The organism is Mesorhizobium sp. P3_A10 (assembly GCF_056403175.1).
In genome coordinates, this window is the sequence record NZ_JBFUFZ010000004.1 from 273406 (window position 1) to 502496 (window position 229091).

The 229091-nt window shown below is 63.3% G+C and carries 204 protein-coding genes, 1 tRNA gene and 1 riboswitch (2 of these 206 only partly in view); of the genes, 96 read left to right on the forward strand and 109 right to left on the reverse strand.

Annotation, left to right across the window (positions count from 1 at the left end; all coding sequences use genetic code 11):
- On the forward strand, positions 1-411 hold the 3' portion of the coding sequence (gene ureG, locus AC1DXU_RS18160; protein ID WP_477310903.1) for an urease accessory protein UreG. The gene continues 222 nt to the left of window position 1, outside the view; 411 of the gene's 633 nt are visible here — the last part of the coding sequence; the start codon falls outside the window, past its left edge; its stop codon occupies positions 409-411.
- Between the two features lie 104 nt (positions 412-515).
- Complete coding sequence (locus tag AC1DXU_RS18165) at positions 516-1283, forward strand: class II aldolase and adducin N-terminal domain-containing protein (protein WP_477371023.1); 768 nt, start codon at positions 516-518, stop codon at positions 1281-1283.
- Between the two features lie 26 nt (positions 1284-1309).
- On the opposite strand, the gene AC1DXU_RS18170 is transcribed toward AC1DXU_RS18165, so the two are convergent.
- Together AC1DXU_RS18170 and AC1DXU_RS18175 are read right to left on the reverse strand one after the other, a co-directional pair.
- Positions 1310-1930, reverse strand: coding sequence for a GyrI-like domain-containing protein (locus AC1DXU_RS18170; protein WP_477371026.1), 621 nt, complete (start codon positions 1928-1930; stop codon positions 1310-1312).
- Positions 1931-1973: 43 nt separating this feature from the next.
- Positions 1974-2603 (reverse strand): HAD family hydrolase, encoded by a 630-nt coding sequence (locus tag AC1DXU_RS18175; RefSeq protein WP_477310909.1) that lies wholly within the window; start codon positions 2601-2603, stop codon positions 1974-1976.
- 213 nt (positions 2604-2816) lie between these two features.
- Here AC1DXU_RS18175 and AC1DXU_RS18180 point away from each other — a divergent pair, with 213 nt between their 5' ends.
- Positions 2817-3776: a sugar-binding transcriptional regulator gene (locus AC1DXU_RS18180; RefSeq protein WP_477371029.1), complete on the forward strand. Its 960-nt coding sequence runs from the start codon at positions 2817-2819 to the stop codon at positions 3774-3776.
- Positions 3777-3799: 23 nt separating this feature from the next.
- Here the strand turns inward: AC1DXU_RS18180 and AC1DXU_RS18185 are convergent, their stop codons facing one another.
- The gene (locus AC1DXU_RS18185; RefSeq protein WP_477310913.1) at positions 3800-3985 is read right to left on the reverse strand and encodes a hypothetical protein; all 186 of its coding nucleotides are present in this window, start codon (positions 3983-3985) and stop codon (positions 3800-3802) included.
- 110 nt (positions 3986-4095) lie between these two features.
- On the opposite strand from AC1DXU_RS18185, the gene gcvA (AC1DXU_RS18190) reads away from it, so the two are divergent.
- From gcvA (AC1DXU_RS18190) to AC1DXU_RS18235, 10 genes are all read left to right on the forward strand, one after another.
- The gene (gene gcvA, locus AC1DXU_RS18190; protein WP_477371032.1) at positions 4096-5004 is read left to right on the forward strand and encodes a transcriptional regulator GcvA; all 909 of its coding nucleotides are present in this window, start codon (positions 4096-4098) and stop codon (positions 5002-5004) included.
- Positions 5005-5259: 255 nt separating this feature from the next.
- The gene (locus AC1DXU_RS18195) at positions 5260-5490 is read left to right on the forward strand and encodes a hypothetical protein (protein ID WP_477371035.1); all 231 of its coding nucleotides are present in this window, start codon (positions 5260-5262) and stop codon (positions 5488-5490) included.
- A 274-nt stretch (positions 5491-5764) separates the two neighbouring features.
- Positions 5765-7075: an ABC transporter substrate-binding protein gene (locus AC1DXU_RS18200; protein ID WP_477371038.1), complete on the forward strand. Its 1311-nt coding sequence runs from the start codon at positions 5765-5767 to the stop codon at positions 7073-7075.
- Between the two features lie 140 nt (positions 7076-7215).
- Positions 7216-8088: a carbohydrate ABC transporter permease gene (locus AC1DXU_RS18205; RefSeq protein ID WP_477371041.1), complete on the forward strand. Its 873-nt coding sequence runs from the start codon at positions 7216-7218 to the stop codon at positions 8086-8088.
- Between the two features lie 11 nt (positions 8089-8099).
- Positions 8100-8924, forward strand: a complete 825-nt coding sequence (locus AC1DXU_RS18210) for a carbohydrate ABC transporter permease (protein WP_477310923.1) — start codon at positions 8100-8102, stop codon at positions 8922-8924.
- 52 nt (positions 8925-8976) lie between these two features.
- Positions 8977-9981 (forward strand): ABC transporter ATP-binding protein, encoded by a 1005-nt coding sequence (locus AC1DXU_RS18215; protein WP_477371044.1) that lies wholly within the window; start codon positions 8977-8979, stop codon positions 9979-9981.
- Positions 9978-10748, forward strand: a complete 771-nt coding sequence (locus tag AC1DXU_RS18220) for an L-iditol 2-dehydrogenase (RefSeq protein ID WP_477371047.1) — start codon at positions 9978-9980, stop codon at positions 10746-10748. Before AC1DXU_RS18215 ends, AC1DXU_RS18220 begins: the two co-directional genes overlap by 4 nt.
- Positions 10749-10836: 88 nt before the next feature.
- A complete protein-coding gene (locus tag AC1DXU_RS18225) occupies positions 10837-12315 on the forward strand; it encodes a mannitol dehydrogenase family protein (RefSeq protein WP_477371050.1) in 1479 nt (492 codons plus the stop codon).
- A 15-nt stretch (positions 12316-12330) separates the two neighbouring features.
- A complete protein-coding gene (locus AC1DXU_RS18230; RefSeq protein WP_477371053.1) occupies positions 12331-13014 on the forward strand; it encodes an HAD family hydrolase in 684 nt (227 codons plus the stop codon).
- Positions 13011-14597: an FGGY-family carbohydrate kinase gene (locus AC1DXU_RS18235; RefSeq protein ID WP_477371056.1), complete on the forward strand. Its 1587-nt coding sequence runs from the start codon at positions 13011-13013 to the stop codon at positions 14595-14597. The genes AC1DXU_RS18230 and AC1DXU_RS18235 overlap by 4 nt, the downstream gene beginning before the upstream one ends.
- Here AC1DXU_RS18235 and AC1DXU_RS18240 read toward each other — a convergent pair.
- From AC1DXU_RS18240 to AC1DXU_RS18265, 6 genes are all read right to left on the reverse strand, one after another.
- Positions 14590-15705 carry an ABC transporter ATP-binding protein gene (locus AC1DXU_RS18240; RefSeq protein WP_477371058.1) on the reverse strand — a complete coding sequence of 372 codons (1116 nt, stop codon included), beginning with the start codon at positions 15703-15705 and terminating at the stop codon, positions 14590-14592. The genes AC1DXU_RS18235 and AC1DXU_RS18240 overlap by 8 nt on opposite strands.
- A gap of 7 nt (positions 15706-15712) precedes the next feature.
- A complete protein-coding gene (locus AC1DXU_RS18245; protein WP_477371061.1) occupies positions 15713-16759 on the reverse strand; it encodes an NAD(P)-dependent alcohol dehydrogenase in 1047 nt (348 codons plus the stop codon).
- 15 nt (positions 16760-16774) lie between these two features.
- Positions 16775-17587: a carbohydrate ABC transporter permease gene (locus AC1DXU_RS18250; RefSeq protein WP_477371064.1), complete on the reverse strand. Its 813-nt coding sequence runs from the start codon at positions 17585-17587 to the stop codon at positions 16775-16777.
- An 11-nt stretch (positions 17588-17598) separates the two neighbouring features.
- A complete protein-coding gene (locus AC1DXU_RS18255) occupies positions 17599-18465 on the reverse strand; it encodes a carbohydrate ABC transporter permease (RefSeq protein ID WP_477371067.1) in 867 nt (288 codons plus the stop codon).
- A 116-nt stretch (positions 18466-18581) separates the two neighbouring features.
- Positions 18582-19853, reverse strand: a complete 1272-nt coding sequence (locus AC1DXU_RS18260; RefSeq protein ID WP_477371070.1) for an ABC transporter substrate-binding protein — start codon at positions 19851-19853, stop codon at positions 18582-18584.
- A 242-nt stretch (positions 19854-20095) separates the two neighbouring features.
- On the reverse strand, positions 20096-21013 hold the full coding sequence (locus AC1DXU_RS18265; RefSeq protein ID WP_477371073.1) for an AraC family transcriptional regulator: 918 nt from the start codon (positions 21011-21013) through the stop codon (positions 20096-20098).
- A 250-nt stretch (positions 21014-21263) separates the two neighbouring features.
- Here AC1DXU_RS18265 and AC1DXU_RS18270 point away from each other — a divergent pair, with 250 nt between their 5' ends.
- The 3 genes from AC1DXU_RS18270 to AC1DXU_RS18280 all read left to right on the forward strand — a co-directional run bounded on the left by AC1DXU_RS18270 (position 21264) and on the right by AC1DXU_RS18280 (position 25530).
- On the forward strand, positions 21264-22667 hold the full coding sequence (locus AC1DXU_RS18270; protein WP_477371076.1) for an MATE family efflux transporter: 1404 nt from the start codon (positions 21264-21266) through the stop codon (positions 22665-22667).
- Between the two features lie 201 nt (positions 22668-22868).
- Positions 22869-24251, forward strand: coding sequence for an adenylate/guanylate cyclase domain-containing protein (locus AC1DXU_RS18275; protein WP_477371079.1), 1383 nt, complete (start codon positions 22869-22871; stop codon positions 24249-24251).
- A gap of 211 nt (positions 24252-24462) precedes the next feature.
- Positions 24463-25530: a cyclic nucleotide-gated potassium channel gene (locus tag AC1DXU_RS18280; protein ID WP_477371082.1), complete on the forward strand. Its 1068-nt coding sequence runs from the start codon at positions 24463-24465 to the stop codon at positions 25528-25530.
- A 139-nt stretch (positions 25531-25669) separates the two neighbouring features.
- Here AC1DXU_RS18280 and AC1DXU_RS18285 read toward each other — a convergent pair whose 3' ends face one another.
- The 12 genes from AC1DXU_RS18285 to speB form a co-directional block, all read right to left on the reverse strand.
- A complete protein-coding gene (locus AC1DXU_RS18285; RefSeq protein WP_477371085.1) occupies positions 25670-26740 on the reverse strand; it encodes an adenylate/guanylate cyclase domain-containing protein in 1071 nt (356 codons plus the stop codon).
- A gap of 3 nt (positions 26741-26743) precedes the next feature.
- Entirely contained in the window at positions 26744-27238 is a 495-nt protein-coding gene (locus tag AC1DXU_RS18290; RefSeq protein ID WP_477371088.1) for a Rab family GTPase, read from the reverse strand.
- A 13-nt stretch (positions 27239-27251) separates the two neighbouring features.
- Positions 27252-30317 (reverse strand): OmpA family protein, encoded by a 3066-nt coding sequence (locus tag AC1DXU_RS18295; RefSeq protein WP_477371091.1) that lies wholly within the window; start codon positions 30315-30317, stop codon positions 27252-27254.
- A gap of 7 nt (positions 30318-30324) precedes the next feature.
- Positions 30325-30993, reverse strand: a complete 669-nt coding sequence (locus AC1DXU_RS18300) for a hypothetical protein (protein WP_477310956.1) — start codon at positions 30991-30993, stop codon at positions 30325-30327.
- A 568-nt stretch (positions 30994-31561) separates the two neighbouring features.
- Positions 31562-32365 (reverse strand): ABC transporter permease, encoded by an 804-nt coding sequence (locus AC1DXU_RS18305; RefSeq protein WP_477310958.1) that lies wholly within the window; start codon positions 32363-32365, stop codon positions 31562-31564.
- Positions 32362-33216, reverse strand: coding sequence for an ABC transporter permease (locus tag AC1DXU_RS18310; protein WP_477371094.1), 855 nt, complete (start codon positions 33214-33216; stop codon positions 32362-32364). Before AC1DXU_RS18310 ends, AC1DXU_RS18305 begins: the two co-directional genes overlap by 4 nt.
- A complete protein-coding gene (locus tag AC1DXU_RS18315) occupies positions 33213-34250 on the reverse strand; it encodes an ABC transporter ATP-binding protein (protein ID WP_477371096.1) in 1038 nt (345 codons plus the stop codon). The genes AC1DXU_RS18310 and AC1DXU_RS18315 overlap by 4 nt, the downstream gene beginning before the upstream one ends.
- Before the next feature lie 144 nt (positions 34251-34394).
- Positions 34395-35483, reverse strand: coding sequence for an ABC transporter substrate-binding protein (locus AC1DXU_RS18320; protein ID WP_477310964.1), 1089 nt, complete (start codon positions 35481-35483; stop codon positions 34395-34397).
- 67 nt (positions 35484-35550) lie between these two features.
- Positions 35551-36198, reverse strand: coding sequence for an amino acid ABC transporter permease (locus AC1DXU_RS18325; RefSeq protein WP_477371099.1), 648 nt, complete (start codon positions 36196-36198; stop codon positions 35551-35553).
- A complete protein-coding gene (locus AC1DXU_RS18330; protein ID WP_477371102.1) occupies positions 36195-36851 on the reverse strand; it encodes an amino acid ABC transporter permease in 657 nt (218 codons plus the stop codon). Before AC1DXU_RS18330 ends, AC1DXU_RS18325 begins: the two co-directional genes overlap by 4 nt.
- A 6-nt stretch (positions 36852-36857) precedes the next feature.
- A complete protein-coding gene (locus AC1DXU_RS18335; protein WP_477371105.1) occupies positions 36858-37664 on the reverse strand; it encodes a transporter substrate-binding domain-containing protein in 807 nt (268 codons plus the stop codon).
- Positions 37665-37741: 77 nt separating this feature from the next.
- Positions 37742-38803: an agmatinase gene (gene speB / locus AC1DXU_RS18340; protein WP_477371108.1), complete on the reverse strand. Its 1062-nt coding sequence runs from the start codon at positions 38801-38803 to the stop codon at positions 37742-37744.
- 213 nt (positions 38804-39016) lie between these two features.
- Between speB and gcvA (AC1DXU_RS18345) the strand changes: the two genes are divergently transcribed.
- The 8 genes from gcvA (AC1DXU_RS18345) to AC1DXU_RS18380 all read left to right on the forward strand — a co-directional run bounded on the left by gcvA (AC1DXU_RS18345) (position 39017) and on the right by AC1DXU_RS18380 (position 48220).
- Entirely contained in the window at positions 39017-39991 is a 975-nt protein-coding gene (gene gcvA, locus AC1DXU_RS18345; protein ID WP_477371111.1) for a transcriptional regulator GcvA, read from the forward strand.
- Between the two features lie 172 nt (positions 39992-40163).
- Positions 40164-41468 carry a nicotinate phosphoribosyltransferase gene (gene pncB, locus AC1DXU_RS18350; RefSeq protein WP_477371114.1) on the forward strand — a complete coding sequence of 435 codons (1305 nt, stop codon included), beginning with the start codon at positions 40164-40166 and terminating at the stop codon, positions 41466-41468.
- Positions 41469-41651: 183 nt separating this feature from the next.
- Positions 41652-43097 carry a hypothetical protein gene (locus AC1DXU_RS18355; protein WP_477371116.1) on the forward strand — a complete coding sequence of 482 codons (1446 nt, stop codon included), beginning with the start codon at positions 41652-41654 and terminating at the stop codon, positions 43095-43097.
- 151 nt (positions 43098-43248) lie between these two features.
- Entirely contained in the window at positions 43249-44553 is a 1305-nt protein-coding gene (locus AC1DXU_RS18360; RefSeq protein WP_477371119.1) for an ABC transporter substrate-binding protein, read from the forward strand.
- Between the two features lie 394 nt (positions 44554-44947).
- Positions 44948-45829 (forward strand): branched-chain amino acid ABC transporter permease, encoded by an 882-nt coding sequence (locus AC1DXU_RS18365; RefSeq protein WP_477371121.1) that lies wholly within the window; start codon positions 44948-44950, stop codon positions 45827-45829.
- A complete protein-coding gene (locus tag AC1DXU_RS18370) occupies positions 45826-46788 on the forward strand; it encodes a branched-chain amino acid ABC transporter permease (RefSeq protein WP_477371124.1) in 963 nt (320 codons plus the stop codon). Before AC1DXU_RS18365 ends, AC1DXU_RS18370 begins: the two co-directional genes overlap by 4 nt.
- Entirely contained in the window at positions 46785-47510 is a 726-nt protein-coding gene (locus AC1DXU_RS18375; RefSeq protein ID WP_477371126.1) for an ABC transporter ATP-binding protein, read from the forward strand. Before AC1DXU_RS18370 ends, AC1DXU_RS18375 begins: the two co-directional genes overlap by 4 nt.
- The gene (locus AC1DXU_RS18380; RefSeq protein WP_477371129.1) at positions 47507-48220 is read left to right on the forward strand and encodes an ABC transporter ATP-binding protein; all 714 of its coding nucleotides are present in this window, start codon (positions 47507-47509) and stop codon (positions 48218-48220) included. Before AC1DXU_RS18375 ends, AC1DXU_RS18380 begins: the two co-directional genes overlap by 4 nt.
- Here AC1DXU_RS18380 and AC1DXU_RS18385 read toward each other — a convergent pair whose 3' ends face one another.
- A complete protein-coding gene (locus tag AC1DXU_RS18385; protein WP_477371132.1) occupies positions 48221-49672 on the reverse strand; it encodes a sodium:proton antiporter in 1452 nt (483 codons plus the stop codon). It lies immediately after the preceding gene.
- Between the two features lie 7 nt (positions 49673-49679).
- The gene (gene pncA / locus AC1DXU_RS18390; RefSeq protein WP_477310994.1) at positions 49680-50294 is read right to left on the reverse strand and encodes a bifunctional nicotinamidase/pyrazinamidase; all 615 of its coding nucleotides are present in this window, start codon (positions 50292-50294) and stop codon (positions 49680-49682) included.
- 258 nt (positions 50295-50552) lie between these two features.
- Here pncA and AC1DXU_RS18395 point away from each other — a divergent pair, with 258 nt between their 5' ends.
- Genes AC1DXU_RS18395 through AC1DXU_RS18420 form a run of 6 tightly spaced genes read left to right on the forward strand, consistent with a single transcriptional unit; the run spans position 50553 to position 57617 of the window.
- Positions 50553-51413 carry an FAD binding domain-containing protein gene (locus AC1DXU_RS18395; protein WP_477371134.1) on the forward strand — a complete coding sequence of 287 codons (861 nt, stop codon included), beginning with the start codon at positions 50553-50555 and terminating at the stop codon, positions 51411-51413.
- Positions 51413-54160 (forward strand): molybdopterin-dependent oxidoreductase, encoded by a 2748-nt coding sequence (locus AC1DXU_RS18400; RefSeq protein WP_477371604.1) that lies wholly within the window; start codon positions 51413-51415, stop codon positions 54158-54160. The genes AC1DXU_RS18395 and AC1DXU_RS18400 overlap by 1 nt, the downstream gene beginning before the upstream one ends.
- The gene (locus AC1DXU_RS18405; protein ID WP_477371137.1) at positions 54157-55698 is read left to right on the forward strand and encodes a 6-hydroxynicotinate reductase; all 1542 of its coding nucleotides are present in this window, start codon (positions 54157-54159) and stop codon (positions 55696-55698) included. The genes AC1DXU_RS18400 and AC1DXU_RS18405 overlap by 4 nt, the downstream gene beginning before the upstream one ends.
- Positions 55698-56582: a UPF0280 family protein gene (locus AC1DXU_RS18410; RefSeq protein ID WP_477371140.1), complete on the forward strand. Its 885-nt coding sequence runs from the start codon at positions 55698-55700 to the stop codon at positions 56580-56582. The genes AC1DXU_RS18405 and AC1DXU_RS18410 overlap by 1 nt, the downstream gene beginning before the upstream one ends.
- Positions 56575-57159, forward strand: a complete 585-nt coding sequence (locus AC1DXU_RS18415; protein WP_477371143.1) for an amino acid synthesis family protein — start codon at positions 56575-56577, stop codon at positions 57157-57159. Before AC1DXU_RS18410 ends, AC1DXU_RS18415 begins: the two co-directional genes overlap by 8 nt.
- Complete coding sequence (locus AC1DXU_RS18420; protein WP_477371146.1) at positions 57156-57617, forward strand: MarR family winged helix-turn-helix transcriptional regulator; 462 nt, start codon at positions 57156-57158, stop codon at positions 57615-57617. The genes AC1DXU_RS18415 and AC1DXU_RS18420 overlap by 4 nt, the downstream gene beginning before the upstream one ends.
- A 159-nt stretch (positions 57618-57776) precedes the next feature.
- Here AC1DXU_RS18420 and AC1DXU_RS18425 read toward each other — a convergent pair whose 3' ends face one another.
- From AC1DXU_RS18425 to AC1DXU_RS18440, 4 genes are all read right to left on the reverse strand, one after another.
- Positions 57777-58892, reverse strand: coding sequence for an aminomethyl transferase family protein (locus tag AC1DXU_RS18425; RefSeq protein WP_477371149.1), 1116 nt, complete (start codon positions 58890-58892; stop codon positions 57777-57779).
- Positions 58893-58961: 69 nt separating this feature from the next.
- Positions 58962-59738: an ABC transporter substrate-binding protein gene (locus AC1DXU_RS18430; RefSeq protein ID WP_477371152.1), complete on the reverse strand. Its 777-nt coding sequence runs from the start codon at positions 59736-59738 to the stop codon at positions 58962-58964.
- Positions 59739-59866: 128 nt separating this feature from the next.
- Positions 59867-61609, reverse strand: coding sequence for a hydantoinase B/oxoprolinase family protein (locus tag AC1DXU_RS18435; protein ID WP_477371155.1), 1743 nt, complete (start codon positions 61607-61609; stop codon positions 59867-59869).
- Between the two features lies 1 nt (position 61610).
- Positions 61611-63695: a hydantoinase/oxoprolinase family protein gene (locus AC1DXU_RS18440; RefSeq protein WP_477371158.1), complete on the reverse strand. Its 2085-nt coding sequence runs from the start codon at positions 63693-63695 to the stop codon at positions 61611-61613.
- 220 nt (positions 63696-63915) lie between these two features.
- Here AC1DXU_RS18440 and AC1DXU_RS18445 point away from each other — a divergent pair, with 220 nt between their 5' ends.
- From AC1DXU_RS18445 to AC1DXU_RS18465, 5 genes are all read left to right on the forward strand, one after another.
- The gene (locus AC1DXU_RS18445) at positions 63916-64743 is read left to right on the forward strand and encodes a ferredoxin--NADP reductase (RefSeq protein WP_477371160.1); all 828 of its coding nucleotides are present in this window, start codon (positions 63916-63918) and stop codon (positions 64741-64743) included.
- Between the two features lie 154 nt (positions 64744-64897).
- A complete protein-coding gene (gene deoC / locus AC1DXU_RS18450; RefSeq protein WP_477371163.1) occupies positions 64898-65947 on the forward strand; it encodes a deoxyribose-phosphate aldolase in 1050 nt (349 codons plus the stop codon).
- Positions 65948-66112: 165 nt separating this feature from the next.
- Positions 66113-68485: an aldehyde dehydrogenase family protein gene (locus AC1DXU_RS18455; RefSeq protein WP_477371166.1), complete on the forward strand. Its 2373-nt coding sequence runs from the start codon at positions 66113-66115 to the stop codon at positions 68483-68485.
- Between the two features lie 177 nt (positions 68486-68662).
- A complete protein-coding gene (locus tag AC1DXU_RS18460; RefSeq protein ID WP_477371168.1) occupies positions 68663-69394 on the forward strand; it encodes an SDR family oxidoreductase in 732 nt (243 codons plus the stop codon).
- 212 nt (positions 69395-69606) lie between these two features.
- Complete coding sequence (locus tag AC1DXU_RS18465; RefSeq protein ID WP_477371171.1) at positions 69607-70452, forward strand: fumarylacetoacetate hydrolase family protein; 846 nt, start codon at positions 69607-69609, stop codon at positions 70450-70452.
- A 79-nt stretch (positions 70453-70531) separates the two neighbouring features.
- Here AC1DXU_RS18465 and AC1DXU_RS18470 read toward each other — a convergent pair whose 3' ends face one another.
- The 6 genes from AC1DXU_RS18470 to AC1DXU_RS18495 all read right to left on the reverse strand — a co-directional run bounded on the left by AC1DXU_RS18470 (position 70532) and on the right by AC1DXU_RS18495 (position 76829).
- Positions 70532-71530: an ABC transporter ATP-binding protein gene (locus AC1DXU_RS18470; protein WP_477371173.1), complete on the reverse strand. Its 999-nt coding sequence runs from the start codon at positions 71528-71530 to the stop codon at positions 70532-70534.
- Between the two features lie 15 nt (positions 71531-71545).
- Complete coding sequence (locus AC1DXU_RS18475) at positions 71546-72607, reverse strand: Gfo/Idh/MocA family protein (protein ID WP_477371176.1); 1062 nt, start codon at positions 72605-72607, stop codon at positions 71546-71548.
- Positions 72604-73443, reverse strand: a complete 840-nt coding sequence (locus AC1DXU_RS18480) for a carbohydrate ABC transporter permease (protein ID WP_477371179.1) — start codon at positions 73441-73443, stop codon at positions 72604-72606. The genes AC1DXU_RS18475 and AC1DXU_RS18480 overlap by 4 nt, the downstream gene beginning before the upstream one ends.
- Before the next feature lie 10 nt (positions 73444-73453).
- Positions 73454-74383, reverse strand: coding sequence for a carbohydrate ABC transporter permease (locus AC1DXU_RS18485; protein ID WP_477311029.1), 930 nt, complete (start codon positions 74381-74383; stop codon positions 73454-73456).
- A 227-nt stretch (positions 74384-74610) separates the two neighbouring features.
- Positions 74611-75870 (reverse strand): ABC transporter substrate-binding protein, encoded by a 1260-nt coding sequence (locus tag AC1DXU_RS18490; RefSeq protein WP_477371182.1) that lies wholly within the window; start codon positions 75868-75870, stop codon positions 74611-74613.
- A 2-nt stretch (positions 75871-75872) separates the two neighbouring features.
- Positions 75873-76829, reverse strand: a complete 957-nt coding sequence (locus AC1DXU_RS18495; protein ID WP_477371185.1) for an N-acetylmuramic acid 6-phosphate etherase — start codon at positions 76827-76829, stop codon at positions 75873-75875.
- A 198-nt stretch (positions 76830-77027) separates the two neighbouring features.
- On the opposite strand from AC1DXU_RS18495, the gene AC1DXU_RS18500 reads away from it, so the two are divergent.
- From AC1DXU_RS18500 to AC1DXU_RS18520, 5 genes are read left to right on the forward strand one after another with little or no spacing between them, the layout of a single operon-like run.
- Positions 77028-77909 (forward strand): glucosamine kinase nucleotide-binding domain-containing protein, encoded by an 882-nt coding sequence (locus tag AC1DXU_RS18500; protein WP_477371189.1) that lies wholly within the window; start codon positions 77028-77030, stop codon positions 77907-77909.
- Entirely contained in the window at positions 77906-78688 is a 783-nt protein-coding gene (locus tag AC1DXU_RS18505) for a GntR family transcriptional regulator (protein WP_477311035.1), read from the forward strand. The genes AC1DXU_RS18500 and AC1DXU_RS18505 overlap by 4 nt, the downstream gene beginning before the upstream one ends.
- Entirely contained in the window at positions 78685-79716 is a 1032-nt protein-coding gene (locus AC1DXU_RS18510) for an SIS domain-containing protein (RefSeq protein WP_477371192.1), read from the forward strand. The genes AC1DXU_RS18505 and AC1DXU_RS18510 overlap by 4 nt, the downstream gene beginning before the upstream one ends.
- Positions 79713-80891 carry an N-acetylglucosamine-6-phosphate deacetylase gene (nagA, locus tag AC1DXU_RS18515; RefSeq protein WP_477371195.1) on the forward strand — a complete coding sequence of 393 codons (1179 nt, stop codon included), beginning with the start codon at positions 79713-79715 and terminating at the stop codon, positions 80889-80891. Before AC1DXU_RS18510 ends, nagA begins: the two co-directional genes overlap by 4 nt.
- A gap of 10 nt (positions 80892-80901) precedes the next feature.
- Positions 80902-82014: an NAD(P)/FAD-dependent oxidoreductase gene (locus AC1DXU_RS18520; protein WP_477371198.1), complete on the forward strand. Its 1113-nt coding sequence runs from the start codon at positions 80902-80904 to the stop codon at positions 82012-82014.
- Positions 82015-82075: 61 nt separating this feature from the next.
- On the opposite strand, the gene AC1DXU_RS18525 is transcribed toward AC1DXU_RS18520, so the two are convergent.
- From AC1DXU_RS18525 to AC1DXU_RS18550, 6 genes are all read right to left on the reverse strand, one after another.
- Positions 82076-83602, reverse strand: coding sequence for a malonate--CoA ligase (locus AC1DXU_RS18525; protein ID WP_477371201.1), 1527 nt, complete (start codon positions 83600-83602; stop codon positions 82076-82078).
- 81 nt (positions 83603-83683) lie between these two features.
- On the reverse strand, positions 83684-84424 hold the full coding sequence (locus AC1DXU_RS18530; protein WP_477311045.1) for a GntR family transcriptional regulator: 741 nt from the start codon (positions 84422-84424) through the stop codon (positions 83684-83686).
- Positions 84425-84698: 274 nt separating this feature from the next.
- On the reverse strand, positions 84699-85376 hold the full coding sequence (gene rpe, locus AC1DXU_RS18535) for a ribulose-phosphate 3-epimerase (protein ID WP_477371204.1): 678 nt from the start codon (positions 85374-85376) through the stop codon (positions 84699-84701).
- Between the two features lie 140 nt (positions 85377-85516).
- Positions 85517-87475, reverse strand: a complete 1959-nt coding sequence (locus AC1DXU_RS18540; protein WP_477371207.1) for a hypothetical protein — start codon at positions 87473-87475, stop codon at positions 85517-85519.
- Positions 87476-87618: 143 nt separating this feature from the next.
- Entirely contained in the window at positions 87619-91356 is a 3738-nt protein-coding gene (locus AC1DXU_RS18545) for an EB domain-containing protein (protein ID WP_477371210.1), read from the reverse strand.
- 10 nt (positions 91357-91366) lie between these two features.
- On the reverse strand, positions 91367-93334 hold the full coding sequence (locus AC1DXU_RS18550; RefSeq protein ID WP_477371212.1) for a hypothetical protein: 1968 nt from the start codon (positions 93332-93334) through the stop codon (positions 91367-91369).
- A gap of 483 nt (positions 93335-93817) precedes the next feature.
- On the opposite strand from AC1DXU_RS18550, the gene AC1DXU_RS18555 reads away from it, so the two are divergent.
- Positions 93818-95410, forward strand: coding sequence for an ABC transporter substrate-binding protein (locus AC1DXU_RS18555; protein ID WP_477371215.1), 1593 nt, complete (start codon positions 93818-93820; stop codon positions 95408-95410).
- Positions 95411-95420: 10 nt separating this feature from the next.
- Complete coding sequence (locus AC1DXU_RS18560; RefSeq protein ID WP_477371218.1) at positions 95421-96281, forward strand: hypothetical protein; 861 nt, start codon at positions 95421-95423, stop codon at positions 96279-96281.
- Positions 96282-96293: 12 nt separating this feature from the next.
- On the opposite strand, the gene AC1DXU_RS18565 is transcribed toward AC1DXU_RS18560, so the two are convergent.
- The 7 genes from AC1DXU_RS18565 to bcoG all read right to left on the reverse strand — a co-directional run bounded on the left by AC1DXU_RS18565 (position 96294) and on the right by bcoG (position 104105).
- Positions 96294-97238, reverse strand: coding sequence for an alpha/beta hydrolase (locus tag AC1DXU_RS18565; RefSeq protein WP_477371221.1), 945 nt, complete (start codon positions 97236-97238; stop codon positions 96294-96296).
- Positions 97239-97361: 123 nt separating this feature from the next.
- On the reverse strand, positions 97362-98144 hold the full coding sequence (locus AC1DXU_RS18570) for a carnitinyl-CoA dehydratase (RefSeq protein ID WP_477371223.1): 783 nt from the start codon (positions 98142-98144) through the stop codon (positions 97362-97364).
- Complete coding sequence (locus AC1DXU_RS18575) at positions 98137-100215, reverse strand: acetate--CoA ligase family protein (RefSeq protein ID WP_477371226.1); 2079 nt, start codon at positions 100213-100215, stop codon at positions 98137-98139. The genes AC1DXU_RS18570 and AC1DXU_RS18575 overlap by 8 nt, the downstream gene beginning before the upstream one ends.
- Positions 100216-100282: 67 nt before the next feature.
- The gene (locus AC1DXU_RS18580) at positions 100283-101446 is read right to left on the reverse strand and encodes an acyl-CoA dehydrogenase family protein (protein WP_477371229.1); all 1164 of its coding nucleotides are present in this window, start codon (positions 101444-101446) and stop codon (positions 100283-100285) included.
- Positions 101447-101450: 4 nt separating this feature from the next.
- Positions 101451-102545 carry a carnitine 3-dehydrogenase gene (locus tag AC1DXU_RS18585; protein WP_477371232.1) on the reverse strand — a complete coding sequence of 365 codons (1095 nt, stop codon included), beginning with the start codon at positions 102543-102545 and terminating at the stop codon, positions 101451-101453.
- Positions 102542-103171, reverse strand: a complete 630-nt coding sequence (locus AC1DXU_RS18590) for an HD domain-containing protein (RefSeq protein WP_477371235.1) — start codon at positions 103169-103171, stop codon at positions 102542-102544. The genes AC1DXU_RS18585 and AC1DXU_RS18590 overlap by 4 nt, the downstream gene beginning before the upstream one ends.
- A gap of 16 nt (positions 103172-103187) precedes the next feature.
- Entirely contained in the window at positions 103188-104105 is a 918-nt protein-coding gene (gene bcoG / locus AC1DXU_RS18595) for a 3-dehydrocarnitine:acetyl-CoA trimethylamine transferase BcoG (protein WP_477371238.1), read from the reverse strand.
- Between the two features lie 78 nt (positions 104106-104183).
- On the opposite strand from bcoG, the gene AC1DXU_RS18600 reads away from it, so the two are divergent.
- Complete coding sequence (locus AC1DXU_RS18600; protein ID WP_477371241.1) at positions 104184-105164, forward strand: GlxA family transcriptional regulator; 981 nt, start codon at positions 104184-104186, stop codon at positions 105162-105164.
- A 10-nt stretch (positions 105165-105174) separates the two neighbouring features.
- Here AC1DXU_RS18600 and AC1DXU_RS18605 read toward each other — a convergent pair whose 3' ends face one another.
- The gene (locus tag AC1DXU_RS18605; protein WP_477371244.1) at positions 105175-105378 is read right to left on the reverse strand and encodes a hypothetical protein; all 204 of its coding nucleotides are present in this window, start codon (positions 105376-105378) and stop codon (positions 105175-105177) included.
- A 204-nt stretch (positions 105379-105582) separates the two neighbouring features.
- The gene (gene xylA / locus AC1DXU_RS18610) at positions 105583-106908 is read right to left on the reverse strand and encodes a xylose isomerase (RefSeq protein WP_477371247.1); all 1326 of its coding nucleotides are present in this window, start codon (positions 106906-106908) and stop codon (positions 105583-105585) included.
- A gap of 112 nt (positions 106909-107020) precedes the next feature.
- On the opposite strand from xylA, the gene AC1DXU_RS18615 reads away from it, so the two are divergent.
- On the forward strand, positions 107021-107383 hold the full coding sequence (locus tag AC1DXU_RS18615) for a nuclear transport factor 2 family protein (RefSeq protein WP_477371250.1): 363 nt from the start codon (positions 107021-107023) through the stop codon (positions 107381-107383).
- A 32-nt stretch (positions 107384-107415) separates the two neighbouring features.
- Here AC1DXU_RS18615 and xylB read toward each other — a convergent pair whose 3' ends face one another.
- Both xylB and AC1DXU_RS18625 read right to left on the reverse strand, forming a co-directional pair.
- Complete coding sequence (gene xylB, locus AC1DXU_RS18620) at positions 107416-108870, reverse strand: xylulokinase (protein ID WP_477371253.1); 1455 nt, start codon at positions 108868-108870, stop codon at positions 107416-107418.
- Between the two features lie 82 nt (positions 108871-108952).
- A complete protein-coding gene (locus AC1DXU_RS18625; protein WP_477371256.1) occupies positions 108953-110275 on the reverse strand; it encodes a tetratricopeptide repeat protein in 1323 nt (440 codons plus the stop codon).
- Positions 110276-110578: 303 nt separating this feature from the next.
- On the opposite strand from AC1DXU_RS18625, the gene AC1DXU_RS18630 reads away from it, so the two are divergent.
- Positions 110579-113338, forward strand: a complete 2760-nt coding sequence (locus AC1DXU_RS18630) for an autotransporter family protein (protein ID WP_477371259.1) — start codon at positions 110579-110581, stop codon at positions 113336-113338.
- Between the two features lie 27 nt (positions 113339-113365).
- Here the strand turns inward: AC1DXU_RS18630 and AC1DXU_RS18635 are convergent, their stop codons facing one another.
- A complete protein-coding gene (locus AC1DXU_RS18635) occupies positions 113366-113989 on the reverse strand; it encodes a LysE family translocator (RefSeq protein ID WP_477371261.1) in 624 nt (207 codons plus the stop codon).
- Positions 113990-114280: 291 nt separating this feature from the next.
- Here AC1DXU_RS18635 and AC1DXU_RS18640 point away from each other — a divergent pair, with 291 nt between their 5' ends.
- The 5 genes from AC1DXU_RS18640 (at position 114281) to AC1DXU_RS18660 (ending at position 118527) form a co-directional block, all read left to right on the forward strand.
- Positions 114281-114967, forward strand: coding sequence for a L,D-transpeptidase (locus AC1DXU_RS18640; protein ID WP_477371606.1), 687 nt, complete (start codon positions 114281-114283; stop codon positions 114965-114967).
- Positions 114968-115109: 142 nt separating this feature from the next.
- Complete coding sequence (locus AC1DXU_RS18645) at positions 115110-116276, forward strand: diphosphate--fructose-6-phosphate 1-phosphotransferase (protein WP_477371264.1); 1167 nt, start codon at positions 115110-115112, stop codon at positions 116274-116276.
- The gene (locus AC1DXU_RS18650) at positions 116276-117025 is read left to right on the forward strand and encodes an MBL fold metallo-hydrolase (RefSeq protein WP_477371267.1); all 750 of its coding nucleotides are present in this window, start codon (positions 116276-116278) and stop codon (positions 117023-117025) included. Before AC1DXU_RS18645 ends, AC1DXU_RS18650 begins: the two co-directional genes overlap by 1 nt.
- A 147-nt stretch (positions 117026-117172) precedes the next feature.
- Positions 117173-117784: a molybdopterin-dependent oxidoreductase gene (locus AC1DXU_RS18655; protein ID WP_477371270.1), complete on the forward strand. Its 612-nt coding sequence runs from the start codon at positions 117173-117175 to the stop codon at positions 117782-117784.
- Positions 117781-118527 (forward strand): ferredoxin reductase, encoded by a 747-nt coding sequence (locus AC1DXU_RS18660; protein WP_477371273.1) that lies wholly within the window; start codon positions 117781-117783, stop codon positions 118525-118527. Before AC1DXU_RS18655 ends, AC1DXU_RS18660 begins: the two co-directional genes overlap by 4 nt.
- A gap of 23 nt (positions 118528-118550) precedes the next feature.
- Here the strand turns inward: AC1DXU_RS18660 and AC1DXU_RS18665 are convergent, their stop codons facing one another.
- The 7 genes from AC1DXU_RS18665 to AC1DXU_RS18695 all read right to left on the reverse strand — a co-directional run bounded on the left by AC1DXU_RS18665 (position 118551) and on the right by AC1DXU_RS18695 (position 125556).
- Positions 118551-120023, reverse strand: coding sequence for a nucleotidyltransferase family protein (locus tag AC1DXU_RS18665; RefSeq protein ID WP_477371276.1), 1473 nt, complete (start codon positions 120021-120023; stop codon positions 118551-118553).
- Positions 120023-120700, reverse strand: coding sequence for a glycosyltransferase family 2 protein (locus tag AC1DXU_RS18670; RefSeq protein WP_477371279.1), 678 nt, complete (start codon positions 120698-120700; stop codon positions 120023-120025). Before AC1DXU_RS18670 ends, AC1DXU_RS18665 begins: the two co-directional genes overlap by 1 nt.
- Entirely contained in the window at positions 120700-121452 is a 753-nt protein-coding gene (locus AC1DXU_RS18675; RefSeq protein ID WP_477371281.1) for a glycosyltransferase family 2 protein, read from the reverse strand. Before AC1DXU_RS18675 ends, AC1DXU_RS18670 begins: the two co-directional genes overlap by 1 nt.
- Positions 121449-122498 (reverse strand): serine kinase, encoded by a 1050-nt coding sequence (locus tag AC1DXU_RS18680; protein WP_477371284.1) that lies wholly within the window; start codon positions 122496-122498, stop codon positions 121449-121451. Before AC1DXU_RS18680 ends, AC1DXU_RS18675 begins: the two co-directional genes overlap by 4 nt.
- Before the next feature lie 45 nt (positions 122499-122543).
- Entirely contained in the window at positions 122544-122972 is a 429-nt protein-coding gene (locus tag AC1DXU_RS18685) for a PqqD family protein (RefSeq protein ID WP_477371286.1), read from the reverse strand.
- A gap of 158 nt (positions 122973-123130) precedes the next feature.
- A complete protein-coding gene (locus AC1DXU_RS18690; RefSeq protein WP_477371288.1) occupies positions 123131-124231 on the reverse strand; it encodes an FAD-binding oxidoreductase in 1101 nt (366 codons plus the stop codon).
- 77 nt (positions 124232-124308) lie between these two features.
- Entirely contained in the window at positions 124309-125556 is a 1248-nt protein-coding gene (locus tag AC1DXU_RS18695) for an aromatic ring-hydroxylating oxygenase subunit alpha (RefSeq protein ID WP_477371291.1), read from the reverse strand.
- Positions 125557-125672: 116 nt separating this feature from the next.
- A riboswitch (cobalamin riboswitch) is annotated at positions 125673-125874 on the reverse strand.
- Between the two features lie 508 nt (positions 125875-126382).
- Between AC1DXU_RS18695 and AC1DXU_RS18700 the strand changes: the two genes are divergently transcribed.
- The 3 genes from AC1DXU_RS18700 to AC1DXU_RS18710 all read left to right on the forward strand — a co-directional run bounded on the left by AC1DXU_RS18700 (position 126383) and on the right by AC1DXU_RS18710 (position 127158).
- Positions 126383-126589 carry a DUF680 domain-containing protein gene (locus tag AC1DXU_RS18700; protein WP_477311116.1) on the forward strand — a complete coding sequence of 69 codons (207 nt, stop codon included), beginning with the start codon at positions 126383-126385 and terminating at the stop codon, positions 126587-126589.
- A gap of 72 nt (positions 126590-126661) precedes the next feature.
- Entirely contained in the window at positions 126662-126862 is a 201-nt protein-coding gene (locus AC1DXU_RS18705) for a DUF680 domain-containing protein (protein WP_477311118.1), read from the forward strand.
- A gap of 59 nt (positions 126863-126921) precedes the next feature.
- On the forward strand, positions 126922-127158 hold the full coding sequence (locus AC1DXU_RS18710) for a DUF680 domain-containing protein (protein WP_477371294.1): 237 nt from the start codon (positions 126922-126924) through the stop codon (positions 127156-127158).
- Between the two features lie 77 nt (positions 127159-127235).
- Here the strand turns inward: AC1DXU_RS18710 and AC1DXU_RS18715 are convergent, their stop codons facing one another.
- From AC1DXU_RS18715 to AC1DXU_RS18735, 5 genes are all read right to left on the reverse strand, one after another.
- Positions 127236-128348 (reverse strand): ABC transporter ATP-binding protein, encoded by a 1113-nt coding sequence (locus AC1DXU_RS18715; protein ID WP_477371297.1) that lies wholly within the window; start codon positions 128346-128348, stop codon positions 127236-127238.
- A 32-nt stretch (positions 128349-128380) separates the two neighbouring features.
- Positions 128381-130045 carry a beta-galactosidase BglA gene (gene bglA, locus AC1DXU_RS18720; RefSeq protein ID WP_477371300.1) on the reverse strand — a complete coding sequence of 555 codons (1665 nt, stop codon included), beginning with the start codon at positions 130043-130045 and terminating at the stop codon, positions 128381-128383.
- A gap of 4 nt (positions 130046-130049) precedes the next feature.
- A complete protein-coding gene (locus AC1DXU_RS18725) occupies positions 130050-131204 on the reverse strand; it encodes a carbohydrate ABC transporter permease (RefSeq protein ID WP_477371303.1) in 1155 nt (384 codons plus the stop codon).
- Position 131205: 1 nt separating this feature from the next.
- Positions 131206-132219, reverse strand: a complete 1014-nt coding sequence (locus tag AC1DXU_RS18730) for a carbohydrate ABC transporter permease (protein ID WP_477371306.1) — start codon at positions 132217-132219, stop codon at positions 131206-131208.
- A gap of 236 nt (positions 132220-132455) precedes the next feature.
- Positions 132456-133811 (reverse strand): ABC transporter substrate-binding protein, encoded by a 1356-nt coding sequence (locus tag AC1DXU_RS18735; protein ID WP_477311130.1) that lies wholly within the window; start codon positions 133809-133811, stop codon positions 132456-132458.
- 364 nt (positions 133812-134175) lie between these two features.
- On the opposite strand from AC1DXU_RS18735, the gene AC1DXU_RS18740 reads away from it, so the two are divergent.
- Both AC1DXU_RS18740 and AC1DXU_RS18745 read left to right on the forward strand, forming a co-directional pair.
- Complete coding sequence (locus AC1DXU_RS18740; RefSeq protein ID WP_477371309.1) at positions 134176-135198, forward strand: LacI family DNA-binding transcriptional regulator; 1023 nt, start codon at positions 134176-134178, stop codon at positions 135196-135198.
- Positions 135199-135287: 89 nt separating this feature from the next.
- Entirely contained in the window at positions 135288-136634 is a 1347-nt protein-coding gene (locus AC1DXU_RS18745; protein WP_477371312.1) for an NAD(P)/FAD-dependent oxidoreductase, read from the forward strand.
- Between the two features lie 43 nt (positions 136635-136677).
- On the opposite strand, the gene AC1DXU_RS18750 is transcribed toward AC1DXU_RS18745, so the two are convergent.
- The 13 genes from AC1DXU_RS18750 to puuE all read right to left on the reverse strand — a co-directional run bounded on the left by AC1DXU_RS18750 (position 136678) and on the right by puuE (position 151240).
- Positions 136678-138087: a S8 family serine peptidase gene (locus tag AC1DXU_RS18750; RefSeq protein ID WP_477371315.1), complete on the reverse strand. Its 1410-nt coding sequence runs from the start codon at positions 138085-138087 to the stop codon at positions 136678-136680.
- Complete coding sequence (locus AC1DXU_RS18755) at positions 138077-138745, reverse strand: anti-sigma factor (protein ID WP_477371318.1); 669 nt, start codon at positions 138743-138745, stop codon at positions 138077-138079. Before AC1DXU_RS18755 ends, AC1DXU_RS18750 begins: the two co-directional genes overlap by 11 nt.
- The gene (locus AC1DXU_RS18760) at positions 138742-139308 is read right to left on the reverse strand and encodes a sigma-70 family RNA polymerase sigma factor (protein WP_477371321.1); all 567 of its coding nucleotides are present in this window, start codon (positions 139306-139308) and stop codon (positions 138742-138744) included. The genes AC1DXU_RS18755 and AC1DXU_RS18760 overlap by 4 nt, the downstream gene beginning before the upstream one ends.
- A 327-nt stretch (positions 139309-139635) precedes the next feature.
- A complete protein-coding gene (locus AC1DXU_RS18765) occupies positions 139636-140475 on the reverse strand; it encodes an alkaline phosphatase family protein (RefSeq protein ID WP_477371324.1) in 840 nt (279 codons plus the stop codon).
- 60 nt (positions 140476-140535) lie between these two features.
- Entirely contained in the window at positions 140536-142188 is a 1653-nt protein-coding gene (locus AC1DXU_RS18770) for an ABC transporter ATP-binding protein (protein ID WP_477371327.1), read from the reverse strand.
- Positions 142188-143012: an ABC transporter permease gene (locus tag AC1DXU_RS18775; RefSeq protein ID WP_477311144.1), complete on the reverse strand. Its 825-nt coding sequence runs from the start codon at positions 143010-143012 to the stop codon at positions 142188-142190. Before AC1DXU_RS18775 ends, AC1DXU_RS18770 begins: the two co-directional genes overlap by 1 nt.
- Before the next feature lie 9 nt (positions 143013-143021).
- Positions 143022-143981 carry an ABC transporter permease gene (locus tag AC1DXU_RS18780; RefSeq protein ID WP_477311146.1) on the reverse strand — a complete coding sequence of 320 codons (960 nt, stop codon included), beginning with the start codon at positions 143979-143981 and terminating at the stop codon, positions 143022-143024.
- Positions 143982-143997: 16 nt separating this feature from the next.
- Positions 143998-145584 (reverse strand): ABC transporter substrate-binding protein, encoded by a 1587-nt coding sequence (locus AC1DXU_RS18785; protein WP_477371330.1) that lies wholly within the window; start codon positions 145582-145584, stop codon positions 143998-144000.
- Between the two features lie 165 nt (positions 145585-145749).
- Positions 145750-147735, reverse strand: a complete 1986-nt coding sequence (locus tag AC1DXU_RS18790) for a CocE/NonD family hydrolase (RefSeq protein WP_477371333.1) — start codon at positions 147733-147735, stop codon at positions 145750-145752.
- Between the two features lie 85 nt (positions 147736-147820).
- Positions 147821-148414, reverse strand: a complete 594-nt coding sequence (locus AC1DXU_RS18795) for a nucleoside deaminase (RefSeq protein WP_477371335.1) — start codon at positions 148412-148414, stop codon at positions 147821-147823.
- Between the two features lie 2 nt (positions 148415-148416).
- Positions 148417-148917, reverse strand: coding sequence for an ureidoglycolate lyase (locus tag AC1DXU_RS18800; protein WP_477371338.1), 501 nt, complete (start codon positions 148915-148917; stop codon positions 148417-148419).
- A complete protein-coding gene (locus tag AC1DXU_RS18805; protein WP_477371608.1) occupies positions 148914-149762 on the reverse strand; it encodes a bifunctional allantoicase/(S)-ureidoglycine aminohydrolase in 849 nt (282 codons plus the stop codon). The genes AC1DXU_RS18800 and AC1DXU_RS18805 overlap by 4 nt, the downstream gene beginning before the upstream one ends.
- A gap of 44 nt (positions 149763-149806) precedes the next feature.
- Positions 149807-151240 carry an allantoinase PuuE gene (gene puuE / locus AC1DXU_RS18810; protein ID WP_477371341.1) on the reverse strand — a complete coding sequence of 478 codons (1434 nt, stop codon included), beginning with the start codon at positions 151238-151240 and terminating at the stop codon, positions 149807-149809.
- A gap of 174 nt (positions 151241-151414) precedes the next feature.
- On the opposite strand from puuE, the gene uraH reads away from it, so the two are divergent.
- The 5 genes from uraH (at position 151415) to AC1DXU_RS18835 (ending at position 157510) form a co-directional block, all read left to right on the forward strand.
- Entirely contained in the window at positions 151415-151789 is a 375-nt protein-coding gene (gene uraH / locus AC1DXU_RS18815; RefSeq protein WP_477371344.1) for a hydroxyisourate hydrolase, read from the forward strand.
- A 3-nt stretch (positions 151790-151792) separates the two neighbouring features.
- The gene (xdhA, locus tag AC1DXU_RS18820) at positions 151793-153274 is read left to right on the forward strand and encodes a xanthine dehydrogenase small subunit (RefSeq protein ID WP_477371347.1); all 1482 of its coding nucleotides are present in this window, start codon (positions 151793-151795) and stop codon (positions 153272-153274) included.
- The gene (gene xdhB, locus AC1DXU_RS18825; protein ID WP_477371350.1) at positions 153274-155613 is read left to right on the forward strand and encodes a xanthine dehydrogenase molybdopterin binding subunit; all 2340 of its coding nucleotides are present in this window, start codon (positions 153274-153276) and stop codon (positions 155611-155613) included. The genes xdhA and xdhB overlap by 1 nt, the downstream gene beginning before the upstream one ends.
- Positions 155614-155687: 74 nt before the next feature.
- Positions 155688-156569 carry a xanthine dehydrogenase accessory protein XdhC gene (gene xdhC / locus AC1DXU_RS18830; RefSeq protein WP_477371353.1) on the forward strand — a complete coding sequence of 294 codons (882 nt, stop codon included), beginning with the start codon at positions 155688-155690 and terminating at the stop codon, positions 156567-156569.
- Between the two features lie 110 nt (positions 156570-156679).
- Positions 156680-157510 (forward strand): PhzF family phenazine biosynthesis protein, encoded by an 831-nt coding sequence (locus AC1DXU_RS18835; RefSeq protein ID WP_477371355.1) that lies wholly within the window; start codon positions 156680-156682, stop codon positions 157508-157510.
- A gap of 13 nt (positions 157511-157523) precedes the next feature.
- Here the strand turns inward: AC1DXU_RS18835 and AC1DXU_RS18840 are convergent, their stop codons facing one another.
- The 3 genes from AC1DXU_RS18840 to AC1DXU_RS18850 form a co-directional block, all read right to left on the reverse strand.
- Complete coding sequence (locus AC1DXU_RS18840) at positions 157524-158774, reverse strand: LLM class flavin-dependent oxidoreductase (RefSeq protein WP_477371358.1); 1251 nt, start codon at positions 158772-158774, stop codon at positions 157524-157526.
- Positions 158771-159748, reverse strand: coding sequence for an LLM class flavin-dependent oxidoreductase (locus AC1DXU_RS18845; RefSeq protein WP_477371361.1), 978 nt, complete (start codon positions 159746-159748; stop codon positions 158771-158773). The genes AC1DXU_RS18840 and AC1DXU_RS18845 overlap by 4 nt, the downstream gene beginning before the upstream one ends.
- 101 nt (positions 159749-159849) lie before the next feature.
- Entirely contained in the window at positions 159850-160770 is a 921-nt protein-coding gene (locus AC1DXU_RS18850) for a LysR family transcriptional regulator (RefSeq protein ID WP_477371364.1), read from the reverse strand.
- A gap of 138 nt (positions 160771-160908) precedes the next feature.
- Between AC1DXU_RS18850 and AC1DXU_RS18855 the strand changes: the two genes are divergently transcribed.
- The 4 genes from AC1DXU_RS18855 (at position 160909) to AC1DXU_RS18870 (ending at position 165552) form a co-directional block, all read left to right on the forward strand.
- A complete protein-coding gene (locus AC1DXU_RS18855) occupies positions 160909-162126 on the forward strand; it encodes a urate hydroxylase PuuD (protein WP_477311172.1) in 1218 nt (405 codons plus the stop codon).
- Between the two features lie 2 nt (positions 162127-162128).
- Complete coding sequence (gene guaD, locus AC1DXU_RS18860) at positions 162129-163445, forward strand: guanine deaminase (RefSeq protein ID WP_477371367.1); 1317 nt, start codon at positions 162129-162131, stop codon at positions 163443-163445.
- Between the two features lie 347 nt (positions 163446-163792).
- Positions 163793-164296, forward strand: coding sequence for a heme-degrading domain-containing protein (locus tag AC1DXU_RS18865; protein ID WP_477371369.1), 504 nt, complete (start codon positions 163793-163795; stop codon positions 164294-164296).
- Positions 164293-165552 carry a glycerate kinase type-2 family protein gene (locus AC1DXU_RS18870; protein ID WP_477371372.1) on the forward strand — a complete coding sequence of 420 codons (1260 nt, stop codon included), beginning with the start codon at positions 164293-164295 and terminating at the stop codon, positions 165550-165552. Before AC1DXU_RS18865 ends, AC1DXU_RS18870 begins: the two co-directional genes overlap by 4 nt.
- Before the next feature lie 19 nt (positions 165553-165571).
- Here AC1DXU_RS18870 and AC1DXU_RS18875 read toward each other — a convergent pair whose 3' ends face one another.
- On the reverse strand, positions 165572-166987 hold the full coding sequence (locus tag AC1DXU_RS18875; RefSeq protein ID WP_477371375.1) for a glutamine synthetase family protein: 1416 nt from the start codon (positions 166985-166987) through the stop codon (positions 165572-165574).
- Positions 166984-168366: an aspartate aminotransferase family protein gene (locus tag AC1DXU_RS18880; protein WP_477371379.1), complete on the reverse strand. Its 1383-nt coding sequence runs from the start codon at positions 168364-168366 to the stop codon at positions 166984-166986. Before AC1DXU_RS18880 ends, AC1DXU_RS18875 begins: the two co-directional genes overlap by 4 nt.
- Positions 168367-168533: 167 nt before the next feature.
- Between AC1DXU_RS18880 and AC1DXU_RS18885 the strand changes: the two genes are divergently transcribed.
- Complete coding sequence (locus AC1DXU_RS18885; protein WP_477371382.1) at positions 168534-168986, forward strand: hypothetical protein; 453 nt, start codon at positions 168534-168536, stop codon at positions 168984-168986.
- A 17-nt stretch (positions 168987-169003) separates the two neighbouring features.
- Here the strand turns inward: AC1DXU_RS18885 and AC1DXU_RS18890 are convergent, their stop codons facing one another.
- Positions 169004-169435, reverse strand: coding sequence for a MarR family winged helix-turn-helix transcriptional regulator (locus AC1DXU_RS18890; protein ID WP_477371385.1), 432 nt, complete (start codon positions 169433-169435; stop codon positions 169004-169006).
- Between the two features lie 76 nt (positions 169436-169511).
- Here AC1DXU_RS18890 and AC1DXU_RS18895 point away from each other — a divergent pair, with 76 nt between their 5' ends.
- A complete protein-coding gene (locus tag AC1DXU_RS18895; protein ID WP_477371388.1) occupies positions 169512-169967 on the forward strand; it encodes a hypothetical protein in 456 nt (151 codons plus the stop codon).
- 2 nt (positions 169968-169969) lie between these two features.
- On the opposite strand, the gene AC1DXU_RS18900 is transcribed toward AC1DXU_RS18895, so the two are convergent.
- The gene (locus AC1DXU_RS18900; protein WP_477371391.1) at positions 169970-170944 is read right to left on the reverse strand and encodes a WD40 repeat domain-containing protein; all 975 of its coding nucleotides are present in this window, start codon (positions 170942-170944) and stop codon (positions 169970-169972) included.
- A 367-nt stretch (positions 170945-171311) separates the two neighbouring features.
- Positions 171312-172385, reverse strand: a complete 1074-nt coding sequence (locus tag AC1DXU_RS18905; RefSeq protein ID WP_477371395.1) for a CobW family GTP-binding protein — start codon at positions 172383-172385, stop codon at positions 171312-171314.
- A 203-nt stretch (positions 172386-172588) separates the two neighbouring features.
- Between AC1DXU_RS18905 and AC1DXU_RS18910 the strand changes: the two genes are divergently transcribed.
- Both AC1DXU_RS18910 and AC1DXU_RS18915 read left to right on the forward strand, forming a co-directional pair.
- On the forward strand, positions 172589-173320 hold the full coding sequence (locus tag AC1DXU_RS18910) for an intradiol ring-cleavage dioxygenase (RefSeq protein WP_477371398.1): 732 nt from the start codon (positions 172589-172591) through the stop codon (positions 173318-173320).
- Positions 173321-173541: 221 nt separating this feature from the next.
- Entirely contained in the window at positions 173542-174012 is a 471-nt protein-coding gene (locus AC1DXU_RS18915) for a MarR family winged helix-turn-helix transcriptional regulator (RefSeq protein WP_477311196.1), read from the forward strand.
- A gap of 8 nt (positions 174013-174020) precedes the next feature.
- On the opposite strand, the gene AC1DXU_RS18920 is transcribed toward AC1DXU_RS18915, so the two are convergent.
- Positions 174021-174893, reverse strand: coding sequence for an AraC family transcriptional regulator (locus AC1DXU_RS18920; protein WP_477371400.1), 873 nt, complete (start codon positions 174891-174893; stop codon positions 174021-174023).
- Between the two features lie 36 nt (positions 174894-174929).
- Here AC1DXU_RS18920 and AC1DXU_RS18925 point away from each other — a divergent pair, with 36 nt between their 5' ends.
- From AC1DXU_RS18925 to AC1DXU_RS18945, 5 genes are all read left to right on the forward strand, one after another.
- Complete coding sequence (locus AC1DXU_RS18925) at positions 174930-175337, forward strand: DUF2000 family protein (protein ID WP_477371403.1); 408 nt, start codon at positions 174930-174932, stop codon at positions 175335-175337.
- A gap of 167 nt (positions 175338-175504) precedes the next feature.
- Entirely contained in the window at positions 175505-176389 is an 885-nt protein-coding gene (locus AC1DXU_RS18930) for a DMT family transporter (RefSeq protein WP_477371406.1), read from the forward strand.
- A gap of 66 nt (positions 176390-176455) precedes the next feature.
- The gene (locus tag AC1DXU_RS18935; protein ID WP_127259551.1) at positions 176456-177478 is read left to right on the forward strand and encodes a LacI family DNA-binding transcriptional regulator; all 1023 of its coding nucleotides are present in this window, start codon (positions 176456-176458) and stop codon (positions 177476-177478) included.
- Entirely contained in the window at positions 177475-178458 is a 984-nt protein-coding gene (locus AC1DXU_RS18940; RefSeq protein ID WP_477371409.1) for a 2-hydroxyacid dehydrogenase, read from the forward strand. Before AC1DXU_RS18935 ends, AC1DXU_RS18940 begins: the two co-directional genes overlap by 4 nt.
- Before the next feature lie 85 nt (positions 178459-178543).
- On the forward strand, positions 178544-178933 hold the full coding sequence (locus AC1DXU_RS18945) for a hypothetical protein (protein WP_477371412.1): 390 nt from the start codon (positions 178544-178546) through the stop codon (positions 178931-178933).
- Positions 178934-178948: 15 nt separating this feature from the next.
- Here the strand turns inward: AC1DXU_RS18945 and AC1DXU_RS18950 are convergent, their stop codons facing one another.
- Complete coding sequence (locus tag AC1DXU_RS18950; RefSeq protein ID WP_477371414.1) at positions 178949-179722, reverse strand: gamma-glutamyl-gamma-aminobutyrate hydrolase family protein; 774 nt, start codon at positions 179720-179722, stop codon at positions 178949-178951.
- Between the two features lie 288 nt (positions 179723-180010).
- Here AC1DXU_RS18950 and AC1DXU_RS18955 point away from each other — a divergent pair, with 288 nt between their 5' ends.
- Positions 180011-181120, forward strand: coding sequence for a TRAP transporter substrate-binding protein (locus tag AC1DXU_RS18955; RefSeq protein ID WP_477371417.1), 1110 nt, complete (start codon positions 180011-180013; stop codon positions 181118-181120).
- A gap of 50 nt (positions 181121-181170) precedes the next feature.
- Here the strand turns inward: AC1DXU_RS18955 and AC1DXU_RS18960 are convergent, their stop codons facing one another.
- The 5 genes from AC1DXU_RS18960 to AC1DXU_RS18980 all read right to left on the reverse strand — a co-directional run bounded on the left by AC1DXU_RS18960 (position 181171) and on the right by AC1DXU_RS18980 (position 186379).
- Positions 181171-181545: a VOC family protein gene (locus AC1DXU_RS18960; protein ID WP_477371421.1), complete on the reverse strand. Its 375-nt coding sequence runs from the start codon at positions 181543-181545 to the stop codon at positions 181171-181173.
- A gap of 310 nt (positions 181546-181855) precedes the next feature.
- On the reverse strand, positions 181856-182884 hold the full coding sequence (locus AC1DXU_RS18965; RefSeq protein ID WP_477371424.1) for a zinc-dependent alcohol dehydrogenase family protein: 1029 nt from the start codon (positions 182882-182884) through the stop codon (positions 181856-181858).
- Between the two features lie 19 nt (positions 182885-182903).
- The gene (locus tag AC1DXU_RS18970; protein ID WP_477371427.1) at positions 182904-184694 is read right to left on the reverse strand and encodes a TRAP transporter large permease; all 1791 of its coding nucleotides are present in this window, start codon (positions 184692-184694) and stop codon (positions 182904-182906) included.
- Complete coding sequence (locus AC1DXU_RS18975) at positions 184691-185296, reverse strand: TRAP transporter small permease subunit (RefSeq protein WP_477371430.1); 606 nt, start codon at positions 185294-185296, stop codon at positions 184691-184693. The genes AC1DXU_RS18970 and AC1DXU_RS18975 overlap by 4 nt, the downstream gene beginning before the upstream one ends.
- A gap of 177 nt (positions 185297-185473) precedes the next feature.
- The gene (locus AC1DXU_RS18980) at positions 185474-186379 is read right to left on the reverse strand and encodes a branched-chain amino acid ABC transporter permease (protein ID WP_477371433.1); all 906 of its coding nucleotides are present in this window, start codon (positions 186377-186379) and stop codon (positions 185474-185476) included.
- A 149-nt stretch (positions 186380-186528) separates the two neighbouring features.
- On the opposite strand from AC1DXU_RS18980, the gene AC1DXU_RS18985 reads away from it, so the two are divergent.
- The 10 genes from AC1DXU_RS18985 to AC1DXU_RS19030 all read left to right on the forward strand — a co-directional run bounded on the left by AC1DXU_RS18985 (position 186529) and on the right by AC1DXU_RS19030 (position 198595).
- A complete protein-coding gene (locus AC1DXU_RS18985; RefSeq protein ID WP_477311221.1) occupies positions 186529-187137 on the forward strand; it encodes a CGNR zinc finger domain-containing protein in 609 nt (202 codons plus the stop codon).
- The gene (locus AC1DXU_RS18990; protein WP_477371436.1) at positions 187130-187660 is read left to right on the forward strand and encodes a hypothetical protein; all 531 of its coding nucleotides are present in this window, start codon (positions 187130-187132) and stop codon (positions 187658-187660) included. Before AC1DXU_RS18985 ends, AC1DXU_RS18990 begins: the two co-directional genes overlap by 8 nt.
- A gap of 121 nt (positions 187661-187781) precedes the next feature.
- Entirely contained in the window at positions 187782-191261 is a 3480-nt protein-coding gene (locus AC1DXU_RS18995) for an indolepyruvate ferredoxin oxidoreductase family protein (RefSeq protein WP_477371439.1), read from the forward strand.
- Between the two features lie 139 nt (positions 191262-191400).
- Entirely contained in the window at positions 191401-193725 is a 2325-nt protein-coding gene (locus AC1DXU_RS19000; protein WP_477371442.1) for a putative bifunctional diguanylate cyclase/phosphodiesterase, read from the forward strand.
- A gap of 247 nt (positions 193726-193972) precedes the next feature.
- The gene (locus AC1DXU_RS19005) at positions 193973-194734 is read left to right on the forward strand and encodes an N-acyl amino acid synthase FeeM domain-containing protein (RefSeq protein ID WP_477311229.1); all 762 of its coding nucleotides are present in this window, start codon (positions 193973-193975) and stop codon (positions 194732-194734) included.
- A gap of 114 nt (positions 194735-194848) precedes the next feature.
- The gene (locus AC1DXU_RS19010; protein ID WP_080680904.1) at positions 194849-194998 is read left to right on the forward strand and encodes a DUF3096 domain-containing protein; all 150 of its coding nucleotides are present in this window, start codon (positions 194849-194851) and stop codon (positions 194996-194998) included.
- Positions 194999-195179: 181 nt separating this feature from the next.
- Complete coding sequence (locus AC1DXU_RS19015; protein ID WP_477371444.1) at positions 195180-195404, forward strand: aa3-type cytochrome c oxidase subunit IV; 225 nt, start codon at positions 195180-195182, stop codon at positions 195402-195404.
- Between the two features lie 84 nt (positions 195405-195488).
- A complete protein-coding gene (locus AC1DXU_RS19020; protein WP_477371446.1) occupies positions 195489-196757 on the forward strand; it encodes a Re/Si-specific NAD(P)(+) transhydrogenase subunit alpha in 1269 nt (422 codons plus the stop codon).
- Entirely contained in the window at positions 196757-197182 is a 426-nt protein-coding gene (locus tag AC1DXU_RS19025) for an NAD(P) transhydrogenase subunit alpha part 2 (RefSeq protein WP_477371448.1), read from the forward strand. The genes AC1DXU_RS19020 and AC1DXU_RS19025 overlap by 1 nt, the downstream gene beginning before the upstream one ends.
- 6 nt (positions 197183-197188) lie before the next feature.
- Positions 197189-198595 carry an NAD(P)(+) transhydrogenase (Re/Si-specific) subunit beta gene (locus tag AC1DXU_RS19030; protein ID WP_477371450.1) on the forward strand — a complete coding sequence of 469 codons (1407 nt, stop codon included), beginning with the start codon at positions 197189-197191 and terminating at the stop codon, positions 198593-198595.
- A gap of 80 nt (positions 198596-198675) precedes the next feature.
- Here AC1DXU_RS19030 and AC1DXU_RS19035 read toward each other — a convergent pair whose 3' ends face one another.
- The 4 genes from AC1DXU_RS19035 to AC1DXU_RS19050 form a co-directional block, all read right to left on the reverse strand.
- Positions 198676-199578: a hypothetical protein gene (locus AC1DXU_RS19035; protein ID WP_477371452.1), complete on the reverse strand. Its 903-nt coding sequence runs from the start codon at positions 199576-199578 to the stop codon at positions 198676-198678.
- A 220-nt stretch (positions 199579-199798) separates the two neighbouring features.
- On the reverse strand, positions 199799-202270 hold the full coding sequence (gyrB, locus tag AC1DXU_RS19040; RefSeq protein WP_477371454.1) for a DNA topoisomerase (ATP-hydrolyzing) subunit B: 2472 nt from the start codon (positions 202268-202270) through the stop codon (positions 199799-199801).
- Between the two features lie 145 nt (positions 202271-202415).
- The gene (locus tag AC1DXU_RS19045; protein ID WP_477371456.1) at positions 202416-205046 is read right to left on the reverse strand and encodes a caspase family protein; all 2631 of its coding nucleotides are present in this window, start codon (positions 205044-205046) and stop codon (positions 202416-202418) included.
- Positions 205047-205136: 90 nt separating this feature from the next.
- Positions 205137-205706: an NADPH-dependent FMN reductase gene (locus tag AC1DXU_RS19050; RefSeq protein ID WP_477371458.1), complete on the reverse strand. Its 570-nt coding sequence runs from the start codon at positions 205704-205706 to the stop codon at positions 205137-205139.
- Positions 205707-205885: 179 nt separating this feature from the next.
- On the opposite strand from AC1DXU_RS19050, the gene AC1DXU_RS19055 reads away from it, so the two are divergent.
- The gene (locus AC1DXU_RS19055; protein ID WP_477371460.1) at positions 205886-207259 is read left to right on the forward strand and encodes a cytochrome P450; all 1374 of its coding nucleotides are present in this window, start codon (positions 205886-205888) and stop codon (positions 207257-207259) included.
- 25 nt (positions 207260-207284) lie between these two features.
- Here AC1DXU_RS19055 and AC1DXU_RS19060 read toward each other — a convergent pair whose 3' ends face one another.
- Positions 207285-208259 carry a complex I NDUFA9 subunit family protein gene (locus AC1DXU_RS19060; protein WP_477371462.1) on the reverse strand — a complete coding sequence of 325 codons (975 nt, stop codon included), beginning with the start codon at positions 208257-208259 and terminating at the stop codon, positions 207285-207287.
- A 207-nt stretch (positions 208260-208466) separates the two neighbouring features.
- Positions 208467-208748, reverse strand: coding sequence for a hypothetical protein (locus AC1DXU_RS19065; protein WP_477371464.1), 282 nt, complete (start codon positions 208746-208748; stop codon positions 208467-208469).
- Between the two features lie 322 nt (positions 208749-209070).
- Here AC1DXU_RS19065 and AC1DXU_RS19070 point away from each other — a divergent pair, with 322 nt between their 5' ends.
- Positions 209071-209346, forward strand: coding sequence for a hypothetical protein (locus AC1DXU_RS19070; protein ID WP_477371465.1), 276 nt, complete (start codon positions 209071-209073; stop codon positions 209344-209346).
- A 50-nt stretch (positions 209347-209396) separates the two neighbouring features.
- Here the strand turns inward: AC1DXU_RS19070 and AC1DXU_RS19075 are convergent, their stop codons facing one another.
- The 5 genes from AC1DXU_RS19075 to AC1DXU_RS19095 all read right to left on the reverse strand — a co-directional run bounded on the left by AC1DXU_RS19075 (position 209397) and on the right by AC1DXU_RS19095 (position 213833).
- Entirely contained in the window at positions 209397-210398 is a 1002-nt protein-coding gene (locus AC1DXU_RS19075; protein ID WP_477371467.1) for an Ldh family oxidoreductase, read from the reverse strand.
- 108 nt (positions 210399-210506) lie between these two features.
- The gene (locus AC1DXU_RS19080) at positions 210507-211316 is read right to left on the reverse strand and encodes an ABC transporter permease (protein ID WP_477371469.1); all 810 of its coding nucleotides are present in this window, start codon (positions 211314-211316) and stop codon (positions 210507-210509) included.
- Positions 211316-211981, reverse strand: coding sequence for an ABC transporter permease (locus AC1DXU_RS19085; RefSeq protein WP_477371610.1), 666 nt, complete (start codon positions 211979-211981; stop codon positions 211316-211318). The genes AC1DXU_RS19080 and AC1DXU_RS19085 overlap by 1 nt, the downstream gene beginning before the upstream one ends.
- Before the next feature lie 192 nt (positions 211982-212173).
- Entirely contained in the window at positions 212174-212968 is a 795-nt protein-coding gene (locus AC1DXU_RS19090; RefSeq protein ID WP_477371471.1) for a transporter substrate-binding domain-containing protein, read from the reverse strand.
- Between the two features lie 52 nt (positions 212969-213020).
- Positions 213021-213833, reverse strand: a complete 813-nt coding sequence (locus AC1DXU_RS19095; protein ID WP_477371612.1) for an ABC transporter ATP-binding protein — start codon at positions 213831-213833, stop codon at positions 213021-213023.
- Positions 213834-214052: 219 nt separating this feature from the next.
- Here AC1DXU_RS19095 and AC1DXU_RS19100 point away from each other — a divergent pair, with 219 nt between their 5' ends.
- Both AC1DXU_RS19100 and AC1DXU_RS19105 read left to right on the forward strand, forming a co-directional pair.
- The gene (locus tag AC1DXU_RS19100) at positions 214053-214901 is read left to right on the forward strand and encodes a dimethylarginine dimethylaminohydrolase family protein (protein ID WP_477371614.1); all 849 of its coding nucleotides are present in this window, start codon (positions 214053-214055) and stop codon (positions 214899-214901) included.
- A complete protein-coding gene (locus tag AC1DXU_RS19105; protein ID WP_477371473.1) occupies positions 214898-216478 on the forward strand; it encodes a 5-guanidino-2-oxopentanoate decarboxylase in 1581 nt (526 codons plus the stop codon). Before AC1DXU_RS19100 ends, AC1DXU_RS19105 begins: the two co-directional genes overlap by 4 nt.
- On the opposite strand, the gene AC1DXU_RS19110 is transcribed toward AC1DXU_RS19105, so the two are convergent.
- Positions 216465-216644 carry a hypothetical protein gene (locus AC1DXU_RS19110; protein ID WP_477371474.1) on the reverse strand — a complete coding sequence of 60 codons (180 nt, stop codon included), beginning with the start codon at positions 216642-216644 and terminating at the stop codon, positions 216465-216467. The two genes, AC1DXU_RS19105 and AC1DXU_RS19110, sit on opposite strands and share 14 nt — an antisense overlap.
- Between AC1DXU_RS19110 and AC1DXU_RS19115 the strand changes: the two genes are divergently transcribed.
- Positions 216643-217440, forward strand: coding sequence for a capsular polysaccharide synthesis protein (locus tag AC1DXU_RS19115; RefSeq protein WP_477371476.1), 798 nt, complete (start codon positions 216643-216645; stop codon positions 217438-217440). The genes AC1DXU_RS19110 and AC1DXU_RS19115 overlap by 2 nt on opposite strands.
- A gap of 120 nt (positions 217441-217560) precedes the next feature.
- On the forward strand, positions 217561-218268 hold the full coding sequence (locus AC1DXU_RS19120; RefSeq protein WP_477311263.1) for an SDR family NAD(P)-dependent oxidoreductase: 708 nt from the start codon (positions 217561-217563) through the stop codon (positions 218266-218268).
- Between the two features lie 99 nt (positions 218269-218367).
- Here the strand turns inward: AC1DXU_RS19120 and rpsA are convergent, their stop codons facing one another.
- The 3 genes from rpsA to aroA all read right to left on the reverse strand — a co-directional run bounded on the left by rpsA (position 218368) and on the right by aroA (position 222525).
- On the reverse strand, positions 218368-220065 hold the full coding sequence (rpsA, locus tag AC1DXU_RS19125; RefSeq protein ID WP_127259581.1) for a 30S ribosomal protein S1: 1698 nt from the start codon (positions 220063-220065) through the stop codon (positions 218368-218370).
- Between the two features lie 205 nt (positions 220066-220270).
- Positions 220271-220921, reverse strand: coding sequence for a (d)CMP kinase (gene cmk, locus AC1DXU_RS19130; protein ID WP_477371478.1), 651 nt, complete (start codon positions 220919-220921; stop codon positions 220271-220273).
- A 245-nt stretch (positions 220922-221166) separates the two neighbouring features.
- On the reverse strand, positions 221167-222525 hold the full coding sequence (aroA, locus tag AC1DXU_RS19135) for a 3-phosphoshikimate 1-carboxyvinyltransferase (RefSeq protein WP_477371479.1): 1359 nt from the start codon (positions 222523-222525) through the stop codon (positions 221167-221169).
- 194 nt (positions 222526-222719) lie between these two features.
- Here aroA and AC1DXU_RS19140 point away from each other — a divergent pair, with 194 nt between their 5' ends.
- Together AC1DXU_RS19140 and AC1DXU_RS19145 are read left to right on the forward strand one after the other, a co-directional pair.
- Positions 222720-223109 carry a TIGR02300 family protein gene (locus AC1DXU_RS19140; RefSeq protein ID WP_477371481.1) on the forward strand — a complete coding sequence of 130 codons (390 nt, stop codon included), beginning with the start codon at positions 222720-222722 and terminating at the stop codon, positions 223107-223109.
- A 172-nt stretch (positions 223110-223281) separates the two neighbouring features.
- Positions 223282-223357, forward strand: a tRNA-Ala gene (locus AC1DXU_RS19145).
- 23 nt (positions 223358-223380) lie between these two features.
- Here AC1DXU_RS19145 and AC1DXU_RS19150 read toward each other — a convergent pair.
- Positions 223381-223701 (reverse strand): hypothetical protein, encoded by a 321-nt coding sequence (locus tag AC1DXU_RS19150; RefSeq protein WP_477371619.1) that lies wholly within the window; start codon positions 223699-223701, stop codon positions 223381-223383.
- On the opposite strand from AC1DXU_RS19150, the gene AC1DXU_RS19155 reads away from it, so the two are divergent.
- The 4 genes from AC1DXU_RS19155 (at position 223646) to AC1DXU_RS19170 (ending at position 227396) form a co-directional block, all read left to right on the forward strand.
- Complete coding sequence (locus AC1DXU_RS19155; RefSeq protein WP_477311270.1) at positions 223646-224131, forward strand: hypothetical protein; 486 nt, start codon at positions 223646-223648, stop codon at positions 224129-224131. The genes AC1DXU_RS19150 and AC1DXU_RS19155 overlap by 56 nt on opposite strands.
- A gap of 193 nt (positions 224132-224324) precedes the next feature.
- Entirely contained in the window at positions 224325-225764 is a 1440-nt protein-coding gene (locus AC1DXU_RS19160) for an aldehyde dehydrogenase family protein (RefSeq protein WP_477371483.1), read from the forward strand.
- A gap of 42 nt (positions 225765-225806) precedes the next feature.
- On the forward strand, positions 225807-226385 hold the full coding sequence (locus AC1DXU_RS19165; protein WP_477371485.1) for a DUF1349 domain-containing protein: 579 nt from the start codon (positions 225807-225809) through the stop codon (positions 226383-226385).
- Positions 226386-226403: 18 nt separating this feature from the next.
- Positions 226404-227396 carry a glycosyltransferase family 10 fucosyltransferase gene (locus tag AC1DXU_RS19170; protein ID WP_477371487.1) on the forward strand — a complete coding sequence of 331 codons (993 nt, stop codon included), beginning with the start codon at positions 226404-226406 and terminating at the stop codon, positions 227394-227396.
- A 56-nt stretch (positions 227397-227452) separates the two neighbouring features.
- On the opposite strand, the gene AC1DXU_RS19175 is transcribed toward AC1DXU_RS19170, so the two are convergent.
- Positions 227453-229018, reverse strand: coding sequence for a glycosyltransferase (locus AC1DXU_RS19175; protein WP_477371489.1), 1566 nt, complete (start codon positions 229016-229018; stop codon positions 227453-227455).
- A gap of 36 nt (positions 229019-229054) precedes the next feature.
- Positions 229055-229091, reverse strand: partial view of a glycosyltransferase gene (locus tag AC1DXU_RS19180; protein ID WP_477371490.1) — the final stretch only. The gene runs 2093 nt beyond the window's last position; the window shows 37 of its 2130 coding nt (coding positions 2094-2130); the start codon falls outside the window, past its right edge — the gene reads right to left on this strand; the stop codon is at positions 229055-229057.

Below are 229091 nucleotides of genomic sequence, written 5' to 3' on the forward strand. Positions count from 1 at the left end.
ACCGCCATCCGCGAGGACGCCTCGATCAACCTGCAGGCGATCGCCGAGATGAACCGGAAGTTTCCGGATCTCGACATCGTCTTCATCGAATCCGGCGGCGACAATCTTGCCGCCACTTTTTCTCCGGATCTCGCCGACCTGACGCTCTATGTCATCTCGGTATGCCAGGGCGAGGAAATCCCACGCAAGGGCGGGCCGGCCATCACCCGCTCCGACTTCCTGGTCATCAACAAGAGCGATCTGGCGCCCTATGTAAACGTCAATCTCGATGTCATGGAGAGCGACGCCACCCGCATGCGCGGCAAGCGGCCCTTCGGCTTCACCGACCTGTCGCGCGGCAAGGGGCTGCAAGAAGTGATCGACTTCATCGTCGAGCATGGCGGGCTCAGGGCCGCCCGGTCGGCCGCCTGACCCATCCTTGCGGCGCGGACGAAGTTGGTCGTCTGCACCAAACGAAACTGGTTGCGCGCCTGTCCGGCGCGCGGCATCCTTGTTTCTTTCACGGAGTTTTGTCGATGAGCATCGCCAGGCTGCAGAAGGAAATGCTGACCAACCTGCCCTTCTACGAGGAGCGCGTCGATCTCGCCGCCGCCTTTCGTTGGACGGCGCGGCTCAACATGCACGAGGCGGTGGCCAATCATTTCTCGCTGTCGGTCAACGAGGACGGCACGAAGTTCCTGATGAACCCCAACCAGGTGCATTTCTCGCGCATCAAGGCGAGCGACCTGCTGCTGATCGACGCCAATGATCCCGACACGCTGACCGGTCCCAATGCGCCCGACCCGACCGCATGGGGTCTGCACGGAGCCATTCATCGCAATGTGCCGCATGCGCGCTGCGCCATGCATGTGCATTCCATCCATGTCACCGTGCTGGCGTCTCTGGCCGACTCGACCCTGCCGCCGATCGACCAGAACTCGGCCATGTTCTTCAACCGCCACGTCGTCGACGCCCACTATGGCGGGCTGGCTTTCGAGGAGGAGGGCGAACGCTGCTCGCAGCTGCTCACCGATCCCAAAGTCAAGGTCATGGTTATGGGCAATCACGGTGTGATGGTTATCGGCGACAGCGTCGCCGACGCCTTCAATCGCATGTTCTATTTCGAGCGCGCCGCCGAGACCTACATCAAGGCGCTGTGGACCGGCCGGCCGTTGCGTACGCTCTCCGACACCATTGCCGAAAAGACCGCGAGCGAGATGGACGACTATCCCGGCCAGGCGGAGCGCCATCTCAGCGAGCTGAAGGCGATCCTCGACGAAGAGGAGCCGGTGTACCGGAGCTGATTGTTGGGAGATTTCGACCGGCTGCGTCAGGTGGCAGGTCGCACCGGCTGACGGAGCAGGGTCTTGAGCTTTTCGGCCGGTGTCTTGCGCGGGTCGCCGAGGTAGATCTCGTGGTGAAGCCCGGTTTCGACCAGGCCGTTCGCCGGGATGAATTCCTTGTGCAGCCTTTGAAGAACGGGGCCTTCCTCGGCATAGGAGCCGATGTGCAGGGTCTGGACGGCCCGTCCTTCCTCAAGCCGTGCGAAGCGCAGTTTCGACAATGCCGGCAGCCCCTTCTTTTCCCGAGCCTGGATGACCGCTTCCTCGGCCATCGTCTGTTCGATGAAATCCGGCACCATGATCATCATCGTCCATGACCACTGATCCTTCCGGCCAGACAGGAAGTGGTCGTAGTCTTCGGCCCACCACAATCCTTCCAAGGGCGGCACGACGTAATCCTTGGCCAGGGCATCCTTGCTCATGAACTTGAGTGTATAGGAGGCCACATAGAGCGCCTCGACGGCCGCCTTGTAGTCCGGCTCCACATTGGGATCGCCGAAGCCGTCGATCATGAAATAGTTGAGTGGCGGCACGTCGATGATGGCGAACTCCCCGACCGGGCCGCTGTAGAGTGCCTTGTACAATTTCTTGAGATCGATCTTTTCCATGGAGGGCTCGGACGGTGAGATCGAGGTGCCGCGCCAGGGCGAGCTAAAACAGCTCGGCCCGCAATTCTTCGGCGCTGTTGATGACGATAGCTCCAGGCGGCCCTTCCATCGGCGCTTCCGGCCAGAAGATCGTCCGCATCCCGGCCGCTAGCCCGGCCATGGCGCCGGTGCGGCTGTCATCGACCGCGACTGCATCGGCAGGATCGACGCCGGCCAGCCAGGCGGCGCGCAGGAAGGGCTCGGGATGCGGCTTGCCTTCATGCACGTCGTTGCGGCTGATAGTTTTCATGCCGGGATAGATGAGACCGACAGCGCGCAGATTGGCGTCGACGATCAGCCGGTCGGAATTCGACACCACCGCTTGCGCCACGCCAAGCGCCCGCAACTCGTTGAACACCTCGATCGCGCCGGGGCGCGGCTTCAGCGTTTCGGCCATCGGCAGGTAGTGATCGTATTTGCGCACGATCCAGTCGTCGAAAGGCAGGTCGAGGCCAAAGTCATCGCGCAGCATCTCATAGACCGGCCATGCGGCAACACCCAGCACCCGCTCATGCAGGTTGGCCGGTGGCGCGATGCCGACGCTGTGCAGCGCCGCCACCAGCGCCGCTTCGTGCAGCGGCTCGCTGTCGACCAGCGTCCCATCCATGTCCCAGAAAACCGCTTTCGGCGTCATGCAAGAATTCCTTTTTCGATCCCCTTAAAGCGTTTGTAGCAGGAGATAAACCTTTGAGCCTGTTATCCGCGATGCTGATTGGGCGGTTGTCGCATCACCGGCGTCCTAAGACCGCAAGCAATTGCCCTTGTGATAGACAATTGCGCGCGAGCGCATTCCCTGCAAGACTATAGCGTTCCGCCTCGAGGCTTGGCGGGCATGGGAGGCAGGACGGTGAATTCCCGGCAGGATGGCGGCAGCAACAGGCTGGACGACGCAGCGCGCGCCGGCTGGCTCTATTATGTTGCCGGCAACACGCAGGACCAGATCGCCGCCACGCTCGGCATTTCCAGGCAGACGGCGCAGCGGCTGGTGTCGCTGGCGGTGTCCGAAGGGCTGATCAAGGTGCGCGTCGATCACCCGATCGCCAATTGTCTCGACCTCGCGGCGCGGCTGAAATCGCGCTTCGCGCTGGATCTGGTCGAGGTGGTGCCGAGCGATCCAGCTTCATCCTCGACCATCATCGGCGTCGCCGAAGCGGCGGCTGCCGAGATCGAACGGCGGCTAAGGTCACCGACCCCGATCGTCATGGCCATCGGCACCGGCCGCACGCTGAAGGCGGCGATCGAGCAACTGCCGCCGATGGAGTGCCCGCAGCACAAGGTGGTGTCGCTGACCGGCAACATCTCGCCCGACGGTTCGGCCGCCTTCTACAACGTCATCTTCACCATGGCCGACAGGGTCAAGGCGCGCTCCTTCCCAATGCCGCTGCCGGTCATCGCCTCCTCGCCGGAAGAGCGCGAAATGCTGCTCAACCAGCCGATGATCCAGCCGACACTGGCGCTGGCCGCGGAGGCCGACGTCACCTTTGTCGGCATCGGCGATCTCGGCCCGAAGGCGCCGCTCTACGAGGACGGCTTTATTTCGGAAGCTGAATTGAAGGCGCTGCAAAAGGCAGGCGGCGTCGCCGAAATCGTCGGCTGGGTATTCGACCGCGACGGCCGCATGATCGACGGCATCACCAACGACCGTGTGTCCTCGGCGTCGCTGCCGTCGCGCGAAAAGTCGCTGGTCATCGCCTTGGCCATGGGCGAACGCAAGCTGCCGGGCATCCTTGCCGCCGTCAACCGGCGGCTCGTCAACGGCCTGATCACCGATGAGCGGACCGCTGCCGCCTTGCTCGCGGCCGGCTGACTTTTCGATAGATTGAACAAGGGTTATTGGCGCCGCCCGCAAGGATCGTTGCCGTCCAGGAAACCCATGTCGCGCTGCAGATGCGGCGGCAATTCCCGGATGTCGAGATAGGTCCGTCTGCGGCCTATTTTCCGCGCGAATCCAAGCGTCAGCCGCGAAAACCAGCTGTGGCCTGGAGTTAGGATCAGCTTTTCCTGTACCGTGGTCATGATCGTCAGCCTCCGCTATGTCTGGACGAGATTGATCGTCGACCCCAAATATCGGCAGGATAAGCCCTCGCTTCCAATCAAACGTCGATCACGGCCCATAAGGAGGGCTTATGCCGAATCTCGAGGCACGACAGGTTTCCCAGCTCCCGCCGCTGCAGGCGATCCGGGTGTTCGAGGCAGTGGCGCGGCATCTCTCCTTCACCAAGGCGGCAGATGAGCTCGGCATGACGCAGGCGGCGGCGAGCTATCAGATCAAGCTGCTGGAAGAGCGCGTCGGCGGGCCGCTGTTCCTGCGCCGTCCCAAGCAGATCGTGCTGACCGAGGCCGGGCAGCGCCTGGCGCCTGCGGTCAGCGAGGCGTTCGCGCTGCTGAGCGGAGCCTATTCCGCCGCGCGCACCGGCGCGGATGGGCTGCTCTGTGTCTCGACGCTGCTGACCTTTGCCTCCAACTGGCTGGCGCAGCATCTAGGCTCGTTCCAGCTCGCGCATCCGGCGCTGGCCGTGCGCCTCGACACGTCGAACCGCATCGTCGATTTCGCCCGCGAGGATATCGACATCGCCATCCGCTCGGGCGGCGGCAACTGGCCGGGCATGGAGGTGCACAAGCTTCTCGATGCCGACTTCACGCCGATGCTCAGTCCCAAGCTGGCTGCCAGCATTGGCGGCGTCAACGAGCCGGCCGATCTGTTGCGCCTGCCCATTCTCGATCCCGGCGATATCTGGTGGAGGGACTGGTTCGCGGCTGCCGGCGTGCAGTCTCACGATCTTGCCACGCGTCCCGGCTCGAGCATGGGTGCGCAAGCCTACGAGGCCAATGCCGCCATCGCCGGCCAGGGCGTGGCCATCCTGACCAGGGCGCTGTTCAAGACCGAACTTGCCGATGGCCGCCTCATCCAGCCCTTTGACCTCGTCGGCGACGACGGTCACGCCTACTGGCTGGTCTATCCCGAAGCGCGCCGCAACGTGCCGAAGATCCGCGCCTTTCGCGACTGGGTGCTGGCCGAGATCGCTTGCCCCTAGGCGAAGCCGAAGATGCCCGTCGCCCTAATACGGGGCCGTCCTCCGATGACCGTCTTTCGACCAAAGACAGCTCTCGCCTGAGGCGCCTGCAACCGCGCGCGCATGGTTAACCAATGGTAAGCACGGAGTTAACCATCACCCGGAAAAACACTGTCGACATCATCTGCTTGGCCGACACCGCACTTGTGGCGACTCAATCAAGTTGGATCAATCGGCGCAGTGAGATGCCGTCGATCAGTGAGATTGTCAGGGCCGATGAAAGCCTATCGCGTCGAAGAAATCGAAGACAATGCCGTGCGCGCGACACATATGATCGAAGCGTTTACGCCGTTTCAAGCTGCCGCGCTGGCAATCCAACGGGAAGTTACACTGCGAAAAGACGAATCCGACTGGGTCAGGGTGACGGAAATCTTGACCCGAGCCAGGCAAGACCGCGATGGCGACACTTTCGAGTATTGCGTCGGACGGTATCCGTCGCACGGATGAAAACCCTCGCCCGGACAAGCTGCTGCCCATAGGCCGCGATAGCCGGTCCGCATAGGCCCGCTATCCACCCGCCGGCCGAAACTCTGTCGTTTCGCTTCACGGCCAGCCGGTTTCGAACCGTTCTCAAAACACCGCAAGACGCCACGCGTCGGATGCCGCGCGACATCCCACGTGCTGCGCTGCAGCATCGAATCCGGCTTGACATAATTAATAGCAAGTGAGTAATTGCTCATCACCAAGGCAAATGCTCATCTTGGTTTATGGGAGGAATTTGATGAAACTTCGCACGCTCACACTGGGCTTGTTGTCGGCCAGCGCCCTTGCGTTCGCCGCGCATGCCGAATCCATCACCATCGCCACCGTCAACAACGGCGATATGGTCCGCATGCAGAAGCTGACGGACGACTTCACCAAGGCAAACCCCGACATCACCCTCAACTGGGTCACGCTCGAAGAGAACGTGCTGCGCGAGCGCGTCACCACCGACATCGCCACCAAGGGTGGCCAGTATGACGTGATGACCATCGGCACCTACGAGGTTCCGATCTGGGCCAAGCAGAGCTGGCTGCTGCCGCTCGACAAGCTCGGCGACGACTATGACGCCAAGGACATCATCCCGGCCATCGCCGGCGGCCTTTCGGTTGACGGCAAGCTTTATGCAGCACCGTTCTACGGCGAAAGCTCGTTCGTCATGTTCCGCAAGGACCTGATGGAGAAGGCAGGGCTGACCATGCCAGACGCGCCGACCTGGGACTTCATCAAGCAGGCCGCCGACAAGATGACCGACCGCGCCAATGGCGTGAACGGCGTCTGCTTGCGCGGCAAGGCCGGCTGGGGCGAGAACATGGCTTTCCTGACCGCCATGTCGAACTCCTTCGGCGCGCGCTGGTTCGATGAGAACTGGAAGCCGCAGTTCGATCAGCCAGAGTGGAAGAGCACGCTGCAGTTCTACGTCGACCTGATGAAGGCCGACGGCCCCGAGGGCGCTTCATCCAACGGCTTCAACGAAAACCTGGCGCTGTTCCAGCAGGGCAAGTGCGGCATGTGGATCGATGCCACCGTCGCTGCGTCCTTCGTCTCCGACCCGAAGAACTCCACCGTCGCCGACAAGGTCGGCTATGCGCTCGCTCCCGACAACGGTCTCGGCAAGCGCGGCAACTGGCTCTGGGCCTGGTCGCTGGCCATTCCCGCCGGCACGCAGAAGGCAGACGCGGCAGAGAAGTTCGTCTCCTGGGCAACCTCGAAGCACTATGCCGAACTCGTCGCGGCGAAGGAAGGCTGGGCGAACGTTCCTCCGGGCACACGCTCCTCGCTCTACGCCAATGCCGAGTACCAGAAGGCAGCGCCTTTCGCCAAGATGACGCTGGACTCGATCAACGCGGCCGATCCGACGCATCCGACCGTCAAGCCGGTGCCTTATGTCGGCGTCCAGTTCGTCGCCATCCCTGAGTTCCAGGGTCTCGGCACCACCGTCGGTCAGCTCTTCTCGGCGGCACTTGCCGGCCAGTCGAGCGTCGACGATGCCCTGAAGCAGGCCCAGGACGCTGCCACGGCGGCAATGACCGAGGGCGGCTATATCAAGTAGGCTCCTCCCGGTGCCGAATGCCGGCCGTCGATCATGACCGGCAACGGCCGCCCGAATCCCAGTTCGGGCGGCCGCCTTCACAATCCTAGGAATTGTGGCACAACTCTGAAAATCTGACTGACCTTTGGAGGGTGACCGTCATGGCTACTCAGCAGACCCGTTCGCTTGCCCGTTTCATGATGGCGCCATCCGTGGTGCTGCTGTTCGTCTGGATGATTGTGCCGCTGGTCATCACCCTGTGGTTCTCCTTCCAGCAGTACAATCCGCTCAACCCGATCCGCGATGGGTTCGTCGGCTTTTCCAACTACGCGCTGTTCTACTCCAACCCGGCTTTCCTGCAGTCGATCCTCAACACGCTTACCATCGTGGTCAGCGTGCTGCTGATCACGGTGATCGGCGGCATCCTGCTGGCGCTGCTGATCGATCAGCCGATGTGGGGACAGGGCATCGTGCGCATCCTCGTCATCTCGCCCTTCTTCGTCATGCCGCCGGTGGCGGCGCTGGTCTGGAAGAACATGATCATGCATCCGCAATACGGCGTCTTTGCCGACATTGCGCGCTTCTTTGGCGGCCAGCCGATCGACTGGTTCGGGCAGCATCCTCTCACGGCGGTCATCATCATCGTCGCCTGGCAGTGGCTGCCATTTGCGACGCTGATCCTGTTGACGGCCCTGCAGTCGCTTGACGGCGAGCAGAAGGAAGCCGCCGAAATGGATGGCGCCGGCTTCATCAGCCGCTTCATCTATTTGACGCTGCCGCACATGTCGCGCGCCATCACCGTCGTCATCCTGATCCAGACGATCTTCCTTTTGTCAGTCTATGCCGAGATCCTGGTCACCACCAATGGCGGCCCCGGCTACGCCTCCACCAACCTGCCCTTCCTCGTCTACCAGAAGGCGCTGCTGGAGTTCAAAATCGGCCAGGCATCCGCCGGCGGTGTCATCGCCGTCATTCTCGCCAACATCGTCGCCTTCTTCGCCATGCGCGCAGTCGGCAAGAACCTGGACAAGTAAGGGAGGATACGATGGCACGTGCAGTCACCACCCAACATAAGGTCATTGCGACCGCGGCCGCCTGGATCGTCGCGCTGCTGATCTTCTTCCCGATCCTTTATACGATCATCACCTCGTTCAAGTCGGAGCAGGAAGCCATCCAGGGTTTCGCCCTGATCCCGTCGGGGACCTTTGAGAGCTACTCCGAGGTCCAGGCGCAGAGCGGCTACTTCAAGTTCTTCCTCAACTCGGTGCTGCTGTCGGTCGGCTCGACCATTCTGGCGCTGATCGTTGCGGTTCCGGCGGCGTGGTCGATGGCCTTCTCGCCCGGCAAGTGGACCAAGGACATCCTGATGTGGATGCTCTCCACCAAGATGATGCCGGCAGTTGCCGTGCTGTTCCCGATCTACCTGATCTTCCGCGATACCGGACTGCTCGACAGCCGCATCGGCCTGATGGTCATGTTGATGCTGATCAACCTGCCGATCGTGGTCTGGATGCTCTACACCTACTTCCGTGAGATCCCGGGCGAGATCCTCGAAGCGGCGCGCATGGACGGCGCCACGCTGTGGGGTGAGATCGCCTATGTGCTGACCCCGATGGCGGTGCCGGGCATCGCTTCGACCATGCTTTTGAACATCATCCTGGCGTGGAACGAAGCGTTCTGGACCATCCGCCTGACCACCACCGAAGCAGCACCGCTGACGGCCTTCATCAGTTCGTTCTCGAGCCCGCAAGGCCTGTTCTGGGCCAAACTTTCGGCGGCCTCGACGCTGGCCATCGCGCCGATCCTGATCATGGGCTGGTTCAGCCAGAAGCAACTGGTGCGCGGCCTGACATTTGGTGCCGTGAAGTAGCGGACCTTGCCTGAAGCAATCCACCAGAAATAACCCTTCGGGGGAGGAAACCATGGGAAACATCACGCTCAAGAACGTCTCCAAGCACTTCGGATCGACGATCATCATTCCAGGCCTCGACCTGGTCATCGAGAACGGCGAATTCGTCGTCTTCGTCGGCCCGTCGGGCTGCGGCAAGTCCACGCTGCTGCGCCTCATCGCCGGCCTCGAGGATACCATCGGCGGCACCATCAACATCGATGGCCGCGACGTCACCGGCGAGGCGCCGGCCAAGCGCAAGCTGGCCATGGTGTTCCAGTCCTATGCGCTCTACCCGCATATGACGGTGGCCAAGAACATCGGCTTCCCCTTGAAGATGGCCGGCGAGGATGTGGCGACGATCGACAAGAAGGTGAAGGACGCCGCGCGCGTCTTGAACCTGACCAACTATCTCGAACGCCGCCCCGGCCAGCTCTCCGGCGGCCAGCGCCAACGCGTCGCCATCGGCCGGGCCATCGTGCGCCAGCCCTCGGCCTTCCTGTTCGACGAGCCGTTGTCCAACCTCGACGCAGCGCTTCGCGGCACCATGCGCCTGGAGATCAGCGAGCTGCACCATCAGCTCAAGACGACGATGATCTACGTCACCCACGACCAGATCGAGGCCATGACCATGGCCGACAAGATCGTCGTGCTCAACGCCGGCAACATCGAGCAGGTCGGCTCGCCGATGGAACTCTACAAGTCGCCGAAGAACCTGTTTGTCGCCGGCTTCATCGGCTCGCCGAAGATGAACCTGATCGAGGGCGCGCCGGCCGCCAAATACGGCGCCAAGACCATTGGCATCCGTCCCGAGCACATGAACATCTCAACGACGGCGGGCGAATGGAAAGCCGTTGTCGGCGTCGCCGAACATCTCGGCTCCGACACGTTCTTGCACGTCCAGGCCGACGGCGTCGGTCCGCTGACGGTGCGTGCCGACGGCGAAATGGCCGTCCGCCACGGCGACACCATCTATCTGTCGCCCGACAAGGTCCGGATGCATCGCTTCGGCGCCGACGGAAAGGCGATGGCGCAGTGAGGCTGAAAGGCAAATCGGCGCTGGTCACCGGATCGGCACGTGGCATCGGCAAAGCCTTCGCCGAAGCCTATGTGCGTGAGGGTGCGACCGTCGCCATTGCCGATATCAATCTGGAGGCTGCCGAAAAGACCGCCTCCGGGTTTGGCGCCAAGGCCTATGCGGTCAGGCTCGATGTCAGCGACCTCGCTTCGATCGATGCGGCGGTGAAGGCGGCGGAGACAAAAACCGGCGGCCTCGACATACTGGTCAACAACGCCGCGTTGTTCGATCTGGCGCCGATCGTCGAGATCACCAAAGCGAGCTACGACAAGCTGTTTTCGGTCAACGTCGCCGGCACGTTGTTCATGCTGCAGGCCGCGGCCCGTTCGATGATTGCCAGGGGCAAGGGCGGCAGGATCATCAACATCGCCAGCCAGGCCGGACGGCGCGGCGAGCCGCTGGTCGCGGTCTACTGCGCCACCAAGGCCGCCGTGATTTCGCTTACCCAATCGGCGGGGCTCGACCTGATCAAGCACCGCATCAACGTCAATGGCATCGCGCCGGGCGTCGTCGACAGCGATATGTGGGATGAGGTCGACGCGCTGTTCGCCAAATACGAGAACCGGCCGAAGGGCGAGAAGAAGCGATTGGTCGGCGAGGGCGTGCCTTACGGCCGCATGGGCAAGCCGGAAGACCTGACCGGCATGGCCGTGTTCCTGGCCAGCGAGGACGCCGAATACATCGTCGCCCAGACCTACAATGTCGATGGCGGCCAGTGGATGAGTTGAGGGGCGAAGGCACTCTTCTCCCCGTCCCTCCACGGGGAGAAGAGGCCCGGATTACGCAGGCCGCAGCCCGGCCAAAGGGTAAAAGCAGATGACCATGAAACTCTCGTCTTCCGTCCTCGCCAAGCTCCCTGCCAAGGTCGCCGGTCCGAAATACGATCGCTCGAAGCTCAAGGCCGGCATCGTGCATTTCGGCGTCGGCAATTTCCACCGCTCGCACCAGGCCGTCTATCTCGACGATCTTTTCAATTCCGGTGTCGGCCACGACTGGGCGCTGATCGGCGCCGGCGTCTTCGAGGGCGAGAAGATCGGTCGCGGCAAGCTGCAGGAACAGGACTGGCTGACCACGGTGGTCGAGCAGGACAGTGGCCATATGAGCGCCCGCGTCACCGGTGTCATGATCGACTTCCTGACGCCTGGCGATGCGGCGGCGATCATCGATCAGCTCGCCGATCCGGCGATCAGGATCGTTTCGCTGACCATCACCGAAGGCGGCTATTTCATCGACCCGGCGTCGGGGGTGTTCAACCCGACTCACCCCGACATCGTCGCCGATGCGCAACCCGGGGCGACACCGAAGACGGTCTTCGGCCTCATCCTTGCTGGGCTGATCCGCCGCCGCGACGACGGCATCGTGCCGTTCACCGTCATGTCCTGCGACAACATCCCCCATAACGGCCATGTCACCTCGGACGGGGTTATCGGCCTGGCGCGTCTGATCGATGAGGACCTGGCGAACTGGGTGAGCGCGAAGGTCGCCTTTCCCAATGGCATGGTCGACCGCATCACGCCGGCGACCAGCGACCGCGAGCGAACCATTCTGTCGAGCGAATTCGGCCTCGACGATAACTGGCCGGTGTTCTGCGAGCCGTTCAAGCAATGGGTGCTGGAGGATCGTTTCACCGACGGCCGGCCGCCGCTGGAAAAGGTCGGCGTGCAGTTCGTAAAAGATGTCGCGCCCTACGAGCTGATGAAGATCCGCATCCTCAATGGCGGCCACGCCACCATCGCCTATCCAGCCGGGCTAATGGACATCCATTTCGTCCATGAAGCGATGCAGGAACCGCTGGTCCGCGGCTTCCTCGCCAAGCTGGAGCGCGACGAGATCATTCCGACCGTGCCGCCGGTGCCGGATACCGTACTGGAAGAGTACTATCAGCTGATCGAGCGCCGCTTCTCCAATCCCAAGATCGGCGACACCATCCGCCGGCTTTGCCTCGACGGTTCCAACCGCCAGCCGAAATTCATCATCCCGACCATCGCAGACCGGCTGAAGGCGGGAAAAAGCGTCACGGGTCTGGCGCTGGAATCGGCGCTCTGGTGCCGCTACTGCTTCGGCACCACCGACAGCGGCGCCGTCATCGAAGCCAACGACCCGAATTGGGACCGGCTGCAGGCAACCGCCAGGGCGGCGAAGGATGTGCCCGGCGCCTGGCTTGCCATGGAAGACATCTATGGCGATGTCGGCCGCTCGGCAGCGTTCGCCGATGCCTTTGCCCATGCGCTCAACGTGCTGTGGGCGAACGGCGCCCGCGCGACGCTGACGCGCTATATCGCCGGCAAGCTCTGAAGTTCACGCGAAGCCATGGCGCCTGAGCTGGTCATTTTCGACTGTGACGGCGTGCTGGTCGACAGCGAGGCGCTGTCGGTCGAGGCATTGCTCGGCATGATCGCGGTCGCCGGCGGCACCGTCAGTGAGGACACCGCCTACGAGCATTTCCTCGGCAAAAGCATGAAAAGCGTCCGCGAAATCCTTGGCCGCGACTTCGGAGTTGAGATCACCGACCAGCATTTGACCGCGATGCGCGTCGAATTGATGCGTAGATTTCGCGAGGAGCTGAAACCGATGCCAGGCATTGCCCAGGTTTTGCCCAGGCTCGGCGTGCCGTTCTGCGTCGCCTCTTCCGGCACGCTCGACCGCATCCGCTATTCGCTCGACATCACCGGTTTGCTTGGGTTGCTGGAGCCGCATCTGTTCAGCGCTGCCATGGTGGCGAAAGGGAAACCGGCGCCGGACCTTTTTCTCCATGCGGCTGCCAGCATGCGAGCCCATCCACGCCAATGCGTCGTCGTCGAAGACAGCCCGGCCGGCATTGCTGCGGCGCGCGCGGCGGGCATGCGCGTGCTGGCCTTCACCGGCGGCACCCATGCCGGCAACCCGGCATTGAAAGCGCGGCTTGCGTCGAGTGAACCGGACTTTATATTCGCTGACATGCTGCAATTGCCCGATCTGATTGCAGGCCTGGGAGCGAGAGTAAAAGCATCTTGACGAAAAGTTTCGTTTGCGCGGTCGATGTCGGCACCGGGAGCGCCCGTGCGGGCATTCTCGACACCAAAGGCACCTTGCTTGGCCGCGCCGAGCACCCGATCGTCATGAACCAGCCGAAGGCCGATCACGCCGAGCACAATTCCGAGGATATCTGGTCGGCGGTCTGCATTGCAGTGCGTGCCGCCCGCGAAAAGGCGGGGGTAGCGGCCCAGGACATCGTCGGCATCTCCTTCGACGCCACCTGCTCGCTGGTGGTGCGCGGCCGCGATGGCGGCCAGCTCAGCGTATCGGTGTCAGGCGAAAAGCGCTGGGACACCATCGTCTGGCTCGACCACCGCGCCATTGCCGAGGCTGATGAATGCACCGAAAGCGGCCATGCCGTGCTCGACTATATCGGCGGCGTCATGTCGCCGGAGATGGTGACGCCGAAGCTGATGTGGCTGAAGCGGAAGCTGCCGGGAACATGGAATGAAGCCAGCTATCTATTCGACCTCACCGACTTCCTGACCTGGAAGGCGAGCGGCTCGCTGGCGCGCTCGCAATGCACGCTGACCGCCAAATGGACCTATCTGGCGCATGAGGAGACCGGCTGGCGGCGCGACTTTTTTGAAACCGTCGGCCTCGGCGATCTTTTCGAACATGGCAATCTGCCGGAGACGGCGAGCCCGGTCGGCGCTGATATCGGGGCGCTGAACGCGCAAGCCGCCACCCAGCTTGGTCTGACGGAACAATGCCGGGTCGGCGCCGGGGTCATCGATGCCTATGCAGGCGCACTCGGTGTGCTCGGCGGCTTTGCCGGCGACGAGAACAATATCGGCCGGCATCTGGCGCTGATCGCCGGTACGTCGAGCTGCGTCATGGCGATGTCGCCCGACCCGCAGCCCTTCGCCGGCGTCTGGGGGCCGTATTATGGCGCGGCGCTGCCGAAGCTTTGGCTGTCGGAAGGCGGCCAGTCGGCCACCGGCGCATTGCTCGACCACATCATCCGCTGGCACGGCGCCGGCGGCGAACCGGACGCGGCGATGCATGCCAGGATCGCGCGCCGTGTCGCCGAATTGCGCACCGCCGAGGGCGACAATCTCGCCGCAAGGCTGCATGTGCTGCCGGATTTCCACGGCAACCGTTCGCCGCTTGCCGACCCGCATGCCGTCGGCGTCGTCAGTGGGCTGACGCTGGATGCGTCCTTCGACAGCCTGTGCAAGCTCTATTGGCGCACCGCCGTCGGCATCGCCCTTGGTGTGCGGCATGTGCTGGAGGCGCTGAACGAGAACGGATATCTGATCGACACGCTGCATGTCACCGGCGGCCACACCAAGAACCCGCTGTTGATGGAGCTCTATGCCGACGCCACCGGCTGCACGGTCATCGAGCCGCTGGCCGACGAAGCGGTGCTGCTCGGCACTGGCATGGTCGCGGCCACCGCCGCCGGGCTGTTCCCGGATCTGAATGCCGCTTGCGTCGCCATGCAGCAGGGCGGCAAGAAGCGGCCGTCAAACCCGGCCTCAGCGGGGCGCTTCGACCGCGACTACAAGGTGTTCCTCGAGATGCACCGGCAGCGGCAGATGCTGGACGCGATCAGGTAGGCAGGCTGCTTTTGCCGTCCTGCCGTCTCAGCAGGGACACGCCCGATTTCGCATCGAACAGATGCAGGCTCTGTTCGTCGATCGTGTAGCGGACATCGCTGCGCAGGACCGGGCATTCGCGGGTCGACACCAGCGCGCTGATCTCCTTGCCGCCGAAACCGAAGATTACCAGCGCATCGTTGCCATGAAACTCGATTAGATCGGCCGTACCCTCCAGAAGATTTCCGGTTGCTTCAGGACCCGCGGTCTTCAAATCCGGCGGCCTGATCCCCAGCACGGCGCGGTCGACGCCTTGCAGATCGAAGCGCGAGCCGTCGATGGTAAATACGGTTTCCGCGCTGGTCAGCGTCCAGCCGTTCCCTTTCCGGCCAACCGCTACGTCGATGAAGTTCATGTTCGGTGTTCCGATGAACCCGGCCACGAACAGATTGCCGGGCCGCTCATAGATCTCCGCCGGCGAGCCGATCTGCTCGATCCTGCCGTCCCGCAACAACACGATGCGGTCGGCGAGCGTCATAGCCTCCAACTGGTCGTGGGTGACGTAGACGGTCGTCGTCTTCAATGACTGGTGCAGCCGGGCGATTTCGATGCGCATATGGTTGCGCAATTTGGCATCGAGATTGGACAGCGGCTCGTCGAACAAAAACACTTTTGGGGTCTTGATCATGGCGCGTGCAATGGCGACGCGCTGTTGCTGGCCGCCGGACAGTTCGGCCGGCTTTCGGCCGAGATAGGGCTCGAGGCCGAGCGTCTTCGAAACCGCCTCGACGCGCAGCTGGATCTCGGCCTTCGCCACCTTCTGCCGCTTCAGGCCGAAGGCGATGTTGTCGAAGATCGTCATATGCGGATAGAGCGCATAATTCTGGAACACCATGGCGATGCCGCGGTCGCCGGGGTCGAGATCGTTGACCACCTTGCCGCCGATCGAGACTTCGCCGCCGCTGATGTCCTCCAGCCCGGCCAGCATGCGCAGCAAGGTCGACTTGCCACAGCCGGAGGGGCCGAGGAACACCACGAATTCGTGGTCCTCGATGCTGAGGTTCAGATCACGGATGACGGTGGTGGCGCCATAGGATTTGTCGACATGCGAACAGACAATCGCGGACATGGTCGTCTCAGCCCTTCTCGCCGGAAAGCAGGATCTGCAGCTTGACGTCTTCCGGCCTGCCTGCAGCTGCCCGCTCGAACGCCTCGATACTGTCTGAGAAAGCATAGGTGCCGGTGATCAGGGGATTGAGATCGACTTTTCCGGAGGCGATGAGCTGCAGCGCGCGGTCGAAAATGTTGGCGTAGCGGAACACCGTCTCGATGCGCACTTCCTTCGAAATCGCCGCCGGAACGTTCAGGCTCACCGGCTCGACCGGCAGCCCGACGAGCACCACCGCGCCGCCGGGACGCACGATTTCGAACAGATTGGCGAACGCCTTCGGGTGGCCGCTGGCCTCGAACACGATGTCGGCGCCCCAATTGTCGGTCGCCTGGGCAACCGCATCGACCAGCGGCCGCTCGCCGATATTGACCGGGACGATGCCCAGATAGCGAGCTGCGATTTCGAGCTTAGGGGCGGAGAAATCGGAAATCAGCACTTTTGAGCAACCGCCGGCGAGCGCCGCCAGCGCGATCATGATGCCGATCGGGCCGCAACCGACGACGACTGCGACATCGCCCGGAACGATGCGGGCGCGGGCCGCCGCCTGCATGCCGATGGCAAAGGGTTCGACCATCGCGCCTTCGGCAAACGAGACATTGTCCGGCAGCCTGTATGTGAACGCGGCCGGGTGGACCGCATAAGGCGCCAGCACGCCATGCACCGGCGGCGTCGCCCAGAAGGAAACGTCCGGGTCGACATTGTAGATGCCGAGCTTGGTCGCCCGCGACGACATGTTCGGCACGCCCGGCTCCATGCAGACGCGGTCGCCGACCTTCAGCGTCCTGACATTGGCGCCGACCTCGACGATTATCCCCGAGGCTTCGTGGCCCAGCACCATCGGCGCGCGCACGACATAGCTGCCGATGGCGCCGTGGGTGTAATAGTGCACGTCGCTGCCGCAGACGCCGACCGTGTGGATGGCTATTTTGACATCGTCCGGCCCGACATCGAGCGGCAACGCAATCTCGCGCAGCGCCAGTTCGCCTTTTTTCTCAAGTACCAAAGCCCGCATCGGGTCGTCCTCACTTCAGGTCTTTTTTTGCCGGAAAACGGAATTCAGGAAGCCACTGAGCACACCGAGAAACAGCAGCGGCGGCAGTGACAAAAGCACGACCGAGGCGTTCAGGATGCCCCACGGCACGTTCATGCCTTGCTGCGACAGTTCCGAGGCGACGATCGGCAAGGTCTTGGCGTTGGAACTGGACAGCATCAGCGCGATCAGGAACTCGTTCCAGACCAGCACGAAGCTGAAGGCGACGGCCCCGATCAGCGAGCGCGCCGCCACCGGCAGCGCGATCTTCCAGAACACCGAATAGGCGCCATAGCCATCGACGAAGGCGGCTTCCTCGACCTCCTTCGGCACCGCGTGGAAGGCGGGAATGGCCAGCCACATGATCACCGAGATGGTGAGCAGCGAATAGGTGACGATCAGCGCCGCCAGCGTGTCGTAGAGCCCGATCTGCAGCCAGATGACCATCAGCGGGATGGCGACCGCCACCGGCGGCAGGAAGCGCAGCGACAGCACGAAGAACTGGATGTCGCCGGCCCAACGGTTGGGGTAGCGCGCCACCGCGTAAGCCGCCGGTAGGCCGAGCACCACGCCGATCAGAACGGCGACACCGCAGGCGATCACCGAATTGTGCAGCCCGGTCATGACGCTGTCGCGGCCGAGAATATAGCTGATGTTGGCCAGCGTCGGTGTGAACACCAGGCGCGGGACGCGGGTAATGATGTCGACATTGTTCTTCAGCGAATTGAGCGCCGTCCACAGCAACGGAAACACCGCTATGAAGCCGGCAAAGGCCAGGATGGCCTTGGCGATCAGGCGGCCCGGCCTCATGCGATATGGCCTCATGCCTGCACCCGCTTCCACAGCATGGTGAAGGTGATGACTGTGGCGATCATCATCAGCACGGCCATCGCCGAGGCGTAGGAGACCTTGCCGGACTCGATGAAGCCTTGCGAGAAGGCATACATGTCGAGCGTTTCGGTGGCGACGCCCGGTCCACCGCGGGTCATCACATAGATCAGGTCGAAGGAGCGTAGCGACTCGATCATCTTGACGAACATCAGGCTGATCAGCGGCGCCTTCAGCATCGGCAAGGTCACATAGGCGTGGATCTGCCAGCGCTTGGCGTGGTCGAGCCGTGCTGCCTCGATCGGCTGCGGCGGCAGCGTTTCCAGAAGCTTCAGCACGATGACGGCGAAGAACAGTCCCCATTGCCAGACATCGACCGAGGCGACGGCAAACAGCGCCGTCGATGGTTTGGACAGCGGGTCGAAGATCAGCCCGCCGGTCAGCAACCGGTAGGGATAGGTGGCGATGCCATAGAGCGGATGATAGGCGAATTTCCACACGAAGGCGGCGGACACACGCGGCAGCAGCACCGGGATGATGAACAGCAGGCAGTAGATGTTGCGCAGGCGTGGGCTGGCCACCTCGAACATCAGCACGCCGAGGCCAATGGCCACCGCCATCGTCGCCACAACGGTGACGATTTCCCATTTCACCGACACCCAGACGGCGTTGAGAAAGCGACGGTCGAAGAACAGGTTATAGAAGTTCGAGAACCAGACATAGGAATAGGTCGCCGAGCTCAGCTCGCGGTTCTGCAAGGCGATGACGATCGCATACAGCGTCGGCACCATCGACAGCACCAAAAGGATGACGAGCGTCGGAACAACAAAGGTGACCGGCAGGGATGAACGTCGCGGCATTGGTGCCTATCTCGCGTGTCTCGAACGCTTGGTATGCAGAGCAGAAATCCTGCGGCGCACAGATCCCGACATTCGCTTGAATGCCGCGGATCGCGCGCCGCAGGCGGGAGGATGGCTTATTTCTTCACCAGCTCGTTGGCATAGGCTTCAAGCTCGTTGAGGCCGCCCTTGATGTCGGTACGGGTGCCGGTGACCAGTTCCTCGAGGATGATGCCCCAGCGGTCGCCGAGATCCGGCCAGCGCGGATCCTGCCAGAAGTTGACCGCCGTGACCTTGCCGGTCTCGGCCAGCGCCTGGCCGAGATCGGCGCCGTAGATATCGGCGAATTCCTTGCTGGACAGGATGCTGGTGCGGTTCAGCTCGCCGAACTGATGGGCATCGAGCCGGCGCTTCTCGTTTTCCTTCGACGTTGCCCAGGCGATGAACAGGCCGGCGCATTTCTTCGAGGCATCGTCGGCATTGGCTTTCGCGGCGATGGCGAGGCCATGGCCATAGCCGCCGCCGGTCAGCGGCGCCGGTGGCGGCAGGAAGCCTACCTTGCCGACCACTTGCGAGGTCTTCGGATCGACCGACATGCCCGACAACGGCGTCGATTCGACGAGGATGGCGACCTGACCGGACAGGAAGGCGCCGGTCGATTCATCCCAGCTGCCGGTCTGCGTGCCGGGTGCCGAATCCTTGAACAGTTGCAGATAGGTCTCGGTCGCCTTGACGGCGGCGTCCGAATTGAAAGCCGGCTTGTCGCCGTCGAACCATTTTCCGCCATAGGCCTTGAAGAACGGCATCCAGCGCCAGACATTGGCGCCCGAGCCACGCGCGCCGCGCAGCGCAATGCCATACATGCCCTTGTCCGGATTGGTCAGCTTCGGCACGGCGGCGATCAGTTCGTCCAGCGTCTTCGGCGGCTGGATGCCCGCGGCTTCCAGCACGTCCTTGCGGTAGACCATCAGGTCGCCGCCGCCGGTCAGCGGCGCGAACCAGACCTTGCCGTCATAGGTGGCGACCTTCTGGCGACCCGGATCGAAATCGGCGTAGTCGTAGTCAGCCGGATAATAATCGGCCAGCGGCACGATCCATTTCGACGAGGCAAACAGCGCGACGTTGGCCTCGTCGACATAGTAGACGTTGTAGTTGCCGACGGTGGATGCATCGGCGCGCGATTTGGCCCGGCGGTCGTTTTCGTTGAGATAGTCGATCTGGAAGCTGGCGCCGGCGAGCTTCTGGAACTCGTCCTTCGAGTCCTCCAGCAGCGTCAGGCCGTCACGTGGCTGCGCCAGCACCTTGACCGGCGCCGAGCAGACCGGCGCCTGCGCCAGGGCCACGGTGGATACGGTAGCGGAAAGCATGAAAGCTGCGCTCAAGCTCGCAGCGAGCCGAATTGGTTGCATGATCTTTTCTCCTCCAGGAACACTTCGCAGGAAGCGCAAGTCCTCGGGTTGTGCGATCCTCACCATCGCCCGAGCGACAAGCCACCCATCGCCAAAATGCGGAGTTGCGGCAGGCCATGCTAGAAGCCCCGGTGCACAAGACCTGTACTTTTATGCATTGTGCAGCGCAAAAACCGGCGCCCGCTTACGATGCCCGTCACACGAGTATCGATGGAACCCAGAGCGACAATCTTAGAGTGCGCTTATGCGCGCAGTGTCAGCCGCTGCCGTGACAACCGACGGTAAGATGACGGCGTCATCTTGTGCTTGCGCATGAACGCCCGGTTGAAGTTCGAGATGTTCATGTAGCCGACCTGGAAACAGATGTCGGTGATGGCAATATCGGTATCCGCCAAGAGCTTGCAGGCCTGCCAGAGCCGGAGCTTGGCCAGGTGGTCGCTGAAGCTGTTACCGGTGTTCTTCTGGAAGAAACGCGAGAACGTGCTTTCGCTCATCCCGGCCAGTTCCGCCACTTCCGGCAGCTTCAAATCTTCGGCGAAATGCTGGAACAGGTAGGTCAGCGTGCGCTGGACGATGTCGAGCGAAACGGCATCCAGAACCGGCGAGAAATCCGGCGACGACAGCAACTCATACTCGTCGGTTCTGGCCAGCAGGTCCACCAGTTCGAGGAACAGGCAGAGTCGGGCGAGCCCATGCACCTTGCCCATCCCTTCCATCATCTCGGCGCCTTTCAGCGCGGTATCGCCATGGAAGACGATGCCGCGCTGCGACCGCTCCAGAAACGGTTCGAGTTCGCGCAGTTCCGGCAGCAGGCCGGCCGATCCGCGCAGCCTTTGCGCATCGAACTGCAGGACGATGTCGCGGCCCTCGATCAGTTCGCCGGGCTGTACCGCCGTGACCCAGTCATGCGGCAGGCCGCCGCCGACGATGGAGAGATAGCCCGGGCCGAATTCGCCGATATGATCGCCGACCAGCGCAACGCCGGAGGATTTGCGCAGCAGGTGGATTTCGTATTCCGGGTGGAAATTCCAGACGTTGCGCTCCCACGGATAGTCATCGAGCCGCCACAGGAAACTGTCGCTCGCCTCGGTGACGATGTGCTCGAAGGACGGCGCTGTCCGCGGGATCGCGGCCGGGTTTTTTCGCTGTCGGAACTGCATCCAAACCTCCCGGCACTGCGTCGGCTGCCGATACTCCAGGCAATCCGTAGCAGCCCCGGGCCTGCAAGTGAACGAGGCGCCGGCGGCTTCCGGCTTGCTGCTGGCTCAATCGCTCACCATCCCTCCTCCCTTGCCTTCGTCTAGGGTTTCGTTCAAAACACGGCCCAAACGACGCGAAACCGAAGGTTTTGCCGTTTGAAATGCGGCTTCCGGCCCTTCGCCGACGTGCCGTACCTGGAAAGAGCGGAAAATGTCTGCGATCGAAGCCGGTGCTCGCGCACCGGAAAATCTTTGGCGTCAGGAAATCAGGGCAACGCTGGCGCTCGCCTGGCCGATGGTGCTGACCAATCTCGGCCAGACCGCGATGACCGCCACCGACGTCATGATGATGGGGCGGCTGGGACCGGACACGCTGGCCAGCGGCGCACTTGGCGCCAACCTCTATTTCATGCCGCTGATCTTCGGCTTCGGCTTGATGCTGGCGACCTCGCCGATGATGGCGACCGAGCTTGGCCGTCGCCGCTATTCAGTGCGCGACCTGCGCCGCACCGTGCGCCAGGGCCTGTGGCTGGCGATCCTGATCTCAATCCCGATCTGGCTCGTGCTGTGGCACGGCGAGGCCATTCTGCTGGCCATGGGCCAGGAACCGGCGCTCGCCCATCAGGCTGGCATCTATCTGCGCTGGCTGGAATGGGCGGTGCTGCCCTTCTATGGTTATATCGTGCTGCGCTCGTTCATCTCGGCGCTGGAGCGGCCCGGCTGGGCGCTGGTCATCGTCTTCGTCGCTGTCGCCTGCAACGTCTTCTTCAACTGGGTGTTCATGTTCGGCAATCTCGGCGTGCCTTCGATGGGCATTGCCGGCTCCGGCCTCGCCACCACGCTGTCCAGCACGCTGATGTTCGTCGGCCTGGCGGTGGTGGTGATGCTCGAGAAAAAGTTCCGGCGCTACCGCCTGTTCGGACGCTTCTGGCGGGCCGACTGGCCGCGCTTCAAGGGCTTGTTGCGGCTCGGCCTGCCGATCGCCGGCATTCTCGCCTTCGAGGTGACGATCTTCAACGCCGCGGCCCTACTGATGGGCCTGATCGACGCGGCCTCGCTGGCAGCGCACGCCATCGCCATCCAGATCGCCTCGATCTCCTTCATGGTGCCGCTCGGCCTCAACCAGGCGGTAACGGTGCGCGTTGGGCTTGCCCATGGCGCCGGCAATCCGGAAGGGGTTTCGCGCGCCGGCTGGACGGCCTTTGTCATCGGCGTCTCCTTCATGGCGCTGATGGGGCTGGTGATGATCCTGTGGCCGCATCTCTTGATCAGCGCCTTCATCGATCTCAGCAACCCGGCCAATGCCAGGGTGGTGGCACTTGCCGTGTCGTTCCTGGTGTTTGCCGCGCTGTTCCAGATTTTTGATGGCGCACAGGCGGTGGCCGCCGGCATGCTGCGCGGCCTGCACGACACCAAGGTGCCGATGATCTATGCCGCGATCGGCTATTGGGGCGTCGGCCTGCCGCTCGGCGTGCTGCTCGCCTTCCGCTACGGCTTCCATGGCGTCGGCATCTGGATCGGCCTGTCGTCGGGGCTGGCGGTGGTGGCGGCACTGCTGCTGGCGCGCTGGCTGCGCCGCGACCGGATCGTGCCGCCACTCGCCTTCGGGCATTGAAACGGATGGCCGGCGGTTGCTAAACGGCGCGCCGTGATAGCCATCGAAGGGTTCGCTGAGCGCCACCAGCCGACATTCGTGTTCCGCCAGGCGGACGATCACTACCGATGCAGAGCGGTCGTTCCTCGCAAAGAGCGCTGCCTGAGCCGATTGGTGCTACACTGACAAGCCAGTTAGCGCGACGGACCTGTGTTAGATGATATGACCAAAGTAACCGCTTTACCCGACCGAGTGGATTTCGACGTGGGCGCAGATGAGACGTTGCTTGAGGCGGCTCTCAGATCGGGCGTACCATTTGCCCACGCATGCGGCGGCAGGGCGAAATGCTCGACATGCCGCGTTTGGGTTCTCGATGGCCTTGAGGCTTGCCCGGACCGGAATCCGGACGAAACCCTGATGGCGAACCGGTTGAGATTGGCCGATGAGGTTCGGCTGGCCTGTCAGCTCAGGCCGGAAGGCGAGCTTCGCGTCCGACGCCTGGTGCTAGACGAAACCGATATGATGATCACCAGCCAGCTTGGCACTTCTGCCGCGACGCGTTGCGGCGAAGCTAGGCATGTTGCGGTCTTCTTCAGCGACATTGTCGATTTCACAGCGCTATCGGAGCGGCTTTCCCCCTACGACGTGATGTATCTGCTCAATCGCTACTTCGCCCAGGTCGGCGACATCATCGAGCAGAATGGCGGTTTCATCGACAAACTGATCGGCGATGGGCTGATGGCAATATTCGGTATCGACGACGAGCCCGACGCTCCGCTCCGCGCAGTGAACGCCGCACTTCAGACCCTCGCCACAGTCGATCGTCTGAAGCCGTTCTTTGCCTCGATGTATGGCATCGATTTCGATATTCGTATCGGCCTCAACTATGGCGAAGCCGTCATCGGCACATTGGGTTTTGCTGGACACGAACGTCTCACGGCCATCGGCGACGTTGTAAATCTGGCCAGCCGGGTCGAGGCCGCCAACAAAGACGCCGGTACGCGATTGCTGATATCCGAGGCCCTCCGCGACCAGATCGCCGACAAGGTAGAAATCGGCGACTTCGTCAGGGTACGCCTTCGCGGCGTCGGCGAGCGCACAAGCCTGTTCGAAATCGTCAGGCTGAAGCCCGAAACTGACGCCGACCTGAATGCCAGGGGGCTTCGCGAAACCATCCGTCAGGGCGGCAGGAGGTGGATTCGCGCTTTCGCCGCCGACGAGCTTCAGCCCTACGAACGCCGGATACTCGATTTTGAAAATTACGACATCGTCGTCGTTCGCGGATCCGACAACTATTGCGCCTTCAACAATGCCTGCCCGCATCTTCATCTGCCGCTCTACGAACGCCGAAGTTCCGCTCAAGCCGAAAAGCTGAAACTCCCACACACGGAGAGCACGATCACTGCAGATCTTGGCTTGGTCTGCCGCTGGCATCAGAGTTGTTTTGACCTGCTTACTGGCGAAATCAGGGACTGGGCCAAGTTGGAGCACGACGGTACCAGGGCGGGCATGGAATATTTGGGTGACATTTCGAAAAACCGCACAAAGCTGATCGTTTATCCCTGCCGAAAGCAGGATGGCTTTGTGTGGATCGGGCTCGAGTGAAAGCGACGGTCCGATATTTTCCGTCGCTATTGCATTTGTCCGGATCGGGTCATTCTCGTCGGTTATGGCCTGTCCGTCCGCGTCTGGTCACGAAGCGATCCCGGACATCTGAGTTCACCGTGGGTGATGCACATCGCAGCGACAGCAAGCACCTTTGCGCTTGCCTTGAAGGCATCTATTTTGGAAGGTAGTAGCGGCTCGTGGGCATAGAATGTCGGTACTGCCTTTCTTAAGAATTTACGCGCCGCTCAACGCGGTGCTGGCTGCGCCCGGGTTGCTGGCGGTGGCTGCGCTCACGATGCCGGACATGTCCGGACGAAGCAGACTGGCACTGGCTGCCCTGCTCGCGGTCATCTGGGGCGCCTATCTCCTGCAACTGGCCGCGACGCTGCTCAAGCGCCGGGCGGGAGACGTACAAAACAGCACGGCCGAAATCGCCATCGATGTGCTCGCGGTCGTGGTTCCATTCGCGGCATTCCTGCTCGTCGGCACGCCCGACTGGAGCCTCTACTGTGCCGTCTGGCTGCTGAAACCGCTGCGCGACTCGACCTTCTTCCCGGTGCTGGGCAGGGTGCTGGCCAACGAAGCGCGCAACCTGGTCGGTGTCACCACGCTCTTCGGCGTCGTTCTGTTCGGTGTCGCGCTCGCGGGATATATCATCGAGCGCGGCATCCAACCGGAAAAGTTCGGCAGCATCCCCCAGGCAATGTGGTGGGCGGTGGTCACGCTGTCCACCACCGGCTATGGCGACGAAATTCCGCAAAGCTTCGCCGGCCGCGTCCTCGCCGGGGCGGTCATGATGAGTGGCATCGGCATCTTCGCGCTCTGGGCCGGCATTCTTGCCACCGGCTTCTATCAGGAAGTTCGCCGCGGGGAATTCGTCCGCAACTGGCAATTGGTCGCCGCCGTGCCGTTGTTTCAGAAACTAGGCCCGGCCGTGCTGGTCGAGATCGTGGCCGCGTTAAGACCTCGCACGGTGCCGGCGGGCGCCGTGATCTGCCGCGTTGGCGAGCCCGGCGATCGAATGTTCTTCGTCGTGGAGGGACGCGTCACCGTCGCGACGCCGAACCCGGTGGAGCTTGGCCCTGGCGCCTTCTTCGGCGAGATGTCGCTGATCAGCGGCGAACCGCGTATGGCGACCGTCAGCGCCGCAACCGCGGTCTCACTCCTGTCGCTGCACGCGGTGGATTTCCAGATGCTGTGCAGCAGCAGCCCGGAGATCGCGGAAATCATCCGCAAGACCGCGCTCGAACGGCGTAGCGCGGCGCCGACGGCTTGACCGCACTAATTTAGGTGTGCAGTCCCGGACTGTAATGGTGTGTCATCGATCCTGAGTCGTCAGGAGGAGGGTTCAATGGCAAGGTTTGCCAATTGCCTGCCGATGGTGGCCGGCTGGAGCTACATGGTGATGCAGGGAATCAGGCCGTCAGCCGCCACATTCGCACACGACCTGTACCACGCAATTCCGTTTCCGCGAGTGGGTCGCAAGCAAAATCCGGTCCAAGCAGTTTGCGAGTTGCATCCGAAATACGGATTTCATCGGGCTCCGCGGACGTTTGAATACGTGCGGCGAGATTAACGGTGTCGCCCCACAGATCATAGGCAAACCGCCTTTCGCCTATGACGCCCGCGACGATTGGTCCTGAGTGAATTCCCATTCTGAGTCGTAGCGGTTCTCCTGCGAAGCGTTCGAGCTTGACCGCCTTCCGCAGTTCAAGTGCATAGTGCGCAAGGGCTTCTGCATGATCGGATCGCGCGACGGGCAGGCCAGCGACCGCCATCACACAATCGCCGATTGTCTTGATCTTTTCGCAGCCGTATCGTTCCGAGAGCAGATCCGCCGCCTTGAAGAAGTAATTTAACATAGCGAGCGTCGTCTCGGCTCCGACGCTCCGCGCTCGTTGCGTAAAACCGACGATGTCGGCAAAAAGCACACTCACCTCTGCGTGGTTGTCTGCAATTTGTTCCCGCGCTTTTAACCGCTCCGCGATCGACGCCGGAAGAATGTTGAGGAGCAGGGTTTCGGCGCGCTGGTATTCACGCGACAATCCTTCTTGGCTCTTCCTCAACGCCTCGTTCGTCGATTGTAATTTCTCGTTGAGTTGACGCTCCCTCTCTTGCAGGAGCGTCATTTCATAAGCCTTCTGTTGCAGCCGCTGCTTGTTGTCGCGTTCGGCAGTGGCGTCGAGAAAGAGCAGCCACACGAAGGCATCGTCAGCAAAAAGATGAAGGTCCGCGACACGTCCGCTGGGCAGTTCGACCATGGCCATATGATATGGAAGCTCCGGGCAAGGCAGCAAACCCTCCATGAATTCAAGCTGATCGGTAACTGGCTTACCGATACGGAGGGATGAGAGCCCGTAATGTTTAACGTTGCCGCCCTTCGCCGCTATGCAAAGCTGGGCGTCAATTTTCACATATGCGATAGAGTGCTCGTTGTAGAAGAAATTGTAAATCCAGTTCCCGACTTGTCTTGGCAATCTATGCATGGTCTATTTGGTGACCATCGAAGCAAGTTGAAGAAACGCATCATCGACATGTTCGCCCGAAAGCGCGCTTGTTAGATAGATTTGCCATCCAAATTGCCTCAGTTCGTCAATCTCATTATCCGATATTTCCCACCGATCGGCCAGATCGGATTTGTTGAACAGCAATACAAACGGCATGGCGCCGAATTCGGCCTCGACCCGCTCGCGCAGCGTGAGCGCTGCGGCAAGAGTAGCGGCACGGGTTCCATCGACGACAAGCACGAGCCCGGTCGCTCCTCGCACATGGCTGACGCGGAATGAGCCGATATCGTCTTCGCCGGCCAAATCCCACAAAATCAGATCCACGGTTTTGTCGGGGAGTGCGACACTCTTCTTGTCGATTTTCACTCCCACCGTGGTCAAGTAGGTGTCTGAAAAGATGCTTTGCACAAACCTGCGAACCAGGCTCGTCTTTCCGACGGAGAACCCGCCCAACATACAGATCTTTTTTTGCAACATCTTGGGCTCCGCCCTAGTCCAGGTTTACCGTAACCGAAACCCGGCGATTGGTGGAGCTACCAGTTTGACTATTTTCAGGCACTGCCGGCTCAAAGGTGCCCGCGCCCCGAACCAGCAGCAGTTCAGGAGCGACGCCGCGCTTGTTGAGAAGCGCACGAACTGTCTCGGCGCGGGCGGCGCTGATCGACGCGTTGGCCGTCTCACGGCCCGTGGTGTCCGAATGCCCGGTCAACATGAACCGCGCCGTTACGCCTGAGTTGCGGGCACTTTGGGCGAATTCCTTTATTTGATCCGCCAGCCTGTCGAGAACCGGCACCTGCTCTGGTCCCGGCACAACTTTGCCGGAAGAGAAGAAAATATCGGTCGTCTGGATGGCCTCTCTCAAATGATTGAGTTCTGCAAGGTCCAGCTCACGCAGCTGCGAGACATCCAGAACCACTCCGTCCGCCGAAAGTTGTTCGGCGGCGGCCTGCGCCCGGTTGATCCACGTGGCAGGAGCCTCGCCCACGACAACGATGCGACCCTGGATGATCGAAAGCCGGACCGATTTCGGCGGGGTCAGCGACGCCGTCAGCCGCTTCACCACGAACTTCGGATCAAGGCTCTGATAGAATTGCCACTGCGAATGAACGCGGGTGGGATCGACCTGCGTTCCCGACAACAGCGACTGCGGGTCGGCGGCAAGCGGGTCTCTCAGGCCGGAAATGTAGAAATGTCCGCCCCTCGCCGTTTGTTGGGCGACGATGATTCCCGGTTGGGCCTCAAGTCGCGCCACATAATACTGCCAGTGCTCTGCGGCGCGTGCTTCGGGGCTTACATCACGAACCTTGGAGATGTCGAATTCCGGTCCGCCTGCCGAAAGCTGCCGGGCCGCTGCGCGCGCCCGATCTATCCAGGTGTCGGGAGCCTCACCCTCGGCAACGATGCGATCATTGACGATCGAAAGTCGTACTGTATCCGGCGGATACAGCGACGCCGTCAGCCGCTTCAACACGAATTCCGGCTCAAGGCTCTGATAGAATTGCCACTGCGAATGAACCCGGGCGGGATCGACCTGCGTTCCAGACAACAGCGATTGCGGGTCGGCGCCAAGCGGGTCTCTCAGGCCGACAATATAGAATTGGCCATCGCGTATCTTTTGTTCGGACACGATGATGCCCGGCTGGGTTCCCAGTCTCGACACATAGGCCTGCCAGTGCTCCGCCGCGCGTGCTTCGGGGCTCACATCACGAACCTTGGAGATATCGAATACCGGCCCGCCTGCCGAAAGCTGCTGGGCGGCGGCCTGCGCCCGGTTGATCCAGGTGTCGGGAGCCTCACCCTCGGCAACGATGCGATCATTGACGATCGAAAGTCGTACTGTATCCGGCGGAGCCAGCGACGCCGTCAGCCGCTTCACCACGAACTTCGGATCAAGGCTCTGATAGAATTGCCACTGCGAATGAACGCGGGCAGGATCAACCTCCGTTCCGGACAGCAGAGCTTGCGGGTCGGCGGCAAGCGGGTCCCTCAGGCCGGCAATATAGAATTGGCCATCGCGTATCTTTTGTTCGGACACGATAATTCCCGATTGGGCCTCCAGTCGCGACACATAGGCCTGCCAGCGCTCCGCCGCGCGTGTTTCGGGGCTCACATCACGAACCTTGGAGATGTCGAATACCGGCCCGCCTGCCGAAAGCTGCTGGGCGGCGGCCTGCGCCCGGTTGATCCAGGTGTCGGGAGCCTCACCCTCGGCAACGATGCGATCATTGACGATCGAAAGTCGTACTGAATCCGGCGGAGCCAGCGACGCCATCAGCCGCTTCAACACGAACTCCGGCTCAAGGCTCTGATAGAACTGCCACTGCGAATGAACGCGGGCGGGATCGACCTCCGTGCCTGACAGCAGCGACTGCGGGTCGACAGCAAGCGGGTCTCTCAGGCCGGCGACATAGAATTCGCCGCCGCTTATCTTTTGTTCGGCAACGATGATGCCTGGCTGGGTCTCCAGTCGCGACACATAGGCTTGCCAACGGTGCCCGGATTGCCAGGAAAGAAAGAACCAACCGCCTGCCAGACTCAAAAGCAGCAGGGCCGCAGCCACCACCAGCCAGGGAAATCCGTCGTTTGATTCTTCCTGCTTCAGCTCGACGCAGGTCTGCAACTGCGCCTCTACGCCGGCCAGCTGCGAACTGTCGCCGTCAAACTCCCCTAAAGCCTCTGAGGATTCCTCGTGGATACGATGCAATACATCGCGAACTATTTCATGTAATTCCTCTGGCGGATTTCCTCGGATTACCGAAACCAGGGTCGCAAATTGTCCAACTTCTGACCAGAGACGAAGGTCGCCAAAACGAATAGTGTCCAGGCTGCTCTGCTCTTTCTCGTTAAATGAGTCTTTTACAAAATCTTGAATTGCACTAAGCATCGAGGAAATGAGTTGAGGATCCTCGCTCGTTGCATTATCGGCAGTTACATGCGCTATCAAAAGCCCGGAATTGCGGTTAATGAGAAAGACATGTTCTACGCGATAGACAAGAGAATGCTTCAGAACAACTTCCGAGAAGCTGGCACCAGTTCTCCAGGACTCAAATCTCCACTTGAGCCCATGCCAGGTAAATATATGTCTTAAAGTTTCATTCAGCGACTGAAAGGTCTGGTCGATCTTTTCCCCGATCGACTTGCGAATTGCCGGCAGAAACACCGGGTATAATATATCCGTCAGCGTGCGAGGGCTCTTCTGGATCGACCGTTGCACAGCCCTTTCGACAGCTGGCGCAAGGGCCTCGCCGAGCTGCGCATGAGACGCTCGTGCGGCCGCACTGGGAAGAACGCCGCCCACTGCTGCCGCAAGCTGCTCCGGTTCGTCGAGCAGATGCGTAACCCGTGAAAGCTCTGAAATTTCGCGGCTGACCAGCAACTGGCGCAGCGTTTCCATGCGAGGATCGGCGGTTGGAACTCCGTCGAAACGCGCACGGTAGTCCGGATCAACGTTCCGGGCAATTTCGATCAAAAGACGAGCCAGAGCCTCGCGATCAATCTCTGTATCGTTCGAGGCTGTTCTTTGTGGAAGGCTGATTGGGTCGACGCTCGACGTCAAGGTCCCATCAACTCACTTTCCAGCTACGGTCCGAGTTGTTGTTCTTGCTGCCGACGGGATCCTGATTCAGGCATTTTGCAACCTCGACAAACAGGCCGGCCAAAAGATTTCGGTCGGTCTTGACGTTGCTGAGATCGGCAAACATTTTCTCAATCAGCATCTGAACGCCTTCATTCTTCTGCTTGATCTCCTCACGCAGCGAATGATCGTTTCGATTTATCCGGTCTGCAACGTCGCGCTCAAGCTCGCTCAATTGATCCGACAACGCGCGCACCTGCTTTTCAAGTGCCTGGTTTTGCTCGCGAAGATTCCGGTCAATCTCCTTGTCGGCATCGGCTCGTGAATCTTTTTCACTCCGCAATTGCCCCGCAAGCGAATCGACCTGCTTCTTTGCATTTGTCTCGTACATGTCGAGATTGCGCTTGGCGTCGGATTCGACATCCTTGAAGCGCTGCAAGACCCGTTCTTCAAGCTTGGAAAAGCGGCGGTCATAGTCCTGCATCTGGTTGCCGAACAGCAGATCACGTATCTTGTCGACACCTACAGCGTCGCCGGGGCCCCCGTTCTCGCGAGCCTGGACCCCCATGAAGTTCAGCCCGTTTCCTTCTGCGTTACCTGTCAGATTTACATCCGCCTTCTTTTCTGAAGAAGCGGTACTCGAAGATTCTTTGGCCATCCCTATGCCCCCATTGCCACAGTTCAAAACTCAGAAACAGGGAAATATGTCAGCAAAATATCCGGCCGGCAAGCCGGAATCTTCTTGGCTTAGGCACGATTCGTGCGTCCCTCTTGCGTCTCTTGGACTAGCAACAAATGCACGAGTTCCGATTGGTGTCGCTCTTGTACCTCTTTGTGATAGCGTACCTCTTTGTGATAGCGGCCATAGCCGGATAATCTAATCGACTATTGGATGAAACCTACCACCGAAAGGAGTAATACAATGTCAGTATAGCTTCTGGAGCGCAAATAAGCGGTCATATGCCCGTTCGCCTCTGAGAGTCTGCTTTGGGTCATATGCTGCTGTTCAAACTCACGCGGCCACCCGCTTCAGCTCGTCCTTGATATCTTCATGAAATCGATCCCGCGGTGTTTCGACACTGCCGCCGCATCACCCCCGCCAGGCGCCACTCTGTCGGCGCAACGTCAGCCAGGGCGCCAAATGGAAGGCGCTCATCGGAGGTGGCGTTGTTGATGGCGTTGGAGGTCGTGACCAATTGTCGGGGGTTGCCTTTGCATGGATGCACTCAGTTGCCGTCGGACGACATGGCGCCGAGCAGCCGGCGGATATCGCCGAACCTGGCGATCGAACCGAACACCAGGGCCGCCACCGCGACGAAGAACACCGACACCGAGGCCATGGTCGGCGTGTAGCCGTAGCGCAGTGCGTTGAAGATCTTGATCGGCAGCGTCTCGGTGGTGAAGCCGATCGTCATATAGGCGACGATGTATTCGTTGAGCGACAGCACGAAGGCGAAGGCGTAGCCCGAGACGAGGTAAGGCAGGATCAGCGGCAGCACCACCGTCTTCAGCACCGTGCGGTCGTCGGCTCCCATCGTTGCCGCGGCCTCGACCAGCGAACGGTCGATCGAGGCAAAGCCGAGCGACAGTGTCACCAGCGGCAGCGTCACGAAGAAGATGGCGTGGCTGATGATGGCGGTGAAGAACTGGCCGAACAGACCGACCGTCGCCCAGAAGGTGAGGAAGCCAAGCGCGGTGATCACCGGCGGCAGGATGAAGGGCGCCAGCCCCAGCACCTGAAAGATGTTCGCCCATGGCGCGATGCGCCGCCACAGGAACCAGGCCAGAGGCAATGCGATTGCCACGGCAATGGCTGCCGAGCAGACAGCCAGCGTCACCGAATGGATTAGCGCCAGCCGCCATTCCGGATCGTTGAAGATCTGCCCGTACCAAGCCAGCGAGAAGCCGACCGGCGGGAAGGCCAAATCCTGCTTCTCGTTGACCGATACGCCGGCAACGACGATCAGCGGCGCTGCCAGGAACAGCGCGACGACGGTGAAATAGAAGCGGCGAAGCAAGGTCTCGATCATAGCGCATTCTCCCGGCGTCCGACGAGCAGCGTCATGCCGACCAGTGCCAGCGAGATCAGCACCAGGAACACCGCCATCGCTGCGGCGAACGGCATGTTGGACTGGTAGATCGCCTGGTCGGTGATCAGCACCGACAGCGTCCAGTGCTGCGGCCGCCCGAGGATCTGCGGCAGCAGGTAGGAGCCGAGCGCGAAGACGAAGACCATGATCAGCGTCGCCACGATGGTGTTTCGCAGCGCCGGCGCCACGACGTTGAAGAAGGCCTTGATCGGCGAAGCGCCAAGCGTGCGCGCGGCCTCGAGCAATGTCGGGTCGAGGCGCACAAGCGCGGGGTAGAGCACCAGGATGGTGTAGGGCAACGCCTGGTAGACCATGCCGGTCAGCACCGCGCCGAAGGTCGGCAGCAGCGCCACCGGCTTGTCCATCAGCCCCAGCGCCACAAACAGATTGGTGATGCCGGCGGTGCGCGAGAACAGCGTCGACCAGGCAAAGCCGATGATGACTTCCGACAGCGACAGCACCGAGAGCAGGCCGACCAGCCACAGCGTCTGCACGGCGCGCGGCCGGCGGGTCAGAAGGTAGGTGAAGGGAAAGGCGATGGCGACACAGCAGACGGCGACCAGCACGGCCAGCATCAGCGAGAAGCCGAGCACGCCTCCGAAGAACACCGACAGGAAGCGTGCGTAATTGTCGAAGACGAAATCCGGCGTGTAGAAACCGGCCGGGTTGCGCTTGAAGAAGCTCACCGCGATCATCGTCGAGAACGGCACGACGAAGAAGATGATCAGCATCAGGCCCGGAAAGAACAAAGGCGTGTAGTCGGCTACCGACTTGGGAGCTTCGCGTCTCATGAGCCGAGCACCACGCAGCTTTCGGGCGGCAGCACGACGCCGACCTGCGCACCGACCGCGACGTTGAGCCGCTCGCGCGGCGTGGTCACGGCGATGATGCTGGTGCTGCCGACCTCGACGAAGGTCTCGATGGTGCCGCCGAGATCGCGCACGAAGCTAACCTGGCCGGTGATAGCGCGGCTGCCGGGTTCACCCAGATGCACGTCCTCGGGCCGGATCGACACCGAAGCCTTGGTCATGCCGGTCGGCATCGCAAGGCCGGGAATGGCGGTGCCGAGGATGGTGGTGCGCCCGGCGCTGTCCAGTTCCGCCGGCAAAAGATTGGTGATGCCGATGAAGTCGGCAACGAAGGCATCGGCCGGCTTGCGGTAGATCTCGATCGGCGGCGCCGCCTGCAGGATCTTGCCATGGCCCATGACGACGACAAGGTCGGCCATGGTCATGGCTTCGCGCTGGTCGTGGGTGACGACGATGGTGGTGATGCCAAGCCGCTGCTGCAGCTGGCGCAACTCCACCTGCATGGCCTCGCGCAGTTTGGCGTCGAGCGCCGACAGCGGCTCGTCGAGCAGGAACAGTTTTGGCGACAGCGCCAAGGCGCGGGCGATCGCCACGCGCTGGCGCTGGCCGCCGGACAGTTTTGCCACCGGCCGGTCGGCGAAGCCGGGCAGATGGATCAGCGTCAGCAAGTCGTCGACGCGCTTTTTCTGCTCTTCCTTCGAGGCGCCGCGAATGCGCAGCGCATATGCGATGTTGTCGCCGACCGAGAGATGCGGAAACAGCGCCAGCGACTGGAACACCATGCCGAGATTGCGCTTGTGCGTCGGCAGCGGCGTGATGTCCTCGCCGTCGAGCACGATGGCGCCGCTGGTCGGCTCCTCCAGCCCGGCGATCATGCGCAAAAGCGTGGTCTTGCCGCAGCCCGACGGACCGAGCAGGCACACGAACGTGCCATGCGGCACATTCAGCTGGACATTGTCGACGGCGGCAAAATTGCCGAATTTCTTGGTGATGGCGTTGATGTCTAGTCCGGACATGAGTTGATCCTGTAAACCGGAGGATAGTGCGAATGGCCCGCTTCCCGACTTCACGATGCGAAAGGGAATTGCGGCGATCTGCAAACGGCGACCTCTCCCCTGGCAGGGGAGAGGCAATATGCGATGTAGGGCGAACTGTTCGGCTTAGCCGACGATGAGCTCGGTCCACTTCTGGTTGATCCAGTCGGCCTTCGACGTGTAGAGGTCGTAGCGCGGGATGATCGGCTCGATCTCCGACGACACCGATGCGAACTCTTCCGGCGTCAGGTCGAGCACCTCTTTCTTGAGCGTCGGTGTGGTGCCGACCTTGCGCGACATCACACCTTGCATCGAAGGCTGGCTCATATAGTCGATGAAGACATGCGCCTCTTCGACCTTGGTCGATGCGCGCGACAGCACCCAATTGCCGGAATCCTGGATGCCGCCTTCCTTCGGGAAGGTCGAGCGGACATGGAAGCCGTCGGCGACCGCGAGCCCCGTGACGTCGTGATAATACTGGCCCATCGGGATTTCGCCCGACTTAAGCGCCTGTTCGAACTGCGCCTCGTCGCGATACCACAGGCGGACGTTCGGCTTGACCTCGGCGAGTTTCTCGAACGCCTTGTTCAGCCCCTCTTCGGTGTCGAGCGCGTTGGTGCCGCCCATGAAGGTCTTGGCCGTCACTTCGAGCAGGAACGAGTTGGAGGCGAGCGCCAGCAGGCCGAGCTTGTCCTCGTTGGCCTTGTCCCACAGCGCCGCCCATGACGTCGGCGCGTCTTTGTAGACGTCGGTGTTGCTGACCAGCGTGATCCACCAGGCGACGGCGCCGATGCCGGCAACGCGGCCATCCGGATATTTGTTGATGAAGCGCGGCAACAGGTCGCCATAGTGCTTGAACTTCGAGGTGTCGAGCGGCGTCCAAAGTTCGGTCGACTGGCCCTTCAGCGTCGAGGTCTGCGACATCATCGAAAGGTCGGCCGGGGCCTGGCCGGCCTTGGCCGCCTGTTCGAGCTGCACCAGCCAGGCCTCGCCGGTCGGTTCTGCGACGGACTCGACCGCGATGCCGGTCGCCTTGGTGAAATCGGGGAAGACATGCTCGTCGAAGGATTTCTTGAAATAGCCGCCATAGACGCCGACCTTCAGCGACTTCTCCTGCGCCCGCAGGATCGACGGCATGGCGAGCACGCCTGCCGTGGCAAGGCCGGCGCCAAGCACGCCGCGCCGTGTCAGGGATTTTCCGATCAGTCTGTTCATCTTGTTTCTCCTCAGTTGATGCCGGCTAACCGGCGGTTCCCTTCACGCACTGTTTCGCCGCCTGGCGTCAGTGGGCCGCCGCTCGTTGTTCGAGCGTGCGGGCGTATTGCGTCAGTGGAAAGCACATGACGAAGAAGATCAGCGCCACCAGCCCGTAGACCTTGAACGGTTCGAAGGTGGCGTTGTTGATGGCATTGGAGGTCCTGACCAGTTCCTCGAAGCCGATGATCGAGGTCAGCGCCGTCGACTTGATCAGCTGCACCAGGAAGCCGACGGTCGGCGCGCGCGTGATCGAAAACGCCTGCGGCAGGATGATCAGCCTGAGCTCCTGCAGATAGTGCAGGCCGAGGCTGGCGCCGGCATCCCACTGGCCGCGCGGCAGCGCATCGACGCCGGAGCGCCAGATCTCGGCGAGATAGGCGCTGGCAAAGAAGGTGAGGCCGAGCACGGCCGCGGTCCACGGTTCGATGCGCAGGCCCAGCATCGGCAGGCCGAAGAACATCAGGAACAGCTGCATCAACAGCGGCGTTCCCTGGAACAACGCGATGTAGCCCGAGGCAATGCGCTGGCTCCACATGTTCTTGGCGATGCGGAAGAACAGCACCACCATGCCGACGATGCCGCCGCCGATGAAGGCGGCCAGCGAGAGCAGCACCGTCCAGCGGGCGGCGAGCAGAAGGTTGCGTACGATGTCCCAGAAGGTGAACTCGATCATGTCACGCCAGCCCCCAGCACGCGGCGTCCGCCTGTAACCAGCAGCCGGCGCAAGCCCATCGACAGGACGAGATAGACCATCGTCACCACAAGATAGGTCTCGAAGGAGCGGAAGGTGCGGGCCTGCAGCATGTCGGCCTCGTAGGTCAGCTCGCGCACCGCAATCTGCGACACCACGGCGGACTCCAGCATCATGATGACGATTTGGCTGGTCAGGGCCGGATAGATCACCTTCAGCGCCTGCGGCAGCACGATCTTGATGAACACCTGGCGGGGTCTCAAACCCAGAGCGAGGGCTGCTTCCGTCTGCCCGCGCGGCACCGCGTCAAGCCCAGCGCCGACAATCTCGATCGTGTAGGCCGCCATGTTGAGCGTCATCGCCAGCATGGCAGCCAGGAGCGGATCGAGCCTGACGCCAAGGCTGGGCAGCCCGAAGAAGATGAAGAACAGCTGCACCAGGAACGGCGTGTTGCGCATCACTTCGACATAGATGGCGATCGCCCGCTTCACGAGCGGCGGGCCGTTTCGCCGGCCGGCCGCGCCGAGGATGCTGAGCAGCGTTCCTACCAGAGTGGTCACGACGATCAGCAAGACCGTCGTGAGCGCTCCGCGCGCGATGTCGCCTACAGCACCTGGAAGCCAAGCGAAGGCCACGGCACATCAATCCTTGAGGTTGTCGGGATTGAGCGGCGTCTTCAGCCAGGCTTTCGAGCTTTCGTCGAGCTTGCCGTCGGCCAGCATCTTGGCAACCGCATCATTGACCGCCTTCTTCAAGCGATCCTCGTTCTTGTTGAGGCCGATATGCGAGGGCGAGGTGAGCAACTGGAACTTCTGCTCCGGCTGCAGCGCGTCCTGCTTGGCCAACACCTGTGCGCCAACGTCGTTGCCGACCACCATCAGCTGGGTCTGACCCGAGATGAAGGCCTGGATGACGGAGTTGTAGTTGTCGAAGCGCTTGATGTCGGCTGACGCCGGTGCTGCCTCGGTCAGCGAAGTGTCTTCCAGCGTGCCGCGGTTGACGGCGATCGACTTGTCGGCGAGGTCTTCCTTGCCTTTGACCGCAAGCGCTGCCGGGCCGATGACGGCGATGTAGTAGGGCGCATAGGGAGCAGCGAAATCGATCACCTGCTCACGCTCCTTGGAGTAGCCGACGCTCATCAAGATATCGACGCGCTTGTCGGTGAGATACGGGATGCGGTTCTGGCCGGTGACGCTGACCAGATTGAGCTTCACCTTCAGGGCATCGGCGATCGCCTGGGCCACATCGATGTCATAGCCCTTGATGCTCATATCGGCGCTGGCCGAGGAGAAGGGCGGGAAGTCGGAGAAAATGCCGACATTGATAGCGCCGGCCTTGGTGATGTCGTCGACAGCGTCGGCATTGGCCTGGCTGGTGAAGCCAAAGCCGGTCACGCCGAGCATCAGCACGGCGGCAATGGATGATTTGAGTTTCATGTGAAGTGTCATTGTCGTTCCCTTCTGGAAGCTTGTTTGTTTGAGTGCGACCGCCGGCTCCAGCGCGGCGGCCGCCTTGGATTTGAGTGTCAGGCTCCCTTGCCGGTGATTGCCGGGCTGAAGACCATCAGGCTCAGGATTTCGAACAGGACCTGGGCGCCGACATGCGCGGTGTTGGTGGTTGCGTCATACTGTGGCGCCACCTCGACGACGTCGCCGCCGACGATGTTGAGGCCCTTGAGGCCGCGCAGCAGTTCGAGCACTTCGCGTGTGGTGAGCCCGCCGATCTCGGGCGTGCCGGTGCCCGGCGCGAAGGCCGGATCGACGCTATCGACGTCGAAGGAGATGTAGGTCGGGCCGTCGCCGACGATCTTGCGCGCCTTATCGATGATGGCGGGGATGCCGAGGCCGGTCACCTCTTCGGCATGCACCACGGTCATGCCGGATTCGTAGGTGAACTCCCACAGATATTCGGCCGAGCCGCGTATGCCGATCTGGATCGTGCGCGACGGGTCGAGCACGCCGTCCAGCACCGCGTTGCGGAACGGTCCGCCATGGTGGAACTTGGTCATGTCGAACAGGCCGCTGGTGTCGCAGTGGGCATCGATATGGATCATGCCGACCGGCACCTTCTTGCCGACCGCCTTCAGGATCGGATGGCTGATCGAATGATCGCCACCGACTGAAAGCGGAATGACGCCGGCATCGACGATCTGGTTGGTGCGGCGCTCGATGTCTTCATGGCTGGTTTCCAGCCGATAGCGGCTCTGGAACGGCACGTCACCGATGTCGGCGACCCGCAGTTCATGCGTCGGCGCGCATTCCAGCACATGGTTGTAAGGGCCGATGCGCTCGATGGCGCGCAGCGCCCTTGGCCCGAAGCGCGAGCCCGGCCGGTTGGTGACGCCGAGATCCATCGGCACGCCGATGATCGCCACCTGCAGGTCACCGAAATCCGGATTGTCGGCCGCGATTTCGCGGTAGGGCGCTGCGAGGAAGGTCGGAATGCCGGAATAGGGCGCCAGCCTTGTGCCGCTCTTGTTGAAGATCTTGTCGGCGACCTGCCGGAACTTCGGGTCGAACATCTCGCCGCCATGGCTCTCGCCATACTTGCGGCGCAACGCGTCGAGCTTGCCACGATCGTAACCCATGTCGGTCTCCTCCTGCCGGGCTGGTGCATGCGGCAGCGGTACCATCTGCGAACTGACCGTCATCCGGCCGGGTCGCTGTCCCGCTGGCTGCCTGCAGATTTCACGTCATTGATGCTGTTGACCTGCCAAAGTGTCCGGCAGCCGCATTGAAAAATCAATTGATATTGTTAGGGTGTTGCTTGTGAGAAAATCTCACAGAGTGTCAGGGCATCAATGGCCAAACGTCTGCCACCTCTAAATCCCCTGCGCGCCTTCGAGGCGACGGCGCGCCATGCCTCGCTGACCAAGGCGGCGGCTGAGCTGAACGTCACCCATGGCGCCATCAGCCACCAGATCAAGGCGCTCGAACAATCGCTCGGCGTCAAGCTGTTCGAGCGCACCGGTCAGCGAGTGAAGCTCACGCCGCATGGTGCTGAACTGCTGCCGGCGGTGTCGACCGCCTTCGACGGCATTGCCGCAGCCACGCAGCGCATGACCAGGCCGGCCAGCGCCGGCACGCTCTCGGTCTCCTGCGTTCCGGCGCTGCTGCTTTTGTGGATGACGCCGCGGCTCGGCAGCTTCATGGCGCAATATCCCGATATCAGGCTGACGCTGATCCCCTCCAACGACGCCAAGGACATCCGCGCCCCGCAGATCGATGTCTGCGTGCACTATGGCGACGGCAGCTGGACCGATTGCTGGATGCGCAAATGGTCGGGCCTCGAACTGTTCCCGGTGGTCAGCCCGACGCTGATCAACAACCGGCCGATCCGCACGGTGCGCGATCTCGCCGATCATGTTTTTCTGCATGGCGATGACGGCCGCGAATGGCACACCTGGTTGGCCGCCGCCGATGGGCTCGATCTGGAGCGCGGCCGCCGCCACCATCTAGGCGATGCGCGCACCGCGACCGAAGCCGCGGTGCATGGCCATGGCGTGGCGCTCGGCGATTCCGTGACGGCAAGTACGCTGCTCGCCAGGGGCCTGCTGGTCGCGCCATTCAGCCTGTCGGTGCCGGCGGTCGACGATTTTTACGTCGTCTGCCGCAACGAGATGAAGTCGACGCCGATCGTGCAGCTTTTCATCGACTGGCTGTTTGCCGAGAAGGAGCAGGCCGACAGCCGCGCCGACGCGCCGGTGGCCGGCCGTATCGGCATTCGCCGGAAGCGCCCGGCATTGCGCGTGATCGGCGCCAAGACCACAACTTGAGCCTGGCCGTAGGGCCTTCTTTTTGTCGGGCCAGCCGCAAAGCGGGAGGCGCTGTCGAAAATTCAATGCTAAGAGGCTGTTGGCCAGTGCATGTCGCCCAAAAGTGTGCAGCGGTTTTGGGAAAACGACATGCACAAAACTTAAGAGCGAGCAGCGAAGGCGGCATCGAGATATGGCAAAGACCGATATAGCGCGGCGCGTCTACAACCACACCTGGAAGCTCGACCCGATCGTGCGCAGCCTGCTCGACACCGACTTCTACAAGCTTTTGATGCTACAAATGATCTGGGGCATGTACCCCAAGGTCGACACCACCTTCTCGCTGATCAACCGCACCACCACGGTGCGCCTCGCCGACGAGATCGACGAAGGCGAACTGCGCGAGCAACTCGACCATGCCCGCACGCTGCGCTTCTCGAAGAAAGAGATGATCTGGCTGGGCGGCAACAATTTCTACGGCCGCAAGCAGATATTCGAGCCGGAATTCCTCGCCTGGCTCGAGAATTTCCGGTTGCCCGAATACGAGCTTTCCAGGCACGGCGGCCAGTATGAGCTGACCTTCAGCGGCCCGTGGATGTACACCACGCTGTGGGAGATCCCGGCGCTGGCCATCATCAACGAACTCCGATCCCGCGCGGCCATGCGCGCCTTCGGCCCGTTCGCGCTCGACGTGCTCTACGCCCGCGCCAAGGCCAAGATGTGGGCCAAGACCGAGCGGCTGAAGGCGCTGCCCGGCATCCGCATTTCCGACTTCGGCACCCGTCGCCGCCATTCCTTCCTGTGGCAGCGCTGGTGCGTCGAAGCGCTGAAGGAAGGCATCGGCGAAGCCTTTACCGGCACCTCCAACGTGCTGCTGGCCATGGACAACGACCTCGAAGCACTCGGCACCAACGCGCATGAACTGCCGATGGTGTTTGCCGCCCTTGCCGATTCGGAAAAGGAATTGAAGCAGTCGCCCTACAAGGTGCTGCAGGACTGGCAGCGCTACTATGGCGGCAACCTTCTGATCGTGCTGCCCGATGCCTTCGGCACCGCATCGTTCCTGCGCGACGCGCCGGACTGGGTCGCCGACTGGACCGGCTTTCGCCCCGACAGCGCACCGCCGATCGAAGGCGGCGAGAAGATCATTTCCTGGTGGCGCGAAAAGGGCAGGGACCCCAAGCAGAAACTGCTCATCTTCTCCGACGGGCTAGAGGTGGAGACCATCGAGGAGACCTACCGGCACTTCAAGGGCAAGGTGCGCATGTCCTTCGGCTGGGGCACCAATCTGACCAATGATTTCGAAGGTTGCGCGCCGACCGAAACCAACAGCCTCGATGCGATATCGCTGGTCTGCAAGGTGACCGAAGCCAATGGCCGCCCGGCGGTGAAACTGTCTGACAATCCGGCCAAGGCGACAGGTGACCTGAAAGAGATCGACCGCTATTTGCGGATATTCGGCCAGAAGGATCGCGTGGAGCAGCTGGTCAAGGTGTGAGGGGGCGATGCTGACAAGAAGGTATTCTTGGAAAGCATGAGTTCCTTCGCGCCCCCCTCTGTCCTGCCGGACATCTCCCCCACAAGGGGGGAGATTGGCTTTCATCTCTGCCTTCGCCAATCTTCAACGCTGCAAGAACAGCGCCGGCCGAACGACCTGCCAATCTCCCCCCAAGTGGGGGAGATGTCCGGCAGGACAGAGGGGGGCGCCGTAGAGCTCCGTCGTCTGTCGCTGGCTTTATCGCTGGCGGTTGTGTCGATTCTAGCACCCACCCCCGCCTTCGCCCACGCCTCCGACCGCGGCCATGTCCTCCTTCTCCCCACCGGCTACTACGTCGCCGGCGGCGCGCTTGCCGTTGCCGCCAGCTTCCTCGTCCTGGCACTGTTGCCGCCTGACGCGCTCGACCGCTTCTGGCGCCGGCGCCTCTCACTCTTCGCCTTCGGCGACGGCGCACGCACAATCGTCAGCCTGCTATCCTTTGCCGGCTTCGCAATTCTCATCGCTGCCGGCCTGTTCGGCAGCCGCGACCCGCTCTCCAACCCGCTGCCCCTGGTGATCTGGACGCTGCTCTGGGTTGGCCTAGCCTTGCTACAAGGCTTGCTCGGCGACCTCTGGTCGTGGCTGAACCCCTGGTACGGACCCTGCCGCATCGCCACTCGCCTGATCGGTCGTTCCAAGGTCGAAACGCCGGCATCGCGCCTTCCCACCTGGCTCGGCTACTGGCCGGCGGTCATCCTGTTTTTCGCCTTCGCCTGGTTCGAGCTGATCGACCCCGCGCCCGACGACCCGGCTCGGCTGGCCTGGGCCGCCGGTTTCTATTGGCTGCTGAGCTTCATCGCCATGCTGGTGTTCGGTTACCCCCACTGGAGCCGGCGCGGCGAGTTCCTGACCGTCTTCTTCGCCATGGTGGCGCGCTTCGCCATTGTCGAACGCGATGAAGATGGCCGGCTCAATCTCTGCTGGCCGGGCGCCAAGCTGCTCGCGGCCGAGTCGCTGCCGCTCAGCGGCATCGCTTTCCTGCTGCTCAGCCTGTCGTCCGTCTCGTTCGACGGCCTGTCGAAAACCTTCTTCTGGCTCGGCCTGTTCGGCATCAATCCGCTGGAATTTCCCGGCCGCACGGCGGTGATCGGCATCGGCAGTTTTGGCCTCGTGCTGACCTTTGTCCTGCTGGCAGCCGCTTTTGCGCTCGCGGTCATCCTCGGCAAGCGTCTCGCCAACAGCCCCCACTCGCTCAGTCATGCCGCCGGGCTGCTGGTCTGGTCGATCGTGCCGATCGCGCTCGCCTATCATGTCGCGCACTATCTGACGGCACTGCTGGTCGACGGCCAATATGCCATTGCCGCTCTCTCCGACCCATTTGCGCTGGGTTGGAACCTGTTCGGCACCGCCGACATGCAGATCGAAGCCGGCGTGGTCGCCGGCGCCGACTCCGCCTGGTGGCTGTGGAATGTGCAGGCCGGAATCATCATTGCCGGCCACATGCTCGCGGTCCTCGTCGCCCATGGTCTTGCCTGGCGGCTGCAGCCGGTTCCCGCGCGCGCCGCACTCAGCCAATTGCCGCTTACCGTCCTGATGATCGCCTACACCGTCTTCGGCCTCTGGCTGCTTGCCACGCCGACTGCCGGATGAAACAAGGCGACCAGCATGGCTTTGCAGAAAGCTCGCTTGCCAGGTCGCGGCTTTGGTGATTTAGTTTGTACACATGCGATTTCTGCCCTCCCACTTGGGAGTGGACTTGCCTCGTTACAGCCAGTCAAAACTCAAAAACAGGGGAACTGCCGTGACCGACAAGAATGGGTTTTTCGATCTCTCCAAAACCGCCCTTAGCCGCCGCACCGCGCTGAAGGGCCTCGCCGCCGGCACTGGCCTTGCCCTCGCCCCCGGCTTCGTCCGCTACAGCCAGGCGCAAAGCTCGGCGCCGATCAAGATCGGCTTCCAGTCACACCGCACCGGCATCGGCGCCGCCTATGGCCGCTGGTACGAGAAGACGAGCGCCGCCGCGGTCAAGGCGATCAACGACGCCGGCGGCATCAATGGCCGCCCGGTCGAGCTGGTGATCGAGGATGACGGCACCGATCCCGCCCGCGGCGCCGAGGTGGTCGGCAAGTTCGCCACCCAGCACAAGACCGACATCGTCTTCGGCACGCTGTTCTCGCATGTCGTCATCGGCTCGGCGCCCGCCGCCGGCGAAAACAAGATCCCCTATTTCGTCGTCAGCGAAGGCCACCACGTCGCCTCGACCAAATTGAACCGCTACGTCTTCCAGCCCGGCATCACCGACGTGAAGAGCCAGATCCAGTCGATGGCGCCGTGGATCGCCGCCAACGCCGGCAAGAAGGTGACGCAGATATTCCCCGACTTCGCCTTCGGCTACGACCATCGCGACTACCTGCCGCCGGCGCTGAAGGCGCAGGGCGCCGACGTCATCGCCCAGATCGCCATCCCGCCGACGGAATCCTCCTTCACCAAATACTTCCCGCAGATCCCGGCCGAAACCGAGGTGATCTACCACGTCATGGTCGGCCCGGCCGTGCTCACCTTCGTCAAGGAGCTCGGCGAATTCTACGGCTCGTCCCGGCCGCAATTGTTCGGCTTCATGGATTCACTCGAAGCCACCGACATCAACAGCCCCGGCCTCGAATTTTTGGACGGAAGCCATTTCTGGGAAGGCTCGCCTCGCTATGCGCAGGCCGATGACAGCGCCGGGCAAAAAGCCTATCGCGCCGCAGTCGGCATCGACGACAATGGCGCCGCCGTCGGCGATCCCAAGGACGTCTCCACCGCCTCGCATATGTTCGGTTGCTGGGAAACGCTCTACGTCGTCAAGAAGGCGATGGAAGACGCCGGCTACAAGGGACCGGAAGACCGCGCCAAGCTGGTCGAGGCGACCGAGGCCCTGACCGAATTCGCCGAAGGTCCCGAGCATCCGCAGGGACCAAAAACCTTCAACGGCAAGATCCACCAGTGTTTTGGTATTCAGAACATCTCCAAGGTCGAAGGCGGCAAGCTGAAGGTCGTGCACAAGACCAAGATCGAGGACGGCCTCTACGAGGCCGAAGGGGATTATACGACGCAGGCGCTGTGAGCTTAGCCCCTCAAGCATAGTGCGCTTCGAGTCACCCCCCTCTGTCCTGCCGGACCCAGCCCTCCGCTGGCGCTTCGGGCGTTCGTCGTTCAGAAAGCCAAGCAATTGGCTTTCTGTCCGCTGCGCGGACCACGTCTCACCCCCCTCGAGGGAGCCCCATAGGCCGCTATCGGTCATCTCTTTGGGTGCTGCCACCTGCCAACGTCGTCAAGAGGCCGGTTGCGACCACACGAATTACCAATCTCCCCCATTGAGGGGGGTGAGGAACGGTCTGCGAAGCGGACGGAAAGCCAATTGCTTGGCTTTCCGAGTGACGAACGCCCGGAGCGATAGCGGAGGGCCGGGTCCGGCAGGCCAGAGGGGGGTGCCTCGCGCATCCGCCGGAGCTTAGCCCATGCACTTCGGTCCTCACCTCCTCCTCGCCGCCCTCGAAGGCCTCGTCACCTCCGCTGTGCTCGCGCTGACGGCGCTTGGCCTGTCGCTGGTGTTCGGCGTCATGCGCGTCGTCAATGTCGCCCATGGCGAGTTCTTCATGCTGGGCGCGGTGCTGGCCTGGGCCATTACCACGGCAATCGGTGGCCACCCGGCACTCGGCTTCCTCGCCGCGTTAGTGTTGGCACCGCTGATCGTCGGCACTATTGCGCTGGTCGCCGAGCGGTTGGTGCTGCGCCGGCTCAACTACAATCCCGAAGCCACCATCGTCGCCACAATCGGCATGCTCTACATCATCCAGCAGCTGGCGCTAACTTTTTACGGACCGGAGGCGCGCCCAGTGGAGCCGCCGTTCAGCTACCGCATCCTCCTGCCGTGGTTCGGCTATTCCGGCTACAAGCTGTCGATCATCGCCGCCTCCGCGCTGCTGCTTCTCGCGACATGGTTCGTGCTGACGCGCACCAAGATCGGCCTCATCATGCGCGCCACCCAGTATGATAGCGAGACAGCGCAGGCCTTCGGCATTCCGGTTGACCGGGTTTACGCCGGCGTTTTCGCGCTCGGAGCCATGCTGGCGGCAGTCGCTGCGGTGCTGATCGTGCCGATCAGCCAGGCGCACTATTTGATGGGGCAGGACCCGCTGCTCCTGTCCTTCATCGTCGTCATCATCGGCGGCCTCGGCTCGCTGCGGGGCACCGTCGTCGCCGCTGTGCTGATCGGCATGTCGGACGGCATCATCTCGGTGTTCTTCTCGCCGACCCTGGCCAAGATCATCGCCACGCTGCTGGTGGCGATGGTCTTGGTGTTCCGGCCGCAAGGCCTGTTTGGCACGGCGTCGCGATGAGCGAAGCTTCGCCGGCAAAAGCCTATGCGCTGCATCTGGGCGTCATTGCTTTGCTTTTGGCCCTGAGCTTCGTCCTGCCCGAATATCATCACGGCCTGCTTGCCCGCATCATGGTGCTGGCGGTCTTCGCCATGGGCTACAACAAGCTGTTCGGCTATGTCGGCCTGCTCAGCCTCGGCCACGCCATGTTCTTTTCCGCCGGCCTCTATGGTGCCGGCCTCACCGTCATCCATCTCGGCTGGAGCGTGCCGGCCGCCTTTGCCGCCGGGCTTGCCTGCGGCGCGCTGCTGGCGCTGGTGATCGGCCTCTTAGCGCTGCGCACCACCGGTGTCGCCTTCATGATCGTCACCATGATGTTTGCGCAGGTGTTTTATCTCATCATCCTCTATTTCGCCGCCTGGACCGGCGGCGACCAGGGCATGGTGGTGCCGCAGCCGGCGCGTGTGCTCTCCTTCGGTGCGACATCGCTCGATCTCACCAATCCGACCGTGCGCTATATGACGGCGCTATCCCTGTTCTCGGTCGTGCTGCTGGTCACACTTGCCGTCGTCCGCTCCCGCTATGGCCGCGTGCTGGTCGCCATTCGCGAGAACGAGGAGCGCACGAAAATGCTCGGCTACGACACCTTCTCCAACAAGCTCGCCGCCGTCGTCGTCTCCGGCACCATCTGCTCGGCGTCGGGTGCGGCCTATGCGCTGCTGTTCGGCTATGTCGGATCGAGCTTCGCCTCGGTGCAGTATTCCATCCTGCCGCTGCTCTGGGTGCTGCTTGGTGGTGCCGCCACGACGCTAGGAGCACTGATCGGCACGCTGTTCATGTACTATGTCACCGACATCACCAGCGGTTTTACCTCCGCCTATCTGCTGATCGTCGGCATCGCCCTCATCCTGCTGGTGCTGTTTTTCCCCAAGGGCATTTTGGGCAGCATCCGCCAGCGTTGGCTTGGATGGTTGCCATGATGCCGCTGCTGACCACCAAAGGCCTGTCACGCAATTTCGGCGGCCTGCGCGCCGTCAATGGCGTCGACTTCGCGCTGATGCCGGGCGAGATCCGCGCCGTCATCGGCCCCAATGGCGCCGGCAAAACCACCTTCGTCGGCCTGGTCAGCGGCCGCATCCAGCCGTCCTCGGGCATGATCGTCTTCGACGGCGCCGACATCACCAACCTGCCGGCCTATGCCAGGGTTCGCCTCGGCGTCGCCTACACGTTTCAGATTACCAGCGTCTTTGCCAATCTCTCCGCCTACGACAATGTCGCGCTGCCGGTGCAGCGCACGCTGACCAATGGCCGCTCGAAAGGCGCGGTCAAAGCCGGCGTCATGGCGGCGCTTGAGCGCACCGGCCTTGCCGACCGCGCCCATATGGCGGCTGGGCAGCTCTCCTATGGTCACCAGCGGCTGCTGGAAGTAGCCATGGGCCTGGCGCTGAAGCCGCGGCTGCTGATCCTCGACGAGCCGACGCAAGGGCTGGCCGACAGCGAGATCGACAATTTCATCGAACTCGTGCGCGAGATCGCCAAGAGCGCCACCGTGCTTCTGATCGAGCACAACATGCCGGTGGTCATGCAACTGGCCGACCGCATCACCGTCTTCAACGCCGGCAAAATTCTCGCCGAAGGCACGCCTCAGGCGATCCGCGACAACGCCGCGGTGCAGGAAGCCTATCTGGGGACGGCGCCATGACGGAAACAAGGGCGCTGACCATCTCCGGGCTCGACTGCTTCTACGGCGAGGTCCAGGTGCTCTATGGCCTCGACCTGGTGCTCAACAAGGGCGAGGTGCTGTGCCTGTTCGGCCGCAACGGCGCCGGCAAGACGACGACGCTGAAGGCGATCATGGGCCTGGTGCCGGCGAGTGCCGGTTCGATCAGGCTCGATGGTACGGAACTGACCGGCCTGCCGGCGCATGAGGTGCCGAAGGCCGGCGTCGCCTATGTGCCGCAAGGAAGGCGGCTGTTCGCCGAGATGACGGTGGCGGAAAACATCGAGATCGGCCTGATGGCGCGCGGCAAGGGCAAAGCGACGCGGGAAAATGTGCTCGACCTTTTTCCATTGCTGCGCCAGCGGTTGAGACAACGCTCCGGCACGCTGTCCGGCGGCGAGCAGCAGATGCTGGCCATAGCGCGAGCGCTGTGCATCGAACCGCAGGTGCTGCTGCTCGACGAGCCGACCGAAGGGCTGATGCCATCGATGATCGCCAAAATCCGCGAGACGGTGTCGAAACTACGCGAGTTGGGGGTGTCGACCATCCTCGTCGAGCAGCGCGTCGATGCCGTGCTGTCGGTCGCCGACCGGGTCTGCTTCATCGAGAATGGCCGCAACCGCGAAACCGTCGATGTCGCGGAACTGCGCGCCGATCCGTCGGCGGTGCGGCGGTATGTGGGGGTCGGTTGATCACCCAAAAAATAGAAAACCGGCGATCAAGAAAATCGGGATCAGCACTGCGCCCGACCACGCCATATAGCCGAAGAAGCCCGGCATCTTGACGCCGCGATGCCTGGCGATGGCGAAGACCATGAAGTTTGGTGCATTGCCGATATAGGTGTTGGCGCCCATGAACACCGCTCCGGCCGAGATCGCCGCCAGCGTCGAGGCAGCCTCGGTCATCAGATGCTGCGGATCACCGCCGGCCAGCTCGAAGAACACCAGATAGGTCGGCGCGTTGTCGAGGAAGGACGACAGCGCCCCTGTCAGCCAGAAATAGGCGAGGTCGTTGGGCTGGCCGGTGGGCGAGGTGACCAGCGCCACCAGTGGCGCCAGCGCGCCGTCGTGGCCGGCCCTGAGGATAGCGATGACCGGCACGATGCAGATGAATATGCCGGCAAACAGCTTTGCCACCTCTGATATCGGCCCCCAGTTGAAGCCGTTCGCCTCGCGATGGCTCTTGCGCGAGACGGCGAGCGAGAGGAGGGCCAGCGCAAGGACGACGGCGTCGCGCACCAGATTCTGCAGTTCGAGGTCGATGCCGAGGACGGAAAAGCTCACGCCGGGCTTCCAGGTCGCCGAAAGCAGGATGGCGCCGATGACGCCGGCCAGCAGCGGAATGTTGGGCAGGCCGAGGATGCGCACCTTCGTATCCGGCGTCGGATCCTTGATCTTCGGCGCGCCGCCTTCGCGTCGATGCAGGACGATGTCGATGGCCAGGAAGACCGTCAGCACGAGGCCGCCGACGAACAACGTCTCGCGATAGAGATTGGCGGTGGTCCAGAAGAAATCGACGCCCCTGAGGAAGCCGACGAACAGCGGCGGGTCGCCCAAGGGCGTCAGCGAGCCGCCAATGTTCGACACCAGGAAGATGAAGAAGATGACGACATGGGCGTTGTTCCGCCTGGCGTCGTTGGCGCGGATGAGCGGCCGGATCAGGATCATCGAGGCGCCGGTGGTGCCGATGACCGAGGCGAGGATCGCGCCGACCAGCAGTAGCCCGGCATTGACCAGCGGCGTGCCGTGGATGTTGCCGGCCACCAGAATGCCGCCGGAAATGGTGAACAGCGCGAACAGCAGGATGATGAAGGACATATATTCGGTCAGCAGTGTGTGCAGCACGGCCTCTGCGGCCGTTGGCATGCCGAAGGCGAGTGCCAGTGGCACCACCACCAGCGCCGCCCAGAGCGCTGCGATCTTGCCGTAGTGATGCTCCCAGATATGGGCAAACAGCAAAGGCCCGGTGGCGATCGACAACAGCAGACCAGCGAAAGGCAGCGCCCACCAAAGCGACATGGCGGCACCGGGCAATTCGGGGCTCTCAGCCGCGAAGGCGAATTGCGGAAACAGGAGGATGGCTACAGCTGGTATGCATGCAGCCAGGGCCGTCGCCAATCGTGTGAAGCCCCCTTGACGCTTCACAGTCCCGTTAGTCCGACAAATGGTCTTCAAGCACCACGCCGGCCTCATGCATCCGCTTCAGCATCGTCGCGACCGAGCCATTGAGGTCGATGCCGCGGCAGGCATCGAGCCGCACCGTCGTCCTGAAACCCTGCTTCACCGCGTCGAGCGCTGAAAAGGCGACGCAGAAGTCGGTCGCGAGACCGACCAGCGTGAGACTGTCGATGCCGCGTTCGCGCAGATAGCCGGCCAACCCGGTCTGCGTCGTGTGGTCGTTCTCGAAGAAAGCCGAATAGCTGTCGATATCAGGGCGAAAGCCCTTGCGGATCACCAGTTCGGCCTTGGTCCAGGCGAGGCCCGAATGAAAATCCGAACCCAGGCTGCCCTGGATACAATGATCCGGCCACAGCGTCTGCTGGCCGTAGGGCATGTCGATGGTCTCGTAGGGCTGCTTGCCCGGATGGCTGGAGGCAAAGCTCGAATGTCCGGCGGGGTGCCAGTCCTGCGTCAGCACGACATGCTCGGTGCGCCGGATCAGATCGTTGACCAGCGGCACGATCTCGTCGCCGCCGGCCACAGCCAGTGCGCCGCCCGGGCAAAAATCGTTCTGCAAGTCGATGACAACAAGCGCTTCGTCGGCCATGGGGCCTCCCTCTTTTGTCTCAGGCTCCAGTGAAGAATTGCCGCTGATGCGACCGGATGCAGAAACTTGACCAGATGGGCGGCGGCGTCAACCGCCAACGGCATAACAAATGCTTGTGCGCGGGATTGATGCACACAGCGGCGCAAACTCTGGCTTTGACAAATCCTGCCGGCTTGATATCATTTGCATACGAATGAATTTGCCCGGCTCTTACGTCGGCGGGTTCTTCCGCAAGATCCCCCTTTGGGAAGGCAAAGCGTGATCCGTTACGCGAAACCCACCACGGTCGACGAGGCGCTCGCTTTGCTTGGCGAAGCGCCTTGGCGCATCCTTGCCGGCGGTACCGATTTTTATCCGGCGCAAGGCGCTAAGCCGTTTCGCGACAATGTGCTCGACATCAATGGCCTCGCGGCGTTGCGCGGCATCGCTGAAACCGAGACCCATTGGACGATCGGCGCGCGCACGACCTGGACCGATCTCGTCCGCCACCCCTTGCCGCCGGCTTTCGACGCGCTGAAGCAGGCCGCGCGGGAAGTGGGTTCGGTGCAGATCCAGAATGCCGCCTCCATGGCCGGCAATCTGTGCAACGCCTCGCCGGCTGCTGACGGCGTGCCGCCCTTGCTTGTGCTCGATGCTGAGATCGAATTGCGCTCCGCAGCGGCAACCCGCACCCTGCCGCTGGCAAAATTCATCCTCGGCAACCGCCGCACGGAATTGCAGCCGGGCGAAATGGTCACCGCCATCCGCGTGCCGAAACACGCAGGCTTGGGCACGTCGGCCTTCGTCAAACTCGGCGCCCGGCGCTATCTCGTCATCTCCATCGCCATGGTGGCAGCGCGGCTGGTTGTGAAAGACGGCATTGTCAGCGAAGCAGCCGTCGCCGTCGGCTCCTGCTCGGCGGTCGCCAAGCGTCTCGCCGGTGTCGAATCCGCCCTGCGCGGCAAACCTGCCAGTCATAAGCTCGCCGATGCGGTCCTGTCCGCGCCGATGGATGAGCTGACGCCGATCGGCGATGTGCGCGGCAGTGCCGAATACCGGCTGGATGCAGCGCGCGAGATCGTCGCCCGCGCCGTGCTCGCCGCTGCCGGCCATGCACCAAGCGACAGGGTGGCGGCATGATGGAACGCGCTGACATCGCCTTCGAGGTCAACGGTGCCGCCGTTTCCGTGTGCGTGCCACCGGTCCGCCGTCTCTCCTCCGTTCTGCGCGACGACTTGCGCCTGACCGGCACCAAGGTCGGCTGCGACGCCGGCGATTGCGGCGCCTGCACCGTGCTGGTCGACGGCGATCCGGTCTGCGCCTGCCTGGTTCCCGCGGCGTCCGTGGCCGGCGCGACGGTGACGACCGTCGAGGGCCTCGCCAATGGCAGGCTGTCGGCGTTGCAAGCCTCGTTCCTCGAGCATGGCGCCGCGCAATGCGGCATCTGCACGCCCGGCCTGCTGGTTGCCGCAACGGCGCTTCTCGACAGCAAACCCTTCCCGACCGAGGCCGAGACCCAGGATGCGCTGGGCGGCGTCCTGTGCCGCTGCACCGGCTACCGCAAGATCATTGCCGCGGTCATGGACGCGTCGCGCCACGCCAATGGCCTCGATCTCCGCATGCCGCAATCCGGCCACGCCGTTGGCGCGTCGCCGATCCGTCTTGACGGCCAGCCAAAGGTCACCGGCGGCGAGAAATTCGGCGGCGATTCTTTCCCCGCCGACGCGATTGCCGTGCTGGTGGTCCGCTCGCCGCACTATCATGCCGGTTTCACCTTCGGCGATCTCGACGCCTGGGCAAAGGCCCATCCCGGCATCGTCGGCGTCTTCACCGCCGCCGATATTCCCGGAAAAAACTGTTTCGGCGTCATCGGCCCGTTCGCCGACCAGCCGGCCCTCGCCGAAGGCTTTTCGCGCTTTCGCGGCGAAGCAGTGGCGCTGGTTGCCGGCGAGCGCGAGGCCATGCTCGATCTTGACCTCACGGATTTCCCGGTTCGCTGGAGCGAATTGCCGCATTTTCTGCAGCCGGGCGAAGCACAGGCCGGCGGCGCACAGCTGATCCACGACCACCGGCCGACAAACCTGCTCACCTCAGGCTTTGTCGAGCGCGGTGATCCCGACGCGGCGCTCACCGGCGCTGCTTTCACCGTTTCCGGCGCCATCGACACCTCCTATGTCGAACACGCCTATATCGAGCCGGAGGCCGGCTACGCCTATATGGACGGCGACACGCTGGTCGTCGTCGCCTGCACGCAGGCGCCCTACATGGACCGCGACGACACGGCAAAGGTGCTCGGCCTCTCCGTCGACAAGGTGCGCATCGTGCCGACCGCCACCGGCGGCGGCTTTGGCTCCAAGCTCGATGTCTCGCTGCAGCCACTGATCGGCCTTGTGGCGATGAAGACGGGGCGGCCGGCGGCACTCACCTATACCCGCAATGAATCGATGATCTCGACCACCAAGCGCCATCCCGCCGAAATGAAGGCGACCATCGGCGTCGATGCCGATGGCCTTGTCACCGGCATGGTCTTTACAGGCGATTTCAACACCGGCGCCTATGCCAGCTGGGGTCCAACCGTCGCCAACCGCGTGCCGGTGCACGCCTCCGGTCCTTATGCGACGCCGAACTACCGCGCCGAGGGCCGCGCCATCCACACGCATGGTCCGATCTCTGGCGCCTTTCGTGGCTTCGGCGTGCCGCAAGCAACGATCATGCAGGAAACCCTCTATGACGAGCTGGCCGAAAAGCTTGGGCTGGATCGGCTGGAGTTCCGGCTGAACAACTGCCTTCGTAACGGCTCTGAAACGGTTACTGGCCAGAAACTGGAGTCGGGCGTCGGCATTGCCGAGTGCCTCGAAGCGCTACAGCCGCATTGGGCGCGCGCGCTTGCCGATGCCGCTGCGTTCAATGCTGCCAATGAGACGCAAAAGCGCGGCGTCGGCGTCGCGTCCTGCTGGTATGGTTGCGGCAACACCTCGCTGCCCAATCCGTCGACGATCAGGGTCGGCATCTCGCCCGAGGGCGAGGTCATCCTGCATCAGGGCGCCGTCGATATCGGCCAGGGCTCGAACACCGTCATAAGCCAGATCTGCGCCGACGCGCTCGGCCTACCGCTGGACAAGTTCCGGCTGAAGAGCGCCGACACCGCGATCAGTCCGGACGCCGGCAAAACATCGGCCTCGCGCCAGACTTTTGTCACCGGCAAAGCCGCCGAAAAGGCCGGCCGCGCCTTGCGTGAAACCATCCTGCGCTTTGCCAATGTGTCGGAAAAGGCATCCCTGCATCTCGACGGATCGGCAATCGTCATTCGCGAGGGCGAGGCCACCCGCCGCATCGACCTCGCTGCGCTTGATGTCGATGCCGGCGGCTACGTCTTTCGCGCCGAGGAAACCTATGATCCGCCGACGCTGCCGCTCGATGCCAAGGGCCAGGGTAAACCCTATGCCCTATATGGCTACGGCGCCCAGATCGCCGAACTCGAGGTCGATCTCAAGCTCGGCACGGTGAAGCTGATCAAGATCACCGCCGCGCACGATGTCGGCAAGGCGATCAATCCGCTGCTGGTCGAGGGCCAGATCGAGGGCGGCATCGCGCAAGGCATCGGCATGGCGCTGATGGAGGAATACATCCCCGGCCGCACCGAGAATCTGCACGACTATCTGATCCCGACCATCGGCGACGTGCCGCCGATCGAGACCATCCTGATCGAGGTTCCCGATCCCGAGGGACCCTTTGGCGCCAAGGGGCTGGGCGAGCATGTGCTGATCCCGACGGCGCCGGCCATCCTCAACGCCATCCGCCACGCCACCGGCGTGCTGGTCACCAAGGTCCCGGCGACGCCGACCCGCATTCGCGCCGCCATACGCGAGAAGGAGGCACGCCAATGAGCGAGCTTGCCGAACGTTTCGAAACCCACGATCCTGGCGAAAAGCAGGTGGCGGAAAAGATCCGCTGCGATGCCTGTCCGGTGATGTGCTACATCGCCGACGGCCGCACCGGCGCCTGCGACCGCTACGGCAATGTCGGCGGCCGCATCGTGCGCATGGATCCGCTGACCATTCTTGACCACGCGGCCGAGACCGGTGGCGCGGTGATGCCTTTCGTCGCCGAAAATGAGGCGTGGCACGGCGAACTGGTCAGCACCGGCCGCCGCTTCGTCACGGCAATAGGCGCCGGCACCACCTATCCCGACTACAAGCCTGCGCCGTTCATCGTCAGCCAGGAAGTCGAAGGCGTCGATCTGGTGACGGTGGTCACCGAGGGCATCTTCTCCTATTGCGGCGTCAAGGTGAAGATTGACACCGACCGCCACCTTGGTCCCGAGACCGCCATCGTGCGCGCCCAGGGCGAAGCGATCGGCCATGTCACCACAGGCGAATACGGTTCGCAGATGCTGTCGCTGGGCGGCGTGCATCATCTGACCGGCGGCTCCAAGGCCGAGGGGCGCGCCACTTGCGACGCGATGCTCAATCTGTGCAATCGCAAGCCGGTGGAACTGACCATCGACGGTGGCGCGACGATCATCGTCGAAGCCGGCAAACCACCTGTCATCGACGGCAAGGTCGAACACCGCATGCGCGTCGGCTGCGGCTCGGCCACCATCGGCATGTTCGCCACCCAGTGGCGCGGCCTCGTCGACGAAGTGGTGGTGGTCGACGACCACATCACCGGCGTCGTTTCCGAGCACCAGGCCGGCAAGGTGCTGGGCTGGCAGGATACCGGCATAAAAATCATCGGCCGCCGTTCGACGCCGGGCCGTTACTTCAAGGTCTCCGAACCCGGCCTCGGCTGGGGCGGCACCTCGATCTCCGATCCGCTGTCGATCCTCGGCGAGTGGAATGCCAAGAAGGGCGCGCGTCCCGGCCTGTCGCTGCTGATGGTCTCGACCACCGGCGAGCAGTTCGCCTATTACGAGCTCGATGACGAGTTGAAGCCGGTGCAAAAACCGTTTCCGGAGCGGCTGCAGAAATCGGTCGGCCTGATCGAGGACAATTGCGAACCGGCGCTGTGCACCGTGCTGTTCATCGGCGGCGCCGGTGGTTCGCTGCGCGCCGGCGTCACTGAAAATCCGGTCAACCTGACCCGCTCGGTGCAAGGCCTGACTACCTACGTCACCGTCGGCGGCGCGCCGGTCTATGTCTGGCCGGGCGGCGGCATCACGCTGATGGTCGATGTCACAAGGGTGCCGGAAGGCGCCTTCGGCTATGTGCCGACCCCGGCGCTGGTGGCGCCGATCGAGTTCACGCTGCGCCGCGACGACTATATCAGGCTCGGCGGCTACGAAGCCGAGATCCGCAGTGTCGACGACATCGTCGCCAAGGGCGGCGAATACCTCAACCCGCGGCGCGGCGCAGGCGCGGCGGTGCAGAACCCCTGGCCGCCGCTGGCGCAATTGCACCGCGCCGGCTCAAACGGGGCCGGCTGATGCAAGGCCCGCAAGCAAACTGGCTTCAGGACGGCAAGCGGCTGCACCTCAACCACGGGCCGATCGACCTGATCGTCGAAGCCTTTGGCGAGGCCGATGAGTGTCGTGCCGCCTACGCCCAGGCCGTCGAGCGCTTCCAGACGATCCTGATCGAGTTGGTCAAGGAACTTCCCGAACTGCGGCTCCCGGCATTTTTCTTGGCGCCGCGCGCCTTTGACGGCCCGACGGCGCGCCGCATGGAAGCCGCCGTCATGCCCTTGGCGGAATGTTTCATCACGCCGATGGCCGCCGTTGCCGGGTCGGTAGCCGACGAAATGCTTGCCGCGCTGCTTGCCGGTCGCAAGCTCGATCGTGCCTATGTCAACAATGGCGGCGACAGCGCTCTCCACATCGGCAGTGGCCGATCGATCGGTCTGGCGGTCGCCGGCACCGGCAACGGCATGGCAGACCGGATCACCATCCGCGCCGAAGATGGCGTCGGTGGCGTCGCCACCAGTGGCTGGCGCGGCCGCTCCTTCTCACTCGGCATTGCCGATGCCGTCACCGTGCTTGCAAAGACCGGCGCCGAGGCCGATGCAGCGGCGACGCTCATTGCCAATGCCGTCGACCTGCCCGGCAATCCCGCCATCAAGCGCGTTCCCGCACAGGAACTGTCGCCCGACAGCGATCTCGGCCCGCGCTTGGTCACACAAGCCGTCGGCACGCTTGCACTTGGCGAAGTGGCGCGGGCGCTGGGCAATGGCCTTGCTGTCGCCGAAGATTTTCGCCGGCGCGGCCTGATTGCCGCATCGGCGCTGTTTCTTGGCGGTGAGGCCCGCATCAGTGGTTCCATGGCGCTTGCCGCGCCCAACAAAATTCCTGGGAAGGAAGTTGCCCATGCCTGAGTTTCCGATCCGCAAGATCGCGGTGCTGACCGAAGAGATCTTTCATGAAGGCGGACCGTTGGCCAAGGTGCCGCGCCGCCGCGCTGCGGCCATGGCGCTGGTCAAGAACCCGTTCGCCGGCCGCTATGTCGAAGATTTGCAGAGCGCCATGGACGATCTGAAGCCGCTCGGGCTGCTGCTTGCCGACCGGCTGATCGCGGCCCTCGGCGGCGACGTGAAACAGATCGACGGCTATGGCAAGGGTGCCATCGTCGGCACGTCAGGCGAGCTGGAGCATGGCGCGCTGTGGCATGTGCCGGGCGGCTACGCCATGCGCGAGCGGCTCGGCGACGCCAAGGCGATCGTCCCGTCGGCGAAGAAGGTCGGTGCCTTCGGGTCGCGGCTCGACGTGCCGCTCGGCCACATCAACGCCGCCTATGTGCGCAGCCATTTCGACGCCATGGAAGTCGGCATCAGCGACGGGCCGCGTGCCGACGAGATCCTGTTCTGTCTCGCCATGACCTGCGGCCCGCGCGTGCACGACCGCATGGGCGGCCTCGCGGCCAAGGACATCAAGGTCTGGGATGGGTTGCGGTGAGCGGCGAGGACAAATTGCTCAAGCTGGTCGAGGCCGAAACGCCTGAGGAAAACGACTATCATCTGCAGGAGCAGGTCGGCTTCATCCTGCGCAAGGCGCACCAGCGCCATGTCTCGATCTTTGCAGCACGCATCGCCGATCTGACACCGCCGCAATTCGCCGCTCTGGCCAAATTGCACGATGTCGGCGAGACCTCGCAGAACCAGCTCGGCACGCTGATCGCCATGGATGCGGCGACGGTGAAGGGCGTCATCGATAGGCTCAAGGCGCGTGGCCTTGTCGACCTTACCAAGCACGAGGTCGACAAGCGGCGCCTGCTGGTCAATCTGACCGCCGAGGGCCGCGACGCCATCGAGCGGCTGATCCCGCTGGCCCGCGCCATCACCCAGGAAACGCTGGCGCCGCTCTCGGCCAAGGAGGCCACCACCTTCATGAAGCTCTTGGCCAAACTGGCCTAGGGTGTGTTGATATTCAGGTGATGCCGGCCTGCAAATGGCTGATACCTGCGCTTCCGTTGCTCAAGTACCCAAAGGTACGCTCCGCTCCGGTTCTCGGTATCAGCCATTTTCGACTCGGCCTGACCTGAATCTCAACACACCCTGGGGTCCAAATTGCCTTCAGGCGCGAAGCCGCGCCCCTTCGGGATCGAAGAACGGTATCGGCGCCACCACCGCGCGTGTCGGTACGCCGTCGATGTCGATGCTGAGCTCGGTGCCGATCGCGGTGAACGGCAGCCGCAGATGCGCGGTCGCCAGCACCTTGCCCAGCGAATAGCCGTGATCGCTGTAGGTGACGACGCCGGCATCCTCGCCATCGGCCAGAACCCGCGCATTCATTGCCGCCGGCTTGGCACCATCGAGGATCAGCCCGGTCCAGCGCTCGTCGAGGCCTTTGTCGCGAACCCGGAGCAGCGCCTCGCGGCCGATGAAGTCGCCCTTGTCGAACTTGATCCAGCGGTCGAGGCCGACATGGAACGGCGTGCGGCTCTCGTCCGTGTCGATGCCATGCGCCGGATAGGCTTTTTCCAACCCAAGCGTGAACATCGCCAACACGCCATAGGGCTTGAGTCCAAAGTCCCTGCCGGTCCGCATCAGCGCGCCCCAGACCGAGGCCGCCTCGTCGGCCGGCACGAACAGCTCGAAGCCGAGCTCGCCGGTCACTCCCGTGCGCGAGATCAGCACCTTCGTCTCGCCAATGCGCCCTGATGTGAACGCCCAGCGTTTCAGTCCGTCCAGATCGGCGTCCTGCACCAGTGCCTTCAGCAGCGCCCGCGAGCGCGGCCCCTGGATCGTCGGGAAGGCGATGGCCGCCGTGATGTCGGTGACATAGGCTTTTCGCCCCTGCGCATGATGCAGCAGCCATGGCAGCATTTTGAGCCGGTTGACCGATCCGGTCACCAGCATGAAATGCTCCCCTCCGAGCCTGAACACGGTGAGGTCATCCATGATGCCGCCATCGTCGCGGCACACGGTGGAGTAGCGCACCTGTCCCGGCTTCATCGCGGCGGCGTCGTTGACGATGACATGATTGACCAGCGCCTCGGCGTCGGGGCCTTTGATGTCCATCTTGCCCATGGTGCTGAGATCCTGGACGCCGACATTTTTTCGCGTGTTCAGATGCTCGTCGGCAATGCCGGAATAATATTTGGCCGAGACGAACTCGCCGCCAACCCGGCCCATCGTCGCGCCCAATGCGACGATGCTGTTGTAAAAGGGGGAGCGCCGTTCAACCAAGAAACTTCTCCGTCATTCATGAAAAACGGCAGCGCCGGGCGGCGCTGCCGAGTCGGATCGGTGAAGGGATTAACTCCCGTAGACGTCGAACGAGAAGTACTTATCGTTGATTTCCTTATATTTGCCGTTGGCGCGCAGCGCGTCGATTGCGGCGTTGAGCTTGTCGGTCAATTCCTTGTTGCCCTTCTGCAGCGCGATGCCGACGCCCGGACCATGGATGGCCGGGTCGGGGGTCAAGGTGCCAAGCAATTTGCAGCAGGCGCCTTCGGGTTTTTTCAGCCATTCGGTCAGGATGATCGAGCCGTCCATCACCGCGTCGAGGCGGCCATTGACCATATCGGCGCGGGCGTCGTCGCCCGTCGGGTACGCCTTGATCGTCGAGCCGCTGTATTTCTGCTCGGCGAAATTCTGGTGGATGGTTGCGCTCTGCACGCCCAGCGCCTTGCCTTTCAAATCCTCGGGCGAGGTGCCGGTGAGCGCCGAATCCTTCGGCACGGCAATGGCCGGCGGCGTCTGATAGTATTTGTGGGTGAAATCCACCTTCTCGGCGCGTTCCGGCGTGATGGTGATGTTGATGATCGCGTCGAACTTGCCGGCCTGCAGCGCCGGGATCGAGCCGTCGAAATCCTGCACGACGAATTCGCATTCGGTCTTCATTTCGGCGCACAGCGCCTTGCCGAGATCGATGTCGAAGCCGCCCAGCGTGCCGTCTGAATTGGCGAAATTGAAGGGCGGATAGGCGCCTTCGGTGCCGAGCTTGAGTTTCTTGCCCTCGGCAGAGGCAGCACCCGTGGCGAGCACCAAGGCAGCAGAAGCGGCAAGCACGAAACGACCGAAAAGACGCATGATCCTGATCTCCGTTGACCCTGGGAAGTCTACGGTCTTTTGTGCCCTCGTCGGAGACGGAAGCGACATGTCATGCGCCGATCACGGCGCATGGAACCATCGGTATCTTGCCTAGGGCTTCCGCACTGTCAGCCGGCGCGCGTTCTTGTGGTTGCCACCCGATCGATCGCCATCTCATCAGCCGACAGCGTAACGCCGAATTTTTCGGCGGCCTCTGCGGCGGTGTAGTAGCCCAAACCCACATCCCGCAGCACCAGATCGGCGTCGCGCTCGAACGGGTCGCCATAACCGCCGCCGCCCGGCGTGCCGACGCGCACGCGGTCGCCGGCCTTCAGCGCGATGTCCTGCTCCTTGGACAGATGCGGCGGCACATGTTCTTCGCCGCCACGGAATACCGTCACCATGTTGACCGCGCCGTCCTTGCCGCCGAGCGCGCCTTGCGGGCCGAAGCGGCCATGGTCCATGACGAAGGAGGCGCGGGCATCGCCGCGCAGGATCTCGACCTCATAGGCGAGCCCGAAGCCGCCGCGATGCTTGCCGGCGCCGCCCGAGCCTTCGCGCAACGCGTAGTGGCGGTAGAGCACCGGAAAGGCCTGCTCCATGATCTCGACCGGCGGCGACTTGGAAATGCCGATGGTCGAGCAGCCATTGGTCAGGCCGTCATGGCCGGCATTGCCGCCATAGCCGCCACCGGAGATCTGGTACATGACGTAGTCGCGGCCGCGCACCGGATCGTTGCCGCCGAGCGCGAAATTACCGCTGGAGCCGGCGGGCGCCGCGGTCACCTTTTCGGGCAGCGCCTGCACCATCGCGGCGAACACCGCTTCAGCAATGCGCTGCGAAACTTCGGCCGCGCAGCCGGACACAGGACGCGGGTATTTGGCATCGAGGAACGTGCCTTCCGGCCGCTTGATGTGAAGCGGCTCGAAGGCGCCGGCGCTGATCGGCACATCAGGGAAAATATGGCGCATGGCGAGATAGACTGAGGACAAGGTCGTCGCCAGCACGCTGTTCATTGGCCCGGCGCAGGGCTTTGACGAGCCGGTGAAATCGAAACTCAGCGTGTCGCCCTGTTTCTCGATCGCCAGCGCGATGGTCAGCGGCTCGTTGACCACCCCGTCGGAATCGACGAACGCCTTGGAATGGTAGATGCCATCGGGAATGGCTGCGATGTTGGCGCGCATCTGTTCGGCCGCACGGCGGCGCAGTTCGGCGATCGCCTCGACGACCGTTTCGTCACCGTAACGATCCAGGATTCCATTCAGCCGATCCTGGCCGATCAGCAGCGCTGCCGCTTGCGCACGGATGTCGCCGATGCGCTGGTCGGCGACACGGATGTTGGAGCAGATGATGGCGTAGATCTCTGGATCGAGCACACCCTTCTTGAACAGTTTGACCGGCGGCAGCCGCAGCCCTTCCTGCTCGACTGCAGTGGCCGAGGCCGAGAAGCCGCCGGGCACCGATCCACCAATGTCGGGCCAATGGCCGGTGTTCGACAGCCAGCAGAAGATTTTTCCCGCCCGGTAAACCGGCATGGCGAAGCGCACATCCATCAGATGCGTGCCGCCGAGATAGGGATCGTTGACGATGTAAATGTCGCCCGGCTCCGGCGGCAGGCAGCGCCCGTCGGCGATCATCTCGATCACCGTCCTGGTCGAATATTGCATGACGCCGACGAACACCGGCAGGCCCTGGCTGCCTTGCGCGATCAGCGAACCATCGACGGCCGAATAGATGCCGTCGGAGCGGTCATTGGCCTCGGCGATGACAGGCGAAAAGGCGGCGCGCGAAAAGGTCAGGTCCATCTCGTCGCAGACTTGCTGCAGCGCCGCCTGGAGGACCGAAAGCGTGATGGCGTCGAGCTTTTGCATCTCAGGCCTCGCCAATGTCGATGATGATGTTGCCGTCGGCGTCCGATCGTGCGTGGTCGCCGGGTTCGAGCACAGTGGTCGCGTCCATCTGTTCGAGGATCGCCGGCCCTTTGATGACGGCGTCGAGCGGCAGTTTTTCGCGCGCATACACCGGCGTGTCGTGCCAGGTCCCGGCGTACCAGACCGGCCGTATCTCGCGCCGCGCCTCGTCGAGCGTTTTGGCGCGCCCGGCCGGGTCGATCAGTCGGGACAGATCGATCGCCGGCCGCACGCCGGTGACCGAAGTGTTGAGATTGACCAGATTGGCGCGGATCTCCGGCAGCTCGACCTTGAAGCGGGCGAAATAGGCTTTTTCGAAAAGCTGCTGCAGCGTCGCGCGCGTCACCGAAGACGACGGCAGCGGCACGTTGATGATGTGCGTCTGGCCGACGAACTGCATGTCGGCGGAATGGGTGACGCGGATTGCCTCCGGCTTTACCGCTTCCTTGCCGATCAGTTCCTCACCTTCGTTTCGGTGCCGTTCCAATACCTCGCGAAGCTTGGCTTCATCGAGCACAGAGACGGGCTGGTTGACCGTATTGACGAAGTCGTGGCGCAGATCAGCGACGACACAGCCGAGTGCGTTGGTGATGCCCGGACGCGCCGGCACCAGCACTTTCGGCAGGCCGAGTTCGCGCGCCAGCGCGGTCGCGTGCAGCGGTCCGGCGCCGCCAAAGGCAAACAGCGCGAAATCGCGCGGATCGTGGCCGCGCGACACCGAGACCATACGAATGGCGCCGGCCATTTTCATGTTGCCCAGCCGCAGCACCGCACCCGCCGCCTCGACGCCGGACAGGCCAGTCGCCTTGCCAATTTTGTCCTGGAAAATGCCGGTGACGCGTTCGACGGTGACTGGGTTTTCGACCGCCAGCAATTTCTTCGGCGCTAGCCGACCGAGCACCAGATTGGCGTCGGTGATGGTCGGCTCCAGGCCGCCGCGCCCGTAGCAGATTGGGCCGGGATTGGCGCCGGCGCTTTCCGGGCCGATCTGGATCAGCCCGGCTGCATCGACGCGGGCGATCGAGCCGCCGCCGGCGCCGACCGTGTGCACCGCCACCATCGGCACATGGATCGGCATCGCATATTCGATCTCGATCTCGTTCGACACTGCCGGCTCGGCATTGCGGATCAGCGCCACGTCGGTCGAGGTGCCGCCCATGTCGTAGGTCACCAGGTTTTCGAAGCCGGCGCGCTTGCCCGTATAGGCGGCGGCGATGACGCCGGAGGCCGGCCCCGACATCACCGTCTTTGCCGATTCACGGGTGACGAAGCGGGCCGAGATCATGCCGCCATTGCCGTTCATGATCAGGAAGTCGCGGGCATAGCCTTTGGCGCCCAATTCCTTGCGCAGCCGCTCGACATAGCGCTCGAGGATCGGCTGCACCGAAGCGTTGACCGAGGCGGTCACCCCGCGCTCGAATTCGCGCGCTTCCGAAAGCAGCGCATGGCCCGTGGTGATGTAGCCGTTCGGCCAGAGTTCGGCCGCGATTTCGGCGGCGCGCCGCTCATGCCTAGGGTTGGCGTAGGAATGCAGGAAATGGATGACGAGGGATTCGCAGCCTTCGGCGATCAACTGTGAAATGGCGGCCCGCATCTCGGCCTCGTCGAGCGGTGTTCGCACCGCGCCTGAGGCTTCGACGCGCTCCGACACTTCGAGCCGCAGATTGCGCGGAATGATCGGCACGAATGTGCCGGTCATGCCGTAGGCCTGCGGTCGCGTGCGACGGCCAAGCTCGATCACGTCGCGAAAGCCGCGTGTGGTGATCATGCCGGTTTTTGCCAGCCGGCGTTCCAGCACGGCGTTGGTGGTTGTGGTCGTGCCGTGCACGATCAGGTCGATGCCGTCGATCGGAAATCCGGTGGCGCCGAGTGCCGAAACGACACCGAAGGCCTGGTTGTCGACCGTGGTCGGGGTTTTTGCGATATGCACCCGTCCGCCGTCGCTTCCATCGATCAGAAGCAGGTCGGTAAAGGTCCCGCCGACATCGATGCCGGCGACGACTTTGCCAAGGGGATCATGCGTCTGCGCCGAAAAATTCTCTTTCATTGTCGAAACCCGAAATATCAGGACTGCGGATACGTCTCAGTTTGGAAAGCTGTTTCACGCTGGCGTCTTGACGCAAATATCGTTTGTATACTAATAAATTCCGGACACAAGAGCTTACCGCTTGGCAGTGAGCAAACGGCACGCCGGACCCTGATCGGTTCGGGCGCGCAGGTGAAAGTTTAGCGCCCGCGTCAGCAGTTGGGCCAGAAAGTTGGATTTGATGAACACCACATCCGCTCTCAACACCGCCGGCGCCCGTCCGCTGCAATTTCCGATTCCGGCCAATGTCTATGCCGAGACCGTCGTCTCGGTGAAGCACTATACCGACCGGCTGTTTTCGTTCCGCATCACCCGCCCGCAGTCGCTGCGCTTCCGCTCAGGCGAGTTCGTCATGATCGGCCTGCCCAATGCCGAGAAGCCGGTGTTCCGCGCCTATTCCATCGCCAGCCCGGCCTGGGACGAAGAGCTGGAATTCTTCTCGATCAAGGTGCCGGACGGTCCGCTGACCTCCGAGCTGCAGAAGATCCAGGTCGGCGACACCGTCATCCTGCGCCAGAAGTCGACCGGCACGCTGGTGGTCGACGCGCTGACCCCGGCCAAGCGCCTGTTCATGATCTCGACCGGCACCGGCATCGCGCCCTTCGCCAGCCTGCTGCGCGATCCCGACACCTATGAAAAGTTCGACCAGCTGATCCTGACCCACACCTGCCGCGACATCGCCGAACTGACCTACGGCCAGGAGCTGGTGGCCGCACTTGAAAGCGACCCGCTGATCGGCGAACTGACCGGCGGCCGCGTCACCCTCTACAATTCGACGACGCGCGAAGAGTCTGAGCGCATGGGCCGCATCACCGCGCTGATCGGCTCCGGCAAATTCTACAGCGATCTGGGCATCGACAAGCTCGATCCGGAGACCGACCGCATCATGATCTGCGGCTCGATGCATATGCTCAAGGACGTCAAGGAACTGGCCGAAAGCCTCGGCTTCCAGGAAGGCTCGCTGCATCATCCCGCGAGCTTTGTCGTCGAGCGCGCCTTCGTCGGCTGAGCTGACCCAGACATCTCAAAACCAGCACTTTTGACCACGCGGTCAAAAATCAGCTGTTTTCACGGCCTTTTTCAGCTATGACCCTTTGAAAGACTCGTGAAGCGTCAATTCACGAGCTATCTTCGGCGCAAGTCGTTGAATGAAAGGGCAGGAGATGAGCAGCACAATTCGCGAAGCCGACCTTGGCTCGTCCAAGGTGACGCCGTTGCCGGCGCGCGCCGCGGCCAACACGCCTGTCCCCCACGACCATCGCATTGCCCGCAATCCCGGCATGAAGCTCGATCTCGGCTTCATGGAATCGATGCGCAGCGTCAACCGTTCGGCGCTCGAACGCCGCATCGCCAGCCTGACCAAGCGGCGCTCCATCAAGGCCGACAACCAGGCGGCCTGGCTGCTGCGCGCCGTCGCCTGCATGGACCTGACGACGCTGAATTCCAACGACACTGAGGAGCGCGTGCGCCGGCTCTGCGCCAAGGCGGTCAATCCGTTCCGCCGCGACATCGTCGAAGGCCTCGGCATTTCAGGCGAAAAGATCCGCCCGGCTGCGGTCTGCGTCTATCATCCCTTCGTCGCCACCGCCGTCGATGCCGTGCGCGGCACCGGCATCCACGTTGCCGCCGTTTCCACCGCCTTTCCGCATGGCCTTGCCCCGCTGTCGACGCGCCTGCAGGAGATCGAGGCCTCGGTGAAGGACGGCGCCGACGAGATCGACGTGGTCATTCCGCGCGGATTGGTGTTCGGCGCCAAGTGGCGGGAGCTTTACAACGAGATCGTCTCGATGCGCGCCGCTTGTGGCGATGCGCATCTGAAGGTCATCCTCGGCACCGGCGATCTCGCCACGCTGCGCAACGTCATGCTCGCCTCGATGGTGGCGATGATGGCGGGCGCGGATTTCATCAAGACGTCGACCGGCAAGGAGAGCGTCAACGCCACGTTGCCCGTCGGCCTCGCCATGGTGCGCGCTATCAGGGCCTATTTCGAAGAGACCGGCTATCTCATCGGTTTCAAGCCGGCCGGCGGCATCTCCACCGCAAAAGCCTCGCTCGACTGGCTGGTGCTGATGAAGGAAGAGCTCGGCCGTCCATGGCTGGAGCCCGACCTGTTCCGCTTCGGCGCCTCAAGCCTGCTCACGGATATTGAGCGGCAACTCGAACACCATCTGACGGGTCACTATTCGGCCAACCACCGCCACGCGATGGCGTGATCTTCAACCTCCCCCTTGTGGGGAGGGTCGCCGCGATAGCGGCGGGTGGGGGTCTGGGAACCGGATCAGCCGCTCAGTGAATCGAACCACTAGTCACTTACCCCCACCCCGATCGGCCTTGCCGATCGACCCWCCCCACAAGGGGGAGGGTGAAGGAGCCGCCCAATGAACATTCTCGAACGCTATCACGCCATGGAATACGGCCCCGCGCCGGAAGCCCGCAACGAGGCCGATGCGTGGCTGGCCGCGCGCGATTTCGGCAAGGCCCTGTTCATCGGCGGCGGCTGGAAGGCGGCCGCGGGCGGCAAGACTTTTGACACCAGCGAGCCGTCCTCGGGCAAATTGCTGGCCAAGGTGTCGGATGCCGGCGCCGCCGACGTCGATGCCGCGGTTGCGGCCGCAACCAAGGCGCTGCCCAAATGGTCTGCTTCGTCAGGCTATCAACGCGCCAAGGTGCTTTATGCCATCGGCCGCGCCATGCAGCGCCACCAGCGTCTGTTCGCGGTGCTTGAGACAATCGACAATGGCAAGCCGATCCGCGAAAGCCGCGACATCGACGTGCCGTTGGCCATCCGCCATTTCATCCACCATGCCGGCTGGGCGCAGGCTCTGGACAAGGATTTTCCTGATCACAAGGGCGTCGGTGTCGTCGGCCAGATCATCCCGTGGAATTTTCCGCTGCTGATGCTGGCCTGGAAGATTGCACCGGCGCTCGCCGCCGGTTGCACCGTGGTGCTGAAGCCGGCCGAGTTCACGCCGCTCACCGCCATCCTGTTCGCCGAAATCTGCGAACGCGCCGGCGTGCCGAAGGGCGTCGTCAACATCGTCCAGGGCGGGCCAGAAGCGGGCGTTGCCATCGTCAATCATCCCGGCGTCCAGAAGATCGCCTTCACCGGCTCATCCGAGGTTGGCAAGATCATCCGCAAGGCCACCGCCGGCTCGGGCAAGAAGCTGTCGCTGGAGCTGGGCGGCAAGTCGGCCTTCATCGTCTTCGAGGATGCCGATCTCGACAGCGCCGTCGAGGGGCTGGTCGACGGCATCTGGTTCAACCAGGGGCAGGTCTGCTGCGCCGGCTCACGCCTTTTGGTGCAGGAAGGCATTGCCGATGCCTTCATCGCCAAGGTCAAGACGCGGATGAGCCGGCTGCGTGTCGGCAGCCCGCTCGACAAGAACACCGATATCGGCCCGCTGGTCGATTTGACCCAGCTCGACAGGGTCAAGGGTCTGGTCGCCGAAGGCGCCAAACAAGGCGCCGTTTGCTGGCAGCCGGATGTGGCGCTGCCATCCTCCGGCTATTACCATCTGCCGACGCTGGCCACGGGTGTTGCGCCGGCTAATATATTGGCGCAGGAAGAAGTGTTCGGGCCGGTGCTCGCCACCATGACCTTCCGCAACACCGAGGAAGCGATCGAACTCGCCAACAACACCCGTTACGGTCTGGCGGCTTCGGTGTGGAGCGAAAACGTCAACCTCGCCCTGCATGTTGCGCCGCAATTGAAGGCCGGCGTCGTCTGGGTCAACGGCACCAACATGTTCGACGCCGCCTGCGGCTTCGGCGGCTACCGCGAGAGCGGCTTTGGCCGCGAAGGCGGGCGCGAAGGCATGTTCGAATATCTCACTGCAAAACTGCCGCTCGGCCCGGTTATCAAGCCGGCAACGGCTTCGGCCCCGGCGATCGAGCAGACCGAAGGCGACGCCATCGACCACACGGCAAAGCTGTTCATCGGCGGCAAGCAGGTCCGGCCTGACGGCAATTACTCGATTGCCGTCGCTACCGCCAAGGGCAAGCTCGCCGGCGAGGTCGGTCTTGGCAGCCGCAAGGATATCCGCGACGCCGTCTCGGCAGCCCGCGCCTGCAAGGCCTGGGCGGAGGCCACCGCCTACAACCGCAGCCAGGTGCTTTACTACCTTGCAGAGAACCTTTCGGGCCGTGCCGATGAATTTGCCGCGCGCCTGACAGAACTCACCGGCGCCACCGCCAAGGCCGCGCGGGAAGAAGTAGAACAGTCGATCGAGCGCCTCTTCCTCTATGCCGGCCTCACCGACAAATTCGAGGGCAGGGTGCATCAGCCGCCGGCCCGTGCCGTCACGCTGGCGCTGCATGAGCCGGTCGGCGTCGTCGGCATCGTCGCGCCGGACAATGCGCCCTTGCTTGGCCTGATTTCGCTGGTGGCGCCCGCACTTGCCATGGGCAACGCCGTGGTTGCGGTGCCTTCGGAAAAGTATCCGCTGCTCGCCACCGATCTCTATCAGGTCATCGAATATTCCGACGTTCCGGCCGGCGCCATCAACATCGTCACCGGGCGCACCGCCGAACTCGCCGGCGTGCTGGCCAAGCATGACGATGTCGACGGGCTCTGGATCTTTGCCGATGCCGAGACCTGCGCCAAGGCCGAAGCCGAGTCCATCGGCAACCTCAAGCGCGTCTGGACCGGTCATGGCCGCAGCCTCGATTGGGCCTCGGGCGAAGCCGCCGGCGATGCTTTCCTGCGCCGTGCCGTCGAGGTCAAGAACGTCTGGGTGCCCTACGGCGACTGAGCGTCGCACGCCGTGTCCGGAGTAGGCGTTCGGGCTTGACGCCCGAAATAATGTTCTTTACCGAGAAAAAACATTTTGGCTGAGCGCAGGCGGCACAATAGTGCTCGCCTGGCACAGTGCGTGACGACCATTCGCCGGTAGAACCCGGCTGATCGCAAATGGACGAGGAGAAGACGAATGGCGGATCTGACCGGCAAAACCGTTGTCGTCACGGCTGCGGCGCAAGGCATCGGCCGGGCGAGCGCACTGGCTTTCGCCAAAGCGGGTGCCGTCGTCCATGCCACCGACATCAACGAAGCGCTGCTCGCCGAACTCGCCAAGACCTCAGGCATCAAGACCCGTAAGCTCGATGTGCTGAACGACGAGGCGGTGACATCGGGATTTGCCGCGATCGGCCCGGTCGACGTGCTGTTCAATTGCGCCGGCTTTGTTCATTCCGGCTCGATCCTCGACATGAAGGACGCCGACCTCGATTTTGCCTTCAACCTCAATGTCCGCGCCATGATCCGCACCATCCGGGCGGTGCTGCCCGGCATGCTGGAGCGTGGTGACGGCTCGATCATCAACATGTCGTCGGTTGCCGGCGCCGGCAAGGGCGTGCCCAACCGTTTCGCCTATGGCGTCACCAAGGCGGCGGTCATCGGCCTGACCAAGGCGATCGCCGCCGACTATGTCGGCAAAGGTATACGCTGCAATGCCATCTGCCCCGGCACCGTCGAAAGCCCGTCCCTGCAGGACCGCATGCATGCGCAAGGCGACTATGATGCAGCGCGTGCAGCCTTCATCGCCCGCCAGCCTATGGGCCGCCTCGGCACGCCCGAGGAGATCGCCGACCTCGCCGTCTATCTGGCCGGTGCAACCTATACGTCCGGACAGGCTTATAATATCGACGGCGGCTGGTCGATCTGACCACGGTTCGGGAAAGATCGTGAGAGATCAGGAAGGATCGGATCCCGCTCTGGCGTTCATAGGGATCGAGCAGTCTGAAAATCTCGTTCGCCGGCTGGCCACGCTTGCCGGGATCGGGTTGATGGGTACGGTCCGCCGGTTCCTCAAGGAGCCATTGCCTTGGCGGAGAGTTTGCAAACGGCCATGGGGCCGCAAGTAGGAGAAGGTTTTAGATGAAACTGTTGCGCTATGGCGAGATGGGAAGCGAGCGCCCGGGTCTGCTCGATGCCGATGGCACCATCCGCGATCTTTCCGCTCATGTCGCCGACATCAGCGGCAAGGCGCTTGATCCGGCATCGCTCGCCGCGCTGTCGAAGCTCGATCCGAAGTCGCTGCCGGCCGTTTCCGGCAAACCGCGCCTCGGCGCCTGCGTTGCCGGCACCGGCAAGTTCATCTGTATCGGCCTCAACTATTCCGACCACGCCGCCGAAACCGGCGCCACCGTGCCACCGGAGCCGATCATCTTCATGAAGGCAAGCTCGGCCATTGTCGGGCCGGACGACGACGTGCTGATCCCGCGCGGCTCCGAGAAGACCGACTGGGAGGTTGAACTCGCCGTGGTCATCGGCAGAAAAGCAAAATATGTCAGCGAGGCCGACGCGCTGGATTATGTCGCCGGCTATGCCGTCGCCCATGACGTGTCCGAGCGCGCCTTCCAGGCCGAGCGTCAGGGCCAGTGGACCAAGGGCAAGTCCTGCGACACGTTCGGCCCGACCGGCCCGTGGCTGGTCACCAAGGACGAGGTCGCCGATCCGCAGAACCTGAAGATGTGGCTGACCGTCAACGGCAAGACGATGCAGAACGGTTCGACCAAGACCATGGTCTATGGCGTCGCCTATCTCGTTTCCTATCTCAGCCAGTTCATGTCGCTGCACCCCGGCGACATTATTTCGACAGGCACACCGCCCGGCGTCGGCCTCGGCATGAAGCCGCCGGTGTTTTTGAAGGCTGGGGATGTGGTGGAGCTGGGCATCGAGGGCCTGGGCCAGCAGAAGCAGACGTTTAGGGCGGACGTATAGCGCTTAGCTCTTCCTTCTCCCCGTCACTATACGGGGAGAAGGTGCCGGCAGGCGGATGAGGGGCGGCGCCAACCTTGCTCTACTTCAACACCTTCCCATCCGCTCCAAACCGATAGGTCTTCGCCGGATCCGGCGTCGCGTACAGCGTCGAGCCGGGTTCGGCATTGTAGACGCCGAAAATGCGCACGGTGATAAGCCCGGCCTTTTCGCAGTCGAGATAGAGGTTGGTGTCGGCGCCGAGATGCTCGGCGTGCACCACCGTGCCCTTCCACGCCCCGGATTTCGTATCGACGGTCAGGTGCTCGGGGCGCACGCCGATGGTCTTCGCCGTCTCGCCCAGACGGGCGCCGTCGACGAAGTTCATTTTCGGTGAGCCGATGAAGCCGGCAACGAATTCATTCGCCGGCGAATTGTAGAGCTCCATCGGTCCGCCGATCTGCTCGATCCTACCGGCGTTCAGCACCACGATCTTGTCGGCCAGCGTCATCGCCTCGACCTGGTCGTGAGTGACATAGATCATCGTCGCCTTCAGCCGCCGATGCAGCTGCGCAATCTCCAGCCGCGTGTTGACGCGGAGCGCGGCATCGAGGTTCGACAGCGGTTCGTCGAACAGAAACAGCTTTGGCTCGCGCACCACGGCGCGGCCGATGGCGACGCGTTGGCGCTGGCCACCGGACAATTCGGCCGGCCGCCGCTCCAGATAGGGCTCCAGCGACAGCATTGACGAGGCGATGCCGATGCGCCGCTCGATCTCGGCCGCCGGCGTGCCCGCCTGTTTCAGGCCGAGGCCCATATTGTTCTTCACCGTCAGATGCGGGTAGAGCGCGTAGGTCTGGAACACCATGGCGATACCGCGCTTGGCCGGCGGCGTCGCCGAGACATCCGCGCCGTCGATGACCACGCGGCCGGAGGTCGAATCCTCCAGCCCGGCAATAACCCGGAGCAGCGTCGACTTTCCGCAACCGGAAGGGCCGACGAAAACGACGAATTCACCGTCATTCACTTCGAGGTTGATGCCTTTCAGCACCTCGACCGGCCCGAAAGCCTTCTTCACATTCTCGATTATCAGCGAGCCCACGGCGTCGTTCCTATTCTAGAGTTTAACGGCGGCGCCGCTGCGCACGCTCTCGTCGGCGGCAAGGCAGACAGCGAGCGATTTCACCGCGTCGTCCATATGGCGGGTGAGATCCAGGTTCTCGCGGACCGCCTTCAGCACAAAGGCCTGTTCGAGGTCACAGAGGTCCTGGTGGCCCGGTTCGCCCTGCATCGACAGCATCTCGTCCTCCTTGACGAACTTGCCGTCAGGCCCTGTCGCCGCACTGTGCAGGCGGATGGTCGAGGTCTTGGTGTGGGTGTCGATGTCGTCGGACTTGACGCCCTCCTTCATGACGATCGACACGCAGCCATTGGGCGAGATGACGTCCTTCACGAAGAACGCCGTCTCCGAAATCATCGGCCCCCAGCCGGCCTCGTACCAGCCGACCGAACCGTCGTCGAACAGCACCTGCAGATGGCCGTAATTGTACATTGTGGGCGCGACCTCCTCGGTCAGCCGTAGCCCCATGCCGCGCACCTCGACCGGCCTGGCATCGGTGATCTGCAGCATCACGTCGAGATAGTGCACGCCACAATCGACGATCGGCGACGTCGTCTGCATCAGCTGCTTGTGCGTGTCCCAGGTATGCCCCGAGGATTGCTGGTTGAGGTTCATGCGGAACACGTAGGGGCCACCAAGCTTGCGCGCCTCGGCGATCAGCCTGACCCAGGACGGGTGATGGCGCAGGATATAGCCGATCACCAGTTTCTTGCCGTTGGCCTTGGCCGCCGCGACAACGCGCTTGGCGTCGGCCACCGTCGTTGCCAGCGGCTTTTCGACGAAGACATGGCAGCCGGCCTCGAATGCCTTGACCGCATAGTCGGCATGGCTGTCGGAATAGGTGGCGACGCAGGCGACATCGGGCTTTTCGTCGCGCAGCACCTCGTCGAAGGAACGCCTGATGCCATAGCCCGACAGCCCGTCCGGCAACGGCACGTCTGAGCGGTTGATCAGCGACGCGATCTCGAACCCCGGATTGGTGTGATAGGCCAGCGCATGGCTGCGGCCCATATTGCCGAGGCCGGCGACGACGACGCGTAGAGGCTTTTCGAAACTCACTTGACGGCTCCGGAAGTAATGCCGCGGATCAGCTGCCGCGAGAAGATGACGTAGAGGACCAGCACCGGCATGATCGCCAGCGACAGCGCGGCCAGGATGGCGTTCCAGTTGGTGACGAACTGGCCAAGGAACAATTGCGCGCCGAGCGTCACCGTCTTGGTCTCTTCCGACGGCGCCAGGATCAGCGGGAACCACAGATCGTTCCAGATCGGGATCATGGTGAAGACGGCGACCGTTGCCATCGAGGGCCGCACCAGCGGCAGCACCAGCCGGAAGAAGATAGTGTATTCGGACAGCCCGTCGATGCGGCCGGCATTCTTCAAATCGTCGGACACCTGCTTCATGAATTCCGACAGGATGAAGACCGCCAGCGGCAGGCCCTGTGCCGTGTAGACCAGGATCAGCGCCGTCAGCGTGTTGACCAGCCCGCTCGCCACCATCAATTGCAGGATGGCGACGGTGCCGAGACGGATCGGGATCATGATGCCGAGCGCCAGATAGAGCCCCATCAGCGAATTGCCGCGAAAGCGGTATTCCGACAGGGAAAAGGCGGCCATGGCGCCGAACAGCAGCACGAAGAACAGCGAGGCGACGGTGACGACAAGGCTGTTCTGGAAATAGTGGATGAAGTCGCCCTGGCCGATGACCGTGGTGTAGCCGATCAGGTCGAAGGTTTTTGGCGTCGGCGGCGTCAGCGGCTCGCTGAAGATGCCGGCGCGGGATTTGAACGAATTCATGATGACCAGGATCACCGGGAACAGCGCGATCACTGTGTAGGTCAACAGGATCGCGTGGGCGCCGATGGTGCGGGGCAGGGAACGGGTGGCGGTGCTCATCTTGCGCTCCTCAGAACTGGTAGCGACGCAAGCGCGTCTGCACGAGGAACAGGTAGACGCAGACACCGCCAAGGATGATCAGGAACATCATCGTGGCGATCGCCGCGCCCATATTGGGATCGCCGACCTGCAGCTGGAAGCCGAAGAAGGCGCGGTAGAGGAAGGTGCCGAGAATATCGGTCGAATAGTTCGGCCCGGCCAGCGCGCCTTGCGCAGTGTAGATCAGGTCGAAGGCGTTGAAATTGCCGACGAAGGTCAGGATCGAGATGATGCCGATCGACGGCAGGATCAGCGGCAGCTTGATCTTCCAGAACTGCGACATGCCGGTGATGCCATCGCATTCGGCCGCTTCGATCACCTCTTCGGGGATCGATAGCAGCGCGGCATAGATCAGCATCATCGGAATGCCGACGAACTGCCACACCGAGATCAGGCTGAGCGTGGTTAGGGCGTACTGCTCCTTGCCGAGCCATGGCGTGAACAGGCTTTTCAGGCCGACAAGATCGAGCATATGCGGCGCCACGCCCCACAGCGGCGACAGGATCAGCTTCCAGGCGAAGCCGACAATGACGAACGACAGGATCGTCGGCACGAAGATCGCCGTGCGGTAGAAGGCGGCGAATCTCAGCCTCGGGCTGGACAGCAATGCCGCCAGAAGCACGCCGATCGGGTTCTGCACCAGCATGTGGATGATGAAGAACCAGGTGTTGTTCCTGAGCGCGTTCCAGAAATTCACCGACCAGTTGGGATCGCCGAACAGCGTGCGGAAATTCTGCAACCCGACGAAGACCTGGTTCTGGTCGATGTTGCGGAACAGCGACAGCTGCAGCGTGCCGGCCAGCGGCAGGATCATGATCGCCGTATAGACCAGCAGCGCCGGCGCCAGGAAGACGCCGATATGCCAGCGAAAGGGTCGTTTCGGTCGTGTGTCTGCGGCCATGAGTTCGGTCCCCGCCGTCTCTCGGTTCCAAAGGGTGCGATGCTAGATGATGCCTCGATGCACGGCCCGAATGTCCTTGCCCGGACGGGGAAGAACAAAGGCTTGCGATAGGTCAGCCAGCCTTTCCCACGCAGAGCAGGGTAAGGCCGAGAGGCGTTGCCGACAATCGCTATCTGAGATCTGAAAGCCGGCCGGGCCTATGCCCGGCCGGTCCGTTGCCTGAGCTCTTACTTTGCCGGCTTGTACCAGCTGTCGAGGCCGTCCTGCAGCTTCTTGGCGGCAGCTTCCGGCGTATCGGTGCCGTTGATGACGTTGGCCGATTCAACCCACGTCTCGTTCTCGAGGTTCGGCGTGCCGCGCGACAGGATCTGGTAGGTCGAGCGGATCGTCGACTTGCACTTGTCGCGCCAGGAAACGAATTCCTGCGCCAGCGGGTCCGCCATCTTCACCGGGGTGGAATTCAGGCTGAAGAAGCCCGGCAGTGCGTTGGCGTAGATGGTGGCGAAGTCCGGCGAGGCGACCCACGACAGGAAGGTCTTGGCCGCATCGGCGTTCTTCGACGCTGCATTCAGGCCCATGCCGATGTCGGTATGGTCGGAGATGTAGCAGGTGTCGCCGGCCTTCTGCACCGGCGGCGGGAAGGCGCCCATCTTGAACTGCGCCTGCGTGTTGAACAGGCCGATCTCCCACGAGCCGGCCGGGTAGATGGCGGCGCGGCCGAGCGTGAACAGGTTCTGGCTGTCCGGATAGGTCTGGGCTTCGAAACCGTCGCCGAGATAGGGCTTCCACTTGGCGAGTTCTGCATAGGGTGCGACCCAGTCGGCGTCGGTCAGCTTCTGCTCGCCCTTGATCAGGGCAGCGCGGCCTTCCTCGCCCTTCCAGTAGTTCGGGCCGATGTTCTGGTAGCCCATGGTCGCGGCTTCCCAGAGATCCTTGGTGCCCATCGCCATCGGAATGTAAGTGCCGTCGGCCTTGATCTTGTCGAGCGCGGCGTAGAATTCCTCATTGGTGGTCGGAATCTTGATGCCGAGCTTGTCGAAGGCGTCCTTGTTGTAGATGAAGCCGTGGATGACCGAGGCCATCGGTACGCAGAAGCTCGCCTTGCCGTCGTCGGTCTGCCAGGCGGCCTTGGCGACGGGCGAGAAGTTCTCCATGCCGGGCAGCGCCGACAGGTCGGTGAGGTTGCCCTTCTTGTAGAGTTCAAGCGACTTGTCGAACGGGCGGCAGGTGATCAGGTCGCCCGCAGAGCCGGCGGCCAGCTTGGCACCGAGGGCTGCGTCATATTCGGTCGGCGCCGACGGTGCGAACACCACCTTGATGCCCGGGTTCTTGGCTTCGAAAGCCGGGATCAGCTTGTCCTTCCAGATGGCAAGGTCGTCGCCGCGCCAGCTTTCGATGTTGAGCGTTACGTCATCGGCGTAAGCCACCCCGGCGGTGCCGAGAATGCTGGTGCCGAGCAGCAGTGCCGTCAGTAGTTTCGTAGTCATGCTTAGTCTCCCTGTTGACCTTTTTCAGGTTCGGTTTTGAGAACGGGGGCCTTCGTGCCCTTGTTCCCCTCAATCGCGGAAAGTGCTGGCCGCAGCTTCTGGCCGGTCCCTTCCAGTATCTTCTCGGCCGCATCGGCGTTGGCAGCGCCGGCGGCGAGCAGAATGGCAGTCTTGACAACGCCGCCGCTCTTTTCGAGCAGGCGCGCCGCGTCTTGCTTGTCGCGCCCGCTGATGGCGGCGACGATGCGCGCCGCGCGGTCGCGCAGCTTGATGTTGTCGGCGGTGAGATTGACCATGTAGCCGTCATGGACATGGCCGAGATGGATGGCGGCCAGCGTCGACAGCATGTTGAGGGCGATCTTCTGCGCGGTGCCGGCGCCCATGCGCGTCGAGCCGGCAATCACCTCCGGCGGTGTTTCAAGCAATATCGCAACATCGGCCAGCCGCAGCAGCGGCGTGTCCTTGTTGTTGGCGATGGCGATGGTCGCCGCACCCAGGCGCCTGGCCTCTTCGAGCGCCATGACCGCATAAGGTGTCGAGCCGCTGGCCGAGATGGCGATCAGGCAGTCACCCTTGCCGATGCCGGCATTGGCAATTGCTGCCGAAGCTTCGTCGATGTCGTCCTCCGGCCCGCCGGCCAGCGTCTTGAAGGCTGCGTCGCCGCCAGCGATCAGGATGGCGATGCGCTCGCGCTGGATGCCGAAAGTGCCGGGCAACTCCAGCGCATCGGCCAGCGCCATCAGGCCTGAACTGCCGGCCGCCGCATAGGCGAGCTTGCCGCCGCCGTTCAAGCGGCTGGCGATGATCTCTGCTGCCTGGGCGATAGCGGGAATGGCGCCGCGCACGGCCTTGGCGGCCTCGATCTGCGCATTGGCCAGATAGGAAAGGATGGCGTCCGGGGCCTGGATGTCCAGTCCCTCGGCATTCTGATGAAGCGCTTCGGTGCGCGTGTCGGCCATCCTGTTTCCTCCGATTGGGGAACAATACCAAAAAAATACCACTTGTCTACACGCATTAACGAATTCGTTGCGCCGGAGCCGGGCTCACGACAAAATTCGCTGATTTTTCAATAAAATACGGCTTAATCTTTTTGAAACGGAAATTAATCCTTGGCTATTGGTATTTTATTGGTATTATCCGCCCGGAGGAGAAATCGCGTGAATTTCGTGCTCGGTATCGATGGCGGCGGCACCAGCTGCAGGGCAGCCCTTGCGACGGCAGACGGCATCGTTGTCGGCCGCGCCAAAAGTGGTGCCGCCAACATCCGCACCGATCTCACCGGCGCCCGTACCAATATCGTCGATGCGGCACGCCAGGCCTTTGTCGCCGCCGGCCAGGATCCCGGACTGATCCCGCAAACCCCAGCCATTCTCGGCCTCGCCGGCGCCAATGTCGGCACCTATAGGCAGCAGCTCGAAGCGATCCTGCCGTTCAGCCAGAGCCGCGTCGAGACCGATGCCGAGATCGCGCTGGAAGGCGCTGTCGGCTCCGGCGACGGCGCCATGGCCATCCTCGGCACCGGCACCGCCTATATGGCGCGAAAGAACGGCAAGTCGCGCGCCATCGGCGGCTGGGGTTTTCAGGTCGGCGACCAGGGCAGCGGTGCCCGCATCGGCCGCGACCTGCTCGAGCAGACGTTGCTGGCCCATGACGGCATCCGCGAAGGGTCGCCGCTGACGCAAGCCATGCTCGCCATCTTCCGCAACAATCCCGAAGACGTGGTCGAGTTCACCACCAACGCCAAGCCCGGCGATTTCGGCGGCTTCGCGCCAAAGGTCTTCGACCATGCCGAAAAGGGCGACGCCGTCGCCAACTGGATTCTCGACAAAGCGGTCGCCGATGTCGCGGCAGCACTTGGTGCGCTCGATCTCTCGGGCGAAGCCCCGCTCTGCCTGCTCGGCGGGCTGGCGCCGCTCTATGCGCCCCGCCTGTCGACGCGCTATCGGGCGCTGCTGAAGCCGCCGCTCGACGATGCGCTGGGCGGCGCGGTGCAGATGGCGGTACGTATTTTCGCCAAAGCGTCGGAGGCGGCGCGATGAGCGAGGCCGCCGACCAGATTTTTGCCACGCTGAGACAGTCGTCGCAAAGCGGCGCGCCGCTCTATCTGCAGCTGAGGAAAAGCATTGAGGACGCGGTCAATCGAGGCCTGATCGGGCCGGGCGACGCACTGCCGTCGGAGCGTGATATCGCCACCAAGGCCGACATTTCGCGCGTCACCGTGCGCAAGGCGGTGCAGGATCTGGTCAAGGGCGGCATCCTCGTCCAGCGCCATGGCTCCGGCACTTTCGTGGCGCCGCGCATGGAACGCGTCGAGCAGTCGCTGTCCCGGCTCACCTCCTTTACCGAAGACATGGCGCGGCGCGGCATGGATGTGCGTTCCGCCTGGCTCGACCGTGGCCTCTATGCGCCGTCTCCCGACGAGATGATGGTGCTTGGCCTGTCGTCGAACGAACTCGTGGCGCGCGTGGCCCGCCTGCGCATCGCCAACGACACGCCACTAGCGATCGAACGCGCCTCGCTGTCGGCCAGCGTGCTGCCGGATCCCGCTGCAATTGGCTCGTCGCTCTACGCGGCGCTGGAGACGACGGGCAACCGGCCGGTGCGGGCGGTACAGCGCATCTCGGCCGCCAATCTCGGCGACAGTGATGCGCGCCTTCTGGAGGTGCCGCCAGGCATCGCCGGCCTGCACATCGAACGCATTTCCTATCTGGCGAGCGGCAAGGTGATCGAATTCACCCGCTCCATCTACAGGGGCGACGCCTATGATTTCGTCGCCGAACTCCGGCTGAGCGGGCCGGGCGAAGAGGGCCGGCCATGAGCATAACCACCACCCATATGCGGCGCGAAATCGAGGAGATCCCGGAGGCCGTCGCCCGCCTGCTCGACGGTTCGGCAGCCGTGCTGGCCGAGGCCGGGCGCGGCATTCGCGAACGCAATCCGCATTTTATTGTCACCGTAGCACGCGGCTCCTCCGATCATGCCGCGACCTTCATGAAATATGCGGTGGAACTGACCGCCGGTCTGGCCGTCGCTTCCGTCGGTCCGTCGATCGCCTCGATCTATGGCGCCAAACTCAGGCTCGGCGGCTCCGCTTGCCTGGCCATTTCGCAGTCGGGCAAGAGCCCGGACATCGTTGCGATGGCGCAAGCCGCGCGGGCCGGCGGCGCGCTCACCGTCGCGATCACCAACACCGCCGCTTCGCCGCTGGCACAAGCCTCGGATTACGCGATCGACATTCTGGCCGGGCCCGAACGCAGCGTCGCGGCGACGAAAACCTTCGTCAATTCGGCGGTGGCCGGTCTGGCGTTGATGGCGCATTGCACTGGCGACGACAAGCTGCTGGCCGCTCTTGCCCGCCTGCCCGAGCAACTCGGCAGGGCGATCGCTTGCGACTGGATGGCGCTGGCCGGCGCGCTGGAGACACCGCAGTCGCTGTTCATACTCGGCCGTGGCCCGTCCGCGGCGATGGCCAACGAGGCGGCGCTAAAGTTCAAGGAGACCTGCGGCATGCATGCCGAGGCCTACAGCGCCGCCGAGGTCATGCATGGCCCGCTGGCGCTGGTCGGGCCGGGCTTTCCGGTGCTGGCGCTGGCTGCCCGCGATGCCTCGGAGCCGTCCGTGGCCGAGGCGGCGGACAGCCTTGCCGGCAAGGGCGCCGCCGTCTTCGTGACGTCGGACAAGTCCAGGAGCGCGCGGCCATTGCCGCATGTCGCCACCGGCCATCCGCTGACCGACCCGCTGGCACTGATCGTGTCCTTCTATGGTTTCGTCGAGGCTTTTGCCCGCCATCGCGGCCTCGATCCCGATGTGCCGCGCAATCTGCGCAAGGTGACGGAAACCGTATGAGCGACCGTTTTGCCCTGACTGGTGCCCGCATATTCGATGGCGATGACTGGCACGACAACGCGGCCCTTGTCGTGCGCGACGGCCTGGTCGAAGCCATCATTGCCGCCGGCGCCATTCCGTCCGGCGTTCGCAGAGTAGAGACCGGCGGTGGCATGCTGGTGCCTGGTTTCGTCGACCTGCAGGTCAATGGCGGCGGCGGCGTCATGCTCAACGACCATCCCGATGTCGCCTCGATCGAAACCATCTGCCGCGCACACATGCCGTTCGGCACCACGGCGCTGCTGCCGACACTGATCACCGACACGCCTGCCATCACCGCCGCGGCGATTGCGGCCGGAGCAGACGCCGCGCGGCAAAAGCTGCCGGGCTTTTTGGGCCTGCATCTTGAAGGCCCGCATCTGTCGGTCGCCCGCAAGGGCGCGCACGACCCGGCGTTGATCCGGCCGATGCTCGACGCCGACCAGGCGGCATTGATCGCGGCGCGGAAAAAACTGCCGGTGCTGCTGACGACGATCGCGCCTGAATCGGTCGAGCCGGCGCGTGTTTCAGCGCTGACCAAGGCCGGCGTCGTCGTCAGCCTGGGCCATTCCGACACCGGTTACGCCAATGCCCGCGCCTTCGCCGATGCGGGTGCCTCGGTGGTCACGCATCTTTTCAACGCCATGAGCCAGATCGGCAACCGCGAGCCCGGGCTGGCGGGCGCCGCCATCGACATCGGCACGCTTTTCGCCGGCATCATCGCCGATGGCATCCATGTCGATCCGGCCACTATGGTGATCGCGCTGCGCGCCAAGCAGGGTCCGGGCAAAATTGTGCTGGTCACCGACGCCATGGCCACGATCGGCACCGACATGACCTCGTTTACGCTCAACGGCCGCATCATCTACCGCAAGGACGGCAGCCTGCGGCTTGCCGACGGAACACTGGCGGGCGCCGATCTCGACATGATCTCCGCGGTTCGATACGTCCACCGCATTGTCGGACTGGACCTCTCGGAAGCGCTGCGCATGGCGTCGCTCTATCCGGCGCAAGCCATTGGCCAGTCGCACCGGCTTGGCCGCTTTGCCAACGGCACCGCAGCCGATATTGTCGCGTTGTCGGATGATCTGGACGTCAGGGACGTTTGGATCGGCGGCAACAAGGTTTTTGGAGTCGCCGCCGGCACTCTGCACTGAGAGCGAGCCTATGCAGGCAGTCGATTGCGTTGTCGCCGGGGCAGGTGTCGTGGGCCTCGCCATCGCGCGGGCGATTGCCTTGTCGGGGCGCGAGGTGCTGGTGATCGAAAAGGCCGATGCCATCGGCACCGCGATCAGTTCGCGCAATTCGGAAGTCATCCATTCCGGAATCTACTATGCGCCGGGCAGCCTGAAATCCCGCCTCTGCGTCGAAGGCCGCCAGCGCCTCTATGCCTATTGCCGTGACCGCAACATCGGCCATGCGCGTAGCGGCAAGCTGATCGTCGCTGTCGAACCGACCCAACTCGACCGGCTGCGGGCGATCCAGGCCAATGCCGAACGCTGCGGCGTTATCGATCTCGACCTTTTGACGCGCGCTGAGGCCGAGAGCCTCGAACCCGCGCTGCATTGCGCCGGCGCGCTTCTGTCGCCGTCGACCGGCATTGTCGACAGCCAGGCACTGATGCTGTCGCTGCGCGGTGATGCGGAAGCCGCCGGCGCCTCCTTCGCCTTCCTGACCGCTGTTACGGGTGCGGCGGTTTCGCCCGACGGGGTGGAAATCCTGACCCAGGGTGCCGACGGTGAAGCCTTCGAACTGGAGGCCGGCGCTTTCGTCAACGCGACCGGCCTCGACGCGCAGGCCCTGGCCGGCCGCATCGAGGGTTTCCCGCAAGCCAAGATCCCACCGCTATGGCTGGCGCGCGGCAATTATTTTGCTCTGTCGGGCCGGTCGCCCTTCTCGCGGCTGATCTACCCGGTCCCGGTCGATGGCGGCCTCGGCGTCCATCTCACGCTCGACCTCGGCGGCAGCGCCCGCTTCGGCCCTGATGTCGAATGGATCGATCGCGTCGACTATACGGTCGATCCCGACCGCGGCGATATCTTCTACGATGAGATCAGGCGCTATTGGCCGGGCCTCGCGGATGGCGCGCTGCAACCGGCCTATGCCGGCGTCAGGCCAAAACTCTCCGGTCCGGGTCAGCCCGCCGCCGATTTCATGGTGCAAGGTCCGGCCGACCACGGCGCCGGCCAGATCGTTAATCTGTTCGGCATCGAGAGCCCGGGACTGACGTCGAGCCTGGCCATTGCCGAGCATGTCTGCGAAATTTTGTATCCGAGCTGATCAACGCCGGAGAACCAGGGTTGGCGGCTGCCAATTGAGTCGCGACGTCAGGCTCAGATAATTAGCCGGCTTTTGAAGGAGCGTAGATATCCCTGTAGGTGTCGCGCAACAGGTTCTTCTGCACCTTGCCCATCGTGTTGCGCGGCAGCTCCTCGACGAAAATCACCCGCTTCGGGTGCTTGTATTTTGCGATCCGGCCGGCGATGGCACTGAGGATCTCGGCAGCGCCGATGGTCGAGGCCGGCGCCCGCACCACGATTGCGGTGACGCCCTCGCCGAAATCCGGATGGGCAACGCCGATCACGGCACTCTCGGCAACGCCGGGCAGCGCGTCGATCTCGCTTTCGACTTCCTTGGGATAGATGTTATAGCCGCCGGAAATGATCAGGTCCTTGCCGCGCCCGACAATGTGCACGTAGCCATCGGCATCGATCAGCCCGAGATCGCCTGATATGAAGAAGCCGTCGTCGCGGAACTCCGCCTTGGTCTTCTCCGGCATGCGCCAGTAACCGGAGAACACATTCGGGCCTTTCACCTCGATCATGCCGATCTCGCCCTGGGCAAGCGTTTCGCCGTTGTCGGGGTCGGCAATACGAAGCGCGACACCTGGCAAGGGAAAACCGACCGTGCCGGCGCGCCGCTCGCCCTCATAGGGGTTCGACGTGTTCATATTGGTCTCGGTCATGCCGTAACGCTCGAGGATGGCGTGGCCGGTGCGCTCGCGCCAGGCCGCATGCGTCTCGGCCAGCAGCGGCGCCGACCCGGAAATGAACAGGCGGATGTTTTCCGCCGCTTGCCGGTTCAAGCTGTCCTGTTGCAGCAGCCTGACATAGAAGGTCGGCACGCCCATCAGCACTGTTGCGCGCGGCAAAAGCGAGACAATCCGGGCCGGGTCGAATCTGCTTTCGAACAGCATCGCGCCGCCGGCCGTCAGGATGACGTTGGTGGCGACGAACAGGCCGTGGGTGTGGAAGATCGGCAGCGCGTGGATCAGCACGTCTTTGCTGGTGAAGCGCCATTGCTCGACCAGCACCCGCGCATTGGACGCCAGGTTTTCGTGGCTGAGCATGGCGCCCTTCGATCGGCCGGTCGTGCCCGACGTGTAGAGGATCGCCGCAAGATCGTCCGGTCCGCGCGCCACATCGTCGAAATCCACGGGCTGTTGCGCGGCGCGATCGGTCAGCGAGCCTTCGCCGCTGCGGCCGAGCGTAACGGTGATGGCGCCAGACGCCTCGGCCAGCGGCCCGATCTCTGCCACCCGTGCCGGATCGCAGACGACCAGCCGCGGTTCGGCATCGCCGAAGAAATAGCCGAGTTCCGTCAGCGTGTAGGCGGTGTTGAGCGGCAGGAAGACGGCGCCGGCGCGCAGGCAGGCGAGGTAGAGAAAAACGGCCTCCGGGCTTTTCTCGACCTGCACGGCAACGCGGTCGCCCGCTTTGACGCCCAATAGCGTCAGCGCCTGCGCCAGTTGCGCTGATCGCGCCAGCATATCGCCGTAGCTGATCGATCGCCCGTCATCCGTCTCCATTAGGAGCCGCTCGGGCTCGGGCATCCGGGCGCGAAACGCGTCAAACAGGTGATTGCTCATGATCTTCCCTAGACCATGGTCCCGAAAAGGGGAATCCTGACTTCAGGGGCATGCGCCACAAAAATTATCTTGTTCCGGCAGCTATTTCCGGGCACGCAGTGCCTTGGTGGCGCTTGCCCTTGGATCGCCGCTCTGGCTGAAGCGCTCCATGCACATGGCCGCCGTCAGGCGGTAGTGGTTGAGCAAGGCTTCAACAGCGCCATCGGCATCGCCATCCAGGGCGCGTTCGGCGATCAGTCGGTGCTCGCCGAGATCATCGCGATCGCTGTTATCCTGCGAGATCAGCCGATAGCGCGAGGCCTGGTCGGAAAGCTGGTCGCAGAAACCAATCAGCCAGTGCGACCGGCAGGCCGAAATCAGCCCGCGGTGGAAGGCACGATGTAACTTCTCCCATTCCGGATCGTTCGACGAGGAATCCTCGGACAAGCGGCGTTGCGCGCGCGCCAGCCGATGCAGCGCCAGCACCAGCTGTTCTTCCCATTCGCCGGTGCGGCGGGCGATGGATTCGCGAAGCGCCCGCTCTTCCAACCAGCAGCGGGTGCGCGTCAGCTCCTCCAATTCCTCCGCGCTGACCGGCATGAGGAAGAAGCCGCGCTGGTCATGCCTGCCCAGAAGACCTTCCGACGCAAGCCGGTTGAGGGCTTCGCGAACGGGCGAGGCACCAGCGCCATACCGGGAAACCACCCATTCGACCCGCAGCTTGCTCTCGCTTTCAAGCACGCCCCGCAGGAGGTCGTCGCGAAGTTGACTGTAGACGGCGCTGGCAAGCGTGCCCTTCGACCCCGTGCCTTCGTCGCCTAGATCGGCGGTTCCATAGGTCAAGTTGACTCCTGTCGTCTATTTTGGCTCTGGCAAATCCTGTCCCCAATGCGTTGCGAATCCCCGTACATGTACTCTACCCCGTCAGGCTTCCAGCCCCAAGGGAAAGATTATGGTATTGTACTTTAAGAGGAAGGGTCGCCCTGTCGGGCTCTGCCAAGTAACGACTGTGGTGAAAATCTTGTTCTTCTCAAGAAACTTTGTACAGCTGAGCTGCGCGCGTCACGACGCCCGGCAGGGATTTCTGAATTATCCACAACTTGTTCTCGACGCCGCGTCAGCTGGCAGCCTGGTTCGCTGCTGCCCTGATCGCCTCGATGTTTGCCCGATAGGCTTCGACGCTGCCGCCCTTGAAGATGGCGGCACCCGCCACCAGCACGTCGGCGCCGGCGGCAGTGACCAGGGGCGCGGTTTCAGGCGAAACGCCGCCATCGATCTCGATGCGGATCGGCCGGTTGCCGATCAGCGCCTTCACCCGTTTCACCTTGTCGACGATGCCGGGAATGAACGCCTGGCCGCCGAAGCCGGGGTTGACGGTCATGATCAGGATCAAATCGAGCCGATCAAGCACATATTCGATCATCGTTTCCGGCGTTGCCGGGTTGAGCGAAACACCGGCCTTCTTGCCTAGGTTGCGGATCGTCTGCAGCGAGCGGTCGAGATGCGGCCCGGCCTCGGCATGCACGGTCATGCCGTCGCAGCCGGCCTCGGCGAAGGCCGCCAGATAGGGGTCGGCCGGCGCGATCATCAAATGGCAGTCGAAGAAGGCCTTGGTGCGGTTGCGGATCGCCTTGATCACCGGTGGACCGAAGGTGATGTTGGGCACGAAATGCCCGTCCATGACGTCGAGATGGATCCAGTCGGCGCCGGCCGCCACCACCGCCTCGACCTCGTCGCCGAGCTTCGAAAAATCCGACGCCAGCACCGATGGCGCGATCAGGGTCTTCCTGGCCATGTCCGCTTTCCCCTTGAGTTGCTTCCGCCCTAATCGTCTCGGCGCTGCTTGTCGACAGGAATCCTGCGGGAACATCCTATCTGTGCAACGCAGGAGAGGCGGCACGGGGCCGCCTCTCCAGATTTTGCAGTGCCTGATTTTCAGTTTACGTGCAACCGCGGTCTGGCCAACCCCGGCGCAAACGGCTTGCCTTGCTTCAAGACCGGCAGATTGAACGTCTTGAGGGGTTGCTTGGGCACGCATTGCCCACGCACCAGTCTTTCCGTTGCACGGCAGGCAGTGACGATAATCTTGTCCCTTACGCATGCCTTGCCAACCAGATGGTAGCCGCGCTTGCAGTCGATAATGATCGGAGGCGTCCTCACGCACACCCCGTCTACGCGCCGTTCATTTGGTTTGCACCGGTCGGCGATCACAAGGTTCTTGACGCATTTCAGGCCGACCTGATGGTAGCCCGGCAGGCAGTGGATGCTGACGCCGATGCATTTGCCGTTGACGAGTTTTTCGGTGCTGCGGCATGCAGCCACAAGCGGCCTGTCAACGCATTTGCCACGGATCAACTTCTGGCTCGGCAGACATTCGCGACCGGGATCGGCTGTGACCGAAGGACGTTTTGGTTCCGACTTGCCGGGATCGGGACGTGTATCGACGGTGAGATCATCGGCGCCGGGCTCGAAGGTGCGCTTGATACAGGTAAAATCCTCGCTGTCCTTGTCGACGGTCGCGATCGCCCCACCCTGCTTGATCTCCTGCAGCGTGCACTGGATCGAGCGTGTTCTCGAGATGCTGAGATCATGCATTGCGCTCGCCTTGAAAGAGCCGCCCTGATTGAACGCGACCGTCGTGCCGGTGAAGAAGGCACCATTCGAGCAGCCGATCCGATAGTGGAACGCCCCCGGCGCATCGCGTTCGACGTCGAACGCCACCTCACCCTTGCGCGGGCAGAGTTTCTTGAAACCCGCGCTGTCGGACACGGTAACCTCGCCATGCCAGTCCGAGTGCGCCGGTGGGTTGTCGGGGTTGCCCTGCGGTGTGTCGGTGAAGCCGCCGCCGCCGGCGCCGGTGCAGTGGACGGTGATGTCCTTCCAGCCGTCGAAAGGCTCGAACGGGTCGTTGCCAACGATCTCGGTCTTGTACTGGAAATACGCGGTCGCTCCGACATCCTCCCATTTCTCGTAGGTGGCGAAGTAGCCGTTCTTGTTCGCATCATAGGACGCCCAGGCCTGCTTGAACTCCGAGGTGATCGGCCCGTTATCCTTCTGCCGCCAGATGCGCATCGACACCGGTCCGGCCTGATTGGCTTGCGCGCGGCTGGTCACCTTCAGCGCCGGGCACACTGTCCCGGGTGTCGAGCCGGGCTGGTTCGACTGGTAGGTGGTCAGGAACAGCTTGACGTTCTTTGTCTCGAACTCGCCGAAGTCGGTGGCGATGTCCTGGGTGTTCGGCTTGACGACGGGATCGCAGACGACCTGGACGTCGAACGAACCGTGTTCGGCATAATGCGACTCGGAGAGCGGATAGGGCCAACTGCCGCCCGTCGCCTCTGTCGCTGCGTTGTCCATGTCGAGCGCCGTATCGGTAAGCGCCGAGAAGCTCGCGTGGAAGGTTTGCGTGAACGAATAGGACTTCGTCGGCCCATCGGGCTGGAGATGCTGGTTGCACCTGGCGACGATCTGGTCCCCGTAGGGCACGACGGCAATGCCTGTATTCGACGACAGCGGAATGATCGAGGGATTGAAGGAGAAATTCTCCTGGTGATCATAGTCGCGGCTCTCAGGCGTAGCACTCCAGATCGGCGGGAAGGCGCCGCATTGGCTGGGTCCGCATGTACCCAGGGCCACGCCGACCTCCTGGATATAGCCTGGCCATCGCGTATCGATCTTCATATGGCCCCAGAACTGGACATTGCCGCTTTTCAGCGTGTCCCACTTCTGCTTGTCGCTCGAGCCGACGTGGATTGTCGTATTGGCGCTTTCGGTGTGGAACGACATCGACTTGATGTTCGCCTGCTTGGCGGAGGCCGGTGTGGTGGCGAGTGCGGCTGCGATCAGGGCAACAGTCGCAGCCGTATTGCTGAAGACATATCTAGCTGAAGACATTCTCTCTCTCCTGAAATGTTCCTTCAGGAATTGGTCACCGCGAGCAGCGCTAAGGTTCATCTGACTGCAGAAGAAATAGCCGAGCCAAAAGAAAAACCCCGCCGGGATTGCTCCGGCGGGGTTCTGTTCCTCAGTAGACAAGATTACGGCTTGAGGCCCTGGATGTTGTTGCTTGCCGGGTCCTGTTGCGGTTGCACCTGCGGCTGGCGCTTTGGCAGCAGCTGCTGCAGGACGTTGGGGTTCAGCAACTGGGTCGGATCGAGCGTCGGCTGCCTGCGGTTCGGCCTGCAGTTCGGAAACCGCCCATGGGTCCCGTCCGGGCAGGGTCGAATTGTGATGATCGGCTCGCACTGTCCGTTGACCATATGCGAGCCCGGCGCGCAGTCCGCTTGTGGCTTGCGGCAGGCGCCGTTGATCACCTGTGTGCCACGCGGACAGACACACTCGCCGCGCTTGTTGTGGACCTGGCCGCGTATCTGGCATTGTTCCAGGTCAGGCCGCTTGCGCCGGCAGGCGCCGTCGCTCACTTCCGTACCCCTCGGGCAAACGCAATTGCCGTTGGCGTCGTGGATCTGGCCACGGATGGTGCACTGCTCCACGTCGGGCCTCTTCTTGCGGCAGGCGCCGTCGCTCACTTCCGTACCCCGCGGGCAGACACAATTGCCGTTGGCGTCGTGGATCTGGCCACGGATGGTGCACTGCTCAACGTCTGGCCTCTTCTTGCGGCAAGCGCCGTCCCTCACTTCCGTACCCCGTGGGCAGACGCAATCGCCATTGGCGTCGTGGATCTGGCCACGAATGGTGCACTGCTCGGGTTTGTCGGTCCTGACGCAGGCGCCGTTCTCGAGCTGGGTTCCGCGCGGACAGACACAGCGTCCGTCCTCGGTGCGGATCTGACCCTTGAGCAGCACGCAGGGCTTCGGCTTCGGCTCGATGATGACGCCGCCGTCGGGCGAGCACTGGCCGTTGCGGAAGGTGGTGCCTTCCGGACAGACGCACCTGCCGGCATCGTTCATGACGAAGCCCGCCGAGCACTCCTTCTTCACCTCGTTCTTGATGCCGAAGGGGTGGCAGGCATAGGCCTTGCCGCGGTCGCCCTGCACGTTGGTTGCATCACGGGGCAGCACGTCGCCTCCGCCTTGCACCTTGGTGTCGGGAGACAGCACGCCGACGCAGTTCCGGCCGTTGACGCTGCCTTGCAGATTGGCCAGGCGGCCGTCGTCGGGAATGACCACCGTCATCGTGTGGACGTGGCTTTCCCCGGCGCCGAGCGTCAGGTTGGCAATGCAGGACAACGGCAAGCTTGTCGGCTCCGGCGAGCAGCCGAAGGGCGGGTCGATCGACGTGATCTCAACGCCTTCCAGTCTGCCGAGGCCTTCCACGCCGATCGCATCACCGATACGAACCGGACCGGAGAAGGGGCTCGTCCCGTCGTTCGTGATGGTGATCTCGAACGAGCAGGGCTGACCGGGCTTGCATTCGCTGTCACCGGTCTTTTCGACACGGATCGTCGAGACACCACCGCCCTTGGCGCAGGCCTGGCCGATCGGATAGACGATGTCGTCTCCGGGAGCCGGGCCATAGGAGCCGCGTGCGCAGTTCTCGAACTCGCCGTTGGCCGACACCGTCACGTCAAAGTGACGGCTGGTTCCGGGCGTCATCACGGCGCCGGGAATCTGGCACGACAGCGAATTGGCCGGAACCGGTCCGCACGCCCATTCCGCGCCGTCTGGGGAGACGGTCTGGATCTGGACGGGCGCGCCGCCAGCCACCAGCTTTGCGGCATCGTTGACCCGCACCGGACCGGTTGGGGCAGCGGTGCCGAGGCTGATGATGGTGATGCGGCAAGAGACGACCGCAGCACCGGCCAGCGAGCCGTTGCACACCTTGGTGATGCGCAGGGTCGGCTTGCCGCCATTGGGATGACGGAAGCGTTCCTTGGCGCAGGCCTTGTTGTTGGTGAGGTCGACCTCACCGGGGATGGGCTTCACCGCCGCGCAGTTCTCGACCGTGTCCGACTGGTAGCCGGCCGGCATCACCGCCTTGACGACGATCGCCGTCGAGGCGCCCGGCATAAGCACGATGCCGGCATTGTCGCAGCGGAACTGGCCGGGGCCGATCGGTCCGCATATCCAGGGTGGTGACGGGCCGAAGGTCGAGGATGCCGGCGCGCCGCCCGGGTAGTTGTCGATGACCGTCAGCGGCCCGTTATAGGGGACACTGCCGTTGTTGAAGATGTCGATCACGAAGTAGCAGATGCCGTCGATCGTGCAGACCGGGATACGGGCACGCTTCTTCAGGATCAGGTCGACTTTCTTCTCGACCGGCGGGCGGCAGTCGCGGTCGCGATCGCCACGCTGGCAGATAGGGATCGAGGCGCAGCCCCTGTCGTTTTGCTGGCTGCCGAACAGCGGCTTGCCGCTGGCCGGATAATTGTAGGTGGCGCAGTTGCGCAACACCTTGCCTTGCCAGCCTGCCGCCGGCTTGAAGCCGAGCTTGAGGTCGACAAAGGCCCCCGGATTGAGCGTGGTCACCGGATAGGTGCACGTTATCGGCGTGGTTCCGGGCACGCAGACCCAGGGCGGATTCGGCCCTGAATCGAGGGTGGAACCGGCCGGCAGCGTCACTTCGTCGAGCACGATCTTGCCGTGATAGGGGCCTGTGCCGACATTGGTGACCCTGATGGTGAACTTGCAGCCGCCGGCCATCGTGCAACGCTGCACCTCGGCACGCTTTTCGACCTTGAGATCCGGGTCCTTGGGCGGGCACCTGAGGTCACGCGGAATGACGATGTCGACCGTCTGCGTGCAGCACAGGCCCCAACCCTCCTTCGGGCCGGCATAGGTTTCGATGCCGGTGACGATGAGGTGGATGACGTCGCCGGGTGATGCACCGACGATCTTCCAGTTGAGCACACCGCCGCCCGCTGGCACCAACTGCGTGTCGGGGATGATGGTGATGCCGGGTGTCGTCGTCGATACCTGCACCCACTTGCCGCCCATCTCCGGGCCGACCGGCATGTGGTAGATGAAGGCGCCGCCGCCGGGCACGCAATCGACCGTGCCGCGCTCCACCTTGAAGCATTCCTGGTCGGGCGGTGGCGGCCGCTTGTCGCAGTTGGTGAGGTCGATCCGGATCGAGGTCTTCACCCCGGTCTTATAGTCACCATCGTCGGGTTTGCTCGGATCCTGCGACGGGATGATGGTCCCGGTGCCGGCTCCATTCGTCACCTTGATCAGGCCCTGATTGTCGACGACCGTCGGCGAGGGAAACGCCGCACGGTCGATCTTGGCGGTGATCTGGAAGTTGATAACGCGTTCATTAGGAGCGCCCGCACCGTCGAGATCGGTGGCGGAGAGCCGGAAGTCGGACACCGTTGCCGTATCGTTCGGATCGGCCGAGGTGCTGATCGAAACGCCGGGCAGCGGGCCGCCCGCAGCGTCCGTGCCGTCGCCCGACACGTGCGCGCCGACGATCGACAGGCCGTGCGGAAGCTGGTCCTTGAACTCGATCTTGAGCTTCTTCAGGAGATCGGCCAAGCCTGGATCGGCAAAGCTCTGCGCATTGCCGCGTAGGCCGAAGCTCAGGGAATAGACGACATAGTCACAGCTTCTCTGCACGCCCTTCTTGGTGAAGAACGGCACGACCCGTTCGGGCCGCGGATTGATGACCCGCGAATTGTCGAGGTCGAGCCGCAGCTCCGGGGTTATCGGAGCGGCGTCTTCCGCTTGGGCGAGCACGGGAGTGTACATGGCGACCGCGATACCGGCCGCCATCAGCCAGCGCGCGCCGCGCCTGGCGTATGACAGGGGTTTCATGATCGTCTCCATGACGGTTGACTGATTGCTGTTTGCGAGCGGGGAGAGGGTTGAAATGTTCATCTTCCCCTCCTCAACGTTCACAGCTGATTGCTGGCGTTCTGAGCGGCACGGTCATCTTGCAGCAAGGGTAATAACCACCCTTGTCCTTGTCGGACTGCCTGTAGAAGCAAAGCCCGACATCGACGGTGTCGCCAGGGTAATGGCCGGTGATGTTGACCGTGTAGGGCGCGCCGGGAACATGCGACTGGGATGATGTCACCCCGACGCCCGGTGTCCTCGACTGAGCCTTGATCGAATCGCCGCCAAAGCCGGCATGGTCATGGAGATAGAGATCGGCCTCGAGGCCCGACGGCGTGCAGTAGTACTGGACGTCGTCGATATCGAGGCAAGGAGGCAGGTCGCCGGGGGGTGGGAAGTCCGGCGGATAGAAAGGTGGCAGATAGCCGCCCGGTATTTCTTCGTAGTAGCCGGCACGGCCCTCGCAGGGGTGCCAGACCTCGACGTCGCCGACATGGCCTTCGACCTCGGGGTCTTCGAAATAGCCGTCGAAGTCGACGAACCACGAGCCGAACGGCGGCACGTTAGCCGGCTTGACCAGTTCCTTCGGCGTGATCTGCACGCCGTGCACGGCCAGCGGCCCTCCGGCGGCGAGCTGTTCGGCAAGTGCCGGATTGTCGCGCAGTTTGTCGCCGGTGTTGACCAGCGTCTGCGTGCACACACCAGTGTCGAGATTGCCGTCGGCGTCATAGCCATATTGCAGGTCGAGGCCACCGGCCGACTGCCGGTTGCCTTGCGGGAAGCCTACCGCATATTCCTGCGGCACTTCCACCCAGACCGACTCCGTCGCCGGATCGTCCGGATTTTCGAGCCAGTAGCGGATGACCTCGCCTTTGCCGGAATCGGCGAACTGGCTGTAATCATAGCGGTTTTCCACCGGGCCGCGCTGGGCCAGGTACATGAAGCCATTATTGTCAAAGGCGATATCGGTGACCGCGTAGTCCTTGTCGGCACTGACCGTCAGTTCCCAGCGCGAGTCGCCGGCAAAGCTGCCGTCGCGGGCAATGCCCACCGACCAGATCTCCGCCTTTTCGCCGACCGAATAATAGAGCCGGCCGCCATGATAGGCGACGGACCAGACACGGCGTTCGTCCTGCGTATAGCCCCATGTGTCGGGGTCTTCCGAATCGAACGCGGCACCCTGTATGTCCATCACCGCGCCATCGTCGGCGAGCGGGGCGAGCCCGTGCGCCGGGCGTCCGGCAACGCCGTGATCGAACGTGTCGATCAGCGTGCCGTTGGCGTCGATGCGGTGGATGAGGCCGGTGTCGAGATCGCTGGCAAAGAACTGGCGATGGATGCTGTCGAAGCTGACGTCGCCAATGCCGGGACCGCTGTTGGTGTCGATGTCGGCAAATTTCGAAACGGCGCCGGTGATGCCGTCGATCTTCCAGATAGTGCCCGGTCCGCCACCGTTTTCGGTGCCGAACTGGCCGTCCATGAAGGTGGCGCCCGCGGTGCCGCGGCGCTGCCGCTCGGGGCGGCCGTCCGCGTCTTCGTCAGGGGTGACGATGCGGATCCCGTGCAGCGAGGTTGCGCCGGCATAGAGGTTCGGAATGCCGGAGGGGACGCCGTCGCGCACGCCGCCATCATAGGTGATGCCGAAAACCTGGCCGATCTGCTCGGCCGTTACCTCGAAGGGCGGCGGCGTGTTGACGAGCTGCCCAGAGGCCGGCCCACCCAGCGCTGAAACGTCGAAAATGCGCAAGGTTGCGCGCGTCGTGTCGATGAAGGTTTCGTCGACCGGATCGACACCCGGCGGCAGGCCTTCTTCGAAACCGGGAATGATGGTGCCGGAAAATCCGGTCACCGCCATCGAGCCGGGATAGATGATCTGGGTTTGCTGATCCTGTGCCTGGGCAGGGCTGCCGAGCCAAAGACTGGCGGCCAGCGCCAGTGCCAGGAGACCACTCGATATTTGGATTGTGCGGCGCCAGCGGCCAGCAGTGTTGGACACGAACGAGCCGTGGTTGCCAGACATGAAACTACCCCCGTAGCCTACGGGAGAAACGTCCAGGCTTGCCGCGCGAATCAGGGATAGGCGCGGCGTTCCGGCTCGTTCGTCCCCGATCGAATTGTCTGCTTTCCTCAAATTCACGATACGCCGGCTCTTACGCAGGGTCAACGGAATCAGCGAGAAGCCCAGTGCGTCCACCCGTTCCCGAAGGCGGTGATCGCGCTGAGCTCCTGTTGTTCCCGGAGACCGTGGAGTCTCTGGGTTTCTGGTCATGGCGGACGTTCCTTTCCGGGCCGCACCATGCGGCACCTGAGCGTCAGTCGCAGGCTGGAGCGGAAAGGTTCATTGCAAAACGGCGGCTGGGTCTGTTTGCCATTTCACAGAAGCGGCGACTAATTCCTTGCGTCAGGCAACTGAGGATGGAAACAGCCTGGCGCGAAACACCGACCGGCTTACTTACCGTCAGTGCCGGCTTCTGCTAGCGTCATCCCAACCCTGGGGGGTATCATGACACGCAGGCACTTCGTTCTGTTACTGGCCGCGCTTTTTCCATGTGCGTTGCCGGTTCATCAATCCGTGGCCAAGACCCTGGTCTACTGCACAGAGGCCAGTCCGGACACGTTCGACCCGGCGCTCGCTTCGGGCACCCGCGACGCCTCCGCCACCACGCTCTACAACCGCATCGTCGAGTTCGAGCCGGGCACCACCAAAGTGCGCCCCGGCCTGGCGGAAAAATGGGAGGTTTCCAACGACGGTCTCACCTACACGTTCCATGTGCGCCATGGCGTGAAGTTTCACACCATCGAGGGTTTTGCGCCGAGCCGCGACTTCAACGCCGACGACGTCCTGTTCACCCTGGACCGTCAGGAAAATGCGCAGAATCCGTTCCACAACTATGCTAACCGCCCCTACACCTACTTTGACGGCATGGGCATGCCGCGCCTCGTTGCCAACTGGCGCAAGCTCGACGATTACACCGTCGTCATGACGCTCAAGGCGCCGCATTCGCCGATGCTTGCCAGTCTGGCGATGGATTTTGCCTCGATCGTTTCAAAGGAATATGCCGACAGGCTGCTGGCCGAAAAACGGCCGCTCGATCTGGCGGTGAAGCCGGTCGGAACGGGTCCGTTCCAGCTCGTCGACTACCAGCAGGACGCGGTCATCCGCTACAAGGCCAATCCCGACTATTGGCGCGGCCGGCCGAAGATCGATGATCTGGTCTTCGCCATCTCCACCGACGCCAACGTCCGCATGGAGAAGCTGCGCGCCGGCGAGTGCGATGTCATGCCTTATCCCAATCCGGCCGATCTCGAGGCGATCAAGGCGGCGCCCGGCATCAAGGTCATGCAACAGGAAGGCCTGAACACCGGCTATCTCGCCTTCAACACCTTGCAGAAGCCGTTCGACGATCCCCGCGTCAGAAAGGCGATCGACATGGCCATCGACAAGAAGGCGCTTGTCGACGCGGTGTTCCGCGGCACCGGCAAGGTCGCGCGCAACCCGCTTCCGCCGACCTCCTGGGCCTATGACGCGTCGACCCCCGACGCTGTTTTCGATCCGGCTGCTGCCCGGCAGGCGCTCGCTGCCGCCGGCGTCAAGGATCTGCATATGAAGGTCTGGGCGATGCCGGTGCAGCGTCCGTACAACCCGAATGCGCAGCGCATGGCCGAAATGATCCAGTCGGATCTGGCAAAGATCGGCGTCACCGTGGAGGTCGTCACCTATGAGTGGGTAGAGTATCTCGCCCGCTCAAAGGCACTCGACCGCGACGGCGCCATGCTGTTCGGCTTCACCGGCGACAATGGCGATCCCGATAATTTCCTTTCGGTGCCGCTCGGTTGCGCCGGTGTCGGTGCCACCAATCGCGCCAATTGGTGTTTTCCCGCCTTCGACGAAGTGCTCAAGCAGGCAGCCGGGATCGTCGATCCCGATGCCCGGACAAAGCTCTATGCCAAGGCGCAGCAGATTTTCAGGGAACAGACACCTTGGGTGGTGATCGCCCATTCGGTGGTGTCGGTACCGATGCGCGAACGCGTCAAGGGCTACGTGATGGACCCTTTCGATCATCACGACTTCTCGAGTGTCGACGTCCAGGACTAGCGTGCCGTCCATGCGCGCGGATCTCGATGTTTACGTGGAGAGCCTGGGCAATTTTCGCTCAGGCGAGGAGTATTCCGTCCAATCGCTGCTGCCCTATCTGGAACAGGCTGGCATGACGGTGCGCGTGCTCGACCGCCCGGCGCTGGAGGACAGGGCGCCGGCGGCTCTGTTGCACATCGACCTGACCGTGGTGCCGCAACTCTACCACGAGATCCCTGAGCTCTACGACCGCACCATCAACGGCCGTGCGCTGTCCATCCACCGGCACCTCTATTCGACGCTGAGGCTGAAGGCCGGCGACAGCCATTCCGGTCCGGTCGTCGTCAAGACCGTGCTCAACAGCAAGGGCCGGCCTGAACTGCGCTGGCAGCAGTACCGCAACGGCTGGACACGGGCGGCGCATTTCGTCCGCAAGACCTTCGAGCCCGGCTATAAGCAGCGCCTGTGCCCACCCTATCGCGTCTACGAGACCATGGGGCAGGTTCCGGCGGAGTTCTGGTCAGACGATCGGCTGATGGTCGAGAAGTTCGCCTTCGACAGCCTCGACCTGCCGATCGTCAAGCATCGCTACATGTTCCTGCTCGAAGCCGAGGTCAATATGCGGCAGGTCTACAACGATGTGCTGTGCGCCGGGTCGAAAATCCTCAGCAACGAAGAGGGCGGCGCCGTTCCGCCGGAGGTGAGGGCGCTGAGGCAGCGGCTCGGGCTCGATTTTGGCGCCATCGACTACTTCATCGTCGACGGCAACGGCATCGTCGTCGACGCCAACAAGACCGTCGGCTCCAACCCCGACTGGCTGAAGCAGAACCGCTTCCGCCAGGAATTCAACGATCGCATGGGAGCGGCGCTGATGAAGTTCGTCCGCGGCTGACAAGGCAGGCTGTCACCAGACCCACGCGCCCTTGCCGAGCGCCGATACTGCGTCGACGATCCGGGTAAAGCTGGCGCGCGCCCGGCCGACCGTGTGCCTGGCCCTGAGATAGCCATGCACCAGCCCCGGTTCCTCGAACCAGATGGCGCGCCCGCCGGCCGCAACGATGCGGTCGCGATAGGCCTCGCCGTCGGATGACAGCGGATCACACTCGGCGGTGATCAGCACCGTCGGCGGCAGGCCGGAGAAATCGGTGTCGGCCAGCGGGGCCAGCGTTGCGTCGCCGCTACGGTCCCCACCGCCGGTGCGGATGTGCTTGTAGAAATCGAGGTCGCGCACCGTCAGCATCGGCGCCTCGGCGTGAGCCGCATAGGAGGCGCCCGAGCGGTCGCCGCCAAGGCCGGGATAGATCAGCACCTGGCCGATCGGTTTTCGCAGATGGCCGCGCGTCGCGTGGCTGACCGCAGCGGCGAGATTGCCGCCAGCGCTGTCGCCGCACAGCAGTATGGGACGCTCGTAGGTTGCCGCTGCCCATTCGAAGGCGCTGATGACGTCATCGAAGGCGGCGGGGTGGCGATGCTCGGGCGCCAGCCGGTAGTCGACGGAGACCACCTCATAGCCGGTGCGGGTACAAAGATCGGCGCAGACATCGTCATGGCTGTCGAGCCCGCCAAGGATGAAACCGCCGCCATGGAAATACAGCACCATCGCCGCCGCCTTGTCCGATGCCGGCGTGCGATAGATGCGGATCGGGATGTCGTGCGTGGGCGTGGCAATGGCCGAGGTTTCGACTGTCACGCCCTTGGGATAGCCGGCAAAGAACTCGCGGCACATGCGGTCATAAATGCTGCGTTGTTCGGCGATCGTGTAGTCGATCGTGTCCGGCGGATAATAGGAATTGGTCTTCTCGATGAAGGCCCAGGTCTCGGCGTCGATGAGGATTTTGTAGTCGGTCATGAAACTCCTTTACCTCCCCCTGGATGGGGGAGGTCGCCGCGAAGCGGCGGGTGGGGGTGGCGGCGCGTCACCCCACCCCGGACCTGCGGTCCGGCCCTCCCCATCAAGGGGAGGGTGAAGAGGCTATTTCCCCTTCCACACCGGCTCGCGCTTTTCCGCAAACGCGCGAAAACCCTCCATACCGTCTTCGGAGCCGTAGAGGGCATCGACCGTCGGCAACTGGCGGCGCGTCACCTTGTTCATTGCATCCTGGAAGGTGAGCGCCTCGGCGACGCGCGCCGTCTCCTTGATCGCTGCGAACACCAATGGCGGGCCGCTGGCCAAGAGCCTCGCGATTTCCCAGACGCGGTCCTCGAGCTTTTCCTTGGGCAGCACCTCGTTGACCAGGCCCCAGCGATGCGCCTCGGCGACATCCATCCAGCGGCCGGTGAGCAAAAGGTCCATGGCGACGTGATAGGGGATGCGCTTCGGCAGCTTGATTGTCGCCGCATCGGCCAGTGTGCCGGCGCGGATCTCGGGCAGCGCGAAGGAGGAATGGTCGGAAGCGTAGATGAGATCGCAGGACAGCGCCAATTCGAAACCGCCACCGACCGCCATGCCGTTGACGCAGGCGATGACCGGCTTGTTGAGGTCGCGCAGCTCCTGCAGGCCGGCAAAGCCGCCGACACCATAGTCGCCATCGACGGCGTCGCCGCCGGCCGCGGCCTTCAGGTCCCAGCCGGCGCTGAAGAACTTGTCGCCGGCGGTCTTGACGATGGCGACGCGAAGCTCCGGATCGTCGCGGAATGCCTTGAACGTCTCGCCCATCAGCCGCGAGGTCTTGAGGTCGATGGCATTGGCCTTCGGCCGGTCGAGCGTGACCTCGAGGATGGTGCCCTCGCGGCGGGTCGAAATGACATCAGACATTCTTCTTCTCTCCCAGCACCAGCAGCGCGTCGGCGATCCAGGCGCCTTTGCCCTCGGTGCAGACGATCAGCGGGTTGATGTCGAGTTCCTCGATCTCGCCGGCATTCTTCTGCACGAAGGCGGCAATGCCCGAAATGGCCTCGATGGCCGCCTGGACATCGGCCTTCGGCCTGCCACGATAGCCCTCGAGCAGCGGGAACAGTTTCAAGCGGCGCAACGCCGCCTCGATGTCGTCGCGCGTCGCCGGCAGCATCAGGGTGACGCTGTCGCGCAACAGCTCGACCAGCACGCCCCCGGTGCCCAGCGTCATGACGGCGCCGAACATCGGGTCGCGGGTGAAACCGACGATCAGCTCGGCGACGCCGTCGCGCACCATGCGCTCGACATAGAGCCCGGTGCCGAGCGGCAGCAGATCGTGCGCCGCAGTGCTGACGGATTCGGCGTCCTTGAGGCTCAGCCTGACAGCGCCGACTTCCGACTTGTGGGTCACGCCGAGCGCCTTCAGCGCTACCGGGAAACCGAGCGCCATCGACGAGATGACGGCCTCGACCGCATTGGCGGCGCGTTCGCCCTTCGGCACCGGCAAACCGGCCTTGATCAGCCGCTCCTTGGCTTCGGCCTCGTCAGGCGTCACATGGCCGCCTTCGGAAGCGCCCGCGGCCGATGTGTCGATGGGCTGCGCCTGCGGCTCGGCCCAGGCCCAGCCGATGAAGGCTGCTGCGCCTGCGGCGTCCATCGCCTCCGAAATGCCGAACAACGGCACCATGCCGCGTGCCATCAGCCCGGCCGTGTATTCCTCCGGCAGGTTCTCCGGCAGCGAGGAGACGATCGCGCCTTGCGCCGAATTGGTCTTCAGCGCCGATTCGAAGGCGCGCAGCGTCGCCCACCAGTCGGTGTCCGAGCAGCGGTCGGGGCGCGGGAAGTCGAGCACCAGCATGTTGAGGTCGAAGCCGCCCGACACCATGGCGGTGAAGGTGGCGGTCATCGCCGGCTCGTTGTTCCAGATGAAGGTGTGGTAGTCCAACGGATTGGCGACAGCCACCAGAGGCCCGAGCGTCGATTTGACATGCCGCCGGTGCTGGTCGGTCAGGACAGGGAAATTGACCCAGCGGCCTTCGGCGCTGTCGGCCATCACCGATGCCTCGCCGCCCGAGCAGCTCATCGACGACAACCGGTAGCCGGGCAGCGGCCCGGTGATGTGCAGCAGCTTCAGCGCCTCGATGAAGGCCGGGATGGAATCGACGCGCGCAATGCCGAGCCGCCGCAGGAAGGCGCCGGACGCCGCATCGGAGCCGGCCAGCGAGGCGGTGTGCGAGACGGTGGCTTGCCGTGCCTGTTCGGAGCGGCCGACCTTCATGGCGATGATCGGTTTTTTCAGCTCGCGCGCCCGCGCCGCCAGCCGCTCGAAGCCGGCTACCGAATCGAAAGCCTCGATGTGCAGGCCGAGCGAGGTGACGCGGTCGTCCTCGATCAGCCCGAGCGCCATTTCGGACAAGCCGGTCTGTGCCTGGTTGCCGGCAGTCATCAGGAAGGCGATCGGCAGGCCGCGCTTCTGCATCGTCATGTTGATGGCGATGTTGGACGATTGGGTGATGATGGCGACGCCTTTGCCGCCCTCGGGCAGCCTGATGCCGCCGTGCTGGTCGGGCCACAAAAGCGCGCCGTCGGCATAGTTGATCAGGCCGTAGCAGTTCGGCCCGATGATCGGCATTTCGCCGGCGGCATCGACCAGTTCGGCCTGCAACCGCTCGCCATCCGCGTCATAGGCCTCGGTTTCGAGGAAGCCGGCGGCAAAGCAGACGGCGCCACCGGCGCCGCGCTCGGCCAGCGCCTTGACCACCTCGATGGAAAGATGCCGGTTGACGCCGACAAAGGCGGCATCGGGTGCTGCCGGCAGTTCGGCCACCGAACGATAGGCCTTGCGACCGGCGACCTCGTCCTTGGTCGGATGCACCGGCCAGATTTCGCCGGCAAAGCCCATCTTGATCGACTGTGCGACGACGGCGGCGGCCTGCGCCCCGCCGAACACAGCAATCGACTTCGGGCGCAGGAGACGTTCGAGTTTATGCATGGCCATCTTTTCGTTTGAGCATGATCTTCTCCCCAAAACCGGATCCCGGTTTGGCGTCCATCATGCTCTAAGCTCCGAACGGACGCAGCAGCGCCCGCGAAATAATATGTCGCTGAATCTCCGAAGTGCCTTCCCAGATGCGTTCGACGCGGGCGTCACGCCAGATGCGCTCCAGCGGCAGATCGTCCATCAGCCCCATGCCGCCATGGATCTGGATCGCCTCGTCGGCGACGAAGGCGAGCATTTCGGTAGCCTTCAGCTTGGCCATGGCCATGTCCTGATCGGTGACGCTGCCCTGATCGTACTTCCAGCCGGCCTCGAACACCATCAGGTCGGCGGCCTTCAATTCGGTCGCCATGTCGGCGAGCTTGAACGACACGCCCTGGAACTTGCCTATCTGCTGGCCGAACTGCTGGCGCTGCGCGGAATATTCGATGGCGTGGCCGAGCGCCCGCTCGGCGCGGCCGAGACAAGTGGCGCCCACCTGCAGGCGGGTGGCGCCGAGCCATGAATTGGCGACTTCGAAGCCCTTGTGAACCTCGCCCAGAACCTGGCTCGCCGGCAACCGGCAATCGTCGAATTCGAGAATGGCGTTGGTGTAGCCACGATGGGAGACATTGCGATAGCCGTCGCGCACCGTGAAACCCTTGGTGCCCTTGTCGACGAAGAAGGCGGTGATCTTCTTGCGTCTTCCACGCGCAGTTTCTTCCTCTCCCGAAGCCATGAAGACGATGGCGAAGTCGGCGAGATCGGCGTGCGATATAAAGTGCTTGGTGCCGTTCAGCACCCAATCGTCGCCATCCTGTACGGCGGTCGCCTTCATGCCGCGCAAATCGGAGCCGGCGCCGGGCTCGGTCATCGCAAGGCAGTCCCATTTCTCGCCGCGAATGCAGGGGAACAGATACTTTTCGCGCTGTTCCGGCGTGCCGGCCAAAAGGATGTTGGAGGGACGTGCGACGCAGGTCCAGTGTAGCGCGTAGTTGGCGCGGCCAAGCTCCTTTTCGTAGAGCAGCCAGGTCACCGTATCGAGACCCGCGCCGCCGACATCGGCCGGCATGTTGGCGGCATAGAGACCGGCCTCGATCGCCTTGACCTTGATCTCCTCGATCAGCTCACGGCGCAGCACGCCGGTGCGCTCCACCTCGCGCTCATGCGGATAGAGTTCGTTTTCGACAAACGCCCGCGTCGTCTCGACGATGAGCTTTTGTTCCTCCGACAGACCGAAATCCATGGGGTCAGCCCTTCTTCTTTTTCTTCGGCTTTTCGGCCTTCTTCACCGGCTTCGAAGCCTTGGCTTTTTCGGCCGCCTTGGAGGCGGTCGGCTTCTTCGCCGCCAGCTTGGCCAGTTGCTTGGTATAATCCTTGTGCAAGGCGCCGGCACCCCAGCCCTTGCCTTTGTTCTGCTTAGACAGCGCGTCCATGATGGCGACCAGATTGTCGTCGCGAATTTTTTCCAACTCGCGGATCGACAGGCCGTGGGCCTGGTCATCCGACTGCGTGGCGATCAGATCGACCAGCTCGTCGTTGAATTCCGGCACGTCCATCAGCTTGGTCCACGGCCATTTCAGGCACGGCCCGAACTGGGCCATGAAGTGGCGCATGCCGGCTTCGCCGCCGGCGACGCGATAGACCTGGAACATGCCCATCTGCGCCCAACGCAGGCCGAAGCCATAGCGCATGATGTCGTCGAGTTCCTCGACCGTGCAGATACCGTCCTTGATCAGCCACAGCGCCTCGCGCCACGCCGCTTCGAGCAGGCGATCGCCGACGAAGGCCTCGATTTCCTTGCGGATCACCACCGGCTTCATGCCGATCGAGGCATACATCTCCTTTGCGACCTCGATCGCCTCGGGAAAGGTCTGTTCGCCGCCGACGATCTCGACCAGGGGCAGGAGATAGACCGGGTTGAACGGATGGCCGACGACCAGTCGCTCGGGATGCTTCTTCATCGCCACCTGCATGTCGGTCGGCTTGATGCCGGAGGTCGAGGAACCGACAATGGCATTGGCCGGCGCATGGGCGTCGATCTCGGCCAGCACCCGGTGCTTGAGGTCGAGCCGTTCCGGCACGCTTTCCTGGATGAAATCGGCGTCGGCAACCGCCTCGGCGATGGTCTTGGCGAAGGTAAGCTTGCCCTCCTTGGGCAGGCCGCCGGGCACCATTTGCTTGTAGGCGCGGCGCGCGCCTTTCATCACTTCCGAGACCTTGCGCGACGCCTCCGGATCGGGATCGAAGATCGACACGTCGATGCCGTTGAGCAGCAGCCGCGCCACCCAGCCGGCGCCGATGACACCGCCGCCGATGGCGGCTGCCTTGTTGATGATGCTCATGCGGAAGCTCCGGTTCTTGTCTTGGCTGTTTGGGAATCTGTCAGAGGCACGCGCTCGCCAGCGCGGATGACGGAGGGGTCGTAGGCCTTGCGGGCAAAGACTTCGAGCACGAAGGGCCGGAAGAAGTCGATCGGCAGCGTCTCGTAATCGGGGTCGAAGCTCGACTGGTCCCAGCGTTCGCAGAACTGGTCGCAATCGTCGAAATAGGCATGGCCGGCGAAGCGGTCGCGGGCATGGCGGTTGCCGCCGAGATGGTGGGCGTAATAGAGGCGTTGGAAGTCGCCATGCTTTTCCACCACCCAGGTGCATTGCTCGCGCACGAAAGGCTTCAGGATCGAAGCGGCGTATTCGTCGTGATTATAGGGCGCGTAGATGTCGCCAATGTCGTGCAGCAATGCGCAGGCGATCCAGTCGGTGTCGGCGCCATCGCGCCAGGCCCGCGTCGCCGCCTGCAACGAATGGCCAAGCCTTGTGATCTTGTAGCCGGACAGGCCCTCGTCAAGCTGGACCAGCGCATCGAGCAACCGCTCGCCGGTTTTCGCCGCATAGTCGATCTCATGCGCGGTCAGGAACTCGTAGTCGTCCCTGTCGCCATCCTTCATCGCGGTGAATTTGACGGTTGTCATCTCCGCACCCCCCAAATTACGCGGCGATCGGCGCCCGCTTGGTCAGGTTGAGCTTCTTGCGCACTTCCTCCGGGCCCAAAATCCTGGCGCCGAGATTGGTGACGATGCTGGCGGCGCGCTCGACCAATTGCGCGTTGGTTGCCAGCACGCCCTTGTCCAGCCACAGATTGTCTTCCAGCCCGACGCGGACATTGCCGCCGGCCAACACCGCTGCGGCGGCATAGGCCATCTGGTTGCGGCCGATGGCGAAGGCAGACCAGTTCCAGGTCGACGGCACATTGTTGACCATCGCCATGAAGGTGTTGAGATCGTCCGGCGCACCCCACGGCACGCCCATGCAAAGCTGCACCAGGGCGTCCGGCTTCAGCACCTGTTCCTCGACCAGTTGCTTGGCGAACCACAGATGGCCGGTGTCGAAGGCCTCGATCTCCGGCTTGACGCCAAGCGCCGTCATCATGCCGCCCATGGCGCACAGCATGCCGGGCGTGTTGGTCATGACATAGTCGGCCTCGGCAAAGTTCATCGTGCCGCAATCGAGCGTGCAGATCTCCGGCAGGCACTGGCGCACATGTTCCATGCGGTTGGTGGCGCCGCCCATGTCGGTGCCTTTTTCGTTCAGCGGCAGCGGCGCTTCCGGCGAGCCAAACACCATGTCGCCGCCCATCCCGGCGGTCAGGTTCAGCACCACGTCGACATTCGCGTCGCGGATGCGCTCGGTCACTTCGCGGTAGAGATGGACGTCGCGACGCGGCTTGCCGGTCTCGGGGTCGCGCACATGGCAGTGGACGATGGCCGCTCCGGCCTTGGCCGCGTCGATCGCCGAATCGGCGATCTGCTTGGGCGATCGCGGCACATGCGGGGAGCGGTCCTGCGAGCCGCCGGACCCGGTCACGGCACAGGTAATGAAAACCTCACGGTTCATCGCGAGCGGCATCGGTCTCTCTCCCAAATTCGATCAGACCCTAACAATGACCGACTTGCAGGAAACTGTTTTGCGTTTTACGAAGGCGCCATGATCAAAAGCGAAAAACCAACGATCTTTCGCGCCGAGCGCTCGCCGCTCAGGGTAACACTGTTGGTGTTTTCCGGCTCGTCGATCATGTGCGTCGCCTCAGCCGTCGATCCGCTGCGCGCCGCCAACCGCATCGCCGGCGAGACGCTGTTCGATTTCAAATTGGTCTCGGTCACCGGCGAGGCGCCGGTCACCACTTGCGGCCTGCCGGTGGCGGTCAGCGGCCGCTTCGATGCGGCGGAGGTTACCGACGTGCTGGTCGTCGTCGCCGGCTTCGGCACCCAGAACTATGCCACCTCTGCGCTGCTGTCGGGTCTGCGCCGGGCGGCCCGTGTGGCCCGCGCCTGCGGCGGCGTCGAAGCCGGTACCTGGCTGGTGGCGCGCGCCGGCCTCTTGGAAGGGCGCAGCGCCACCACGCACTGGGAGGATATGGAGGATTTTTCGTCGGCCTTTCCCGGCGTCGATGTCCGCCCCGACCGCTATGTCATCGACGGACCGGTCTTCACCTCGGGCGGGGCGTCACCGACCTTCGATCTGATGCTGCATCTCATTCGCACCCGGCTCGGCATGGCCGTCGCGCTCGATGTCGCCAGCGTCTTCATCTACGATCAGGCCCGCGCGGCAACCGACGCGCAGCCGCTGGTCTCGCTCGGCCGTCTCGACGGCTACGATCCCAGGCTGGCGCAAGCCATCCGGCTGATGGAATCGCATGTCGACCAGCCGCTGACCATCGCCGCGGTGGCCAAGCGCGCCGGGGTGACGGCGCGAACGCTGGAAAGCATCTTTCGCAAGTCGATCGGCGAGACGCCCGGCGCCTACTATCTCAGGCTGCGGCTGGGGGCGGCGCGCCGGCTGGTGGTCGACACGCGCGTGGCCATGGCCGACATTGCCGGGCGGACCGGATTTTCGTCCGCCGCGGCATTTTCCAGAGCGTTTTCAAGAGCTTTCGGCGAAGCACCCGTCAGGTTGCGCCGAGGTTAGTTCCAGTGAACTACGCGGCGTTCCGACGATCGCCGCCATTGTCGATGTGTGAGCGCATCTGTCTCGCCAGACGCACTTCGAACCGGCTGCTGACCGCGCGGTCCCATTCGTTTTTCACATCGTCGGTCGGTCTCGGCAACGCCATCAGCCGATCGATGATCGATCCGGTCTCACCGGATGAGAGCAGGGCGTCGATTTCGCGTTCATGCTGCATATCGGTTCGCCTCCTTCCTTTTCACCCGCCACAGGAGCCGTCTTATACGACTTCCGTGACGGCTGTTTGAAGGCAAGAGCGAGGTGATTGAGGGGCGGCCTAGGGCAAAACCTTGTCGTCGGATACGACGTCGCGCAAACCAGTTCCGGGGCGGCAGGGTGTTATCCGGCCGCCCCTTGAGTCGTACGAATCGGCTTTCCGAACTCAGACGTAGCGGTTGACGATGTTTTCCAGCAGTTCCTGGCGGCCGGACTTTGGCTGCGGCTCGATCTTCTTCTTGACCACGCGCTCGGCGATCTCCTCCAGCGTCCGCTTGCCGGCGAGCATCGCCTTGGCCTCGGCCGAGTTCCAACCGGCATAGCGTTCGGCCAGCGGACCCGACAGCGCCTTGTCCTCGACCATGCGTGCGGCGGCCTTCAGCCCGCGTGCGCAAGCGTCCATACCGCCGATATGGCCGATCAGCAGATCCTGCGGGTCGAGCGACTGGCGGCGCAGCTTGGCGTCGAAATTGGTGCCGCCGGTCTTGAAGCCGCCGGCCTGCAGCACCTGGTAATAGGCCAGCGCCATCTCCGGCACATTGTTGGGGAACTGGTCGGTGTCCCAGCCCGACTGGTAGTCGTTGCGGTTCATGTCGATCGACCCGAAGACGCCGAGCGCATTGGCCAGCGCCAGCTCGTGCTCGAAGGAATGGCCGGCGAGGATGGCGTGGCCCTGCTCGATGTTGAGCTTCACTTCCTTCTCCAGCCCAAAGCGCTTGAGGAAGCCGTAGACCGTGGCGACGTCGTAGTCGTACTGGTGCTTGGTCGGTTCCTGCGGCTTCGGCTCGATCAGGATGGTGCCCTTGAAACCGATCTTGTGCTTGTAGTCGACGACGAGGCTGAGGAAGCGGCCGGCCTGCTCCTGCTCGCGGCCAAGATCGGTGTTGAGCAGCGTCTCATAGCCTTCGCGCCCGCCCCACAGCACATAGTTCTCGCCCTTCAGCCGCTTGGTGACGTCGATGCAGCTTTTCACCGTCGCCGCCGCATAGGCGAAGACATCCGGATCGGGATTGGTGGCGGCACCCGACATGAAGCGGCGGTTGGAGAACAGGTTCGCCGTACCCCAGAGCAGCTTGACGCCGGTCTTTTTCATCTTATCCGCGAAATAGTCGGCGATCTCGTCGAGCCGCGCGGCACTCTCGGAGAAATCCTTGCCTTCCGGGCGCACGTCCGCGTCGTGGAAGCAGAAATACGGCGCGCCGAGCAGCGAGAACATCTCGAAGGCGACGTCTGCCTTGAGCTTCGCCAGTTCCATCGTGTCGACGCCACCTGCCTTGGGGAACCAGGGACGGTCGAAGGTCTGGCCGCCGAAGGGATCGCCGCCCGGCCAGGCAAAGGAATGCCAGTAGGCGACGGCAAAGCGCAGATGGTCTTCCAGCCGCTTGCCGGCGACGACTTCGTCGGGGTTGTAGAACCGGTAGGCCAGCGGATTGGTCGAATCCGGCCCTTCATACTTGATCGTCTTGATGTCGCCGAAAAATCCGCTGCTCATGATTTTTTCCTCTCTCGAATAGTTCGCCCTGATTACCTCAGGCGTAATTGGTTTCGTTCTTCCGCTGGCCGAAAAGGGTCATGTCAAAGCCACTCAACGAAGGAGACAAACCATGACCGACCTCAACACGATCGCCCAGAACTACATCACCGCCTGGAACGAGAGCGATGCGGACCGCCGAGCGGCCTTGCTCGAGGCGACCTTCACCGAAGATGTCAGCTATCGCGATCCGCTGATGCAGGGCGACGGCCATGACGGTGTCGCCGCACTCATCGACGGTGTGCAGCAGCGCTTTGCCGGCTTCCGGTTCTCGCTGAAGGGCACGCCGGACGGTTTCGCCGACACGATCCGCTTCTCGTGGAATCTCGGGCCCGACGGCACGGACTCCGTCATCGAAGGCACCGATATCGGCGTCATCGAGAACGGCCGCCTGAAGAGCGTCACCGGCTTTCTCGACAAGGTGCCGGCGCAGTGAGCCGCGAAGCTGCGGCGTGGGCGAGAAACCGCTCACGCCGTGGCGCCTTTGATCGCCGGGTAGAGCGCCCGATAGCGCTGATAGGCATCAGCGTAGGCGCCGCCGAGCTTGGCATCCGGTTCGATCGTGGCATCCGTCCTGGGTGCGGAGCACACGGCCAGCGGATCAGCACCCGTCGCTGCAATCAGCCCAAGCCTTGCCGCACCAAACGCAGCACCAAAATCGCCGTCGGCCGGAATGTCGACAGGCACCTGCAGCGCGGTTGCAATCGCCTTCAGCCAGTAGCGCGAGCGCGAACCACCGCCGATGGCTGTCACGCGCGTCAAGGTCGTGCCGGCCTTGGCCAGCGCTTCGAGACTGTCACGGAAAGCAAAAGCAACGCCTTCGAGCACCGCTTGCGTCAGCACTGCGCGGCTCGATTCATGCGCCAGGCCTGTGAACGAGCCGCGAATGGCGGAATCATTGTGCGGCGTACGCTCGCCCGAGAGATAGGGCAGGAAGGACACGCCGGTCGGCGCTTTAAGCGTCTCGCCGAGTTCTGATGTCAGCTCGCCGGCGCCCTTTCCTGATATCTCCGACAGCCAGTTGAGCGAATCGGTCGCCGACAGGATGACGCCCATCTGGTGCCAGGTGTTTGGCAGCGCGTGGCAGAATGTGTGCACAGCACTTGCCGGGTTGGGCAGATAGGCGGCGTTGGCGGCAAACAGCACGCCCGACGTGCCGAGCGAGACGAATGCATGGCCGGCACCCACCGTGCCCATGCCGCAGGCCGAGGCCGCATTGTCGCCGGCGCCGCCGGCGATCGGAATGCCTGACGCCATGCCCCATTTCGAGGCCAGTTCGCTGCGCAAGCCGCCGGCCTTCTCAGTGCCCTCGACCAGCGACGGCATCTGCTTTTCGTCGAGCGAAGTGGCTGCAAGGAGTTCGGCCGACCAGGCGCGCTTGCCGACATCGAGCCAGGAGGTGCCGGCCGAATCCGACATTTCCGAAATATGCTCGCCGGTCAGCCAGAGCCGCAGGAAATCCTTCGGCAACAGCACCTTTGCCACCTTGGCGAAGATGGCGGGCTCGTTGTTCTTCACCCAGGCCAGCTTGGGCGCGGTGAAGCCGGGGAAAACGATGTTGCCGGTCAGCTTGCGAAAGCGCGGGTCGGCGTCGAGCGCGGCGGCTTCCGCATGGCTGCGCGTGTCGTTCCACAGGATGCAGGGGCGCAGCACCTGATCGCCGGCGTCGAGCAAGGTGGCGCCATGCATGTGGCCGGACAGGCCGATGCCTTTGACCGCGGCAAGCTCTTTCGGATGCGAGACCTTCAACTCGGCGATTGCCGCCTCGCAGGCGCGGGTCCAGTCGGCGGGGTTCTGCTCCGACCAGCCGGGATGCGGCCGCGACACGTCCAGCGACGCATGGCCGGAACCGATGACAGTCTGCCCGGCATCGATCAGCAGCGCCTTGACGCCCGACGTACCGAGATCGAGCCCGAGATACATGTTTTCCTCCCCATGCCGGTAATTTTTTCGGGTCTCGAAAAAATCTGGCTTGGCCAGTTTTTAAAACAAGATCCGCTTCGGGTCAATTCTCTGACAATTCGGCGGCACGCCGGGAAAACAGTGCCGATAGCGGACTGTCCGGTCGCGCCAGCGCGCGCTCCGCCGCGAGCGCCCGCGCCAGGGCTTGGTCGCCCGACCGCAGCGCCGCCTCGATCAGCGTCAGGTCGATAACATCGCGCTGGGCATGGCTGCCGCCGAAGCGGTGGGCAATCGCCCGGATGGGCCGGATCAGCCGCACCGTCTCGGCATAATTGCCGTCGCCGAACGCCTTGATGGCAAGCGTCAGCGGATGGCCGACATCCCGGGTGAAGGCGGCGTTGTCGTCGTCGGCGCGCATTGCCTCGCGCTGGGCTTCGAGCAGGGTCTTGGCCGGCGCCTCCAGACCGCCGCCGACAAAGGCCATCATCGCGTGCGCATCGTTGAACGCGTAGTCGCCGGCACCGGCCTTGGGCCAGTTGGCGGCGAGCGCTGCCCAGCGGTCGCCAACATCGGCGCCGCCGAGATGCAGCCGCCACAAGATTGCCGAGGCATCGACCATGTTGAGCGCCATCGTCGACGGCGTGCCGTAGATCGGGCCGTCATAGAGCGCCAGTACCTCGTAGGTCTCGCCGAGATCGTAGTGGAACAGGGACAGATGCCACCAATTGTGCACCTGCAGGAAGCTTTCCTTGGTCCACGCTTCGGGGTTGGCGCGCATCCAGGCGATGCCATCCTTTTGCCGGCTCTGCATTTCCATGACATGGGCGACCGCATGCTGCGCCCAGCCGTCGCGCGGCTCGATCTCGACAGCCGCGCGACCGAGCTTTTCGGCGCGCGCATAGTCCCCCATCTCCTCCAGCCCGAAGGCCTGCATGCCTAGGATGGCGTGGTAGCCCGGCATGCCGCTTTGCCAGGAGGGCAGCGCGCGGCCGATCCGGTCGCGCAGCATACGGGCGTTACCGGTGAAGAAGTCGATCTGGTGGCCGGTCTGCAGCGCCACCATGTCGAGTGGAAACTCGATTGAGATGTCCTCCAGCATACGGGCGGCGTCATGCCAGCGGCCACCGGCGAGGTGGCCAAGGGCAGCGACATGCGCCTGCTCGCGCGCCGCCGCGGCAAGCGGCAACGCCGCCTGGTGACAAGCCTTGGCCACTGCCGTCGCCTCGCGCTCGGTGGCGAGGCCGAACAGATAGCCCTTGAACACATGCGCCATGACGAAATCGGGATCTTGCGCGATGGCGCGGTCGACGGAGCCGACCGGGTCGCCGATGAAGCACTGCAGCTCGCGCACCGCCTGGCTGTAGGGCGAGAACCCGGCCTCTGTCGCGCCTGAAAACGTCAGGCCGAATGCATCCCTGACTGCCATGTCTCGTCCTCTGGTTGGCTTTCCGGACTCTGGGTCCAATGCGATCATAAAGCATGGGCCACAGGCGCGCCAACCATGCGCTGCACTGGTCTGCTCCAGTATCTTTCGCAATTCATCAACCATGAGCTGCAGATTAGGCTTTGTAAAACCGGATGAACTGTGGCTTCATCGCGGCATCGGGCGGGGCGCTTGAAATCGCGAATAGACGAGGGCGCGATGCGGCACCTGTGGGGAAAGCTTCCGAACCACCATTCGGAAGACAAGCAGGAAACGGTTGCTTTGCCTTGGCGAAAGCCATCTCAAATGCATCTCTGGTATATTAGAATATTTGCAATTACCGCGCTGACGTTTCTGCCCAATTCCGCAGCCTTCGCCGCCTGTGTGCTGGTTCCATCTCCGGGAAACAACAATTTCATCTGCGACAGCGGCAATTCGGGCGGCAGCCTCACCGATACTGGCGGCGACAACACACTGACTTTTCCAACCAGTGGCACCGGGCAGATCAGCGGCAACGTCACTTTCGGCGTCGGCACCGACCGCATCGACATGCAGTCCGGCACCATCACCGGCACCGTCGATCAGGGCGGCGGCACCGATTTCTTCACCATCGGTGCCGGCGCTGTCGGCGGCAATGTCCAGCAAGGCGCCGGCATCGACGACTTTGCCATGAGCGGCGGCCAGATCGGTTCGCTCAACCAGGGTGACGGCCTCGACACGTTTACGATGACGGGCGGGCGCATCGTCGATTTCTTCGACGATGGCGACCGCGCGGTGATGACCGGTGGCCGCATCGGCCGCGTCAACATGAAACTCGACAAGAACTACTTCAACATGTCCGGCGGCATCATCGACCGCAACCTCGTCACCGGCTTCGACGAAGACACGGTCATCCTCTCGGGCGGCACCATTGGCGGCAACATCAGCGTCAGCGGCGGCAATGACAGCGTGACGGTGACCGGCGGCGCCATCGGCGGCGACGTGCTGATGAGTTTTGGCGCCGACAATTTCGTCTGGAACAATGGCGGCATCATCTATGGCGCGGTCGACCTCGGCGGCGACAACGACACTGCTAGGCTGAGCAATCTCACCAACGCCAATCTCGGAGCAACCGATGCGCTGAACGGTGGCCTTGGCACCGATGCGCTGACCTTCGACAACGTCAAGCTCGATGGCATCGCCAGGGTGCAGAACTGGGAGACCATCAACGCCACCGACGACACCGAACTGACGCTGGACGGCAATCTGGTGCTTGGTGACAGCGGCACGGGCACCGGTGCGCTCAACGTCGATGCGGCCAGCACACTGTTCGGCAGCGGCTTCAACGCCTCGATCCAGGCCTTTGCCGCGGGCCAGCTGGCGTCGGTCAGCAATGCCGGGCGCATCGATCTGACCAACGGCAGCACCGGCGCCACCGACCGGCTGACGATTGCCGGCAACTATGTCGGCCTCGGCGGCTTGCTGCTCATCCAGACCGAACTGGGCGATGATTCCTCCGCGTCGGACAGGCTTGTCCTGTCCGGCGGCACGGCCTCCGGTTCGACCGGCATTACGGTGGTCAATTTCGGCGGCACCGGCGCCTCCACGACGCAGAACGGCATCATGGTCGTCCAGGCGGTCAACGGCGCCACCTCGGGCGCCGCCACCTTCGCGCTCGATGCGCCGGTCGCCGCCGGCGCCTTTGAATATTACCTGTTCAAGGGCGGCGTCACCGCCGGCACCGAAGAGAACTGGTACCTGCGCTCGACGCTGAACACGCCGGCTCCACCCGCGCCGGCGCCACCGGCGCTCGAACCGACACCGCCGCCGGAGCCTGAGCCGCCGGCGGTGGAGCCTCCACCGCCGCCGCCATCCGAACTGCCGCCGACGCCGCCGCCGACCGAGGGCGACATCAACAATCCGCCCGTCGATCCGACGCCGCCGGTGCAGGCCGGCGATCCGGAACCCGAGCCACCACCGCCACCGCCACCGGCGCCGCCGGCGGATCCGCCGCCCCTGCCGCCGCCACCGCCAACGGAGGTACCCGACCTTCCGGTGCCGACGCTGCCCGGCCCGCCGCCCTTGCAGCCCGACCCGCCGACACCTGGCGCAACGCCGGTGCAGGCATCCGAGATCCTGCTCTATCGCATCGAGGTGCCGGTCTATTCGGCGGTGCCGCCGGTGGCCGAGCATCTGGCGATGGCGACGCTTGGAACCTTCCATGAGCGGCGCGGCGAACAGAGCCTGTTGTCGAACACCGAGCTGTCGCCGGTCTGGGGCCGTATCTTCGGCCAGGACGCCAAGATGGCATGGTCGGGAACGGTTTCGCCGTCCTTCGACGGCACTGTGTTCGGCCTGCAGGCCGGCTTCGATGTCTTCGGTCGGGAAGCCAGCTCAGGCCAGGTCGACCGCGCCGGCCTGTTCATCGCCTATGGCAGCATGAATGGCGACGTGCGCGGCCAGGCCCTGGGCTGGAACAATCTGTCCGTCGGCGGCATCGACCTCGGCGGCACCAGCATCGGCGGCTACTGGACCCGGATCGGCCAGAGCGGCTGGTATCTCGATGGCGTTCTCATGGGCACCTTCTTCAGCGGCTCGGCCACCTCGTCCCGCGACATCGGCCTCGATGTCAGGGGAACCGGCCTCACCGCATCGCTCGAAGGCGGCTATCCGATTGCGCTGGCTCAAGGCTGGACGCTCGAACCGCAGGCGCAACTGGTCTGGCAGCATTTGTCGCTCGACGACGCCAGGGACAGCTTCTCCGCGGTTTCCTTCAACCTCGACGACAGCCTGAACGGCAGGCTGGGCTTGCGGCTGCAAGGCGAGACGACGCTGAACGGCATCGCGCTGCAGCCTTACCTCAAAGCCAATCTCTGGCACGATTTCGGCGGCACCGATCACGTCAATTTCGGCGGCACCGATATCTCGACCGAAGGCAAGTCCACCTCGCTCGAATTCGGCGGCGGCGTCGTCGCCAGGGTGTCCGACAAGGTCAGCATCTTCGCCACCGGCGACTACACCACCAATCTCGGCGGCGACAAGCGACGCACCCTCGAAGGCAATCTCGGCTTCAGCGTCAAATGGTGAAGGAGGCGAGTACTCGCCTCCCTGCCTTTAATTGCCCGAACGCATCGCCATCGTGGCGATGCCGGCGCCGACCAGCAGCGTGCCGCCGGTGCGGTTGAAGATGCGGATCGCCTTGGGATTGCGCACCACGTTGCGGGCTCTCGCCGCGATCAGCGCGTAGCCGAAGGCATTGGCGAAGGCGAGCGCCAGGAAGGTGGTTTCGAAGACGAGCATCTGCGTCCAGAAATCGGCGTGTAGGTCGAGGAACTGCGGCAGGAAGGCGACGAAGAAGGTGATGCTCTTCGGGTTGAGCGCGGTGACCAGCCAGGCATGCGCGGCCATCCTGGCCGCGGACACCGCATCGGTGCGCGGCTCGGCGCGCAGCGCGCCGCCGGCGCGAAACAGCTTGATGCCGAGATAGATCAGGTAACAGGCGCCGATCACCTTCAGCACCGTGAACACGGTGGCCGACGCCGCCAGCAGCGCGCCGATGCCCAGCATCGACAGCGTCATGGCGGTGAAATCGCCAAGCGCCACGCCGACCGCCATCGGCAGTGCGGTGCGCCAGCCCTGGCCCAGCGCATAGGACACGACCAGCAGGATGGTCGGACCCGGAATGACGAGAAGGATAGCCGAGGCGGCGGCAAAGGCAGCCCAGTTTTCGAAGGACATGGTCGTCTCCTTGAGCGCAAAGAAAAGGATAAATCCTTGGCCCCGCGAAGATGTAAAGAGGCAAGTTCGAAAATCTGCAGCGCCCCGGTTCGGTCAGCCGGGTTAAGGTGGCGCGGCACGTCTTCACGCTTTTTCAACCATGATTGGTGAAAATGCCTCTATCCGGCCGGACCGTGTTTCCCGCCGATAGCGTAGGGTTTGGGTTAGATGCGTGAGTTGCCGCAAAGTCTGACGCCGCCGCATCAGGGCGACGCAATCGAAAATTCCGAATTCCAGCTTTCCCGCCGCACCATGCTGTCCGGCGCCGGCGCCATGGCGCTGCTCGGCGTTGCCGGCTGCAGCACCCAGACGCTCGAGCTGCCGCAGTTGCAGCTCGATGACCTCACCACCGGCTCGGTGCGTCCCGTCCGTCCTGCCATCAGCGTCGACAAGAACATCACCGGCCCGGATGTGATGTATGCCTCGCTCACCGATGGTGGCTTCCTCGTGCCCGCGGTGCCCTACAAGAAGGTCAAGCCGGAGTTCCGCCGCCAGATCGTCGTCGATCAGACCGGCGAGGCGCCCGGCACCATCGTCGTCCACCTGCAGGAGCGCATGCTCTATCTGGTGCAGCCCGGCGGCGACGCCATCCGCTACGGCGTCGGCATCGGCAAGGACGGCTTCCGCTGGTCCGGCCGCGCCAACATCCAGTACGGTAAGGAATGGCCGGTCTGGACGCCGCCGCCGGAAATGATCCAGCGCAAGCCGGAACTGGTGAAATGGCAAAACGGCCAGCCCGGCGGCCTCACCAATCCGCTTGGCGCCAGAGCGCTCTACATCTACCAGGACGGGAAGGACACCGGCTACCGTATCCACGGTTCGCCGGAGTGGGCGAGCATCGGTCAGGCGATGTCGTCGGGCTGCGTGCGCCTGATCAATCAGGATATCATCGACCTCTACAGCCGCGTTTCCAAGAAAAACCCGGTCGTCGTCGTCTGACGTCGCAGCGGCCCGCCTGGCCGCTGCGCGATCTTCTTGTTTGAGCATGATCTTTCGGGATCACGCTCTGGTTTCTCCCGTTGCGTGATGCGCCAAGACAGGCGAATGTGCCTCCGAAGCCACCATCCCGGAGAGAAGAAGAATGTCAGGAACCTTTGTCATCGCGCAGGGCGGCGGCCCCACCGCCGTCATCAACCAGACCATGGTTGGCGCCGCGCTCGAGATCCGCAAGCGGCATCCCGGCGCCAAGGTTCTCGGCTCCATCCACGGCGTGCGCGGCATCCGTGACGGCAACTACGCCGATCTCTCCTCCATACCTGAGGACCGGCTGCGGCTGATTGCGGCAACGCCGAGTGCTGCGCTGGGTTCGACACGCGACAAGCCGGACGCCGCCTATTGCGAAGTCATCCTTGGCGGCCTGAAGAAGGCCGGCGCCGATGCCTTCATCTATATCGGCGGCAATGACACCTCGGGCACGCAGCAGATCCTGACCGACGCCGCCGGCGGCAAGATCGCCTTCGTTCATGCGCCAAAAACCATCGACAACGATCTCGAGGAGAACGACCACACGCCGGGCTTCATTTCCGCGGCCGAGTTCGTCGCCGGCGCCTTCCTCTCGGTCGATCTCGATTTCCGCGCGCTGCCCGGCATCTATGTCGGCATCGTCATGGGCCGCCACGCCGGCTTCCTCACCGCCGCGGCGGCTGCATGGCAGCTCGATCCGGACAGCGGTCCACATCTCGTCTACGTGCCGGAGCGGCCGTTCTCGGCCGCCGGCTTCATCGACGATGTCCGCGCCACGCTTGATCGCCACAAGCGCTGCATCGTCGCCGTCTCCGAAGGCGTCAGCACCGCCGACGGCAAGGCGCTGGTCGAAAGCCTGGTGCCGCCGGAAAAACTCGAGCGCGACGCGCATGGCAACGTCAAACTGTCGGGCAGCGACCTGCCGGCCGCGCTCGAGCGCGCGCTGGCCGAAGGCCTGCCGGGTAAGCGCGCTCGTGTCGACGCGCTCGGCTACATGCCGCGCGGCTATGTCGGCGCCATCAATGCGGTGGATGCGCAGGAAGCCTTCGATGCCGGCGCCTTTGCCGTCGCGGTGGCCGAACAAGGCGGCGGCTCGGTGGCGCTGCAATTTGACGGCACGAAGACCGTGCTGAAAAAGGTGCCGCTGAAGAACGTCGCCGGCAAGACCCGCCACATGCCGGACGATTTCATGAAGCCCGACGTCAACCAGCTGTCGGAAGCTGGCATGGCCTATCTCAAGCGGCTGGTGCCGGAAAAATACAAGGTCGGGAAGCCCTTCGTCTGATGGGCGACCGGTTTGGCGGCAAACGTGTTGTTGGCGACTGGTTCGGCAAGACAACTATCGATGCCAGGACAACGATGCTGACCGAGCCGTTCGTGCATGATTTCGTAAGCGCCAACATCTGGCATCTCAAAGGCCGCGATGTCGACCTGCTGGTCGACACCGGCATGGGCATCTGCCCGCTGGCGCCGGAGATCGACACGCCTCATGGCAAGCCGCTGCTTGCGGTCGCCACCCATATCCATCTCGATCATGTCGGCTCGCTGCACGAATTCCCGTTGCGGGCAGGACCCAGGCACAGCGCCGCATCGTTCGAAACCATGGATGACGCGGTGACCTATGCCTACATGTTTCACAATCTCGACGATGCCGTCTCCAAGCTGCCGACGCCGGGCTGGAAAGCCACCGACTACAGGATTCCGCCCGCGCCGCTGACCCGCACGCTCGATGAGGGCGACATCGTCGATCTCGGCGACAGGCAATTTCGCGTGCTGCATCTGCCCGGCCATTCCCCGGATTCGATCGCTCTGTTCGATGAGGCCGACGGCCTGTTTTTTGCTGGCGACGCCATCTACGATTCCATCCTGATCGACGACCTGCCGGATTCCGACCGGCCTGCCTATCGCCGCACGATGCAGCGGCTGCTCGACTTGCCGATCCGCATCGGCCATGGCGGCCATGGACCGAGCTTCGATGGCAAGCGCATGCGCGAGATCGCAACGGCCTATCTCCGGCGAACCGGCGGGGTCTGATGCCGCTGGTCGGCGCTGGACTTTCCTCGCCGCACCAAGATTTCTGTTGCCCGCTGGAGCATCTTTCTGGAAGACTGCCGAGGGCCGATAGGCGGCTCCATTCAAACGGTCCCATTCAAACGGCCCGACTCAAACGGATTATCCCCGATGGTCACTCGCGGCTTCTCTTCCGGGCGAAAGCCCCCGACGGATACGGACGCGCGCATTCCGCCGGGCCAGTATCTCGAACAGGGCTTTCCGGTTCTGTCGGCCGGGCCGACACCACGCGTGCGCACCGAGGACTGGTCGTTCACGCTGAAGCACGGGCCGCGCCCGATCAAGAAATGGAACTGGGCCGAGTTCAACGCGCTGCCTTTGACCAAGATGACGCGCGACATCCATTGCGTGACCGCATGGACCAAGTTCGACACGCCGTGGCAAGGCGTGCTGGTCGATGACATTCTTGCCGATGCCGGCATCGAGCCGCCGACCGGCTTCACGCTGGCGCATGGGTTCGACGGCTACACCACCAATGTGCCGACAGCCGATCTCACCGTCGGCAAGGCGATGGTGGCGCTGCTTTACGAAGGCAAGCCGATTACCGCTGACCATGGCGGTCCGGCGCGGCTGCTTGTGCCGCATCTCTATTTCTGGAAATCAGCCAAATGGCTGAACGGGCTGCAGTTCACCGAACGTGACGAACCGGGCTTCTGGGAATTGCGCGGCTACCACATCTATGGCGACCCGTGGCGCGAGCAGCGCTACACGAACGACCCATGAGCGATGCGGCAGCAGTGCAATCGCCCTGGCAGACGGCGACAATCACACGCATCGAAAAGCGCACGCCGCGCGTCACCAGTTTCTTCTTCCAGCTGTCGCGGCCCTTCGCCTACCGGGCCGGGCAGCATGTCGATGTCAGGCTGACGGCGCCAGACGGCTATCAGGCGCGCCGCTCCTACTCCATCGCTTCGGCGCCGGAAGCCGGCGAGACGATCGAGCTGGCGATCGAAAAGCTCGACGATGGCGAGGTCTCGCCGTTCTTTCACGAGGTGGCTGCAGTCGGCGACGAGGTCGAGCTGCGCGGGCCGCTCGGTGGTCACTTCGTCTGGTCCGACAGCGAGGGCGGCCCCATCCTGCTGGTCGGCGGCGGTTCGGGCGTGGTGCCGCTGATGGCGATGGTGCGCCATCGCGTAGCGCTGAAGTCACCGGTGCCGGTCGCGCTGGTGTTTTCGGTGCGGGTCTGGGACGAGGTGATCTTTCGCGACGAACTGATCGGCCTCGACGATCGCCGCGATGGTTTCGCCCTGGTGCTGACGCTGACGCGGGAGGCCGCCCGGCGTCCGGCGGACTATTCGCGGCGGGTCGATGCCGCCATGATGATGCAATCGATAGTGCGGCTGCGCGAGGCGCCAAAGCTCGCCTTTGTCTGCGGCTCGAATGCCTTCGTCTCCGCCGCTGCCCAGGCGCTGATCGATGCCGGCGTTCCGGCAGGTATCATTCGCACCGAGCGCTACGGGGTCTGAGGGGGGCCTACTGTCGTCAGCCGTCATCCAGCCGGTGAGAACTTTGCCGAGAGCAGCTGGAAGGGCAGTGCGCCATAGCTGGCGACGGCAGCTTCATTGTCCCATGTGCGGAACTGGCGGGAAGGCCGTGCCTCAAGCACCAGCGCTTGGCGCGTTTCGTCCAGTGTCACCTTGCCGCGAAAGTGCAGCACTCTTTGCCCGCCGGCACGGCTGATGACCATCGAGCGCAAGCGCGCGACGTGCCGGCCGGGGGCATTGATTTCCATCTCGATGCGCCGCCGCACCGGGGGAACGGCGATCCTGACGGTCACATCCAGAACCATCTCTCCGGTCCTATCCGGACAGGGGATGGTTTGCGACAGCACGAAGGGGGTCGGCGTCGGCTCGAGCTTGCGGCTGGTCGTCTTGCCGCGCCAGACGACGTCCGGCGCCGATTGCTGCAGCCGGCCTTGCTTGCGTTTCAGCCGCAACTGCTTGGCGAACCCGCGCGACAGCCAGACGAGGCCGCCGAAATCCGTGCGCGGTTTGGCCTGTAGAACCGAGGACCATCGCGACAGGCCGGCGCGATCGGCCATATCAACTGTTCCTGCGAGAACTGGCTCAGGCACCGCAACGCCGATCTCCAGCGCCAGATAGGAGAGTGCCACCGCCGCGGCAACGGCAAGACCACGCCGGGCAAGGATGTCGTTGAACACACCCCAGTCGACCGCGCCGCCATGGATGGCCACGGCGCAATCAACCAGCCAGTCGCTGTGGGTGTGGGCATCGAGGCCGCCATGGCCGATGGCCAGCGCCATACGATCGGCCGGCGACGGAACAAAGACGCTGACGCCGCTGAATTCGGCTGCGACCGCCCGCTGCCAGATCGCCAGATCGTCTCCCGTGCTTTGCTGCGACCCGTCATAGGCAAGCTGGTGCAGGTCGATGTCGCCGAAACTGCCCTTGAAGAAGTTCATCGAGCGCACGGACGCCAGCCTGGTCCTGAGATAGTGCGGGCTGACGCCGGTGGCGATCTGCCAGTCACGCTCGCGCAGCACGTCGAAGGCAGCGGTCATGTCCTGCGGCCGCACCAATATATCGATGTCATGCGCCACCCGGCCGCGCTGCGCCGAGGCGTTGACGGCGATGCGGCTGGCGCCCTTGATCAGCACGACGGCGCAGCCGGCCTCCACCATGGCCTGCAGCGCCGGTTCGGCCTCGCGCATTGCCATGCGCGATTTGGTCCACAGCATCTTTTGCAGGCCGACAAGGCGTGGATAGGCGGGATGGGCGGCAAGTTTTCGGCCGAACCTGTCGGAAATCGCGGCCAGCAGCCGGTGTTCGCGAAAGGAGACGAGATTGATATCGTTCTCGTCGAGCCAGCGCGCCGCGTGTTGGCAGGCCGCTTCCTCATCGGGAAGAAGGGCTGCCTTGAGCAACTGGTCGAGCTTGCCGGTCGGCCAGGACCAGCCATAGTCCGGAAACCGGCGACCGATGCGGCGGATCGACCTGGCCATCAATCGGGATCCGTCTTGTTGCGCGCCCGCCGCTGCATGGCGAGCCGCACGACCTCGAGATAGCCCCGGTCGCGTGCCGGATCGCGCCCGTAGGACAGGCTGCCGGGCCGGATGCGCCTGAGCGCCAGCACGTCATCCAGCATGTCGAGAACGAAGCCTGCCTCGCGCGCCCGAGCGATCCAGTCGACCATATCGCCACGCCCCCCTTGCGGGTCGATGATCGGCCCGACGGCAACGGCGACCTCCCTGCGGATCATCATGGTGGTCCGCGACCAGCCTGCGAGAGAGGCGGCTTCCGGCGCTTCCGGCCGATCGTCGCGAAAGGTACGCCAATGCGTGAAAACGCCCGATGTCGCCGGGAACCGGTCGAGATGCGCAAGCTGTCTTTCAATCTTGGTCGGCAACCACAGATCATCCGCATCAAGCGTTGCCACGAAAGAGGTCGACAGCACTGCGAGGCCTCTTGTCGTGGCACTGCCGGGGCCGGCGTTTTCCTGGCGCAAAAGCCGCACCGGTAGCTTCAGCGCCTCGATCACTGCGATGGTGTCGTCGGTAGAGCCGTCGTCGACAACGACGATGGTTTCGGCCTGCACTGTCTGGGCCGCGATCGATCTCAGCGTCTCGGCAATGGTGGCTGCCGCATTGAAGGCCGGGATGACGACGCCATAGCCGCTCATCACATGAAGCGCCAATGCGCGAGTTCTTTGAAATCGAAGATCCCTTCGATCGGACGCAAGGACGGGTCGCCCTTGCGACGCTTCATCGATTTGAGGATGGCGCGCATGAACTCGCGACGGGGGACATCGGCCTCCCTTGTCATATTGCCGGGATGACGCCTGTAATAGAGGGCCACGGTATCGGGCATAGTGTATCTCGGACCGCTTTCAAAGGCGCGCAGCAGATAGTCAGTATCTTCGGCCTGGTTGAAGTCCTCGTCGAAACTGCCGATGCGCTCCACAAATTTACGAGCAAAAATCCCCGCCGACAGATGAATCCCGCGAACAGTCACAGAATGGCTGTCGACTGCCGGCTCCAGGGTCTCGTCATCTATCAGATCAACCAGTGTCATGCGTGAATAGGTGAGTTCGAGACCCGGATCGGCTTCGAAGCGGGCAAGGTCAGCCTTGAAGCGCCCAGCGGGCGAGATGTCGTCCGAATCGAGAAATGACACAAGCTGTGTCTCCGGCAGGAGCTGCCTGAGACCGGCATTGCGTGCTTTGGTGACACCACCATTGGCTTGCTGGAAAAGGCGGATGGAGGGCATTTCGGTCATGAATGAGCGCACCACGTCAGCCGATCCATCGGTCGAACCGTCGTCGATGACGATGATGTCGAGATCGGCGGCGTCACGCTGCCTGAGCAGCGAGCGCAGCGCCGAACCGACATAGGGTTCGCGGTTGTAGACAGGCATGATCACGCTCAGCTTCATAAAATGCCTCGTGCGAGAAACGCCGAAATCGTGCCGGCGATTTCCTCGGGCCGTGTCCCCAGCGACAGGCGATAGCACGGCAGCTGGCGTGTCAGTTCGCCAAAAAAGCGAAAGCCGCTCTCCCTCTCGCCCGGCATCTGCGCAATTCCGGACGGCGCCAGCGCAATCATGGCGTCCTTGCGCGACACCGGCATGATCGAGCTTGTCTCACCGCCATTGATATGTGGCACCACCAGCGCGACGATGTCCAGACTTGCAGGCACCGGCCGGACTGCGATGTCATCGATGTGAAACGGATATTTGCCTTGCCAGTTCAGCGGACCGTGCGACTTCAACCTTCGTTCGAGCTGCAGCCGCGCGAAACCTTCCGGGTCCTGCTTGAGCGTGGCAAACAAGGGGCGGGCAGTCACCCCATTGTCGGTATCGATCAGCACGTAGTCGTCGCCGACGCTGTCGAGCCCGTTGAGCAGTCCGGCGACAACCGTTCCCGATTTTCCGGCCCCGCCGGCGCCGGCGAGCAGCACACCCTTGCCGCCAATGCCCAGCGTACCGGCATGGGTAAGCCGCATGCCGCGCGCGGCATACTCCCAATGCAGGAAGGCGCGCAGCGGCGCTGCTTCCTCCCAGGGTGGAAACCCATCGGCCGATCTCATCAGCTGTGCGCCGACGCGGCGTTCGGGATCGTAGAACTGCCAGAAATCCAGATCGTGGAAATAGCTGCCGCGCAATCCGGCTTCCGCCAGCTGCGTGGCGAAGGCGTGATGCGTGTAGTCGGCCTGGCCCCATGTCGCCGGGGCGCGGATGCCCTCAATATCCGGATCGGCGACGAAAATACGGCAGGCGCCCAGGGTCGGCTCGTCGTCGGGAGCAGGGACAAAGCCACGGTCGACAGCATTGGCCAGCGCGCCGGGGCTGAGATGCGCCGTCAAATCCAGCCGCGGCAAGTGGACCGTGGTGGTGACCGGATAGCGGTCAGCCGCGCTTTCCGCCGCCGCCAGCACATGACGGGCATAGTCGGCCAGGGTTTGAAGGGTGACGCGTGGCATGGCTGACGTGTTCCAGCGTTGCCCGACCGGGCCGCTCGGGTGGTTTCAGGGCGCCGGCTTGACCGCCGGCCAACCGAGAGGTTCCTCGACCTCGTGGATCGGGTCGACCAGAATGAGATCGGCAAGGTCGTCATGGATGTCGACCTTGAGCGGCTCGCTGCTGCCGGCGAGTTGGGCAAGCAGCGCGCTCGAGATGGGTTGCGCGGCTGCATCGGCCGCACGCACGAGCAAGCCGAAATCGAGCAGTTGGGTAATGAAGCCGTCGAGCTCGGCTGACCTTATTGTGGCCCCGCCGGCCGCTTGTCCGACCAGTGCGTGGGCGCCAACACCGGACGACAGCGCCTGCCAGACCCCGCTGCCTGAATCGGAGAAGCCGAAATATTTCCCGTTCGAAAGATCAAGGACTACGGCTTCGCCGTCAAAGGACTCGAAAACGATGTCCTTGCTTGCGACCGCGTAGACCGATTGCTCCATTGAACGTCCCCACAACAGGCTGCCCTGAAGCGATCACCGGTCGCCGCAGTCCACCTTGCCCTGGAAAAGCGTCTAGCCACTTGGCCGTTCTTTGGCAAGACAGAGCGCCGGCCAGGGCCAGGCCGACACGCAAAACAGGCGGCCAATCCGCCGCCCTGTCAGGCCTCGATCTCGAGCGCCGACCGTGGCCTTGAGCAGCAGGCGAGGATAAAGCCGTCATCGATCTCGTGATCGAGAATGCCGCCATTGTGGCTCATCTCGACCTCGCCTGAAACCTTCTTGACCTTGCAGGTTCCGCACAGGCCGAACTCGCAGGCCGCAGGGATTCTCACCCCCGAAGCGCGCGCCGTCTGCAGCACGGTCTGGCCGGCAACGCATTCGGCGTCGACATCCGAAAGCGAGAAGCGGACCGGCGTAACAGTGTCGGCGGGCACTTCGATTCCACCGCCGGCCGGCGATGCGAACGGAGCCGGGACTTCTTCCACAGCCGGGGCCGCAAAACTCTCCTGATGGTAATAGGCCATGTCGAAGCCGGAGGCCTCCAGCATCTGCCGCACCGCGCGCATGAACGGGTCCGGGCCGCAGCAGAAGATTTCACGCTCGCGGAAGTCCGGCGCCAGCAGCGGCAGCCTTATGGCGTCGATCCGCCCCATATGGCCGAACCAGCCTTCGCGGCTCGACCGCTCCTCGATCATGAAGCCGAGCGACAGGCCGGGCATGCGGCTTCCCAGCAGTTCGAGCTCCTTGCGGAAGATGATCTCCTCGGGCCGCCGCGCGCAGTTGACGAAGCCGACATCGGTCCACGGCGCGCAGTCGTTCAGCCAGCGCAGCATCGACATCATCGGCGTCACACCGGAGCCGGCCGAAATGAACAGATATTTGGCCGCGGGGTGGCTGTGCAGCGAAAAGTCGCCTGCCGGCCCATAAGCCTTCACGTGAACGCCGGGTTTCAAATTGTCGAACATCCAGCGCGTGCCGATGCTGCCGGCTTGGGCTTTCACCGTCACCGCAATCGAGAACGGCCGCGATGGCGAGGACGACAGCGTGTAGGTCCGCATCAGCGGGCCTTCAGTGGTCGGCAGTTCCAGTGTCACGAACTGGCCTGGCTTGTAGCGAAACCAGGTCTGGTTGTCGGAGCGGAAGGTGAAGGTCTTCACCTCCGGCGCCTCGTCGCTGACGCCGATTACTTCCAGCACCTGGAGCCTGTCGTTCCAGGGCGCCATCTCGTCGAGATGGCGGTAGAGGCCAAGGTCCGTCATCGCATTCATCCCTTCACCCTTTTTGTTCTGCACATGTCGTGATCCCAAAACCGCTCAACACTTTTGGGCGCCATGTGCTAGGCGACGCTGCGCAGCGCGGGCCGGCCGCCCTCGGCAAGGCGCGGCTCGATGAAACGGGCATACCAGTCGACGAACTGGATGACGCCGCCCTCATGCAACTCAGAATAGGGGCCGGGCTCATAGGCCGGCGACAGAATGCCGAAGGCATTTTCCTCGACGATGCGGCGGTCCTGGTCGTTGGTCTCGGTCCAGACATGGGTGAGTTCGGCAAGGTCGTAGTCGACGCCTTCGACCGCATCCTTGTGGACCAGCCATTTCGTCGTCACCGCCGTTTCCGTGGCGCTGATCGGCAGCACGCGGAAGGTGACGGCGTGGTCGATGAGGATGTGATTCCAGGTCGTCGGATAGTGGTAATGCATCAAAGTGCCGATGCGGTCGGCCGAAACGCTGTCGGAAAGGTTCTTCTTCACCGCGCGCTTGCCGTTCATCGTATAGCTGACGGCGTCGCGCAGCAGCGGCGCGCGGGTGGCGCGAAACTGTCCGGTGGGATCGATGCGGAATTTGCTCGGCAGGCCCGCCGCCTCGCACTTCGCCCAGTGCGCCAGCATTTCCGGGTCGCTGTCGGCGCCCTGCACGCCGGTCACGGTCGGCGCTTCCGGGAAAGTCTTGCACAGTTCCGGATGGTTGCCGGCGCAGTGATAGCACTCGCGGTTGTTCTCCCAGACCAGCTTCCAGTTGCCCTTTTCGACGATGGTTGATTCGAAGGCGACCTTTGCCTCGCGCAGCCGGTGCGGCAACAAATAGGGTTCGATCATGGCGCGCATCGGCGCGAAGTCCGCCGGCTCCCTGGCCAGGCAGATGAAGATGTAACCGCCGACACTCTCGCAAGCCACCGGCTTCAGGCTGAACTGGCTCTTGTCGAAACCATCGGCCATCTGCCGTGCGAACAGGAGCCGGCCGTCCAGTTCGTAAGTCCACTGGTGATAGGGGCAGACCAGCTTGGCCGCCGTGCCTTTCTCGGCGTTGCAGACGCGGCTGCCGCGATGGCGGCAGGAATTGTGGAAAGCGTTGATCTTGCCTTGCTGGTCGCGCACCAGCACCACCGGATAGTCGCCGACCTGGGCGGTGATGTAGCTGCCCGGTTTCGGCAATTCGCAATCATGACCGATGAACAGCCAGTCGCGATACCAGATCAGCTCCATGTCGAGCTTGAAGTAGTCGGGATCGGTATAGAAGGGCTGTTCGAGCGAATAGCCTTCCCTGCGGCTGTGCAAGAGCCTCAGCATGTCGTTGCGCGCATCCATGTCCTGTCCTCGTGTTTAAAGGACTGAACTTGGTGGTGATGGAGGAAAGACCGGTCGCAATCCGGCACCACGGCCGGCATGCACCATCCACCTCTTGACCGCCCACCGCGATCAGTCGAGTCTAGCTATCTCGGGCTGGTTTCCGGGCTCTGGAGTGTCCTTGCGGACGGTCGCGACACCTTCCCAGGCTTGTGGCCCAGTGGTCTCCCGTTGCGACTTGATCTCCACCACCGTTGCGGGGGCAGCGCCGGGCTTTGACCGGCTTCCCAATTCTCCGCTCCATCGTCACGAAGCGGCACCTGAGATGCCATCATCTAATCACGACGGCCGACGCGCCATCGGCATGAAAGCGACATCGCATCCATGCGGCGCGACACCATAGGTGAAAAACGCACCGGCCAGGATTTGTGACGCGAACCCAGCCTTTCACCGGTCGTGACCCGCCGCTCCGCGCATCTGATTCGCCCGGCGGCAGGGTCAAAAACAGTTAACAGTTTCGAAAAGTGACTATTAGTGGTTTCTAAAATCGAACCGAACGGTTCGTTTCTGTTGACAGAGCGTGCAGGACGGTGTGAACGCTGGTTTGCCAATTCGTCAGCTGGCTCATGGGTGGAATAGAATAACATATTGAAATTATTCGCTAAAATAGAAAGTGTAGGAGGCTTTGGTACAATTTCAAGGTGCAGAGCCATGGTCCACGCGGAACAACTTCGTGATTGGAAACGGGCACTGGCCTCGCCCACATCGGGGCTGTCCGAACGACGCGAATTCCTTCCAAGACACGCCGCTAGACGGACTGATGAACTAAGATACTGGAGTACCAATAATGAAAAAGATCATCCTCACTGCCGCCGCCGTTTTGGCCATCACCGGCAGCGCCTTCGCTGGCAGCGACAACTTTGGTTCCAATGGTGCGAACCAGCCTGCCGCCTCGGTCGACAGCTCGTACACGGCTTCCATTCAGAAGCCGGCGCACGCCGACAAGCAGCCCGTCGTTCAGGGCAGCGACCGCAATCTCTTCGGCAATAACTAACAGCCGATTCCCAACGGACGGCGGGTTTGCCCTGCCGCCTTGGTGGAATTCAGACATTCAGGAGTACTTAAAATGAAAAAGATCGTTCTTACCGCAGCGGCCGTTCTGGCCATCACCAGCAGCGCCTTTGCCACTGGCAGTGACCACTTCGGCGCCAACCAGGCCGTCCCGGCTGTCGACAGCTCGTACACGGCTTCCATCCAGAAGTCGGCTCCGGCTGACAAGCAGCCCGTCGTTCAGGGCAGCGACCGCAACCTCTTCGGCCACAACTAGGCCGATCCCGGCAAAGCGCTTCGCCGCTTGCTGGAATACGAAAATTCAGGAGACTTGAAATGAAGAAGATTGTTCTTGCCGCAGCCGCTCTCATGATTGCCGCCGGCAGCGCCTATGCCCACAACGACAGCGTTGGCGGGACCGACATCAACCAGCAGGCGACCGTCAACGTCGACAAGACGCAGACGTCTTCGGTGCGCAACACCGGCTCGCCGGTCTACAAGCTGCTGAACTCGTCGGGCGACGTCCAGAAGTCTGCCCCGCAGGGCAGCGACCGGAACCTCTTCGGCCGCTAACAGCCGAAGTAGATCTCCAGAAAAAAGAGCGGCGGGCCTGGCCCGCCGCTCTTTTTTGTTGACACGGACCAGTCGCCTCAAGCCGCCTTTGCTTCCGGCCTGTGCAGCGCGAAGGAATGTCCGTCGGCATCGAAGATATGCAGGTCTCCGCCATCCGCGCTCAGCCGCAGCGTCGCCCCTCGCTTGACCTCGACATTGCCGGGCAGCTTGGTCACCAGCGGCAGGTCGGCGCGGCCGATGTCCACATAGATGAGCTGGACCTCGCCGAGCTGCTCGACATAGTCCACCTTGCCCTCGAAGAGATAATCGGCGCCGGTGGAGACCACCAGATCCTCCGGCCGCACGCCGAAGCTTACCGCAGCACCCTTCGCTGAAGCCGGCGTGGCGATCGGCACCGTCGCCTTGCGGCCGCCGACATGGCTGACGACAGTCGAATTACCGGTTGTTTCGATCGTCGCCGGCAGGATGTTCATGGCCGGCGAGCCGATGAACTGGGCAACGAACAGATTGCCGGGCTTCTTGTAGAGGTCCATCGGCGTGCCGACCTGCTCGATATGGCCCTCTTTCAGTACCACGATGCGATCGGCCAGCGTCATCGCCTCGACCTGGTCGTGGGTGACGTAGATCATCGTCGTGTTGGGCATCGATTCCTTGAGCTTGGCGATCTCGATGCGGGTGGCGACGCGCAGTGCCGCATCAAGGTTGGACAGCGGCTCGTCGAACAGGAACACTTTTGGATTGCGCACGATGGCGCGGCCGATGGCGACGCGCTGGCGCTGGCCGCCCGACATCGCCTTGGGCAAGCGGTCAAGATATTTGGTCAGCTGCAGGATTTCCGCCGCCTGGCGCACGCGCCGGTCGATCTCGGCCTTGTTCTCTTTGCCGATCTTCATCGAGAACGCCATGTTGTCGTAGACGGTCATATGCGGGTAGAGCGCGTAGGACTGGAACACCATGGCGATGCCGCGCTTCGACGGCGGTACGTCGTTCACCACCTCGCCGGCGATCTTGAGTTCACCGGAGGTGATTTCCTCCAGCCCGGCGATGGACCGCAGCAAGGTCGACTTGCCGCAACCCGAAGGGCCGACGAAGACGATGAACTCGCCCGACTTTATGTCGAGATCGATGCCGTGCAGAATGTGCAGATTGCCGTATGATTTCTTCACTTGTCTTAGCGTGACATCGGCCATGATTTCCTCCCAGTGAATTTCTTTGGCAAATTTCAGTCGATACGCCCGAACCAGGCCCCGTAGCCACCGAGGCGGATGGTGCCGGCCCCGGCTTGCTTCGAAAATCCGTGTCCAGGCAGAGGCTGCAGTGATCGGTCGCCGAGACCGATCGCTGCCGGCTCGTGTCCAAGATTGAAGACGCAGACGATCTGCTCGTTGCCTTCGCGCCGCGTAAAGGCGACGGTATCGCCCTCGCTTTCGATGAACTCGATATCGCCCTTGGCCAGCGCCGGGTGCAGGCGGCGGAAGCTGAGAAAGCGCCGGTAGTGCTCGAGCAGCGAGCTGTCGTCGCCCTGCTGCACGTTGACCGCTTGCGAAAGGTGTTTTCCCGGCACCGGCAACCAGGGTTTTGCCAAGGAGAAGCCGGCATTCTTGGCCGTGGCATCCCACACCATCGGCGTGCGGCAGCCGTCACGGCCCTTGAATTCCGGCCAGAAGCGGATGCCGTAGGGATCCTGCAGATCCTCGAATTGCAGCTCGGCTTCGCCAAGCCCGAGCTCTTCGCCCTGATAGAGGCAGACCGAGCCGCGCAACGACATCAACAGCGCCGAGATGACCTTGAGATAGGCGGTCTCGTCGGCCTCGCCGGCGGCCCAGCGCGAAGCCGGACGCATCACGTCATGATTGGAAAAAGCCCAGCACGACCAGCCATCGCTGGCGACCTTGCCAAAGGATTCCAGCACCGAGCGCACCTTTGCCGCGCTGATCTTTTCGGGCGCTAGGAAGTCGAAGGAGTAGCACATGTGCACGCGCTTGCCGCCGGCGGTGTAGGCCGCCACCACTTCCAGCCCGCGCTGCGAATCGCCGACTTCGCCGACCGCCGCGGTTGCCGGATATTCGTCGAGAAGCGCGCGGAAGCGTTCGAGGAAGGCGAGGTTCTCAGGCCGGCTCTTGTCGTAGATATGGTCCTGGTAGTTGTAGGGGTTGACCGCCGGAGCGGTCTGGTCGTTGCGCTCTTCCGGCGGCAGCGGCGGATTGTTTTCCAGCCCCTGGCTGTGGAAGTAGAAGTTGATGGTGTCGAGGCGGAAGCCGTCGACGCCGCGTTCCAGCCAGAAGCGGGTGACGTCGAGCAGCGCGTCCTGGACTTCCAAATTGTGGAAATTGAGATCGGGCTGCTCGGCCAGGAAATTATGCAGATAATATTGCTGGCGGCTGGTGTCCCACTGCCAGGCCGAGCCGCCGAAAATCGAAAGCCAGTTGTTGGGCGGTGTGCCGTCGGGCCTGGCATCGGCCCAGACATACCAGTCGGCCTTGGCATTGGTGCGGCTTGAGCGGCTTTCCTTGAACCACGGATGGCTGTCGGCCGTATGCGACAGCACTTCGTCGATCATCACCTTGAGGCCGAGCCTGTGCGCCTCGGCGGTCAGGGCGTCGAAGTCGGCCAGCGTGCCGAACATCGGGTCGACGTCGCAATAGTCCGACACGTCGTAGCCGAAATCCTTCATCGGCGACCTGAAGAAAGGCGAGATCCAGATGGCATCGACGCCGAGCGAGGCGATGTAGGGCAGCCTGCCGATAATGCCCTTGAGGTCGCCGATGCCGTCGCCGTTCGAGTCCTGATAGCTGCGTGGATAGATCTGGTAGATCACCGCACCACGCCACCAGTCGCGATCGACGGCGAGATCGGGCTTCGAGGTCGCCTTCAAAGCGGATTGCATTGTCTCAGCCTCCTTTCACCGAGCCGGCAAGCAGCCCGCGGACGAAATAGCGCTGCAGTGAGAAGAACACGATCAGCGGCACGATGATGGTGACGAAAGCCGATGTCGTCAGGATTTCCCAATCACCACCGCGTGAGCCGAGCAACGCATTGAGCTTGGCGGTCAGCACGATCTGGTCCGCTTCCGTACCCAGGAACACCATTGCCACCAGAAGGTCGTTCCAGACCCAGAGGAACTGGAAGATGGCAAAGGAGGCCAGCACCGGGAACGACAGCGGCAAGACGATCTTGACGAAGATCTCGAAATCGCTGGCGCCGTCGATGCGTGCCGATTCCATGATTTCGCGCGGCAGGCCGGCGATGTAGCTGCGTAGCAGGTAGATGGCGAAGGGCAGACCGAAACCGGTATGCGCCAGCCAGATGCCGAGATAGGTCTTCGACGGCATGCCGAAGAAAGAGCCGACGCCGTTATAGAGCTTCAGGAGTGGAATCAGCGACATTTGCAGCGGCACGACCAGCAGGCCGATGATCACCGCAATCAGCAAGGCCCGGCCGGGAAAGCGCATCCAGGCCAGCGCATAGGCGGCGAACGCCGCAATCAGGATCGGGATGACGGTGGCCGGAATGGTGACGGTCAGCGAGTTCATGAAGGAACGGCCGATGCCTTCCGAAAACAGCACGGTCTTGTAGTTGTCGGTGGTGAATTTCGGCGGCGCTGATGAGGCGTAATAGACGCGCTGGCCACGGTCGCCTTCGAAAGCCTTGGGCGAAGACATGACGAACGTGCCGTCAGCGTTGAGCTGCAAGGTCACGCCGTCGCCGAGATCGGCTGATGTGCCGGCCGGATACTGCGTCGGCGCGGCCGACTTGACGCCGAAGGCGCTGATGTTGCGGGCGGCGCCGTCGCCGAAGATATTGCCCTGGAGGACGAACTTGCCGTCCTTCTCGACCTGCGCCGAGGCGGCTGGCAGCCGGCCGGCCTCAGTCTGGCTGGAACTGGAGAACGAGTTCCACCAGCCCGAGGCGATGATCTGGTCCTTGTCGCGCAGCGAGGAGACCAGAATGCCGAGCGTCGGCACGGTCCATATCGCGACGAAGATCAGGACGGCGATGTGGACGCCGAAGCGGCTGGCGAAGGAGTTTCCGGTTGCGACGGCCATTTCAATGCCCTCCCGTCTCTTTGTTCGCCTGGCGGATGTTCCAGACCATGATCGGAATGACCGCGATCATGATGATGATGGCGATGGTGGCGCCGCGGCCGAAATCGCCGCCGCCGCGGAACATCCAGTCGAACATCAGATTGGCCAGCACCTGGCTGTTCCATTGGCCGTTGGTCATGGTCAGCACGATGTCGAAAACCTTCAGCACCAGGATGGTGATGGTGGTCCAGACCACGGCGATTGTGCCCCAGATCTGCGGAACCATGATCTTCCAGAAGATCTGGAACGGATTTGCGCCGTCGATGACAGCCGCCTCCAGCGTCTCTTCCGGGATGCCGCGCAAGGCAGATGACAGGATGACCATGGCAAAGCCGGTCTGAATCCAGATCAGGATGATCATCAGGAAGAAATTGTTCCAGAACGGCAGCGATATCCACACCTGCGGCTGGCCGCCGAAATACTGGATGATGGAATTGAGCAGGCCGATCTGCACCTGACCTTCGCCGCGATATTCGTAGATGAATTTCCAGATGACGCTGGCGCCGACGAAGGAGATGGCCAACGGCAGGAAGATCAGGCTCTTGGCGATCGTTCCCCACCAGATCTTGTCGGTGAGCACGGCGATGATCAGCCCGAGGAAGGTGCAGGCCGCCGGCACCACCGCCAGCCAGATGATGTTGTTGAGGATCGAGTTGCGGAATTCGCGGTCGCCGAACGCCCATTCATAATTGGCCAGGCCGACGAAATGAATGCCGCCGCGATCGAGAAACGACAGCCGCAGCGTCTCGACCACCGGATAGATCAGATAGATGGTCAGGATGATCATGGCCGGGCCGACGAACAGCCATGGCCGCACCAGCCCTTGCCGGCGCAGATTGTCGATGGCTGCTGCGCCTTGGACGCCGCGCGACGGGAAAATAATGTCCACCAGCTTGTTGGCGCCCCAGAAATAGGCGACGCAGCCGCCGACGCCGACGATGATGACGAATATGGCCGAGAAAATCTGAGCCGCCATGGGTTCCTCCCCTGCGCAGCATCGGCCAAAGTCGAACGCCCTTGGCTTTGAGATGCGCCGATTCAGTTGTTCAGAGCGCAATCGCCAGGCAAAGCGGGTCCCCCCTTTGCCGATCGCGCTTCATGCCGGAATGTCTATGTGCTCATGACAATCGCCGCGGCACGGGCCGCCGGTCGGATCCGGGCCCTCAATGGCCCGGATCGGGTAGTAGAACGTCCAGCCGGATAATCGGCTGCCTACTTGATCGCGTCCCAGCTCTTCTGGATGTCGGTGGCGACATCCTGGGCGGACTTGCCGCCGACAAGGTCGATCATGCCGGTCCAGAACGCGCCGGCGCCGATCTTGCCGGGCATCAGGTCCGAGCCGTCGAAGCGGAAGGTCGAGGCATTGGCGAGGATGTCGCCCTGCTTCCTCAGCGCGTCGCTGGCATAGGCGTCCTTGTTGACCGACTTGAACGGCGTCACGAAACCGCCCTGGGCCATCCAGATCTCATGGGCGAGCGGCATCTTCAGGAATTCGATGAAGGCGCGCGCACCCTTGCTATCCTTGGTGATCATGGCCAGCGTGCCGGCGCCAAGCACAGGCGTGCCGAGGTCAGGCTTGGAGGCGTAGGGCGGGAAGTAGAAGAAGTCCGCGTCCTGGCCGACTTTCGTGCCTTCCGGGAAGAAGGTCGGGATGAACGACGCCTGGTGATGGAGGTAGCATTTCGGCGGCACCGAGAAGAGGCCCTTCGGGCTGTCGCGGAAATCGGTCGCGGCAACCGCCTTGGCGCCGCCATCGACCATCTTGTCGTCGGTGGCGATCTTGCCGAAAATGTCGATGGCGTTGACCACGGCCGGATCGTTGAACGGAATTTCGTTCTTCACCCACTTGTCGTAGACGTCGGGCGTCTGGGTGCGCAGCATGATGTCTTCCACCCAGTCGGTCGCCGGCCAGCCGGTGGCGCCGCCCGAACCCAACCCAATGCACCACGGCGTGCCGCCGTCGGCGATGATCTTCTTTTCAAGCTCGGCGAGCTCTTCCTGCGTCTTCGGAACCTTGTAGCCGGCTTCCTCGAAATTGTCCGGCGAGTACCAGACCAGCGATTTCACGTCGGCCTTGTAGGGGAAGGCGAAGAAGCCCGGCTTGCCGTCCTTGTCCTTGAACGTGCCGAGGTCGACCCATGACTGGCCGGCGCCATAATTGTCCTTGACCCATTTGGCGGTGTCGTCGCCGAGCGGCGTCAACAGGCCCTTCGACGCCAGATCCTGGATCAGGCCCGGCTGCGGCAGCACGGCGATGTTGGGCGGGCTGCCGGCCTGCGTGTCGATGACGATCTGCTGTTCGTAATTTTCCGACGAGGAGTATTTGATCTCGGCGCCGGTGGCTTCCGAGAAATAGTCGAGAACGGTGCGGATCAGGCCCTCGTCCTCGCCACGCCACGGTCCGAAGATCGTCAGCGTCTCACCCTTGAGGTCGACTTTCTTGAGCTCTTCGAAATTCGCCCAGTTGAAGCGGGGGTCTTCGCCCGGCTTGAACTTCAATTCGGCTTGCGCCGGGGCGCTCAGGGCGAGCGTGGCAAACGCGGCGCCCAGCAGAAGCATTTTCTTCATCGGTATTCCTCCCAGTGGTCACAAACACCCGGACGGAACCTCCATTCCGTCCGCCGACGCTGCAGGACTGTGACTCAGTCAGAAAGGAACCGCAACCTCTCGGAGAGTCTTCCAAAGCGCTTTGGCTTTTTTGATCTCGCCATTGAATCGGTCGGAAGTCAAGAGGGTGAAAAGCTAATCGATTTAATTTTTGCAGAGAAAGACAGCGAAAGTGCAGTGCAGCATGCTTTTTTGGCAGTGCATCAGCAAATTCTACTTCAAACCCATCCGAAACGGTGCTTATGGTCGGAGCGCTTGGCAGCGCTGTCCATGGCGCCTAGATCGATTCAATTTTAAAAGCGCTTTGAGGCTTGGAGGCCTCCCGGTGAACCTCAAACAGCTCGCTCATATGCTGGCGCTTTCGCAGACCACGGTAAGCCGCGCCCTGAACGGCTACCCAGAGGTCAATGAGGAAACGCGACGGCGGGTGATGGATGCCGCCAAGCGTCACGGCTACCGCCCCAACCCCAGCGCGCGCCGGCTGGCGACCGGCAAGACCGGCATGATCGGCTATGTCTTGCCGACCGGAACGAGCGTCGACATCGATCCGCATTTCGTCGAGTTCCTCTCCGGCCTCGGCGACTATGCCCGCTCGCACGAGCTCGACCTGGTGCTGTCGCCCGCCGATGCCGACGACCAGGAGACCACCTACCGGCGTATCGTCGCCAACCGGCAGGTCGACGCCGTCTACATCTCGTCGCCGCGGCCGGCCGATCGGCGCGTGGCACTGGTCAACACGCTTGGCATCCCTTTCATTGTCCACGGCCGCAGCGACGGCTTCGATTTCGACTATCCCTTCACCGACATCGACAATGAGGGCGCCTTTCACGAGGCGGCACGGCTTCTCATCCAGCTTGGGCATCGCCGGCTGGCACTGATCAATGGCGACGACCGCGAGACCTTCGCCATCCATCGCGAGCGCGGCGTGCGCCGGGCACTCGCCGCAAGTGGCCTGACGCTTGGCGAGCGCCATGTCTGCTCGGTCGCCATGACCGAGGAGAATGGCTACCGCGCCGCCAGGCGGCTGCTCGAACAGGGCGACGCGCCGACGGCGATCGCCTGCTCCAGCCTGATCATGGCGCTCGGCGTCGTGCGCGCGGTGCGCGACCTCGGCCTGACCATTCCGGGCGATCTGTCGCTGATCGCCCATGATGACGTTTTTCCGTGGCTGAAGCCGGAAAACTTTTCCGTGCCGCTGTCGACGACGCGTTCGTCGATCCGGCTGGCCGGCGCGCGCGTCGCCGAACGGTTGGCGGCGCGCATTTCCGGATTGGAAGAGGGTGCCCGCGGCGAGGTCTGGCCGGTCGATCTGGTGGTCAGGGGCTCGGTCGCCGGAGCGCCGGGTTAGCATCTGCCTGCAGGCGCTCTTGATTTGGCTTCTACAGGATGGCAACCAGTAGCCCACAGCCATCGACCAATCCCCCAGGGATGCGCCATTTGCCCACATTCCCGTTCCCCGAAACGGATCCAATCCAGCATCTTGGCCCACCGCCGAAGACTTCGGAGGTGGTCATCGTCGGTGGCGGTGTTATCGGCGTAACGACAGCTCTTTTCCTTGCAGCGCGGAACATTCCGGTGACGCTGCTGGAAAAAGGACGCGTCGCGGCCGAACAGTCGTCCCGAAACTGGGGCTGGATCAGAAAGCAGGGACGAGACGCGGATGAACTGCCTGTCGTCATCGAGGCCATTCGCCTTTGGCGGCGGCTGGCTGAGGAATGCGGCGAAGACATCGGCCTGACCCAGGCAGGCGTGACCTATCTGGCGAACTCCGACAAGGACATGGCCGGCTTCGAAGCGTTCACGAAGATCGCCGCGATCCATGATCTCGACACGCGCCTCCTGGACGGAGATGAAACCGCGAAGCTCATCAAGGGCATGTCGCGCAGGTTCAAAGGCGCGATGACGACGCCCTCCGATATGCGCGCGGAGCCTTGGTTGGCGGTGCCTGCGCTTGCCCGGCTTGCCGTGCGAAAAGGCGCCAGGATCGTGGAGAACTGCGCGGCGCGAACCCTCGACATCGCGGCCGGCAGGATCAAGGGCGTGTGGACCGAGGCGGGATATATCGAGACCTCCACCGTGCTGGTCGCGGGCGGCGCCTGGTCGTCCCTGTTCCTGGCGAGACACGGCGTTTCCATTCCCCAGCTCAGCGTCAGGGTAACTGTGGCCGCGACGGAGCCCCTGCCCGAGATCTATCCGGGTGCGGCGGCTGACGATCACATCGCTTTCAGGCGCCGGCAGGATGGCGGATACACGCTCGCCCCGGGCGGCAGCAATTTGCTTTACCTGGGGCCTGACGCGTTCCGGCACGCGACCCAATACCTTCCCGCCCTCAGGGCCAATCCATTCGGGACGCGCTATTTTCCGTTCGCTCCATCAGGCTACCCGGACGGCTGGTCGACGCCGCGCGATTGGGCGCCGGATGCCCAGAGTCCTTTCGAGAGAATGCGGGTGCTCAACCCGGCCCCTGAACCCGCCGGTCTGCGTTCGGTGGAACGCAATTTCAAACGGCTTTTCCGACAGTTCGAAACGGTTCGCCTAAAGGCCGGCTGGGGCGGTATGATTGACGCCATGCCCGACGTCGTCCCTGTTGTGGATCAGGTACGGGCGGTCGGCGGTCTATTCGTAGCGACGGGTATGAGCGGTCACGGCTTCGGTATCGGGCCTGGAATCGGCCGGGTCGTTGCCGACCTCATTCAGGGAAACGAGACCGGCCACGACCTCAGCCGCTTTCGCCTGTCGCGCTTCCATGATGGAAGTCCTGTCCGGTTAGGTCCGAGCCTCTGAACCGGTCGCGCGACGTCGACTGAATTTCGACTTTCGCCCGGGATCACTCCTTCGCCGCCTCGGCCGCCTTGGTATCCAGCAGCCCATAGCCGAAATCATTGTCGCGCCCCTTGGGACCGAGATCCCTGGCTGTGTCAGCCAGCGCCTTCTCGATCTCGTCGGCCGAGCGGTCGGGCGCGGCGTGGATCAGATTGGCGACGGCGCCGCTGACGATGGCCGCCGCAAACGAGGTGCCGGTGACGACATCCGAGCCGGCGCCGCTCGGCGCCACCATCTCGACACCGGGCGCCGAGATGAAGACATAGGCGCCGCGATTGGCCTGCGGCATCAACCCGTCCTTGGCATCGGTGGCGGTGACCGCTATGACGCCGTCGAAGGCGGCCGGATAGCCGTAGGGCGCCTTCGGTCCGTTATTCCCCGCGGCGGCGACCAGCACGATGCCGAGCGCCCTCGCATTGCGGCAAGCGGTGCCGAGCAGATCGTTCTTGGGGCCGACGAAGCTCATATTGATGATGCGGACATCCTGGTCCGCCGCCCAGTCGAGCGCCGAAAGGATCACGTCCATCGTCGACTTGCCGCCCTCGAAGGCACGGGCGTGGTAAATCTTGGCGCCCGGCGCCATGCCTTGCAGTGCGCCGACGCCGGCGATCAGCCCGTCGATCGAGGTGCCGTGATCGCGCTTCTCGACCGGCACGTCGGGCATGGCGTCGAACTGTTCGGCAATGACGCCGGACAGCGCCGGATTGGTGTCGTCGATGCCGGTGTCGATCACGGCGATGCGCACATTCTCACCGCTCGCCTGTTTCTCATCGAGGGCGATGTGATCGAAGGCATAGTTGACGATGCCGGCCGCCTGCTGCAGCGAATAGACATGGTTGGGCTCGCGCCGCTGGGTGCGGCCATCGGCGGCAAGCTGCGCCAGCACGACGCCCACCGGGCGGCCGTCGGGAATGCCGAAGCGCACCAGCGTGGTGCCGAGCAGCCGCGACTGGCGTTGCGAACGCACCTGGAGGCCAAAAGAGGTGGCGATCTGCTGAACGGCGCCGGCATCGCCGTCGAGCGTCACCAGCACCTCGTCGGGCACGAAATCGCCGATGACGGCGCGCGGCGGCTCGGTCGCCACCAGGTCGATCGGCGGAACGATCGGACCGGCGGGCGCGGCCGCCGGCACCGCCGGCGCATCGGCAGGTGGCGCCGGCGCGGGAGCGTCTACTGGATTGGGAAACAGGTCGACGATCAGCTCCGGCAGAAAGACGGCGCCCGCCTGCGTTGCGCCGCCGGGCGTTCCGCCACTCTTGGCGCAATCGGCGCCGGCTGCATTCTTGCCGTTCAGGCAGTCGATCTCTGTCTGGCTGAGGTTCGGATCATTGGTCTGTGCAAAGGCAGGCGCGGCGACGATTGTCATCGCCGCCGCAAGAAGTGCCGCACATCGAATGACCGCCTTAGCCGCCATCAACCGGTTTCCTTCCTTCGATCACAGTTTCCGCGAAAGGCTGGGCGGCAATAAGGCCGAGCAGCTTTTCATAGTCGGCGGCGGTCTTGGCCGGGATGCCTAGGCGGAAGACGCCGTCGGCGGTCGGTCCACCGACAATCTTCAGCCCATTTTGGCCAAGAAAGGCCGCGATGTCGGACATCTTCGCATCCGGCTTGAACTTGGCCAGCGCGAACGGCATTTTCGCCAGATCGTCTTCCTGGCCGGCAATCTCGAAATCGCTACCCTTGCCGCCGGGCTGGACAAAAGACTGCACCATGACCAGCGCAAGCAGCACCGCCGCCGCGGCCCAGGCGACGCCGACCGGCACTGCCATGAAGCGGCCCCAGGCTTGCGCCAGCCAGGACGACCCTTGTGCCGCGCGTGCCGGACCAGCCTCGGCGTCGAGCGCCCTGGCAAAGCGGCTGAGCGCATCGGCCGGCGGGCGGATCATCTCGTTGGCCGCCGTGGTACCCGAGAACTCGGCCTCGGCCTCGCCCAATGCGGCAAGCGCCGCCGGGTCGTTCGCCAGCCATTCCTCGATGGCTTCGAGTTCCGAACCTTCCAGCGAACCGTTCAGGTAGAACGGAAGCAGCGTTTCCATTTCGTCGCGGCGCGACATCTTTTCAGCGGCGCTCATGGCCACCCCCTGTCGTAACCGGCGGCCTTGAGGGCTTCGCCGAGTTTCTTGCGGGCGTAGAACATCCTGGTCTTGACCGTGGCCACCGGAATGCCGAGCACCTCGCCGATCTCGGTCACCGACTGCCCGTGGTAATAAGCAAGATCGATCACCACGCGATGTTCTTCCGGCAAGGCATCGACAAAGCGCCGCAAGGCGGCGCCCTTGTCTTCCTTCATGGTGGTGACTTCCGGCGTGTCGGCGCTGTCGGGAACCTGCGCCGCGTCATCGTCGTCGATCCAGTCTTCCTTCTTCTTGCGCAGCAAGGACAGCGCCTTGAAGCGGGCGATGCCGAGCAGCCAGGTCGAGACTTCCGAGCGTCCCTCGAAGCCAGGGGCCTGGCGCCAGAGCTCGAGAAAGACCTCGTTAGCGATATCGTCAGCCATCATTTCCGATCCCGTCTGGCGTGCCACGAAGCGGTAGACCCGCGCGTGGTGGCGCATGAACAGGAGCCGAACGGCGGCACGGTCGCCCTTCGCGACCCGGTCGACAAGCGCGCGATCGGTCTCCGTCGCTGCCGTCATGGCCGGTCGAGCCGCCTGGCTCCTGTCTGCTCTGTCGCCGATCGATCCAAAAAGGTTCATCCTTCCGCCAAAGGAATTTTCGGGAGGCTAGCCGAAGAAGGGAAGTGTTGCCAGTGGTGGGCGCTCTTCCTTCTCCCCTTGTGGGAGAAGGTGGATCGGCGCGCAGCGCCGAGACGGATGAGGGGTGCTGGACGGATCGCTACGATGAAGAAATAAGCGCTTTAAATCCCTCAATATTTTCGCGCCGTGTTTCTTCCAACACCCCTCATCCGTCTTGTCGCTTCGCGACAATCCACCTTCTCCCACAAGGGGAGAAGGAAGAGCCCCTCAATCCAAAAACGGCTTCGCCTTCATCGTCGCCGGCACCGGCACGCCGAGCCGCTTCAGCACCGTCGGCGCCAGCTGCAACTGGTCGAGCAGGGTGTCGGGCTGCGGCCCCTTGCCGGCTCCAAAATAGTACAGCGCAAAATCCTGCATTTCGTCATCATGGCCGCCATGGTGGCCGCGGTCGGTCTGGCCGTGATCGGCGGTGACGATCACCTCATAGCCGGCCTCCCGCCAGCGCGGCAGGAAGGCGGCCAGCATGCCGTCCATCGCATAGCAGGCATGGTCCATCTCGTGGCAGTCATGGCCGAAGCGATGGCCCATCGAATCCAGCGTGCAGGTGTGCAGGATGCCGTAGTCGATGCCGTGGCGCTTGGTCAGCATGGTCAGCGTGGCGAACAAATCGACATCGCTCGGCGTCATCTGGTTCCTGAGATTGTAGCCGGTCATGGTGTGGAAGCGGCCATGTGTGATCGGCCCGCCGGGTTCATCGAACTCCATGTCCTCGACCAGGTCGAACGGATAGGCACGGAAGAATTCGGACCAGTAGGAGTGGGTGACCGCACCCGTCTTGCCGCCGGCCTTGCTGACCTCGGAGAAGATATCCGGCTGGGTAACGCGAAAGCGGTTCTCGTTGGACAGGATGCCGTGCACTTGCGGCGACACGCCGGTGTGGATCGAGGCGTAGCAGCAGGCAGAAGTCGACGGCAGCACGGAGCGCATCTTCCAGACCTGTGCCTCGCCCGAGAGCACCCAGCCTTCGAGATTGCCCATAAGCCGGCGCCAGTTCCGGTAGGGCACGCCGTCGAGGATGATCAGCAACAGTTTTGTCGTGAGCGCCAAGGGCTGCTCCGGAAGGCTTTGTCGTTGAAGGACGTCTTCGCGGCTGGTGCCGCGAACCCGCTAGTTCCCCGCGCTGGCCATGCGCCGTCCCTTGATCGCCTTTTCCAGCCAGCCGATTTCCATTTCGGGGACGGAGGAAAGCAGGAGATCGGTGTAGGCATCGAAGGGCGGCGCCAGCACCTTGCTCTTCGGCCCGTAGCGCACCACCTCGCCGCGATACATCACCGCGATCGAATCGGCGATCGATTTCACGGTCGCCAGGTCATGGGTGATGAACAGATAGGCGACGTTTTCTTCCTTCTGCAGCTCGAGCAGCAGCTTCAGGATGCCGTTAGCAACCAGCGGGTCGAGTGCCGAGGTCACCTCGTCGCAGATGATCAGTTTCGGCTTGGCGGCGAGCGAGCGGGCGATGCAGACGCGCTGCTTCTGGCCGCCGGAAAGCTCGGCCGGATAGCGGTCGGAAAAGCCCTTGCCCATCTCGATCTTGTCGAGCAGTTCGGCGACGCGCTTGTCGCGCTCGCGGCCGCGTATGCCGAAATAGAATTCGAGCGGCCGGCCGATGATGGTGCCGACAGTCTGGCGCGGGTTCATCGCCACGTCGGCCATCTGGTAGATCATCTGCAGTTGCTGCAGATCCTCCTTCGGCCGGTCGGCAAGCCGGTTGGCCAGCGGCCGTCCGTCGAAGGTGACGGTGCCTCCTTCCGGCGGCAAAAGCCCGGTGATGGCGCGCGCCAGCGTTGATTTGCCGGAGCCGGATTCGCCGACCACGGCCAGCGTCTGGCCCGGATAGATGTCGACCGAGACGTTTTTCAGGACCTTGATGTGGCTGCGGCCATAGGCGGCGGTGACGTTCTTGACCGACAGGAACGGTGTCGTGCCGGGCTTCTGCTCGGAGTGCTCGATCTCATGCACCGACACCAGCGCATTGGTGTATTCCTGGCGCGGCTCCTTGATGATCTGGCGGGTGCCGCCCCATTCGACCAGCCGGCCATGGCGCAGCACCATGATCTCGTCCGAGACCTGGGCGACGACGGCGAGGTCGTGGGTGATGTAGAGCGCCGCCACATGGGTGTCGCGGATGGCGTCCTTGATTGCCGCCAGCACGTCGATCTGCGTCGTCACGTCGAGCGCCGTGGTCGGCTCGTCGAAGACGATCAGGTCGGGTTCGGAGCACAACGCCATCGCCGTCATCACGCGCTGCAGCTGGCCGCCGGAGACCTGGTGCGGGAAGCGTTCGCCGATGGTTTCGGGGTTTGGCAGGCTGAGCTTCTTGAACAGCGCAACAGCGCGTTTCTCTGCCTCGGCCCGGGTCGCCGTGCCATGCAGCAGCGTGGCTTCCACCACCTGGTCCATAAGCTTGTGCGCCGGGTTGAAGGCGGCGGCCGCCGACTGCGCGACATAGCAGACCTCACGGCCGCGCAGCTTGCGAAAACCCTCCTTGCCGCCCTTGAGGATGTCGCGGCCGTTGAGGATGACCTCGCCGCCGGTGATGCGCACGCCTCCGCGGCCATAGCCCATCGACGACAGGCCGATGGTCGACTTGCCGGCGCCGGACTCGCCGATCAGGCCGAGCACCTTGCCCTTTTCGAGCGTCAGCGAGACGTCATGGACAAGCACGATGTTTTTCGGCGGCTCGCCCGGCGGGAACACCGTCGCCTCGATACGCAGGTTGCGGATGTCGAGCAGCACGGATTTCTTCTGCTGGTCAGCCATCACCCGCGTCCTCCCTTCAGGCTTGTCGTGCGGTTGAGCACCCAGTCGGCGACCAGATTGACGGAAATCGCCAGCATCGCGATCGCCGCTGCCGGAATGAGGGCAGCGCCAATACCGAAGACGATGCCGTCCTTGTTTTCCTTGACCATGCCGCCCCAGTCGGCATCCGGCGGCTGCACACCAAGGCCGAGGAAGGACAGCGTCGACAGGAACAGCACGGCATAGATGAAGCGCAGGCCGAGTTCCGAAACCAGCGGCGACAGCGCATTGGGCAGAATCTCGCGGAAGATGATCCAGCCGCTGCCTTCGCCGCGCAGCTTGGCCGCTTCGACATAGTCCATGACGTTGATGTCGACGGCGACCGCGCGTGACAGCCGGTAGACGCGGGTCGAGTCGAGAACGCCCATGACCACAATCAGCGTCACCAGATTGGTCGGCAGCACAGAGAGCACGACGAGCGCCATGATCAGCGTCGGGATCGACATCAAGAGGTCGACGAGCCGCGACAGAAGTGTGTCGAACCAGCCGCCGAACACCGCCGCTGAGAAGCCGAGAATGGCGCCGAGCGAGAACGACAGCGCCGTGGCCAGCACGGCGATGAACAGCGTGATGCGGGCGCCGTAGATCATGCGCGACAGCAGGTCACGGCCGAGATTGTCGGTGCCGAACCAGTGCGCTGATGACATCGGTTCCCAGACGTCGCCGACGATCTCGCCATTGCCGTGCGGCGCAATCAGCGGTGCGAAGATCGCCGCCAGCACGAACAGTGTCGTCAGCACGATGCCGATCAGCGCGGGGATCGGGATGCGTTTGATATCGAGCATGCCCGCCCCCTATTTCGGATGTCTGAGACGCGGATTGGCGACGATCGCCGCAATGTCCGCAATGATATTGAGGCTGATGTAGACGGCGGCGAAGATCAGGCCGACCGCCTGCACCACAGGCACGTCGCGCTTGGTGACGTGGTCGACGAGATACTGCCCCATGCCGGGGTAAACGAAGATCACCTCGACGACGACCACGCCGACGATCAGGTAGGCGAGGTTGAGCATGACGACGTTGATGATCGGCGCAATGGCATTGGGAAAGGCATGCTTGCGAATGACATTGAAGGCCGACAGGCCTTTCAGCTCCGCCGTCTCGACATAGGCCGACTGCATGACATTGAGGATCGCCGCGCGTGTCATGCGCATCATATGGGCGAGCACCACCAGCGTCAGTGCCGTCGCCGGCAGCGCGATCGCCTGCATGCGCTCGCCGAACGGCATGCCTTCATAGACGGTCGAAATGCCGGGAAAGATCTGCCATTTCACGGCGAAGAAATAGACCAGCACATAGCCGATGAAGAATTCGGGAAACGACGTCGAGGCAAGCGCCAGGCCAGAGATCAGCTTGTCGACCCAGCCATTGCGGTAGCGCACCGCAATCAGGCCGAGGATGATCGCCAGCGGCACGGCAACGACCGCCGCCCAGAAGGCCAGGAACAGCGTGTTCCACAGCCGTCCCTTGATCGACGTCGCAATATCCTGGCCGCTCGACATGGCGGTGCCGAGATCGCCGGTCACCACGCCGCCGAGCCAGCGGAAATACCTGATATAGGCCGGGTCGTTGAGACCGAGCTGCTCGCGCAGATTGGCGAGCGACTCCGGCGTCGCCGATTGTCCGAGAATGGCTTGCGCGACGTCGCCGGGCAGAATCTGGGTGCCGGCGAAGATCAGGACCGAAACGGCCAACAGGAGAACGATGCCCAGCGCAATGCGCTGGGCAATTAGTTTCAGGATGGGTGAGGACATATCCGCAAAGCCGGGCTCAGGCTTCGAGCCAGCACTTCGCCAGTGCGTAGCCGTTCATCAACTCCTGATGCGGATCATCAACCCAGCCGCCAACCTTGGCGCCCGTCGCGTCGATGAACTGGTTGAACATCGGCAGGATCAGGCCGCCTTCGTCGCGCACCATGACAGCCATGTCGTGGTACATCGCCTTGCGCTTGGCCTCATCGAGCTCGGCGCGCGCCGCCAGCACCATCTTGTCGAAATCCGGACGGAGGAAACGCGTGTCGTTCCAGTCGGCCGTCGACAGATAGGCGGTTGAGTACATCTGGTCCTGGGTCGAACGTCCGCCCCAGTAGGAAGCGCAGAAGGGCTGCTTGTTCCAGACTTCCGACCAGTAGCCGTCGCCCGGTTCGCGCTTGATCTCCAGCGTGATGCCGGCCTTGGCCGCGCTCTGCTGGTAGAGCTGTGCGGCATCGACGGCGCCGGGGAAGGCGACATCCGATGTGCGCAGCAGCACGGACCCGTCATGGCCCGACTTCTTGAAGTGGAACTTGGCCTTGTCGGGATCGTACTTGCGCTGTTCGATCTCGGTGAACAGCGGGTAGGAAGCGTTGATCGGGAAGTCGTTGCCGAGCGAGCCGTAGCCGCGCAGGATCTTGTCCAGCATCTCTTCGCGGTCGATCGCCAGCTTCAACGCCATGCGCAGATCGGCATTGTCGAAGGGCGCCGTGTTGCAATGCATGATGAAGACGTAGTGGCCGGGGCCGGCGTGGTTGCGGATGGTGACGCCGGGCAGGCGCTTGATCAGGTCGACGATCTTCGGCTCGACGCGGTTGATCATGTTGACCTGGCCGCCCTGCAGGGCCGCCGTGCGCGCCGTCGCGTCGTTGATGACGATGATCTCGATCTGGTCGGCATGGCCCATCTTGTCGCCCTGCCAGTAGTTGGCGAAACGCTCGCCGCCATGGCGCACGCCGGGCTCGTTGGTCTTGACCTTGTAGGGACCGGCCGAAATGCCGGCGTCGGCTCCGTCCTTGCCGCCATTGGGCTGGACGATCAAATGATAGTCGCTGAGCAGATAGGGCAGGTCGGCGTTCGGCTCCTTCAGGGTCAGCACGACTTCCTTGCCGCTGGCCTTGATGGTCGCAATGCCCTTCATGTAGCCGAGCGCGCCGGATTTCGACTTCTCGTCCGAATGGCGTTCCAGCGTGGCGGCCACGTCCTCGGCGGTCACCGTCTTGCCATTGTGGAATTCGACGCCGTCACGAATCTTCAGCGTCCAGGTCTTGGCGTCGTCCGACGCGCCGATCTCCTCGGCGATGCGGTTCTCAAGCTTGCCTTCCGGCGAAAGCTCGACGATCATTTCGCCCCACATCTTGCCGAAGGCGAACGGCACCTGCGTCATCATCAGCGCCGGGTCGAGGCTGTTGGTGGACTCGCCACCGACCAGACCGGCCTTCAGCGTGCCGCCCTTGACCGGACCTGCCGCGCGCGCCGCGCTCGAAAGCAGCGAGTTGGCGAAGGGCGCGGTGACGCCGAGCGCTGCCGCCCGGCCGAGAAAATCGCGACGGCTCAGCTTGCCGGAAGCGACGCGCCGGCTAAGGAATTCCAGTTCGTTTGACATGTTGAGTTCCTCACTCTGTTGGTTCGACCTTGTGGTCGTTTTTTGTTGATTATTATCGGGCGAATAATGACCGTAAGGGAAAGCGGTAAGCAAGACCGAATGCGACATGCCGTGGCGTAAATCGCACGTCGCAATTGGACCAACCTCGAAACCCCGAATGGGTGCTCAGAGCAGGGCGCGCGGGATCGTCTCTGCGAAATCGCGTTCGAAAACCAGGATTTCGCCCTCGTAGGCTTCGATTCTGGCGCTAACCGTGAAGCTTTGCGCGTCGGAGCGCATTTCGGTAAAGGTTTCGGTGCGCACCGACCATCCATTTCGCGACAATGTCTGCGTCCAGTGGGTTTTGCCCGAGGCTGCCAGCGGATTGTCAGGATGGATCGTCCAGGTCTCGCGGGCAATGCTGCCATTTTCCAGGTCATGCTCGAGATCGCGCACTGCGCCAAAATCGTCGACGATGGAAAGCGAGACGACCCCGGTCTTCTCGTTGCGGTCGACATGACGCTCGGAATTGGCGGCACGGATTAACTTCGTCGCCCAGGGCGAGGCTGCCTCCGGCGAAGGGAAGGTTACTTCGTCGCCTTTCGCCAGCGGGCGTTGCGGCAGCATGAGCGTCGCGGCCGACAGGTCCAACTGGACCGGCTCCGGCGATGGCCAGATCATCGGCCAGTAGGCGTTCGAAACGGCAATGCGCAGGCGATGGCCGGCCGGCACGCGGTAGGCGCACTGATCGAGCACGACGCGGGCCGACACGGTTTCGCCCGGAACCAGCGCCTCAGGGAACTCATGCGAGTTGCGATGCGTCAGATTGAGCACGCCGTAGGAGATCATCTCCGAGGCGCCGTCGGGGTGCACGTCGCACAGCCGGACCGCGATGTTGGCCTGGCGCCGGTTCGATGAGACTCGCACCAGAACCTCCGGCGCGCCGACGATGTCGATCGCCTCGGTCAGCGCCGGCTGGTCGAAACACACCGACAGCGCATCGTCGGGGCGCTGGTCACCGGGCAGTTCCGGGCCGAAGGTGAAGGGGAAATACTCACCGCCGGCGAGGCCGCAGCTTTGCGGCGAAGCGACGATGGCCGGCTTGCTGCCCTCGGGGATCAGCTCGATTTCTTGCGTCTTGATGTTTGGCGACGGCCATTCCTGTTCGGCGACCCAGCGACCCGGCCGCTCGGGATGCCAGCGCGCGGGGCGGACGCTGTCCATCACATAGGCGCGGTAGGCCGGGTCGGCCTCGATGCCGGTGTCGACGCCCTTCAGCCAGCGGTCCCACCAGCGCAAGGCCTCCTGCAGGAAGCCGATGGCGGGCTTGGGCGCTGCGTAATGCGGGTATTTGTGGATCCATGGGCCGACAATGCCCTTGACCGGCGCTTCGATGTTGGCGGCGAGATGCGAGATCGTGTTGCGATAGCCGTCATGCCAGCCGCCGATCGACAGCACTGCCGCCTTGACGGCGGAATAGTCCTCGCAGATCGAGCCACGCTTCCAATAGGCGTCGCGGTGCTGGTGCTTCAGCCACAGCGGCGCGAGAAAGGGCTGGTTCTCCAGCCGGGTCAGCCAAAGGTCGCGCCACCTTTCGTCGCCGGTGAAGAGCGGGTCCGGCGGCCGCGACGAATAGGACAGCATGGTCGAGGCCCAGCCGAAATTCTCGATCAGCAGGCAGCCGCCCTTGTAGTGGATGTCGTCGGCATAGCGGTCGACCGTCGAACAGATGCTGATCACCGCCTTCAGCGCCGGCGGCTGCATCGCGGCCACCTGCAGGCAGTTGAAGCCGCCCCAGGAAATGCCCATCATGCCGACATTGCCGTTGCACCAGGGCTGCGATGCCGCCCAGGCGATGACGTCGCAGGCATCCTGCAATTCCTGCTCGGAATATTCGTCGTCCATCAGCCCTTCGGAATCGCCATTGCCGCGCATGTCGACACGGATCGAGGCATAGCCGTGGCCTGCGAAATAGGGATGCGTCAGCTGGTCGCGAAAGATGGTGCCGTCGCGCTTGCGGTAGGGCAGGTGCTCGAGGATCGCCGGCACCGGATCGTCGCCGGCATCCTCCGGCATCCACACCCGCGCCGACAGCCGGCATCCGTCCGGCATGACAATCCCCATTGCTGGAAATTCGACGACTTTACGGGGGAACTCGGTGACGATTTTCATGCGAACGCACTCCAGGAGCGTCACATGATGGAGGCGGCCGGATCGCGTCATGGGCCAGCCAACGAATTCGGCTGGTCAATCCGCGTCAGTTCAGCGGAATGTCGTTCTCAGCCTTGCTCTCCTGGTAGACGCCGGAGAGTTCGTCGTAACGCGCCGAGATTTTGCCGATGCGCGCTTCCAGCCGCTGCCGTTCGGCCTCCGGCAGAGCCCGCGCCAGCCGGCGGATGGAGAAGCTCTTCCAGTAGGCGTTCTCGGCATTGTAGCCGCCGGGGTCGAGGGTGAAGACCTCCTTCAGGATCTTCAAATCGTGTGGGATGGCAAAACTGTCGCGCGAATCCTCGTGGCTGAACAAATAGTAGAAATTGTCGAAGCCGGTCCAGGTGATCGCCGACAGGCAGAGCGAACAAGGTTCGTGCGTGGCAATGAAGATGGCATCTTTCGTATCGACGCGCTCGGCCCTCGGCATTTCGTAGAAGCGCTTCAGGCAATGCACCTCGCCATGCCAGAGCGGGTTTTCCATCTCGTTATTGGTTTCGGCCAGCACCAGCGAGCGGTCGTCCTTCCTCAGGATCGCCGCGCCGAACAGCTTGTTGCCATGGGCGACACCCTCAGCCGTCTTCGGCACGATGTCGTGCTCGATCACATCGAGCAGGCGGTCGATCAGCGAAATGTCGGTCATTGTTACTTTCCGTCGGGAAGATGGATCTCGTAGGGGTGCGAGAAATGGCACTCTTCGAGGTTTGAGCCGTCGCCGCCGCGGTCGACGATCAGGAAATCCTGCGCCTCCCCGATCGGCGTCAGCACCCCGTGCCACAGATTGCGCGGATAGTTGATGCCTTGGCCTGGCGCGGTGATGAAGGCATGCGGCTCGCCGGGGCCTTCGGCGCCGTCATGGCAGACGACCACCAGGAACGGGCGCGGCGACAGCGGGATGAAGGCCTGGCTGCCGAAAGGGTGGCGCTCGACCATGGTCAGCTTCAGCGGCAAGTCGTAGGGCGTGCCACGCACCATCGAGATCAGCACGCGCGCGTTCGGCCCCTGGGCCTCTGCGGTGGCTAGGTCGTGGTAGCGCTCGGCCCGGCCGCCATTGATCGGGTAGTGGTTGTCGCCACCCATATCGATGACATCACCGAACTCGGCAAAGCTCTCGCGGGTCAGCGGCCGCGCAACAATCCGGGTCACCGCGCGCGACCGCCAATGCCCACCCCGCCAAGCTTGGCGTGGCGGTTGACGTCCTTGTAGAGCAAATAGCGGAATTTGGCCGGGCCGCCGGCATAACAGGCCTGCGGGCAGAAGGCGCGCAGCCACATATAGTCGCCGGCCTCGACCTCGACCCAGTCCTGGTTGAGCCGGTAGACCCCCTTGCCCTCCAGCACATAGAGCCCGTGTTCCATCACATGGGTCTCGGCGAAGGGGATCACCGCGCCGGGCTCCAGCGTCACCACGGTGATATGCATGTCGTGGCGCATGTCGGCCGGATCGACAAAGCGCGTCGTCGCCCATCGCCCTTCGGTGCCGGCCATCGGCGTTGGCGCGATGTCCTGTTCGTTGGTGAAAAAAGCTTCCGGCGTCTCGATACCCTCGACCGCCTCGTAAGCCTTGCGGATCCAGTGGAAGCGCACAGCTGCACCGCTTTCGTTGCGAACCGTCCATCCGCTGGCCGGCGGCAGGAAGGCAAAGCCGCCGGGACGCATTACATGCGTCTGGCCGCAGACGAACACGCTGAGTTCGCCCTCGACCACGAACAGGCCGCCCTCGGCGCCTTCATCGGGTTCAGGCCGATCGCTGCCGCCGCCGGGCCCGATCTCGACGATGTATTGCGAAAACGTCTCGGCAAAGCCTGACAGCGGGCGCGACAATATCCAGACACGGGTCTTGTCCCAGAACGGCAAGGCGCTGGTCACGATGTCCTGCATCACCCCGCGAGGGATGATGGCATAGGCCTCGGTGAAGACGGCGCGGCCGGTCAAAAGTTCGCTCTGGCCGGGGTGGCCGCCCTGCGGCGCGTAATAGGTTCGGCCAGCCATCTTGATTGTATCCGCCATCTTGATCGTATCCATTTGAGTCAAACCTATTGCGGAAGCATGTCCTTGAGCCGAAGCAGCGCGATGCGCTCGACCTGTTTGCAGGCGGTTTCGAATTCGGTGGCGCGGTTGTTGCCGATACGCGCCTCGAACTCCGCCAGGATCTCCTCCTTGGTCTTGCCTTTCACCGCTATGATGAAGGGGAAGCCGAAGGTGGTGACGTAGGCGGCATTAAGCTTGGAGAACAGCTCGCGTTCCTTGTCGGTCAGCGCATCGAGCCCGGCGGAGGCTTGTTCTTTCGTCGATTCCGCCGTCAGTCGCCTGGCTTTTGCCAGCTTGCCGGCAAGGTCGGGATGGGCGTTGAGCACCGCAAGGCGCTCGGTCTCGCTGGCGGCGCGAAAGACGCGGCACAGTGCATTGTGCAACCCGCCGGCACTGTCATGCGCCGGGCCAAGCTCCAGCTCATAGGCACGCTCGGCGATCCATGGCGAATGCTCGAACACGCCGCCAAAGGCATGGACGAAGGCCTCGAACTCCATCTTCGACGGACGCAGCGCCGGCAGCCGGAACGGATGCGTCGCCTGCCAGTGTTTTGCAATGTCGACGCGCCGCGCCAGCCAGACCTTGTCATGCGATTTGACGTAGTCGACGAAACGCTTCAGCGCCGCCACCCGGCCCGGCCGCCCGACGAGGCGGCAGTGCAGGCCGATGTTCATCATGCGCGGCCGCCCTTCTCTGCCCTCGGCATAGAGCGTGTCGAAACTGTCCTTCAGATAGGCGAAGAACTGATCGCCCGAATTGAAGCCTTGTGGCGTGGCAAAGCGCATGTCGTTGGCGTCGAGCGTGTAGGGGATGATGAGCTGCGGCTTGCCGGCCCCGTCCGGCCCATCATGCTCGAACCAGTAGGGCAGTTCGTCGTCATAAGTGTCCGAGACATAGTCGAAGCCACCTTCTTCCGCCGCCAGCCGCACGGTGTTGATCGAGGTGCGGCCGGTGTACCAGCCGGTTGGGCGCTGGCCGGTCACCTCGTAGTGCAGCTTGATCGCCTCTTCCATGTCGCGGCGCTCGTCTTCCACGGCATGGTCGCGGTAGTCGATCCATTTCAGCCCGTGCGAGGCGATCTCCCAGCCGGCCTCCTGCATTGCCGCGACCTGGTCGGGCGAACGGGCAAGGGCTGAGGCGACGCCGTAGCAGGTGATCGGCACTTGCGCTTCGGTGAACAGGCGCAGCAATCGCCAGAAACCGGCGCGGGCGCCGTATTCGTAGATCGATTCCATGTTCCAGTGGCGCTGGCCAAGCCAGGGTGCGGCGCCGACGATCTCGGACAGGAAGGCTTCCGAAGCCTTGTCGCCATGCAGGACGCAGTTCTCACCGCCTTCCTCGTAGTTGACGACGAACTGCACTGCGACATGCGCCCCGCCGGGCCATTTCGGATCCGGCGGATTTGCGCCATAGCCGCGCATGTCTCTGATGTAACGCATCGTCACTCCTGCCCCGATGTTGTCGTGAGGATAGTCGAAAGGGTTGCCTGCGCATTCCCCCGAAAATTTTTGAAAGTGTTTTTGTCCTGCTCCGCTCGACCGGGACTTATGCATCGCCTTTAATTGGCGCACAATTCATCAGCATGTTCGATTGTACCGAATGGGAGGCGGCCAGTGGCTGAAACGTCGAAAGCCGATGGCGGGCGTCTGACGACCCACGTCCTCGACACCGCGACCGGCAGACCGGCGGCGGGCCTGTCGATTGCACTTTATCACCTCGACGGCCAGGCGCGGACGCATCTGAAGACGGTCGTGACCAACGCCGACGGCCGCTGTGATGCGCCGTTGCTCTCTGGTGCGGAATTCCGCGCCGGCGAATATGAACTGGTCTTTGCCGCCGGCGATTATCTGCGCCAACAGGGGACAAAACTGCCGGAACCGGCCTTCCTCGACGTCGTGCCGATCCGCTTCGGTATGGCCGAGCCGGTGCACTATCACGTGCCACTGCTTGTCTCGCCCTACGGCTATTCGACCTACAGGGGGAGCTGAGGCATGGCCAAAGCCAAGATACGCAACGAGATCCGCTTCATCCTCAATGGCGAGGACGTCGCGCTCTCAACGGTTGCGCCCGATGAGACCTTGCTCGACTGGCTGCGGCTCAACCGGTCGCTGCGCGGCACCAAGGAAGGTTGCGCCGAAGGCGATTGCGGCGCCTGCACCGTGCTGGTCGGCAGGCTCAGCGCCGGAAAACTGGTCTATGAAAGCGTCAACGCCTGCATCCGCTTCCTCGGCTCGCTCGATGGCACCCATGTCGTCACCGTCGAGCATCTTCGCGGCGACGGAGAAAAACTGCACCCTGTGCAGCAGGCGATGGTCGATTTCCACGGCTCGCAATGCGGCTTCTGCACGCCGGGCTTCGTCATGTCGCTCTATGGCCTGTGGATGCGCTCGCCGGAGCCATCGGATGCGGCAATCGAAAAGGCGCTGCAAGGCAATCTCTGCCGCTGCACCGGCTATGAGGCGATCATGCGGGCCGCGCGCGCCATTTCCAGTTACGGCAAGGCGGCAAAGGACCCGCTGGCGGCGGAGCGCAAGGCGATCACCGCAAAGCTTGCGGCGATGAAAGACGGGTCGCGCGTCGAGATCGGCGCCGGCAAGGCGCGGCTGGTCGTTCCGGCCGATGCCGATGACCTGGCCAGTGTGCTCGACAAGCAGCCGGGCGCCACCATCGTCGCCGGCTCGACCGATGTCGGCCTGTGGGTGACCAAGCACATGCGCGATATCTCGCCGGTGGTCTTCATCGGCAATCTCGACGGTCTCTGCACGATCTCCGAGGAGAAGGGCGTCATCTCGATCGGCGCCGGCGTCACCTACAGCGACGCCTTCGCGACGCTGGCGAAGCGCATTCCGACGCTCGGGCCGCTGTTTGACCGCATCGGCGGCGAGCAGGTGCGCAACATGGGCACGATCGGTGGCAACATCGCCAACGGTTCGCCGATCGGCGACACGCCGCCGCCGCTGATCGCGTTGGGCGCGCAACTGACGCTGCGCCGCGGCAAGAAACGGCGCACGATCGCGCTGGAGGACTTCTTCATCGCCTATGGCAAGCAGGACCGGCAGCCGGGCGAATTCGTCGAGGCCGTGCATGTCCCTGTGCCGGCCAAGCGAACAAAGTTTGCCGTCTACAAGATCACCAAGCGCCGCGACGAGGACATCACCGCAGCCCTCGGCGCTTTTTTCCTGGATCTGGCCAAGGACGGTACGGTGGCTGACATTTGCATCGCCTATGGCGGCATGGCGGCGACGCCGAAACGCGCCCTCGGTGTCGAGCAGGCGCTGCTCGGCAAACCCTGGTCGGAGGCGACGGTCGAGGCGGCAATGGCCGAATACGCAAATGATTTCACCCCGCTGACCGATATGCGGGCAAGTGCCGAATACCGGGCGCTGGCGGCAAAGAACCTTTTGTTGCGCTTCTTTGCCGAGACCAGCGATACCGGAGCGCCATTCCAGGTTTCACGGAACGAGGCGGCCTGATGAACAAGCACGCCACCCCCAATCTCAAGGCGCAAAAGATCGCCGGCGGTGTCGCCACCAACCAGCGCCATGATTCCGCGCACAAGCATGTCAGCGGCACCGCGATCTATATTGACGACATGCCGGAACCGGCCGGCACGCTGCATGGCTGCCTCGGGCTGTGCACGGCCACGCATGCCACCATCACGAAAATGGACCTGTCGGCGGTGCGCTCGGCGCCTGGCGTCGTCGATGTGCTGACGGCCAAGGATATACCTGGCGAAAACGACATTTCGCCGACCGGCCGTCACGACGAGCCGGTGCTTGCCGACGGCAAGGTGCAATTCTATGGCCAGCCGATCTTCTGCGTCATTGCCGAAACCCGCGAGCAGGCCCGCCGGGCGATAAGGCTGGCCAAGGTCGAATACCAGGAATTGCCCTTCGTCACCGACATCGGGGAACTCAACCCGAAAAAGGACAAGCTGGTCACGCCGCCGCTAACGCTGAGGCGCGGCGATGCCGCGGCCGCGATCAAGGCCGCGCCGCGCCGGCTGAAGGGAAAAATGCGCATTGGCGGCCAAGAACACTTCTACCTCGAAGGCCATATCGCCATGGCCATTCCGGGCGAGGACCAGGACGTCACCATCTATTCCTCGACCCAGCATCCGAGCGAAGTGCAGCACATGGTCAGCCATGCACTCGGCGTGCCAAGCAACGCCATCACCGTGGAAATCCGCCGCATGGGCGGCGGCTTCGGTGGCAAGGAAACGCAAGGCAACCAGTTTGCCGCTTTGGCCGCCATCGCCGCGAAAAAACACCATCGCGCGGTAAAGATCCGGCCCGACCGCGATGACGACATGATCGCCACCGGCAAGCGCCACGACTTTCTCGTCGACTACGAGGTCGGCTTCGACGATGACGGCAACATTTTGGGCGTCGACTTCATGTTCGCGGCGCGCTGCGGGTTTTCGTCGGACCTGTCCGGCCCGGTCACCGACCGCGCGCTGTTCCACTGCGACAACACCTATTTCTGGCCGGCGCTGCACGCGCAGTCGGCGCCGCTCTACACCAACACCGTGTCCAACACCGCCTTCCGCGGTTTTGGCGGCCCGCAAGGCATGGTCGGCGCCGAGCGTGTCATCGACGAGGTCGCCTTTGCCGTCGGCAAGGACCCGCTCGAAATCCGCAAGCAGAATTTCTATGGCACCTCAGACCGCAACATCACGCCCTACCACCAGACGGTCGAGGATAACATCATCCAACGCATCGTATCCGAGCTGGAGGCGAGTTCGGACTATGCCAGGCGCCGCCGCACTATCGAGGCCTTCAACGCCAACAGCCGCTACGTCAAGCGCGGCCTGGCGCTGACGCCGGTCAAATTCGGCATCTCGTTTACCGCCACCCATTACAACCAGGCCGGCGCGCTGGTGCATGTCTATGCCGACGGTTCGGTGCATCTGAACCATGGCGGCACCGAGATGGGGCAAGGCCTCTACGTCAAGGTGGCGCAGGTGGTGGCCGAGGAGTTCCAGATCGATCTTGATCAGGTCAAGATCACCGCGACGACGACCGGCAAGGTGCCGAACACCTCGGCCACTGCAGCATCGTCCGGCACCGACCTCAACGGCATGGCGGCTCAGAACGGCGCGCGGCAGATCAAGGACCGGCTGACCAATTTCGCCGCCGAAAAGTACCAGGTGCCGCGCGACCAGGTGGTTTTCCTGCCCAACCGGGTGCGCATCGGCAACCAGGAAATCCCTTTCGCCGATCTGGTCAAGCAGGCCTATATGGCCCGCATCCAGCTGTCGGCGGCGGGCTTCTACAAGACGCCGAAAATCCACTGGAACCGCGACAAGGGCGAGGGTCGCCCGTTCTACTATTTCGCCTATGGCGCCTCGTGCTCGGAAGTCTCGGTCGACACGCTGACCGGCGAATACATGGTCGAGCGCACCGACATTCTGCACGAGACCGGCCGCTCGCTGAACCGCGCCATCGATCTTGGCCAGGTCGAGGGCGGCTTCATCCAGGGCATGGGCTGGTTGACCACGGAAGAATTGTGGTGGGACGCCAAGGGCCGGCTGCGCACCCATGCGCCGTCGACCTACAAGATCCCGCTCGCCTCCGACCGGCCGAAAATCTTCAATGTGACGCTGGCCGACTGGCCGGAAGCCGGTGAGCCGACGATCCACCGCTCCAAGGCGGTCGGCGAGCCGCCGTTCCCGCTCGGCATGTCGGTGCTGCATGCGCTGTCGGACGCGGTGGCGAGCGTCGCCGGCCACAAGGTCTGCCCGCGCCTCGACGCCCCGGCAACACCGGAACGCGTGCTGATGGCAATAGAGCGGCTGAAGGCCAAGGCTTGAGTCTGGCCCCAGGGTTGGCAATGCGTGCAAATCGGGTCGAAAAAGCCTATGTTTCCCGTACGGGAATGCAAATGATGAACTCGAAAGTGCAAAGCCTGAAAGACTTCCTTGCCGGTCAAGGCCGCGTCGCTTTGGTCGAGGTTGCCGGGACGAAAGGCTCGACGCCGCGCGAGAAGGGCGCCTTCATGCTCGTCTCGGCATCGGCCATTTTCGGCACGATCGGCGGCGGCCAGCTCGAATATATGGCGATCGACAAGGCCCGGCAGATGGTGGGTAAAGAAGCCCGCATCGAGGTCGACGAAATCTGCGCCACCCTCGATGTGCCGCTCGGGCCCGAAATCGGCCAGTGCTGCGGCGGCAGGGTCGAAGTGCTGATCCGGCTGGTCGATGCGGCGCTGGCGCAGGAGCTGGTTGCGGCGACGGAAGCCGAGGAAGCGCAACTGCCGCACGTCTACATCTTCGGCGGTGGCCATGTTGGCCAGGCACTGGCCTCGGCAGCGGCCTTGCTGCCGGTGCATGTCGTGGTCATCGAGACGCGAGCCGAGGCGCTGGAGGGCATGCCGGAAACGGTCGAAACCAGTCTGACGCCAATGCCCGAAGCGATGGTGCGCAACGCGCCCGAGGGAACCGCCTTCGCCATCCTCACCCACGACCACGCGCTGGATTTCCTGATCGTCGCCGAGGCGCTGAAACGTGACGATGCCGCCTATGTCGGCATGATCGGCTCGAAGACCAAGAAGGCGACGTTCAAGAACTGGTTCCTGAAGTCGGCGGACGGCAGCGCGGAGGAATTTGCCCGCCTCGTCTCGCCGATCGGCGGCGATGCCGTTAGGGATAAGCGGCCGCCGGTGATCGCGGCACTTGCCGCCGCCGAGATCATGACGGCGCTGGTCGTCCACACGGCCGCGTCAGCAGTCTCGTATCCTGCGTCTCACAACAAGGCGATGGCCAGCTGACGCGGTTTGCCGGCTGTGAGCTAAAGTCACAGCAGCTCCTCGCTTTCCCAGGTTCTCAAATGAGCTGAGAAGGTGTTTCCTGCCTCCCTTGCAGCATGAGGCAGAGACAAATGGACGTATTGAGAATCGCGGCCTTTTCCGATGGTGACAGCGGCGGCAATCCCGCTGGAGTGCTGATCGGCGACGTCTTGCCCGATGCCGTCAAAATGCAGGCAATAGCGGCTGAAGTCGGATTCTCGGAAACCGCCTTTGCCGCACCCGACGGCGATAACTGGCGAGTCCGCTATTTCTCGCCGGAATCGGAAGTTCCGTTCTGCGGCCACGCCACGATCGCCTTGGGCGCGGCGCTGGTTCGGCAGTTCGGCGATGGTGTTTTCGCGCTGACCCTCAACCAGGCTTCGATCACCGTCGAGGGGTTTCGCGACGGTGCGAACATCGCCGCCGCACTGCAATCGCCGCCGACCCACAGCAAACCGGCTCCGCAGAAGCTGGTCGCCGACGCGCTGGCGCTGTTCGGCTATTCCGCAAGAGATCTCAATCCGGCCATTCCGCCGGCGCTAATCCATGGCGGCGCCGACCATCTCGTGCTGGCGCTGAAGTCACGCCAGGCGCTGGCCGCCATGGCCTATGAGCTGAAAGCCGGACAGACCCTGATGCGGCGCGAAGGACTTGTCACCATCCTGCTCGCTTACGCCGAAACGCCGCGACTGTTCCACACCCGCAACCCGTTTGCCTCCGGCGGCGTCTACGAGGATCCGGCGACCGGCGCTTCGACGGCAGCGTTTGCCGGCTATCTGCGCGACCTCGGTTGGCCGCATGGCGGTGCGATCGATATCGTCCAAGGCGAGGACATGGGCATGGGCTCACGTTTGCATGCCGACATTGCGCCTCAGCCAGGCAGCTCGATCAGGGTGTCGGGAACCGCTCGGATGATGGCGTAGACGCTGCCGGATCTCACGCCGGCCGCTTCAAGCCGAGATGGTCGCGCAGCGTGCGGCCTTCATATTCCTTGCGGAACAGGCCGCGCCGCTGCAGCTCCGGCACAACCAACCTGGCAAAGGCATCGAGCTCGCCGGGAAAATATGACGGCATGACGTTGAAGCCGTCGGCCGCCCCGCCTTCGAATCGCGCCTGCAGTTCGTCGGCGACCTGTGCCGCCGTGCCGACGATGCGCCAATGACCGCGCGCGCCGGCGAAATGACGGGCAAGCTGACGGATGGAAAGGCCGTCGCGGCGCGATTGCTCGACGACCAGCGCCTGCCTGCTTTTCATCCCCTCGCTCTCCGGCAGCTCCGGCAACGGCCCATCAATGGGGTAGCGCCACAGATCGGAAATGCTGAGATAACTGGACAGCAGTGCTACGCCGACATCGTCGGGGATCAGCTCCTGCAACTCCTCATATTTCTCGCGGGCTTCCGCTTCCGTTTCGGCCACCACGGGCGCCACGCCCGGCATGATCTTGATGTCGTCCGGCTCGCGCCCATAGGCCGCCATGCGCCCCTTCAGGTCATCGTAGAAGGCCTTGGCTTCTTCAAAAGTCTGCGCCGCCGTGAACACGACATCGGCGCTGCGGGCGGCCAGGTCGCGGCCGACATCCGAGGCGCCGGCCTGCACCATCACCGGCGCGCCCTGCTGCGAGCGCGGCAGGTCGAGCGGGTCGTGCACCGAAAAACTCTGACCGTTGTAACCGCCGTCCAGCTTGCCATGCCAAAGTCCGGTGACCACTTCGGCGAATTCTCGCGCCCGCTCATAGCGGTCGGCATGGGGCCGGAGGCCCGTGGAGCCGAAATTGGCTGCTTCGATGGGGCTGGCCGACGTCACCAGGTTCCAGCCGGCGCGGCCGCCGCTCAGATGATCGAGCGAGAGGAAGGTCCGTGCCAGCCCGTAGGGTTCGTTGTAGCTTGTCGACGCGGTGGAGACGAGACCGATGCGGCTGGTCTGAACTGCGAGAGCCGAAAGCAGGCTGATAGGCTCAAAGCCGATCGAACGCGAGGTCTGGCTGGCAATGCCGACATTGGCCTCGCGCAGGCCGGCGGCGTCCTCGCAGAAGATCATGTCGAACTTTGCCGCTTCCGCCGTTCGCGCCAGCTGGATGTAGTGGTCGATGTCGATACCCGCCGTGACATGCGCCTTGGGGTGGCGCCAGGCGGCGATGTGATGGCCTGTCGCCCACAGGAAGGCGCCGAGCTTCATCTGGCGGGTCATTGCTCGCCTCCGCCGGCAAGTCCGAGATGCGACCGCAGCGTCGCTCCGCAATAGCTCTCTCGAATCAGGCCTCGTCGCCGCAGTTCCGGCAGAACGAGATCGACGAAATCGTCGAGGGCCGACGGCTGCACCAGGACGTTGAAACCATCGCAGCTTTTCGACCGAAAGCCCGCTTCGAGCCTGTCTGCGAAGACGTCAGTGCCGTTGATGTTCAGTGTTGTAGTCATCAGCACCTTCACCGCGCCAGGATCGCGACCGAACGCCAGCGCGCGGCGCTTCAGATCGTCATAAATTGCTTTCGTACGCTCAGCAGGCCGCTCGTCCAGCAGGATGACATCGGCAGTGCGGGCGGCGATGTCCATCTCAGGCTCCGCCACGCCGGACAGCACCAGCACCGGCGTGTCCTGCGGTGAGCGCGCGACGTTCAGCGGCCCGCGCACCGAGAAGAACTCTCCCTTATGATCGAGCAGATGCATCCTTTCGGGGTCGTGAAAGCGGCCGCCGCTTTTGTCGAATAGCAGCGCGTCTGCATCCCAGCCTTGCCACAGTCCCCTTACGATGCCGATATACTCTTCGGTACGGCGACGGAAATCGTCGCCGGAGAACCCTTCCGGCCGGCTGAAATTGGCCGCCTCGCGCGGATCCTGCACCAGGGTCGCGTGCCAGCCGATGCGGCCGTGGCTGATGATGTCGAGCGAGGCGAAACGGCGCGCCAGATTGTAGGGCTGGTGGGCGACGGTCGAGGCCGCAGCAACAAGACCGATCCTGCTCGTCACCGTCGCCAGCGCAGCCAGCAAGGTCGTCGCTTCAAAGGGTATCTGTTGGTTCGGCGCCGCATCGGCAAGCAGCACCATGTCCAGCCCGGCTGCTTCGGCCTTTTGCACGAACCGGGCGAGGTGATTGAATTCCTCCGCCCCGGGTGAGGTGTCAGGAACCAGCGAAACGGCAAGATGCATCAAGGTGCCGTTGTCCATGGAAGGTCCCTGCAAGACGACATGCCGGAACTATGTTCGCCCCTTCCCGGGATGGCAACCGCTGCCACTGGGCCAACCGCCGGTCACGTGCCGGCCAGCCATCACTTGCCGGCCAGCAAATCCTTGATCAGCCGCTGGCAGCGCTCGGCCATGAAATCGAGCAGCAGCCGCACCTTGGGATCCTGCAATTTCTTGTGCGGATAGACGGCGGCAAACTGCACCGGCGTCGGCGGCGTATCGGCAAGGATCACCTTCAGCCGCTGGTCGCGGATGAACGGCTCGACCTCGAAGCGCGGCTTGTTGATGATGCCGCGGCCCGACAGCGCCCAGCCGGTCAGCACGTCGCCATCGTCGGTGTCGTAGGGTCCATGCACTTCGAATTTCTGCGGGCCGGTCGGCGTCTGCAGCGTCCACACATATTCGCGTGCGCCGGAATAGCGCAGCATCAGGCAGTCATGCTTCTTGCCGATCAGCTCCTGCGGTTCAGTAGGCTCGCCGCGCGCCTCAAGATATTTCGGCGCCGCCACCAGCACGCGCTCGCATTCCATGATGCCGCGCATTCTGAGGCTGGAATCCTCGATGATGCCCAGCCGGAAGGCAACGTCGATGCCTTCCTTCATGATATCGACATTGTGGTCGGAGAGCCGCAGCCGCACCTCGATGTCAGGGTATTTGTCGTGGAAATCGGGAATGCCCGATGCCACCAGCCGGCGCCCCAAGCCAAGCGGCGCCGTCACCTTGATCGTACCGCGCGGCTGGCCTGACAGTGCTGAGACGGCGGCTTCCGCCTCGGTGATCGCCTCCAGCACCTGCTTGGCGCCCGCATAAAACACCGTGCCGTGCTCGGTCGGCATCAATTGCCGCGTCGTGCGGTTGAACAGCCTGACGCCCAGATGCTTTTCCAGCTCCTTGATGCGGTTGGAGGCCACCGCCGGCGAAATGCGCATGTCGCGGCCCGCCGCCGACAGATTGCCGAGTTCGACGACGCGGACGAAAACGGCGATGTTGTCGAGATAGGCCATGCGGATTCCGTGGCTCTCATGCAGCTGCGTGGGATCAGCTTAGTATTTTCCATTTTTTTTTGAAAGTCATCGTGCACCTCGCCCCTTTCCGTTTGCGCCCCAGTCCGTAAAGTCAGCCGATCGGCAGGGACGACTTCAATGATGGATTTCGCAATTTTCTGGGAATGGCTGAGTTTCGCCGTGCGCTGGCTGCATGTCGTCACCGGCATCGCCTGGATCGGCTCCTCCTTCTACTTCGTCGCGCTCGATCTCGGCTTGCGCCAGCGTCCCGGCCTGCCCGCCGGCGCGTTCGGCGAGGAATGGCAGGTGCACGGCGGCGGCTTCTACCACATCCAGAAATATCTGGTGGCGCCGGCCGAAATGCCTGAGCACCTGACCTGGTTCAAATGGGAATCCTACGCCACCTGGCTGTCCGGCTTCGCCATGCTGTGCGTCGTCTATTACGCCGGCGCCGACCTGTTCCTGATCGATCCCAATGTGCTGCCGATGTCGGTGCCGACAGGCATTCTGCTGTCGATGGCCACCATCGGCGTCGGCTGGGTGGTCTATGATCTTCTGTGCCGCTCGCCGCTGGGGAAAAGCGACACCGGCCTGATGCTGGTGCTTTACGGCGTGCTGGTCTTCATCGCCTGGGGTCTGACCCACCTGTTCACCGGCCGCGCCGCTTTCCTGCATCTTGGCGCCATCACCGCCACGATCATGTCGGCCAACGTCTTCATGGTCATCATCCCCAACCAGAAGATCGTCGTCGCCGACCTGATCGCCGGCCGCAAGCCCGATCCGAAATACGGCAAGATCGCCAAGCAGCGCTCGCTGCACAACAATTACCTGACGCTGCCGGTTTTGTTCCTGATGCTGTCGAACCACTATCCGCTGGCCTTCGGCACGGAGTTCAACTGGGTCATTGCCTCGCTGGTGTTCATCATCGGCGTTCTGATCCGGCACTATTTCAACACCGTGCACAAGCGTGCCGGCAACCCGCACTGGACCTGGATGGCAGCCGCCGTGCTGTTCGTCATCATCATCTGGCTGTCGACCGCGCCGAAGGTGCTGACCGGCGAGCCCAAGGCGTCCGCCGCCGCCGAAGTCTACATCGCCTCCGCACATTTCCCGGCCGTGCGCGACACCGTGCTCGGCCGCTGCTCCATGTGCCATGCCGAGGAGCCGGGCTACGAGGGCATTTACCACGCACCCAAGGGCGTGATGCTCGACACCGATGCGGCGATCGCCGAACACGCCCGCGAGATCTATCTGCAGGCCGGCCGCAGCCACGCCATGCCACCCGCCAATGTCTCAGGGATTACCGACAAGGAGCGGGCATTGCTGGTGGCATGGTTCGAAGGCGCAGGTAAATAGGCATGACATCAACACTTCTGCGCGGCCGCACGCTGTCCTTCCTGCGCTGGCCCGAAAGCATCGACGACCATGCCGCCTGGCGCTACGAGGAGGATGGCGGCCTGCTGATCAGCGATGGCAGGATCGTCGCTGCCGGCGCCTATGCACAGGTCGAGAAACAGGCCGGCGAAGGCGCTGAGAAGATCGACCATCGGCCGCATCTGCTGCTGCCCGGCTTCATCGATGCGCATGTGCATTTTCCGCAGATGCAGGTCATCGCGTCGTTTGGCGCCGAACTGCTCGACTGGCTGAACACCTACACCTTCCCGGAAGAGACGAAGTTCGCCAACGCCCAGCATGGCCGCCGCATTGCCCGGCTGTTCCTCGACGAGATGCTGCGCCATGGCACGACGACGGTCGCCGCCTATTGTTCAGTGCACAAGGCGTCCGCCGAAGCGTTCTTTGCCGAGTCGCACGACCGCAACATGCTCAACATCGCCGGCAAGGTGATGATGGACCGCAATGCGCCAGCCGGCGTGCTCGACACCCCGCAATCGGGCTATGACGACTCGAAGGCGCTGATCGCGCAATGGCACGGCAAGGGCCGGCAACTCTACGCCATCACGCCGCGCTTCGCCATCACCTCGTCGCCCGAGCAGATGGAAATGGCCGGCGCGCTTTGCCGCGAACACCCCGACCTGCATATGCAGACGCATCTGTCGGAAAACCACGCCGAGATCGCTTTCACCCAGGAGCTCTACCCCTGGTCGCGCGACTACACGGATGTCTACGAGCACTATGGGCTGCTGGGCAAAAAGAGCCTATTCGGCCATTGCATCCATCTGTCGGAACGCGAGGCGGATGCTCTCTCGGATACGGGTTCGGTGGCGGTGTTCTGCCCGACCTCCAACCTGTTTCTTGGCTCAGGCCTGTTCGACTATCAGCGCTTTCGCCGCCGCGACAAGCCGCTACGGATCGCCGCCGCCACCGATGTCGGCGGCGGTACCAATTATTCGATGCTGCGCACCATGGACGAAGGCTACAAGGTGATCGCGCTGAACGGCGAGAAGTTGAATCCCTTCCAGTCCTTCTGGCAGCTCACCCGCGGCAATGCCGAGGCGCTATCGGTGGCGGAAAAGGTCGGCACGCTGGACCTAGGCACTGACGCCGACATCGTCGTGCTCGACGCTCGCGCTACGCCTGCCATGCGGCTCAGGATGGAAACGGTGGAGACGCTGGCGCAGGAACTGTTCCTGCTGCAGACGCTGGGCGACGACCGGGCGGTGCGCGAGGTTTACGTGGCGGGAAGACCGGCGAAGAGCGACATGATTGCGGGGTAAGGCCCGCCCCCCGAGGGGAGAGGACCGCAGCTCGACGAAGTGGGGTCGATCTTCGCGCGGGACAAGATGATGGTTGCGCCTGGTTGCCAAGTGGTTCCCCCACTCCGTCGCCGCTTCGCGGCGCCACCCCTCCGGAGGGAGAGGAAGAGGGCCTCGGCTTCGCAGGACGGGCGCCGGTTCGGACAGCTTGGCGCCCTTCCTCTACCCCGTCGATCGGGGGAGAGGTGTCGAGCGAAGCTCGACGGAGTGGGGGTCGACCCTGGCGGGCACGACGACCGCTGCGACGGGAGCTTGACCGGGCGAAGCTTGTCGTACAAACGACGGGTGACGATTTTCGGAGAAAGAAAATGGCCGCTGCGGACGACATTGCTCTGATCCAGAAACAGGAAGAGGCGCTGATCTTCCCGGCCTTTGACGAGGCTGTCGCCTTCAAGATCGGCTCGGCCATCCGCGACCGCGCGCTGGCCGAAAACTTCCCCATCATCGTCGATATCAGGACTTTCGACCGGCCGCTGTTTTACGCAGCGATGCCGGGCTCCAACGCCTCCAATCCGGACTGGGCGCGGCGCAAGATCAATGTGGTGAAACGGTTTCTCAAAAGCACCTATCGGATGGTGCTGGAGCAGCAGCGCCCGGACCGCACCTTCAAGGTCGGCGAGGCGCTGGATATATCAGACTATGTGCTGGCCGGCGGCGGTTTTCCCATAAATGTCAAGGGCGCCGGCGTCATCGGCGCGATTACGGTCTCCGGCCTGCCGGAGCGTGACGACCATGGCGTCGTCGTCGAAGCGATCTGCAACTACCTGCGCCTTGACGCTGCCGAGTTGACACTGCCGCCGGAAGCCAAATGACAGAGCCCAAGCCGTTCCTCATTTCGATCTTCAATGCCGCCGTGGCTGCCGCCGATCCCCAAAGAACCATCAGGGATCATTTGCCGGCAAAGCCAAGGGGCCGCACCATCGTCATCGGTGCCGGCAAAGGCTCGGCGCAGATGGCGGCGGCTTTCGAGAAGGTGTGGGACGGGTCGATCGAAGGGTTGGTCGTCACCCGCTACGGCTATGGCGCCAAATGCGAGCGCATCGAGATCATCGAGGCGGCGCATCCGGTGCCGGACGCCGCCGGCCTCGAAGCGTCGCGGCGGCTGCTCGCCAAGGTGCGGGGGCTGACCGCGGACGATCTGGTGGTGGCGCTGATTTCCGGCGGGGGCTCGGCGCTGCTGCCGTCACCCGCTGGCAGCCTGACGCTTGCCGACGAGATCGCCGTCAACGAGGCGCTGCTCGCTTCCGGCGCGCCGATTGCGGCGATGAACACCATCCGCAAGCATGTCTCCACCATCAAGGGCGGCCGGCTGGCGGCTGCAGCATATCCGGCCAGAGTGGTGTCGCTGGTCGTCTCGGATATTCCCGGCGACAATCCGGCGCTGGTTGCCTCCGGCCCGACCGTTCCCGACACCGGCAGCCGCGCGGACGCGCTGGCGTCGATCGCTGCCTATGGCATGAAGCTGCCGGCTTCAGTCATGGCGCATGTCAATTCGCCGGCTGCCGATGCGCCTCAGCAGGACGATCCGCGCTTTGCTCGCAATGAAGTGCATCTGATCGCTTCGGCCGGCGTGTCGTTGGAGGCGGCAGCTGCCGAAGCCAAACGTCAAGGCATCGAAGCCGTCATCCTCTCCGATTCCATCGAGGGCGAAGCGCGCGAGGTCGGTGGCATCCATGCGGCGATCGCGCGCGAAGTGGCGACGCGCAACCGGCCGTTCCAGAAGCCAGTGCTGATCCTCTCCGGGGGCGAAACCACGGTGACGCTTCGTGCCAAAGGCAAGGGCGGCCGCAACTCGGAATTCCTGCTCGCCTTCGCCGTCGGCATCAGCGGCACACAAGGCATCCATGCGCTGGCCGCAGACACTGACGGCATTGACGGTTCGGAGGACAATGCCGGCGCCTTCGCCGACGGTTCGACGGTGTCGCGCATGCGCGTGGCCGGCGTCGATGCCAAGGCTATGCTGGCCGGCAACAACGCCTGGACGGCCTTCAATGCCGTCGGCGATCTTTTCGTGCCAGGCCCGACTGGCACGAATGTCAACGATCTCAGGGCGATCCTGATTCGCTGAACTTGTGCCGACGGACCGCCTACACCTCGTGCAGATAGAGGTGATAGTCCAGCTCGCTGACCGTGCGCGCGACGCGCAGATATTCGGATTGCTTGATCGCAACAAACGTCCGGTGCAGGTCTTCGCCGAGCGCGCCTTTCAGGAAGGTCGACGCCCTTGCCGCTTCGATCGCGGCGCGCCAGTCCACCGGCATGGTCGTGCGGGTGATTGCCGATTCATAGCCATTGCCGGTGGTTTCGGGTCCGGGGTCGAGACCTTCGTCGAGACCTTTGACGATGCCGGCCAGTACCGTCGCCGCGATCAGATAGGGATTGGCGTCGACGCCCGACGGCCGATGCTCGATGCGCCGGTTTTTCGTATCGCCCGCCGGAACGCGCAGCGCCACCGAACGGTTGTTGACGCCCCAGGTCGGCGCCACCGGCGCGTAGGATTGCGAAACGAAGCGCCGCCATGAATTGGCATGCGGCGCAAACACCAGCATCGATTCGGCCATGGTCTGGATCAGGCCGCCGAGCCCCTGCAGCAATGGCAGCGACCAGCTTTCGCCGCCGGCTTCGGCAAACACGTTCCGGCCGGCTTTATCCTGCAGCGAGACATGGAAATGCATGCCGGATCCGGCATACTTCTCGATCGGCTTGGCCATGAAGCAAGCGGTGACGCCATGGCGGCGCGCCTGTGCCCGCACCAGCCGCTTCAGCATGACAAGGTCGTCGGCCGCCCGCATGACGTCCTTGCGATAGTTCAATGTCAGCTCGTACTGGCCGGGCGCATATTCGGAAATGACCGTTTCTGCCGGGATGCCTTGTGCCTTGGCGGCGGCATAGATGTCGGAAAACAGCGGTTCCATGCCGTGCAGATGGTCGACGGAGTAGACCTCGGTCTTGCCCGAGACGCGGCCGTCGAGCACGGCGTCCGCCGGCTTCACCTTGCCGTCAGCGTCGCGTTCGTTGGCCAGAAGAAAAAATTCGAGCTCGAAAGCGCCGGCGGGATAGAGACCCTTGGCCGCCAGTATGTCCACCTGGCGGGCCAGCGCCAGCCGCGGGTCGGAAGACATCGGCCGGCCGTCGAGCATGTACATCGCCATCAGCAGTTGCCCGCGCGGCGGCTGCGTGCCAAACAGCGGCACCAGCGTGCCGGGGATCGGCCATGCCCTGAGGTCGCCGTCGCCGGTCGTCCAGATCAAGCCGGTCTCGTGTACGTCCTCACCGGTGATGTCGAGGCCGAGGATCGAGATCGGCATATGCCGGCCGCCCTCGAAAATGCTCATCAATTCGTGCCGGCGCACGATCTTGCCGCGGCCGACGCCATTGGCGTCGGTCAGCACGATGTCGAAGGCCTCGATTTCAGGATGCGCGGCGAGGAAGGCTTTGGCTTCGCTGGGCGTCGAGCCCGAAGGTGAGGTCGCTGTTGGGGTCGGCATGCGCGCTTGTCTCATGCCGCAAGCCTTGCCGCAACCGCTGCGAAGGCGGTGATCAACCGGTTGACCTGGGCGCCGGTGGTCGCTGGCGAGATCAGCATCATGTTGTGGAAGGGCGCGATCAGCACGCCTTGATTGACCAGCGCGACATGGATCGCGGCTTCGAGTTCGGGCGCGTGCGCGGCTTCCGCCTCACCGCCATTCCTGAGCGGGCCGGGCGCGCAGATGAACTCGACGCGCGCGCCGACCCGGGAAACATGCCAGGGCAGGCGGTAGCGGTCGATGACGCCGGTCAGCCCGGCGTCGAGCCGCCGCGCCAGATGGTCCATCCGCTCATAGTTCTCTTGCGTCATCACCTCTTCGAGCGCCGCGCGCATCGCCGCGAACTGCAGCGGGTTGGCCGACAGCGTCGTGCCCATGCCGGAATAGCCCGGCTCCTTGGTCCTGTTGTAGGCGGCATAGCGCGTGGCGACGTCGTCGCTCATGCCCCATACACTGGCCGGCACACCGCCGGCGATCGGCTTGCCCAGCACGAAAAAGTCCGGCTCCAGCCCGTATCTTTTTGTGTAGCCGCCGGGGCCGGTCGAGATCGTATGCGTCTCGTCGATCAAAAGCAGCGTGCCGGTCGCGCGGGTGAGACGCCGCAGTGCGTCGTGGAAGCCGGAATCGGGCAGCACCATGCAGGAATTGGTCAGCACCGGCTCGGCGATGACGCAGGCGACGTCGCGGTCCGCGAGTGCTGCTTCGAGTGCTGCTATATCGTTGAATTCGATAACCTTTGCGGTCTTGGTCAGGTCGCGAAACTCGCCCGCCAGTCCCGGCCGGTTGACAGCTTTGCCGTCGACCAGCCGCACCATCGTCTCGTCGACCGAGCCGTGATAGCAGCCGTTGAACACCAGGATCTTTTCCCTTGATGTGACCGCGCGGGCGACGCGCAGCGCAAAACGATTGGCGTCGGTCGCCGTCGTCGCGATCTGCCAGAAGGGCAGGCCGAAACGCTGCTGCAGCAACGGGCCGATGGCCAGCGCATCCTCGGAAGGCAACATGTAGGTCAGGCCGCGCCTGGCTTGGCGGCGTATGGCACGCGCCACCGGCAGCGGCGAATGGCCGAACATAGAACCGGTGTCGCCGAGGCAGAAATCGTCGAGCTTGTTGCCGTCGATGTCGGTGATGGTGGCGCCCTTGGCGCTGTCGACCAGAATCGGAAACGGCGTCGGCCAGTCGTTCATCCAGTGCATCGGCACACCGCCGAAGAAGCCGGGCAGGCCGTTGCCGACCTTGGCTTGCGATTTCGGCCGTGCCTTGCGGAAGACGGAGGCCTCCGCCTCACGCAACTTCGCGATGCGGGCGGGGCTGACGCCGCCAATGGAAGTCGTTGAATGGTCGATTGAATGCATGAAGAACCCTCTCGCCCGGCACTGTAGACGTCAGCGGTCCGCAACCGCAATTGGCCGCCTGGCCGCCCTGCATTGGTTCAGCCGCCACGGCAGATGCAGCCAGCGCTTGACCTCAGGGCGCGGACTGGCATCAATGTGGTTGGGCTTAGGTCTTTGGGGGAGAAAAAATGCGGGCGATCATCTGCACTGCGGCACTGCTTATGTCGACCGGCGCGGCCTTTGCGAGTGGCGGTATCTGGTGCACCACCGAGGATGCGGCGGCAATATTCCAGGTCGAAGCCGGTGTCACCAGGGGCATGGGCGGGCCGACCTTCAATTTTCGCGGCGATCTGGAAATTCTCGGCAGGCCTGCCGGCGACAGCCTGCGCAAGACCGTGTTCGAGGATTCCAACCTGACGCAGTACTGGCTCGACGACAAGGAATTGCGGCTGAACATCTACCACGAGCACGAGGTCGCGCAGCGCATCAACTCGGTCGAACTGACGATCCTGACCAAGACCAGTGATGAGGGCGTCTATGACGGGCTTTATACCCTCGCCATCTACGACGCCGCGGCGGATACGGACCAGGACGGCAAGCCGGTTGAAGTCACCGGCAAAGTATCCTGCGGCGCCGAATAGCTCTTCTCGATCGGAAATCAGTCTGCCTGCATCGAGGCGATGGCGCGCCGCATCAGGTCGAGAAACAGCAGCCGCTCCTCCTCGCTGAAGCCGGCTAGTGCTGCCTCGTTCTGCAAACGCGCCGCCTGCGTCGCGGGTTCGCGCAGGCCAATGGCTTTCGGGGTGAGATGGATCGACTGCGAGCGCCCGTCTTCGGGGTGTGAGCGTCGTTCGATCAGCCCGTCGCGCTCCATGCGGATCAGCGTGTTGGCCATCGTCGCCTGCTCGACGCTAAGCCGCTGCACGAGTTCGCGTTGCGTCAGGCCATCTTCATCCCACAACGCCAGCAGCGTCATGAACTGCGCCGGCGCCAGCCCCAGCGGCCGGATGCGCTGTTGCAGCCGGTTGGCGAACAATCGCGCCATGTGGTTGGCCAGGAATCCGGCGGATCGCTCTTTCTGAAATGCCATGTCCGCAACATATCCGTTGAATAGCATGCTATGCAATGATATATAGCTTGCTATGTAGATAGAGATGGAGATAAAAATGAAAACCTTGGTTCACGCAGCGGCGGGCGCCGTCGCGCTCCTCACGGTTTCGGCCTTCTGGCTGTCGACGGCGACAGTTGAACTGCTCGGCGACGAGGCCGCGATTGCCATGGTCAAAAGCTGGGTGCTGGCCGGCATGGCGGTGCTCATTCCGGCGATGATCGTCGCCGGGGCGTCCGGTTTCTCGCTCGGCAAGGGCTGGAAAAGCCCGGTCGTCGCGCGCAAGAAGCAGCGCATGCGCATCATCGCCGCCAACGGGCTGCTGGTGCTGGTGCCCTCGGCCTACCTGCTCAGCAGCCTCGCCGATGCCGGTCGCTTCGACACCTTGTTCACGATCGTCCAGGCGATCGAACTGACGGCCGGTGCCGTCAACATCACGCTTTTGTCGCTCAACATGCGCGACGGGCTGTCGCTGCGGCGAAAGCCTGCCCGGCTGGTCGCGCCTGCCCGGTAAGTTCAGGCCGAAATGTCGATGACGCCGCAGTCGCCGGTGGCACTGCCGAAGGCGACGCGGCGCTCTTCCTTGTCCCACATCATCGCGGTGATGGCGCCCTTGCCCGGCCGGCGCAAAAGCACCTCCTTGGCATCGGCAAAACGCACCGCCATCACCATGCCGTCATCATAGCCGACGGCCACGACATCCTGGCTCGGATGGCAGGCGACCGCGGTCACCATGGCGTTGCCGCGCGTGCCGAGCTCCAGCGGCGCCTTGCCCATCGGCCCGTCCTTGCCCGAAAACGGCCAGACGATCGCCGCCGGCGCGCCGGAACTCGCCAGCCATTTGCCCTTGGCGCTCCAAGACAGGCTTTTCACCTTGCCGGGATAGCCGGTCATGCGCATGTGCTTGCCGTCGGCGAGCTTCCAGCCATGCAGCGCGTTTTCCTGCATGGTGGTGACGACGAAGGCGCCGTCCGGCGAGAAGGTCATGCCGGTATGGGCGCCGGCCCATTCGAGCTCGACCGGCTTTCCCTCGGCCGCCGGGAAATGCAACGTCGCGCCATTGTAGCGGGCGACGCCAAAACGCATGCCCTTGGGCGAAAACGCCAGCCCCTCGACCGAGCGCGGATGCGCAAACTCTTTTGTCCGGCCATCGGCAAAGCGCACGAAGGCGGTCTTGCCCGAGGCATAGGCGATGGCACCTTGCGGTCCGGCGGCGACGCTGGTGATCCACTTTTTGCCGGCCGTCGCCAGTTCGCTGGCATTGCCGCCTGCGGTGACGGCGAAAACCTTCCCATCCTCGCCGCCGGTGATCAGCCGATCGTTGGCCGCGTCGTGAAAGGCAGCGAGCAGCCCGTCATTGGCCTGGATGGTCTTGTGACCATGGTCGAGCCGATGCACGGCGCCGTCGGCCAGCGCAAAATGCGGCACGTTGTCGAGGAAGACGGCGGCGACGCAATGGCCATCGAGATCGAGGGGGGCGACTGTGGGCATGGCTATCTTTGTTCAGCTGGATGAGAGTGCGGAGGCATCTGGGCGGCTTACTCGACGTTTGCAGTTCCGGCAACCGTGAGGGTCGCCAAGTCGGAGCAATCGCTTGTCTCGGATCGCCAATGATGGCGCTGCCCCTCATTGTCCTGCGGGACATTTCTCCCCGTATAGTGACAGGGAGAAAGGCAGCTGTCGCGGATGGTTTCGCCAATCACCAGCGCTGCAGAATAGGCGCCGGCGCTGCGGCCAGCCTTCTTCTCCCCGTCACTATACGGGGAGAAGGTGCCGGCAGGCGGATGAGGGGCAGCGCCAACCGTCAAACAGGAGTTGCGACGCAGAAACGGGATTGCCGGGCGCTAGTGCCTCACAATCAAGCCGCCTGGCAGGCGTCAAAGCTCTTCTTCAGCCGCTCGGCGTCGAGCTCGCGGCCGATGAACACCAGCCGGCTCTCATGCTTCTCGCCATCTTTCCAGGCGCGCTGGTGGTCGCCTTCGATGATCATGTGCACGCCCTGGATGACATAGCGCTCATCATCGCCCTTGAGCGCAATGATGCCCTTCAGCCGCAGGATGTTCGGGCCTTCCATCTGGGTGATCTTCTCGATCCAGGGAAAGAACTTCTTCGGGTCCATCTCGCCGCCGCGCAGCGACACCGATTGCACCGTCACGTCATGAATGTCGGACGGGTGCGCGTGATGATGGTGCCCATCGTGATCATGGTCGTGCCCGTCATGATCATGGTGGTGATGATCGTGGTCATGGTCATGATGATCGTGATCGTGCTCGTCATGCGCCTCGAGGAAATGTGGGTCGTTCTCCAGCGCCCTGGAAAGATCGAAGGCGCCACGGTCGAGCACCTCGGTCAGCGCCACGCCGGCGCGCGTGGTGCGATGGATCCTCGCTGCCGGGTTGATGGCGCGGATCGTCGCCTCGACCTTGGCGAGCTCTTCCGGCGTCACCAGATCGGTCTTGTTGAGAACGATGACGTCGGCAAACGCGATCTGGTCTTCGGCTTCGCGCGAATCCTTCAGCCGCAGCGGCAGATGCTTGGCGTCGACCAGCGCCACCACCGCGTCGAGCCTGGTCTTGGAGCGCACGTAGTCGTCCATAAAGAAGGTCTGCGCCACCGGCACCGGATCGGCGAGCCCAGTGGTCTCGACAACGATGGCGTCGAAGCGGCCGGGGCGGCGCATCAGGCCCTCGACGACTCGGATCAGGTCGCCGCGCACGGTGCAGCAGACGCAGCCATTGTTCATTTCGTAGATTTCCTCGTCGGATTCCACGATCAGCTCGTTGTCGATGCCGATCTCGCCGAACTCATTGACGATGACGGCGTAGCGCTTGCCGTGGTTTTCCGAGAGGATGCGGTTGAGCAGCGTCGTCTTGCCAGCGCCGAGATAGCCGGTGAGAACGGTTACAGGGATCTGCGTCTGTGCATCGCTCATGTCATGCCTCGAAGAATTTGGGCCGCGACGGGCCTCGAAAAGGATTGTTGGTTCCATATAGGATGCCCCTGCCGGTTTTGCACGTGGCAAACCAATGGGCCAATGAGCCTGCCGACCTTACCGAATTGTCATTGGCGCCGGCCGATCAAGCCGCCTAGATATCGACGCGGGAGGCTGCTCGAATTGAATTGAAGAGGCGTGCTATGCCCGACAAGTCATCCCCCTTCGTGCTAAGCCGGCGCCGGGCGCTCGGCCTGATCGCCGTAACCGCTGGCGGCGGTGTCTTCCTACCGGCCGCCGCAAGGGCGGCGCAGGCTTCGCCCTATGCCGGGCTCGCTCTGTTCGACGACGGCGCCGGGGTGTGCGCGATTACCCCTGAAGTGACCGAGGGGCCGTTCTACTTCGACCCGAAGCTCGAACGCGCCGATGTCACCGAAGGCAAAAAGGGCGTTGCCCTCAATGTGCGGCTGCAAATCGTCGATGCCACCTGTCGCCCGCTTGCCGGCGCCCGCGTCGACATCTGGCATTGCGACGCGCAAGGCGCCTACTCCGGCTATCCCGGGCAAGGCGATGGCCAGGATGTCGACACCTCCGGCCAGAGCTTTCTGCGGGGCTGGCAGAAGACGGACGCCAGCGGCATCGTCTCCTTCGCCACCATCTATCCCGGCTGGTATCACGGCCGCACCACCCACATTCATTTCAAGGTCTTCCCCAACGACAATTCGGTGATGACCGGTCAGCTGTTCTTCCCCGACAGCCTCAGTGAGCAAATCTTCACCACGGTCGCCCCCTACAATGACCGCCCCGGCAAGCGCGACACGTCGAACGCACGCGACGGCATCGCTCGGCAGGCCGGGCCGCTGTCACAGGCGGCGCTGCGCGAAGTGGCGGACGCCTATCAGGCGCTGTTGGTCATCGCGGTGAAGGCCGGTTGAGCGGCCTCGTTTTGCGCATCAGGGGTCCCGCTGAAAGAACCCTCGCGCCGAAAAGTCGTTTGTCATCTAACTGAAATAAACATCTGGCATTCACCTCGGCGGACACCGCAATGCTTGCCGGCAAAGCTGTTTTGCAAAGCCGGAATCTTTTTTGATCGTCATTGCCAACCGGGCGGCTGGGTCTATGCTGCCCGCACCGGTTCGGCCGAAGAGGGATGACCATGGCCAAGGCGGACAAGACTGCGACAATGAGCCGGCTGCATTCGGCGGCGCGACTGGCGCGTACGGCACTTGCCGCACGGCTTCTGGCGCACGGCTTCTACGCCGGGCAGGACCAGATCATGCTGGCGCTCGACCGCGAGGATGGCCAGACGCCCGGCAATCTCGCCGGCCGTCTCGGCGTGCGCCCGCCGACCATCACCAAGACCATCAACCGGCTGCAGGCGCAGGGTTTTCTGGAAAAGCGCGCCTCCTCGGCGGATGCCCGCCAGGCCCACATCTTCCTCACCGAGACCGGCCGCGACATCATCCACGCCATCGAGAAATCGGTGAAGAAGACCGAGAAGCAGGCGCTGAAGGGCCTCGACAAGAAGGACCAGAAGGCGCTGTTCAAGCTGCTGGCCCGCATCGAGGCAAACCTTTCCAACGAGGAAATGGTGCTCATCGACGACGAGGTCGACGTCGACGACTGATCTCGGTATCAGGCGGCCGCTTTCGCTGGCCCGTGGATCAGGGCCGACCAGCGTCCCGGCGTGACGCCGAACGCCTTCTTGAAATGCCTGTTGAAATGGCTCTGGTCGCTGAAGCCGGCCGCGATGGCGATCTGCGCCAGCGGCTCGTTGGCCTCGATCATCCGGCGCGCCCGTTGCAGCCGGCGCATCACCAGAAAGCGGTGCGGGCTGGTTGCGAAGGCGGCGCGGAAATGCCGCGACAGGGCATAGCGGTCGAGCCCGGTGATCGCCTCCAGTTCCTCCGATCGCACGCTTTGCTCCGCGTTTTCCTCGAGATAGTCGCGTGCCAGGCTGGCGGCGCGCCATGCGGTTTTCAAGATCGGTTTTGCCGGCTGGCCGGCATGCCGCGCCAGGCTTTGCGTCAACTGTGAGATGAAATCGGTGACGAACAGCTCGTCCAGTTCCTGGTCCAGCGGTCCCAGCGCCGAAAGCAGCGTGGCGCAGAAGGCGTGGTCGATCACCACGGCATCGCGCACGAACGGCAACGCTGCCCCGCCGAGGCAGTCCAGAATGAGAGACGGCTCCAGATAGAGTATCCGGTAGCGCAGCCCGTCTTCGGTGCCGGCGCCGCCATCGTGCAATTCATCGGGATGCAGCACGATGATCTGGCCCGGCAGGCTGTGATTTGTCGCGCCGCGATAGCGGAAGCTCTGCACGCCATGCAGTGTCACGCCGATCGCATAGGTGTCGTGGCGATGGAGATCGAAGGCGTTGCCGTGAAACCGCGCCTCGATACGCTCCATGCCGGCAGGCCCAGGGGCCGCGACAATGCAGCTTTCGCGCTCATCCACGCACAAACGTCCAAGACCTTGCAGGGCCTGCCTGTCTAGATCGTGCGGCATCGCTTCATTTCACAACTCGAATTGGTCAAGTCTCTCATGTTCGATACGAAGTTCGCAATCGTGCTGCAGGACGATCTTCCGGTCTGGCAGAAACTGAATGTCACCGCCTTCCTGACCAGCGGCATCGTCGCGCAGTGTCCCGACATTATCGGCGAGCCCTACCGCGACCGCGCCGGCAACATCTACAACCCGCTGTCGATCCAGCCGGTCATTGTCCTTTCCGCCGACCGTCTGACACTTGGCGCGATCCATCGGCGGGCTCTGGAGCGCGCTGTGGAAACCTCGCTCTATGTCGAGGAAATGTTTTCGACCGGCCACGACGTCGCCAACCGCGCCGTCTTTTCGCAATTCGCACCCGACGACGCCAAAGTCGTCGGTATCGCGTTGCGCGCCGACAGGAAACTTGTCGACAAGATCACCAAGGGCGCCCGCATGCTTTCCTGATCCTCTCGGGCCTGTCGGCGCCTCTTGTTGTGCCAGGCGCTTTTGGCTTGCCGGCTGGCGGCGATTCCCGCAAAGGTGGGTTTCCGCCTTACCTTCCATCCGGCCCGATTTTGAGTGCTCCCCAAAAACAGGACGAAAGCGCGACGCCCCCGGCGGCGATCGTCTGCATGCTTTCGGTCTATGTGTGCTTCACCTTTCTCGACACCAGCAGCAAATATCTTGTCCTGGCCGGCGTCTCGGCGCTGATCGTCGCCTGGGCTCGTTTCACCGTTCACGTGCTGATCGTCGGCGTCTTTCTGCGCGGTTGGCGCGATCCGTCGCGCTTTCGTGCCAACAATCTGCCGGCGCATATACTGCGCGGTCTGTTCCTGTTCGGATCGACCATATTCAACGTGCTGGCGCTGCGGACACTGCAACTGGCCGAAACCACCTCGATCTTCTTCTTCGCACCGATGGTGATCACCGCCCTTGCCGGTCCGCTGCTCGGCGAGTGGGCCGGCTGGCGGCGCTGGCTGGCCATCCTGACCGGCTTTGTCGGGGTCCTCATCATCACCCGACCCGGCGTCGGCGTTTTCGGCATCGGCCATCTCTTTGCGCTCTGCTCGATGCTGTCGAACTGCTTCTATGTCATTATGACGCGCCGCATGTCGGCCAGCGAAACCTCCGAGAGCCTCATCCTGTTTTCGGCACTGGCGCCGGCCGTGCTGCTTTTGCCGCTACTGCCGTTTTCGCTGTCGCTGCCGCAGGATGGCTGGCACTGGGTCGTGCTTTTTATGCTCGGCGTGTTCGGCGCCATCGGCCATTGGCTGCTGGTGCAGGCCTATCGCATCGCCACCACGACGGCGCTCGCGCCCTATCCCTATTCGCAAATGGTGTGGATGATTGTTTCCGGCTGGTTCTTCTTCAACCAGTTCCCCGACCGCTGGACGCTTCTGGGCGCTGCAATCATCGTCGCCAGCGGCCTCTACATCGTCCATCGCGAGCACCGGCTGCGCGTGCGCAATCGCGCCGCGCTCGACGTCGAGATGGAAGCGCTGGCAAAAAAACTTTGATTTGCACCCGATCGATGGCATAAGGCCGCGTTTAAACTGTTTAAGCCGGTCGGGGAGCACAGGTCGCTGGCACAGAAGATCAAGCTTTCGACGATCGCGGATGCGCTCGGCGTGTCCACGGCCACCGTCTCGCTGGCGTTGCGCGACAGCCCGCTGGTCGCCGGCACGACGCGCGACCGCATCAAGGAGCATGCCCGCGCCATCGGCTATATCTACAACCGCCGTGCCGCCAGCCTGCGCACCTCGCGCTCCGGCATCGTCGGCGTCGTCGTCCATGACATCATGAACCCGTTCTTTGCCGAGATCCTGCGTTCGATCGAAAGCGAGCTCGACCGCAGCCGGCAGACTTTCATCCTGTCCAACCACTACGACCAGCTCGAAAAGCAGCGCACCTTTATCGACACGCTTTTGCAGCTCGGCGCCGACGGCGTCATCATGTCGCCGGCCATCGGCACGCCGGCTTCCGACATCGTCATGGCCGAGGAAAACGGCCTGCCGGCGGTATTGATCGCACGCACCGTCGAAGGCGCCGATGTGCCGGTGTTTCGCGGCGACGATTCCTATGGCACCGGCCTTGCCACCAACCATTTGATCTCGCTCGGCCACAAGCGCATCGCCATGATCGGCGGCACCGACCAGACTTCGACCGGCCGCGACCGCTACCAGGGCTATGTCAACGCCATGGAGGCGGCCGGGCTGGAGGTCAGGCCGTCCTGGCGCATCGCCGGCCCGCGCACCAAGCAGGCCGGATTTGAGGCGGCTGGACAGTTTTTGGCGCTGAAAGACAGGCCAACCGCCGCCTGCTGCTGGAATGATCTCGTCGCTATCGGCCTGATGAACGGCATCGCACGCGCGGGCCTCGTGCCGGGTGTCGACATTTCCGTCACCGGCTATGACGATCTCGAGGAGGCTGCGATCGCGACGCCTGCGCTGACCACGGTCTGGAATGGCCAGCGCGAGGTCGGCCGTCGCGCCGCCAGCGCACTGCTCGACAAGCTCAACGGGCAGACGGTGCGGCCGTCGCAGGAACTGATCAAGCCGGAACTGCATGTACGTCAGTCGACCGGCAAGCCGGTGGAACGTGCATGACAAAGACCCACCAATTGCAGACCGTCGCCATTCTGGTGCCGGGGCATTTCAACGACCATGCCGTTGAGCGCATCGACCGGACCTTCAATCGGGTCAGGATCGAGCGCGCCGATCCGGCGCTGGTCACCGACGAGATGCGCAGCAAGGTGCGCGGCATCGCTTCCTTCGCCGGCATCAACGCCGCGATGATGGATGCATTGCCCAATCTCGAACTCATCGCCTCGTTCGGCGTCGGTTATGATTCGGTCGATGTCGGCCATGCGGCCGCGAAAAACATCATGGTCACCAACACGCCCGATGTGCTGACCGAGGAGGTCGCCGACACCACGATCGGACTGCTGATCAACACCATCCGTGACCTGACGCGCGCTGAAAACTGGCTGCGCGATGGCAGCTGGGTGCGCAAGGGCAACTATCCGCTGAGCCGGTTGACCTTGCGTGGTCGCAAGGTCGGTATCTTCGGCATGGGCCGCATCGGGCAAGCCATTGCCCGGCGGCTGGAAGCCTTTGGCTTGCCGGTCGCCTATCACAACCGGCGCCAGGTCGAAGGCCTGGCCTACGCTTACCACCCGACCCTGAAGGGTCTAGCCGAAGCGGTCGATACGCTGATCTCCGTGGCGCCCGGCGGCGCTTCGACGGAAAAGGCGGTCAACGCCGAAATCCTGTCGGCGCTCGGCGCCAACGGCGTCTTCGTCAACATCGGCCGCGGCAGCACCGTGGACGAGGCAGCCCTTGCGGCAGCGCTTGCCAACGGCACCATCGCCGCTGCCGGCCTCGATGTCTTTGCCGACGAGCCGAACGTGCCCAAGGCACTGCTCGAAGCGCCCAACACCTCGCTGCTGCCGCATGTCGGTTCGGCCTCGCATCACACGCGCCGCGCCATGGCCGATCTGTGCGTCGACAATCTGGTGTCCTGGTTTAGCGAGCGCCGGCCGGTGACGCCGGTGCCGGAGACGGCTCAGGTCAAGGCACGAAGGTGAGCGGCGGTCTGCCACACCTGTTAACGGCGGCTTAATGCTTTTGAAACCATTCTGCATCCAGCGCCGAGGGGGCGTGGAGTGCAAGATGAGGATGCTTCGGGCATTGATTGCGGCCGCGGCACTGTTCGCCGGCGTTCAGCTGTTTCACGGCGGCAGCAGTGAAAGTGCGGCCAATGAAGCAGGGCCGACCAGCAACTACAGGCTGGTCGCCAATGGCGACGAAGCGGCTTGCGCCATCCGGCGTGGCGCCGAAGTTTCAGGCGGATTGTCTTTGTTGACGGTCGCCTCGAATTGCCGCCGCCTTCTGCCTGGCATCGAGCGCGCGAAATTCTGGCGCGAGCAGAATGACGGCACGGTTGCCTTCAGCGTCAACGGTGTCGATCCGATCGTCACCTTCGGCGTCGCCGACGGCGACGGCTACGAATCCTACACCCCGGCCTCGCCGCTGCTGTCGCTGGCTGCCACGGACGATTGATTTCTAACGCTTGGGTTATTCCGCGGCGGCGCGCGCCCCGGATTTCGCCACCGCATGCAGGCGAACCGCGTCGCCGAAGGCGCGGAATATCTTTGCCGAGACGCTGTCCGACTTGACCCAGTATTCGGGATGCCACTGCACGCCGACGGCAAACGCGCGGGCGTCCCTTACAGACACCGCCTCGATGGTGCCGTCGGTGGCCACAGCCTCGACCTGCAGCTTCGAGCCGAGCTGATCGATCGCCTGGCGGTGCAACGAATTGACCTTGATTTCAGTAGCTCCGAAGACGCCGGCGAGGCAGCTTCCGGGCTTGATCGAAATGGTCTGGTGGATGGCGAAGCGCTCATCCTGCTTGTCGCTCACCCGGGCGCGGTGGTCAAGCGAGCCCTCGCGCTCCTGGATCTCGGTGCCCAGCGTGCCGCCCAGCGCCACGTTCAGCTCCTGGATGCCGCGGCAGATGGCGAGCAGCGGTACGCCGCGCTCGATCGCCCTGCGGATCAGCGGCAGCGTCGTGGCATCGCGGTCGGGATCGTAGGGGCCGTTGGCTTCGCTGGCGTCGCCGCCATAGAGCGAGGGATGCACATTGGATTTTGAGCCGGTGACCATGACGCCGTCGACCGACGACAGCAGCTCATCGAAATCGAGCCGGTCGCCGAAGGATGGCACCAAAAGCGGGAACACGCCGGCACCCGAAAGGGCCGCCTCGAGATATTGCTGCGGGGCGGCGTGCCAGGTGTAATTGTCGAACTTACGGACGTCGGTCGATATTGCGACGAGCGGCTGATGCATTTTGGATCCGGGTTCCATTTGGTGCGAATAACTATTCTGCCTGCAAAATAGGCGATCTGAAGGCGGTTTTCCATGACAAGTTTCAGACTGTCGCATAGGCCACGGAGCGGGCGTTAGACTATAGTTGCAGGACATGCGGCCGGCCGCATTATTTCCCGGAAATGCCGCCGTCAAATCGGCTGCCGTGCTGGACTCGACTTGTTGCCCGTGTATTGTTTGGCGCGAGCCGATCCGGGGTGCCGAGGATGCCCCTGATGCCGGTCAGTTGATCCAAAAGGGAGGAACTTCATGGATCGTCGTTCATTCATACGCAAGGCCGGCGCGACCGGCGTTGGCGCCGCGGCGGCTGCCGCCACGCTTGCCGCGCCAGCCATCGCTCAATCCAATCCGAAAGTGACGTGGCGGCTGGCGTCATCGTTCCCGAAATCGCTCGACACGATCTATGGCGGCGCCGAAGTGTTCTCCAAGATGCTGTCGGATGCGACGGACGGCAATTTCCAGGTCCAGGTCTTTGCCGCTGGCGAGCTCGTGCCCGGCCTGCAGGCCGCGGACGCCACCACGGCCGGCACCGTCGAGGCCTGTCACACGGTGGCATATTATTACTGGGGCAAGGACCCGACATGGGCGTTGGGTGCCGCGGTACCGTTCTCGCTCAACGCGCGCGGCATGAATGCCTGGCACTATCATGGCGGCGGCATCGACCTGTTCAACGAGTTTCTCGCCACGCAGGGGCTTTTCGGCCTGCCCGGCGGCAACACCGGCGTGCAGATGGGCGGCTGGTTCCGTAAGGAGATCAACACGGTCGCCGACCTCTCAGGTCTCAAGATGCGCATCGGTGGATTTGCCGGCAAAGTTGTCTCGAAGCTTGGCGTGGTGCCGCAGCAGATCGCGGGCGGCGACATCTATCCGGCGCTGGAAAAAGGCACCATCGACGCTGCCGAATGGGTTGGCCCCTATGACGACGAGAAGCTCGGCTTCTACAAGGTCGCGCCCTACTACTACTATCCCGGCTGGTGGGAAGGCGGGCCGACCGTGCATCTGATGTTCAACAAGGCGAAATACGAAGAGCTCTCGCCCGCCTACAAGTCCCTGGTGCGTACCGCCGCCCAGGCGACCGACGCCAACATGCTGCAGAAATACGACTTCCTCAATCCGGCGGCGGTGAAGCGGCTGGTGGCCGGTGGCGCGAAATTGCGCCCGTTCACCCAGGACATCATGGCCGCCTGCTTTGAAAAGGCCAACGAAGTCTATTCCGAAATGGAAGCCACCAACGCTCCCTTCAAGAAGATCTGGGATTCGATCAAGGGCTTCCGCAAGGAGCACTATCTGTGGGCGCAGGTGGCCGAATACAATTACGACACCTTCATGATGGTGCAGCAGCGCAACGGCAAGCTGTAGCCTTTCAAACCTCGTAAGAGACCCCGGGCTTGTCCGCCCGGGGTCTTTTTTCAGGCTTCGGAAGCGCTGACCTCAACGAGGATGCCGCCCGGCGCATGGCAATAGAAGGTGGTCGATTTGACGCCGCCGCGCGTCAACTCCTGGACCTCGCCCGGCTGCAGGCCGGCATCGGCAAGTTCGGCATGCTTGGTGTGTACGCCATCTGCTTTGCCGACGAAGAAACCGACATGAAACCCGTCGGGATAGGCTGCTGCCTCTCCTTTGCCGGGCTTCATCAGGTTGAGGGCAAAGCCGTCGGTCCCCTGTAGAACCGCGAAGGCATCCTTGCCGCGCATGGCGACAAGTTCGAAGCCGAAATGGCTGGTGAAGAAGCCGGCAAGGGCGGCAACTTCTGATGTAACGAGATTTGCGTGGTTCAGTTTCATGGTCGTTTCCTGTCGCGTTTGAAATGCGGACAGGCGTGGCTGCAGACCGTGAGACCGGCGGGACCGTCGAACCGAAAATCCGGCCATGACCCAACCGGCCCGCGGGCTTTCGCCTCGCTTGCCGGCCGCGGGTCCTCCCGCAAATCATGCGGTGAACAGGCCTCCGTTGAGCATGATCCCGAAAAGTGGCGCCCGGTTTTCGGACAAGAATCATGCTCGAAAAGTAAGGACGGAAGAAACCGGACTACCGAACCGGTCATGTCTTTTTCGGCGCGCATTGGATAGCCGATCGGCGAACCCTCGGCAAGCGTCAGCTTAGGCTCGGCACCACCAGCACCTTGACTTCGCCGGGCGCAGCCGGATTGGCGATCACCGCGACCGCCTCTTCCAATGTCACCTGCCTGGAGATCAGCCTGTCGATCTCGATTGCGCCCGAGGCGATGAGATCGGCCGCCCGGCGATGGGTGAACGGATTTACGAAAGAACCCTGAACCTTCAATTCCCGGAACAACAGGTCGAAGGGCTCGAACTCTGCCTTCATGCCTTGTGGCATCACGCCGACGACAACGATCGTGCCGCCGGCCCTGCTCAACCGCATCGACTGCTCGACGGTCTCCCTGACGCCGGCGCATTCGAACACGACATCGACACCGCCCGGCACAAGTCCGGATGGTCCGGCGATCGCGTCGATCACATCGGAAGCATTGGGGTCGACCGTCGCTGTCGCACCCAATTCCTCGGCAAGTGCGCGCCGCGAGGCCTGTCGCGTCGACAGGATGATGGTCGTCGCCCCCGCCAGCCTGGCCAGTTGCACGGTCAGCAGGCCGATGACGCCGCCGCCAAGCACGACGACCGAGGCGCCGGGCCTGATCTCAGCCAAGTCGACGCCATGCAGGCAGCAACCAAGCGGCTCGCAAAACGCGCCATGTGTCGGCTTGAGATCGCCCGGCAGAATAAAGGCCTGCGTCTGCGGCATGACGACATAATCGGCAAAGCCGCCATCGCGATGGATGCCGATGGCGCGCAGATTCTTGCACAGATTGACCCGCCCGGCATGACAATGCGCGCATCGCCCGCAGGCGATGTTGGGATTGCCGGTGACCCGATCGCCAATGGCAAAGCCGGATACGGAACTTCCGACCGCCTCGACGATGCCGGAGAATTCATGTCCCAGCGTCACCGGTGGCGTGCAGGGGAATTCGCCATGGAGAAGATGCCGATCGGTGCCGCAGACGCCGCACGCCTCGATCCGCACCAGAAGATCGTCGGGGCCGGCAGATGGTTTGTCGACCTCGCGCAGCGCGATGCTGCCAATCGCCTCCAGACGCACCGCTTTCATGACTGCTCACCTATCCGTATCAGTTGAAGTTCGGCGGCTGCGAGAGGTCAGTTGCCGGCGCCGCCGGCTTGGCGGGCGGCGCATCGCCAAAGTTCGGTGGTTGCGACAGGTCGTTGGCCGGAGCTACAGGTGCAGCGCCGCCGTTGGCCGGGGCGCTGCCATCCGCCGGCGTCGTGCCGAGCGGCGACAGACCTGGCATGTCCGGCAGCTGAATTTCGATCGTGCCGGGATCGACCGCCGCGCCCTTGTAGCGCATCACCATCTGCGGGAAGGCGATGGTCAGTCCGATCATGATGACCTGGATGCAAACGAAGGGCACCGCCCCCCAATAGATCTGGCCGGTGGTGACCGGCGCGATCTGCTTGCCGGTGAGGCGATCGAGATAAGGCACGCGGGCGGCGACCGAGCGCAGGTAGAACAGCGCGAAGCCGAAGGGCGGGTGCATGAAGGAGGTCTGCATGTTGACGCCGAGCAGCACGCCGAACCAGATCAGGTCGATGCCGAGCTTGTCGGCGGCAGGCGCCAGCAGCGGCACAATGATGAAGGCAAGCTCGAAGAAGTCGAGGAAGAAGGCGAGGAAGAAGACCAGGATGTTGACCCCGATCAGGAAGCCGACTTCACCGCCCGGCAGCGAGATCAACAGGTGCTCAACCCAGATGTGGCCGTTGACGCCGTAGAAGGTAAGCGAAAACACACGCGCCCCGATCAGGATGAACAGCACGAAGGACGACAGCCGCGTCGTCGAGGTCAGTGCCTGTTTGATCACATCCAGCGACAGCCGCCCCTTCACCGCGGCCATGATCAGCGCCCCGACGGAGCCCATGGCACCGCCTTCGGTCGGCGTGGCGATGCCGAGGAAGATGGTGCCCAGCACCAGGAAGATCAGCGCCAGCGGCGGGATCAGCACGATGATCACCTGCTGCGCCAGCCTGGACATCATGTTGATGTTCAGGCGCTTGTCGGCGATGGCCACGATATAGATGAAGATCACGCCGACGCTGGCGCCGAGGATGTCGGCATTGTCGCCATGCGCCGGCACGAGATAACGATAAGCCGCATAGGAAACCACCACCGCCGCCAGCAATGCCGCCAGCAGCGAAAGCACGCCATGGCCCAGCGTGCGTGCTTCCAGCGGCAGCGCCGGCATCGACTTCGGCCGGACGACCGACATGATCAGGATGTACAGCGCATAGAGACCGGTCAGCACCAGGCCGGGGATCAGCGCGCCCGCATACATATCGCCGACCGAGCGGCCAAGCTGGTCGGCAAGCACGATCAGCACCAGCGATGGCGGGATGATCTGGGCGAGCGTGCCCGACGCCGCGATGACGCCGGCAGCGACACTACGGTCATAGCCGTAGCGCAGCATGATAGGCAGCGAGATCAGCCCCATGGCGATGACGGAAGCCGCCACGACGCCGGTGGTCGCCGCAAGCAGCGCGCCGACGAAGATCACCGCATAGGCGAGGCCGCCGCGGATCGGCCCGAACAGCTGGCCGATCGTGTCGAGCAGGTCTTCGGCCATGCCGGAGCGTTCGAGCACGATGCCCATGAAAGTGAAGAACGGAATGGCCAGCAGCGTGTCGTTCGACATCACCCGGCTGCCGTAGAAGTTGTCCGGCAGCGCATGCAGCAGCGGCCAGGCCAGGTTGATCGATCCGCCTGAGTAGGGCGACAGCAACACGCCGATGAAGAAGAACATCAGGCCGTTGGCGGCCAGCGAAAAAGCGACGGGGTAGCCGATCAGCAGGAAGATGATCAGCGAGGCGAACATGATCGGCGCCATGTTCTGGGCGATGAACTCCATCATGAGCGCACCTGCCCGGCGAGTGCCTTGGCTTCTTCGGCGAGCGCCTTGGCTTCGAGTTCGGCCTGCTCGTGCGCGGATATGAACGGATTGGGATCATCCATGTCGCCGCGCATGATGGCGATCTTCTTGATGATCTCGGAAATGCCCTGCAGCGCCAGCAGGAAGAAGCCGACCAGCAGGATGGCCTTGGCCGGCCAGATGATCAGGCCGCCGGAATTGTTCGACATTTCGCCGCTGCGGAACGACAGCGACACATAGGGAACGAAATAGATCACCATCAGCGTCACGAACGGCATCAGGAAGAAGAGGTGGCCGAGAAGGTCGATCCAGTGCTGCACGCGGCGCGAGAACATGCCGTAGACGATGTCGATACGGATATGGTCGTTCTGCTTCAGCGTGTAAGCGGCGGCCAGCATGAAGGCGGCGCCGAACAGATACCACTGCAGCTCCAGCCAGGCATTGGACGACATGTCGAATACTTTGCGGATGATTGCATTGGCGGCGCTGACCAGAATTGCCAGCAGGATCAGCCACGACACCCATTTGCCGATGAACTCGTTCATACGGTCAATCGTTCTGGATAGAGCGAGAAGCCCTGCCATGCATTCCTCCCTTATGTCAGAGGCGTGCCGATCCCCCGCTTTTTGCGGCGCGCTGCTGTGGCCCAACGGTATGCCGTGCGTGGTCCGGCGGGTCAACATGGAGAGAGCGGCTAAACGCGGTTGTGAGGCCAAAGCCGCTGCCTGACCGCGCGGCATGCAACCAAAGTCTGATACGGTTCAGACGATCTTCTGCTGGTCGCGGCCGGCGCCGATCAGCAACAGCATGGCGACGAGGAACAGGTACATCCAGGCATCGCGCCATTCGAGCGGGAAATAGCCGGCCCACAGCGATTCGCCCATGCCGAAAGATGCGGCGCCAAGGGCTGCCCGCGGCGGCGAGAGATAGCCGCCGACCGCTGTCACGAACAGGATTTTCAACCCGTAGACCAGGCCGGTGCCGAAGCTGATATTGCCGTAGTAGAGGCCGGCCAGAATGCCGGCCAGCGCCGCGCAGAAGCCGCCTGCGAGCACCGCGCTGCGGAACACGGCGCGCACGTCGACGCCGCACATGGCAGCAGCCTTGGGATCATCGGATACGGCGCGCCAGCGCCGGCCGAAACTCGAGCGGGTGAATGCCCATGCGGCGAACACTATGGTTGCCAGCACGAAGGCGCAGTCGAGCACCTGGATGAGCGTCAGCGTTGCCGTGAATGTGGGGCTCTGCGCGAAAATGATGGGCTGGGCCAGCATCGGCGGCAGCCACAGATCATGCGTGTCGGCAGCGATGCGGCTCGCTTCCGACAGCACCAGCAAGATGCCGAGCGTCGTCACCACGACGGCGTTGGGCGTGCGGTCGGCCAGCGGTTCGAAGACGCTGCGTGACAACACATGGCTGATCAGCGCCGCATACAGCAATGCCGCGACGACACCGAGCGCAACTGATGCGAACAGCGTCAGCCACAGGGTCTGGTAGCCGAAAGCCGCGGTCAGAATCATCGTCTGCCCGCAAAAGGCGAACACCGCGCCATAGGCGAGGTTGGTGCGGTGCAGGATGCCGTTGGTCATCACATAGCCGAAGGCCAGCAGCGCATAGAGCGCGCCCGAATGCAGCCCGTTCAGAACCTGCTGGAAGAAATAGAGCATGCAAGATCCTCAGAGCATGTCGCCCAAAAGTGCGAGGCGGTTTTGGGACGACGACATGCTCAACAAAAGGTCGCCGCAAGGGCACCCAGCCAAGGTTTGCATCGTAGAATCTAACTTGTCAAACGCGATTTATCGGTTAGATTTGTGTCATGACGGTATCCTGGACCCCGCACCGCTTCACCGGCGGTATTCTTGCGCTCGACACGGCGAACACCGTCGTGCTGCGCGACGATCCGGAGAAAACCTTCGACCGTTTCGACAACCCGGCGGAAATCGCCCGCTTTGCCGATGCCGCAAGCGGCTTTCGTGCCGCCGAGCTTGGCGGCAGGCGGCTGGAGGCGCCGTTGCCGGATGCAATCGCACCGGTCGTACTGTCGATCCGCGAGACGACCGATCGGCTGTTTCGCGGCGCGGTGGCCAAAGGTGCGGTTGCCACCGGCGATCTGCCCGGCTTCCTGGAGGCCTGCGCCGACGGTCTTGCGCGCAGCCGCACCGAAATCGGCGCGCCGGGGCGACCGTTCGGCGATCCGGCGACGCCGATCGCCTTCGAGGCGGCACTGGCTGTCTCGGCGCTGTCGTTGCTGCGCGACGATACCGTTGCGAGGCTGAGAATCTGCCCCAACTGCAGCTGGCTGTTCGTCGACCGAAGCCGCAATTCCAGCCGCCTTTGGTGCGACATGGCGGTGTGCGGCAACCGTCAGAAGGCAAGTCGACATTATCGCCGCCGGACCGCGGCCAGGGAGGTCTCGAATGTCTAGACAGTTTTCGCGTTCGATGGTTCTGGGTGCAGCCTTGTTTGCGGCCGCTGCCCTTGGCGCCTGCCGCGACTCCGGCCAGGACCAGCTTTTCGCCATTTCCGGCAAGCTGTTCGAGTTCAACTACCGGCTGGGCATTGCCACCTATGTCATCACCCTCAATCCGCTACGGCCGATGGGCGAGGGGCAGGTCGCGGTGGTTAGCTTCCAAAACCCGGCCGGTGGCGATCCGATCATCGTCAACCAGAAAATATGGCCGAAACTCGCGCATATAACGCTCACCAGCCCACCGCTCACCTGCGTGGTCAAGGACAAGCCCTATGCGGTGTCGATCCGCATCGAGGATGCCAGCGGCACCTTGCTGCAGAGCTTCGAGACGACGCTGACATCCTCGCTCGATCAGTCGGTTCTGCCCGACAGGCCGCTTGTCGTCGGGCCGGTCTACGAACTCAACAAGGACATGGTCGGCCATGCCGACGGCAAGCTGCCAGGTGAGCCCAAGCCGGATTGCTCGAAGGCCGCCTGACGCGGCCTTGTCTGGCATCTTCGATTTTATTTGACCTCTCCGGCAAGGGGAGAAAGACTGCGGTGTCCGACTCCGACGTTGGCTGCGCGCCTTGGCGCGGCCTCCGCAGAGGAAATGCCTGATGACGCTGCATGATGTCGCGCTCGACGACAAGTTCGATCTTGGCAAGGAGCGCATCTTCCTGTCGGGCGCGCAGGCGGTTATCCGCATGCTTTTGATGCAGCGCGAGCGCGATCGTCGCGCTGGTCTCAACACCGCCGGCTTCGTCTCCGGCTATCGCGGCTCACCGCTGGGCGGCCTCGACATGCAGCTGTGGAAGGCCAAGAAGCAGCTGGCCCAGTCGGACATCGTCTTTCAGCCCGGCCTCAACGAGGAGCTCGCCGCAACGGCCTGCTGGGGTTCGCAGCAGACCGAATTGCTGGGCGAAGGCACCCATGACGGCGTGTTTTCCGTCTGGTACGGCAAGGGCCCGGGCGTCGACCGCTCCGGCGACGTGTTCCGCCACGCCAACCTTGCGGGGTCGTCAAAACATGGCGGCGTCCTTGCCCTGATGGGCGACGACCACATGGCCGAATCCTCGACCAACGCGCATGCCACCGAATTCCTGTTCGTTGACACCATGGTGCCGATCCTCAACCCGGCCGGTGTCCAGGAGATCATCGATTACGGCCTCTACGGCTTTGCCATGTCGCGTTTTGCCGGCACCTGGGCGGCGATCAAATGCGTCAAGGACAATGTCGAATCGACGGCCTCCGTCGATGCTTCGCTCGAGCGGCTGAACATCGTCGTCCCCGACTTCGACATGCCGCCCGGCGGCCTCAACATCCGCCACGAGATCGACATGCTCGGCCAGGAGGAACGGCTGCATGAGCACAAGCGCGCCGCGGCTTCGGCCTTCATCCACGCCAATGGCCTGAACAGGATCGTCTATTCGGGCGGCCGCAGCCCCAAGCTCGGCATCATCACGCTGGGCAAGAGCTATCTCGACGTTCGCCAGGCGCTGGAAGACATCGGCGTCGACGAAGCGGCCGCCAACCGCATCGGCATCCGGCTGTTCAAGGTCGGCTGTCCGTGGCCGCTCGACCTGCAGCATATCTCCGACTTTGCCCGTGGCCTCGACACCATCGTCGTCGTCGAGGAAAAGCGCTCCCTGATCGAAGTGCAGCTGCGCGAAAGCCTTTACGGCACCGCCACCCAACCGGCCATCGTCGGCAAGAAGGACGAGCGCGGCGACTGGCTGTTCCCGGCCAAGGGCGCGCTCGATCCCAACGACATCGCCATCGCGCTCGGCGAGCGGATCTTGCGAACCATCGGCCCTTCGGAAGAGATCGCCGCCCGGGTGGCAAAACTGCGCCAGTTCCAGGCGATGCTCGCCGATACGTCGGACATCGCCACGCGCACGCCCTTCTTCTGCTCCGGCTGCCCGCACAATTCCTCGACCAAGGTGCCGGACGGCTCGCTCGCCGCCGCCGGCATCGGCTGCCACTTCATGGCGCTGTGGATGGACCGCAACACCGTCGGCTTCACCGCCATGGGCGGCGAGGGGGCGCAATGGGTCGGCCAGGCGCCGTTCTCCAAGCGCGACCACATTTTCCAGAATCTCGGCGACGGCACCTACAATCACTCCGGCGCGCTGGCGATCCGCTTCGCGCTGTCGACCGATGCCAACATCACCTACAAGATCCTCTACAACGACGCCGTCGCCATGACCGGCGGCCAGCCGCATGATGGCGGCCTGACCGTCGACATGATCGCCAGGCAGGTGCGCGCCGAAGGTGTCGAGCGCATCGCCATCGTCACCGACGAGCCGGACAAATATGCGGGGAAGGCCGAATTCCCCGCCGGTGCCAGCATCCATCACCGCGACGACCTTGACCTCGTCCAGCGCCAATTGCGTGACGTCAAGGGCATATCGGTGCTGCTCTACGACCAGACATGTGCTGCCGAAAAGCGCCGCCGGCGCAAGCGCGGCACCTTCCCCGATCCCGACAAGCGCGTCTTCATCAACGAACTGGTCTGCGAAGGCTGCGGCGATTGCGGCGTGCAGTCCAACTGCGTTTCGATCCAACCGGTCGAGACCGAATTCGGCCGCAAGCGCAAGATCGACCAGTCGAGCTGCAACAAGGATTTCTCCTGCGTCAACGGCTTCTGCCCGTCCTTCGTCACCGTGCATGGCGCCAAGATCCGGAAGGCCGAGGGCATCGCCGGCAGCACCGATCCGCTCGACGGCGTGCCGGTGCCCGCCGAATTCCCGCTCGGCGAGCAGGGCTGGGCGGCGATCATCGACGGTGTCGGCGGCACCGGCGTCGTCACCATCGGTGCTGTGCTCGGTATGGCAGCGCATCTCGAAGACAAGGGCTGCGGCATGATCGACATGGCCGGCCTCGCCCAGAAGGGCGGTTCGGTGTTCACCCATGTCCGCATCGCCCGCACGCCCGACGATATCCACGCCATCCGCGTTTCGGCGGGCAAGGCCGATCTTGTGCTGGGCTGCGACCTCGTCGTGTCGGGCGCCAAGAAGGTGCTGGCTGCGGTGCGCGAAGGCCACACCATCTTTCTCGCCAACACCGCCGAGATCATGCCCGGCGATTTCACCCGTTCCGCCGATTTCTCGCTGCCGGTCGAGCGGTTGAAGAAAGCGATCCGCGCTGCTGCCGGCGACGACAAGGCGCATTTCTTCGACGCCACCCGCACCGCCACCGCGCTGTTCGGCAATTCGCTCGGCGCCAACATGTTCATGCTCGGCTTCGCCTTCCAGCATGGCGGGCTGCCGTTGTCGGCAGAGGCGGTCGAAAAGGCGATAGAACTCAACGGCGAAGCGGTGGCGATGAATGTCGCTGCGTTCCGCTGGGGCCGCCGCGCAGCGCACCAGCCGGATTTCGTGCGCGGCCTCATCGCCCAGCCGGGTCAAGCCCAGCAGACTGCCCCCATTGCCGAGACGCTGGACGACATCATTGCCCACCGCGTCGCCTTCCTGACCGCCTATCAGAACGCCGCCTATGGCAAGCGCTATGCCGACAGATTGGCTGTTTTGCGCGCGGCCGAGGCCAGAGCCGTGCCTGGCTCTTTCGCGGTCACCGAGGCGGCGGCAAGAAACCTGTTCAAGCTGATGGCGATTAAGGACGAATACGAGGTGGCGCGGCTCTATACCGACGGCTCGTTCGCCGCCGAACTCGGAAAACAGTTCCAGAGCTACGAAAAACTCGAATTCCATCTCGCGCCGCCGATCATGGGCAGGCGCGGCAATGACGGCAAACCGCGGAAATCGAGCTTCGGCCCGTGGATGATGCAGGGATTTCGCCTGCTGGCGGCGATCAAAGGCCTGCGTGGTACCGCTTTCGACCTGTTCGGCTACAGCACCGAGCGGCGCATGGAGCGGCAGCTTCTGGCCCAGTATGAGGCCGATCTGGAGCTTGTTGGCGCAGCACTGGCGCCGGGCAAAGTTGAGGCCGCTGTCGCGCTCGCCTCGGTGCCGGCGCTCATTCGCGGCTATGGCCATGTCAGGCAAGCCAGTGCCGAAAAGGCGGCGGGCGAGCGCGCAAGGCTTCTCAACCGGCTGAGCCAGGCCTTGCCGGAGCCGGCACTCCACGCCGCGGAGTGATCGCGCCAACGGATTGCCGGAAGCCAGTTTTTCCGGTCTTTACCGCGCTTCTCGCCCTGATCAACCGGGCCCAAGCCGCTGTTCTAAGCCTTTCTTAAGGCGAGTGTGGCATGACAAGGCGCAGCTTTGGGCCGACGGTATGGGCAGAACAAAGACCGAAAACATCCCGGCGGATGTTTATATCCAGTTTGTGCGCTCGTTGTTCGACAACGCGCACATGCTGGTGATTGGCGGCGCGTGCTACTGGATCCTCGGATTCATGATCTACCTGCGCACGCACAACCCACTGTTTATTGGCTTTTCTTTCGTTCTGCTGTCGGTCAGCCTTTTCCGCTACTTGGGCATTCGCAGCTTCCGCAAGGCGGGCGGCACCATAGCCAGTGTCGAAGAGGCACAGCAGTGGGAGCGCAACTATATCCTCAAGGGCAGCCTGCAGGGCCTCGGCCTGGGCTCGCTGTGCTTCATATCGATCTACGTCTATCCAGATCCGTTTGCCGAACTGGCCGCTATGTCGCTGACTTTGGCGACCCTGGTCACGGTTGTCGGCCGAAACTACGGATCGCCGCGCATGGTGCGGATTTTTTCCGTGACCTTCATTGGTCCGGCAGCACTTGCACTCTTGCTGCGCATGGATGCTCCCTCGGTCGTGCTCGGCTTGATGATCATCCCGATGACGTTCATCACCATCAACAGCGCCGACCACGTCCGCAACGTGCTTTTCTCGGCGGTCATCGGCCACCAGCAGGCCAAGAAGCTCGCGCACCGGTTCGATCGCGCGCTCAACACCATGTCGCATGGCCTGGTCATGCTTGGCCCCGACGGCAAGGTCATTGTCGCCAACGCCGAAGCCGCGCATCTGATGGCACTCAAATCGCCCGACGCGCTGCTTGGGCGGTCGATTCACAGCCTGCTGATGCGCGGTGTCGCCGGCGGCATGCTGGCGCCGAAGGACTGTCGTTACGTCGAGGCACAGCTGACGCGCGCGCTACGCGAGGGCCGCGACCGCAAGGTGCTGGTTTCGTTCTCCACGGGCCAGCACTACGAGTTTTCGGCTCGCGAAGGCAGTCAGGATCTGGGCGTCATCACGTTTGAGGATGTCACCGCCCGCGTCGAGTCTGAAGAGAAAATCCGCTTCATGGCGCGCTACGACAACCTCACCGGCCTGCCCAACCGCGCCTATTTCCATGAGCTGGTCGGCGAAGCGATGGCGTCCGGCAGCCGCGATCGTCTGTGTGGGCTCGCCGTGCTCGATCTCGACGATTTCAAGAGCGTCAACGACACGCTCGGCCATCCTGTCGGCGACGGGCTGATCTACGCCGTCGCCGAGCGGCTGGCCGCCGTCGCCGGGCCGAGCATCACCGTCAGCCGTTTCGGCGGCGATGAATTCATGATCTTCTTCGATCGCGTCGAGGACGAAAGCCATCTGACCGGCCTGCTCGACCAGATTTTCGGCGAATTGCAGGGCGAGGTCGATGTCGCCGGCCATGGGCTGCGCATCCAGGCCAGCGCCGGCACGGTGCTGTCCAAGGTCGAGGACACCGATGTCGATGCGATGATCGTCAAGGCCGACCTGGCGCTCTACAAGGCCAAGGAACTCGGCAAGAACAACTGGCGGCTGTTCGAGGCGTCGATGGATGCGGCTTTCCGCAGCCGTCAGCTGATGAAGGCGGACCTGCGCAACGCCGTCGAAGCCAAGGCGCTGCGTGTCGTCTATCAGCCGATCGTGGCTATGAGCACGATGCGCATCGCCAGTTGCGAGGCGCTGTGCCGTTGGGACCATCCCGATCTCGGGCCGATTTCGCCCAGCATCTTCATTCCGCTGGCCGAGGAAATGGGCATCATTTCCGAGATCAGCACCTTCGTCCTGCAGGCTGCGTGCACCGAATGCGCCAAATGGCCCGACCAGACCAGCGTCTCGGTCAACCTTTCCGCCAGGGATTTCCGCAGTCGCGACGTTATCCAGAAGGTCCGTGATGCGCTGATCAGTTCGGGGCTTGCTGCCGGCCGTCTGGAGATCGAAGTCACCGAGACCGCGCTGCTCGACGACAAGTCGCTGACACGCCAGTATATCGAGGAATTGAAACAGCTTGGCGTGCGCATCGCGCTCGACGATTTCGGCACCGGCTATTCCAGCCTGAGCTATCTCCACAAGCTGCCGCTCGACAAGATCAAGATCGACCGCTCGTTCCTGATGGACGTAACCCAGAACCAGCGCTCGCTGGACCTGTTGAAGGGCATCGTCGATCTCACCCGGGTCCTGGGCCTGACCGTCACCATCGAAGGGGTCGAGACCTTCGAGCAGCTCAAGGTTCTGGTCCATTCGGTGAAGCCGGACCTTGTCCAGGGCTTCCTCTTCGGTGCCGCGCTCAGTGCGTCGGGCATCGAGACGATGTCGAACGTCACCTGGCCATTCGCGGCCGACCTGCGTCTCCCCGCCAAACGGGGCAGCCAGCTGGTGTCGTGATCTCGAAGTTCACTGGAAATAGATCGCCAGTATCTTTCGAGATATAAATTCGCTCCGACCTTGATACCGAACTCATGCGGGCATCAAACCAGGATGTTGCCTCACCTGATTTTGCCTTTGCTCGCTGAAAGAGCCTTCCACGGCTGTTAAGGTTAACGAAAGGTAAATCAACAATATCTAACTTTCAGCTTGTGTCCCATTTCAACTCGAATAGCCTATCCGCAGGCGGAATTTTCGAGGATAGACAATGGATGCTGCAACGCAGGATGCGTCGGCTGGGGTTCACACAAGCGGCGGATCGGTGCTGAACCGCTCGATGATGCAACTGCTGGAGCATGTCGAGTACCGTCTCATTACCGGGGGCGAGGATCTGGAGGCAATCTACCGTCTTCGCTATCAATCCTACTTTCGCTCGGGCATGTCCGGCCCGATCGCCAGCGGGATGTTCGAGGACCGCTGGGACAATCTGCCCAATTCCTACCGGTTCGGCGTCTATTTCGATGGCCATTTGGTCAGCACGCTGCGCATTCACTACATCTCTCGCGAACACCCGTATTCGCCCTCCGTCGATGCCTATCCGGAAATATTGGCCGAGCGGCTTGCCCGCGGCGAGACCTTCATCGACGGAACCCGGTTCGCAACCGACCCCGACAGCGCACCAGCACCTGGAGTGTTGCCGTTCCTGACACTCAGGCTTGGCATGGTGGCCTCCAGCTACTTTGGCCAGACCGCGGTGCTTACGCCGGTCAAGATCGAGCATTCCGCTTTTTATGCCCGCATCTTTCATGCCAAGCAGAGAACCGAGGCCAAGGTATTCCCGGGCGTTCTTGCCCCGATCGCCTTGTTCGAAATCCCCTGCGGCGAAAATCTGCGGCTGACACTCGAACGCTTCCCGTTCTTCAGGTCGACGCCGCTGGAGCAGAGGATGATGTTTGCCAATCCGGCCATCAACCGACTGCAGCCCCTGTCCATTCTGCCAACAGCGAAATATTACCGCGACGCCGCCTGAGGCGTCGATTCTTGCGAAGCGCCTGGAGCTTTCGGACCGGATCCGCGTCCTGATGACGGCGGCGCGTTGACGCTCCGCGTCTTCACTTCGACGGATTTGTCAAAGGAACCCGACATGCACATCTCCCAGCTCGCGCTCACCCCGCTGATTTCGCTCATCGCCGGCGTGCTCATCCTGGTGATGCCGCGGCTGCTCAACTACATCGTCGCGCTCTACCTCATCGTCGTCGGCTTGCTCGGGCTGTTCCCGCACCTCGCCGGCTGAGGCGCCGCGCGCTCAAGGATACGCTTCCCCACGGCCCTAGGCGCGCCAGCCAGCCATGCCTCATGGTCGGCTTTCAATTTTCATTTGAGGCTGTTGTCTCCGGCGATGCGGCAATAGCGCCATTGCCCTCGGCCCGGCTTTTCGCTATGTGCCTCAAAGATGTCTTCGAAGGGGAATTCCTATGGCTGATCATACGCCGACCGGTCCTGTCGAACTGGGCGCGAAGATGGACTATGCCGAGCACGACCGCACCTATGCGGGCTTCATCACGCTCGCCAAATACGGCTCGCTGTTTTGCGGCGCCCTGCTCCTGGCGATGGCTTTTGGCTTCTTTGCGGGCGGCTTCTTCTCGGGGACCATCCTGTTCGCCGTGATCCTGGCCGTCGGCGCCTTTATTCTCCGATAGACTTTTCAGACCCTTTGCCGGGGAGGTCGCCGGCTATCCGGACGACGTCTTGCGGAAACAGGTTCCAGCCGAAAGGATCATGCGGTGGGACAGACGGTTTTCATCCCTCGTGAGCTCGACGCCAACGAGCCGCGCGTTGCGGCATCGCCCGATACGGTGAAGCGGCTGACGGCGCTGGGTCTCGACGTGGTTGTCGAAACCGGTGCCGGCACGCGGTCGCGCATCCCCGACGAGGAGTTCGCCAAGGCGGGCGCCACAATCGGCAAGGCCGGCGACGTCGCCAAGGCCGATGTGGTGCTGAAAGTGCGCCGGCCGGGCGAAGCGGAGCTCAAGGGCTACAAATCAGGCGCCACCGTCATTGCCATCATGGATCCCTATGGCAACGATGCCGCCGTTGCGGCATTGGCCAAAGCCGGGGTCACGGCGTTTTCGATGGAGTTCATGCCGCGCATCACCCGCGCCCAGTCGATGGACGTCCTGTCCTCGCAGGCCAATCTCGCCGGCTACCAGGCGGTGATCGACGGCGCTTCGGAATATGACCGGGCGTTGCCGATGATGATGACCGCGGCCGGCACCGTGCCGGCGGCAAAAGTCTTCATCATGGGTGTCGGCGTTGCCGGCCTGCAGGCCATCGCCACGGCAAGGCGGCTTGGCGCGGTCGTCACCGCCACCGACGTTCGCCCCGCCGCCAAGGAACAGGTCGCTTCGCTCGGCGCAAAGTTCCTCGCCGTCGAGGACGAGGAGTTCAAGGCGGCCGAGACGGCCGGCGGCTATGCCAAGGAGATGTCGAAGGAATACCAGGCCAAGCAGGCTGCACTCACCGCCGAGCACATCGCCAAGCAGGACATCGTCATCACCACGGCGCTGATCCCTGGCCGTCCGGCGCCAAAGCTGGTTTCGGCGGCCATGGTCGCCTCGATGAAGCCGGGTTCGGTGCTCGTCGATCTCGCGGTCGAGCGCGGCGGCAATGTCGAGGGCGCGGTTCCAGGTCAGGTCGTGACCACCGCCAACAACGTCAAGATCGTTGGCCATCTCAACGTGCCCGGCCGCGTCGCCGCATCCGCCTCGCTGCTATACGCCCGCAACCTGTTCGCCTTCGTCGAAACGCTGGTCGACAAGACCACCAGGACGCTTGCCATCAACCGCGACGACGATCTGGTCAAGGCAACCATGCTGACCGACGGCGGCAAGGTCGTGCATCCGGCTTTTGCCAAAGCGGCGGAACAGCCTCATGTCGAGCCGGCAGCAATCCCGGCCAAGACCATGGTTGCCGACGCCGCGCCGAAGAAAGCAGCGCCCAAGAAATCGGCCGCCGCCAAGTCGCCCGCTGCCAAGCCGAAGGGGATCGCGTGATGGATCAGACCTTGCAGAAAGCCCTCGACCAGCTCGATCAGGCGTCCGCCGCCGTCCGGCTTGCGGTGCAGAACATGGCCAATGCTCCCGGCGGCGCCGATGCAGCAGGTGACGCCGCGCACGCACTGTCCGGCGGCGCCATCGATCCCTTTGTCTTCCGCTTCGCCATCTTCATCCTGGCGATCTTCGTCGGCTACTATGTCGTCTGGTCGGTGACCCCGGCGCTGCACACGCCGCTGATGGCCGTCACCAACGCCATTTCCTCTGTCATCGTCGTCGGCGCGCTGCTTGCCGTCGGCATTGCCGCCTCCGGTATTGCCGCCGGTTTCGGCTTCGTCGCGCTGATGCTGGTTTCGGTCAACATCTTCGGCGGCTTCCTCGTCACCCAGCGCATGCTGGCCATGTACAAGAAGAAGGACAAGTAGAGCGCCATGAACGCCAACTTCGCGTCCTTCCTCTATCTGGTCTCCGGCGTCCTGTTCATCATGGCGCTGCGCGGCCTGTCGCATCCGACCACCAGCCGCCAGGGCAATCTCTACGGCATGATCGGCATGGGCATCGCCATTGCCACTACGCTGGCACTGGCGGCCCCGTCTGTCCCGTCGGCCGGCCGCTACTGGCTGATCGTGCTGGGCCTTGCCATCGGCGGCTCGGTCGGTGCGGTCACCGCACGGCGCATCGCCATGACCTCGATGCCGCAGTTGGTTGCCGCCTTCCACTCGCTGGTCGGCCTTGCCGCGGTCATGGTGGCGGCTGCTGCCATCTATGCGCCTGAAAGCTTCGGCATCGGCACCGTTGCCGACATCCATGCCCAGGCGCTGATCGAAATGAGCCTTGGCGTGGCCATCGGCGCCATCACCTTCACCGGCTCGGTCATCGCCTTCCTCAAGCTCGACGGCCGCATGTCGGGCAAGCCGATCATGATCGGTGGCCGCCACTTCATCAACGCTGCGCTTGGCATCGCGTTGATTGTGTTGATCATCCTCTTGGTCACCACCGAGTCCAAGCTGGTGTTCTGGCTGATCGTCGCGGCCTCGCTTCTCCTCGGCGTCCTCTTGATCATCCCGATCGGCGGCGCCGACATGCCGGTGGTCGTCTCGATGCTGAATTCCTATTCGGGTTGGGCAGCGGCCGCGCTCGGCTTCACGCTTGGCAATCTGGCGCTGATCATCACCGGTGCATTGGTCGGCTCATCCGGTGCGATCCTGTCCTACATCATGTGCAAGGGCATGAACCGAAGCTTCATCTCGGTCATCCTCGGCGGCTTTGGTGGCGAGACGGCGGCAGTTGCCGACGACGGCATCGAGCGCACGGTCAAGCAGGGGTCGGCAGACGATGCCGCCTATCTGATGATGAACGCGCAGAAGGTCATCATCGTGCCCGGCTACGGCATGGCGGTCGCCCAGGCGCAGCACGCGCTGCGCGAAATGGCCGACAAGCTCAAGGCCAACGGCGTCGACGTCAAATACGCCATCCACCCCGTGGCTGGCCGCATGCCCGGCCACATGAACGTGCTGCTCGCCGAAGCCAACGTGCCTTACGACGAAGTGTTCGAGCTCGAGGACATCAACTCGGAATTCGCGCAGGCCGACGTCGCCTATGTCATCGGCGCCAACGACGTCACCAACCCGTCCGCGCGCGACGACAAGTCGTCGCCGATCTATGGCATGCCGATCCTCGATGTCGACAAGGCCCGCACCTGCCTGTTCGTCAAGCGCTCGCTCGGCTCCGGCTATGCCGGCATCGACAACACGCTGTTCTACAAGGACGGCACCATGATGCTGCTCGGCGACGCCAAGAAGATGACGGAAGAAATCGTCAAGGCCATGGATCACTGAGCCGTTTTCGGCCAGCCAACTCTTTGAAACAAAAAAGCCCGGCTTGAAGCCGGGCTTTTCTTTGCGGGATGAGTGCCCGCTCAGCGATTGGTCAGCAGGATCGCTTCCTCGTCGTCGCGCTGCCTGCCGCCGAGGGCGGCCGCGGCACTGGCGATGAAGGCACCGATGACCAGCGACAAGGCGCCAAGCAGGGCAAAGGTGGCGCTGCCTTTCCTGGCGGTGTCGGCGGCCTGTTTTGCCTTGACCTTGGCGTCCTCAATCTTGGCAACCATCGCATCGACACGCGCCTTGGCGCCGGCTTCCGAAAGACCCGTGCGGGCAGCCACCAGCTGCGTCAGATAGGTCTTGTCATCGGCCGAGATTTCGCCTGCGGCAGTGCTGGCGATCAGGATGCGGGAAGCCTGCGCCGCGGCGTCGCCGTCCGGATTGGCAGCTGCGAGCTTGCTTGCATCGGCCGGACGAAACAGCGAATCCACGAGATAGGATGTCGTATTGTCGGTCGATGCCCCATTTGCAGCCCCTGCTGAAGCGCCCATGGCGGCACCCGATGCGACCGTGGACACGGCTTGCACACCGGTTCCAACTGCCGCCGACAGCGCCGAGCCGAGCACGCCGACCACGAGCAGCGTCGCCAGTGCCCAGGCCAGGAAGCCATGCGCGGTGTCGCGAAAATAGACCTCATCCGTGTGGATGCCGACCCATTTGGTGCGCAGGCGACCGGCGAGATATCCGCCGACCCCTGAGGAAAGCCACTGCACGATGACCAGCCAGATCGCGGTGGAAACCGCGAAGGTGGTGACCGAGGCGCCAGAGCCGGACCACGGCGAAACCATGCTGAGCCCGAGCCCCGAGCCGAGCAGCATCAGGATGAAGGTCAGCGTCGAAGCCGCAAAGGCGCCGGCGATGATCGGCCCCCAGCTGACGGCGGTTGAAGAGGATTCGGTGGAAGCGGAAACGTCGACAGCCGATAGGGTGGACTGCATTAAGGCCCCCTATCGCACGAAAAGCATGATAAGAATGATGATTGGAATCGGAATCCCGAGCAACCAGAGCAAGATACCACGTCCCATGAAGACCTCCTGTGAGAAATTGTGATCGATGTTGTCACAATGTCTTGGAAGGGCTTCTGTTCCCGCCGGCGCTCAATGATTTTGTTGCGTTGGATCAGGCATTGGCGCGGTGAGCCGCGCCAATGCTTCGATATCAGATATCCAGATTGGCGACCGACAGCGCGTTTTCCTGAATGAACTCGCGTCGCGGCTCGACTTCGTCGCCCATCAGCCGCGAGAACAGGCTGTCGGCGTCGGTCGCGTCATTGACCTTGACCTGCAGCAGCGAGCGCACATTCGGGTCGAGCGTGGTTTCCCACAGCTGCTCGGCATTCATTTCGCCAAGACCCTTGTAGCGCTGCATGGTCAGGCCTTTGCGGCCGGTGGCAAACACCGCGTTGAGCAGCGCCAGCGGCCCCGAGATGGGTTCCGAGACATCCTTGCGGCGCAGCACCGGTGGCTCGCCATAGACCTCGGTGAGGCGCGGCGCATAGCGGTCGAGCTGACGCGCGTCGGCCGAATTGATGAGGCCGAGATCAAGATGCGCGAATTCCTTGACGCTGCGCACCGTGCGCTCGAACACATAGCCACCGGTTCCCTCATTCGAGGTCGACATGCGGCCGGTCCAGCCGCGCTCGGTGTCCTCGGCGATGATGTCGAGACGCTTGGCAACACGCTCGGCCATGGCGTTGGCCCGGCCGAGATCGGTGAACACATCCGGGTTGAGGCCACCGGCGATCGCAGCCTGCTCGACCACGCCCCTGTTGTAGCGCGTGTGCAGCCCGTTGATCAGCTGGCGCACCGCCAGCGCATCGTCGATGGCGCTGCGCAGATCCTGTCCGGTGCGCACTTCGCCCGAACCGAGCGAAAGCGATGCTTCCTCCAGCCCCGAACCGATCAGGAACTCCTCGAAGGCGCTCTCGTCCTTGATGTATTGCGAGCTCTTGCCGCGCGTCACTTTGTAAAGCGGCGGCTGGGCGATGTAGAGATGGCCGCGCTCGATCAGTTCCGGCATCTGCCGGAAGAAGAAGGTGAGCAGCAAGGTGCGGATGTGGGCGCCGTCGACGTCGGCGTCGGTCATCAGGATGATCTTGTGATAGCGCAATTTGTCGGCGTTGAACTCATCCTTGCCGATCGAGGTGCCGAGCGCGGTGATCAGCGTGCCGATCATCTCGGAGCCGAGCATGCGGTCGAAACGCGCGCGTTCGACATTGAGGATCTTGCCGCGCAGCGGCAGAATGGCCTGGTTCTGGCGCGAACGGCCACCCTTGGCCGAGCCGCCGGCCGAGTCACCCTCGACGATGAAGATTTCGGACTTCGCCGGATCGCGTTCCTGGCAATCGGCCAGCTTGCCGGGCAGCGAGGTGACGCCGAGCGAGCTCTTGCGGGTGATGTCGCGCGCCTTGCGCGCGGCTTCGCGCGCCGCGGCCGCCTGGATGACCTTGTCGATCACCACCTTGCCTTCGCTGGGGTGCTCCTCGAGCCAGGTGCCGAGCGCCTCGTTGACGAGACCTTCCACCACAGGACGGACCTCGGACGAAACCAGCTTGTCCTTGGTCTGCGAGGAGAATTTCGGGTCGGGCACCTTGACCGACAGCACCGCCGTCAGCCCTTCACGGCAATCGTCGCCGATCAGCGCCACCTTTTCCTTCTTGGTCAGGCCGGAGGATTCGCCATAGCCGGTGATCTGGCGCGTCAGCGCGCCACGGAAACCGGCGAGGTGCGTGCCGCCGTCGCGCTGCGGGATGTTGTTGGTGAAGGCCAGCACGTTTTCGTGGTAGCTGTCGTTCCACCACATCGCCACTTCGACGGTGATGCCGTCGCGCTCGGCCTTGATGGCGATCGGCTTGTCGATCAGCGGTTTCTTGACCCGGTCGAGATATTTGACGAACTCTTCCAGACCGCCATCATAGTGCAATTCATGGCGCACGATGTCGGCATGGCGGGCATCGGTCAACACGATGCGCACGCCGGAATTCAGGAAGGCCAGCTCGCGCAGCCGGTGCTCCAGCGTGCCGAAATCGAACTCGACCATGGTGAAGGTTTCGGACGACGGAAAGAAGGTGATCTCTGAGCCGCTGCGGCCCTCATAGGTGCCTGGCTGCCTGTCCTGCTCGTAGCTGCCGGTGGCCTTCAACGGCGCATCGGCATTGCCGTGGGTGAAGCTCATCTCGAAAATCTGGCCGTTGCGGCGGATTTTCAGCTTCAGCCAGGCCGACAGCGCGTTGACCACGGAAACGCCGACGCCGTGCAGGCCGCCCGACACCTTGTAGGAGTTCTGGTCGAATTTGCCGCCGGCATGCAGCTGCGTCATGATCACTTCGGCCGCGGAAATGCCTTCGCCGGTGTGGATATCGGTCGGAATGCCGCGGCCATTGTCGATAACCGTCACCGAACCGTCGGGGTTGAGGGTCACGGTGACGAGGTCGGCATGGCCGGCCAGCGCCTCGTCGATGGCGTTGTCGACCACCTCATAGACCATGTGATGCAGGCCGGAGCCGTCGTCGGTATCGCCGATATACATGCCCGGCCGCTTTCGGACGGCATCCAACCCCTTCAAAACCTTGATGGAATCGGCGCCGTATTCGGCTTCGGCGCCGTTGGTGTTCTCGGTCTGGTCGCTCATGAAAACCTGTTGTCTAGATGCCGCTTGTACAGCGCGAAAAATCGGCCCCGAATCGCGCCTCTGATATCGATTAGATATAGGCGCGAAAGGCGGTTTTTCCAAGGTTTGCGGGCATTTCCGCACTGAATCCCGGGCCGGCAGCCGGCTATTTTTTTGGGGTTCCGGATTTGGCGAGAAGGTTGCGCAGATATTTGATCATGAATTTGTCTCTGGGCGCCAGCCGCCCCGTCCGGTCGAGCTCCAGCGTCAGGTTCAGTGCCTTGGTCAGCGCCGCCTTCGGATCCTTCGCCACATAGGCATAAGCGATGTAGGCGCGTGCCAGATCAGTTTGCCAGATCGCATTGTTGGGATCGGACTGGGCCAGTTTCTTGGCGATGGCGAGGCTGGCTTCGAAGGCCGTCTTGGAACCCTCGAAGTGACGCCGGTCGGTCTCCAGGTAACCGATCTTCTGCAGGGTGATCGCCAAGTCGCGTTGCCAGTCGGAATTGGCCGGGTCCAGCTTGGCCAGCCGGTCTGCTATGGCAAGACTTTCCTGATAGTTCTGCAATGCGCCGGTGACGTCACCCCGGACATCCAGCACGCCCGCAACCCGGTCGAGACAGACCGACAGCCCGCGCTGCCAGTCGGTGTTGCCGGGATCGGTGGCGGCAAGATCACGCGCTATGGCCAGCGCCTGCTGGTAGGACTCCAGTGCGGGCTGCCAATCCTTCTGATCGCTGTACGCATTGCCGATCTTGGCGTAGCTGATCGACAGGTCGCGCTTCAAGTCGGTATCGTTAGGGTCGCGGCGCACCAGCCCTTCGGCGATCGCCCGGCTCTTGTTGAAGGCCGCGAGCGCACCGGCGGCGTCGCCGCGCACGCGCAGCACGTCGCCGATCCTGTCGTGGCTGACGGAGACAGCGCGCTGACGCTCAGGGTCATCGGGTTTGTTCTCGGCCAGCGCCAGCCGAATTCTCAGGCTCTCTTCAAAGGCCGTCTCAGCGTCATCCAGTTGGCCGGCGGTGCGGGCAAGGTCGCCGATTTCGTCATAGGTTATGGTCAGGTCGCGCAGCAGTGAGGCGCGGCCCGGCTCTGCATCGGCCAATCGCTGCTTGATCGCCAGGCTTTGTTGATAGGCCTGGCCGGCTGCGCCTACATCGCCTTGCGTCGCCAGCACGTTGCCGATCTGATCATTGGCCATGGCCAGATCGCCGAGCCAGTCTTTCTTGTCCGGCGCGCTTGCGGTCAGGTCCTGCAGCATGGCCCTGGCCGCCTCATAATGTTCCAGGGAGGTCGGCAGGTCGCCTTGCGCCATCTTTATGTTGGCGAGCTTGATATGGCTGATGGCGAGATCGCGCTTGACGCTGGGATCGGTTTCCTGACGCGATCGCTGCTCGAGGTTGGCCAACAGTACCGTAAAGGCGCGGCTGGCCGCCTCGACATTGCCGACCGTCGTATAGAGAATACCGAGTTCCTCCAGCGTGCGGCTCTGGCGGTCGGCCTGTTCCAGGCTGAGAGAGGTCTGCCCGGCCTCGCCATACAGCGCCAGCACGGACTCGTAGTCCTTGATAGCGGTGGCGTAGTCGAGATTGGCGCGGGCCGCGCCACCGGACAGAAACCGCGTGGCTGCCTCGGAAAGAGTCCGGTTGACGAAATTGGCCTTCAATGCCTGGCGCGATTCATTGTCGGTATCGGCTGCCTTGGCAAGGATCACGCGAGCGCCGTCGAAGGCGCCAAGCGACAACTGCTCCTCCGCCTGCCGGCGCAGTTCGGTCACCTTCGGGTCATCGGCAGCGAGCGTCTTCATCTCCGCGCGCACCTTGACGAAGGCGTCAGCGGCCTCGCGCAGCTTGGCGTCCAGGCTTTCGCCGGAGAGGTGGCCGGTGTCGGAACTGATCAGCGCACCGTAGAGCGGCGCCAGCGGCATGTCGGCGTCGCTGGCAATCTGCTCGACCTGGCCACGCATCTCCGGCGTCACATCGGCCATAGCCAGCAGCAGCCGTTCGCGTTCCGGCAGCTGTTCTCTGGCTTTGGAAGCGAAGAACAGCTGCGGCAGGCCGCTCTCGACATAGGGCAATTGCTTGCCGCGCGTCAGGTCGTAAACCTCCTGCTGCACCAGCGTCAGCACCGAGCGGATTTCGAGCCCGTCAGTGCCGAGATACTTGGTCAGCGCGGCCGTGAAGGGCGAATTCGCGCCGCTGCCATCGGCGGCCGTCTCGCCGGGCGCCGCCGAAAAGGCGAACAGGATGTTTTCCGCCTTGCCGATGCGGCCGAGCCCCGGCTTGACCTTCTCAGTGACATCCTTGGCCAGCGAAGTCGCGCCACGGCCTTCGCCACTGGCGCCTGCGAACGGATCGCTGCGGCAGGCGTCGAGCACGATCAACCCCACCTTGGCCGTGGCGGCCACGGCGTCGCGCACCTCCTCCAGTGGCAGGCTGGTCTTTTCCAATGCGTCCAGCGAGGAAGCGTCCGCATCGATGGGCAAGAGTCGGTTGTCGCCGGAGATTTCGACGCCATGGCCGGAGAAATACACCAGCGCCACGTCGGCGCCTTTGCCGTCCTCGCGGAAATCGTCGAGCGCGCGGCGCATGCGCCTGAGGTCGCGATTGGTTTCGAGAACGACCTCGAAGCCAAGCTTCTTCAGCGCCGCTTCCATCGTCTCGCCGTCATGGACGGGATTGGCGAGCGGCCGGATCAGCCGGTAGTCGTCATCGGCGATGACCAGCGCAACGCGCCGCTCCGCCACAGCAGTGGCGGTCGCCGACAAGATCAGCAGCAAGGCAAACAGCAAGCGCAAGTCGAACCGCCCCCGGCTCGTTCATTTGCGCGAACATTCCATCTCTTTATGGCGTGAGCAAGCCAAGCCTTTGGCAGAAAATTGGCTCATTCAGGCAGCCCGCATCGGCTTCAGCGCCTCGCTCCAGCGCAACAGCTCGTCCAGCATGGCTTTGGCTCCGCCAACCACCTGTTCGCTGGCGTTGAAAACACCGTTCTCGTCGAGCAGTTTTTGGTACATCGGCAGCGTTACGCCCTCGGGGATCGGCATCACCCCGACGGAGGTCAGCAGCGGCTTTAACGCCTGCGCCGCGCGCAGGCCGCCGGAAACGCCGCCATAGCTGAAGATGGCGGCCGGCTTGTAGCGCCATTCCCTGAGCAGATAATCGATCGCGTTGACGATCGCCGGAGCGACGAAATAGTTATATTCCGGCGCCACGAAGACAAAGGCGTCGGCGGCGTCGATTGCCTTCGACCAAGCCTTCGTATGGTCCTTCTCGTACTTGCCGAGTTTTGGATGATGCGGCTCGTCGAGGACAGGCAGGTGGAACGCGGCGATGTCGGTCAGGACCGGCTCGAATTTTCCGTGTTGGCGCGCAAAACCCTCCAGCCATTCCGCGAAAACCGGCCCGGCGCGGCCTGGCCGCGTGCTGCCGATGATGATGTTCAACCGGTGCTTCATGGGTAGCTCCTGCGGTAGCGGCATCTGTTGGTGGCCGCCACCTAAGCCATGCCGCTGGCGCCAACAAGAAGGCACCTCGCGGTAACCGGGTCACATCTAGGAGAGCAGAGGCCTTGCTGTTCGGTCACATGGACGCCTGCTTTGCGGCCCACTACATTAGGTGATCAGCGGAGCACAGCATGGACAGTCAGCCCGCCCCCTTCGTCCCGCCCGCACCGAAGCCGCGCACGACGCCGCCTTCGACGCTGGAGATGATCCGCATCGTCTATCGCAACCCGCTCGAACTGTGGGGCGAGCATACCTACAACGAGCCCTGGATTTCGGCCAATGGCGTTGGCGGACATCTGATCGTCGCCAACGATCCAGGCCTGATCCGCCACGTGCTGGTCGACAATGCGAAAAACTACAAGATGGCGACGGTGCGCCAGAAAATCCTGCGGCCGATCCTGCGCGATGGCCTGCTGACCGCCGAGGGCGAGGTGTGGAAGCGCTCGCGCAAGGCGATGGCGCCGGTGTTCACGCCGCGCCATATCTTTGGCTTCGCCGCGCCAATGCTGAAACGAACGCAGGAGTTCGTCACCCGCTACGAGGGCGGTGCCACCTCGGACATTGCCCATGACATGACACTACTTACCTACGATATCCTGGCCGAGACCCTGTTTTCCGGCGAGATATCAGGCGAGCCGGGCAGTTTCGCCAACGAGATCGACCGCCTGTTCGAGACCATGGGCCGCGTCGATCCGCTCGACCTGTTGCGGGCGCCCGACTGGCTGCCGCGCCTGACCCGCATCCGTGGCCGCAAGACCATGGCCTATTTCCGCAAGATCGTCACCGACACTGTCAAGCTGCGCGAAGCGAAGTTCAAGCGTGATCCCGACGCGGTGCCGCAGGATTTCCTGACGCTTCTGCTCAAGGCCGAAGGGCCGGACGGGCTGACCCGGGCCGAGGTCGAGGACAACATCATCACCTTCATCGGCGCCGGTCACGAGACCACCGCCCGCGCACTCGGCTGGACGCTCTATTGTCTCGCGGAGTCACCGTGGGAGCGCGACAGGGTCGAGCGCGAGATCGACCAGGTGCTGGCACGCGAGCCCGATCCGACGAAATGGCTCGATGCCATGCCTTTCACCCGCGCTGCCTTCGATGAGGCGCTCAGGCTCTATCCGCCGGCGCCGTCGATCAACCGCGAGCCGATCGAGCCGGAGACATGGAACGAGCTCTACATCCCGAAGCACGCTGCCGTGCTGGTGATGCCCTGGGTCGTCCACCGCCATCGCAAGCTTTGGGACCGGCCCGACGCCTTCATGCCGGAGCGGTTCCACCCGGGAAACCGTGAAAAGATCGACCGCTTCCAATATCTGCCGTTCGGCGCCGGGCCTCGCGTCTGCATCGGCGCCAGCTTTGCCATGCAGGAGGCGATCATCGCGCTGGCCATCATGCTGTCGCGCTTCCGCTTCGACAGCACGGCCGACACCAAGCCGTGGCCGGTGCAGAAACTGACGACGCAGCCGCAGGGTGGTTTGCCGATGCAGGTCACGCCCCGCCAGGCGTGACACACCTTCAGGCAGGCGCGTTGAATTATGCGGCAGGCCGGCGCTGGAACTGGCCGGCGGCACGAAAACGCCAGAGATAGCTCGGCAGGATCGTTCCGATCGACTGCGGCTGGATGCCGAGCCCGGTCAGCGTCCTGTTGTCCTTGGAGGCCGCATCCGACACGATGTTGTGTTCGCGCAGCTGCATCACCTGGTCCTTGGTCAGCAGCGGATTGGGCAACAGGCCGAGGATCGATGCCTGGAGGTTTGCCACCCACCACGGCACCGGCACCAGCAGCCGCTTGCGTTCGATCACGGTGAGCAGCTCTTCCATGCACTGCTTGAAGGTCAGCACCTGCGGTCCGCCGAGCTCGTAGATCTGGCCACCCTTGACCTTGCCTTCGACCGAGCGTGCCACCGCTTCGGCGACATCACCGACATAGACCGGCTGGAACTTCGTCCCACCGCCGCCGATCAGCGGCAGCACCGGCGAATAGCGCGCCATGTTGGCGAAGCGGTTGAAGAAGCCATCCTCCGGTCCGAAATTGATCGACGGCCGCAAGATGACGGCATTCGCGACCGTCTCCAGAACCGCCTTTTCGCCGAGCGCCTTGGTGCGTGCATAGTGCGATTGCGAATGCAAATCCGCACCCAGCGCCGAGATGTGTGTGAGCCCTGCGCCGACCGAGCGCGCGGCTTCGGCGATGGCGCGGGCGCCGAACTCATGCACGGCGCCGAATTTCTGCCGGCCGCCCTCATGCAGGATGGCGACCAGGTTGACGACATGGTCGGCGCCTTGCACGGCGCGGTCGACCGACCAGCGCATGCGCACATTGGCCTGCACCGGCTGGATCTGGCCGACATTGCCGAGCGGCTGCAGATGTCCAGCGAGATCGGGCCGGCGGCAGGCGACCCGGATGCGGTAGCCGCGCTTGGCCAGCGCCCGCACGACGTGGCGGCCGACAAAGCCCGAGCCACCGAAGACGACGACGAGCTTGGGGGTCTGCAGGATTTCGGTCATGGTTGGCTCCGGCGCTCGAAAGCTTGGCTGAAGCCGTTTCTTAATCCGTTTCGTGCCAAAGGCAAAGAGCGACCAGAGGTCGCCGGCAATCTGGCTTGGAGCATGCCTTCCCGAGGACCTGCCAGATGCAGAAAACCCCGCCGAAGCGGGGTTTTCCGGATGACTCCATATGGTGTCAGGGGCCGACGGGCCTGACCTGAGACGGTATCAGGAGGGCGTGAAGCAAGTACGCCCACCCCAACCCTGAACATCCGACATGGTGCCACCGACCTGCTTGCAAGCCGCGATGAAGTCGGCGCTGCAATTGGCGAATTTGGCGTGGCCGTTCTTGCAATAGTGATCCTCGGTGGCGCCGCCGCTTGGCGCGGTGATGACGCCTGGCGCGGACGGCTTGACCGGTGCGCTCTTCAGCGTTGCGGCCTGGGTGGCGCCCATGAAGGAGCCGAGCAGAAGGACAGCGGTCAGAACGGTGGTCTTGGTGTTGGTCACGGTGATTTCCTTTTGATTGGGTGCGTTTCCGAGGCGCGAAGGGATGCATCCTTCACAGGAAGCAGGATCTCGATACGAGTTGTTGTTCCCCTCGGTTATCGGGCGAGCTCACCTCGCCCTGGACAAGGATGGGTCGCCGCTACCCGCGGAAAGGTTCAAGCGCTATGCGCAAAAATCCACACAGCCTTGCCGCGGGGCTCGGCTGGTCCCTGCCGATCGAAATCAGTCGACCATGGAAGCGGGCCAAGCCGGTGCCCTCGGAACTTTTGTCCGGTTGGCGATTTTGGATGTATGATGTGATTCCGAATGGAGGATATTGCCGATGACGACAAAACGCGTTGCGACTTTCGCTCTCGCTTTCGCAATAGGCGGCAGCGTTTGCGCCTCGGCATTCGCGGGCGAACGGCATCACCACCCAAAACCTCAACCTGAACGCTACGTTCCCGCCGATGGCAACATCATCGACATCCTGTTCGGCGGCCCGCGCTACTATGATCAGATGCTGCTCACGACAGCGGCAGGAGCGTGCTCATACGAGAGGGTAGGACCGGATGCGAATGCGTTGAACAAGATCAACGATCACCACTGCGGCAAGTAGGCTCGGCGCAGCCGGATGGCGTCAGCCAATTACTGGACGAAGAAATTTATTCAGGCGGAATAGCGCTCGGCGAATTCGGAAATGCGCTGGATCACCTCCTTGGGCGCATTGATGCCCCGCGCCTGTGCCTTCTCCGCCGCTTCGGCGCGGGCGCGTCCGGGCACATGCACGCCGTAGCGCCGGCGCAGTCGGTCGAGCTGGTCCTTCATGCGCTGTTCGAAGTCCGGATCGAGCAGCTTGGGCTCGACGGCAAGCACGAACAAGCCGGTTCCGGGGCTGTCCGGTCCACCGCTGAACCACGGCGCATCGAGCGACCAGTTGGCGCCCGACAGGCCGGCCGCCAGCACCTCGACCATCAGCGCGATGTTGGCGCCGCGCTGGCCACCGAAGGCAAGCATGGCACCTTTCATGGCGGCCGCCGGGTCGGTGGTCGGATTGCCGCTGACGTCCAGCGCCCAGCCCTCCGGAATTTTTTTGCCGTCCTCGGCCGCCTTGCGGATGTTGACGAAGGCGGTGGCGCTCGACGACTGGTCGATGACCAGCGGCGCCCCATCGGCGGAGGGAGCGGCAAAGGACATCGGATTGGTGCAGTAGACCGGCTTGATCGAACCCGAGCCGGCAAGCACGGCCGGCCCGTTGGTCGCGGCGAAGGACACCATCCCCAGTGCCGCCAGCCGCCCGGTGAAATAGCCGAGCGCGCCGCACGTATAGGCGTTCTTCTGCGAAAAGATGGCGACGCCGAACAGTTTTGCCGCTTTGGCGAGGTCGTCGATGGTGCGGTCGAAGCCGGTATGCGCCAGGCCGCCGCGCGCATCGGAAAGATAGACCGCCAGCGCCGGCCGGGTGATCACCGGGTCGGCATTGCCGTCGATGCGACCGGCTTCTAGCGCCTCGAGATAGTCGATGAAATGCGACAGCCCGACCGTCGACAGCCCTTCCGCTTCGGCTGATATGATCGAGGCAGTCAGCGATTGCGCCGCTTCCTCATTGGCGCCGGCGCCAAGCGCCGCCATCCGGCACAGTCCTTTTGCCTGGTCGAGACTGAGTTGCATCGCAATGAGTTCCTAAGTGAGTAGCGAATAGGGAATGGCGAATAGGGAAATGGCAAGCTGTCGGCGATCGCCCGTCCCCGATTACTACTCGCTATTGGCTATTCGCTTCTACCCAATTTTGTTGGGAATCCGCGCCTCGATCCTGCTGAAGGCGAAGACCAGAATGCCGGTGATCGTCATGTAGATCAGCGCCAGCAGCAGCAAGGGTTCATAGGTGAGGTAGGTATCCTGCCGCACCTTGGACGAGACGGCGAAGATGTCGATGACGCTGATTGTCGCCACCAGCGGCGTCGACTTCAATTGCAGCACGGTTTCGCCGGTCAGCGTCGGCAGCGCCCGGTAGATGGCCTGCGGCAGCCAGATGCGCCGAAAAGTCTTCCAGCGGCTCATGCCGAAGGCGCGGGCCGCTTCCAGCTGGCCTTTCGGCACGCCGGCAAAGGCGCCGCGCATCACTTCGCCTTCATAGCCGGCGAAGGACAAGGTCAGCGCCAGCACGCCATAGGGCCAGGCTTGTCGCAGATACGGCCACATCCAGGACTCGCGGATCCACGGATATTGCGGAAACAGCGAACCCAGTCCGTAGTAGAGCAGCCACAGCTGGATCAGCAGCGGCGTGCCCCTGATGACGGTGCAGAAGGCCTTGGCGGGTGCCGCGAACCAGAAGGAGCCGGCGGCCTGTGCCAGCCCGAGCGGCACGGCGAGCAGGAAGCCTAGAAAGCAGGTGACAGCCAGGATCCACAGCGCGCGCCAGATGCCGAGCAAACCCATTTCGTAATATTGCGGCAGCCAGTCCCAGCGCATGAAAAAAGCGGAGCCTAAAACCAGCGCCAGCGCGATCAGGATCAGCACGATGCGATGCGGCTGCAGCCACAGCGAAGTCCGTGCTGCCACGTTGATGATCGTCGCTTCGCCGGCCATCAACGCCCCTCCTTGACCGAAGGCATGCCGCGCCGCGACCAGGTCTCCATCCGGCCGATGAAAAAGTTGGAGACGAGCGACAACAGCAGATAGAGTGCGCCAGCGGCGACGTAAAACATGAAATAGGCTTTGGTGACGCCCGCCGCCTGCCGCGTTTCCAGCGCCAGCTCATTGAAGCCGACGACCGCCAACAGCGCGGTGTCCTTGGTGCAGATGAGCCACAGATTGGCAAGGCCGGGTATGGCAAAAGGCAGCATCGCCGGCAGCGTGATGCGCCGCAGCAGCAGGCCGGGAGACATGCCATAGGCGCGGGCAGCTTCAATTTGCCCCTGCGGAATGGCCAGGATCGCGCCGCGTATGACCTCGGTCGAATAGGCGCCCTGCACGAAGCCAAGCACGGCGATGCCGGCGGCCAGTCCGCTGATGTCGATGCGCTGGTAGCCCATCGCCGTCAGCATCTGATTGATCAGGTCGGTACCGGCATAGTAGAGCAGCAGGATCAGCACCAATTCCGGCACGGCGCGAACGACGGTCGTATAGACGGCCATCAGATCGCGCACCACCGGACCGCCATAGAGCTTGCCATAGGCGCCGCCGGTGCCGATCAGCAAGCCAAGCGAGGTGGCGCCGAGCCCTATCTCGACAGTGTGGAGCAGCCCGCGCAGCAGGTTGCCGCCCCAGCCAGGCGGCGTGGGCGAGAGAAGCTCGATGATGCCGGCCGCGGAGGCCGAAAGAAATGCGTCGATCAGCGTCGCCCCCGAATGGCTGGCTAGCCGCTGGCGACACCCGCCAGCGGAAAGCTTTCATGGATGACCCTACGGCGGGCCGTAGGGTCATTCGCTCAAGCGCAGGGGCGGTCAGTTCGACTGCGCGTCGCTGCCATAGATGTCGAAATCGAAATATTTCTTCGAGATTTCTTCATACTTGCCGTTGGCCCGGATGGCCTTGATGCCGGCGTTGATCTTGTCCTTCAGCTCGGTGTCTTCCTTGCGGATGCCGGCGCCGACGCCTGGTCCGAGAACCTCGAGATCCTGCTCGACCATGCCTTTCAGATCGCAGCACGCCTTGCCCTGGTCGGATTTCAGGAACTCGCCAAGCGCGATCGAGTCTGCCTGCACCGCGTCGAGACGGCCGGCGGCGAGATCCTGGTTGGCCTCGTCCTGCGTCTGATATTCCTTGATTTCGGCGGCGCCGGTGAAGTGCTTCTTGGCGTAGACGGCATGCACCGTCGACACCTGCACACCGATGACCTTGCCCTTGAGGTCGTCAGGCGTGGCGCCGAACTTCTGGTCCTTCGGCCCGATGATGGCGGTCGGCGTGTTGTAATATTTGTCGGAGAAGCTGATCGTCTTCTCGCGCTCGGCGGTGATCGACATCGAGCTGGCGATGATGTCGATCTTCTTGGTCGTCAGCGCCGGGATGATGCCGTCCCAGGCCACGGGGGTGATGACGCAGTCGAGCTTCTCTTCGGCGCAGACGGCGTCGATGAACTCGATTTCCCAGCCAACCCATTTGCCGGAAGCGTCCGGCGAGGTGAAGGGCGGATAGGGTTCGGCGGCGACGCCGATCTTGACCGGATCGGCCTTGGCCACACCCATCGCAGCGACGCCGAGCAGAAGCGCTGCGGCAAATGTCTTCAGAACGGTCTTCATTTGGTAAACTCCCAGTTTGTTGTTGGTTCCCCGGTCTTTCGTCCGCCTCGGCCTAGCCGATGTTGCGGATGAATTGCTTGAGCCTTTCGGATCTGGGCGCGCCGAAGATTTGCTCCGGCGGCCCTTCTTCCTCGACCAGCCCGTTGTAGAGATAGACGACATGCGTCGCGACCTCGCGGGCGAATTTCATTTCGTGCGTGACCAGCACCATGGTGCGGCCTTCGCGCGCCAGATCGCCGATCACCCTCAGCACCTCGCCGACCAGTTCCGGGTCGAGCGCCGAGGTCGGCTCGTCGAACAGCATGACGCGCGGGTTGATGGCGAGCGCCCGGGCGATCGCCGCGCGCTGCTGCTGGCCGCCTGAGAGATAGGCCGGATAGACGTCGCGCTTTTCGGCCAGGCCGACGCGCGCGAGCAGCTTTTCGGCTTCAGCGATCGCTATGTCACGCTTGACGCCCAGCACATGCACCGGAACCTCGATGACGTTCTCGATCAGCGTCATATGGCTCCACAGATTGAAATTCTGGAACACCATGCCGAGCTTGGAGCGGATGCGCTCGATCTGCCTGCGGTCGGCCGGAATGGTGTGGCCGTGGCTGTCGGCCTTCAGCCGGATTTCCTCGCCATTGACGCGGATGATGCCGCTGGTCGGGTTTTCCAGGCAGTTGATGCAGCGCAAAAGCGTCGACTTGCCAGAGCCGCTGCCGCCGATGATGGCGATCACCTCGCCGTCGCGCGCCGAAAGCGAAACGCCCTTCAGCACATGCAGTTGGCCGAATTTCTTGTGCAGGTTCTCGACATGGATGGCTTCTGCGGCGCCGTCCTGCGCGGTGTGTTTCAGTGCGGATGCAGCACCCTGCGCCATCATCTTGCCGGCGCTCCGCGGAGTGGCCGGATTCGTCGCTGCTCGATTTTTTTACCCATTACCCGTCACTGGACAGAGTTCCCGATATCAAGATGGACCGTTCCGCTTGCCTCCGTCAACCATGGTTTTTGGACCATTGATCACGGCTGGCTGAGTGGCTATTGGCAGGAAGGGGAATTTCAGGAGAGTTTAGTGGGCAAAGCTTACGGGTCACAGTCCATGGCCGGGACGCTGCAGCGCGTGCTGATGCGTTCCGCCGCCAGTGCCATGCGCCACGCCAAGGCGTCGGAGTGGCACTATGGTCCGGGTTTCGATCCGCACAAGGCTGCCGCCCAGCATGAGGTGCTGACGAGGCTGGTCGCGGCATCGGGCGCCGAGATCGAATGGCTGACCGATGCCGATGACGGGCTTGCCGATTCCGTCTTCACCCACGATCCGTCATTGATGACCGATCACGGCGCCATCATTCTGGCCATGGGCAAGGCCTTGCGCCGGCCCGAACCCGGCCTGCACGAAGCCGCCTACATCAGGATGGGCGTGCCCGTCCTCGGCCGTATCGATCCTCCCGGCCAGGTCGAAGGCGGCGATTGCGTCTGGGTGGATGCCAACACGCTGGCCGTCGGCCGCGGCGTGCGCACCAACCAGGACGGCATCCAGCAGCTCTCGAACCTGCTCTCGCCCAAGGGCATCCAGGTTTTTGGCTTCGACCTGCCGCTGTGGCACGGCGAGGAGGCGTGCCTGCATCTGATGTCGGTGATCAGCCCGCTCGCCGACGATCTGGCGCTGGTCTACGCGCCGCTTCTGCCGGCCGCCTTCTACCAGATGCTGAACGCGCGCGGCATCAAGCTGGTCGAAGGCGACGCCGGCGAGTTCCACGCCTCCAACGGGCTCAGCCTCAATGTGTTGCCGACCGCGCCGCGCCAGGTGATCGCCGTTGCCGGTTTTCCCAAGACCGCGGCAGCCATGCAGGCCGCCGGCTGCACCGTCACGACCTTCGAGGCGGATGCGCTGTGCATCGCCTGCGAGGGCGGCCCAACCTGTCTCACGCGCCCGGTGCTCAGACAATGACGACGGTCGGCGAAGCGCTCATTTCCCTGCTCGAGGCCCATGGCGTCGACACCGTCTTCGGCATTCCCGGCGTGCACACGGTCGAGCTCTATCGCGGACTGGCTCGGTCGAACATCCGCCACGTCACCCCGCGCCACGAGCAGGGCGCCGGCTTCATGGCCGACGGCTATGCGCGGGCCAGCGGCAGGCCGGGCGTTGCCTTCGTCATCACCGGACCGGGGCTGACCAACACCATCACCGCCATGGGCCAGGCGCGCGCCGATTCGGTGCCGATGCTGGTGATCTCGGGCGTCAACGCGACGCCGACACTGGGCAAGGGGCTCGGCCATCTGCACGAACTGCCCGACCAGCGCGGCATGATGGAGAAGGTGGCGCTGTTTTCGCAGCGGGTCACCGACGCCGGCGAACTGCCCGGTGCATTGGCCCGCGCCTTCGCGCTGTTTTCGTCGGCGCGCCCCGGCCCGGTCCATATCGAGATCCCGACCGATGTCATGGTCAAGCCCGCCGACGGCCTCGTCGCGTTGCTGAGCAATGCCGCGCCACCCACGCCGGATGCCGTTGCCATTGCCGAGGCGGCAAAACTTGTCGCCGCCGCGCGCCGCCCGCTGATCCTGGCCGGCGGTGGCGCAAAAGGGGCCGAAGCGCCGCTGCAGCGCCTGGCCGAATTGCTCGGCGCGCCGGTCGTCCAGACGGCCAATGCGCGCGGCCTGTTGCATCGCCATCCATTGTGCGTGCCGGCCAGCCCCAGCCTGAAGGCGGTGCGGGCGCTGATGGCAGACGCCGATCTGGTGATTGCCGCCGGCACCGAGTTCGGCCCGACCGACTATGACGGATACAGCGACGGCGGCTTTGTCCTGCCGGCCAATCTGATCCGCATCGACATCGGCGCCGACCAGCTTGCCCGCCGCCCGGCGACGGTGTCGATCCAGGCCGATTGCAGCGCCGCTCTAGAAGCCCTGCTTGCCGAAATCGGCGCCGCCCCGGCAGGGTCCGGCGACGGCGCAGCCCGCGCCGCGGCCACGCGGCAAGCGGCGTTTGCCGAGCTCAGCCCGACGCTGCAGGCGCAGACGCATGCCGTCGAGACGATCCGCGATGCACTGCCTGGCGCCATCATCGTCGGCGATTCCACACAGCCCATCTACGCCGCCAACCTCTACTACGACCATGATCGCCCGGGCGGCTGGTTCAACGCTGCCACCGGTTTTGGCGCGCTCGGCTATGGCCCGCCGGCGGCGATCGGGGCTGCCCTTGCCATGCCCGGTGTGCCCGTCGTCTGTCTCACCGGCGACGGTGGTTTTCAGTTCACCTTGCCGGAACTGGGTGTGGCACTCGATTCGGCGGCGCCGGTGATTTTCGTCGTCTGGAACAATCGCGGCTATCGCGAGATCGAAACTTCGATGCTCGATGTCGGCGTCGAGCCGGTCGGCGTGTCGCCGGCGCCGCCGGATTTCTGCAAGCTGGCCGAAGCCTACGGCATTGCTGCCGAGCGACTTGCCGACATCAATGGCCTGGCGGTCGCCCTCAAGCGCGCGCGGGCAACCGGAAAGCCGCACGTTATAGAAATCACTGTGGATTGAGCCCTGTGACAGGGGAGGGCGATGACCTGCCGGCGCGTTCGTTCTTCAGCGAGCCGAGGCCGATCCGCGATCCGCTGACAATTCCGTATCTGGCCGCGCCGCGCTGGGTGGCGTCCTCACGCGCCTTGCCCTGGCCGTTGCGAAAGCGTGCCGCAAAGTTTTGCATGAGCTACGCGCGAAAGCGGGACTGGCGTTCCCGTCATATCGCCGTCGACCATTCGCGGTGGTGCTCCACCAGCAAGCCGACCGGCGGCCTGGGTCCGATCTGGCAATACTGGGCGCAAGGCGTCGGCGCAGCGTCACCGGTGGTCAAGGCATGCATGCGCTCCGTGGAGCGTCACAAGGGCGACCGCGAACTCGTCGTGCTCGACGACAGGACCATTGAAAGCCATGTCGACCTGCCCGGACATGTCTGGGACAAGCGCCGGCGAGAGCTGATGAACAGCCAGCATTTTTCCAACTTCATTCGCCTGAGCCTGCTTCACCGGCATGGCGGGACATGGCTCGACGCCACGATCCTGTTGCGGCAGCCCATTCCCGCCGAAATCGAGCGCGAGGATTTCTACATCCTGCGCGAGACCAATCGCCATGCCCGGCTTGTGGAAACCTGGTTCATTCACGCCCGCAAGGGACATCCGCTGGTCGAGACCGTGCTGCACGCTTTGACGGATTACTGGAAGACGTACGACGCGCTTCACCACTATTTCATGTTCCCGTACCATTTCGAGGCTTCGCTGCTCCTGCACCGTCAGCTTCGGCATGATTTCCTGCGCATGCCCCAGGTCGGCGCGGATCGACCGCATGCGCTGCAATGGCTGCTCTTCGAGCCTTTCGACGACGTCGCCCACCGCACCGTTTTCGATCGTTTCTGGCTGCACAAGCTCACCCACAGAGCCAAGCGCCCGGCGACCGCTGGACATCTGTTGTGGGATGCGATCGTCGACGGCTGGCCGACGACCTGAAGCGATGCAAAGACGCGACCCTGCCATGTCGATATTTCAGTTGAGCAATCGTGCTAAAGGCGCGACGTTTGCCGCCGGCGCGGCATGAGCATAAAAAAATAATGACAGGAGCGGTCGAAGATGACGCAAACACTTGATGGCAAGCATATCGTGGTGACCGGCGGCACCGGGGCGCTCGGCGGCGCGGTTGTCGGCAAGCTGCTGGGTGAGGGCGCCATCTGCCATGTGCCCAATGCCCATGCCGCGGCACCTTCGCACTTCCCCTTCGCGGCCGATGATCGCGTCCGGCTGGTGCACAATGTCGATCTCTCGGACCCCGCCAAGGTTGAGGCGTTTTACAGCCAGGTTCCGGGTCTGTGGGGATCCATCCATCTGGCCGGCGGCTTTACCGCAGCACCGGTGGAGAAGATCGAGTCGGCGTCCTTTGCCGAGATGATGGACACCAACGCCCGCACCGCTTTCCTGTGCTGTCGCGCGGCGGTGCGCTCGATGCTGGCGTCAGGCACGGCGGGCCGCATCGTCAACATCGCCGCGCGGGCGGCATTGGAACCGCGTAAGGGCGCTGGCTCGGTGGCCTACGCCGCCAGCAAGGCAGCGGTGGCAGCGATGACGGTGGCGATGGCCGAGGAGCTGAAGCACAAGGGCATCCTGGTCAATGCAGTTGCGCCATCCACCCTCGACACGCCGGCCAACCGCGCCGACATGCCGGATGCCGACTTCACCAAATGGGTCAGCCTTGAAGCGGCCGCCGAGGCCATCGCCTATCTCGCCTCGCCGGCCAATCTGGCGATGAGCGGCACGCTGGTGCCGCTTTACGGCAGGGCCTGAACTTAGAAACATAGTTCAAAGAAAAACCCCGCCGGATCGCTCCGGCGGGGTTTTTCATTTTCAAATGACGGCCGCGCGACGAGCGCGGCGTCGTTGTTCTTAGCTACCCTGCTTCTTCAGCGCGGCACCTAGGATGTCGCCCAGCGAAGCGCCGGAGTCGGTCGAGCCGTACTGTGCGACTGCTTCCTTCTCTTCGGCGATTTCCAGCGCCTTGATCGAGACCTGCAGCTTGCGGGTCTTCTTGTCGAAGGCGATGACGCGGGCGTCCAGCTTCTGGCCGACCGAGAAGCGCTCGGGGCGCTGCTCGTCACGGTCACGGCTGAGGTCGTTGCGCTTGATGAAGGTCTCGATGCCGCTGTCGACCAGCCGCACTTCCAGACCGCCATCCTTAATGCCGGTGACTTCACAGGTGACGACCGCGTTCTTGCGCAGTTCGCCTGAAGTCGCCGCTTCGCCGACCGTATCCTTGGCCAACTGCTTGATGCCGAGCGAGATGCGCTCCTTGTCGATGTCGACGTCGAGCACCTGCGCCTTGACCATGTCGCCGCGATTGTACTCTTCGATCACCTGCTCGCCCGGACGGGTCCAGTCGAGGTCGGAGAGATGGACCATGCCATCGACGTCGCCTTCGAGGCCGATGAACAGGCCGAACTCGGTCTTGTTCTTGACCTCGCCCTCGACCTGGCTGCCGACCGGATGGCTCGAGGCGAAAGCCTGCCACGGATTTTCCAGCGTCTGCTTGAGGCCGAGCGAGATGCGGCGCTTGGCCGGATCGACCTCGAGCACCACCACGTCGACTTCCTGCGTCGTCGACAGGATCTTGCCGGGGTGCACGTTCTTCTTGGTCCACGACATTTCCGAAACGTGGATGAGGCCTTCGATGCCCGGCTCCAGCTCGACGAACGCGCCGTAGTCGGTGATGTTGGTGACGGTGCCCTTGATCTTCTTGCCGATCGGGAACTTGGTGCCGATCTCGGACCACGGATCGCTCTCGAGCTGCTTCATGCCGAGCGAGATACGGTGGGTTTCCTGGTTGATGCGGATGATCTGCACCTTGACCGTCTGGCCGATGTTGAGGATTTCGGTCGGATGGTTGACGCGGCGCCATGCCATGTCGGTGACATGCAGCAGGCCGTCAATGCCGCCGAGGTCGACGAACGCACCGTAATCGGTGATGTTCTTGACGACGCCTTCGACAACCTGGCCTTCTTCGAGGTTCTGCACGATTTCCGAACGCTGTTCGGCGCGGCTTTCCTCAAGCACGGTGCGGCGCGACACCACGATGTTGCCACGGCGGCGATCCATCTTGAGGATCTCGAAGGGCTGCGGGTTGTGCATGAGCGGCGAGACGTCGCGGATCGGGCGGATATCGACCTGGCTGCGCGGCAGGAAGGCCACGGCACCGTCGAGGTCGACGGTGAAGCCGCCCTTGACCTGGTTGAAGATGACGCCTTCGACGCGTTCACCCTTGGTGAACTTCTCTTCGAGACGGACCCAGCTCTCTTCGCGGCGGGCCTTCTCACGCGAAAGCATCGCTTCGCCAAGCGCGTTCTCGATGCGCTCGACATAAACTTCGACGGTGTCACCGACCTTAAGGGTGGTGTCCTTGCCCTTGACGCCGAATTCCTTCAGCGGCACGCGGCCTTCGACCTTGAGGCCGACATCGATGATCGCCATGTCTTTTTCAATGGCGGTGATGATGCCCTTGACGACCTGGCCTTCACCGGAATGGCCGGCGGTAAATGATTCTTCGAGCAGGCTCGCGAAATCATCGCGAGTGGGATTTGCAGCTGACATAGTTTCTCCTGGAGTGCCCCGCATCTGTCGCGGGACGGGCGCCGTGGGTTAGCGTTGCGTTAGCCTGCCGGCGTTCCGGGCAAAAAGCCCTTGGCCGCTCTTTAAGCGGCAATTCCGGCGCATGAAGAATGCTGGCAGACTGGTTCGTGCCCGATATGGGTATCTTTTTCGCCACCGGCAATCGGCAGCGCGAGGGAAACCCGGCTCAGGCTTTGTCTCTCTTGGCCAAAACGTCGTCGATGATCGCTCTCGCCGCCAGAAACGCGGCTTCTATAGCCATTTCGCTGGTATCAAGCAAGTGCGCGTCGGCGGCGGGCTTCAAGGGCGAGTCGGCGCGGCCCATGTCGCGCTCGTCGCGGCGCACGATATCGGCGAGGATTTCGGTGAAATTGGCGGTGCCGCCGATGCTTTCGATCTCGGCCAGCCGGCGCTGTGCCCGCACCTCGGCGCTGGCCGTCACATAGAGTTTGATGTCGGCATCGGGGCAGACGACGGTGCCGATGTCACGGCCGTCGAGTACGGCTCCAGGCGGCGTTTTGGCGAAGTCGCGCTGCTTTTCGACGAGGATGCGCCGCACCGTTGGAAACACCGCGACTTTCGAGGCGGCCTCGCCAACAGCATGCGCAGACAGCACGGTCCGGTCGAGCTTTGCCAGGTCAACCTGGCGCGCCGCGGTTTCGGCGGCAGAGACATTGTCCAGAGGCAAGGCGTGCTGGAGCAGCGCATAGGCCACCGCGCGATAGGTGAGGCCGGTGTCGAGCAGGTTCAGCCGGTAGTGGTCGGCGAGCCGTCGGGCCAGCGTGCCTTTGCCGGCGCCGGCAGGGCCGTCGATGGCGATCGTGAAGACGCGAGTCATTGGCGGACCAATGAAAAGTGCAGGCGCCGCGATCCTTCGCGCCCCCCTCTGTCCTGCCGGACATCTCCCCCACGAGGGGGGAGATTGGCCGTCATTGCAGCCTTCGCCAATTGTCCACGTTGCAGGATTGCGCGGAGCGCCAAAGCTGCCAATCTCCCCCCTTGTGGGGGAGATGTCCGGCAGGACAGAGGGGGGCGCTGTCCCTCCGACGTTCCAGTCTGGCCCCTATTGATTGCCATCAACTGTTACTCAATCTCCGCGCCCAGACCCTTCATAAGCCCCATGAACTCCGGAAAGCTCGTCGCAATCATCGCCTGATCGTCGATGGTCACCGGCTTCTCCGTCGCCAGTCCCATCACCAGAAAACTCATGGCGATGCGATGGTCGAGATGCGTCTGGACGGTCGTGTCCGGCCCGTTAGGGTGTCTGCCCAATCCCTTGCCGCCCGGTTTGCCGCGCACGGCAAGCGTCGCCTCGCCCTCGGTGCAGTCGACGCCGTTGAGCTTCAATCCGTTGGCGACGGCCGACAAACGGTCGGATTCCTTCACCCGCAGCTCTTCCAGCCCCTGCATCAGCGTCTCGCCCTCGGCGAAGCAGGCGGCGACCGCAAGCACGGGGTATTCGTCGATCATCGTCGGCGCCCGCTCCGGCGGCACCGTGACGCCCTTCAATTCGGAATAGCGCACGCGCAGGTCGGCGACGTCCTCGCCGCCTTCATTGCGCGGGTCGAGAATGTCGATCCTGCCGCCCATTTCCTGCAAGGTCAGCAGAAGCCCGGTGCGGGTCGGGTTCATCAGCACGTTTTCAATGGTGATGTCGGAGCCCGGCACGATCAGTGCCGCCACCAGCGGGAAGCCGGCCGAAGACGGATCGCCCGGCACCGCGATGGTCTGTCCGGTCAGCTTGCCCTGGCCTTCGATGAAGATGTGGCGCACGCCGCGCTCGTCGGTCTCGACCGACAGATTGGCACCAAACCCCTTCAGCATCTTTTCAGTGTGGTCACGTGTCATCACCGGCTCGATGACGGTGGTGATGCCTGGCGTGTTCAGCCCGGCCAGCAGCACCGCCGACTTCACCTGCGCCGAGGCCATCGGCACGCGGTAGGTGATCGGCGCGGCGTGCTTGGGCCCGCGCAGCGTAATCGGCATGCGGTCGCCCGGCGTCGCCTTCAGCACCTGCACACCCATCTGACGCAAGGGTTCGAGCACGCGGCCCATGGGACGGCCGGACAAAGAGGCGTCGCCAATGAAGGTGGTTTCCATGTCGTAAGTGCCGACCAGGCCCATGGTGAGACGCGAGCCGGTGCCGGCATTGCCGAAATCGAGCGGGCCTTCCGGCTGTAACAGCGCGCCATTGCCGGTGCCGCGGATGACCCACTCAGTGCCAAGCTTCTCGATATGGGCGCCCATTGCCTTCATGGCGGCACCCGTGCGCATCACATCCTCGCCCTCCAGCAATCCGGTGATGCGGGTTTCGCCGGAGGCGAGACCACCGAACATGAAGGAGCGGTGCGAGATCGACTTGTCGCCGGGCACGCGCGCCGCGCCGGAAAGGGCTGATGATTTGCGGGCGGTGGCCGGCTTGGCAGCGGCGGCGTGAGACATGGAATTTCCCTGGACGGAATGCCGGCATGCCGGCGCTTTTCATTTGTTGCGGCGGTCTCGTATCACGGCGAGCACAAATGGTCATCCCCTCGCGCGAGGCCTTTCAGTGCTTGGTTTTGTGACGCCGGCTTTTCGCTTTGACAGCGCGGTAAACAGTGGTTAAGGGGACCACTCTTTTATCTACGAGGCTTGCCGTGGCAAAATCCGAACTTGGCTCAAAACGCGTCGACCCCGAGACGGGCCGAAAATTCTATGACCTGAACAAGGACCCGATCGTCTCGCCCTATACCGGCAAGAGCTATCCGCGCTCCTATTTCGAGGAAGGCAAGATTGCCGCCATCGAAGAGGAAGAGGAAGTCGCCGAGAAGGAAGTCGATGCCGAGGAGGAAGAGGGCGTCGAGATCGTTCCGCTTGAAGAGGCGGACGAGGACGTCAAGGGCGACGATCTTCCCGATCTTGGCGACGACGAAGACGAGGTCGACCTCGGCGACGACGAGGATGACACTTTCCTTGCCGACGAAGAGGAAGAAGACGACGATGTCGCCGACATGATCGGCGTTGGCGACGACGACGACGAAGTCTGATCAGCCTTCTGATGCAAGCACTTGCCTGCTTTTGTGGGCTGTGACGAAAAAGCGGTTCTTGCAGGCTTGATATTCAGGGAAGGCGGGGTTAGAAGCCGCCTGCACTAACGGCGCGGTCTCAACCCGCGCCGGATCTCTTCGCCGGAAACGGCGCCGGCAGACTGCCGGAAGTGGGGCCATAGCTCAGTTGGGAGAGCGCTTGAATGGCATTCAAGAGGTCGTCGGTTCGATTCCGATTGGCTCCACCAAATTTCTCTAGCATTGCAGTGGCTTAGGCTTCGCGGCCTACCACTACCTGCCCGGAGGCGGGCTGGCCGTCGCCGACGGCTACGGCTTCCTGACGGGCGGCAAATGGTGGGTCGTCGTCTTCAATTCCGCCGCGATCGTCTCGCTGGTCATGGCGACCAACCTGATCGCCCAGGGCATGGGCGCCTTTGAGAATGTCGAGAGGTAGCCAAGGTCGCTCTTTTCCAGAGCGGGCGACGCTGTCGTGGGTTAAAAACGTCTCTGTTTGATTCGCCTCTTCAGGGAACGGCATGAGCAAGGCCCTCACTTCATTCGCATTGGTTGCCGTACTGACGGCTTTGCTCATGGCGCTGAGCCTGGCTGTCGCCAGGCATGGCTACCCATACGGCGTGATCGGCGTGAAACGCCTGGACGGCATTGCCGATGCCGGGTCGTTTATCCCGCTCGCCGCCGTCTACTTTTTCAGCGCCATGCTGATGATGATCCTGCCCATTCGAGCCGCCGGTGTCGTCCTGACCAATGCCGCGGACGTGATCTTCTGGGCGACGATCGCCCTGTTCGCGACCATTGTTGGCTGCCTTGTCACCAGATGGGCTTTCGGTCAGAGCGGTGCCCTGTGGGCGCTCCTGAACTGGCGGTTCCTGTTCGTCGCCGCCATCGTCGGCTGCCATTTCATCATGAATGAGCTGCGGCGCAATGTCCTGCTCAGAAGCCTGTTCTTTGTTGTCTTTGCCGTCGCGACGCTGGCCTGCCTGTTCTGGTCTTTTGCGGGCTGACGGGAACCGATCTCGTTCCGACCTTCCAGCCAGAGTGACACGCAGGCTTTCGCCGGCGCGCGTCATCGGCTATCGAGATTTGAAACGTCATCACACCATCGCTATTTGTCTGATAAATGACTTGGGCGACAGATGACTGGGTGATAGATGACCCCGGCAGACGGCGCCACCAGCGAACCTACAAGGAAAGACCATGACCCTGTTTCGTAAAAATCTGATCGACGGCGAGTGGGTGGGCGAGGCCGGCTCCCGCAACATCAACCCTTCGAACACAGGCGACGTCGTTGGCGAATATGCCTCGGCCGGCGCCGAACAGGCCCTGCAAGCCATTGCCGCGGCGAAAGCCGCCTTTCCGGCCTGGTCGCGCTCCGCGCCCCTGGTGCGCCATGCGGTGCTGAAGAAGGCGTCGGACGAGATCATGGCGCGCAAGGATGAAATCGGCCGGTCGCTGGCGCGCGAGGAAGGCAAGACGCTGGTCGAGGGCATCGGCGAGACAATTCGGGCCGCCCAGCTGTTCGATTTCTTCGCCGGCGAGACGCTGCGGCTGGCGGGCGAACTGGTCCCCAGCGTGCGGCCGGGCGTCGGGGTCGAGATCACGCGCGAGGCCGTCGGCGTGGTCGGCATCATCACGCCGTGGAATTTCCCGATCGCCATTCCGGCCTGGAAGATTGCGCCGGCGCTCGCCTACGGCAACACCATCGTCTTCAAGCCGGCCGAACTGGTTCCGGAAAGCGCCTGGACCATCGTCGACATCCTGCACCGCGCCGGCCTGCCCAAGGGCGTTCTCAATCTTGTCATGGGCAAGGGCTCGGTGGTCGGCCAGGCAATGCTCGACAGCCCCGACCTCAACGCCATCACCTTCACCGGCTCGGTCGGCACGGGAAAACGCGTCGCCGCGGCAAGTGTCGAGCATATGCGCAAGTTCCAACTCGAAATGGGCGGCAAGAACCCGCTTGTCGTGCTCGACGACGCCGACCTTGCTGTCGCTGTCGACTGCGCCGTCAACGGCGCTTATTTCTCGACCGGTCAACGTTGCACGGCGTCGTCCCGCCTGGTGGTGACGGACGGTATCCACGACCGCTTCGTCGAGGCGCTGAAGGATCGCATGAGCAAGCTGGTCGTCGGCGATGCCTTGGATGCAAAGACCCAGATCGGCCCCGTCGTCGATGGCAGCCAGCTGAAGCAGGATGAGGACTACATCGCCATCGGCAGCAAGGAGGGCGGCACCCTTGCTTTTGGCGGCGAGCGGCTCGATCGCGAAACGCCCGGTTTCTATCTCCAGCCGACGCTGTTCACCGAAACCACCAACGCCATGCGCATTTCGCGCGAGGAGATCTTTGGACCAGTCGCCAACGTCATCCGCGTCAAGGATTATGACGAAGCGCTGGCGGTGGCCAATGACACGCCATTCGGGCTGACCTCGGGCATCTGCACCTCGAGCCTCAAGCATGCCACCCACTTCAAGCGCAATTCGGAAGCTGGCATGGTGATGGTCAATCTGCCGACGGCGGGCGTCGATTTCCACGTTCCCTTCGGCGGCCGCAAGGGGTCGAGTTACGGCCCGCGCGAACAGGGTCGCTACGCCGTGGAATTCTACACCACGGTGAAGACCGCCTACACATTTGCCGGCTGATCAATCCGGCGGCAGGACGGACCAGGCAGGCAAAGCAAACGGATGACATCATCTCACCATGCGGACCTGACCTGGCTCAACCCGCCGCCGCATCACGCTTTCGGCGACAATACGGTTCATGTGCGCACCGGCAAGGAAACCGACTTCTGGCGCAAAACCTTCTACGGCTTCTGGCGCGACAATGGCCACTTCCTCTATCGGCCGGTCGAGGGTGATTTCAGCGCCGAAGTCACGGTCAAGGGGCGCTATGAGGTGCTCTACGACCAGGCCGGGCTGATGGTCCGGCTGAGCGAAACGCACTGGATCAAGGCCGGGATCGAGTACACCGACGGGCTGGCGTACTTTTCCGTCGTCGTCACCAACGATACCTCCGACTGGTCGCTGGTCAGCATCGCGGCCGATCCGACCGGCGTCAGGATCCGCTTGACCCGCCATGCCGAGACCATCCGTATTCAGTATCTGGCCGACGGCCATTGGAAGCCGGTGCGGCTTGCCTATTTCCCGCCCTCAAAGTCGGTCGATGTCGGCATGATGTGCTGTTCGCCGCAACGCGAGGGCTTCGAGGTCACGTTTTCTGACTTTTCCGTCGGACCGGCGATCCCCAGGGACCTTCACGACTGAGGAGGCCCAGAGACCCCGATGCCACCGAACGCTCCGCTGATCCTCTTCTACACGTCCGTCTTCGGCAAACCCGTCGATATCGCAGCGATCCCGCAATGCGCCTCGCCGGTGCGATGGACGACCGACCGCGCTCGCCTTTCCGAGGCGGCTGCGGTTGTCTTCCACCTTCCGGATGCGCGCGAGAGCGGTGATGCCCGCAAATATCCGGGTCAGTACTGGGTGGCGTGGTCGATGGAGAGCAACCGCAACTACCCTTGCCTGACCGATCCCCGGTTCATGAAGCACTTCGACATCACCATGACCTACGAATCCGGGTCGGATGTCTGGACCCCCTATCTTCCCGTTGCGGGCTGGTGGGAAGACGCGCGGAGGCGCTCAACGCCGTCGAAAACGGAAAGCGCTCCCGTTGCGCATTTCCAGTCCTCGGCGATCGACCGCAGCGGCCGCGCTGCATTTGCGGCCGAGCTCGCCCGGCATATCGGCGTCGATTCCTATGGCCGGCATCGTCCCAACCGCTCGCTTGATGGCCCCGATCTTGGCCGGCAAACCAAGCTCGAAACCATTGCGCGCTATCGCTTCTGCCTCGCCCTGGAGAATTCCATCGCACCGGACTATGTAACCGAAAAAATCTTCGATCCGTTGCTTGCCGGTACGGTGCCGATTTATCTAGGATCTCCGAATGTCGCCGAATTCGTCCCCGCGGGTTCGTATATCGACGCGGCGACCTTCGGCAGCCCGGCGGATCTCGCCTCTTATCTGCGCCATCTCACGGAAACGCCGCAAGCCTATGAAGCCTATTTTGCCTGGCGCGCAAAGCCGTTGCCCGAGCCTCTCGCCTGCCGTCTGCAACAGCTTGAGACAGCGCCAAAGTGCCGCCTGGCCGCACTTGTGCATCAGCGTTTGCAGGATCGTCCTGGCCAGCCATCCGGCCGTTCATCGCTGCCCTTCGGTCACGTCGCTTACGTGAAGGCCCGGCTGTATCGCTGGCGCAGAAATCGTCGACTGCGCTAGCTGCACCCGGTCCGGCAGGAGCCTGCCCTGCGCTGATTTTGATCCCCGGGCACCGATCACCACGGGACATGCAATATCTCAAGTTTGGGAAGCCCGACCGGTCTGATGCCGAGATCGTTGGCCAGCACGCCGAAGGCTTCGGTTTCGATCAGGTCGCGATAGGGAATCTCCGGAAAGCGAAGCCCGCCGCGATGCAGTGCGGCGTCGACCAGAAGCATGGTTCCGCCGACGCCATCGAGACCGATGCTGTCGAGGTGCCTGACATCGCTGAGGTAAAGCCGGCTCATGGATTTGGCAGGAGGTTGGTAGAGCCCGCCGCGTATGTCGCGATAGTAGCGATAGTCCTTTTGCGGACGGATGGTGATGAAGCTGTTGAGGTCGAAGCTGTCGCCGCCGGCGATCTTTACGCAGTGGGGGACAGCGATGCGGTGTCCGCTTGTGATAAGCCGGCTTACGATATCCCTCGGGAATTTCCAGACATCGATGTCGATCCACAGCGCCCAGTCGTCATCGGCGTCGAGCCCGTGATCGATCAAATGGTTGCGCACCTTGGCAATGGCGCCCCGCCTCTCCAACTGCTGTCGCGGCTTCGTTCGCTTCGATCGGTCAAGGCTGGTGCCCACATGCTTCTGCAGCAGGACGATCCCGCGATAGCTGTCGGCAAGCGGCGCCACGGCCGCCTCCAGCCTTTCCCAGCTCCCATCCGAACTGTCGCCTTCGCAGAAGGCCAGCTTGATCCTGTCCTTGGGGTAGTCGAGCGCCTGCAGCAAATCGAGAAAAGGCTGGATATGGTCGGCCGCATCGCGCAGCGGCACAAGGATGGCGATATTCTGGCCTGCCGGGTGCGGCGCCGAGAGTGCCGCCGGACTGACACTGGCTTTCGTCGCCGCCTCGTCCAGATGCGCGCCGCGCGTCAGATGGTACCAGGTCCGGTAGAAATGGTCGCGAAACCTGTCGCGCCATCGCGGCTCCGGCCGTTTGCTCCACCATGTGCCCGCCCAGTGATGGATGGACAGCGTCGGCGCTCCGCTGCCGTCCTTCCGGCCAGACGAGTCCACGGGTGTGAACAGTGCCGCTGGATGGATGGCGAACGCCGACTGATCGCCATAGCCGAGTTGGGCCGACGTCAGCACGCAAGGGCCGGTTGCATCGAGCGCCTCCTTGGCGTGCGCCAGTCCAGGCAGCAGGGACAAGACCTCCAACCAGAAGGGGTGGCGGGGCGGGCTGGCCATCGTGCCGTTGAACAAAAGGTAGGGCAGGCCACGAAAATCCGCCTGAACGAGCGCATGGGTGTCCGGCTCCTTGCAGAACACGATCCGGTCCTCGTCCAGAAGCGGATCGAATGGCGCGACGCATTCGCAGTCGATGTCGGCATAGACTCCGCCAAAATGATAAAGCAGCAGGTAGCGCCCGGCATCGGCGCGCAGCACACCGCTGAAATAGCCGCAGAAGGTGGCCAGGAAATCCGGGTAGTGCTCGGCGACGAATTCGAGCAGCATCCGGTCGTTCCAGAACATCATCGTCCAGTCGGGATGGTGCCGTTTCCAGCTCTCGACATAGCCTTGGAAGCGGGCAGGGACGCTGTCGGTCTTCCAGGTCTGGTGCAGGATTGGCGGGATCATTGGCTGCTCATCGATTGGTCACTGTGGAACGCATCGTCATGCGCCGGCATCATCCAGCCCGAGGCCATTGCGG

Bases quoted from the DNA above. Each gene is read 5' to 3' on its own strand.
- AC1DXU_RS18165 (WP_477371023.1), top strand. From the start codon at position 516: ATGAGCATCGCCAGGCTGCAGAAGGAAATGCTGACCAACCTGCCCTTC.
- AC1DXU_RS18170 (WP_477371026.1), bottom strand. From the start codon at position 1,930: ATGGAAAAGATCGATCTCAAGAAATTGTACAAGGCACTCTACAGCGGC.
- AC1DXU_RS18175 (WP_477310909.1), bottom strand. From the start codon at position 2,603: ATGACGCCGAAAGCGGTTTTCTGGGACATGGATGGGACGCTGGTCGAC.
- AC1DXU_RS18185 (WP_477310913.1), bottom strand. From the start codon at position 3,985: ATGACCACGGTACAGGAAAAGCTGATCCTAACTCCAGGCCACAGCTGG.
- gcvA (WP_477371032.1), top strand. From the start codon at position 4,096: ATGCCGAATCTCGAGGCACGACAGGTTTCCCAGCTCCCGCCGCTGCAG.
- AC1DXU_RS18195 (WP_477371035.1), top strand. From the start codon at position 5,260: ATGAAAGCCTATCGCGTCGAAGAAATCGAAGACAATGCCGTGCGCGCG.
- AC1DXU_RS18200 (WP_477371038.1), top strand. From the start codon at position 5,765: ATGAAACTTCGCACGCTCACACTGGGCTTGTTGTCGGCCAGCGCCCTT.
- AC1DXU_RS18205 (WP_477371041.1), top strand. From the start codon at position 7,216: ATGGCTACTCAGCAGACCCGTTCGCTTGCCCGTTTCATGATGGCGCCA.
- AC1DXU_RS18210 (WP_477310923.1), top strand. From the start codon at position 8,100: ATGGCACGTGCAGTCACCACCCAACATAAGGTCATTGCGACCGCGGCC.
- AC1DXU_RS18215 (WP_477371044.1), top strand. From the start codon at position 8,977: ATGGGAAACATCACGCTCAAGAACGTCTCCAAGCACTTCGGATCGACG.
- AC1DXU_RS18225 (WP_477371050.1), top strand. From the start codon at position 10,837: ATGACCATGAAACTCTCGTCTTCCGTCCTCGCCAAGCTCCCTGCCAAG.
- AC1DXU_RS18230 (WP_477371053.1), top strand. From the start codon at position 12,331: ATGGCGCCTGAGCTGGTCATTTTCGACTGTGACGGCGTGCTGGTCGAC.
- AC1DXU_RS18240 (WP_477371058.1), bottom strand. From the start codon at position 15,705: ATGTCCGCGATTGTCTGTTCGCATGTCGACAAATCCTATGGCGCCACC.
- AC1DXU_RS18245 (WP_477371061.1), bottom strand. From the start codon at position 16,759: ATGCGGGCTTTGGTACTTGAGAAAAAAGGCGAACTGGCGCTGCGCGAG.
- AC1DXU_RS18250 (WP_477371064.1), bottom strand. From the start codon at position 17,587: ATGAGGCCGGGCCGCCTGATCGCCAAGGCCATCCTGGCCTTTGCCGGC.
- AC1DXU_RS18255 (WP_477371067.1), bottom strand. From the start codon at position 18,465: ATGCCGCGACGTTCATCCCTGCCGGTCACCTTTGTTGTTCCGACGCTC.
- AC1DXU_RS18260 (WP_477371070.1), bottom strand. From the start codon at position 19,853: ATGCAACCAATTCGGCTCGCTGCGAGCTTGAGCGCAGCTTTCATGCTT.
- AC1DXU_RS18265 (WP_477371073.1), bottom strand. From the start codon at position 21,013: ATGCAGTTCCGACAGCGAAAAAACCCGGCCGCGATCCCGCGGACAGCG.
- AC1DXU_RS18270 (WP_477371076.1), top strand. From the start codon at position 21,264: ATGTCTGCGATCGAAGCCGGTGCTCGCGCACCGGAAAATCTTTGGCGT.
- AC1DXU_RS18275 (WP_477371079.1), top strand. From the start codon at position 22,869: ATGACCAAAGTAACCGCTTTACCCGACCGAGTGGATTTCGACGTGGGC.
- AC1DXU_RS18280 (WP_477371082.1), top strand. From the start codon at position 24,463: ATGTCGGTACTGCCTTTCTTAAGAATTTACGCGCCGCTCAACGCGGTG.
- AC1DXU_RS18285 (WP_477371085.1), bottom strand. From the start codon at position 26,740: ATGCATAGATTGCCAAGACAAGTCGGGAACTGGATTTACAATTTCTTC.
- AC1DXU_RS18290 (WP_477371088.1), bottom strand. From the start codon at position 27,238: ATGTTGCAAAAAAAGATCTGTATGTTGGGCGGGTTCTCCGTCGGAAAG.
- AC1DXU_RS18300 (WP_477310956.1), bottom strand. From the start codon at position 30,993: ATGGCCAAAGAATCTTCGAGTACCGCTTCTTCAGAAAAGAAGGCGGAT.
- AC1DXU_RS18305 (WP_477310958.1), bottom strand. From the start codon at position 32,365: ATGATCGAGACCTTGCTTCGCCGCTTCTATTTCACCGTCGTCGCGCTG.
- AC1DXU_RS18310 (WP_477371094.1), bottom strand. From the start codon at position 33,216: ATGAGACGCGAAGCTCCCAAGTCGGTAGCCGACTACACGCCTTTGTTC.
- AC1DXU_RS18315 (WP_477371096.1), bottom strand. From the start codon at position 34,250: ATGTCCGGACTAGACATCAACGCCATCACCAAGAAATTCGGCAATTTT.
- AC1DXU_RS18320 (WP_477310964.1), bottom strand. From the start codon at position 35,483: ATGAACAGACTGATCGGAAAATCCCTGACACGGCGCGGCGTGCTTGGC.
- AC1DXU_RS18325 (WP_477371099.1), bottom strand. From the start codon at position 36,198: ATGATCGAGTTCACCTTCTGGGACATCGTACGCAACCTTCTGCTCGCC.
- AC1DXU_RS18335 (WP_477371105.1), bottom strand. From the start codon at position 37,664: ATGACACTTCACATGAAACTCAAATCATCCATTGCCGCCGTGCTGATG.
- speB (WP_477371108.1), bottom strand. From the start codon at position 38,803: ATGGGTTACGATCGTGGCAAGCTCGACGCGTTGCGCCGCAAGTATGGC.
- gcvA (WP_477371111.1), top strand. From the start codon at position 39,017: ATGGCCAAACGTCTGCCACCTCTAAATCCCCTGCGCGCCTTCGAGGCG.
- pncB (WP_477371114.1), top strand. From the start codon at position 40,164: ATGGCAAAGACCGATATAGCGCGGCGCGTCTACAACCACACCTGGAAG.
- AC1DXU_RS18355 (WP_477371116.1), top strand. From the start codon at position 41,652: ATGTCCGGCAGGACAGAGGGGGGCGCCGTAGAGCTCCGTCGTCTGTCG.
- AC1DXU_RS18365 (WP_477371121.1), top strand. From the start codon at position 44,948: ATGCACTTCGGTCCTCACCTCCTCCTCGCCGCCCTCGAAGGCCTCGTC.
- AC1DXU_RS18370 (WP_477371124.1), top strand. From the start codon at position 45,826: ATGAGCGAAGCTTCGCCGGCAAAAGCCTATGCGCTGCATCTGGGCGTC.
- AC1DXU_RS18375 (WP_477371126.1), top strand. From the start codon at position 46,785: ATGATGCCGCTGCTGACCACCAAAGGCCTGTCACGCAATTTCGGCGGC.
- AC1DXU_RS18380 (WP_477371129.1), top strand. From the start codon at position 47,507: ATGACGGAAACAAGGGCGCTGACCATCTCCGGGCTCGACTGCTTCTAC.
- pncA (WP_477310994.1), bottom strand. From the start codon at position 50,294: ATGGCCGACGAAGCGCTTGTTGTCATCGACTTGCAGAACGATTTTTGC.
- AC1DXU_RS18400 (WP_477371604.1), top strand. From the start codon at position 51,413: ATGGAACGCGCTGACATCGCCTTCGAGGTCAACGGTGCCGCCGTTTCC.
- AC1DXU_RS18405 (WP_477371137.1), top strand. From the start codon at position 54,157: ATGAGCGAGCTTGCCGAACGTTTCGAAACCCACGATCCTGGCGAAAAG.
- AC1DXU_RS18410 (WP_477371140.1), top strand. From the start codon at position 55,698: ATGCAAGGCCCGCAAGCAAACTGGCTTCAGGACGGCAAGCGGCTGCAC.
- AC1DXU_RS18415 (WP_477371143.1), top strand. From the start codon at position 56,575: ATGCCTGAGTTTCCGATCCGCAAGATCGCGGTGCTGACCGAAGAGATC.
- AC1DXU_RS18430 (WP_477371152.1), bottom strand. From the start codon at position 59,738: ATGCGTCTTTTCGGTCGTTTCGTGCTTGCCGCTTCTGCTGCCTTGGTG.
- AC1DXU_RS18435 (WP_477371155.1), bottom strand. From the start codon at position 61,609: ATGCAAAAGCTCGACGCCATCACGCTTTCGGTCCTCCAGGCGGCGCTG.
- AC1DXU_RS18440 (WP_477371158.1), bottom strand. From the start codon at position 63,695: ATGAAAGAGAATTTTTCGGCGCAGACGCATGATCCCCTTGGCAAAGTC.
- AC1DXU_RS18445 (WP_477371160.1), top strand. From the start codon at position 63,916: ATGAACACCACATCCGCTCTCAACACCGCCGGCGCCCGTCCGCTGCAA.
- deoC (WP_477371163.1), top strand. From the start codon at position 64,898: ATGAGCAGCACAATTCGCGAAGCCGACCTTGGCTCGTCCAAGGTGACG.
- AC1DXU_RS18455 (WP_477371166.1), top strand. From the start codon at position 66,113: ATGAACATTCTCGAACGCTATCACGCCATGGAATACGGCCCCGCGCCG.
- AC1DXU_RS18460 (WP_477371168.1), top strand. From the start codon at position 68,663: ATGGCGGATCTGACCGGCAAAACCGTTGTCGTCACGGCTGCGGCGCAA.
- AC1DXU_RS18465 (WP_477371171.1), top strand. From the start codon at position 69,607: ATGAAACTGTTGCGCTATGGCGAGATGGGAAGCGAGCGCCCGGGTCTG.
- AC1DXU_RS18480 (WP_477371179.1), bottom strand. From the start codon at position 73,443: ATGAGCACCGCCACCCGTTCCCTGCCCCGCACCATCGGCGCCCACGCG.
- AC1DXU_RS18485 (WP_477311029.1), bottom strand. From the start codon at position 74,383: ATGGCCGCAGACACACGACCGAAACGACCCTTTCGCTGGCATATCGGC.
- AC1DXU_RS18490 (WP_477371182.1), bottom strand. From the start codon at position 75,870: ATGACTACGAAACTACTGACGGCACTGCTGCTCGGCACCAGCATTCTC.
- AC1DXU_RS18495 (WP_477371185.1), bottom strand. From the start codon at position 76,829: ATGGCCGACACGCGCACCGAAGCGCTTCATCAGAATGCCGAGGGACTG.
- AC1DXU_RS18505 (WP_477311035.1), top strand. From the start codon at position 77,906: ATGAGCGAGGCCGCCGACCAGATTTTTGCCACGCTGAGACAGTCGTCG.
- AC1DXU_RS18510 (WP_477371192.1), top strand. From the start codon at position 78,685: ATGAGCATAACCACCACCCATATGCGGCGCGAAATCGAGGAGATCCCG.
- nagA (WP_477371195.1), top strand. From the start codon at position 79,713: ATGAGCGACCGTTTTGCCCTGACTGGTGCCCGCATATTCGATGGCGAT.
- AC1DXU_RS18520 (WP_477371198.1), top strand. From the start codon at position 80,902: ATGCAGGCAGTCGATTGCGTTGTCGCCGGGGCAGGTGTCGTGGGCCTC.
- AC1DXU_RS18525 (WP_477371201.1), bottom strand. From the start codon at position 83,602: ATGAGCAATCACCTGTTTGACGCGTTTCGCGCCCGGATGCCCGAGCCC.
- rpe (WP_477371204.1), bottom strand. From the start codon at position 85,376: ATGGCCAGGAAGACCCTGATCGCGCCATCGGTGCTGGCGTCGGATTTT.
- AC1DXU_RS18540 (WP_477371207.1), bottom strand. From the start codon at position 87,475: ATGTCTTCAGCTAGATATGTCTTCAGCAATACGGCTGCGACTGTTGCC.
- AC1DXU_RS18545 (WP_477371210.1), bottom strand. From the start codon at position 91,356: ATGAACATTTCAACCCTCTCCCCGCTCGCAAACAGCAATCAGTCAACC.
- AC1DXU_RS18550 (WP_477371212.1), bottom strand. From the start codon at position 93,334: ATGTCTGGCAACCACGGCTCGTTCGTGTCCAACACTGCTGGCCGCTGG.
- AC1DXU_RS18555 (WP_477371215.1), top strand. From the start codon at position 93,818: ATGACACGCAGGCACTTCGTTCTGTTACTGGCCGCGCTTTTTCCATGT.
- AC1DXU_RS18560 (WP_477371218.1), top strand. From the start codon at position 95,421: ATGCGCGCGGATCTCGATGTTTACGTGGAGAGCCTGGGCAATTTTCGC.
- AC1DXU_RS18565 (WP_477371221.1), bottom strand. From the start codon at position 97,238: ATGACCGACTACAAAATCCTCATCGACGCCGAGACCTGGGCCTTCATC.
- AC1DXU_RS18570 (WP_477371223.1), bottom strand. From the start codon at position 98,144: ATGTCTGATGTCATTTCGACCCGCCGCGAGGGCACCATCCTCGAGGTC.
- AC1DXU_RS18575 (WP_477371226.1), bottom strand. From the start codon at position 100,215: ATGCATAAACTCGAACGTCTCCTGCGCCCGAAGTCGATTGCTGTGTTC.
- AC1DXU_RS18580 (WP_477371229.1), bottom strand. From the start codon at position 101,446: ATGGATTTCGGTCTGTCGGAGGAACAAAAGCTCATCGTCGAGACGACG.
- AC1DXU_RS18585 (WP_477371232.1), bottom strand. From the start codon at position 102,545: ATGAGCATCATCAACAAGGCAGCCGCCATCGGCGGCGGTGTCATCGGC.
- AC1DXU_RS18590 (WP_477371235.1), bottom strand. From the start codon at position 103,171: ATGACAACCGTCAAATTCACCGCGATGAAGGATGGCGACAGGGACGAC.
- bcoG (WP_477371238.1), bottom strand. From the start codon at position 104,105: ATGCCGCTCGCGATGAACCGTGAGGTTTTCATTACCTGTGCCGTGACC.
- AC1DXU_RS18600 (WP_477371241.1), top strand. From the start codon at position 104,184: ATGATCAAAAGCGAAAAACCAACGATCTTTCGCGCCGAGCGCTCGCCG.
- AC1DXU_RS18605 (WP_477371244.1), bottom strand. From the start codon at position 105,378: ATGCAGCATGAACGCGAAATCGACGCCCTGCTCTCATCCGGTGAGACC.
- xylA (WP_477371247.1), bottom strand. From the start codon at position 106,908: ATGAGCAGCGGATTTTTCGGCGACATCAAGACGATCAAGTATGAAGGG.
- AC1DXU_RS18615 (WP_477371250.1), top strand. From the start codon at position 107,021: ATGACCGACCTCAACACGATCGCCCAGAACTACATCACCGCCTGGAAC.
- xylB (WP_477371253.1), bottom strand. From the start codon at position 108,870: ATGTATCTCGGGCTCGATCTCGGTACGTCGGGCGTCAAGGCGCTGCTG.
- AC1DXU_RS18625 (WP_477371256.1), bottom strand. From the start codon at position 110,275: ATGGCAGTCAGGGATGCATTCGGCCTGACGTTTTCAGGCGCGACAGAG.
- AC1DXU_RS18630 (WP_477371259.1), top strand. From the start codon at position 110,579: ATGCATCTCTGGTATATTAGAATATTTGCAATTACCGCGCTGACGTTT.
- AC1DXU_RS18635 (WP_477371261.1), bottom strand. From the start codon at position 113,989: ATGTCCTTCGAAAACTGGGCTGCCTTTGCCGCCGCCTCGGCTATCCTT.
- AC1DXU_RS18640 (WP_477371606.1), top strand. From the start codon at position 114,281: ATGCTGTCCGGCGCCGGCGCCATGGCGCTGCTCGGCGTTGCCGGCTGC.
- AC1DXU_RS18645 (WP_477371264.1), top strand. From the start codon at position 115,110: ATGTCAGGAACCTTTGTCATCGCGCAGGGCGGCGGCCCCACCGCCGTC.
- AC1DXU_RS18650 (WP_477371267.1), top strand. From the start codon at position 116,276: ATGGGCGACCGGTTTGGCGGCAAACGTGTTGTTGGCGACTGGTTCGGC.
- AC1DXU_RS18655 (WP_477371270.1), top strand. From the start codon at position 117,173: ATGGTCACTCGCGGCTTCTCTTCCGGGCGAAAGCCCCCGACGGATACG.
- AC1DXU_RS18660 (WP_477371273.1), top strand. From the start codon at position 117,781: ATGAGCGATGCGGCAGCAGTGCAATCGCCCTGGCAGACGGCGACAATC.
- AC1DXU_RS18665 (WP_477371276.1), bottom strand. From the start codon at position 120,023: ATGGCCAGGTCGATCCGCCGCATCGGTCGCCGGTTTCCGGACTATGGC.
- AC1DXU_RS18670 (WP_477371279.1), bottom strand. From the start codon at position 120,700: ATGAGCGGCTATGGCGTCGTCATCCCGGCCTTCAATGCGGCAGCCACC.
- AC1DXU_RS18675 (WP_477371281.1), bottom strand. From the start codon at position 121,452: ATGAAGCTGAGCGTGATCATGCCTGTCTACAACCGCGAACCCTATGTC.
- AC1DXU_RS18680 (WP_477371284.1), bottom strand. From the start codon at position 122,498: ATGCCACGCGTCACCCTTCAAACCCTGGCCGACTATGCCCGTCATGTG.
- AC1DXU_RS18685 (WP_477371286.1), bottom strand. From the start codon at position 122,972: ATGGAGCAATCGGTCTACGCGGTCGCAAGCAAGGACATCGTTTTCGAG.
- AC1DXU_RS18690 (WP_477371288.1), bottom strand. From the start codon at position 124,231: ATGACGGACCTTGGCCTCTACCGCCATCTCGACGAGATGGCGCCCTGG.
- AC1DXU_RS18695 (WP_477371291.1), bottom strand. From the start codon at position 125,556: ATGGATGCGCGCAACGACATGCTGAGGCTCTTGCACAGCCGCAGGGAA.
- AC1DXU_RS18700 (WP_477311116.1), top strand. From the start codon at position 126,383: ATGAAAAAGATCATCCTCACTGCCGCCGCCGTTTTGGCCATCACCGGC.
- AC1DXU_RS18705 (WP_477311118.1), top strand. From the start codon at position 126,662: ATGAAAAAGATCGTTCTTACCGCAGCGGCCGTTCTGGCCATCACCAGC.
- AC1DXU_RS18710 (WP_477371294.1), top strand. From the start codon at position 126,922: ATGAAGAAGATTGTTCTTGCCGCAGCCGCTCTCATGATTGCCGCCGGC.
- AC1DXU_RS18715 (WP_477371297.1), bottom strand. From the start codon at position 128,348: ATGGCCGATGTCACGCTAAGACAAGTGAAGAAATCATACGGCAATCTG.
- bglA (WP_477371300.1), bottom strand. From the start codon at position 130,045: ATGCAATCCGCTTTGAAGGCGACCTCGAAGCCCGATCTCGCCGTCGAT.
- AC1DXU_RS18725 (WP_477371303.1), bottom strand. From the start codon at position 131,204: ATGGCCGTCGCAACCGGAAACTCCTTCGCCAGCCGCTTCGGCGTCCAC.
- AC1DXU_RS18730 (WP_477371306.1), bottom strand. From the start codon at position 132,219: ATGGCGGCTCAGATTTTCTCGGCCATATTCGTCATCATCGTCGGCGTC.
- AC1DXU_RS18735 (WP_477311130.1), bottom strand. From the start codon at position 133,811: ATGAAGAAAATGCTTCTGCTGGGCGCCGCGTTTGCCACGCTCGCCCTG.
- AC1DXU_RS18750 (WP_477371315.1), bottom strand. From the start codon at position 138,087: ATGGCGGCTAAGGCGGTCATTCGATGTGCGGCACTTCTTGCGGCGGCG.
- AC1DXU_RS18755 (WP_477371318.1), bottom strand. From the start codon at position 138,745: ATGAGCGCCGCTGAAAAGATGTCGCGCCGCGACGAAATGGAAACGCTG.
- AC1DXU_RS18760 (WP_477371321.1), bottom strand. From the start codon at position 139,308: ATGACGGCAGCGACGGAGACCGATCGCGCGCTTGTCGACCGGGTCGCG.
- AC1DXU_RS18770 (WP_477371327.1), bottom strand. From the start codon at position 142,188: ATGGCTGACCAGCAGAAGAAATCCGTGCTGCTCGACATCCGCAACCTG.
- AC1DXU_RS18775 (WP_477311144.1), bottom strand. From the start codon at position 143,012: ATGCTCGATATCAAACGCATCCCGATCCCCGCGCTGATCGGCATCGTG.
- AC1DXU_RS18780 (WP_477311146.1), bottom strand. From the start codon at position 143,981: ATGTCCTCACCCATCCTGAAACTAATTGCCCAGCGCATTGCGCTGGGC.
- AC1DXU_RS18785 (WP_477371330.1), bottom strand. From the start codon at position 145,584: ATGTCAAACGAACTGGAATTCCTTAGCCGGCGCGTCGCTTCCGGCAAG.
- AC1DXU_RS18790 (WP_477371333.1), bottom strand. From the start codon at position 147,735: ATGAAAATCGTCACCGAGTTCCCCCGTAAAGTCGTCGAATTTCCAGCA.
- AC1DXU_RS18795 (WP_477371335.1), bottom strand. From the start codon at position 148,414: ATGACCGACATTTCGCTGATCGACCGCCTGCTCGATGTGATCGAGCAC.
- AC1DXU_RS18805 (WP_477371608.1), bottom strand. From the start codon at position 149,762: ATGGCTGGCCGAACCTATTACGCGCCGCAGGGCGGCCACCCCGGCCAG.
- puuE (WP_477371341.1), bottom strand. From the start codon at position 151,240: ATGCGTTACATCAGAGACATGCGCGGCTATGGCGCAAATCCGCCGGAT.
- xdhA (WP_477371347.1), top strand. From the start codon at position 151,793: ATGGCCAAAGCCAAGATACGCAACGAGATCCGCTTCATCCTCAATGGC.
- xdhB (WP_477371350.1), top strand. From the start codon at position 153,274: ATGAACAAGCACGCCACCCCCAATCTCAAGGCGCAAAAGATCGCCGGC.
- xdhC (WP_477371353.1), top strand. From the start codon at position 155,688: ATGAACTCGAAAGTGCAAAGCCTGAAAGACTTCCTTGCCGGTCAAGGC.
- AC1DXU_RS18835 (WP_477371355.1), top strand. From the start codon at position 156,680: ATGGACGTATTGAGAATCGCGGCCTTTTCCGATGGTGACAGCGGCGGC.
- AC1DXU_RS18840 (WP_477371358.1), bottom strand. From the start codon at position 158,774: ATGACCCGCCAGATGAAGCTCGGCGCCTTCCTGTGGGCGACAGGCCAT.
- AC1DXU_RS18845 (WP_477371361.1), bottom strand. From the start codon at position 159,748: ATGGACAACGGCACCTTGATGCATCTTGCCGTTTCGCTGGTTCCTGAC.
- AC1DXU_RS18850 (WP_477371364.1), bottom strand. From the start codon at position 160,770: ATGGCCTATCTCGACAACATCGCCGTTTTCGTCCGCGTCGTCGAACTC.
- AC1DXU_RS18855 (WP_477311172.1), top strand. From the start codon at position 160,909: ATGATGGATTTCGCAATTTTCTGGGAATGGCTGAGTTTCGCCGTGCGC.
- guaD (WP_477371367.1), top strand. From the start codon at position 162,129: ATGACATCAACACTTCTGCGCGGCCGCACGCTGTCCTTCCTGCGCTGG.
- AC1DXU_RS18865 (WP_477371369.1), top strand. From the start codon at position 163,793: ATGGCCGCTGCGGACGACATTGCTCTGATCCAGAAACAGGAAGAGGCG.
- AC1DXU_RS18870 (WP_477371372.1), top strand. From the start codon at position 164,293: ATGACAGAGCCCAAGCCGTTCCTCATTTCGATCTTCAATGCCGCCGTG.
- AC1DXU_RS18875 (WP_477371375.1), bottom strand. From the start codon at position 166,987: ATGAGACAAGCGCGCATGCCGACCCCAACAGCGACCTCACCTTCGGGC.
- AC1DXU_RS18880 (WP_477371379.1), bottom strand. From the start codon at position 168,366: ATGCATTCAATCGACCATTCAACGACTTCCATTGGCGGCGTCAGCCCC.
- AC1DXU_RS18885 (WP_477371382.1), top strand. From the start codon at position 168,534: ATGCGGGCGATCATCTGCACTGCGGCACTGCTTATGTCGACCGGCGCG.
- AC1DXU_RS18890 (WP_477371385.1), bottom strand. From the start codon at position 169,435: ATGGCATTTCAGAAAGAGCGATCCGCCGGATTCCTGGCCAACCACATG.
- AC1DXU_RS18895 (WP_477371388.1), top strand. From the start codon at position 169,512: ATGAAAACCTTGGTTCACGCAGCGGCGGGCGCCGTCGCGCTCCTCACG.
- AC1DXU_RS18900 (WP_477371391.1), bottom strand. From the start codon at position 170,944: ATGCCCACAGTCGCCCCCCTCGATCTCGATGGCCATTGCGTCGCCGCC.
- AC1DXU_RS18905 (WP_477371395.1), bottom strand. From the start codon at position 172,385: ATGAGCGATGCACAGACGCAGATCCCTGTAACCGTTCTCACCGGCTAT.
- AC1DXU_RS18910 (WP_477371398.1), top strand. From the start codon at position 172,589: ATGCCCGACAAGTCATCCCCCTTCGTGCTAAGCCGGCGCCGGGCGCTC.
- AC1DXU_RS18915 (WP_477311196.1), top strand. From the start codon at position 173,542: ATGGCCAAGGCGGACAAGACTGCGACAATGAGCCGGCTGCATTCGGCG.
- AC1DXU_RS18920 (WP_477371400.1), bottom strand. From the start codon at position 174,893: ATGCCGCACGATCTAGACAGGCAGGCCCTGCAAGGTCTTGGACGTTTG.
- AC1DXU_RS18925 (WP_477371403.1), top strand. From the start codon at position 174,930: ATGTTCGATACGAAGTTCGCAATCGTGCTGCAGGACGATCTTCCGGTC.
- AC1DXU_RS18930 (WP_477371406.1), top strand. From the start codon at position 175,505: ATGCTTTCGGTCTATGTGTGCTTCACCTTTCTCGACACCAGCAGCAAA.
- AC1DXU_RS18940 (WP_477371409.1), top strand. From the start codon at position 177,475: ATGACAAAGACCCACCAATTGCAGACCGTCGCCATTCTGGTGCCGGGG.
- AC1DXU_RS18945 (WP_477371412.1), top strand. From the start codon at position 178,544: ATGAGGATGCTTCGGGCATTGATTGCGGCCGCGGCACTGTTCGCCGGC.
- AC1DXU_RS18950 (WP_477371414.1), bottom strand. From the start codon at position 179,722: ATGCATCAGCCGCTCGTCGCAATATCGACCGACGTCCGTAAGTTCGAC.
- AC1DXU_RS18955 (WP_477371417.1), top strand. From the start codon at position 180,011: ATGGATCGTCGTTCATTCATACGCAAGGCCGGCGCGACCGGCGTTGGC.
- AC1DXU_RS18960 (WP_477371421.1), bottom strand. From the start codon at position 181,545: ATGAAACTGAACCACGCAAATCTCGTTACATCAGAAGTTGCCGCCCTT.
- AC1DXU_RS18965 (WP_477371424.1), bottom strand. From the start codon at position 182,884: ATGAAAGCGGTGCGTCTGGAGGCGATTGGCAGCATCGCGCTGCGCGAG.
- AC1DXU_RS18970 (WP_477371427.1), bottom strand. From the start codon at position 184,694: ATGATGGAGTTCATCGCCCAGAACATGGCGCCGATCATGTTCGCCTCG.
- AC1DXU_RS18975 (WP_477371430.1), bottom strand. From the start codon at position 185,296: ATGGCAGGGCTTCTCGCTCTATCCAGAACGATTGACCGTATGAACGAG.
- AC1DXU_RS18980 (WP_477371433.1), bottom strand. From the start codon at position 186,379: ATGCTCTATTTCTTCCAGCAGGTTCTGAACGGGCTGCATTCGGGCGCG.
- AC1DXU_RS18985 (WP_477311221.1), top strand. From the start codon at position 186,529: ATGACGGTATCCTGGACCCCGCACCGCTTCACCGGCGGTATTCTTGCG.
- AC1DXU_RS18990 (WP_477371436.1), top strand. From the start codon at position 187,130: ATGTCTAGACAGTTTTCGCGTTCGATGGTTCTGGGTGCAGCCTTGTTT.
- AC1DXU_RS18995 (WP_477371439.1), top strand. From the start codon at position 187,782: ATGACGCTGCATGATGTCGCGCTCGACGACAAGTTCGATCTTGGCAAG.
- AC1DXU_RS19000 (WP_477371442.1), top strand. From the start codon at position 191,401: ATGGGCAGAACAAAGACCGAAAACATCCCGGCGGATGTTTATATCCAG.
- AC1DXU_RS19005 (WP_477311229.1), top strand. From the start codon at position 193,973: ATGGATGCTGCAACGCAGGATGCGTCGGCTGGGGTTCACACAAGCGGC.
- AC1DXU_RS19010 (WP_080680904.1), top strand. From the start codon at position 194,849: ATGCACATCTCCCAGCTCGCGCTCACCCCGCTGATTTCGCTCATCGCC.
- AC1DXU_RS19015 (WP_477371444.1), top strand. From the start codon at position 195,180: ATGGCTGATCATACGCCGACCGGTCCTGTCGAACTGGGCGCGAAGATG.
- AC1DXU_RS19025 (WP_477371448.1), top strand. From the start codon at position 196,757: ATGGATCAGACCTTGCAGAAAGCCCTCGACCAGCTCGATCAGGCGTCC.
- AC1DXU_RS19030 (WP_477371450.1), top strand. From the start codon at position 197,189: ATGAACGCCAACTTCGCGTCCTTCCTCTATCTGGTCTCCGGCGTCCTG.
- AC1DXU_RS19035 (WP_477371452.1), bottom strand. From the start codon at position 199,578: ATGCAGTCCACCCTATCGGCTGTCGACGTTTCCGCTTCCACCGAATCC.
- gyrB (WP_477371454.1), bottom strand. From the start codon at position 202,270: ATGAGCGACCAGACCGAGAACACCAACGGCGCCGAAGCCGAATACGGC.
- AC1DXU_RS19050 (WP_477371458.1), bottom strand. From the start codon at position 205,706: ATGAAGCACCGGTTGAACATCATCATCGGCAGCACGCGGCCAGGCCGC.
- AC1DXU_RS19055 (WP_477371460.1), top strand. From the start codon at position 205,886: ATGGACAGTCAGCCCGCCCCCTTCGTCCCGCCCGCACCGAAGCCGCGC.
- AC1DXU_RS19060 (WP_477371462.1), bottom strand. From the start codon at position 208,259: ATGACCGAAATCCTGCAGACCCCCAAGCTCGTCGTCGTCTTCGGTGGC.
- AC1DXU_RS19070 (WP_477371465.1), top strand. From the start codon at position 209,071: ATGACGACAAAACGCGTTGCGACTTTCGCTCTCGCTTTCGCAATAGGC.
- AC1DXU_RS19075 (WP_477371467.1), bottom strand. From the start codon at position 210,398: ATGCAACTCAGTCTCGACCAGGCAAAAGGACTGTGCCGGATGGCGGCG.
- AC1DXU_RS19080 (WP_477371469.1), bottom strand. From the start codon at position 211,316: ATGGCCGGCGAAGCGACGATCATCAACGTGGCAGCACGGACTTCGCTG.
- AC1DXU_RS19090 (WP_477371471.1), bottom strand. From the start codon at position 212,968: ATGAAGACCGTTCTGAAGACATTTGCCGCAGCGCTTCTGCTCGGCGTC.
- AC1DXU_RS19095 (WP_477371612.1), bottom strand. From the start codon at position 213,833: ATGGCGCAGGGTGCTGCATCCGCACTGAAACACACCGCGCAGGACGGC.
- AC1DXU_RS19100 (WP_477371614.1), top strand. From the start codon at position 214,053: ATGGCCGGGACGCTGCAGCGCGTGCTGATGCGTTCCGCCGCCAGTGCC.
- AC1DXU_RS19105 (WP_477371473.1), top strand. From the start codon at position 214,898: ATGACGACGGTCGGCGAAGCGCTCATTTCCCTGCTCGAGGCCCATGGC.
- AC1DXU_RS19115 (WP_477371476.1), top strand. From the start codon at position 216,643: ATGAGCTACGCGCGAAAGCGGGACTGGCGTTCCCGTCATATCGCCGTC.
- AC1DXU_RS19110 (WP_477371474.1), bottom strand. From the start codon at position 216,644: ATGCAAAACTTTGCGGCACGCTTTCGCAACGGCCAGGGCAAGGCGCGT.
- AC1DXU_RS19120 (WP_477311263.1), top strand. From the start codon at position 217,561: ATGACGCAAACACTTGATGGCAAGCATATCGTGGTGACCGGCGGCACC.
- rpsA (WP_127259581.1), bottom strand. From the start codon at position 220,065: ATGTCAGCTGCAAATCCCACTCGCGATGATTTCGCGAGCCTGCTCGAA.
- cmk (WP_477371478.1), bottom strand. From the start codon at position 220,921: ATGACTCGCGTCTTCACGATCGCCATCGACGGCCCTGCCGGCGCCGGC.
- aroA (WP_477371479.1), bottom strand. From the start codon at position 222,525: ATGTCTCACGCCGCCGCTGCCAAGCCGGCCACCGCCCGCAAATCATCA.
- AC1DXU_RS19155 (WP_477311270.1), top strand. From the start codon at position 223,646: ATGAGCAAGGCCCTCACTTCATTCGCATTGGTTGCCGTACTGACGGCT.
- AC1DXU_RS19150 (WP_477371619.1), bottom strand. From the start codon at position 223,701: ATGAGCAAAGCCGTCAGTACGGCAACCAATGCGAATGAAGTGAGGGCC.
- AC1DXU_RS19160 (WP_477371483.1), top strand. From the start codon at position 224,325: ATGACCCTGTTTCGTAAAAATCTGATCGACGGCGAGTGGGTGGGCGAG.
- AC1DXU_RS19165 (WP_477371485.1), top strand. From the start codon at position 225,807: ATGACATCATCTCACCATGCGGACCTGACCTGGCTCAACCCGCCGCCG.
- AC1DXU_RS19170 (WP_477371487.1), top strand. From the start codon at position 226,404: ATGCCACCGAACGCTCCGCTGATCCTCTTCTACACGTCCGTCTTCGGC.
- AC1DXU_RS19175 (WP_477371489.1), bottom strand. From the start codon at position 229,018: ATGATCCCGCCAATCCTGCACCAGACCTGGAAGACCGACAGCGTCCCT.